Genomic DNA, 230,686 nt, shown 5'->3' with positions numbered 1-230,686 from the left:
TAGTTCAAAAGGGAAGGCTAAGCGAGCAATGTTTGTAAGCGAGATAGAGATATCGATTTTGGATGCAGCCATTAGATTAGCTCGTTTGCTCGAGAATCCTAAAGATATACCAGTACTTGCTCCTCTTTTCAAAAAGGAAATACTTTACAGAATACTGCAAGGACCATTTGGGGTTTCTTTAGGACAAATTGCCATAGAAGGAAGCTATACCTATCACATAGGAGAAGTTATCGAACAAATCAAAATGAACTACGATAAGCCAATCCGTATCGAAGAGCTTGCGGAAATTGCCAATATGAGCGTTTCTTCGCTCCATAGGCATTTTAAAGATGTTACTGCCATGAGCCCGATCCAATTCCAAAAGCAACTGAGACTGCAGGATGCAAGACGAATATTATTATCCGAATCAACAGATGCTGCCGATGTCGCATATCGTGTTGGCTATGAAAGTCCTTCCCAATTCAGTCGTGAATATTCCCGTATGTTTGGTCTGCCACCTAGAGAGGATATAAAGCGCCTGAAAGAAAAATATGAACAAAGACTTAATGCATGAAGTTTTATCGGACTGGTCAAGATTAGTTGGGGTGGATGTATCATTTAAGCCGTAAGAGAAAGGATAGTCCTTTTACGGCATTCAATTAACCTAAATATGTTCATTAATGCACAAATTACCATTAAAATATAATACGATAAGGAAGTTGATTTCTATAATGTCTAGAGTTGATAGAAGAAGAATAAAAACGCAAGAAACGATTAAAAATGCTATTATTGAGTTAATTTCAGAAAAAAGTTTTGCTGACATTACGATGCATGAGATTTCCGACAAAGCCAATGTTAGCCGTGGAACAATCTATTCTTTTTACGTTGATAAATTTGATTTACTCGAAAAGCTTATTGAGGAACATCTGCATGAAATGGAAGAGCTGCACGATGCCGCATCAGAATTGGATTATATAGACGCAAATCAAATCTGGTTCGATTACATCAAGGAAAATTTTTTATTCTTTTCTGCGATGTTGGCAAGCAGTGGCGTGCCGCATTTCCGAACACAGTTCCTTGGATTTCTCTCGGAACAATTCAAGAATGAAATCAAAGTTAATACGGGGAAAAACCGAGGTTTAAATGAAGAGATTATTCTCCAGTTTATAGTGATGTCGTATATCGGGATTGTGGAGTGGTGGGTCAAAAATGAAATGCCTTATCCACCGTATCTGATGGCGGAACAAGTGGGGGTTTTGTTGGAGAGGAATCTATGATCAATCGATGATGACTATGTAAACAAAATGGCAGATTATCGGGGTGTGAAATGATATATTTTGAAACATCCAGATTACTATTGCGTGATTGGGATGAAACTGATCTAGAGCCATTTAGTCGAATAAATGCAGATGAAAAAGTCATGAGGTATTTTCCCAAAACTTTATCGAAGTAAGAAACAAATGCGTTCTTTAAATTAATTTTATCAGAATTTAAAGAATGTGGATTTGGGTTATATGCCGTGGAAGTGAAGGAAAATAATGATTTTATAGGATTTGTAGGTTTTCACAGGGCAACATTAGAGGCTGATTTTACACCGTGTATAGAAATTGGATGGCGATTAAAAAAAGAGGCCTGGGAAAAGGATAAGCAACTGAAGGGGCATTAGCCTGCTTAGGGCATGGATTAAATGAATTAGGTTTTAGTGATGTTTATAGTATTACAGCAGATGTCAAACATTCATCGAAAAAGGTAATGAATTTAACAAAAAAAGAGCCCTATTCCCCGAAGAAATTGAGATTTTTAAGGGGTTAGTGGATTTCACTTCGTTCTAACTTTTTTTGTTGAAAGTAATTTCAAACCATTTCCACCATCACTGTTCAAATAAGATATAAGCCGGAGCTCTTATCCCATGCATTTCTGATTAACTTTTTTCAAAACTTACAGAAATATCAATGATTGAAGTTATCTAGCGATTTTGATTTATCATTTTTATCCCCCATATAACATCCCGCACTAATGAGACGATTTGTACCGAAAAGGTTTTAAAAAAATAATTTAAAGTCAATAGTTTTTTTCAATTCCTTATTCACCTATTCAACAAAAAAAGGCTACGAGAAACCCCGATAACCATGTTTTTTCACTTTCTACATAGTTGAAGCAAAGTACTTAACGCTTTGGAGGACGAAATCCCGCTTTCACTGCTTCCTCCTCCGTACAAAACATCATCTCTGGCTTTGTTTGTTCATACCAAGGAGAGTCTGGTGTATGATAGATTTTTTCAGAGCCAATATTTCCTTTTATTAGGCAGTCTTTCGAGCTCTCCTCTGAATTGGAACCCATCGTTTCAGGATGAAATCCATCCTCTTGTGCGTAATTCTCAATTTCCCAAATTCCCACTCCATCTTTTTGAGCCTTTTTTTGAATAGCATCAAATTGATCAACATAGCGAGTGTTAGGCGGGTATATGTATGCGACTCTAGCTAATCCTCTCTTCAACAATTCCTCTTGAATCATTTTTCCATCCAGATACACATAGGCAAGCAAGCGTCCATATTTATCTTGATTTGGTCCAATGTCAAACTCTACTTCTATCTTATTGGCATTTTCCACCAAGCTACTAGTGAACTCTTTAGCTTCTAGTCCATAAGGTTGTTCGCCTAGACGGGGATGCGATGTCTCAGGGCTATCCACCAGTAAAAATCTTACTTTTTCTCGTTCGCCTTTATACATTACAGCAATCGTATCACCGTCAATCGGCTCTGCTAACGTAACCTCAACCCTGTTACTAGTATTTCGAGAGCAACCGATAAGATTTAAGATTAAAAGGAGTATGAAAAAATAAGGGAATAATCTAGTCATATATGAACCTCTCAAATATTAATTCTTTCAATTTAAATATACCTTACTTGAATATAACATTAATGCAATTGATCTGATTTTACAAAAAAACTTCCTTTTTAAAAGGAAGTGAGGGTGGATGAAAAAGGGAAAATGCGAAGTGGCACAACAGAAAATTTTACCTTTTGTGCCACTGCAAGTATTTGAAAAGACTAAATTTAAATTGAAGTCTACAACTTTAAACATCATTGAAATTTTTATAATGAATTTCACGTAAAACTTGTGTATTAGAAGTTTCATATTCTCTTAATGGTGAGTCGAGATTGTTTGTTAAATAGCGATATGCCTCTTTAAGAGGCATAACCATTCTTCTTTTATTCACGACCTTTTTATGCTTTTGCTTTACTTCAAAAAAAGCTTTTCCATCAATAGGAAGTGTCATCGTAAACACGCAAAGCTTCTGCCTATACCTATATTTATTATTTGTTTCAAAATATATCCTCTTATCAAGACTCTCAAAATATAAAGTGGTTATTGTGTATCTACCTTAAACACCATTTTTATCCGGATGCATATTAGGCAATATTTGTTTGACTAATTCACAATATTGCTCCTTCGTTATTAAATACTTTTGCTCTTTCCGTCTAAATATTTCAATAGCCATTATTCCATCACCTTTTTGAATGAAGTATCTTCTGTTCGATGCTTTTGTTTACAGTTTATTTATCGTCGTGAACATCTTCATATTCCTTTTCAAGGATTCTACCTGTTTGTGAATCTATTTTTATCTCGACCTTTTGATTATTTGCAATAAACTCAATCTCATATTCATGATCCTCTGCATCAAAATCAACTTCCGTCACTTTTCCTCGTGAATCACCCAAAGCGATAGAAATGGCCTTTTCCCTAGTGATCTTTGAAACTTCATTTGATTTTTGAGATCTGATATTCGTTTCTTCTGTTTTTTCCGTTTTTTCCGTTTTTTCTTTATCCACCTTCATAACTACACCAGTAATCGCATCAATGTCTACTTCTATTTCATCGTAATCCGATACTAAATCAACCTCATATTTTAACTTACTATTTTCTTTCTCTAATTTAATGCTTTTCAAATCTCCGCTCATCTCATTCAAGGCTATTTCAGTTGCTTTTTCCATTGTAATAATGGATGACCTTTCCTCTTTTTTAATAATCGATTCACTATTGGAAATTGCGTTTACACTAGCAACCCCGCCCATAATGGCAAAACCAGCAATTCCTGCGATCAGCAAATTCTTTTTCATCTAAATTTGTCCTCCCTTTGTTTGATGTAATTACATCATATCCATTTAATATGAGGACACGGGGATGAGAAGATGAGAAATCAATGAGAAAGTGGAAAGATTTCATTCACTTAATCATCCCATTCAATACTTTTTACTTCCCCGGTTATGGCATTTATCTGAATATCGGCTTCCTTATCATCCGTTTCTATTTCCACAAAGTAATAAAGCTGTCCATTCAATTCCTCTAGATCTACATCGTCTACCTTGCCTTGGACTGTCTTAAGCGCAATCTTTACCGCTTCCTCTTTCGTTAAATTCTTTGTTGTTTCTTCTTTAACCGGTGTCTTTTTTTCTTCTTTTTTATTTACGATTTCACCTGATGCAGCATTTAAAGTGATAAACACCTTATTCTCGCTATTTTCTACAACCGCATCATAATAAGCTACTTGATTTTTTATTCTCATTTTTAAATCTTCAATTTTGCCGTCTTGCTCCTTCTGGATAATCCTTTTTATCTCATCGGTCGATAACCTTTGGACCTTTTCCTCTTCACCCCTACTAATATCGAGCACATCACCGGAAAAACGGTCAATTTTTATATAATATTTTCCCATTGTTAATTGAATAGTCATATCATAAATGTCATCTTTTAGCTCAAAGTGTACAATTTTCCCATTGAATCTATCTGTTGCAATTTTTTTTGCCTCTGCTTCTGATATTGCTTCTCCAGAAGATGTTACAACAAGAAATTGCCATGCAATAATGACAACTAAGATAAACAGAGCAGCACCCATTCCAAACCTTTTCATATTTAATTTCTCCATACATTTCACCCCAAAATAATCATATTAACTGCACCATACCAGATGAAAATGAGAATTTAATTAGAATCGGCTAGATGAAGATGTATTTGTGCCGTTGTCCCCTTTCCCTCCTCACTTAGCAATTTGATTTGAACGTTTATCGCATCGGCAATTTCCTTAGCAAGCGACAGGCCGAGGCCAAATCCCCCTGTTTTCCTCGTCCTTGCTGTATCCACTCGATAAAAGCGATCAAACACTTTTGATATATCAGAAGAAGGAATACCTATTCCACGATCGAGAATTTCGATTAATCCTTTATCACCTTCTCTATCGATCTGAATTGTAATGGGAGCCTCGCTATATTTGCAGGCATTTTCCATTAATATATAAATTATTTGTTTTAATCTCTCCTTGTCTGTGTACACAGTAATGCGCGCCCTTACTTTCAGCACGATTTCTCTTCCGAAAGCAGTGCCGAAAGATTGGATGGTGTCGGCAGCCACTTCTTCTAAGTTGACCATTTGCGCCACAATATTCCACTTTTCCTCGTGTTTAGCGAGTAATAATAATTGTTGTGTCAATTCTCGCATTCGTATAGCCTCGGAATGGATTGCCTCCACTGATTCATAAAAAAGATCTGGTTGCTGTAATCCCCGTCTTTTTAATAAACTAGCATAGGATTCAATGATGGTAAGAGGTGTTTTTAATTCATGGGAAGCACTCATTACAAATTGTTCCTGGCGTTCATAATTTATTTCCAGTTGGTCAATCATCGCATTAAAAGTCTCTCCCATTATTGATAATTCATCATTGGATTTCTTTGGCAATGATATCCGATTATATTTACCACTCTTCCTAATTTCAGCCATTGTTTGGATCATCGTTAAAATCGGTCTAGAAATAAAATTACTCAAAATCCGTGAAGAAAGTAAAACAGGTATAGTCGCAATCATTGTAATCGTAATTAACACAATTCTTAGTATGCTTAAGATATGGGCAGTTCCTTCCAAGCTTTCAGTCATTTGCAAATTAGCAATTCTTCCATCCCTCGTAATAATAGGAATCGATATGAAAGTATGAGGAAGTTTTTTGTATTGAATGATCTTTTTTATTTCCTTCCCGTAATAGGAAGTAGGCCTTTCAATTAAGTGCTTTTGATTAGGGTCTGTAATGGTTATGTCTGATTTCCCATTCGTTTCTACAATTTTAACCATCCCATTAACAGGCACATACGCTTTAAGCAAATCCCTTATGTTAATCTCGGTATTTGCCTTGTTCATACCCTCTACAGTTTTTAACGCTTCAGCTCCGGTTCGTTCCAATTCGTGATTAAGCATCAAACGATTAAAAGAGAAATAGATGGCGCTATTGACCAATACAAGTAAAAGAATAAACATAACTGAAGTATAGAGATTTATTTTAGTATGAAGTTTCATTGTTCATCCTTCAGCACGTAGCCGATCCCTCTAACTGTATGAATAAGAGCACGATCATACGGTTTATCTAATTTATTTCGCAAATAACGGATATACACATCCACTACGTTCGTATCCCCAAAATAATCATAACCCCATACACCATTTAATAATTGCTCCCTATTCAAAACATGGCGCGCGTTTTTCAACAAAAAGGCCAGAAGATCAAACTCACGCGGGGTCAGTTCAATTAGATCTTCCCCTCTGTAAACTTCTCTCGTATCTTCACTTAATTTTAAATCCGAAAATTCAAGCCAATTGAAATCTTTAACCGAAGGTGCTTGCTGTAAATTCAATCTTAACGCCGCCCTAATTCTTGCCAGCAACTCCTCTATCTGAAACGGCTTCGTAATATAATCATTGGCTCCAAGATCAAGTCCCGCCACTTTGTCTTCTACCGAATCTTTCGCAGTCAATAAAATAACAGGTATATTCAATTCAGTAGACCGGATGCGGCGCAGCAGTTCAATGCCACTCAATCCCGGCAACATTACATCAAGCAGAATTAAATCCCACTTTTCTTTTTGAAATATCGCAAATCCTTCCATTCCGTCATACACCTTCTCTGTTTCATAGCCTTCGGAAGTAAGCTCAATTTCAAGTAATCTGGCTATTTTTTCTTCATCTTCCACAATTAAAATTCGCGGTTTGTTCATCATGATCATCCCTCACTTAAACCTATATATAAAAATTATCATCTTTTATTCAGCTGCATATCTTTAGTATGTCTCAACACTCTGTTGTTTCCAACTCTCAGCTTATGTTCTTCCTTTGTTTTTCAAAACGATTATTCGGGAATAACACGGATAATAGAGAGGGGAAGCCAAATGTCAAAAAAGCATAAAAAAAGAATTTTTATAGCATGTCTTCTATTGTTCTTATGTTTTTATATAGGCACCATCTATTATCAAGAAAATAAGCCATTGCCGAAAGGTGTGTCTTATGAGGGGGACGTTCATCATATACAAGAAGATCAAGTGCAGTTTTTATATGATTTAACATACAAAAAAGACAAAGAAACAGTGCATGAGCAAGAGATTTTTGACACTATTTTTCAAGCAATTGATGATGCTGAGAAGTTTGTGATAATGGACTTTTTCTTATTCAACGATTACTACAATCAGGGGTTAGATTTTCCTCCCTTAAGCACTTCATTAATTGATGTCCTTATCGAAAAAAAGAAACGCAATCCCAATATTGAAATAATATTAATTACTGATGAAATTAATACTTCGTACGGCTCTCATAAAAATTGGCAATTCGAAAAGCTGAAGGGCCATGGAATAAAGGTATTGTTGACAGATGTTGATTCACTCAGAGACTCCAATCCTCTTTATTCCGCAATATGGCGGATGTTTTTTCAGTGGTTTGGTCAAGAAGGAAAAGGAACACTCCCCAATATGATGGCGGACGAAGCCCCAGATATGACACTCCGCTCCTATCTCAAATTACTTAACGTTAAAGCGAATCATCGAAAAACAGTTGCCACAGATAAAAAGGCTTTTATTTTATCAGGAAATCCCCATGATGCGAGTGCGTATCACTCAAATATTGGATTCGAAGTGGAAGGTTCCATTATTGAGGATGTATTAAAGTCAGAGCAAGCGGCAGCCAATTTAGCTGAAGGATATGTATTGCCCACGTACAAGGCAAAAAATGAATCCGGGGATGTTGCCGTACAGCTTGTAACGGAAGGAAAAGTAGCAAATAAAGTGATTGATTCACTGGAAAAAGCCGAAAAAGGCGACCAAATTTGGATGGCGATGTTTTATTTGGCGGAACGAGAAGTGATTGAGGAATTGCTGTCAGCAAGTACTCGTGGAGTAAATATAAATTTGATTTTAGATCCAAATGAAAATGCGTTTGGATCTAAAAAATCAGGGCTGCCGAATCGACCGGTAGCCCAGGAATTACATGAAAAGTCAGATGGGAATATTCACATTCGCTGGTATAACACAGGAGAAGAGCAATATCATCCTAAGCTGCTTTATATTAAGAAAAAAGACAAAATCACGATTATTGGCGGCTCCACAAACTTTACCCAGCGAAATATGGATAATTTCAATTTGGAAACGAATGTTAAGGTTGAAGCGAAAGTGAACTCCCTTCTTGCTAAAGATTTGGATGACTATTTTGATCGTCAATGGAACAATCGGGATGGAGAGTTCACCCTTGATTTTGAAAAATATCAAAATTCGCTTACGACGATGCAGAGAGTAGTATATATCATTCAAAAGTGGCTGTATTTTACTACCTATTAATCTACAAAGCAGGCGGTGTTATCCGCCGCCTGCACTATACATACATCAAGATTTCGCTGCTTCCAACGCCTTCGATTTATCTTCCCATACTCTTGATTTCCAACGCCTTCTTAAGATAATTCCCCTTACCCATTCATCTACAACGAAGCCTATCCAAACACCAATTAAGCCCAATCCAAAATGAATGCCTAGTATATAGGCAGTCGGGACACTAATTAACCACATTCCTAAGATTGCAACTACAACGGGAAAGTTTACATCACCGGCAGCTTTTAGAGAATTATTAAAAATAAGATTAAAGGCGCGTCCTGGTTCAAGCAATAATGTTAATAAAATGATAGAAGAGCCAAGCATAATAATATCAGGGCTATTGGTAAAGATTTTAAGTAGAGGCTTTGAAAAAATAAAAAATAACCCTGCTACACAAAATGCTACAAAAGCTGCTATTTTAAATATGTGCATGCTTTGCCCGTAAGCTTCATCCATTTTTTTCTGTCCAATTTTACGGGAAATAAGAATTAACGTACCTTGACCAAGCGCTCCTGAAAACATCGTAATAAAGGCTCTTAAATTAGTAGTATATACATTTGTCGTTAAGGCAGTCGTTCCAATCATGGCTATAAAAATAGTAACCACGACCATCTGTAAGTTCCACGCGATGGAGTCGACCGATGAAGGAACTCCAATTTTCAATAGATTTTTCACGTGAAGTTTTGGAAAACGGAATAGCTTGGATAGTGGGATGGATTCTCCAATCTGCTTTTTTAAAATGACAAATAAGACGATCGTTCCGATAAAACGACTTGCAACGGTTGCAATTGCCACCCCTTTAACACCAAGAACAGGAATGCCGAAAGGACCGAAAATAAATAAATAGTTTCCAATAATATTGAGGATATTGGCTCCTGTCATAACGTACATGACTTGTTTTGTTAATCCATGCCCTTTAATAACTGCTGATGCCGTTAACATCAATGATTGGACGAATGTAAAGCCTCCAATGATGACCATATAAATTGTCGCATCTTTCATTAATTCAGAGGGGAGCCCCATCAGCCGTAATAGATCTGAAGCAAAAATGATTAAAATCAGACCAATAAATAAACCAAACAGGAAGTTTAAAGAAATTGAGACTCTAGTGATTTCTGAAGCACTTTGTTCATCTTTCGCCCCTACATATCGTGAGACTAAAATTGTCGTACCGATTGTCACCATACTACAAAGCATAACTGTCATTGCGAGAATTTGATCGGAAAAGCCAACGGCGGCAACAGCATTATCAGAATAATGACTGAGCATAAAGGTATCGGCGATTCCCATTAATCTTAACATCAGGATTTCGATCAAAATCGGCCAAGCAAGGGCAAATAATGTTAATGTTTGAGCCTTTTTACTTTCCATAAAATCCTCCTCAGTGGTCTATCCATCCATTTTTTAACATGTGCTCTTATTTTAAAGGTGAAAATTATGGAAAAACAGTCTGAAAATTTATTTTATTATGTGTTATACTTAACCTAGGAAGTAAAAAACAAGCGAGCTGCCTATACAAATGGCAACTCGCTTTTCATATTATTTTTGTTCCATATTAGTCCACTGTTACCGACAATTCCTTCAACAGCAAAGAAGGAGAACCAATCCCACTTGATGATACATATAAATCTGAGCCAATTTCTTGGATGTCCTTAAGCAACTTGAAAAAGTTTCCAGCAATCGTCATTTGCTTGACAGGTGTTTCAACTTTTCCGTCCTTCACGTAAAAACCATTTGCAGCAACCGAGAAATCGCCTGATACTGTGTCAGCACCAGAATGCAAGCCGGACAGTTTTGTCACAATAACCGCTTCGTTTTGGGACGCGATTAATTCATCATACGTCTTTTCACTCGGTATGATATAAAAGTTAGAAGGTGCAATAACAAGTGTCCCTTTATATGAAGGTTTATAAGCATGACCTGTTGATTCCACACCAGCTTTTTTTGCTGTTTTCTGATTGTGGAGCAGCGTGTTCAAAGTACCGTTTTCGACCACGTTGCATAATTTGGAGGCTACGCCTTCTCCATCAAAGTTTCGGCTTGAAAAACCTTCCTCATAAAAAGGGTCATCCACTATTTTCACGTTTTCAGCTGCAATTTTCTCTCCTACTTTATCTTTTAATAGCGAACGGCCTTTTTGAGCAACTTCCGCGGAAAATACAGAAGTAAAGGTATCGAGAAGGTCTGCCGCTGCATCTTTGCGCAGGATGATCGGGTATCGTTTACTTGGAATCGATTGTTCACCTAAATACGAAAGGGCCTCTTCCGCAGCTTCTTTCACAATATCATCCACATTCAATTCGGAGAAATCTTTCGTAACTTTTACCGTAAATCCACTTTTCGTTTCATCACCTTGCTTAACGACGACAGACAACACGACACCAAGGTAGTTCATACGATCGTGAAGCACTAAGCCTTTACTATTGGCAAGCAGCCTCTCTTTTGATTGCTCAATCAGTTTGCAATAATTAAGAGACGCGATACGTGGGTCATAATCTGAAACTTTACGCTCTATTTCCTTTAATAATTCAATTTTATCAGGGATCGGTACAGCATCTAGGCTTTCCGAATAAAAATCCTTTTCTTCATACTCATCGCTTCCGGAAAAAATATCATCCTGCTCTTCCTCTTCAATTACCTTTGCATTCGCTTTTGCTCTTTCTAGTAAAAATGAAATGGATTCAAGATCAAATTTTTCCGTATAGGCGTAACCCATTTTTCCATTATATATTCCTCTAAAGGATATTCCGCCATCTTCCGCTGTTTCATAATGATCCAATTCACCTTTGTACACATCACAAGCGAAGCGCTTTGATTTTTCATAATAAATTTCCATGTCCTCAAAATCATGTGAAAGCCCCTGAGCCAACAGCATTTCCTGGAATTTTTCAATCTTCATGATTTACTCTCCCTTCGTTCCGCCAACGGTTATTTCACTAACACGAATCATCGGCTGACCAACATTGACCGGAAGACTGCCACTTACAGATCCGCACATCCCCGCTCCATGTGCCAAATTATTACCAACCATATCTACAAGTTGGAGTGTTTTCGGTCCATTCCCAATTAAAGTGGCTCCCTTTACAGGTGCACCAATTTTCCCATTTTCCACGAGATAGGCTTCCATAATGGCAAAGTTATAGTCTCCGGTTGCGGTATTTACCGAACCACCACCCATATATTTTGCGTATAGACCTTTCTCCGTAGAAGCGATAATTTCTTCAGGAGTTGATTTTCCAGGTGCGATAAAAGTGTTCGTCATTCTCGAAGTCGGATTAAATCGGTAAGATTCACGTCGACTAGAACCGGTCGCTTCCATTCCCATGCGGCGTCCATTAAATTTATCAATCAAATATCCTTTTAAAATGCCATTTTCGATGAGAACATTTTTACGAACTTTTTCCCCTTCATCGTCAATGTTAAGGGATCCCCATTCATTTGGAAGTGTCCCATCATCAATATAAGTGACGATTTCGGGCGCCACTTTTTCCCCGATGCGATTCGCAAAAACAGAATTACTTTTCGCAACAGAAGTCGCTTCCAAACCATGTCCACATGCTTCATGAAAAATAACGCCGCCAAACTCATTGTCAATAATGACAGGGAATTTTCCGCTCGGACATTCTTCAGCATGGAGCATTGTCACAGCAATTCGTGCTGCTTCGCTGGCATAATGTTCGAGATCCAATTCCTCGAAAAATTCAAAACCTTTATAAGCTCCTGGTCCATAGAATCCCGGTTGCATCTGCTTGCCATCAGAAGCAATTGCTTGAATAGCAAGACGGCTTCTAACTCGTTTATCTTCCACGAATTTTCCTTCCGAATTGGCAATTAACACATTTTGTTCATGATCAAGTAAGCTAATAGTCGCTTGCGCAATACTGGGGTGATAGTTTTTGGTAATATCGTATGCTTTTTTCATGACTGCTACTTTACGAGCATTTCCAATCGTTTGTGGCATATGAATGATTTTATGTAAGGGTTCGTTAGTCTCCTGTTCAAGTGCAGCTGGAATATGTCTGACATCCGCTTGAATGGCATGCGCTGCATTTTTAGCCGCTTTTATGAGCCCTTCTTTTGAAAAATCGGTCGTATACGCATAAACACTTTGAAGACCATTAAAGACACGTATCCCTACACCTGCATCCCTTCCAGAATTACTCTTTTCCATTTTACCGTTTTGAAGAACTAAAGAATTGGAAAAACGATCTTCAGCAAACACCTCAGCAAAATCCCCACCTGTTGATAGTGCAGCGGATATAACATCCTCGATTACTGATTTACTTAGCATGTAGCTCTTCCCTCCTTGCAGATTAAAAACATTTATTAATAGTTTACTATATTAAACTGGTTTTTTTGCCACTTTGAAAAAAACATTTATATTAATTTGAAAATTCATCAATTCAGACTCTCCGCAATAAACCCTCTCCCATCCCATTACTTTATGGGAAATAGAAGGGGACCTTATATAAGGGATATCTTTACCAATCAATGAGACAAAAAACATCCCCTCAATCCTTGTAAAGCGTTCAATCGGACAAACTGCTTGGGAAAACTAGAGTCAGTGACCGATTGAGCGTTCAGTCGGACCAACAGTTTGGGGAAATTAAAATAAGTGGCCGATTGAGCACTCAGTCGGACCAACAGCTTAAGAAAATCAGAGGCAGTGGCCGTTTGAAGCGTTCATACGGACAAATGGCATAGAAAAATCGGAGTCAGTGGGCGATTGAGCGTTCATTCGGACAAATAGCATAGGAATACCAGAGCCAGTGGGCGATTAAGCGTTCAGTCGGGATGGATAATGTGCTAATCCCAATAGAAGCGGTCGGTTGAAGAGTATAATTAAAGTTCCTAAAAATCACCTTGTCTCCCAGGAATCTTTTACATTAACAGCCCTCATGCTGACCCCTTGTAACGTTCTGTTCATCTGTAATTCATACAAGACTCTTAAACTGATAATAAGGAGGAGATATGTATGTTTAAATATTGGTTATTCTTGCACTTTGCGGGGATTTCGGTTTGGGTTGGTTCCCTTTTGGCTGTTGCCATTATATTATTTATGATGAAAAAACATCTTGGTTCAAAAGAGCTGTCAACAATCGTTAAAAAAATGACGAAAGTAGTCAATTCTATCGTTCACCCAAGTGCCTTTTTCGTTCTGCTCAGTGGGATTTTTATGATTATTGCAATGAACTTTGGAGATTCGCCAAAGCCCTTTTACTTGGAGTTTATGGAACGGATTGGCGGAGTGACGGTTCTTTTTACGATTATTGCCGTAAGTATATTCGGACGTAGGGTTGTAAAAAAATTTAACACTCTTGAAAAAGAAGGCAGCGTCGTTACGCATCCAGCAAGTATAAATATGTATATTACAATGATGTTGATTTCCGTTTTATTAGTTTTATCAGTCATCTTTGTCGTGAGTTTCAGATTTTAAATTATATAAAAACGAAAGGCCTCCATCATGAAGTCTTTCGTTTTTTGGGCAGTCTTACTATAAATTTCGTCCCTCTTCCAATTTCACTCTCGACATTAATAGAACCTCTATGAAGTTCTATAATTTTTTTCACAACAGATAATCCAAGCCCACTTCCGGACTTTGTTCGATCTCGGGATTTATCTCCCATATAAAAGCGGTCGAATATTTGCGGCAGTTCTTCAGCCGACATTCCGATGCCCGTGTCACGTAAGGTTACAATTATATCTTCATCTACCATAATCAAGATATGAATCGCTCCGTTTTCCTGTGTAAACTTAATACTATTTGTAAGCAAATTCATCCACACTTGGAACAATAACTGTTTATCTGCTTCAATCACAAGTTCTGGTAAATCCAACTCCATCCGCAAACTTTTCTTATTCCATTCCCACTCTGTAAGCAAGATGATTTCCCTAATTTGTTCGTCAAGACGAAATCGACTCATTTTGACAGCTTGCACTTCTTTATCAAGAGAGGAAAGCATCAACAGTTGTTTACTGAGAGAAGATAAACGGCTTGTCTCTTTTTCGATAATCCCCAAGTAACGATCTGCCTCTTCTTCGCTTACCATCTTTGAACGGATTGCCTTCGTAAATCCTTGAATGGAGGTTAGTGGTGATCGGATTTCATGCGATACATTCGAAACGAATTCTTGCCGCATTTCATCCAATTTCTCCAATGATTTCGCCATCCGTTCAAAGTCTTTCGCCAATGCTCCAATTTCATCAGAACGATGACTGTCAAAAGTGAAATCAAAATTTCCACTTGCGATTTTCCGAGTTGCTTTCGTTAACTTTTTGATTGGCCGAACGAGAAATGTCGCGAAAACAACAATCATTAGCATACTGATGAAAAAAGTTAAGCCTAATATGATGCTAAAAACGATTCGCATTTCTCCAAACTGCTTTTCTACATTGGGGCGGACGAATAATGCTTCCCTCTTGTCATTGACTTTAATCGGAACACCGATACTATTTTTTACATCATCTTTGAAAAAGCCCGTGACAAATAGATTGCTTTTAAACTCACTAATCCCGTGGTACGTATGTCCATCTAGAACAGATTGAATGATGGACTTATCCAATTCATAATGACGAAATGGATCCCCAAATTGCACGCCGACCATATGTTGATCCACTAAGTAAAGCTGGAAATTCATGTTTGCTACGCTAGTTAAATATTCATGAATGTCGATTCCATTGGAGTTTTCGTAGAGAAATACAATCTCATTCGCAATTTCTTTTATTTTTTCCTCATTATATTCTTTTAGCTTCGCGTGATAATAAAGGTTGGAAAATAAAAAGGCGATGATGCCGCTAACTAGCGCTACCAACATAAAGGTTAGAACAATCCTTACATATAAAGTTTTCATTCGCCTTTTACCTCTAACTTATAGCCAAGACCACGGACTGTGATAATTTGAAAATCATCCGTTATACCCCGAAAACGCTCGCGCAGTCTTTTAATATGGACATCGACTGTCCTACTATCCCCTTCAAAGTCATTTCCCCATATAAGCTGTATGAGTTGCTCCCTCGTGTACATCCGGTCAGGTTGACTCGCAAGCTGTGCAAGCAACTGAAATTCCTTAAGCGGCAAAACAAAACTCCGATTCCTAACTCTTACTTCGTAATTATTCCGATCAATAACTGTATCATTCATCGAAATAATATTATCTGATACCATTTGATATCTGCGAAGCAGGGCGCGAATCCGGAAAAGAAGTTCTTCTGGTTCAAATGGTTTTACGACATAATCATCTGTACCCGACAAAAATCCTTTCGCCTTATCTTCCAATTCACCTCTAGCTGTAAGTAAAATAACAGGAATATCGTAATATTCGCGGATCTCCTCACATAATTCCCAGCCATTTTTTTTTGGCATCATAACATCAACAATCGCAAGGTGAACTTGTTCAGTTTCAAGCAGCTTGGATGCTTCATTTCCATCCCCAGCTTCCACTACCATAAATCGTTCCTTCTGTAAATACAGCCGCAACAACTCCCGAATATGAGGATCATCATCTACGATTAAAATATGTGTTTTCATGCTAGATCTTCCTTTTTTATTGTGTATAGGTGAAACTGAAGCGAGAGATAAGCATAAGGCCAAATTTATGCAACCCCATCATGACAATTCCACCCGAAATTTGATCAACTCTTGGATTAATATGAAAAGGGAGTAATTCCACTACATTTATATGTTCCGGCAAACAAAGACTTAATACCAGCCCCTGCAAAAATGGGTTCGTTATTCCCCCCATGATGCCATTGACAATAAATAATAAGCAAGCAGGAGTGAGGAGGAGACCACTCCATATAGTAAACCGCTTATTTCCCAACTTTACAATCGGCCACCACATAAGAATAGCTAATACAAAAAGCAAGGATGTATACCCTTTGTGTAAATAAGAGATTTGATAAAGTGTCTGTAATACAAATGGCAAATGATAAAGAAAAAACAAGATGGCAAATAAAACTAAGGCAATGTACGATAAAGCATCTATCTTAAATTTAACTGGAATTCCTAATAAAAGCAGCGGCGGGACAATAAAATAAAGAATGCTCATTTGAATCATATGAAAACTAAATGAGAGATGACTGATGATAGATAATGGACTCCCGATTACTAGGTAAAATAAACTGATGCCAACGAAAAAAAGAATCGGTCTCACGTGATAGATTTTAATATTTGTAAAATAAATGAGCGAGAGAGCATATAAAATAGTGATTATTGCAAGAATGAATAATACCGGGAAGTTCCACTCTAGTTGACCTTCAAGCAATACACTATTGAACATGCTCCTCCTCCTTGCTTAAGAACAAATTTATTCATTTGATACTTATTTCTCGCTTCTTGTCCTTATGTGTCAAAATCAAAATAGACGGCAAGAAAATTCCTCTTATTAAAAATGTATCCAGCAAAATACCCATCGCCATCGTAAAACCGAATAAAAATAGTTCCTGTAAAGGTTGTGTCATTAAGACTGCAAAGGTTGCAGCTAGAATTAGTCCTGCCGAAGAAATGACTCCACCAGTTAAAGCAACGCCTTTTCCGACAGCTTCCTTCCATGGCAGCCTTTGCGCCTCCTCGCGTATACGGGAGACGAGCATAATGTTATAGTCGATTCCAAGTGCCACCATGAACACAAACGTATAGACAGGAAGGCGATAACTAATAGCATCATAGCCCATCCAATGATGAAAAATCCACCAGCCAAAGCCGAGAGTCGAAAAGTAAGATAATAATATAGTTGACATCATTAAGATCGGCAATAGTACAGAATGAGTTTGGAAGCCTAGGATGAACGTAAGTAAAACCGTGACAAGTGAAAATAACACGATCATATCCCGCACGTTCATTTGCCTTACATCCACTTGTTGTGCTGTCTGCCCAGCAAAGTGCATCTTCACATCTGTTTCAGAAAAACCACTTTCTTTTAATAATGTTTCAGTTGAATCACGCAACTTTTTAACAGTGTCGAGTGCCACTGCATCATATGGGTTATCATCCAAAATCAACTGGAGCCGAATCGCCTTTTTTGATTTAGACAAGTTTGTATCTTTAATAACCGGAGTAACAGTGCTAACACCTTTTTGGTCCCTTAATTTTTCGATAAGATTATTTGCGTTCGTGAATAAATCATCGTTTAATTCAAACTCCTTCTTCGATAGCAGCACGATATTTACAGGAGCCAATTGGCCAGCAGGGTAATTTTTCTCAAGCAGCTCAAATCCTTGTCTTGAAGGCATGTCTTCCGGAAATGATTTTAATAAATTAAATGAATACTTCACGGATGAAAAGTTAAAGGCTCCGATTAATAAAATGGTGAGCAGAATCCCCGCAAAGACGGCAGGACGCTTCATAACAAGCTTGCTAATTTTATTCCAGAGGCCTATCTTCACCTTTTTTACACTTTCAACCTTTGGAACAAATGGCCAGAATGCTTTTCGACCCATTAAGGCAAAAATGCTTGGAATTAGTGTTAGACCAGCTAATAAAATCACGATAACCGCCACCGAAAAAACGGGTGCGAAATGATTATATGGTTGAAACACTGTAACAAATAACGTCAACATGGCGAGAAATACCGTTCCACCACTAAATACGATCGGCTCCGAAACGTGATAGATTGCTTCTCCCATTGCAGCATATTGGGATTCCTGCCTTTTTAACTCCTCTCGATATCTCGAAAATACAAATAAGCTATAATCTGTTAAAACAGCGAAGAGTAAGACTAGCATAATGGAAATCCCAGAACTATCCACTGTGAACCAATCGTATTTTCCAGCTAGCCCTAAAATACGATCCACCACCCCATAGACAATTCCTGCAATTAGAAGCGGTGTAATGGCAATTAATGGAGAACGATAGATTACAATTAAAATAACAAAAATTAGTCCTACCGTCGCAAGCATTAATACAATATCTGCATTTTTAAACAAAGAAATAGTATCCGCTGAGATTCCGGCAGGACCGGTGATTTCAAACTGCATTCCACCTAAACCAATCGCATCAACTTTATCTCTTACATGATCCAGTGTTTTGAGGGCAATGTCGGAATCCAAATCAGATTCTAGTGATATATTAAAAAGAAGTGTGGAGCCATCATTAGAGAACATCTCATCTTGAACACTTTCCGGAAACTGATGAAAAGGTAATGCGCTAATGATTTGTTTAGGCTTTTCATTAGAGGCCAACCACATACTAAGTTCTGCTATTTTCTCACGGTCTCCACTTGAAATTTCCCCATCCCGATGGAAAACAAGGAGTGCCGGTATCCCGTCATTATTAGAAAATTGCTCTTTTAATACATGGTCGGCTATTTCTGAAGGCCTGTCGCCTCCTACGCTTACCTCTTTACTATTCACAGCATATTCCTTAGCCCCTGGCGCAAATATACTGAATAAAGAAACGGCGAGTAGCCATGAAACTACAGTGATTTTTGCTCCTTTTGAGCTGCTTGTGAATTTTACTAGTTTTCGAAATGGTCGAAGCATGTCATTCATCTCCTACAATTTAAGATCAGCCTCATTGTAGGAGATGAATATGAACAGAATATGAATGGCAGATTTCGTTTAAAGCAACTTACAAATGAGAATTTAATTGTAAAATAATCGAATCTAGTCGATTGTACAGGTCAAAATTCTTTTGGAACATATGCTGTACGAATGGAGGCAATTCTAACATCACTATATAAGAGGAATATGCAAAGTTCGCCCTTTTGCATATTTTATTTATGTCCAAACCATACTCGACCCGCTTTTTTAGTAATAAAAAATGAGGTGATTTTATTGTTTTTTAGGATGGGCAAATTGTACCAATTTAATCTATTCTCTCAGGATGATTTAACCGCCAATTTCGTCCCCAAAACAAAAATATTTAGTATCGAAAATCTATTGGAGTTTTTAAAAAGCTATGAATTTGTATATATAAAACACGATAAAGGAGGGCAAGGGAAGGGGATTTACAAAGTCTATCAAGACGAACATGGGAATTATAATATGAATGGTTATACACCAAAAGGGAAGAAGTTAAATATTCCTATCGCTTCTATTGAAGATTTCGATCCCGAAAAATATCCAAACTTGGATTTTAAAGGTCGATTTAATAGCGGCTTTATCGTCCAGGAAGGAATCAATAGTATTACTTTAAACGGGGATCCGCTTGCCATCCGTGTTCATGTACAAAAGTTAAATGAAGAGTGGCTAGTTACCGGAATGTATGGAAAAATTTCTACAGCTGAAACATATGAAAATGGAATCGTAAATGCAAATCAAGGGGCACAAGTTATGGCTATTTCTGATTTATTATACGATCATCTAGGAATGGACGAACAAGAAAAGATGGCATTCCTTCAGACCCTTGAAAAAATTTCCGTCACCGCAGTTAAATTGGTTTCCGTCGAATATCCCCGTTTGGAATATGGTATCGATTTTGGGATTAATTCAAATGCAGATCCCATTTTATTCGAGGTAAACACCTACCCAGGAATTGGAAACTTTGCAAAAGTTGAGAATAGGGAAATCCTAAATAAAATATACAGAATTAGGAAAATGCAAAAAGAGGAAGCAAAAAGAAAAGACTTCCTAGTTTAGTACATGAAGGCTATCGTCAACAGGCCCTAAAATTATTATATTTTCCTAGCAAAAACAAGCTATCTTTCAAACGTTAGGTAGCTTGTAAATGTTAGTTTATCAATGTCTGTATTAAATAGTGACGAAACCTTTTACCAGGTCACACGGAATATAAACTTCTCTATTTAGTTGGTACATATCCCCTGGCTTCTGTACACTCTTCACAATCATCTACACATAAAAAATAATATGGATTCTTTTTTAGCTGAACACTAGCCACATCAACAACGTCACTTGCTTTCATAAACTGGGACATGCCATTTCCTATTTTTTGTATAGTAAGACAGCCTTTTTCTTTAAGTAATGGCTCCACTTTTTTGAAATTTTGACAGCAATGATTGATGATTGGAACTTCCACTTTTTTAATCTGTCCATTGTTGGAAAGGAGTATTGTTGAAAATGTTCTGTACGGTACATCATTTAAAGATTCCGCTAAATGGATAGTCGTATTCGAATCATGAGAAACACCAAGCAGCAGAATCCTTCCATCAAGCTGGAACACCTTTCCGATTGGACTATTAATTCCCTCTGGCTGATCGATTGGATGTTCAGCTACAATTTCATGTGCATATTTTCCGTATGCCGCAAATGCACTATTTGGATGAATGCTTCGCAGGACCCCTGGCAATCTCCAAAATGTTTCAGCGACAATCCCCATACCATCCGTTGGTGTTGTTCTAGGATCAAATATATCCTCTCCACTTGTCATCGATGGCATGACGAGTGTCCCTTCATCACCTAAAATTTCTATTAAACTTTCAATCACCTCTTCAGGCCCGCCCTTTATATATCCAATGTTTCGTAGTGACGAATGTACAACAAGAACCATTCCTTCTTTTATTCCTATTCTTTTAAAGTCTTCTACTAATTGATTTTTTGTAAGCATATTCCCACCCCTGCCATTTTCTTTTTCTCAATTATATAATTTTCACCCAATTATGAAAAGATTTTCAAAAAGAGTTGACAATGATTTCATTACGTTATATGGTTAATTACATGAGTAACTAACCAATACGGTGGTGAACCAAATGAAGCACTTAATTGATGATGGACGGCCAATCTTTGTCCAAATAGCAGAACGCATTGAGGATGACATTATAGAAGGTGGCTTGCCAGAAGAATCGCAAGTCCCTTCTACGAATCAATTTGCTCACTTTTATAAAATTAATCCTGCTACAGCTGCGAAGGGCGTAAATTTGCTAGTCGATGAAGGAATCTTATATAAAAAGCGGGGGATTGGAATGTTCGTTGCAGAAGGTGCACGTATGAAAGTGATTGAGAAGCGAAGAGAACATTTTTTCAACCAATATGTAGTGACAATGATTCAGGAGGCTGAAAAATTAGGAATTACGACGGTACAACTAATGGAAATGATTAAGAAAGGAGAGGGAAATCGATGACAGAGGTAGTGAAGGTAAATCGATTAAATAAACGATACGATGACCAAAAGGCCATACACGATATCAGCCTTTCAATTGAGGAAAATAAAATCTATGGTCTTCTCGGGAGAAACGGAGCAGGCAAAACAACATTAATGAAAATGATTACCGCACAAATTTTTCCTACGAACGGTGAATTGAAGGTATTTGGTGAAGAACCTTATGAAAATGCGAAAGTATTAAATAAAATTTGTTTTATAAAAGAAAGTCAGAAATACCCTGATAATTTTACTGTCCGTGATATTTTGGAAGTGTCAAAGTCACTTTTTCCGAACTGGGATGAGGAATATGCATACTCGTTAATCGAAGATTTCAATCTTCCTTTAAAAAAGAAAAATAGAGGGCTTTCCCGTGGAATGCATTCCGCGCTTGGAATCGTAATCGGACTTGCGAGCAGAGCACCACTAACTATTTTTGATGAGCCATATTTAGGTTTGGACGCTGTTTCCCGTGAATTATTTTATAACCGATTAATGGAAGATTACACGGAGCATCCTCGGACTGTTATATTATCCACCCATCTCATTGATGAAGTGAGTAATTTGTTGGAACACGTTTTAGTCGTAGACAAGGGAAGCTTAATCATAGATGAAGATGCTGAGAATTTAAGAGGGAAGGCTTTTACCGTAACAGGGCAAACAGCAAAAGTAGAGGCATTTATATCCGGAAAAGAAGTTATTCATCGTGAGCCATTTGGCGGGTTGCTTTCTGCTACTGTCATAGGTCACGCAAATGATAATTTTCATATTCCGGGACTTGAAATATCTCCAGTTTCCTTGCAACAGTTGATCGTTCATTTAACGAAAGGGAAATCCAAAAACCGAGGAGCGATGGCGAAATGAATATTCGAAAGGTTTTAAAAATGTATGTTCGCGATAAATGGGGTTGGTTTTTAATACCGAATATCATGCTTTTTTCAATCTTTATCATTAATTTAATCGTGAGCCTCTTTATTACAACGAAGGAACAATTTTATACAGGCGGAGTTTCTTACATCTTTGTATATATGCTAGTGATGGGAATATTAGTTGTGGCCCAAACCTTTTCATATGCCGTCAGTATGTCGGTTAGAAGGACAGATTACTTTATCGGTACGGTTGTCATGGCGGCCATCATGAACTTCTCCTATGGAGTACTATTAATAATTTGTTCAACAATAGAAAAATGGACAAATGGCTGGGGAGGAAAATTTCATTTTTTCCACTTTCCATACTTAAATGATGGAACACTCTTAGAACAACTCGCCATATACTTCATCCTATTTATTAATCTATTTTTCCTAGGGCTAATGATTTCAAGCTTCGCCCGCCGCTTCGGAAAAAAAGGAATGGTTTATGCAGCTATAACTTCCTTACTGATTGCAAGTATCGCAGCATTGCTTGTAACGTATTATGAATATTGGATGGATATTGTTCATTGGTTCATTGAACACACTGCAGTCCAGCTTGCATACTGGCTCATTATTCCTACTTTGTTTTACGTTATCTTTTCGTACCTTTTCTTGAGAAGAGCAACTGTTTAAAAAAACGCCTTGCGGTACTGACTCAATGTACCGCGAGGCGTTTTTTATGTTTAACACAGTATTGATGATGGACATATTTCCCGCCCACTTCAGGATTTTGTCCACCATAGCTCCGATGATAGACAAATATAGATTGCTCAGTCTTATCATATAAATTTATTCCCTAATCCCTATTATCTTCCCTGTAATATCTTCTTTTGTTATTTTCCCATTTTCTAATCGATGCCCCCTCCACCATGTATCCGCTAAAATGTAATACTCATTCGCCCCTAAATTAACGGGATCAAGATCAATATTTTCTTTACTATTTTCGACCACTTTCCCTCTATCCCTCAAGCGGCCATAATATGTTTCCAGTTTTTTGCCGTCTATCATAATTTGTCCCTTAGAAATACTAATTGTTTCTCCGGGCAATGCCACTATGCGTGACACACCGAATTCAGATAATTGGACAGCCGATTCAATCATAACTTTTGTTGGTTTAAAATATACGATATCTCCCCTATTAATGATTTTATAATTTGGTTCAACAATTAAATCCTTATCAATAAGTCTGTGTTCCCATTGCCATTCCTCCATATCGTCATAGATATACTGTATTACATATTGATCACCGTGAAGCGACTCAATAAAAGGTAAATATCTTGGGGTCGACCGATCGATTATGGTAGCATTTTTAACATGCTTTACCTCTGAAAGAAGTGGAATTAAAAAGATCGCTAGTATTGTAAATGCTAAACACATTCCGATTAAAGGAAGATAGAAAAGTCGCTTTTTATTCGTAGATTTCTTTCTTATTGCTTGTATAATCTCAGCCTTTTTTCTTTCAGTAAGTGATGGAAGAGGCTGCTTCAATATTTTTAACTGTTCAAATTCCGCCATTTAAATCCACTCCCTTCATGATCAAATTTTTTTCTAACCTCCATTTTTGCCCGGTGCAGCATGACCCTTACCTTGTTCTCTGAACAATTCATGAGGACCGCAGTTTCCTTTGTACTTAATTCTTGGTGTACTTTAAAAAATAGTACCTCCCGATATTTCGGTTTTAATGTACTTAATATTGAAAAGAGTTTTTTCAAATCTTCTCTTTCCAAAATATCCTTCTCTGGATTGTCATAAGGAGAAATAAGATTATGCATATCGTCACTGCTTTTTTTATTAAACAAAAAACGTCTTTTTCTTAAGTAATCAAAAGCTGTATTTCTTGCTATGGAAATAAGCCATGTTTTCGGACTAGAATCATGTTTAAACGAATCTATCTTCTTAAAAACCTTTATAAATACTTCCTGTAGAAGATCTTCCGCTTCCCCAGTATGGTTGCCAAGAAGGTACAATAGATAATGGTAAATATCCTCGTGATATTCTTCAAACCATTTTTCTATAGAATGTTTTTGCACCCCTTCCCCTCCCTTCATACAATTAGACGCACAAAAGCAGATTGTATTACAATCATTTTTATAACAAATAAAACTTATTCGTATTCGTACTAAGGTATATCCTAGGATTTGCCTAGCCTAAGATAAAAATAACTCTGTTTATTTTCTTGTAGCTATGAGGATTTATGGGCGGAGAATTTCCTGCTAATGTGTATAGGGGAAGCTCAAGAGGCAGATATAAGCGGAGATATTCCGATTAACTACTCTAAATAAGACAAAATCCAATGATTTAGATGATATAAACGGAAAAATCCCCTTCATTTTTAAAGAAATATGGGTATTTGCCAATTTAAACGGAATTTTTCCGTTTATTTTCCAAATACAGTGAGTTCAACATTCAGTTATTACATAGGGTAAAAAATAAGCCACTCACCTCTACCAAATCAAGATTTAGTAGGGAATGAGTAGCTTACATTACTTTTAACGATTCTCATACGCTGCAATTTTATCTTCAAGTTGCAATGTTAAGGCAATTTCGTCCCATCCATTCAACAGCATTTGACGACGGTATGGGTCGACTTTGAATGAGTAGGTGTCGCCGTCTTCTGTCACTACAGTTTCTGTTTCGAGTGAAACGGTGATCTTCAGCGGTTTTTCTTTTGACTTTTTAAGTAAATCTTCAACATCTGTATCAGATAATTGGATTGGAAGAAGTCCGTTTTTGAAGCTGTTGTTAAAAAAGATATCCGCAAAGCTCATTGCGATGACGACTCTGAATCCGTAATCACCGAGAGCCCATGGTGCGTGCTCACGGGAAGAGCCGCAGCCGAAGTTTTCTCTTGCGATTAAAATTTCACTACTAGCATATTCTGGTTGATTCAACTCAAAATCCGCACGTTCTACTCCCTTATCATCGAAACGCCAATGATAAAAAAGGTATTTTCCAAACCCAGTACGCTCAATTCTTTTCAAAAATTGCTTCGGGATGATTTGGTCTGTGTCTACATTTGAACGATCTAATGGCGCAAGTACGCTCGTTACTTCTTTAATCGGCTTCATACTAGCGCCTCCTCTTGTTTAAATGTACGAACATCAACGAAGCGACCAGCAATTGCCGCAGCAGCTGCCATCGCAGGGCTGACTAAATGTGTACGTGAGCCATTTCCTTGGCGGCCTTCAAAGTTACGATTTGATGTTGAAGCACATCTCATCCCCGCCGGAACTTGGTCCGCATTCATAGCAAGACACATGCTGCATCCAGATTCACGCCATTCAAATCCAGCATCAAGGAAAATTTTATTTAAACCTTCCTCTTCCGCCTGCCTCTTAACCGAATGGGATCCAGGTACTACAATCGCATTGACGCCACTCTTCACTTTCTCGCCGGCCACAATTTTAGAGGCAGCTCGCAAATCCTCGATTCGAGAATTCGTACATGAACCGATGAACACATATTGAATTTCAATATCTGTCATTTTTGTTCCGCCTTCAAGTCCCATATACGCAAGGGCCTTTTCGATTTCCGCTTTTTCAGCTTCCGTTTTTGCATCTTCTGGGCGTGGAACAATTCCATTTACCCCTACACCCATACCTGGGTTCGTGCCCCACGTAACAACAGGCTCAATATCAGACGCATCGATTTCAATAACAGCATCGTACACCGCATCTGAATCAGTCGCAAGCGCACGCCACTCCGCTTTCAAATTTTCAAATTCTTCACCAGCTGGCACGTTCGGTCGACCTTCTAGATAAGCAAATGTTGTTTCATCAGGACTGATCAAGCCTGCTTTTGCCCCCGCTTCAATCGACATATTACATACAGTCATCCGTTGTTCCATTGTTAAATTTCTAATAGCACTTCCGGTAAATTCAAAAATATGGCCCGTTCCAATATTAATCCCATATTTAGCAATGATCGCTAAAATTAAGTCCTTCGACGTCACTCCAGGTCCTAACTCTCCATTTACCTTCACTTGCATTGTTTTCGGATTCGCCTGCCATAGCGTTTGTGTAGATAGAACGTGTTCCACCTCACTCGTACCAATACCAAATGCCAATGCCCCAAAGGCTCCGTGAGTAGAAGTATGACTATCTCCACATACAATCGTCTTTCCAGGTTGAGTTAAACCAAGTTCAGGACCGATAACATGAACAATCCCTTGATCCGGATGACCCATTCCTGCTAAAGGAACACCAAATTCGGCACAGTTTTTTTCGAGTGTTGTCATTTGCTTCTGAGATATGGGATCCGAAACAGCTTCATTTAATCGAGTTGGAACATTATGGTCCATCGTAGCATATGTCAAATCAGGTCTTCTCACTTTTCTTCCATTCAAACGCAAACCTTCAAAAGCTTGCGGAGAAGTAACTTCGTGAACGAGATGAAGATCGATATATAGCAAATCCGGCTTCCCTTCTTCTCTATGAACGACATGCTTTTCCCAAATCTTTTCAATAATGGTTTTGCCCATCTTTCTTCACCTCACCTTTTAATTTCGCTAATAATTTTTTCGGTCATTTCCGTTGTTGACAAAACTTGTCTTCCGATATTTTTGAATTCACTTGTACAGAAACCTGCTTCGAGAACATTTCTCACAGCCGCCTCTAGAGCGTCCGCTTCCTCTAACATACCAAACGAACTGCGAAGCATCATCGCTGTTGATAAAATCGCTCCAATTGGATTGGCGATATTTTTCCCTGCTATATCAGGTGCGGATCCATGGATCGGTTCATATAATCCGAAGCCGTCAACACGGAGGCTAGCGGATGGCAACATCCCAAGAGAACCTGTGATAACAGAAGCTTCATCACTTAAAATATCTCCAAACATATTTTCTGTTACAATCACATCAAATGCCGCTGGATACGTGATTAATTTCATAGCAGCTGCATCCACAAGCATATGATCATACTCCACTTCCGGGTATCTAGCAGCAACTTCTTCAACAATTTTTCTCCAAAGCTTGCTTGACTCTAAAACATTTGCTTTATCGACCGAAGTTACTTTGTTTCTGCGTTGTTTTGCCAGTTCAAATGCATGAACGACAACACGCTCAATTTCATCGCGACCATAAACGAGTGTATCCACAGCTTTTTCATCATCATGGAAGCTTGGTTCACCGAAATACAAACCACCTGTTAGTTCCCTGACAATCATCATATCAACGCCCGCGGCGACTTCTTCCTTCAAAGGGGAAACAGAGAGCAGGCTTTTAAATGCCTGTACCGGTCGGAGATTTACACTTAATTCAAAGTGTTTACGAATTTGGAGAAGCCCTTTTTCAGGCCTGAGATGAGAAGGATTGTTATCCCATTTTGGCCCGCCGACTGCTCCAAGAATAATCGCATCACTTTCTTCACAAATTCGGATTGTTTCATCTGGCAACGGCTGACCGACTGTGTCAATGGCTTCTCCACCGAGTAGGCCGTGCACCCATTCAAATTCATGATGAAAACGACGTCCAATTGCTTCTAATACGGCTAGGCTTGAATCTGTCACTTCTTTTCCTATTCCATCCCCACGTAATACAGCTACTCGTTTCTTCAAATCTCAACTTCCCCTTCTAAACGGTTTTCATTAATTGCTTCATTTGTGATTGAAGCAGTATGCGATTCACCGCATTTAAATATGCTTTAGCAGATGCTTCTAATACATCCTGTGCGGAATCTCTGCCTGCAAGAACCTCACCATTATAAGTTAAATTAATAACAGCTTCGGCAAGAGCATCCCTGCCTTTACCTATGGATGAAACTCGATAATCCAATACATGGACTTCTCCTTCCACCACTTTTTCAAGTGCATTAAAAATTGCTTCGACGCTTCCCGCTCCACTCGTTGCTTCTACCACGATATTGCCTGCGGGTGTTTTTACGATTACGGTCGCAAGTGGATCTTGCGCAGATGTATATTGAACGCCAACAGTTTCAAGTTCATACACAGAAGCCTCTGAATCTTTTAACTGCTCATTCGTTAAAATTGTCCATAAATCCTCATTCGTAATTTCTTTCTTGCGATCGGCTAGTTTTTTAAATTGTATAAATGCATGATTCAACGATTCGGAATCTAGTTCAAACCCAAAAGATTTAGCACGATCTTGGAAAGCATGACGCCCTGAGTGTTTGCCCAAAACTAAATTGTTTGACGTTTCGCCGATAAGTTCTGGTGTAATGATTTCATAAGTTGTTGGCTCTTTTAAAACTCCATCTTGATGAATGCCAGATTCATGTGCGAACGCATTTTTTCCGACTACTGCTTTATTCGCCTGAATAGCCATTCCTGTTAACTTGCTGACAAGTTGACTAGTACGTTTTATTTCATTCAACGTTAAGTTTGTTTCAATCTGATAAAAGTCTTTTCTCGTATATAGAGCGACTCCCACTTCTTCCAAAGCGACATTTCCAGCTCTTTCACCAATTCCATTTACAGTACCTTCGATTTGATCGGCACCATTTTCAATTGCAGCAAGTGTATTGGCTACTGCCATCCCAAGGTCATTATGACAATGCGCTGAAAGTTTAGCTTCTCCAATATTCGGAACATTCTCTTTTAAATACTTAAATAATGCTCCGTATTCTTGAGGTGTTGCATATCCAACCGTATCTGGAATATTAATAACCGATGCCCCTGCTTTAATGGCCTGTTCTACGATTTGAGCAAGGAAGGCTCGATCTGAACGGAAGGCATCTTCTGCTGACCATTGAACAATCGAAAAAAATTGTTTTGCATACTTAATCGTTTCAATCGTCGTTTGTACTACTTGTTCAGGAGTTTGTTTTAGTTTATACGTCATGTGTATTGGAGAAGTAGCAATGAAAACGTGGAGCCTAGGGCATTCCGCCACTTTCAACGCTTCCCATGCATGATCAATATCTGATTTGACTGAACGCGCCAGGCCGGTGACAGATGAGTCTTTAATAGTTGAGGCGATTTTTCTTACAGCATCTAAATCACCCGGAGAGGCGGCGGGAAACCCCGCCTCCATAATATCCACTCCGAATCTTTCAAGCTGTTTCGCAATTTCGAGCTTTTCAGCTGTATTCAAGTTCACTCCAGCTGATTGTTCTCCATCACGCAAAGTTGTATCAAAGATGTCAATTTTTCGCACTTGAAACCACTGCTTTCTTCTTACCAGCTTTAACAAATGGCATCATTTCGCGAAGCTCTTGACCTACTTTCTCAATTAAATGTTCGCTTTCACGACGGTTAATCGCATTGAACTCTGGACGATTCAATTGGTTTTCTAACAACCAGCCTTTTGCGAATTTACCTGTTTGGATATCATCCAAAATGTCTTTCATACGAGCTTTAGTATCTGCATTTACAACACGTGGTCCGGATACGAAATCTCCCCATTGTGCTGTATCAGAGATGGAGTAGCGCATTCCTGCAAGACCATCTTCATACATTAGGTCAACAATCAATTTTAGTTCATGCAAGCACTCAAAGTACGCAACTTCTGGTTGGTAACCTGCTTCAACTAGTGTTTCGAATCCAGCTTTTACAAGAGCTGTTGTTCCACCACAAAGTACTGCTTGCTCTCCGAATAGATCTGTTTCAGTTTCTTCTTGGAATGTTGTTTCAAGTACACCTGCACGAGCGCCGCCAACACCTTTTGCGTATGCCAATGCTAAGTCTCTTGCCTGACCAGTTGCATCTTGATATACCGCAAATAATGCCGGTACACCTGCACCTTGTTCAAACGTACGACGTACAAGATGTCCAGGACCTTTAGGTGCAACTAGGAATACGTCAACATCAGCAGGAGGTACGATTTGATTGAAGTGAACGTTGAAACCATGTGCAAATACTAACGCTTTACCAGCTGAAAGCTCAGGTTTTACTTCATTTTCATAAACAGCTGTTTGTCTTTCGTCTGGAAGCAAGATCATGATGATATCTGCTTTCGCACTTGCTTCTTTAACTGAATAAACTTCATGTCCATCTTCAACTGCTTGATCGTAAGATTTACCAGGTCTAATTCCAACGATAACGTCAAATCCGCTGTCTTTTAAGTTGCTTGCATGTGCGTGACCTTGTGAACCATATCCTAAGATTGCGATTTTCTTTCCTTGTAATACTGACTCATCGATTTCATTGTTATAATATACTTTTGCCATTTTTCTCCATCTCCTCTTAAAGTTGTAATATTGATAGTTGTTGTGTTTCTGTTTTTTGATGTTCGCGAACAAATGCGGTTACACCTGTTCTTGATATATCTTTAATGCCATAAGGCTTTAACAACTCCATAAATGCATCCACTTTGTCAGGTTCCCCTGTAACTTGTACGGTAATCATGTTTTTACCCATATCAATGACGGTTGCCCTAAAAGGTTCAATAATGCTATACACTTCACTTCTCATTGACGGCGGGCACTGTACTTTAATAAGCGCCAACTCGCGAGTAACTATCGATTTATCGGTAATGTCCGATACTTTTAATACATCGATTTGTTTTTGCAGCTGTTTAAGCAGCTGCTCCATTTTAGCTGGATCTTCCATTGGCACGATGAACGTCATTTTAGAAACAGCTGGATTTCCCGTAGGACCAACCGTAATGCTCTCGATATTAAATTGTCTTTTGGCAAATAATCCAGTGATACGATTTAACACACCAGGGTTATTGTTAACTGTTACAGTAACAACTCGTTTCATTCTCCCACCCCTATCATTTCATGAAGCCCTTTGCCTGGGGCAACCATTGGATAAACATTTTCAGCCTCAATCACTCGGCAATCAATTAAGACAGGCTCGCGTGTATTAAGTGCTTCTTCAAATACAGCTTTAGCTTCTTCTTCTGTAGTTGCAATATATCCTTTAATTCCATATGCTTCTGCAAGCTTTATAAAATCAGGTTGATTTGGAATTAATGAGTGAGAATAACGCTCATCATAAAACGTTTGTTGCCATTGACGCACCATTCCAAGACATTTGTTGTTGATGATAACAACTTTCACTGGAAGATTTAGTTCTTTAATAACAGAAAGTTCCTGCAATGTCATTTGGAAACCGCCATCTCCTGTAACTGCTACAACCGTTTTATCAAGATCAGCCAATTGTGCCCCAATCGCAGAAGGGAAACCAAATCCCATCGTTCCTAGCCCACCTGAAGTAACCCAGTTATTCGGACCATTAAATCCGTAATATTGCGCTGCCCACATTTGATGTTGGCCAACGTCTGTCGTTACAATGGCATCTCCACCAGTGATTTCGTGAATCATTTTGATAACATGTGGCGACGAAAGTGTATTTTCTGGTGAAGCAGGTTTTTTAAATGGATATTTTGCTTTACTTTCTTGCAATTCATCCGCCCACTCTGAGATATTAGGAATCGTTAATTCCATATTCAGTAACTCTTCCAAAACCATCTTTGCGTCTCCGACAATCGGAATAGCCGTTGGAACGTTTTTACCGATTTCCGCTGGATCGATATCAATATGAGCAACTGTCGCATTCGGTGCAAAGTGCTTCAAATTACCAGTTAGACGATCATCAAAGCGAGCTCCAATATTTATAAGCAAGTCGCATTCTGTAATAGCCATATTGGATGTGTACGTTCCATGCATCCCCGCCATCCCTAAAAATTGTGGATGATCCCCAGGGATTGTACCTAATCCAAGTAGTGTGTTAGTAATTGGAAAACCAGTTTTTTCTACGAATTCTTTTAAATAATCTGACGCTTTAGCGAAAAGTACCCCTGCACCTGCAAGAATTAATGGGTTTTTCGCATTGGCCATTACACTTACAAGCTTTTGCAGTTGCAAGTAATTCGGCTTTGTTGTTGGCTGATAACCTGGTAAATTAATCGTAGCATCAGGAAATACCTCTGTTACTTCTTGTGACGCAATATCTTTTGGAATATCAATTAAGACTGGACCTGGACGTCCAGTAGACGCAATATAAAACGCTTCTTTAATGATTCTTCCAAGATCTGAGAGTTTTTTCACTTGATAATTATGTTTAGTGATTGGCATTGTAATGCCGACAATGTCTGATTCTTGGAAAGCATCTGTTCCAAGCGCAGAGCTTGCAACCTGACCCGTAAACACGACGAGTGGCAACGAGTCCATCATGGCATCCGCAATACCTGTAACAAGATTCGTCGCTCCCGGCCCGGATGTAGCAATGACGACACCTGGTCTTCCAGTTACTCTTGCGTAACCTTCTGCAGCATGAATAGCTCCTTGCTCATGTCTAGTCAACACGTGCTTTATCGGATTCTTGTGCAATGCATCATAAATCGGCAGTGCTGCTCCTCCAGGATAACCGAACATAATTTCAACATTCTCTTTTTGCAATGCCTCGATGAAAAGGTCTGCCCCAGTTTTCACTTGTACTGTTGTTGTCGTGTCAGATTTTTGGTCACTCGTTCCCATCGGGATACCCATACTCACCACTAGCGCCTTCCTTTCAATTTTCATTTTTTTAAAACATATCGCATTTCAATGGTTTAATGCATTAAATCCCTTTTCTTTGTCTAGCTGCAGCGCCTATCGACTAGCGAACTACATTGCTTCTCCCTACGATAAGTCAACATCGAATCGCCTTACGGCTTATCGTGTTTCCTTTATCTCAGTCGAAGCACGTGTAGTTCGTACGTCGATAACCAGGCGCTTTCGCTTTTCCTTGTCTAGCTGCAGCGCCTATCGACTAGCGAACTACATTGCTTCTCCCTACGATAAGTCAACATCGAATCGCCTTACGGCTTATCGTGTTTCCTTTATCTCAGTCGAAGCACGTGTAGTTCGTACGTCGATAACCAGGCGCTTTCGCTTTTCCTTGTCTAGCTGCAGCGCCTATCGACTAGCGAACTACATTGCTTCTCCCTACGATAAGTCAACATCGAATCGCCTTACGGCTTATCGTGTTTCCTTTATCTCAGTCGAAGCACGTGTAGTTCGTACGTCGATAACCAGGCGCTTTCGCTTTTCCTTGTCTAGCTGCAGCGCCTATCGACTAGCGAACTACATTGCTTCTCTCTACGATAAGTCAACATCGAATCGCCTTACGGCTTATCGTGTTTCCTTTATCTCAGTGGAAGCACGTGTAGTTCGTACGTCGATAACCAGGCGCTTTCGCTTTTCCTATAAAAAACAAAAAGTTTCTTCAGCCCACACAAAAGGAGAACCTTTTATGCAGGGATGAAAAAACTTTCATGGTACCACCCTACTTCTCAGTGTAGATCACTGACTTAGGAGCGACAATTAAGTCACTCATTGATAACGGGAACTTACATTTATCCCCGTGAACCCTTAATGGCTGAAAGCTTTCAGGATTCCCGCTCCGAGGCGATGTCACAAATGGCTGTATTGCCGGTTTCCAGCAGTTCCGACTCTCTGGTAATACAGTACTCCATTCATTTTTACCTCTTCATTGCATTGTCGTTTGTTCATTCATTTGTTCAGTTATATCACGAAATTTACTTTTTGTCATATTTTCATTACTCCGCCAGTGCTGGCAGATGTAACGAGCTTAGAGTATCTAGCTAAATAACCTTTTTTAATTTTCGGTTCAAATGGGGCTAAATTTGTTTTTCGTTCAGCCAAAACTTCTTCGGAAACCTTCAAATCAATCGTACGATTTGTTAAATCGATGAAGATCTCATCCCCATCCTCGACTAGAGCAATCGGCCCACCTTCAGCAGCTTCAGGCGAAATATGTCCGATTGAAATACCTCTTGATGCACCTGAGAAACGACCGTCTGTAATAAGCGCTACTTTTGTCCCAAGACCTCTACCTGCTATAGCTGCAGTAGGGGCGAGCATTTCCGGCATACCAGGTCCGCCTTTTGGTCCTTCATAACGGATGACTACGACATGCCCTTCTTTTACAGTTCCATCATTAATTCCTTGTTGGGCGTCTTCTTGTGATTCAAAGACAATTGCTTTTCCAAGGAATGTTTTTATTGACGGATCTACGGCGCCTACTTTAATGACGCCACCGTCTGGTGCTATATTACCATAAAGGATTGAAAGTCCACCTACTGGACTATATGGATTTTCTTTTGGTCTAATGACTTCAGGATTCGTAATAACATGATCTTTTACATTTTCATAGACTGTTTTACCAGTTACTGTCATTCTATCTCTTTCAATGGCACCCATTTCGCATAGTTCACGTATAATAGCACTGACTCCGCCAGCATCGTGCACATCTTGCATTGTATAATCGGATGCAGGAGCAATTTTGGATAAATACGGAACACGCTTTGCCACTTCATTGATACGGGACAAATCGTAATCGATATCTGCCTCATGTGCAATAGCTAATGTGTGAAGAACGGTGTTTGTTGACCCACCCATTGCCATATCGAGTGCAAAAGCATCGTCGATTGTTTGTTCACTGATTATATCACGTGGCTTAACATTTTCTTTCACCATTCTAACTAAATGATGCGCAGCCTCTTTAATTAATCTGTGACGTTCTTTTGATGTCGCTACGATTGTACCATTTCCGGGGAGTGCTACACCTAGCATTTCCATTAGAGAGTTCATTGAGTTTGCAGTAAACATTCCTGAACAAGAACCGCAAGTAGGACAAGCATTTTGTTCAATGTCTAGAAGTTTTTCGGCAGTCATTTTTCCTGCATGGAATGCTCCGACCCCTTCAAAAACGGATGACAATGTTAAAGGTTCGCCTTCTGAAGAGGTACCGCCTTCCATAGGACCACCTGATACAAAAATGGAAGGGACATTCGTTCTATATGCGGCCATCAACATTCCAGGGGTAATTTTATCACAGTTTGGAATGTAGAATACTCCGTCAAACCAGTGAGCATTAATAACAGTCTCTGCAGAATCTGCGATTAGCTCCCTGCTTGGTAGAGAATACCGCATCCCGATGTGACCCATGGCTATTCCGTCATCGACTCCAATTGTATTGAATTCAAATGGAACCCCGCCAGCTTCCCAAATGGCTTCTTTAACAACATCTGCAAATTCTCTCAAGTGCTTATGGCCAGGAATAATATCAATATAGGAATTACAGACACCAATAAACGGTTTTTCCAAATCTCTTGTTTTTACACCAGTTGCATATAATAAGCTGCGGTGCGGGGCACGATCAATCCCCTTTTTTATCATATCGCTTCTCATTATGACATCTCCTGTTTCTAATGAAATATCGTCTGTCTAGCTTCAGCGCCTATCGACTAGCAAACTTCCTGCCCTTTTCCCTACGATAAGTCAACATCGACTCGTTCCTCGTCGTGTTTCCTTTATCGCAAGTCTTAGGCCCCGAAGTTTGTACGTCGATGAGCAAGTCGCTTACGCTTTTCTGTTAATTAGCCACATTTAGTGATTCATCGTATATATTAATTCCGTCTGTAAGCGTCAGTTCTCGGAAACTTTCAAGCAGGTCATTTGTTACTAGACCTGGTTTTCCATCTCCAATAATCCGCCCATCAACTTTTTTAACAGCAATTACTTCTGCAGCAGTTCCAGTTAAAAAGACTTCATCAGCTGTATATACATCATGCCGGGTAAAAATGGCTTCTTCTACTTCATACCCTTTGGCACGGGCGATATCAATAATTGCATTTCTAGTAATACCGACAAGAGCACCAACATGCCCTGGAGGTGTTAGTATTTTTTTATCTCTTATAATAAAAATATTGTCCGCAGAACCTTCAGCCACATAACCTTGATCATTGAGCATGAGAGCTTCGGGCACCCCGGCAAGATTTGCTTCTATTTTAACGAGTACGTTATTTAAATAGTTTAATGATTTAACCATTGGATTTAACACATCAGAACGATTCCGTCTCGTAGCCACTGTTATAATTTCAAGGCCAGTTTCGTAAAGTTCCTTTGGAAAAATACTTAATGGCTCAGCAATGACAATTACTGTTGCTTTTTCGCAAGTATACGGATTTAAACCTAGATCCCCAACTCCACGAGATACAACGAGGCGAACGTATCCATCTGTTAATTTGTTTTTGCGGAGTGTTTCCGTAACAATACTTGACATCTCCTCTTTCGTGTATGGAATGGTTAACATAATTGATTTCGCTGAGTCGTACAGACGCGTTAAATGCTCGTCTAAGCGAAACACATTCCCAGAATATGCACGAATTCCTTCGAAGATACCATCTCCGTAAAGAAATCCATGATCATACACTGACACGACGGCTTCTTCTTTTTTAACAAATCGGCCATCTAGGAAGATCAATTGTTCACTCATCACTATTCGCCCCTCTCTGCAAATAATATTTAGTCTAGCTCCAGCGCCTATCGACTAGCATGAACAGTCGCTTTCGCTTTTGTTGTTTTCAGGTTGTTTTGATTTATTAAATTGTTCCAATGATACCGCGGTATTGCTGAAAGGTCAAGACATTTTCAGAATGTTTTATTAGTTAAAAAAAGTCCATTTATTTTGTATCCGTTTTCATTGTTTTTACACCAACGTTTAATAAATTTGTACTAAATTATGACTATTTTTCTAATTTTTTTATAATCAATAAGAATAAAAAAACAGCTGCAATAATCTTCCTTTAAAAGGGAATATTGCATAGCTGTTTTCTAAAAAGGATTTCATTTTTCATGAGGTTGTTTGAGGCTTTATTGTGGAGATTTTCTATTGGTGATTATTTATGCCATTCCCATTGTTTTTTTAATTCGTAGGATATCTTTTTTATTATGCCACGTGTCTTCTTTAAGGATATCGATGCTATCTCCCATGTCTTTCATTTGTTCCTTAAATTCTCCGAATTCTTTTGCATTCTGAAGCCGTATTTCACTTAATTCAGCTTTTAGCATTTCTTGACCATTTTTAAGCGCACCTAAAATTAAACCATGCTCTTTTAATGTTTCACTATGCATGTCTAACTTTTGGTTATGCTCGTCCAGTTTCCTGCCATGGTCTTTTAGAATTTGACTATGGTCATTTAACGTATCTTTAATCTCATGTAGCATCCCCAATATTTCTTTGCCCATTTCCATTATTTCTGCCTCCTTTCTACATGACTCCAGTATATCATTCATTCAAAAATAAAGGTAGGCTGCCAAAGTAAAGTCGGCAGCCTAGAAAAACACCATTATTTTCGATACATTTTAAATTCTAAAAACAGATCATTATAATGCGCCAGCATTTTTTTTCCTAAGTTATCATACACTTCAAGCCTTTCCGTTAACTCCGGAGAAGGATAAAAGCGTTCATCACTTGTCATATCTTCTGGCATATATTCCAAAGCTTTTTCATTTGGAGTCGAATAGCCGATGTACTCAGCATTTTGAGCAGCGTTTTCTGGATCGAGCATGAAATTAATAAATTTATGGGCGCCCTCAATATTTTGAGCTGATTTTGGAATAACCATGTTATCAAACCATAAGTTGGATCCTTCCTCTGGTACAACATAATCCAAGTCTTCGTTTTCACTCATAATATCAGCCGCTTCTCCAGACCAAGTTACTCCAATGGCAGCTTCTTCATTGGCAACGAGTAGTTTTATCTCGTCTCCGATGATCGCCTTAACATTAGGGGTAAGCTTATCCAGCTTGTTTTTTGCCTCTAAAAGACGTTCTTCACTCGTCTCATTTAATGAATAATGCAAACTATTTAAACCCATTCCGATAATCTCACGTGCACCATCAACTAGGAATATTTGATTTTTCAAATCTGTATTCCATAGATCATTCCAACTCGTGATTTTTTTCCCGCCGAGCATTTTTGGATTATAGACGATTCCAACAGTTCCCCAAAAATATGGGATGGAATACTGATTGTTCGGATCAAAGGAAAGATCCATAAACCGCTTATCAATATATTGCAGGTTTGGCAATTTACTATGATCAAGTGGCAGTAGTAACTCTTCTTCTTTCATTTTGCTGATAGCATATTCCGAAGGGACCGAAATATCATAGGAATTACCCCCTTGGGAAACTTTAGTCATCATTGCTTCATTGGAATCAAATGTCTCGTAAATTACCTTCATACCTGTTTCTTTCTCAAACTTTTTAATTAAATCAGGGTCAATATAATCTCCCCAATTATAGATACTTAAAACATTCCCACTTTTATATCCTTGGGAAGTATTCATATGGGAAGTCAGATACATCAAAGCAAAAGAAATGATAAAGATGAGAGAAAACAGACGCACTATTTTACTCATGGTTTCCTCACCCCCGCAGCTTGAGGCCTAGCATTGCGCTGATTAACGAAATAATATCCAATGACAAGTACGAGTGTTACTAAAAAGATAAGCGTCGATAACGCATTAATCTCAAGTGATATACCTTGACGCGCCCTTGAATAAATTTCGACTGACAAAGTTGAAAAACCATTTCCAGTTACAAAAAATGTAACAGCGAAATCATCGAGAGAGTACGTTAATGCCATAAAAAAGCCCGCAAAAATCCCCGGCGTAATATAAGGTAAAATGACCTTCGACAGGATATCCCAGTTGGATGCACCAAGATCCCGAGCCGCATCAATTAAAGAAGAGCTCATTTCCTGAAGCTTCGGCAACACCATAATGACAACAATTGGTACGCTGAATGCAATATGAGATAATAATACGGATGTAAAACCAAGCTTTATTCCTATTATCGTAAACATAATGAGGAATGATGCCCCAATAATGACGTCGGGGCTAACGATCAACACGTTATTCAACGTTTGAAGCGTATTTTTATATCTTAATTTTTTGACATACGTAATCGCAAGTGCTCCAACTATACCAAGAATCGTTGATATAGCAGCTGAAAGCAAGGCGATGATTAACGTATTGAGGGCAATAATAATAAGCCTTGTATCCTGGAATACTTCCGAGTACCACTCTAACGTAAAACCTTCAAAATCACGCATTGATTCACCGCTATTAAACGAATAGTACATTAAATAGAAAATAGGGGCGTACAAAATGAAGAAAACAATGATTAAGTATAGATTTGCTAATTTGCTTTTTCCATTCATATGAGATCACCCCGTTTTCTATTGCCAGTCAAAATCATGATAATTGCCATCGCAATAATTAAGAATACGGCGATTGTCGCACCCATGCCCCAATCTTGTGTAACAAGGAAATGTTGTTCAATCGCTGTCCCTAGAGTAATGACACGATTCCCTGATATAAGCCTCGTAATCATGAACAGTGAAAGAGCCGGAATAAATACGGCCTGACAACCCGATTTAACCCCATCCAATGTTAGTGGGAAAATGACCCGTCTAAAAGTTGTCCATGTAGAAGCTCCAAGATCACTAGCTGCATAGACTAAAGACGGATTCATCTTTTCAAGGGCATTGTAAATCGGTAGAATCATAAAAGGAATAAAAATATAAACAGCAACAAATATAAAGCTGAAATCAGTAAATAATATTTGTTTTGATCCAATTCCTACTGCTTCTAAAAACATATTAGCTGGTCCATAAGCTCCAAAAATTCCAAGGAAGGCATATGCTTTTAATAACAAATTGATCCAAGAAGGCAAAATGATCAATAAAAGCCATAACTGTCTATGTTTGGTCTTCGTAAGAAAATAAGCAGTTGGATAAGAAATCAGCAACGAAAAAGCAGTAATTAAAAATGCATACCAAAATGAGCTAAGCGTCATTCTTAAATAAACGGGTGTAAAGAACTTTTGATAATTCGTTACTGTAAAATTTCCTTCGATATCGAAAAAAGAATAATAAACCACAAGCAAAATTGGTGCCACAACAAATAACGCAATCCATAAAACATAAGGAATCAAGTAAAAATTACGCATCTTATTTTGCATGGCTTACCTCGTCATAAGCTTCCAAACGTTTATCAAATTCTTCTTCCGTTTCTCCAAAACGCATGACATGAATGGCTTCAGGATCAAAACGAAGCCCTACTTCATCTCCAGCTTCTGCCTTCTTAGTAGAATGGATAAGCCACTCATTTCCAGCGTCGTCATAGCAACAAATTTCGTAATGAACACCGCGGAACAATTGTGAATCTACCCTAACATGGAGATTATCAGTATCTCTCGCCGTAATCTCTAAGTCTTCTGGTCGTATGACAATTTCAACAACCTCATTTGGATTAAAACCTTGATCGACACAGTCGTATTGCTTTCCATTAAACTCAACGAGGAAATCTTTAATCATCTTTCCAGGAATGATATTCGATTCACCGATAAAATCCGCGACAAAACGGTTGATAGGCTCATCGTAAATATCGATTGGCGTTCCGCTCTGCTGAATTTTCCCTTTATTAATGACGAAAATTTCATCGGACATCGCAAGTGCTTCTTCCTGGTCATGTGTAACAAAAATAAACGTGATGCCGAGTCGTTGCTGCAGTTCACGAAGCTCGTATTGCATTTCAGTTCTTAATTTTAAATCAAGGGCTGATAGCGGCTCGTCCAGTAAAATTACTTGAGGTTCATTTACAATTGCACGTGCAATGGCAACTCGTTGACGTTGCCCGCCTGACATTTCATTAATTTCGCGATTTTCATAACCGACCAAGTTTACGAATTTTAGTGCTTCTTTCACCTTTTGATCAATTTCCGCTTTTTTCTTTTTCTTAATTCGCAATCCAAATGCGACATTTTCAAAAACATTTAAATGTGGGAATAAGGCGTAATCTTGAAATACTGTATTCACCTGGCGCTCATTTGCGGGAATTTTATTGATCTTTTTCCCATTAAAAAAAATTGCACCTTTGGAAGGTTGAATGAATCCGGCAATCAAGCGGAGTATCGTAGTCTTCCCACATCCAGAAGGACCGAGCAGGGTATAAAATTTTCCCCGTTCGATTTCAAAGCTTACATCATCCAAAACTAGTTCATCATCATATTTTTTTGATACATTTTCAAAACGTATAATTGTCTTATCTGTCATCATTGCCCCTCCATTACAGCGTATATTTACAAAGGCTATTTCTTTAAAGTTTGTTGTTTGTAAAAGCCCAATAGCCGGCTTTTACACCTAATTAGGAAGTTTTACGGTTCTTAGGTAGTTGCCAGCTCTTTTCTCAGTTGGATTACACATTTTACTGAATCCATTTCTTTTTGTTAAAATTTATATTAATTAGCAACATTGTTTGAGAAAAGAGCCTTTACAAATATGAATCGGTCGCAACCAAAATCAGTTCCGAAACCCCTTTGTGTACATTGCTGATCTGATGTTGATGGGATGCATGAAAATAAATAGACTCACCGGCTTTAGCATAATACGTATGTTTGCCTAATTGAATCATGACCTTACCTTTTATCACGTAAGCGAAGGTTTCCGAAAGTGAGGGTTCAAATTGCTTGAACTCTCCATTTTCCTCCAACGTAAGCCAGATTGGCTCCATTTCCATTTCATTGGATTCCGGAACTAACCATTTGATTTCATATCCCTTTTCTTCATCTTTATATTCAGTTTGATCTGCTTCCCCGTACACCACTTTTTGCTCGCGCTCTTCTTCATCGAAAAATTGTTTCGGGGTACATCCAAGTACTTCTAGTATGTTAAAAAAAGTATCGATCGAAGGAGAACTTAATTCTCTTTCCAATTGTGAAATATAACCCTTGCTTAAATCAGTTCGTTCCCCTAACTCCTCTTGCGTCAGCCCTTTCTTCAATCGTAAATTCTTTATTTTATTTCCGATTAGCATCAATATGACCTCAATCGTGTTTAATATTAGTAAACTTCAAGTGAATAAAGTTTAGTATAACAAAACTTTAAGTTTACTTTTAACCTCAAATTATTATACCGAAATATGTAGATACTTCAATACCTTTTTCAAATTTTTCCTTTAATTATTTCTTCCCTTTTTCTAAGCTCATACGTAGTTCCACCCCTCGCAATAATTCTAGGAAACTCTCCATCGCTTTTGTTTGGAATGGGGTTTGAACAATCGTCGAAAACTGGCGAGTGTATGGCAAACCTTTAATTGTTAAAATTTTAAGTGTTCCTAATTCAACCTCTTTCCGGATGGCCCATTGTGAAAGCAAGCTAACCCCTAGACCTGCTTCAACCGATTCTTTAATGAGTTGATTGCTTCCGAACTCCATTCTTTTCTTAGGAGCTAAATCAAATATCCGAAATACTTGCTCAGTTGCTTCTCTCGTACCAGAACCATTCTCCCTGACAATCCATGTCTCATCCTCTAGTTCTGATACTTTTATTTCTGCGTTTTTGTTAGCTAATCGATGATTTGAAGCAACAAACACATACATTTCATCTTCAGAAAACGATTCAATATTCAATTTTGAATTTTTCAACCCACCTTCAATAATCCCAATATCCAATTGATGCCCTGAAACAAGTTCCGCTATTTCTTTTGTGTTACCAATGGTAATTGTTGGTTTAATAAGCGGATATTTTTCAAGTGTATGTGCAATGATATGCGGCAACACATACTCTCCAAATGTGTAGCTTGCTCCAATTGAAAGTGGTCCACTTGTTTTATTCGTTACGTCGTCTACTAAGCGCTGCATTTTTGTATATAATCCGATAATTTCCTTTGCGTGATGATAGACAATTTCCCCTGCTTTGTTTAAGCGGACATATTTATTGCTGCGTTCCAACAACTTCGTTCCTAGTTCACGCTCAAACATTTGAATGTATTGACTCACTGCAGGCTGAGTCATATGAAGTTCTTCTGCCGCACGTGAAAAGCTCTTTTTTTCCGCCACTTTTACAAAGACTGCCAATTGTTGTTCCATATTATTCGCCTCCCACTATAAGCATTTACTTATCACTACTATTATAATGATTTATTTTCCTTATATTGCAATAAGTATTATTCTGTAATAGGACATTATTTTTGGAGGTTACTTTATGGAAAAACAACTAGAAAGAAAAAAACCGCAATCATCTGGCACGCCAATGGTGGGTGGAATTGCCTTTACATTTTTGATTGCACTTCTTGGTTTTTGGCTAGCCAAAGTTCCTGGATTTAACATGGTTGGACAGCTTGCCTGCGCCATTATAATCGCAATTATTTTCCGGCAAATTTTTGGTTATCCCGAATTGATTCGCTCAGGTATTGCATTTTCATCAAAAAAGTTATTAAGGGCAGCCATAATTTTATACGGTCTAAAATTGGATATAGCGGTCATTCTTCAAGACGGACTTGGTTTGCTTGCCCGTGATATTGGCGTCATTATATTTGCCATTTTTGTAACCGTTTGGATTGCCAAACGTTTGAAAGCAAACCCAACAATTTCATTGCTGGTCGGTGTCGGTACTGGTGTGTGCGGGGCAGCAGCAATTGCAGCCGTAGCGCCGATTATTAAATCTAAAGATGAAGATACGGCTATTAGTGTAGGAATCATCGCCCTTGTTGGAACAGTGTTCGCTATCGTGTATACACTTCTACGTCCGTTCCTCCCTCTTACAGATGTGGAATTTGGAATTTGGTCGGGTATGAGTCTTCACGAAATTGCTCAAGTCATCCTTGCCGCAGATGTTGGCGGCGAAGATGCACTGGCAATTGCGTTGCTTGCAAAGTTAGGACGTGTATTCTTGCTAATTCCCCTTTGCTTTATTTTTATGTATTGGATGAGGAGAAAATCGTCAGGTGATGGTACAGCTGCAAAAATTGAATTTCCGTGGTTTTTATTCGGTTTCATCATCATGAGCGTGATCGGAAGCTATATTTTAGGACATGCTATTCCATATCCTGTAGGAGTAAAAAGCTTTGTTACATCGGTCACTAGTTGGTTATTAACAGCGGCCATGGTTGGACTTGGATTGAATGTTAGTCTTGGTGATTTAAAAACAAAAGCCTTAAAACCATTGATTGCCATGGTAATTGCTTCATTAGCATTATCGGTGTTAGTATATTTTATTATTTGAATTCAAAAAGGCACTTCCTTTGTGGAAGTGCCGTTCCTCTAACCTATTGAAATTATAACTTAGGTCACAATAAACGGTTCATCATAACCTTCAAGCCTCAAAAGGATTTAAAGTGCAGATTGAGCGCCTCATCGTAACCTTTAACCTTCAAAATACGGATTAGGGCACATTGAATGGTCCATCGTGACCTCTGACCTTCAAAAAACGGATTGAGGGGCACATTGAATGCTTCATCGTGACCTCTAACCTTCAAAAAACAGATGGAAGGGCACTTTGAACACTTCATCGTGACCTCTGACCTTCAAAAAACGGATTGAGGGGCACATTGAATGCTTCATCGTGACCTCTAACCTTCAAAAAATAGATTGAGGGGCACGATGAACGATAATACCTATTACTAAAAAACGGCACTTTCTAAATGAAAGTGCCGTTTTTTGATTTTATGTCTAGCTACAGCGCCTATCGACTAGTGGATTTCTTCTTCCCTTCCTACGATAAGTCAACATCGATTCGTCCTATCGGACTCATCGTGTTTCCTTTATCTCGTCAGGGAATACAAATCCATACTTCGATGGACAGGTGCTTCCGCTTTTCTTCTACGCACCAAGCTTCTGACCTTGCTGCAGCTGATACATTTGATAATACTTACCCTTTTTCTCCATGAGCTCTTCATGATTGCCACGTTCCACAATCGTACCGCGATCAAGAACTAAAATCTGATCGGCATTTTTAATCGTTGAAAGTCGATGCGCAATAATGAAGGTCGTACGCCCCTTTTTCAACACATCCATCGCTTCTTGAATGATTGTTTCTGTTTCCGTATCGATGCTGGATGTGGCTTCATCCAAAATGAGAATGGCTGGGTCAAAGGCTAATGCGCGGGCAAAGGAAATTAACTGGCGCTGGCCGGAAGAAAGTGTACTTCCTTTTTCAACGACTGGCTCGTCTATTCCCTTTTCCAAATTTTTCAGCACCCGATCGGCTCCAACCGCCTTCAATGCTTCTTCCACTTTTTCACGAGAAATCCGTGGATCATTTAAGCTGACATTGGAAGCAATCGTACCTGTAAATAAATATGGATCTTGCAACACTATTCCCATATGCTCGCGCAAGGTTTGCTTTGGAATGTCTTGTATATTTTTCCCATCAATTTTAATTTTCCCACGGTTGGAATCATAAAAACGAAATAATATATTCATAATAGAACTTTTTCCAGATCCGGTATGACCGACAAGTGCTACAGTTTCCCCTTGCTTTGCTTCAAAATGAATGTCCTTCAGCACATCTTCATTTTCCTTGTATCCAAAATAAACATGGTCAAACGTGACATTTCCTTTATACCGTTCCATTCTTTCCGTGCTGACCTCTTCACCTTGTTCATCTAGCAAACGAAAAACACGCTCACCTGCAACTAATGCTTGCTCAAGATTAGAAAATTGGTTCACGATATTCATAACCGGATAAAATAATCGGTTAATGTAATCAACATAGGCGTATAAAATACCGATTGTCACGACTGAATGAGCTCCAAGTGAATTACTTCCGAAATACCAAATAAACCCGACGAAAACAATATTTCTTAGCACCCCAACAAAATTATGGGACGATAAGGAATTCAATATAAGAAGTTTATTCTGATAGCGAAAATGTGATTCATTCATTTCTTCAAATTCAGCGCTCATTTGCTTTTCACGCCGGAATGCTTGGATGATTGTCATTCCTTGAATAGATTCATTAATCATCGCATTTAATTCACTTACTTTGGAACGAATCACATGATTGTATTTAGATGCAAACTTTCTATAAAAAATCATCCATGCAAACATTATTGGAATGAGCAGCATGCAAAACAAGGCTAGCTTAGCATCTAAAATAAACATAGCTGTGTAAATACCAATAATATAGATGAAACCCGTAAAGAAATTTGATAATACGGCCACGTATAATTCCCGGATTGCTTCCGTGTCATTTGTAATGCGGGCGACCACTTTTCCAGCTGGTAAATTATCAAAATAGCGGATAGGCAAACGCTGAACATGCGAAAATATATCTATTCGCATTTTTTGAATGATACGATTTGCCGCTTTTTGCAAATAAAAATACTGTCCGTAATTAAAGATTGCCGCAATAATGACTAAACCGAAGTAGAGTGCCAGCAATTTTGTAATCGCAGGTATTTCAGGCTTATAGAAGACGAGTGTATCGTTTATAGAAAGTTTTTTTGCAGTATATTCTTTTGTTTCACCTTTTGAAGTGATTGAAATTTTATCCCCTTTTATAGCACGATCTCCTTCAAATGGAACCTCTCCATTTACAAAATAAAACTTTCTATCGACCTGTAAAATGGTTGCGGTTTTTCCACCTTCCACTAACTCGCCATCATTAGCATACAATTCTCTTACATATGTTTTTCCCTCATAATCTACCGACAATTCCCCTTTATTTGACTCGACCCAACGATCTTCAATTCCCAAAATGTGATCATCAATCAGCTTTTTAATGACAAATGGGCCAAGGACGTCCGTACCAACCGAAATAGTAAGCATCGTCAGTGCAGCAATAACAAGACCTTTAAAAAATAAGGCATATTTATATAACCTTTTTCCAGTCATTATGCGTTCACCTCCTCAAGAAGCGAGTCTTCCACTTGCTGTCTATCATATTGTTCTTTATACCATCCATTTGCTTGCAGCAAATCTTGATGGGTTCCTTCCTCAACGATTCTTCCATCGTTAAAGACAATAACCCAATCAGCATGTTCGATAGCAGATAGACGGTGCGTTGTAATAATCGTTGTTTTCCCACTGCGCTCATTGCGAATATTTCTAATAATCCGAGACTCTGTTTTGCCATCTACAGCAGATAAAGAGTCATCCAATATTAATAGCTCTGGATTTTTAATTAACGCACGCGCAATCGAAATCCTTTGCTTTTGTCCACCGGAAAGAGCCACTCCTTTTTCACCAACGAGAGTATCCAAACCTTCTGGCAGCATTTCTAAATCTTTTTCAAAATAAGCAAGGTAAATCGCTTTTTTTAAATCTTCTTCTGTTGCTTGATCATCTCCGAAAAGAATGTTCTCTCTCACACTTCTGGAAAATAGAACATGGTCTTGCGGCACATAGCCAATCCAACTACGAACTTGTTCTTTCGACTGTTCTTTAATATTGACATCGGAAATGTAAATATCGCCATCACCTAAAGGATACTCGCGTAAAAACTGTTTAATAAACGTTGTCTTTCCACTTCCTGTTTTTCCAACAACCCCAATGGTTGCTCCACGTTTTATATGAACATTTAAGTTAGCCAAATTATTTGTTTTTGAAGAAGGATAACGGAATGTGACATCCTTCAACTGAATGTTTTCTGGCTGTTCTATCAATTTAGGTGCCCCAGGGTCTTTTACATCTTCCTCATAGTTCAACGTTTCTTGAACACGGTCAAGTGATGCATTTCCCCTTTGCATAATATTGATTAATTCACCAATCGCAAACATCGGCCAAGTAAGCATTCCTAAATAAACATTGAAAGAAACGAGAAGACCTAACGATATTTCTTGATGAAATACAAGGTATGTTCCGTAAGATAGACCAATGATATAGCTGATGCCTGTAATTATCCTTGTTATCGGAGTAAAAAAGGCATCGATTCTTTCAACATGGATATTTTTTTCATACACATCTTCCGTCATTTTCCCGAAATCAGCTTCACTTGCCTTTTCTTGGACATAAGCTCGGGTAACCCTAACCCCGGAAACGGATTCAAGAACACGGTCGTTCATTTCTCCAAATGCATCTTGCGCTGCTGTAAATCGAGTATGAATTTTATTACCAAGGACCGTTATAACCCAGGCTAGAATCGGCAATGGCAATACTGCTGCGAATGTAAGTTTCCAAGAAACTAGGAATCCCATTGTTAGTAAGATCGTTATCATATACAGGGTAGAGTCAAACAATGTCAATACTCCGAAACCTGCCGTTACGGAAATGGCACGTAAATCATTTGTCCCCCTAGCCATTAAATCCCCAGTTCGATTTTTTTCGAAAAAGGTTGGAGTCATTTTTAATAAATGATTCATAAAGCGGGAGCGCAGCGTTTTTTCCACTATAAAAGCCCCGCCGAAAAGTTGATATTGCCACACGTACGTAATCCAATAGTTTAATAATGCTCCACCACCTAATATCGCCACATATATGAATAACGTTTTGTAAGTTAAGGATCCGAGAAAGATATTGTCGATCGCTGATCCTAAAATCATCGGTGGAATCACTTCAAATAGATTTGCAAATCCAAGTAATACAAGCGCTATCATATAACGCTTCCAATGCTGTTTAAAAAACCAACCTAATTTTGTTAATACACTAAACATGTTTTATACCTCCCTTTTTGCCAACCCAACAAAGTGAAAGCTACCCGCTCTCCAGCTCCACTGTTTTCATCAATAAAATAAAAATCAACATTTGTTTTTCCTCCCCGATTTTTTATATAAAAGTGCAAAACACCTGTTCCCCCAAGAAAATCAAAAAAAGCATAGTGCGCCTATAAATATGCGCAGCTATGCTTCACATAAAAAAGACACGGGTACCTTACAACCCGCGTCTTCATTCAAATTTCACATTAAAATCATCATATAGTTAAACGGCAGGCTGAGTCCATATTCAATTGTTGATTGTTTACAATTAACTTTTTCATCATGATCAGCCTCCCTTCCTTAATTTTGATTGTATTGAATGCTCATATGGTAGCATGAGAGATTTTGTCATGTCAATTACTTTTTGGAAAAACTTTCATAGCAACATGATGACCGGTTTTTTACAACTATATACAGTTGTTGAAGAATCTTTATGAAAAAAGTGTAAAGACTAAAAATAGTGGAAAAGGGTAATTAAAAATATGCTAAAGGGGAACAATTTATGGACTATAAAATGAAAGAGGAAATCGTTAAAACTGTCCCTCAGAAAGGTTTTTTCGGGCATCCGAAAGGTTTGTTCACTTTATTTTTCACTGAATTTTGGGAACGTTTTTCTTATTACGGCATGAGGGCCATTCTCATTTATTATATGTACTACGCCATTTCAGACGGCGGACTTGGTATGGACAAGACGACGGCCGCTTCCGTCATGGCCATATACGGGTCTTTAGTCTATATGTCTGGAATCATTGGAGGCTGGATAGCGGATCGGTTACTCGGCACGAAAAAGACGGTATTTTTTGGTGGAATCTTAATTATGGGTGGTCATATCGCCCTGTCCTTTCCGGGTGGAGTCGTCGCTTTATTTTTATCTATGGGACTGATTGTAATCGGAACAGGACTTTTGAAGCCGAATGTTTCAAGCATCGTCGGTGATTTATACAGTGATGACGATAACCGCCGCGATGCTGGTTTCAGCATTTTCTATATGGGAATTAATTTAGGTGCCTTTATCGCTCCTTTTATCGTAGGTACGCTTGGACAAAAATACAATTTTCATCTTGGTTTTGGAGTTGCTGCAATTGGAATGTTCTTAGGGCTAATTATATTTTTAGCAACGAGGAAAAATAATTTAGGACTTGCAGGGTCTCATGTTCCAAATCCACTCTCACCTGATGAAAAGAAAAGAGTTTATTTAGGATTTATTATTGTTGCTATCATCATTATCATACTTGGTGCGATAACGATTAACACAGGTATTTTGACGATTGATCGCTTCACAATGCTCGTTAGTATTTTCGGGATAGTAATTCCTACGGCTTACTTTATCGTTATGTATCGGAGTCAAAAAACAACTGCTGACGAACGCTCAAATTTAATAGCTTATATCCCTTTATTTATTGCTTCCATAATGTTCTGGGCTATCGAAGAACAAGGAGCCATTATACTTGCCCAATATGCCGATCAACGAACACAATTGCATTTTGCAGGGTTAAAATTAGAGTCTTCTTGGTTCCAGTCATTAAATCCAATCTTCATTGTCATTTTTGCTCCATTTTTTGCATGGCTATGGATAAGACTTGGCAATCGCCAACCATCAACTCCAGCAAAATTCGCATTCGGGCTGGTTTTGGCGGGGCTTTCCTTTATCGTCATGATTTTCCCCGCGTATTTGAACGGAGTGAACACGCTTGTTAGTCCTATATGGCTAGTTCTCAGTTTTTTTATCGTCGTGCTTGGCGAACTTTGTTTATCGCCTGTAGGACTTTCCGCAACGACAAAATTGGCGCCAGCAGCCTTCTCAGCACAGACAATGAGCCTTTGGTTTTTATCAAATGCTTCCGCACAAGCAATTAACGCACAGCTTGTGAAATTGTATAAACCAGAGACTGAGATCATTTATTTTGGCGTTATCGGCGGGATCTCCATTTTACTTGGACTAATTTTGTTTGCGATGTCCCCGAAAATCCAGTCGTATATGCGCGGCACGAGGTAAGAAAAAAGCCATCATCCGAAAAAACCGGGTGATGGTTTTCTATTTATTTCTGGTACAAGTTTTTAATTAGTCTTAGTGATCGGTTTTCGGTTCGATTCATGGCCTATCACAACGGTAATCAATTCAGAACTCGGTTTACGGTGCGATTCAGGGCCTATCGCAACGGTAATCACATCCACACTCGGTTTCCGGGGCGATTCAAAGCCTATCGCAACGGTAATCAATTCGGCACTTGGTTTACAGTGCGATTCATGGCCTATCGCAACAGTAATCAATTCCACACTCGGTTTCCGGGGCGATTCAGGGCCTTTCGCAACGGTAATCCCTTCGCCACTCGGTTTTCAGGGCGATTCAGGGCCTTTCGCAACGGTAATCCCTTCGCCACTCGGTTTTCGGGGCGATTCAGGGCCTTTCGCAACGGTAATCAATTCAGCAACCCGTTTACGGGGCGATTCATGGCCTATCACAACGGTAATCAATTCGGCACTTGGTTTACGGTGCGATTCATGGCCTATCGCAACGGTAATCACTTCCACACTCGGTTTTCGGGGCGATTCATGGCCTATCGCAACAGTAATCAATTCCACACTCGGTTTCCGGGGCGATTCAGGTCTTATCGCAACGGTAATCAATTCGGCACCCCGTTTACGGTGCGATTCAGCTCCCATCGCAACGACAATCACTTCCACACCCGGTTTCCGATGCAATTCAGGTTCAATAGAGACGGAAATGGCACCACCACTATCCTTCCATCTCGATACAGGAATATGCGAGAATGAAATCCTATTTCCAATTTAAAATGGTTTCGGACTTAGAAGCGCCCTCGCTTTATTAATTGTCTCAATATACTCATTCTTAGGTATGGATTCTGCTACAATTCCGGCGCCTGCTTGTAAATAAGCATGTTGGTCTTTTATGACGAGAGAGCGAATCGCAATTGCAAAGTCGACATCTCCGTTTGCGTTGATGTAGCCAATCGCTCCCGCATAGACACCACGCTTCACGTTTTCAAGATCATTGATGATTTGCATGGCGCGAGGTTTGGGAGCTCCGGATACAGTTCCGGCTGGAAGGCAGGAAATAAGGGCATCTACGCCAGTTTTTCCAGCTGCCAATGTACCGTCTAATTCCGATACAATGTGCATTACATGACGATAGCGTTCTATTTTCATATCGCTCTTAATTTTTATCGTATTTTCTTCACAAATATTGCCAAGATCCTCGAAACTTAAGTCTACGAGCATTCGGTGTTCGGATAATTCTTTTTCATCTGCTAATAGTTCTGCTTCCAAAGCAAGGTCTTCCGCTTGAGTTTCTCCGCGTCTTCTTGTCCCTGCAATCGGATTTGTTGAAACGATTTGTCCACTCGTTTTGATAAAACTTTCCGGAGAGGCGCCTAACACAACGTACTCATCAAAATCAACGTAAAACATATATGGAGAAGGATTTGAATTTCTTAAAACTCGGTAAAAATGAAATGGATCAACATCAACTTTTCCAATCATTCGTTGCGATAAGACGACTTGCTGGATTTCACCTTTTTTAATGAACTCTTGCGCTTCCTCCACCTTCCGAATGAATTCTTCTTTTTCTAATTGCGGCGTGAATTCAATTTTACAATTAGTCAATGATTCATCCTGTTCTTTACGTGATATTTGCATTTCCAACTCATTTATTCGTTGTTCCAATTCTTCCTCTGCCCGATTTCCATGCAAGTCAATTGCCAGCACATATATGGATTGAGCTAAATGGTCATAGACAATCGCATCTTCATATACCATAAAATGAATATCCGGCATATTAATTTCATCTTTCGGCTCTTCGCCGATATCGACATACTGACGAATTGCATCATAGCCTACATAACCAACTGCTCCGCCATAAAAAGGAAATGGAAGTTCTAAATTTAATTTCGGTATTGCCGCCTGAATTATGTCAAGTGGCACCCCAATCTGTTCTTTTTCTCCTGCAGAAGAAATGACCGACGCCTTATTCCCGTCCCCGATAATCTCCATTACAGGATTCACGCCTATAAAAGAATAACGCCCTTGTTCACTATGTTTTAGTGAACTTTCCAGTAAAAACTTTTTCTTTCCCGCAAGCCTTAAGAAAATGTTAATCGGAGTAAGTACATCCCCATTCAGTTTTCTCATTTTGAAATTCACTTCTTTTGTTTGCATCTTCTTTTCTCCTTCCTTATTTTCGAAATATAAAAAGCCCCCAGACAAACACAAATTAGTGTTCATCTGAGGGCGATATAACCGCGGTGCCACCTCTTATTGGAGACTTTATTCAACAATCTCCATCTCTTTCAGGCACAGGTTCATTTCCGATGCCCTATCCATGTAACGGCGGAAAACCGGATTTCCCTAATCTATTTTCAGGAAATCACTCGCAAGTCCATTCAGTCAAAGCTTTCGTACCGGATTCACACCAACACCGGCTCTCTGTGACGATTCACTTAAACATACTCCTCTTGCTCAACGTTTTGAATTATTTTAAAACACAAAAAGGCCCTCATCCAAAGGACGAAGGACCGTGGTGCCACCTTTATTTAGCCAAAATCAGCTCTCTTCCGCACAATGTCTACATGCATTATGCGTGCTCCCCTTTATCGATGGGATTTTCGCCAAAGCCTACACCATATGAAGCCGGTTCGGTTTGGAAGCTCAGAAGCCCATTCACCCGCATGAATCACACCGATTTGCACCAACCATCGGCTCTCTTATGTGCCACACAAGCTACTATTCTTCTTCATTGCCTAGAAATGTATTTGATTGTTTATGATGATATTAAAAATTTTGATTATTGTCAATCATTATTTTCCTAACATTAATCGACGATTTCCAAAAAGCTTTGCAGACACTGGGAATAAAATGATAATCAGCAGCGCATAGCTCCCTGCAGCAATTCCAAAAGCATTGATAGTCAACTGCCCACTAAACGCATCGCGGACGAATAAAAATAAGTTCATGAATGGGACTGCATACAACGGAAGACTCAAAGCTTCGCCTGCAAAAAACATAAATAGCATTGGAAGAGTAATCATCCCTATCACAGGTGTCATATAATAACCAGCTTCTTTTACCGAGTTGGCCATCATGCTTAAAATCATTTCAACTTCAGCAAAGAAAATGGCAAACAATACGATTAACACAATACTCATGATGACAAATGGAGCAGGATTCTCAATGACTGCCATTCCTTTTTTAAGTTCCGTTGTAAAATTCACAAATACACTTAGTAATGCAATACATAATACACCAGTGAATATTCCAAGTAGTGAAATAGTCATCCATTTTGCGACTAAAATTTTGATAGGTTTAATAGGTGTGATGAGCAATGCTTCGATTGTTTTCTTTTCCTTCTCTCCCGCAAACAGCTCGGTTGCAGATGGATAGGATCCATTTGCAATTGCCATCGGGATCAGTAATGGAATCAAGATTGCCAGCATAAAAGATGCAATGGCGTTTTCTTCATCTTTTGTCGTTTTTGTTTCAAGTTGAAAAACCTCTAAAACACTGCTATCCATATTTTGACCTGCTAGCCGTTGTTGAACCGTTTCTTGCTGCCATTGGTTAAAGCCTGCCATCACAATATTTGAAGCATTGGATGAGTCTTGACTGCCAGGATCAAAAATAATTTTTACCGGAATCGCTTCCTCATTTTCTAGCCTTTGTTTCCAATCCTCATCCAGCTTAATACCAATCTGAACCTTTTTTTCTTCAACTGCTTTTTGCACATCCTGATATTTTTCTACCTCTAAGGTAGGCATATATTTCTCTAAATATGATATTAATTCAGAATCTACCCCTTCATCCACTGCTAGAGTAAAATTCTCTTCATCACTAGTTGTTAGAATTTTATCATAAAAAAATGTCAGTCCCGCCATCATTAATAACGGAAAAATAATGAGCAAGGTAATACTGCGCCTATCCCTTAAAACATCTTTCATCTCTTTAAGAAAAATTGTTTTAAACATATAAATCACCTCTTACAACTTTCGATGTAAATAAGTAGTTTAGATCCCTACTGTTTTCCTGCGAATATAGATTTTCAAGACTTCCTTCATATACAACTTGGCCTTTATGCATCATAATGACATCCTCACACAGATGGGCAATTTCATCCATAATATGAGTTGAAAACACAATCGTTTTCCCTTCGTTTTTGTATTGATAAATAAATTCGCGAAAAATATTGGATGATGTAATATCAAGGCCTGTTGTCGGTTCATCGAATAGCACAATGTCTGGATCATGGATAAGCGTCCGTGCAATCGCAACTTTCTGCTTCATTCCTTTCGAAAACCCTTCTACTTTCCGATCCAAATATTTACGCATGCCAAATCTTTTTGCGAGCATCTCAATTTGATTTTTAATATCGTGTGGAGACATGCCGTACAGATTTCCGAAGTACTCTAGATTTTCCCTGGCAGTCAATCTGTTATAAAGGCCTGTTTCAGATCCGAATAACACCCCAAGCCGAGATCTCACTTTCTCTCTATTTTCGAAAATATTTTCTCCATCTAGTGTGATGATTCCTTCGTCAGGCTCAATCAGCGTACAAAGCATCCGAAGCAATGTTGTTTTTCCCGCGCCATTTTCACCAATAAGTCCTACAACGTGGCCTTTTTTAATATTCAACGATAAATAATCAATTGCTTTCACTATTTGTTTCTTATCTTTAAATTGTTTAGATACTTGATTCACGACGATCATGCCGTTCCTCTCCTTCGTTTCAATTTCTAACTGTATTGTAAAGCTAAAAGTATTTTTGGTCTGCCATTATGTCGCGAAAAGGGATTTATATGTCGCGAAAGGGGTTGTAATCTTTTTAAACGGGATTTTGTGACTTATAATAATTGTTAGTATGTTTTAAAGGGGTTTTCGTCATGAAAGTAGGCATTGTGGATGATCGAACGATAGATTTAGATAAATTGAAATATATTTTACAAGAAGAAGAGGATGTCGAGCTTATTTTTGCGACGACAAATCCGGAGGAAGCTTACGCGGAAATTCAAAAAAACAAGATTGATTTATTAATAGCCGATATCGAAATGCCAGGTATCTCAGGGTATGAATTAGCTGATTTTATTCAAACACACGGACTATTGATTTCCGTCATCTTTGTAACGGCTAAAAGCGGTTATGCCGTACATGCGTTTGAACTCAATGTTCATGATTACATTTTAAAACCATATAAAAAGGAAAGGCTTCTGCAAGCTCTAGCAAAATATCGAGAAAAGCAGCATGCCGGCAATTTGACGGGACGCTTAATTCTTAAACAAAAAGGCCTTATCGAAATGATACCAAAAAAAGATATTATTTTTGCGGAACGAACCGGACGGTCGACAACCATTTACACAACAAATTCATCTTATGAAACATATATGACGATGAATGAGCTCGAAGGAAGTCTTCGTGAGAATAACTTTATTCGCTCGCACCGCTCCTTTATTATTAATCTACATTTTGTAAAAAGCTTTTCAATTTACACAAAAAAGTCCTACAGCGTCACGTTTGAAGGAACAAAGCAAATCGCTATGCTGACAAAAGAGAAAATGGACTATTTGCAAAAGTATTATTTTTGAGGTGGAAAAAATGCAGCTGATTCCTATTGTTTGGACGATTTTGATAGCCATTGTGCTCTTGACTACTATGTTTGTCCAACTATATTTATATAAAAAAGAACAATTTCCTAGGCTTTGGGTAGTCATAACCTCAATCATGCAATTGTTTTGGCTGGCTGCTGCCTTTTTGACGAAAACATCATATATCGCTCTCGGTTCCGTTCTTCCATTCGCTGCTCTTTTTTTCTTGCTTACTTCCTTACGGGAAGAAAAAAATAAAAATAGGCTGATGGTCAAAAATTACGAACAACAAATGGAACTATTATATGAACTGCGCAAGCAACGTCATGATCTGCAGAAACACACTTCCGCCCTTATACGAGCGAATTCTGAAGAATATTTATCTGAACTACATACACGCTACACACAAATCGATGGCATTTTGGGCGGTGAATCGAATATTGTAGCAGGCGCTCTTTACGCCTATAATGAACAGGCGCGTGAAAAAGGAATAAATTTGGTATATCATTTCCAGCAAGCGATTTCCGGCTTGCCGCTATCAGAATATGAGCTAATATCTTTTATCGGAAATATTTTGGAGAATAGTATTGATGCTGCATATGATTACAGTGCTGCTACGGGCAAAGTAGGGAGAATCCTCTTTTCCTGCCGTAGGCAAAGCGGGATATGGATTATTATTAGCAAAAATGAGACATTGCCTCTTGATGACAATACGCTTGAACGAATTTTTACAAGCAGGTCCATTTCTACAAAAACGGGTGGCCATGAAGGGATCGGTACTCAAGAAATCATGCGTATCGTAAAAGCCCACGATGGAGCGCTTGACTTTTCCGTCATCAGGAATGAATTTACGCTAAAAATCAAAATTCCCGACGTACGAAAGCTTTAAGTTTAGAAGAGTGGCTTAAAATATACATATAAAAAGAGATCCTTCACGTGAGGGGCTTCTTTTTATATGTATTTTCTTTTTATAAGGATTAAATAGCAACTCAAGGGAATTTTATTAAAGACTTATAAGGCTATACGAAGGGACGTTTGTCATGAAAAATCATCACCGTAAGTCAAAGTCGGTGGAAAATATCTTGCAATTCTTAATTACCTCCATGAAGGGCCTTTCTCAAGTGATATTAATAGAAAATGCTCTTACTGGGGTCATCATATTGATTGCTATTTCATGCTCGTCCCTTGCTTTAGGAATAATCTCCCTTTTATCAAGCGTAATCGGGACTTTAATTGGGAAAATAGGAGGGGCAGATGATTCGGACATTAGGCAAGGCCTTTTCGGTTTTAACTCTGTATTGACCGGATTAGCTTTAATGTTATTTATGAGCGGAACTTCCCGTTGGTTCATCGCTTTGTTTGGCGCAGCCGTTGCGGCGTTACTAACTGCAGCCTTCATGCATTTGATGAAATTTACCGAACTAGCAGTCCTTACAACTCCTTTTATTATTCTTACATGGTTTGTGTTACTAACTACTTACAAATTAAAATACTTTCATCTATCAGAAAAATTAGTCCCTCAAGATTTATCAAGTTGGAATTTAATTATCGAAGGTGATATCAACTGGATTGAGGGAGCAATTAGTGGAATCGGGCAAATCTTTTTTCTTGATAATACATTATCGGGGATTTTACTTTTTATTGCGGTATTTATTGAAGGTTGGAGGCTCGGACTATTTGCAGTAATTGGAAATGCTGTAGCTTTATTTGTCTCGTATTGGCTTGGTGCGGAGCATTTATTAATATATGCCGGACTATACGGATACAATGCCATTTTAGCCACAATGGCGGTGGGTACCGTTTTTACTGGTTATAAGCTATCAGGACATTCTATTTTTGTAGGTATTTTAGCTGCTATTTTAACGGTCCCTTTAACAGCAAGTGTAACAACATGGCTTTTGCCGTATGGGTTGCCAGCACTTACAATGCCATACGTTCTTTGTACTTGGATTTTTTTAGGAGCCAAAAAAGTTTTACCTAGCTTATAGTATTAATGATAGATACTGACGGATATTTTTAGTAAAAATGATTATCTGATCTATGACATTATTTTCAAGAAATGCTCCAAGAAAAATGATACAATGAAATACATTCTGGCAAGAAACTTGGAGTTGATATTTTGAACCATCACATAAATGAACAAGAATTGATCGAGGTTTGCCTTTTGGCGGGAAAAATATTGATGAAAAGTGGGGCGGAAACGTATCGTGTTGAGGATACGATGATGAGAATGGCCTCCGCTTGCGGATTTAATGAAAGCCAAAGCTTTGTCACTCCAACGGGAATTATTTTTTCATTGGAAGGTTCAGATCCATCACAATTTGTCCGAATTAGTGAACGAGGGACAGATTTGGAGAGAATTTCCAAAGTCAATCATATCTCAAGAGGCATGGCAGAAAAGAAATTGAATACGGATGAAGCCATCCTTGCCCTTAAGGAATTGGAAAATGCTAATCTTTCTTTTCCTATTTGGCTGCAAATCGCAGCTGCAGCAATCGCGAGCGGAAGCTTTTTAATTATGTTTAAAGGAAGTTGGACCGATTATATCCCCGCTTTACTCGTTGGCGGTATAGGGTTTTCAACTTTTTTAATTGTACACTATCATGCAAAAGTTAAGTTTTTCGCCGAGTTTTCAGCCTCTTTTATCATCGGACTATTGGGATTATTCGCAGTAAATTACGGCTTAGGACAGCAGCTTGATTTAATTGTCATCGCTTCTGTCATGCCGCTTGTACCAGGTTTGCTCATAACAAACGCCATCCGCGATCTAATGGCTGGCCACTTCGTATCTGGACTATCAAAAGGCGCGGAAGCATTTTTAACAGCTTTGGCAATTGGTGCGGGTGTTGCATTTATTTACTCATTAATGTTGTAAAGAGGTTACAAAAACATGATTTATTACATAACACACCTAATTCTAAGCATGATGTCTGCCATTGGCTTCGGAATTATATTTAACGCACCTCGGAAAGCGTTGCTGCATTGCGGGGTGGTCGGGATGGCTGGATGGTTTGTTTATATCGTCATGATCGATTCCGGAATTGATGTCGTTCAAGCTGCATTTAGCGGGGCCTTTATTGTTGCGATCATTGGCCATATTATGGCAAAGCGTTATCGAACACCAATCATTGTGTTTATCGTAGCCGGGATTATACCTCTCGTACCAGGTGGAACAGCCTACGATTCGATGCGCCATGTAGCAAGCAATGATTATTCAAACGCCATTCCCCTTGCCATGAAAGCCTTCATCATCGCTAGCGCCATAGCGATGGGGCTTGTTTTTGCGGAAGTGCTTGTACAATTAGTATTGAAAATAACTAAAAGATTACGAACACGATAGAAAATCCGATCCTTTACAGATCGGATTTTTTATTTATCATGTGGAACTGCACAATTTCCATCTTCGCAGCTAGCTCCATCTGCATCGCCTGATAAGTCTTGAAGAATTGGAGTACTATTTTCCTCCTGCCAAACCTTTTCAAGTGCGCCTAAAAAGGTTTCAGGTGCCTGGGCACCAGAGATAGCATATTTTTCATTTATAACAAAAAAAGGTACTCCTCGTACACCGATTTGCTGTGCTGTTCTTTCGTCGGAGCGTACATCATCTGCAAAAGCATTCTCATCATTTAATATAGACATAGCCTTTTCACGATCAAGTCCCACAGTTTCAGCAAGGTCCGCTAACGTATTTTTGTCACTCAGTTTCTTCGATTCTGTAAAATACGCTTTGAGTAGTATTTCCGTTAATGGCGCATCCTTGCCTTCAGATTTTGCATAATGGGCAAGTCGATGAGCGTCAAATGTATTCGCCGGGATCATTTGCTCGAAATTAAATGTAAGTTCAGCACTCCTAGCCTGCTCGCCGACGCTTTCGTTCATTCTTTTAGCCTCTTCCACAGATACACCGTATTTTGAAGCAAGTACCTCATGGATGTTTTTATTTTGCTCTTTCGGTGAATTCGGATCTAATTCAAAGCTCCGAAATTCTACTTCCACCTTATCGCGATGGGGAAATTCGGCTAGCGCCTTCTCCAACCTGCGTTTACCAATATAACAAAATGGGCACACAAAATCAGACCATACTTCTATTTTCATGAGCTAGCACCTTCTTTTTATAGTTTTGTTTTCCGATAGCTTCCTAGCACCCTCACTTCGTGTCCGTATGCTTCAAGAATGGTAACGGCTTTTTTCAAATTCGCATCATGCACACCGAGTGCCGCTTCAATGAAAAATCGATATGTACCAAGTTTTTTCTTAGTTGGACGAGATTCAATCCACGAAAGGTTAATGTCTAATGAAGAAAATACGTTTAAAATAATCGCCAGCAACCCTGGTCGGTCTTCTGTCGGAGTAATTAAAAGCATGGATTTATCTGTTTCGTGAATGTTTCCATTCGGCGTTTTAGATAGGACAAGGAATCTCGTAGAGTTGCAGTCATTGTCATGAATATCCCTTTTAGCAATATCCAAATCGAAAATATCGGCAGCCAACTCCGATGCAACAGCACCTGCATCCAATCGCCCTGATTGACTAAGAGCTTCAGCCGCACCGGATGTACTGCTATAATGCTGCGTTTCGGCCTTCATTTCCTTTGTAAACATTCTGCATTGTGCTAATGCCGGTGGAATCGACCATATTTCTTTAATATCCCCTAGATTTGCCCCTCTTACTGTTAACAAATGTAACTTAACAGGTAAAATAGCTTCCCCTTCAATCCAAACATCGTGATTAATTAAACCATCAGTTGTCATCGTGATGGTGCCTTCAATCGCATTTTCTATTGGAACAATCCCTTTATCGGCTTCCCCTTCGTCCACTGCTTCAAGTACATCAAAAATCGTATTGTACATAATCATTTCATTTTTAGAATTTGAAAAATAACGCAGTGCCGCTTCTTCTGAAAAAGTTCCTTTTGGTCCTAAATAAGCTACTTTCAAAATAACATACCCCTTTTGCATCAATTCCCAAAATTATAATCCAGGTTTTTTATAAAAGCAAAGGACAGCTTCTCGCTGTCCTTTTATTATCTAACTGCAGGCCCTAGCCCCTCAAGGTCATAAACCAGCGTCAATTTTACTTGTCGAAGGTCCACGCGTGCGTCACTTTATTAGTTTAAAGCGTCTGTGAGTGGAGGGACTATTTGTTTCTTTCGGGAAACAACACCTGCAAGCACTGCTTTATTATTATCAAGAGTCACATTAAATGCTTGTTCAACTGCTTTTGCTGCTTGTCCAACTGCTATCGCTGTAGAATCATTTGTTAAAATATCAGTTACGACAAACAAGAATAAATCCAATCCTTTTTGTTCGATCACTCGATTAAGCGCCTCTTCAATTTCTGCTTTACGCTCAAGAACTTCCTCTACACCAACTGCATTTACTTGAGCAATTTCAACCTTTGCATTACCCATTGTAAATTCTTTCGCATCAAGTGAGAGCAACTGCTCAATTGTTTTACTGCTTACATCAGCACCAGCTTTTAACATATCAAGACCATAGCTGTCGGCATCAACCCCAGCAATTTCAGCAAGTTCGCGAGCCGCAGCAATATCTTCCTCCGTGCATGTTGGCGATTTGAACAATAAGGAGTCAGAAATAATTGCGGATAGCATTAACCCTGCCATTTTCTTATCGATTTCCAAACCATTTTCCTTATAGACTTTTTTCAAAATAGTTGCTGTACATCCGACAGGTTCTGCGCGAAAATAGAGTGGGTCGCTTGTTTCAAAATTAGCGATTCTATGATGGTCGATCACTTCAACGACACGCACTTTTTCAATGTCTACTGCACTTTGTTGGCGTTCATTATGGTCAACCAAAATGACTCTGTCTGTTTCATTTGCAACTGTTTGGACTAGGCGCGGTGCCTCTACATTAAAAGTATCTAGTGCAAACTTAGTTTCGCCATTCACTTCCCCTAAACGAACAGCTTCAACATTCTGCTTTAATTTTGATTTGATATCTGCATATACGAGCGCCGAGCATATTGAATCAGTATCGGGGTTTTTATGCCCGAAAATTAGAATTTTCTCCATTTGTCTTCTCCTTGCTTTTATGTAATGATTCGCTTTTTCCATTTTAACATATCGATTGAAGTTTGAAAAAACGAGTTGTTTTTTTTCATCTTCCTTAAATGATACAATAAACGACATGGGGAGGTAGAAGAATGAAAAAATTCGTCTTAATTACGATATTTTTATTACTTAGTTCCTTAATCGTAGGATGTAATAAAGAAAAAGAACCGAAACCGGAAGACCGTTTTGCGGAATATGTAAAACTTTGGAATGATCAAAAGTTCGATAAAATGTATGACTTTTTATCAACTGAATCGAAAGAAACTGTAATAAAAGAGGATTTTGTTGAACGCTATAAAAAAGTATATGAAGATTTGGAGATCAAAAATTTAAAGGTTCAATTTAAAAATCCTGAAGAAGAAACGGATAAAGAAGCAACAGAAATTGAATTTCCATTTGATGTAAAAATGGATAGCCTTGCTGGCGAAATTGCTTTTACTCACCAAGTGGAATTTATAAAGGAAGAAGAGGAAGAGGGAAATAAGGAATGGTTGCTAAATTGGGATACGAGTTTTATTTTTCCTGAGCTTGAAGAAGGAGATAAAATTGCCGTCCAGACTGCCTCTCCGAAGCGTGGAGCTATTTTAGACCGGAACAGTATTGCCATTGCGGAAAATGGAGTTGCCAGGCAAATTGGATTGGTTCCGAAAGATATAGAGGGGCAGGAAGAGAGCGTTATTAAACAAGTTTCCAAAATTTTAGGTGTGAGTGCTGAACAGATTGAGAAGTCGCTCGGACAATCTTGGGTACAGCCTGATAGCTTTGTTCCAATCAAAACAGTTCCAGAAAAAAGTTATGAGTTGCGGGAAAAGGTGGGGCAAGTTCCGGGTGTCATTGGAATGGACGTTGAAGCGAGGGTTTACCCATTGGGGGAAAGAGCCGCTCACTTAACAGGAAATATCGCGCCTGTTACTGCGGAAGATTTAGAAAAATATAAGGATAAAGGTTATACTTCCTCAGATATGATTGGTAGACGCGGCCTCGAATTAGTGTTTGAAGATCAGTTGAGAGGTGAACCTGGTGTAAAAATAGTCATCCAGAAGGAAGACGGAAGTGAAGTTATTCTTGCTGAAAAAGAAGTAAAAGACGGGGAAGACGTTCAATTGACGATTGACAGCGCACTTCAGGTTACGATTTTTGATGAACTAGCTGGAAAGCCAGGAACAGCCGCGGCCATCAACCCTATTACAGGAGAAACGTTGGCGTTAGTGAGCAGTCCGAGCTATGATCCTAATACTCTTGCTTTAGGTCCTACAAACGATGAATGGAAGGCTCTCGAGGAAAACCCTGACAAACCAATGCTCAATCGATTTAATTCAACTTTTGCCCCTGGCTCAGTACTTAAACCTATTACAGCGGCCATTGGCTTAAAAGAAGGGACCCTAAATTGGGAAAAATCCCTCTCTATTAAAGATTTGTCATGGCAGAAGGATGCCTCTTGGGGGAATTATAAAGTTACTCGTGTTAGCGATCATGGAGTACCAATTAATCTTGAAAAAGCCTTAATCTATTCGGATAATATTTATTTTGCCCAAACGACATTAGAGCTTGGTACAGATAAGTTTGTTGCAGGATTGAAGGATTTTGGTTTTGACGAAGATATGCCATTTGCATACCCGATGCATACATCCAGTATCGGAAACATTGATTCGGAAATTGCTTTAGCCGACTCAAGCTATGGCCAAGGCCAAGTTGAAATGAATGTGCTCCACATTGCGTCAACCTTCACAATTTTTACAAACAACGGAAATATGATTAAACCCATCTTGCTTACAGACGATAAACAAGGTGAATTTTGGAAAGAAAACTTGTTAAGCCAAGAAGAAGTTGATCATATGGGAGCTGCTCTTAGAAAAGTGGTCGAAGACTCCCTTGGAACAGCTCGCGGCGCGCGAATTAAAGACTATCCACTCGCAGGAAAAACGGGAACAGCCGAATTCGCTAAAGAAGAACAAGGGAAAAAAGGAAAAGAGAATAGCTGGTTTGTAGCATATAACCCTGACCACCCAGACACATTAATTGCATTAATGCTTGAGGCGGACGGAAAAGATTCTGCGGTCGATAAGGTTAAAAATATTTTTACTGAAATAAAACAACAATGAAAAAAGGAGCTATCTTAAGTCTGGTTAGCTTAAGTAGCTTCTTTTTTATGCCTAGAAAATATTTAATATCAGGATTATCGGTAGTATTCACGAGTTTACTACCATCACTGGGCTTGGATCACTACGGAAATTGAGCGCTAGTGCTTTTACCGGTGCGATCGGGCTTGGATCGCAACGGAATTTGAGCGCTGGTGCTTTTACCGGCGCGATTGGGCTTGGATCGCAACGGAAATTGGGCGCTGGCGCCTTTACCGGTGCGATTGGGCTTGGATCACAACGGAAATTGAGCACCGGCGCTTTTACCGGTGCGATTGGACTTGGATTGCAACGGAAATTGAGCGCTAGTGCTTTTACCGGTGCGATCGGGCTTGGATCACTACGGAAATTGAGCACCGGCGCTTTTACCGGTGCGATTGGGCTTGGATCGCAACGGAAATTCGAGCGCTGGTGCTTTTATCGGTGCGATTGGGCTTGGATCGCAACGGAATTCGAGCGCTGGTGCTTTTACCGGTGCGATTGGGCTTGGATCGCAACGGAAATTGGGCGCTGGCGCCTTTACCGGTGCGATTGGACTTGGATCGCAACGGAATTTGAGCGCTGGCGCCTTTACCGGTGCGATCGGGCTTGGACCACAACGGAAATTGAGCACCGGCGCTTTTACCGGTGCGATTGGACTTGGATTGCAACGGAAATTGAGCGCTGGCGCCTTTACCGGTGCGATCGGGCTTGGATCGCAACGGAATTTGAGCGCTGGTGCTTTTACCGGTGCGATTGGGCTTGGATCGCAACGGAAATCTAGCCTTTATGCTCAATGATCATGTTCATGATCCAGCAACAGCCGTTCTTCGTCACGACTATGTATTTCGTTCACAATTAACATTCCCGTAAAACTCTCAAGCACTTCCTTCGTTACTCCATCTTTTTTCAATATCCCCCGCACTCGTTCTGCAAGAATCCGAATCAGGTCGTGATCTCTTGTTAACATTGCAATCGTTTCAAGCATTTTCGGTTCTTTTTCAACGACTTCTTTGTAAAAACCTTGCTCCTCTGAATCGGCATGTGTAATGACGCGCAACTCCCAATGTTCTACTAACGCGTCTGCTACTTCCATAGCTTCTTTATCGCGCTCCTCCCCTACCAATTTATACAAGAGATCCGTTAAGTTTTTTGCCTCGATAAAAGAACCATCATGAATGGCTCGATGGGCGTCAAGCTTACGTAATGATGGACCTGACATACAATCTCTCCTCTCGAATGACCTAATGGATCTGCGTCATATTGACAGATCCACCTTTATTATCCTCTATTTTCTTTGCTTGTCGTCTGCGGGTTCATTTTTCGATATACGATATACTTTCTGCCTAAATATTCAAGCGGCAAGCTCCACACATGGACGAGTCTTGTAAACGGCCAAACGGCAAATAGTGCGAAAGCTAAAAATACATGTAGCTGAAAACCATATGGTGCACCAACCATCAATTCAGGTTTTGGACTGAAAATCAATAATCCCCTGAACCAAGGGCCAATTGTTGTACGATAATCGAAGTCCCCACCTGATGCTGTATACCCGACTGTCGCAGTAAAACCTACTAATACTACCGCTCCCAATATAATGAGAGTAAACATGGCATTCGGGTTGCTCGTATTTCTAACTCTCCGCGTTCCGCTCCTTCTTAAAAACAACAGAAACCCGCCAATGACAGTTGCTAACCCTGCCGCTCCTCCAAACCAAACAGCTCCAAAATGATACATATGATCGGAAATTCCCATCGTATCATAAATGACTTTTGGCACTAAAATTCCGGCGATATGACCGAAGAAAACAAAGATAATCCCCCAATGAAACAGAAGGCTTCCCCATTTTAATTGTTTCTTTTCCAAAAACTCACTTGACTGCGCCGACCATCCAAACTGATCGACATTATATCGATAAATATGACCGACGACAAAAATCGTTAAACATAAATACGGAAAGACTCCCCAAAGAAAATAATCTAGAAAGCTCATCGTATAACCTCCCTTCTGTTTCCTTAAGAAACTTTTTCGTTTTCTTCCGCCATTTCGATACATTGAATGCATGCGGCGACTAAATAGCGATACGGACTATCAATTCCTTGCAATTCCAATTCCAAGTTTTTAATGGATCGCAAATGAAGATTGAGAATTTTAGCCGAATCCTTTTCCGGCACAATCGATGCAAATTCCAAAACAAGAGGCAAGTAATCTGGCAATTCTTCCGTTGTAAATTCCATTCCAAGCTCCATCATTTGCCGCCTTAGTTGTGAGAGAACAGACCCACGATCACGATTATCTTTGAAAACAGTATGTGTTAAATATAGAGTTGTTTTATCATAAAAATCGAAAGTATAAACGTAATTTTCACATAGATTATGAAACGTAGTATTTTTTACATACGTTAAAAATCTAAGTAACGGCATCCTAATTGATTCGTCGGGAAATTCATGGGCGATGTCTAAACCCTGTAATTCTTTCTTCCACTCTGTCTCGGGATATTGAAGAAGACTGGAGACTAGACTATATGCCTTCTGCTTTTGATTCATCTAGCTCCCTCCAATATTGCTCTCCATAGTAGTCGAGTGGCGATTCCGGTGGATGTGCACCCACAGCGCATGTTTCACAGCTTCCTCCACCGCCACCATGACCAAATTCCTCAAAACCAGCCATTCCTCTTTCGGAGAACATGTCACCAGAAAGCTCTTTATGAGAAGGAGGGATGACATAGCGATCAGAGTATTTTGCAATTGCGGACAGCTCATACATTTCCCGAACAACCTTCTCTGATAATCCAGCTGCCTCTAAAATACTTGCGTCTGTCGGCTGATCTAAATTTAATTGGCGCATATAGCTTCTCATAGCTACTAATTTACGCAAAACATTTTTAATCACTTGTGTATCTCCCGCTGTGAACAAATTGGCTAAATATTCAATCGGAATCCGCATTTGTTCAATTGTCGGAAATACTACTCTTGGATTAATTGCATCTCCAATTCCCCCAAACGCATTCATAAATGGGCTAAGCGGAGGTACGTACCATACCATCGGCAATGTTCGGTATTCAGGATGAAGCGGCAACGCAATTTTTTGCTCCACGGCCATTTTATAAACCGGTGAATCTTGTGCTGCCTTTATCCAATCATCCGAAATCCCTTGCTTTCTCGCTTCTTCAATGATTTCAGGATCATGTGGATCTAAAAACATTTCTAACTGGGCTTCATACACATCCTTATCGTCTTCAACGGATGCAGCTTCGAGCACTTTATCCGCATCATATAATACGAGACCGATATAACGAAGGCGGCCAACACAAGTTTCAGAACAGATGGTAGGCTGACCCGTTTCAATTCTTGGAAAACAGAATGTACATTTTTCAGCTTTATTCGTTTTCCAGTTAAAATAAACTTTCTTATATGGACATCCCGACATACAAAAGCGCCAGCTGCGACACGCATCTTGATCAACAAGGACAATCCCGTCTTCATCACGCTTATAAATGGCTCCGGAAGGACAGGAAGCAAGACATGATGGATTAATACAATGTTCACATATTCTAGGCAAATACATCATGAAGGTTTCTTCAAATTCAAACTTTATTTGCTCTTCGAGACCGTTCATATTCGGGTCATCTTTACCCGTTTTATAAACCCCTGCGAGATCATCCTCCCAATTTGGACCCCACTGGATGTCCATATACTCGTCGGTAAGTTGTGATTTTGGGCGTGCGACCGGCTGGTAGTCGCCAGCCGGACTATTAATTAAATTTTCATATTCATAATCCCAAGGCTCATAGTAGTCATCAATCGGCGCCATATTGGGATTGTAAAAGATATTGAGGAGCTTGCTTGCTCTACCGCCCGCTTTTAACTCGAGCTTCCCATTTCTTAGCTCCCAACCACCTTTTCTTTCATCTTGGTTCTCCCAACGTTTCGGGTATCCAACGCCTGGTTTTGTCTCAACATTATTCCAGTACATATATTCCGCACCTGAGCGATTCGTCCACGTCGTTTTACACGTTACACTACAAGTATGGCAGCCAATACACTTATCCAAATTCATCACCATACCGTACTGCGCTTTAATTCTCAAGCCACTTCACCTCGTCCCTTTCAAGTTTGCGGATTACTACTTGTTCATCTCTCTGATTTCCAGTCGGTCCGTAATAATTAAATCCGTAGCTTAACTGCGCATAGCCGCCAATCATCTGAGTCGGCTTCATGTGAATGCGTGTCGGGCTGTTGAACGTTCCTCCACGCTGATTTGTAATCGGTGAACCAGGTACATTAATGTAGCGCTCCTGAACATGATACATAAATGCCACTCCACGAGGGATACGATGGCTCACGACGGTCCTGGCGACAACAACTCCATTGCGGTTGTACATTTGAATCCAATCATTATCGTCCAATCCAACCGATTTTGCGTCTTCATTATTTAACCAAACATGTGGTCCACCTCTGAAAAGAGTGAGCATTGGTAATGTATCTCCATACGTACTGTGATAGGACCACTTAAAATGTGGGGTTAAATATTTAAGGGTAATTTCCTGACCATCCATCACTGGCCGGTTATCTTTATCATAAAAAGCCATTTTTTTGAGCGGAGCTTTAAACGTCGGGAGCTCCTCTCCAAATTCGAGCATAACATCGTGATCCAGATAAAAATGCTGGCGTCCTGTCAATGTTCGAAATGGAACGAGCCGCTCAATATTTTGCGTAAATGGGGAATATCTGCGGTTTCCTTTATTAATTCCTGTAAAAACAGGCGTTGTAATAACTTTTCGAGGCTGAGCTGTAATATCAAAAAAAGTAATATGTTCTCCCTCACGGTCACTTGATAGGTCTTTTAATGGTTGACCCGTTTGTTTTTCCAGCGCTTCCCACGCCTTCATAGCCAAGCTTCCGTTCGTTGCACTAGATAAGGCCAGCATCGCCTCCGCAGCATTCTTATCAGTGTACAAATTCGGTTTGTCCTGATATTGTTCCGAGTATTTTGACGGACCGAGCATAGCAAGCAATTTCTCATAAGCCTCTTCCGCTTTGTATCCAATCCCGTGTGCTCCTAAGTTAACCGCATTTGGCCCAAGTGTTACGAACTTATCAAAAACCTTTGTATAATCTCGTTCGACAATTTGAAGTTTCGGCAAGTTCACTCCAGGCATCGGTTCAAATTCTCCATGCTTCCAATCAGGTGCACGGCCATATGCTTGGCTGATCTCGTCCGGTGAATCCTTTCCGAGCGGGGTTGCAACTGCATCTTGAACAACTTCAGGCAAATAATGCTTCGCCATCATAGAAAACCTTTTCGCTAAATTTCTAAACATTTCCCAATCTGATTTCGCTTCCCACGGAGGTGTGATTGCAGGATTAAAAGGATGCACGAAAGGATGCATATCTGTACTTGAAATATCGTATTTTTCATACCAAGTAGCGGCAGGCAGCAAAATATCCGAATACAGTCCCGTACTGCACATCCGAAAATCGGCACTAACCATTAGATCGAGCTTTCCTTGCGGCATTTCTTCTACCCAATTAATTTCTTCAGTCAAATCGTGTTCATTTTCTGTGCTTAATGTTCCATCATGGGTTCCAAGCAAATGCTTTAAAAAATATTCATGTCCTTTTGCCGAGCTGCCAATTAAATTTGCCCGCCAAACGAATAAAACTTTCGGAAAGTTCCTTCTATCTTCAGGATTTTCAACTGCAAATTTCAATTGGCCATTTTTTAATTGTTCTGTCACTTGCTTTTTCAAATTGTCATTCAATCCTCGGGCATCAGCACCCATTTTCAGGCTGCTTTTATTAAATTGAGGATAACTAGGAAGCCAACCAAGCCTTGCAGCCAACACATTGTAATCACCTGGATGACTATATTTACTTTTATCAACAAGTGGGGATTTTAAATTTTCCATGCGCTGATCTTCATAGCGCCATTGTTCTGTTGCAAAGTAAAAGAAGCTCGTGCCATTCATAAGTCTCGGCGGTCCGCCCCAATCCCTCGCCATCGCAATCGTACCCCAGCCTTCGATTGGGCGAACTTTTTCCTGACCAACGTAATGAGCCCAGCCACCGCCATTTCTTCCTTGACAGCCTGTCAACATGACAAGATTTAAAATCGACCGATAAATCGTATCCGAATGATACCAGTGATTGATGCCCGCCCCCATGATGATCATAGACCGACCTTCTGAATCGATCGCATTTTGGGCGAATTCCCTTGCGATTTGAGCAGCTTGATGTTTATCGACGCCTGTCAATTTTTCCTGCCAAGCTGGCGTATAAGGAATATCATCCTCATAGCTTGTAGGATAATCCCCAGGAAGTCCGCGGCCTACTGCGCTGTTTGCCATCATTAAATCAAACACAGTTGTTACGTAAACTTCCTTTCCATCCACTGATATTTTTTTCACAGGAAGTCCTCGTTTTAAAACTCCCTCTTGTTCTTCGCCGAAGTAAGGAAATAAGCCCATCACGACTTCGTCTTCTTGACCTAATAATGTAAGTTCCGGATCAATATCACCTAGTCCATTGTCACGATCCTCCAGCTTTAAATTCCAGTTCGCCTTCTCATCCCATCTATGACCGACGGTCCCATTCGGAATGACGAACCTGCCAGTTTTTTTATCCAATAAAACCGGCTTCCATTCTGACTTTTCTACAATCATACTAAGATCACTTGCCCGCAAGAACTTATCTCCAACATACCCGCCATCTTTTTCCTTTAATGTGATCAAAAAAGGCATGTCCGTGTATGTTTTTATATAATCATTGAAAAAATCAACTTGTTGATCCACATAAAACTCTTTTAAAATAACATGTGTCATCGCCATAGCAAGCGCCCCGTCCATCCCTACCTTAACGGGCAGCCAATTGTCGGCAAATTTAACATACTCAGCATAGTCCGGTGCAACCGCTACCACTTTCGTGCCGCGATATCTGGATTCTACATAAAAATGCGAATCGGGTGTTCGGGTTTGAGGAATATTCGATCCCCAAGCAATAATATAACTTGAATTAAACCAATCTGAACTCTCAGGTACATCTGTTTGATCTCCCCAAATTTGCGGCGAGGAATTCGGCAGATCTGCATACCAATCATAAAAACTAAGCAAAGAGCCGCCCAATAAACTTAAAAACCGGCCTCCAGCCGCATAACTCACCATCGACATGGCAGGAATAGGGGAGAATCCAAATATCCTGTCAGGTCCATACTCCTGAATCGTATGAATAAGAGAAGCAGAGATAAGCGTGTTCATTTCATCCCACGTCGTCCTGACAAGTCCGCCTTTCCCACGGGATTTCTTATATTCCTTCGACTTTTCTTCATCTTCAGCAATGCTTTTCCAAGCCGCCACCGGATCCTTTGTTTCCTGCAGAGCCTCTCTCCAAAGCGTGAGTAGCGACCCGCGTATATAGGGATAACGAATTCGCAGAGGGCTGTATGTATACCAAGAAAAAGTTGCCCCCCTCTGACAACCACGCGGTTCAAACTCTGGCATATCTGGTCCAGTTGATGGATAATCCGTTTGTTGCGTTTCCCACGTGATAATTCCATCCTTCACGTGCACCTTCCAACTACAGGAACCTGTGCAATTTACCCCGTGTGTCGTCCGAACAACTTTATCATGCTGCCAACGCCTGCGATAAACTCTTTCGGAGCCGCGGTCATATGGCTGCATTTCACTATGTTCTGTTTCAGGGACCGTTTTTCCGAAAAACTTTAGCTTTTTCCAAAACGGCGAAGAAGCTTTCGAAATATTTGTCATATTCAACTCCCTTTCGAGACATACTTTTACATACTTTTCCCAACTTATGCGCAAATAAACAGTTCTTTAGCTTTCCTCCGTCAGTTCATTGAACATGCCTGCATAATATTGAACATCGCCCGCTTCATTTTTGACCGGGCTGATTGTCAGCCATTCTTTATACATTTCCCCGTTTTTGCGTTTATTCCAAATTTCCCCTTGCCAGAAACCTTGCTCGCCAATTGTTGCCCACATTTCTTCATAAAAAGATTTCCCTTGTTTTCCTGAGTGGAGAAAACTAGGAGTTTTACCGATTACTTCGTCTAATGTATATCCTGTCACTTTTGTAAAAGCCGGATTTATTCTTACAATTTGTCCATTCGGTTTTGTGAGCATGAGTCCCGAAGCAGTGTGTTCCAACACATTTTCGCTTACAAATAGTTTGTCTTGGTGATACATCCATAGAACTAAAATGAGACTTGCAAGCGAGAACTGTGATAAAGCCATAAAACCAATAGCATAGTGGCCAGTTAGATTAAACAAAATCGTTAAAATCAGCGGCGGAAAGAAACCACCGAGTCCCCCCATCATCGCAACAATCCCGTTTACAATCCCAGCCTGTTTTGAAAAATAAAGTGGGACAAGTTTAAAGATTGTACCATTGCCAATTCCTGCGCAAAATGCAACAGCTAGACAGCCAACAGTGTAAATGGTAAGGGAAGGAGTAAAGGATAAAAGAAATCCAGCCAATGTCAGACCCGCAAATACAAGTGAAAGAATTTTAAATGAGTTAAACTTATCCCCGAGCCAACCTCCAACAGGGCGCAATAACGTAGCAAGGACAATAAATCCCGCCGTCCGCATACCAGCGTCTACTTTCTCCAATCCGAAATGATTCACAAGAAAGTTGGGCAAATATATAGTAAAAGCGACAAATGAACCGAAAGTAATAAAATAAAACAAACTTAAGAACCATAACTTTTGATTTTTATATACACTATTAATTTGTTTTACAACGGAAACGCGAATTTTCGCTTCTTTTCTATCACCTAAAAGGAAGTTTAGTAAGGCAAACAGGGCCATTAAAAAAATGTAAAACAAAACGGTTTTTCTCCAGCCATACATATTAGCAAGGACGGGTGCCGCAAAGCTTGTAACAGCAGTACCAATATTCCCCATCCCATATACACCGTTTATAAAGCCATGCTTTTCCTTTGGATAATACTTGGGCAATGAAGTAACACCAACAGAAAAAATGGCGCCCCCAACACCAATAAATAAACCGCCAATAATGAGGTCCCCCATTGAATTGGCTATGCTGACATAATAAACAGGAAATAATAGAACGATGAAACTAATGAAAAACAAATATCTTGCCCCAAACCGATTTGTCCAATATCCAAGCGGCACTCTTAATAAAGAACCCAAAATAACAGGCACAGCCGTCACCCATGCAATTTGACCCGCTTTTAGTGGAATATCTGTCGTAATAAAAGGCATAAGTGAAGATAAAATGACCCAAACCATAAATCCTGCAACTAAGCTGCTCGTTTGCAGCGTTAACTGTGCACCACCGCGATTCATATTTTCTCCTCCTTTCCTATCTTCTTACCATTCCTTTTCATGGATAAAACATTCATATCTATCATATTTTCAAAATGGGCTGATAATGACTAGAAAAGCGGAAGCGCCTGTCCATCGACGTACAAACTTCAGGCCCTAAGACTTGCGATATAGGAAACACAGCGATGCACGAGCAAGTGAAATTGGCATTTCAAATTTCACCTGATGTTGACTTACGCAAGAGAAAAGGACAGGAAGTTTGCTAGTCGATAGGTCTTGAGCTGGACATATAAAAGCGCATGCGCAAACAAAAAAAAACCGACCAAGAAAAATATCTCTTGATCGGATGTTAAGAATTAAAATACACACAAATTCGGCAGTTATTTAATTGTTGGATAGGGATTTCCATATCATAGATTTCCCTTAATGAATCGGATTGGATGATTTCGTCCGTTGGTCCATCCTTCACGACACGACCATTTTTTAAAGCAACAATTCTATCGGAGTATACTGAAGCAAAATTAATATCATGGAGAACAATGACTACTGTTTTCCCGAGCTCATCTACAAGCCTGCGTAAAATTTTCATTATTTGAACAGAATGCTTCATATCCAGATTATTTAATGGTTCATCAAGTAAAATATAATCTGTATCTTGGGCAATGACCATTGCGATAAAAGCGCGTTGCCGCTGACCGCCGGACAATTCTTCAACAAAAGCATCCTCCATATCCGTTAAGGCCATATATTCAAGAGCTTCATCGACTTTCCTCTTATCCTCTGCAGTCAATCTCCCTTTTGAATAAGGAAAACGCCCAAAAGACACTAACTCGCGAATGGTCAAACGAACATTCATATAATTGGATTGCTTTAAAATGGACACTTTCTTGGAGAACTCATTAGATTTCATCCCACGTGCATTAGTCTTATCGACAAGTACCTCCCCTGTATCTGCATCTAGCAAGCGGCTCACCATTGAAAGTAAAGTTGATTTACCCGCTCCGTTTGGCCCAATAAAAGAAGTAATTTGTCCTCTTTGTATATCAACTGTCACATCTTCCACGACATGTTTTTTTCCGTACAATTTTGACAAACCCCGTACTTGTATCATGTGGATCGACTCTCCTTTAGCAATAAATAAATGAAATACACTCCACCGATAAAATTAATAATGACACTTAACGTTGTTGAGAATGTAAATATCCGCTCAACAACCCATTGACCGCCAATTAGTGCAATTACACTCATAAGTGCGGCACCGCTAATTAATATGCCGTGTTTGAATGTTTTAAAAAATTGATATGATAAGTTGGCTACAATTAAACCAAAAAAAGTAATCGGTCCTACGAGGGCTGTGGAAACAGAAATAAGAATAGCAGAGATAACAAGCATTTGCTTTACAATTTTATCGTAAGCAACTCCAAGATTAATCGCTGTTTCTCTTCCTAGTGACAATACATCTAAGTAAGGAATGGATCTCCAGCCGATAACGATCACTAATCCAATAACAAGAAATGAGAGCCAAACAAGATCTCCATTCACATTATTGAAACTTGCAAACATCCGATCTTGTACAATTTGGAACTCATTTGGATCAATTAATACTTGCAAAAAGGTTGATATACTTTGAAAAAAGGTGCCAACGATAATTCCAACTAATAGCAGAAAATAAATGGGACGCTGACCTTTTTTAAATAAAAACTGATAGATCAGTAAAGCAAAAACAACCATTGTAAGGACGGATAAAATGAAATTGACCTGCTTATTGACAATGGTGATGTGATTAGAACCTAAGAAGAAAATAGCCAATGTTTGAATAAGTAAATAAAGGGAATCCAGCCCCATAATACTTGGAGTTAAAATTCGATTATGTGTTATCGTTTGGAATACGACGGTTGCATAAGAAATAGCAAGCCCCGTCAACAACATTGCGAGTACCTTTATTCCTCTTCTAGGCAATGCATAGTCAAAACTTCCGTTTAATTGATGAAATAAATAAAGGCTCACACACCCCACAGCGACCAGTGCGAGAATCGTGACTTTTATTGAATTACGCATAGGCTTTCCTCCGGAACAGTAAATAAAGGAATATACCGCTTCCGATTACCCCCACCATTAAACTGATGGAAATTTCATATGGATAAATGAGAACACGCCCCAAAATATCACACACTAACAGGAAAGTTGCACCTAAAAGGGCCGTATGCGGCAATGTTTTTTGTAAGTGATCGCCCCTAGAAATGGAGACTATATTTGGTATGATCAAGCCGAGGAATGGAATCATCCCGACCGTCAATACAACAGTAGCTGTTATTAGCGCCACAAGAATCAAACCAAGATTAACAACTCGTTTATAAGCAAGGCCTAAATTTTTTGAAAAGTCCTCCCCCATTCCCGCTACCGTGAACCGGTTTGCATACAAATAAGCAATCAAAAGTACAGGAATGCTTATATACAGGAGTTCATACCGACCTTTCATAATCATAGAAAAATCCCCTTGCAGCCAAGCAGACATATTTTGAATTACATCTGCTCGATATGCAAAGAACGTCGTAATCGAGGATAAGATATTCCCAAACATTAACCCGACAAGCGGAATAAAAATGGCATCTTTGAACTTGATACGGTCCAATATTTGCATAAAAAGCAATGTTCCACCTAGAGCAAAAACAAAGGCAACAACCATTTTTTCCAAGGTTGATGCATTTGCAAATAAGAGCATGGAAACGAGAATTCCGAGCCGTGTAGCGTCTAAAGTCCCAGCAGTAGTCGGTGATACGAATTTATTACGACTGAGTTGTTGCATAATAAGCCCGGCAATACTCATTCCAGCCCCCGCTAGAATGACAGCCATTAGTCTCGGCAGGCGGCTTATTAGGAAAATTTGCGTTTCCTCAGACTGAAAATCGAGCAGATCAAGAGGAGCTATATTACTGACACCAATAAATAATGAGAGAATTGCTGCAAATATTAATGCGGTAATTAAGTACCATGTTTTCATAAAAAACTCCATATAATATCAATCTAATAGATTGTTAATTGAAAATCATTATCAATACATTAATTTTATTATATCACGAGGGTTTTTCAAGTCAACTTATAACTGATAATCATTATCAATCACATTCTAATTGTGAACAACTTCCAACTTTTTGCTCTATTCAAGGTAGATTCCCTATGATAGGATGAAAGCGTATTCATAATAAAAAGGAGGTTGCTAGATGATCACTTTTTTTGCTGCAATCATTTTGTTAGTCGTAAGTTATTTCACGTATGGAAAGTATGTTGAAAAAGTTTTTGGAATGAAGGAAACTCGCAAAACACCTGCTTACACGCTTGCAGATGGATTGGATTATGTCCCAATGGGAAAACAACGCAACTCTCTCATTCAATTATTGAATATCGCAGGGGTGGGACCTATTTTTGGTCCTATTATGGGGGCATTATACGGACCTGTCGCATTTCTATGGATTGTATTCGGAGCGATATTCGCAGGTGCCGTCCATGATTATTTGACCGGGATGATCTCGTTAAGGAATCGCGGCGCACACTTACCTGAACTAGCTGGCATGTTTCTTGGAAAAGCCTTCAAACATGTCGTTAACGCATTTTCCATTTTATTGCTCATCCTTGTTGGAACCGTATTTGTTACTGCACCTGCAGAACTACTTGGTGATTTGACAAAAGGATGGATGTCCGTTGGTTTCTGGGTCGCTATTATTTTCGCTTACTATCTTTTAGCTACTTTACTGCCAATCGATAAAATTATCGGAAGAATCTATCCTATTCTTGGCTTAATCTTATTGATTAGCGCTGTTGGAATTGGCGGAGCACTTATTTTCCAAGGGCACCCTATTCCCGAGTTGTCTCTTGCAAATATGCATCCTGATAATCTACCAGTATTCCCAATTCTATTTATAACAATTGCTTGTGGAGCATTATCTGGGTTCCATGCAACACAGTCGCCAATTATTTCGCGTACAACCCAAAGAGAATCACAAGGACGTTATATTTTCTACGGAATGATGATTGCCGAGGCCATTATAGCTATGATATGGGCTGCAGCCGCCATGTCTATTTTCGATGGAGCTTCATTGAACCAATTGCTTGCTGAAGTAGGACCTGCTGGGATTGTAAAAGAAGTTTCCATTACAACACTCGGTGCTGTATTTGGAACAATTGCAGTTCTTGGAGTTATCGTTCTTCCAATCACTTCAGGAGATACTGCCTTTAGAAGTGCACGAATGATTATTGCGGATTATATTGGATTAGCCCAAAAGAAATTCGGAAACCGACTATGGATTACCATTCCAATGTTTGTCATTTCCATCATTCTTACGCAAATGGATTTTAATATTCTTTGGAGATATTTTGCTTGGGCGAATCAGTCTACAGCCATGATTGCATTATGGGTATGCGCCATGTATCTCGCTTTGCAAAAGAAAAACTATTGGATTGCGGCCATTCCTGCCATTTTTATTACAATGACAACCTTTACGTTTATTCTAAATGCACAGATTGGTTTCAAATTGCCAATGAACATCTCCTACATTGTTGCAAGCATTATAACAATCATTATTATCGCAGGATTCTTTATGGGACTTAGAGCAAAACTCAATGCCGCAGAAAAAGGGATTAAGCCTATTATCCTTGACGATGGATTGGGCAAAGCGTCCTAAACACTTTTTTAACAAACTGGACACTAGTGGGGCTTTGACACAACAGCCCCTATTTGTGTCCTCTTTTACATATGAAAACTTTCCCTTTCATACATTTTATATGACGACTATTTGTAAGGAAGTGATCGTTTGAAGGTCCACTCAGTTGGATATAGCCTACCTAGAAAAGAAGGATGGGAAAAAGTGACAGGGTTTGCAAAGTACGTGGATGATCATGTTTCAGCAAATCAATACCACATCCGTATGGTGACTAGTCCATACGCGCATGCAAAAATTGAAAATATCGATACTACGGAAGCCTGGAAGGTGAGAGGTGTGAAGGCCATCATAACGGGAAAGGATTTTCCCGTTTTAACTGGACCTATTATAGGTGATCGCCCCCCTATTGCAATCGATAAAGTAAGGTATAACGGGGAAGTAGTTGCAATAGCCGTCGCTGATACAGAACTGCATGCACTACAGGCATGTGAAAAAATCCAAGTCATTTACAACCCTCTTCCCGTTGTTAACTCCCCTTCTGAAGCAATGAAAAAAAGTACACCTCTCGTTCATGAAAATATTGAAGGTTATAAAAATTTTGGACGCCGATTTGCCTTTCCAGTACCCGGAACAAATATTGCTAATCACACAAAAATTAGAAAAGGAGATGTGCAGGCGGCATTCGCAAAATGTGATGTGATTGTTGAAAGCTCCTATGCTTTTAACCCATCAGACCATGTTGCAATGGAACCAAGAGCAGCTACATGCGAGATAAAACCGAATGGGAAGATTCTTTTGGAGACATGTTCTCAAGGCCCATATTATATGAAAAAAATGATTGGACGTGTTTTTGACATCGATGAAGGAGATATAAACGTAAAGGTACCTTTTGTAGGAGGTGGGTTCGGCGGGAAAGGGGCTATTCACCTCGAATATATTGCCATTATCGCTTCGAAAGCAATAGGTGGACGAAAGGTTAAAATTAGAAATACCCGCGAGGAAGATTTAATTACTTCTCCATGCCATATTGGCTTAGAGGCAAAGGTTAAAATTGGAGCAACAAAACAAGGGTATATTCAAGCCATGGAAATAACCTTCTTATTTGATGGCGGAGCCTACTCTGATATGGGAATCGTCATGAGTAAATCTGCTGGGGCTGCTTGTACTGGTCCATACAATATCCCAAATGTATGGTGTGATTCGTATTGTATGTATACAAATCATCCTTATTCAACTTCATTCCGTGGGTTCGGGCATCCTGAAATTACCTTTGCGATCGAGAGAACAATGGATCTTTTAGCTAAGAAGCTCAATACCGATCCTTTTACAATTCGGATTTTAAATGCTATTAAGCCGAATGATACAACTCCCACTCAAGCCCTACTAAAGAAAAGCAATATCGGAAATGTTGCTGCCTGTCTTCAAAAATTAAAGGAAATATTAAACTGGGAAGCGCCGACGCCTGAGAATTCAAGGTCCGATAAAATTCGTATGAAGGGTATTTCTGCCTTTTGGAAAACTTCAAGCACTCCGACGGATGCCGGATCAGGGGCGGTCATTACGTTTAATCATGATGGCAGCTGTAATGTAAAAACAGGTGCAGTAGAGCTCGGTCAAGGAACAAAAACAATGATTTCACAAATGGTTGCCGAAAAGTTGAAAATGAGTCCAGATCACGTACATGTGACCTTTGAACTAGATACAGATTTTGTTCCCGAACATTGGAAAACTGTAGCGAGCAGTTCGACTTTTATGACAGGGCGAGCTGCAATTGAAGCAGCGGACGATGTTATTTTTCAATTAAAACAAACGGCATCTATCGTACTCCGTGCTCTTCCTGAAGACCTCGATGTTGGATCTGGTAAAATTTTTTTACGATCAGATCCATCTATAAGCATTGATATAAAGGACATAAGCATGGGATATAAATTTCCAAACGGAAATGCCATTGGCGGGCAAGTGATTGGGAGAGGGAATTATATCGTTCCTCATTTATCGGAACTGGACCCCGATACAGGAAAAGGGAAGCCTGGCCCATGGTGGAGTGTTGGTGCACAAGGAATTGAGGTTGAATTTGATAAACGAACAAATAGATATGAAATGATACAGGCCGTCTCCGTTATTGATGCGGGCACGATTATTAACCCGATGGCTGCTCAAACGCAAATTATGGGCGGCATGCATATGGGACTGAGTTTTGCCACAAGGGAGACCTTTGTATTTAATTCGGATGGGATGGTTTTAAATCCCGATCTTCGTTCATATAAAATAACCCGTTTTGGCGAAAATCCTTTTTTTATGACTCACTTTATCGAAACACCTAGCGATGAAGGACCTTTCGGAGCACGAGGGCTAGGAGAATATGGAGTCATAGGCATGCCAGCGGCGTTAGCCAATTGCTTATCGAACGCTGCTAACGTAGAGCTGAATATATTGCCCCTCACTCCGGAAACGATTTGGAGAGAGAGGTTGAAATCCAAATGATTACTAAAGATTTTCAATATATTAGTGTGATGAAAGCGGAAGATGGTGTGAAGGAAATGAAACGATTTGAGCCAAACAACCTGCAAGCATATTATTTTGCCGGTGGTACTGAAATAATTACGTTTTCCCGAAAAGGTCATTTAAGTGTTGATTCAGTGATTGATATTAAAAATATAGAAGGCATTTCTTCTATTGCTAGACAAGGGGACGAAGTCATCATTGGAGCGGGGGCTTCATTAACGAAAGTAGCAGAGTCGAATATTTTTCCTTTATTAACAAAAACCGTTCAAGAAATAGCTGATCATACGAATCAAAATAAAATTACAATTGGCGGAAATGTATGTGGACAAATCCATTATCGAGAAGCTGTCCTTCCTTTATTATTGGCAGATAGCTCATGCGTCCTTGTAGGCGAAGGGGGTTATAGAAGAGAATCTATTCATAATCTATTTAATGGAAAGCTTAATTTATTGGAATTGGATTTACTTCTCCATTTCGAACTGAATCATCATTATGCTCAAGCACCTTTTTATCATTCCAAAATAACGAAAATGGAAAAGGTTGATTATCCTATCATTACAGTTGCTGCTTTAAAAATAAATGAAAAAATAAGAATTGCATTCAGCGGCCTTTGTTATTTTCCATTTCGTTCTGAGAAGATAGAACAAATTTTAAATACAGAAAGCCAATCTATAAGCGATAAAATTCGGTCTGTTTTAAAAAATATTCCTTTCGACATATTGGATGATCAATTAGCCTCATCTGAGTATCGAAAATTTGTTTTATCAAATGAACTTCAAAATACCATTCTCCATCTGAAGGGAGAAATGTAAAATGACGAAGGTCTCGTTAGATCTTCATATAAATGGGGAGATAAGGGCAATCTCTGCCCGGTATGCCGACACATTGCTGCATGTACTAAGGGAATATTGCGGTTTGACAGGAGCAAAAAAAGGGTGTGAAAACGGAGACTGTGGGGCATGTACAGTCTTAATCGACGGCATCCCCATAAATAGTTGCTTAATGCTAGCTATGGAAGGATTTAACAAAGAAATTACAACAATTGAAGGTCTTGAAAATACTTCAATACAGCAAGCTTTTATAGATCATTGGGCATTTCAGTGCGGTTTTTGCACACCTGGCTTTATTTTGAATTGCCAAGCTCTGACTACCCATCATCCCGATGCGGACGATGCCGTTATTGATTATTGGCTTAAATCCAACCTATGTCGTTGCACAAGCTATCAAGAAATTAGAAACGCAGTAAAAGCTGTGTTGAACATGGATAAAAAACAGTAAATGTATGAAGACTATAGAATAAAACAAAAAGGGGCCTTACTAGCATGAATAACCAAGATCAAAGCTACAAAGAGCAGCAAATACAGCAACAACAGCAGGAAACTATGCAAAATCAAGTACAAATGGAGCAGCAGTTCCAAAAACAAAAGAAACAAGCCCTCCAAGCAATGCAGCAAGCAGAGCAAACAATCCAACAAAATTCATCCATGGTCGATATGCAGTCCCTACAACAAGCACAGCAGCAACTTCAACAAGCTACCGGCCAGCTAAACCAAATGCAAGGACTAGCCGCAACACAATCAACAACCGCCGAACAACAACAACTCCAACAAGTTCAACAACAAATCGAACAAGCAGCCCAAACCCTGCAACTCATCCAATCCCTAAACAGCGGAAACAATAGCTTTAAAAAAGGATGAATGTAAATTGTTTGGAAATTGTTTGAGTGCCTGGCACTCAAACAATTCTCAAACAATTCTCAAACAATTCTTAAATAACTTTTCCATTTTGTTTTTTGCTTTCTTGTATTGCTGCTTTTATGGCGGCTTTGATTTCTGCGTAGCCTGTGCATCTGCAAAGGTTGGATTGCATCCATTCTTCTATGGTGGCGTCGTCAGGGTCGGGATGGTTGTTGATAAGTCCTTGGCAATTCATGATGAAACCAGGTGTGCAGAATCCACATTGGATGGCCCAGTTTTCGACAAAGGCTTTTTGGATTGGTGAATCTATTAGGCCTTCGATGGTTGTAATCATTTTGTCAGTATTCTCGATTGATAAGGTAAGACAGGAATGCATTGGTTCGTCGTTTACTAAAACGGTGCATGCTCCACAATCTCCATTTTCACAAGCCCGCTTTGCCCCGCTTAAACCAAGTTCATTTCGCAGTGTATGTAATAATGTATCCCCTGAACGAATGACCGTGTCGCGAATTTCTCCATTAATATGAAGTTGGGCGATTGCTTTCGATGTTCCTTCCATCATTTTTTCAACTCCAATGTTTCCAAAGTTTCTATCAGGGCATTTCTAAAAACAAATTCACGATACTCGGCCGATGCTTGAATATCACCAATAATTGGACTAGGAAGCTTGTTAATGGCTTGCTCAACTTTATCAGCTTCGGAAAGAGATGAATCATTCAATAACATCTCGATTTCTTCAGAACGAAATGGATATTCACAAACTCCACTAAAGGCTGCCCGAATTCGATGATCCTTCACCATAGCAGCCAACGATACAACTGGATAGCCTACTTGTGAAAACTTTGTCTTTTTTAACGTAAAGAATGGTAGATCCGTATATGATGTATCAATATATATTTGCACAAGAAATTGTTCTTTTTCCAATTGGAAGTTCATATTAAAAATATCATTTAATGGCTGTACCTCTTCCCCATTTTTCCCGGCAATTTTTACATTCGCATCGGATAATAAAAGTGGAAGTATACCTTCCTTATAAATGAGATGACTATTCATATTTCCACCAATGGTAATTTTGTTTCTCGACGTGTGGTCTGCGATACCCTTCACTTTTTCACCTAATAACGGAAAAATATTCGAATCGGAAATCATGTTCAGTGTAACAGAGGATCCAATAATCAATTGATCATCCTTTTGCTCCAATACATGGCAATCGGGTATGCCTTTTATATCAATGACAGCGTCCGCATATATTGTTTGAGTGCGGGCAAATGTAATAAATTCTGTTCCCCCGGAATAATAAATAACCTTTTTATTTTTTCCGCTGACCGTTTCAAATATTTGAAGTGCCTCTTCAACAGTTGACGGTTTGTAATAGTCAAAGTCGAATGGAATCATGTAGCATGCTCCTTCTTTACTTTCCAAATATATTCCGGATGGAGAGGTAACTGTGACAGTTCCACTTCTGCAGCTGCTGAAAGACTATTCGCGAGAGCACCTGCCATACCTATGACTCCATATTCTCCAATTCCACGGGCTCCAAACGGACCATCAGCAGAAGGTGTTTCGATAAAATCAACTATATATTCAGCAGGCTGTTCGCCAAACCGCAACATTTGGTATGTTCGTAATTGAGGATTTTGGACAAGTCCTTGACCATCAAAAATATATCCTTCACTACTCGCAAAACTAAGGCCTAAATACATTCCGCCCCTCATTTGTTGAGCAGCTGTAGCTGGATTAATAATCGTCCCACCGTCCAAAACCGTAACTGCTTTTAACACTTTATACGTATAGTCATTTTTACTCCACTCCACCTCCACTGCTTGTGCACCTACAGACCACCATGGACCCGGTTTTCCAAAGCCTGTTTCCTTATCCATTGGCGTCAATCTTCTTTGAATATGCTTTCCAGTTCCAATGACCTGACCTTCAATAGCATGACCATTCGGGTACGTATATCCTAATGCTATATCTTTAATATTGACCCCGTACTCCGGATTTGGCTTCAAATAAACTCTTCCCCCACCTACATCCAGATCCTCTATAGAACATTGCATAGCAATAGAAGCTGTTTTTTTTAATTGAGCGATGGCATGGTCCGCGGCAGATATGACAGCCCTTCCAGCAAGGAAGGTTGTACTGCTTGCCACTGTACGCCACTGATGTGGATCATATTGTGTATTAAGCTCCATCGTCACATGAACTTTATCGATTTCCGTTCCTAGTTTTTCCGCAAGAATTTGTGCAAGTATCGTCTTAGTTCCTTGACCGAGTTCAATTGCAGCACAATTTAAATTCACGCTTCCATCTGCCTCAAATGTTAAAATGACTGCCGATTGAGCATTGGTTGCGGTCGTTGATGTTTTCCAAAATGAAGAGATACCCTTTGCTCGAATCTTCCCCGATTCCGTTTCAATTCGCTCTCCTTTATCCCATTCAATTAATTCTTTCGCGCGGTCGATGCATTTTTCAGCATCACCAATGTTATCGGCAGTTATAACTGCTTGAGTAGGAGATGTGTGGCCTGGTTTTATTGTATTTTGCTTTCTTAGCTGAATCGGACAAATATTTAGTTCTCTTGCTAGCATGTCCATCGTTCGTTCAACCGCAAAAGTGAGTTCAGGATGGCCATATCCTCTATACGAAGTCCCAAATGGATGATTTGTGTACATACAATAGGAATCACACCAAACATTTGGTATATGATAAGGACCTGTACAATCAAGCGCTGCAGCTCTCGTGATCCCTGCCGCTTGGTCTGTATAGGCGCCTGAATCAATCAAGTATGTATATTGACCTGCCACAAGCATCCCATCTTGAGTGGCTCCAAGCTTTACTGTTGCATCAAAGCCGATATGACAAGGAGCAGTGATCATATCTTCTTCCCTTTCATAGTCCAACTTTACAAGCTTGCCTCCGACCGATTTAGATGCAAGATAAGCAAGGGGTTCAAGCTGGACAGTCCCTTTCCCGCCAAATGCACCACCAACCATTGGCGCATGAACTATAATGTTTCCCACTTCAATATTGAAAAATTGATTCAATACTTTTTTAATAGTATAAGGCGATTGTGTTGTTGAATGGACGATCACTTTGCCTGCTGGGTTGATTTCAACCCTTGCACCCCGTGTTTCAAGTGCTGCATGGTCAGAAAGATTGAATGAAAAGTTTTTAGTAATTTTCACGTCACAACTATCCCATGCGGAAATAAAGTCGCCTTTCCTAATTTTTATATGGCTGCCTATATTCGTCCCTTGCACCGGGTACACATTGCTTATTATTTTCTGATATTGGCCTGAGTTTTCATGGACAAGCGGCGAGTCCTTTTGAAATGCTTGTTGGACTGAGTTCACAACAGGAAGCGGTTCATACTCTATTTTCACCTTTCCAGCCGCCTGTTTTGCTTGATATTCTTGATCCGCAACGACAATGGCTAATGGTTCGCCATGATAGCGGACTTTTTCAAACGCCAATGGAGGACGATCAGCTAAAATAGGTCCGATATGAAATGGAAAAACTTTACCAGTCACTATAGCACGAACACCCGGAACCTTCCAGGCCTCTTTTGTATCTATTGAAATAATTTTGGCATGTGCATGTGTACTCGTTACAAGCTTCGCATGTAAAAGCCCCGGCATTGAATAGTCCCCTAAATATCGAACTGTCCCCGCTGCTTTTTCAACCGCATCAATTCGTTGCACTGCCTTGCCGATATTCATATGCATTCGTCAGCCCTCCATTTTACCTCGTTACAATGATCATCGTATTTTCGTCGATTTCATATGCAGATGCATCCAAGATTCTTTCAAGACTCATACTTACTTTTTGCAAAGCGTCTGCATCTTTTACTATAAAAAATGGGGAACCCCCGCCATTAATAGTGCCTTGTTCTGTCACTACAACTGCCACAATCGAAGCTCCTTGCTCATCTGCCATATTTCACACTCCTTATTTTCTTTTTCCCTTATCCCCTTCGCTTGGAAGACGGATTGCACTATCAAGAACTGGAACATGCTCTAAAACGGTTTTAATTTGTTTAAAATCTTTTTCCTGAGGCATGATAAACAGCCCAAGCCTGCCATCGTCCATATTTCGCTTGGAGAGTGGGATAAAACTTGGTTCGCCTGAATCAAGATAACACCCTAGTACATTGGCTACATGATGCAGCATTGCTTGACGTTGTCCAAGATGCGATAATGTGACAATGCTATTTTCATTTTTAGGAGTAACGATGACTCCAACCGCTCTCTCCATAATGATTTTCCTATTAACTTTAAGCCCTACATTTTTAATATGGATATCTCCAACATATAAATTGGCTCCCTCAAAGCGAATTTCCCCTTCTGAAATGTCGGCAATCGCATTTAATAAAGTTCCGGACATATTGAACTTCACGATGAAAAGCATGGCAATTCCGCCTAGAATTCCAATCCATATATTAAAAACAGTTAATAAAGTTGTAATAAGAGCTGTAAACATCACTAAATAGTTCCGGCTTTCAAAAGCTTGAGCCATTCCTTCAATAAATGGTGTACCGCGCTTGACCAATTCACTGAGGTCCACCTGTTCAAGTGTATCTCTTTCCATCTTCCGAACCTCACGGAATTGAGTAGCGGCTAGTCCAAGAAAGGTAACTGCTGTCCAATTAGATTCAAGTACAGAAGGAACAGCAACTGCGCCAATAAAGGCAGCAATAAATCCAAATGATAAGTGAATAAACCTTCCTTGTGGATATGAAGGATATTGCCGAAAATCAGTACGTAATAAAACAAACCGGGAAATCGTGCCAAAAGCAACCCCAATCACAACCGATACTAAATAATTCATACTCCGACCCCTTAACTCTAATAATAGTTAGTATGGTAACCAATATTGGTAAATAATATGTTATGAGGATAGATTGGATGGGGAAAATATGAAGTAAAAAGAGTTCATGGAGGGGAAAAGCTATGGAGTATTTACATGACATACTCGACTCTTTATTTAACGACCGCGAGCACGCAGCCGTACTGGCTCAAATTATCAATATTGATGGTTCCTCTTATCGAAAAGAAGGAGCATGGATGCTTTTAAAAAAAGATGGTTCAAAAATTGGCGTGATTAGTGGGGGTTGTCTCGAAAGCGATTTGAAACATCGTGCAGAGCAGCTTTTTTCAACTGGTGGAGCGGAAATATTAAAGTATGATTTAAGCTCAGAGGACGATTTAGGCTGGGGCATCGGGGCAGGATGCAATGGGGTTGTAACGATATTATTGCGGGATGTTAATGATGGACTCCGTAAATCTCTTATGTTAATAAAAGAACAATTAAATAAAATGGAACCCATTCTTTATTTCCAATCATTGAAACACCTAGATCAAATATTATTTTTTAATACTAATGAGATACCTATAAAGTTTAAAAAAATTTTACAGAATATAAAGCTATTTTCTGAACAAGCTCGCCTCGAAACAATAGAAAACGAGCCTTTTTTCTTTCAAGTTATTTGGCCGAAACCGAATCTTTATATTATCGGAGCTGGTGAGGATGTACGTCCACTCGCCCATTTAGCGGCTGATACAGGATATTCAGTTCATATTGTAGATTGGCGTGAAGCATATTGTTCGGAAGACTTCTTTCCCTTTGCTGCATCACTCCTTATAGGTGAGCCTGACCAATTATTAAATGATATTTCATTTAGTAAGCTAGATTCGGTTATTATCATGACACACGACTTTCAGCGGGATCGCAAGGTATTACAACATATAAAAGAATTACAACTTTTTTATATTGGAATACTAGGCTCGAAAAAAAGAACAGAAAGATTAGTGGGTGGAGAAATTCCACATTGGCTTCATTCACCTATTGGTTTAAAAATAGGTGCTGAGGGACCAAAAGAAATTGCGATTAGCATCGTAGCAGAGTTGATTGATTCGCGGAGGAAGGTTATATGAAAATTGCAGGAATCTACCTTGCTGCGGGGAAAAGTTCCCGTATGGGAAAGAATAAATTGGCACTCCCACTTGGGAATGCTCCCCTTGGAGCGGTAGCCCTCGAGTCAGCTTTACAATCTTCCTTGGAAAAAATGTATATCATTACAAATTCATCTCAGAAATCGGTTTGGCTAGAATCCCTAATGAACCATGAAAAAGTCTCCATCCTTACGTGCCCTTTAGCATACCTAGGTCAATCAGAATCAATCAAGTGCGGCATTCGAAGAGCACAGGCCGAGGAATTTAATGCCGTTATGGTGTTACTTGCAGACCAACCATACATATCAATAAAAATAATTGAGGATATGATCCTTTATTTGGAAAATAATCCATCACTGCAATTTGTCGCAGCATCTAATCATGATATCATTAAGCCGCCGGTATTATTTTCGGCTTCAATGTATCCCGCTCTCTTACAGCTTCAAGGAGATAGTGGAGCTAAAGCTCTTTTACAAGCAAATGCAGGGAAAGGAAAAGTATTATCTTTTTCTAGTGCAAAGGCTTTTCTAGATATTGACACGAAGGATGATTATAATAGGCTTTTGAAAAATTGAGTTGAGGTTTGGAATTAATTAAAAAAGTAAAGATATAATAAAGGCTATCACTAAGAAAAAGCGGAGACGCCTCGCTCATAGGCTGCTTGCGCTGGACAGCAAAAGCCTAAATATAAAATACCAGACTGAAAAAAACTTATACTTTATTTAAACAATACAATGGGCTTACTTTGGGAGGAGAACAGCATGCAAAGAATTTCCAATGTTTTTTGGATTTCTGTCGTTTTACTTATGATTGCTGTCTTATTTGGAGTTATCGCGCCGAATCATTTTGAAAGCGCCACCTCTAACGTTGAGGCTTTTATTACCTCTCGTTTCGGATGGTATTATTTAATACTTGTTAGTGTCATTGTCATATTTTGTATATTTCTTATCTTTAGTCCAGTTGGAGCAATTAGATTAGGGAAAACGGATGAAAAACCGGAATATTCTAGACCATCGTGGTTTGCCATGCTTTTCAGTGCAGGGATGGGAATTGGCCTTGTATTTTGGGGGGCAGCTGAGCCCATTTCTCACTTTGCTGTATCCCCGCCATTGGCAGATCCAGGAACGGATCAAGCCTTAAAAGATTCAATGAGATTTACCTTTTTCCATTGGGGAATTCACGCATGGGCCATTTATGCTCTTGTGGGTCTATGTCTTGCCTATTTCAATTTTCGCAAGGACGAGCCTGGGCTTATAAGCGCGGCGCTTAGCCCCATTTTAGGTAAATATTCTAAAGGAAAAATAGCTGTTTTAATTGATATTATCGCAGTGACCGCAACCGTGATTGGAGTAGCCACAACATTAGGGTTCGGTGCCGCACAAATTAACGGCGGTCTTGCCTATCTCTTCGGCATTCCCAATACATTTTTCGTTCAAGTAATCATTATCATCGTTGTTACCATCTTATTTATAGCATCTGCATGGTCGGGTTTGAGTAAAGGAATAAAATATTTAAGTAATACTAATATGTTTTTAGCTGCTCTTCTAGTCGTACTTGTTTTTATCGTTGGCCCAGGATTGTTTATTTTAAATTTATTTACAGATACGCTGGGTGGGTACTTTCAAAATCTTATTTCCATGAGTTTTAGAATTGCACCCTTAAAACCGGAAAATCGTGAATGGATCAATGATTGGACTATTTTCTATTGGGCTTGGTGGATATCCTGGTCGCCTTTCGTAGGAATCTTCATCGCTCGCGTCTCTAAAGGACGAACCATACGGGAATTTTTAATTGGCGTATTGCTCCTTCCTTCCATCGTCAGTTTTATGTGGTTTGCTGTATTTGGAACGACAGCCATAAACGTGCAACAAATAGGAAATATAGATTTAACGAAATTTCCGACAGAAACAGTATTGTTTGCGGTATTTAGTGAATTGCCTTTCACATCACTTCTTTCAATCGTTGCAATCATATTGATTGGCATCTTTTTTATCACTTCCGCGGATTCAGCCACCTTTGTCCTCGGAATGCAAACAACCTATGGTTCTTTAACACCCCCAAATAGGGTGAAATTGACTTGGGGATTTATACTGGCTGCAATGGCTGCCATTCTTTTGTACAGTGGCGGACTGCAAGCATTACAGAATGCACTTATTATTGCAGCATTACCCTTTTCCTTTATCATGATTCTCATGATGTTCTCCCTATATAAATCGTTGGCCCGTGAAAAGAAAGAATTAGGTTTGGGCATTCGACCAAAGGAAATAAGAAAAAGGCATTAATCATTCCATAGCATGATAAAATAAAAATTTCCCGGCAGTCGCCCCTTACGGATCCGCCGGGAAATACTTATTTTATTTCTTTATACTCTCCACCATAAAACAATAAAGGGTCGCCATCTTGGATTCGCAGGTCCGTTACTTCTGCTATATAAAGCGTATGATCTCCTGCAATTACTGAATTTTGAACCGTGCATGTCATATTGACCAATGAATCTTTTATAACGTCCATGCCATTAAAAATATCGAAGCCTATCGTTCTTTCTTCTTTTATTTGACCGGCAAAGTATGCGGACAAGTCTTCCTGATGATTATTTAATATACTTATAGCAAAATTGCTGGATTCTTTTAGCAATTGATTCATTTGCGCTTTTTCTCCGATTGAAATGAGTATAAGCTTTGGATCTAGTGAAACGGACACAAAGGCATTTGCAGTCATTCCATGAACAATTCCATTAACTTTGGTCGTAATGACGGTTACACCTGTAGCAAATCTCCCCATTGCCGTTCTAAAAAGACGGTCATCCATTAAAACTACTCCTTTTTACTTTGAAATCTTTATTACTATTCTACCAAAGAAATGATGTATATGCTCAGTAAAGACTTCAGAAGAATGAAAACGCACTATTTGTGGATATATACCACCTAGTGCGTTTTCATGTCTATGCATCCATTTCTAAAAAAATTCTTTCTTGTACGACTTCTTCTTTTTTCGCTTCAATAAACAGAATTTGGTGTCCATCCAATTCTTTTACAGTAAACTGGAATCCATCTGAGTAAATACATTCCCCTTCAGATATATCAAAGTTTTTTGATAAAACCCAGCCACCAAGTGTATCAACTTCTTCATCTGATAATTCTGTTCCAAGCAAGTCATTGACTTCATGGACAAGAACCTTACCGCTAAATGAAAAGTGGTCCTCATCAATTTTAGTAATTTCCGCTATTTCATCTGTATCGAATTCATCGCGAATCTCACCAACAATTTCTTCGATAATATCTTCAACGGTTACAAGACCACTAGTTCCGCCGTACTCATCCAATAAAACAGCCATATGTGTGCGTTCCTGTTGCATTTTTACTAATAAATCATGGATTGGAATGGCATCAATAACGAGAATAACCGGCTTTAAAAATTGAGTGATCTTCATTTTAGATTCAGGTCCAGTATTTTTAATTTGGGCCATTAAAATATCTTTTATGTTAATAATTCCAACGATGTTATCCTTATCTCCTTCATATACTGGATAGCGAGTGAGCTTTTCCTTTTTAATCACTTTCATCCACTCATGAATATCATCTTCAGTCGATAAAGAAATCATTTCTGTACGCGGAACCATAATCTCTTTAGCAATACGATTATCGAACTTAAAAATATTATTGACATAAGTCAATTCAGTCTGATTGATTTCCCCACTTTTATAGCTGTCAGACAAAATGATACGAAGCTCCTCTTCCGTATGGGATTCTTCATGTTCCTTTACTGGCTGGAGACCAAACATTTTCACCATTAAACGGGCAGAGCCATTCAATAGCCAAATAAACGGAAACATGATTTTATAAAACCAAGTAATAGGTCTCGCGAAAAGCAAGGTAATCATTTCAGCTTTTTGAATCGCAACTGTCTTAGGTGCAAGTTCACCTACCACAACGTGTAAAAAGGTAATGACAGAAAACGAGATTACCACTGAAATAATCTTCGAAGCGGAAGCACCAATTTGCCATTTATCCAAGATAGGTTTTAGTATACTCATGATCGCTGGTTCACCTAACCAACCTATCCCTAATGCCGTGATCGTAATCCCAAGCTGGCAAGCTGATAAATACTCATCCATATGTGTCGTCACATGCTTTGCTGCTTTTGCCCCTGGCTTTCCTTCCTCAAGAAGCTGATCGATACGAGAACTTCTAATCTTAACAATCGCAAATTCTGTAGCTACGAAAAAAGCGGTTAAAACAATCAAAACTCCAATTAAAATTAAACTGACTATGTCCAAATGGTTCACCTTTCAATGAAAGGTGTACACCTCCTGTATTTTTAAATTGTCCACCTAACCTATGCATAGATAGACTAATATAAAGTAAATTATACTATTTAACTTATAAAGTGTATATTTTAAATTTATGTTAATTTTTTTAAAAGAAGAATGACCTTTTCTTTTTATCTGAAAAACTGTAAACTTATGAAATGTAGTGAAAGTGAGGTTTGAATGATGACAGTATGGGATATTATCGTGGCATTAATACTCGGTTTAGTAGAAGGCCTAACTGAATTTGCTCCTGTTTCTTCGACAGGACATATGATCATTGTTGACGATATGCTATTGAAATCAGCGGAAATACTTGGTTCCCCCGAAGTAGCTAACACATTTAAAGTGGTAATTCAGCTTGGTTCCATTATGGCAGTGGTCATTGTTTTTTGGTCCCGTCTTTGGAGTTTGGTAGGAATTAACGTTGGCGGGGCAATGGAAAAGTCACCATCTGAATCACGACTAAAACTGACACATGTTATTGTTGGGCTTTTACCTGCTATTGTACTCGGTTTTGCTTTTGAAGATTTCATTGATACGTATTTGTTTAGAATTGAAACGGTATTACTTGCGCTTATAGCTGGTTCTTTTCTAATGATTCTAGCTGACTGGAAATCAAAACAAACTAAAAATTATGAAGGTGCTTCATTAGATGAAATTACCTATAAGCAAGCATTTTTAATTGGCTTGTTTCAATGTATTGCTTTATGGCCGGGCTTCTCTCGTTCGGGTGCAACTATTTCGGGTGGGGTTCTTATGGGGCTAAGGCACCGTGCTGCAGCCGACTTCACATTCATAATGGCCGTACCGATTATGTTTGGAGCAAGTGCCGTGTCACTTGTTAAAAAACTCGACTTTATGACTGCCGATGTCATTCCATTTTTTATTGTTGGTTTTGTTAGTGCATTTGTGTTTGCTTGGATTTCAATCCGCTTTTTCTTAAGCCTAATCAGCCGGATTAAATTATTGCCATTTGCAATTTATCGGATTGTACTAGCTATTGTTTTGGGGATCGTTTATTTTAGTGTGATTTAACAAGAAAAGCTCCAGCGCCTGTTCAGGATAGGCCTGGAGACTGAAAAGGCGTGCCTATAATCCAAAATAGGCAGCCTTTTTATTTGATTGTATGTCAGGTGATATCCTTCGCTTATGTCTCCCTATCTTCCAATTCCATCTTTATTTTTTCATGCACCTTTTTTTCAGCCTTTTCAACGTGGACATCCTTTATTTTACGTCTTGGCTTAGGGTGGAACCACTCTAAATGACCGTTACGGATCAAGCCTTTAAATTCTTCTCCTTCAATATTTAATTTAAATAGATGAGCCTCATGGGCTTGATTTTCAAACATTGGTTCTACTTCGATTCCATCTAAGTCTTCTACAACTTCATTTTCACTTAACAGCCTGTAGATCTCTTCCTCAATCCATTTTAAATGGTCATCCTCAAGATCTTGTTTTGGGTGGGGATGCAGCCATTGTATTTTTCCTTCGTGAAAATTCCCTTCATAATCTTTTCCGTCAATTGACAAGTTAAAACGATGACGTTCATATGTACGGTCCTCATAAATCGGTTCCACTTTAAAATCATCAACCAATGCAAACACCTCCACTTTATGTTTAGGAAACTTTTCTAAAACGAGCTAATACTTTCTAAGAAAACTTGGTTTCTTCCCATGCCATTCTTGACTAATTAAATGATGACAGGCTGAAAAAATCCGTTCAATCATTTGAGTCGAGTTTGCCATTACACGAATGACGATTCCTTTAGTAAAAAGGTTTGTCAGTCCTGCTTTATAATCGCCGGGTTCTTGGTCGATTACATCATATAATTGTTCCAAAAGGCCAGAGCTTGCTTGATCACCAACAATGATAAAAGATCCCATATGCGTATATCCTTCTAAAAAACCGATTCCATTCATCGGCCATTCCTTCGGTTTTAAGTGAATATGATCAAAAACAATCAATTCATCGTCAAGATAGATTTCATTTAGAAGCCTTAGCGAATGATAGCTGAAATGCTGTCCCTCCGGCGACCAGCCCGGCGTCAGAATATCCGCATAAAGAAAAGATGCTCCTCTTTCCATGTGAATAATATTCTTTTGAACATATCGGGCATCTTTGTAAGCAATTAATGGATCCGGTAAATATTCCATATAACTACCTTTTTTTAAATATATTTCAGTTTCTTGATAGGCATGTTTTAACGGTGTTTTATAAACTTTCGTAGCCGATTGCGTCGTTAGTGTAATCTTTGAGTGATCATCAAGCGTTACGCGCAATCGATAAGTATCTCCGTCCAAATATCCGCCGCCCGGATTAAGTAAATAATAACAAGGTTGATTAGATTGATTGTGATAAACCGGCCGCATGATTTTAAATGCCCCCCGAAAGTAGACATTCTTCGTGACCGTTTTCCCTTGACGATCCTCCGCGTCTAGCTCGAGGATTCCAGTCCAATTAGGCATCTTTTGCCAATCCTTTTAAAAATACATGCTCCCTTATCCATTCAATCACTTGATTAAGCCCCGTGTTATCTTTTAAGTTTGTAAATACGAATGGTTTGTTCCCTCGAAAGGTTTTTGTATCGGATTCCATTACTTTCAGGCTTGCACCAACGTATGGAGCTAAATCTGTTTTATTAATAATGAATAAATCCGATTTGATCATCCCTTGTCCACCTTTACGAGGAATTTTTTCACCTTGAGCAACATCAATAATGTAAATGGAGAAATCAACTAATTCTGGACTAAATGTAGCTGCTAGGTTATCGCCGCCGCTTTCCACAAAAATCAGCTCCACGTCCTCATGTCTTTCCTGCAATTCTTCTATCGCCGAGGCATTCATTGATACATCTTCGCGAATGGCGGTATGTGGACAACCACCCGTTTCTACACCAATGATTCGGTCTTCAGGCAAAACACCATTTTGCACTAAAAATTTAGCATCTTCTTTCGTATAAATATCATTTGTTATGACAGCCATGCTGATTTCCTCGTTCATGTACCTCGTTAACTTTTCGATAAGCAGTGTTTTACCTGCGCCAACAGGTCCACCTACGCCAATTTTGATGGGTTCCATTTCTGCCACTTCCTTTTTTAGTTAATATTTACTCAAGACATAAAAATCCGTATATTTACACGCTCATGGCGCATTTGCGCAAGTTCAAGCCCCGGCGAGACAATTCCAAAGTCATCCATATCCAGTTGATTTATCTTCTCAACTGCACCCGTTAAAGTTTTTTGAAATGAGTGGATAATCCGTTGTCCTGCCGTCTGCCCTAATGGAATGGCACGCACCCCGTTTTGGACAAGGTTGACGATGGAAGAATATAAATAATAGGAAATAGATTCTTCCATTTTTACTTGTAAAAAATGGCCAACCATTGTAAAAACAATGGCTGGATGACCGTATGATTGATGATCCTTGATGCGCTTCCGGTAGACGCTCAATACTGGGGCATCGTATAGTTTTTCAGTCATTTTTAACATTTGATCACCAATACGCTGAGTGCCCTCTCTCGTTTCGCGGGCAAGACTTTGTACTGTTAAAAGACGGTCTAGCTTCCAAACCTTTTCAAGATCATTTGCATCAAGTGCCTCATAGACAAGTTTTGCTGCAAGTCCATCTGAATAGACGAGCTGTTCATTCAAGTATACTTGCAGCCATTCAGAAAATGTCTCTTCATCATGGACACTGCCTTCCTGAATATAACTTTCAAGACCAAATGAATGACTGAATGCCCCAGTCGGAAAATTGGAATCACATATTTGGAACAACGATAATACATTATGCTCCATGACTATGACCAATATGGCGAAAGGCCTGAGTCACCTTTCGTTCCTCGCGATTAAAGGGAACATCCAAATCCCGTAATAATTCTTCAACGAGGTAATCATATTGGATGAGCATTTCATCAGCTTCAAATTGCGCAGGAAGATGACGGTTCCCTAGCTGGTGTGCGACGGTCCCCATCTCATGGATGTTTCGCGGACGAATAATTAATAAATCATCCACTAACACATCGATAACAATCATATTATGATCGTCCATATAAAGAATATCACCGGCTTTTAATTCGCGGTTTTCCTTTAATCGAATACCAAGCTCCCGACCATGATCGGTCTTTACACGCTGAATTCGTTTGACTAAATCGGCACTCTCCAAAAACACCTTTTCCTGATGGCGACCATTCAGTTCATCTTTACTCAGTTGGTTAATATTTGTCACGACTTTTTCTATAATCACTTTTATCACCTCAAAATAAGAAATAACGTTGTCCGATCGATACTGTATCAACTGGATCACATGTAATTTTCTCGCCATTTATACTCACTTCATATGTCTGTGGGTCAACATCAATATCTGGTGTTTCAGAATTAAGCTTCATATCTTTTTTCGTTAGCTTGCGGATCCCTTTTACCGGATAAACGATTTTTTCTAAGCCAAGCTTTTCTTGTATTTGGTCATTAAAAGCCGCTTGCGAGACAAAGGTGATTGAACTCTTTGCAAGTGCTTTACCAATTGACGCATACATTGGTCGATAAATCATTGGTTGTGGGGTTGGTATGGTTGCATTGGAATCACCCATTAGACTGTAAACCGCTAAGCCGCTTTTTAGAATCATTTCCGGCTTCGCTCCAAAAAATCTAGGATCCCACAAAACAAGATCCGCCACTTTTCCAACTTCAATGGATCCAACATAGTCAGAAATTCCATGCGTAATAGCTGGATTTATCGTGTACTTGGCAATATAACGTTTAGCTCTATTATTATCTGCATAGTCGGCATCGCCTTTCATCGTACCTAATTGTTTCTTCATTTTATCGGCAGTTTGCCAAGTGCGCAGGGTCACTTCACCCACTCGCCCCATAGCCTGAGAATCGGAGCTTGTCATACTAAATACTCCCATATCTTGCAGAATATCCTCGGCGGCAATGGTTTCGCTTCGAATCCGCGAGTCGGCAAACGCTATATCTTCTGGAACAGACGGATTTAAGTGATGACAAACCATTAACATGTCAAGGTGCTCATCAATTGTGTTCACCGTATACGGCAAGGTAGGATTTGTTGAAGATGGCAGCACATTCATCATGCCTGCTGATTTAATTAAATCTGGAGCATGTCCACCGCCGGCGCCTTCTGTATGATACATATGAATCACTCGGTCTTTGATTGCTTTCATCGTATCTTCAAAAAATCCACCTTCATTCAATGTATCCGCATGAAGCGCGATTTGAACATCGTATTTATCAGCAACTCTTAACGAATGATCTAATGAGGAAGCCGTCGCGCCCCAATCCTCATGAACCTTCAAGCCGATGGCACCTGCAAGGATCTGCCTAGCCAACGGTTCTTCCGTTGCAGCATGGCCTTTCCCCGTTAACCCAACATTAATAGGAAGTCCTTCAACCGCCTGCAGCATTCGGTGAATATTCCATTCCCCCGGAGTTACAGTAGTAGCACGGGACCCGGCACCGGGACCCGTTCCTCCTCCTATCAATGTAGTCGTGCCAGCTGTAAGTGCGACAGGAACTTGTTCCGGATTAATAAAATGGACATGCGTATCTATAGTGCCTGCTGTAACAATTTTTCCTTCTCCGGCGATGACTTCTGTAGAAGCACCTATTACAATATCGACATTATCCATTATTAATGGGTTTCCACTTTTACCAATCCCACTAATTTTTCCATCACGAATGCCAATATCCGCCTTATATATTCCTGTATAATCCAGAACGATGACATTCGTAATAATCGTATCTGGGACGCCGTCACCACGTGTCACGAGCGGATGCTGTCCCATTCCATCACGAATCACCTTTCCTCCGCCGAAAACAACCTCTTCACCATAAGTGGTAAAATCCTTTTCGATTTGTATAAATAAATCTGTATCTGCCAACCGAACTGAATCACCAGTAGTCGGACCGTACATCCCCGCGTACTGCTCCCTTGACATTTTAAAACTCATTTTGACTCCTCACTTTCCAATGGTCCATCTACTTTATTATTAAACCCATATACTTTTCGTTCACCTGCATAATCGATGAGTTCAACCTCTTTTTCATCCCCTGGTTCAAAACGAACAGCAGCACCAGCTGGAATATTCAATCGTTTTCCATATGCTTCATTACGATTAAACTTCAATGCCCCATTTACTTCATAAAAATGAAAATGCGAACCGATTTGTACAGGTCGATCACCTGTATTCACAACGGTAAGCTTTGAATTTATTCTATTTTCATTGCAAATAATTTCTTCTTCTCTTAACTGATATTCACCAGGAATCATCTTTCATTTCACTCCTTTAACTATTAACGTATTGGATTATGTACTGTAACGAGTTTTGTTCCATCTGGAAAGGTCACTTCTACCTGGACATCGTCAATCATTTCAGGAATACCTTCCATTACATCGTTGCGCGAAAGTATAGTCGCACCATATTCCATCAATTCAGCAACAGATCTCCCATCTCTCGCCCCTTCCATAATTTCATACGTGATCAATGCCATTGACTCAGGGTGATTTAACTTAACTCCTCTTTGCTTCCTGCGTTTTGCAAGATCTGCAGCAACTACGATTAGAAGCTTGTCTATTTCACGGGGTAATAATTGCATGCTATTTTCCTCCTTTGAAATTAGTAAAAAGCATCTCCATATTCCAGATGTTTGAAACGTTAACAAATGGAGTAAAATTTTATATTTATTTTTAAAAAAACAAAAAAAGCGCCCAACCCCTTCAGGTTAAGCGCTTTAAGCCGTTCTCAGTATCTTTATTAAATCCACAATGAAAATAATCCCTCAGAAAAGCCTAAATTATACATATAGTATAATCCAAAGACCGCACTGATTACTCCTGTTGCAATCGTTAAAGAACGATTCATTCCACTTCGTCCCTTACTTAGTACGAATGGAATTCCGATAATGGTCGTAAATAATAACATACCAAGGATTGTTCCTAATCCAAAAATAAGTATATATAATGCACCCTGCCATACATTTCCAACAGTACTCATCGTTAACAGGATCATCGCAGCACTGCCTGCAAGTCCATGAACAAGTCCAATAAATAATGACTTATAATAGGATAATGAGTTCCGTGCACTTTCTTCCTTATTAAACGATCTATGTACATGTGCCCCTTTTTTATATGACAGGATACTGGCGATTCCTAAATAAACAAGCATAATACCAACAAGAAACTCCAAAGACATCGCCCATTTATCAGATATATCGTTTTTTATTAATATGAGTATAATTCCTATTATAAATAAAGTTGCGGTATGTCCAATTCCCCAAAAAACTCCTGCCAATGTAGCTTGCCATAATTTCTTGCTTCTACTCGCAATCGTGGATACAGCAATAACATGATCTGGTTCAATCGCATGTTTTACTCCAAGTACAAAGCCAATGGACAAAATGGATAATAACGCAACGCTCATAAATATCCCTCCTAAATGAGTTGTTCTCTTATTTAGTATTCAACAAAAGAAAAAGTATGTACAATTATGTAGGGCTATAAGATCTTACCGCCGAAAAAAGCAGACTGGCAATTTTAAAACGGGGGCAGCTTTTTTATTTATTTGTAGGCGCTTTAATCGGACAACATCTGCGTCTTTTGCCTTGGCTCGGGCACTTTGAACGATTCAATCGGACAACTTTGGTGCCTTTTGGTTGAGAACTGGCACTTTGAACGGCTCAATCGGACAACTTTGATGCCTTTTGATTGAGAACGGGCACTTTGAACGATTCAATCGGACAAGCTTGATCCCTTTTGATTGAGAACGGGCACTTTGAACTGTTCAATCGGACAGCTTTGATGCCTTTTGATTGAGAACGGGCACTTTGAACGATTCAATCGGACAACTTTGATGCCTTTTGATTGAGAACGGGCACTTTGAACGATTCAATCGGACAAGCTTGATGCCTTTTGATTGAGAACGGGCACTTTGAACGGTTCAATCGGACAGCTTTGATGCCTTTTGATTGAGAACGGGCACTTTGAACGATTCAATCGGACAACTTTGATGCCTTTTGATTGAGAACGGGCACTTTGAACGGTTCAATCGGACTGCTTCTGTGTTTTTTGCTTGGGCCCGGGCTCTTTGAACGTTGGAACTCTTCATTGTGCCCTTCTGTCTTATTTTTCTGCGTATAAGGTCACGATGAACCGCTCATCGTAACCCCACGACTTATTTTTTCACTACCAAGGTCACGATAAACTTTATAACATTACAACCAATTCTTCAAAAATGCCTTCACCTCGTACCTCATATCTGCTGTTTCAAAGTGGCCGATATTATATCGAAGTAACTTCCAAGCTTCCGGTGCACCTTGTTCCTCATAAACTATTTTTAAATTTTCATCGATGATATCAAGCCCTTTAGGAGGTGTTAAGCGGTCATAGTTTCCTGCGAGACTAAGATGAGGGCGTGGTGCTATCAAAGCATTAATCTCAGAAGCTGTAAAATGTTTGAGCAATTTGGGTACGTAATAATATATTCCATGACCCTCCAGTCCACGACTTTCTATTAAAGACTGAAAATCGCACAAACCGCATAAATCCACACATACTTTTATTCGGGGGTCTAGTGCCGCGAGCCACCATGACATCGTGCTTCCCATCGATATCCCCATTGTGCCAATTCTATCTTTATCAACATCAGGACGGGATGTAACGTAGTCCACCGCTCGCAAACTATCATAAACCATTTTCCCCCACATCACTTGTCCTTTCCAAAGCATTTCTTTAAATATTTCACCTTCAGTTCTCCCTCTGCGTTGACCGAAACCCCATGCATCGATACTTAGCACGGCATAACCCATCTTCACTAACTCCTCAGCATAAGGAGGATTTTGCAAATACACATTTCCTTTAATTAATTCTTCCTTCCCATGATCATAAAAGCCCCCATGGGAATGATTAAAAATAATAGTCGGAAATGGACCATCACCTGTTATTGGCCGCACAAAATAAGCAGGCACTACTTCCTCTCCATTTAAATCTAGCTGCCATTCTTCTAAAATGTAATGGGACAACCGCTCCTCTTTTAGTTTTTTTGATGAAATTGGCTGCGTTCGCGGCGGAAGATCACCAAGCAATTCGTATAGTTCTTCCCGACGTTTTTCCATTGTCATCTGAATCATCTCCTATGTTAAAATTATGATTAATATAAAAGGTTCGGCAACAAACTCATGAAGTCCTGCATTTTATCAGGCCATTAAATGTTCGAGAGCAGGTGCATTAAAATTGAAACAGATTACCTTTTCTCCACTCGGTGACACGGCCATTCTCATAGAGTTTGGAGATAACATTAATTTAGAAACAAATAAACGAATTTTAAATATGAAACAAGCCATATTAAATCAGCCATTTTCAGGATTTATAGAAGCGGTTCCTGCCTATACAACTTTAACTTGTTTTTACGACCCGACATCAGTTGGGACAGATTTTCCCTATGAAACTGTAAAAAAGGAACTTGAACAGAGAATTGCTAATCTTCCTATTTCAAGCAGCCAAAATGAAAAAGTCATTGAGATCCCAGTGTGCTACGAAGATGATTATTCTATGGACTTAGATTTTGTTGCCTCCCAAAATGGATTGACCAAAAAAGAAGTGATTAACATTCATAGTGAGACGTTATATCATATATATTTTTTGGGATTCGCCCCAGGTTTTCCTTTTTTAGGTGGGATGAATGCAAAAATTGCAACGCCGCGCCGAACGAGTCCACGATTAAAAGTTCCAAGAGGGGCGGTTGGAATTGCTGGTGGACAAACTGGCGTCTATCCTTTTGAAAGCCCTGGTGGGTGGCAAATCATCGGAAGAACGCCAGTACAACTTTTCAATCCTAGAGCGATGCCGCCTTCCTTGCTTTTACCAGGGGATAAAGTTCAATTTTTTCCTATCAGCAAACAGGAATTTGATACATGGGAGGATAAGAATGACTCTTAACATCATTAAAAGTGGAGCATTTACAACCATACAAGATCTTGGGAGAAGTGGATGGCAGGCCTCCGGGGTGCCAGTTGGAGGCACAATGGACAAAACTGCAGCCCGGCTTGTAAACATCCTCCTAGGTAACGATGAAAATGAAGCTGTACTGGAAATGACTCTTATTGGTCCTACTATCCAGTTTAATGGAAGTGCGGTCATCGCTATTTTTGGTGCAAATATGTCACCAAAAATAAATGGACAAGCCATTAAATCTAGAAGGCCAATTCAAGTACATAAAGGTGATATCATTACATTTGGCACCGCCTCCTTAGGCGTTCGAACTTATTTGGCTGTTAAAGGAGGATTTTCTATTCCTGACATCCTTGGCAGCAAAAGTACAAATGCCATGGCTAACATGGGGCGTCCGTTAAAAACTGGCGATATTATTCCGATTAATTATTCATATTCAGTAAAAAACTTTTCATGGGGCATGTCTTTTAAACTCGAAAATTATCTTCATGATCAACAAACGCCTTTTCATTTCATAAGAGGGCGTCAATACGATCTATTTACAGCCGAATCGCAGCAAGCATTTATAGAGTCCGATTTTAAAGTAACTTCTAACTCAGATCGAATGGGTTATCGCCTGACAGGTCCCAATCTATGTACAGAACAAAAAGTTGAATTAATTACAGAAGGAACGACCTTTGGCTCAATTCAAGTTCCACCAAACGGAGAACCGATTATTTTAATGGCAGATCGGCAACCGACAGGAGGATATCCGAAAATCGGTGAAGTTATAAGCTGCGATCTTCCAAGATTAAGCCAACTCCGTCCGGGAGAACCTATTCGCTTTCAAGAAATTTCATTAAAAGAAGCACAACGACTTATTATTGCAGAAGAAAGAGAACTGAAGGAAATGAAGGCTGTTTGCCTATTAAAATGGAGGGATATTCAAAATGAAAAAAGTAGATTTGAACTGTGATATTGGAGAAAGCTTTGGACAATATACGCTAGGCAATGACGAAGAAATCATGCGCTATATTTCATCGGCAAATATTGCTTGTGGTTTCCATGCAGGCGATCATTCGACAATGAATAAGACCGTGAAACTAGCACTTGAAAATAGCGTGAGTATTGGAGCTCATCCGGGATTTCCTGATCTCCAAGGGTTTGGTCGCAGAAATATAACTGTTTCTCCTGAAGAAGCTTATGAAATCGTGCTCTATCAAGTTGGAGCTTTAAGCGCATTTGTAAAAGCACAAGGCGGTTCTTTACATCACGTTAAACCGCATGGGGCTTTATACAATATGGCTGCTGTTAATGAAATTCTTGCCAGCGCGATAGCGAATGCCGTCTATCATTTTGATCCACAACTTATTTTATACGGATTAGCGGGCAGTGAATTAATTAAAGCCGGTGAAAAAATAGGACTTACGACCGCAAATGAAGTATTTGCCGATCGTACATACCAATATGACGGCACTCTTACCCCAAGATCTTACCCGAATGCCCTTATTACAAATACGGACGAAGCCATTTCGCAAGTCATCAAAATGGTGAAGGAACAAAAAGTCACTTCGATAGAGGGAACAGATATTAACATAAAGGCAGATACGATTTGCATTCACGGAGATGGTGCACATGCTTTAAGTTTTGCTAAGAAAATTCATGAAGCATTATCAAAAATTCAATAACATTCTAGATTGGGTACATATTACAATCCTCCCTTTTCCTAGTCTCTCCGCCATTTTCCAAGCATACATTAGTCATATGACCAGTTAGGGGTGGTTCAATGATTATTTATGTAGTAAAAAGAGGAGATACATTATGGAGTATTGGAAACCAGTATGGGGGCACTGCCCAGCAAATTGCAACCGCAAATCAATTACCTAATCCTAATAAGCTATTAGTAGGCCAGTCTCTAGTCATTCCAATCGGAGCGACACAACACGTTGTCCGTAGCGGAGAAACACTTTGGCAAATTGCACAAAAATATGGCGTTCCCATTCAATCCATCATTCAAATGAATCATTTAACAAATGCTTCAATGCTTAATGTAGGAATCGAGCTAATCATTCCCGCGAAAACGTATGTTGTCCAAGCTGGAGATACGTTAGGTAATTTAGCGCAACGCTTTGGAACGACCGTCCGGGAAATCATGAGAACAAATCATCTCTCGCAGCCAAATATTTTAATAGGAACTCGCTTAACAATCCCTTTTCCAAAACCAATCATTGATGTAAATGCCTACATTATCAATATGGGGGAAACAGGTGGAAGTGAGGTTCGTGAAGTCGGAGAACATTTAACGTATATGTCCCCTTTTGGTTATATCATGCAAGCGGATGGAGGGCTTTCATCTATCCGGGACGAACAGGCCATTCAAGCAGCGAGAGAAACAAATGTCGCTCCCATCATGTGCATCACCAACTTCACCTTCCAAGACCCAGGCACAACACTTGCCCATACGATTCTATCAAACGTTCAGCTTCAAGAACGCCTTCTTACTAATGTCATTAATATGATGAAAGCAAAGGGCTATCGTGGTTTAAATATTGATTTTGAAAATGTTCGCCAAACAGACCGTGAGTTATATAATCAATTTTTACAGCGGGCCGTCAATCGACTTCATCCATTAGGCTATTTTGTTTCAACCGCAGTGGCACCAAAAACGAGCAGTGAACAAAAGGGTTTGTTATACGAAGCCCATGATTATGCAGCTCATGGAAGAATTGTCGATTTCGTTGTTCTTATGACGTATGAATGGGGATACCGATTTGGCCCGCCTCAGGCGATCTCACCCATTAATCAAATTCGCCGCGTCATTGATTATGCCATAACCGTCATTCCAAGAAATAAAATATTTATGGGTTTCCAATTATATGCTAGGGATTGGCTGCTCCCACATGTAAAAGGGCAAGAAGCGGAAACTTTTGATATGCAAGAAGCGATCCGACGGGCAGATAAATATAACGCTTCGATTCAATACGACCGAATTACACAAACACCGTTTTATCGTTATACAGATGAGCAAGGCAGGCAGCATGAAGTTTGGTTCGAAGATGCCCGCAGCGCTCAGGCAAAGTTTGATTTAGTAAAAGATTACGGCCTGCGCGGCATCAGCTATTGGGTACTTGGATATCCATTCCCGCAAAATTGGCTATTGCTTGGGAATAATTTTATCGTTCGAAAAGTGTAAAAGCCGAGACAATTTTGTTTCGGCTTTTTATTATTGATACAATAGTATCTGACTGAAAAATATACCAAACTATATCGGAGGTTTGAAAATGGAGCATGTTTTTCAACAGGGACAGGATTCTAATGCCCCTACCTTCCTTCTACTTCACGGAACAGGCGGGACAGAACACGATTTAATCAATATTGGAAAAATGATTTCTCCCGACTCCTCTCTACTTGGAGTGAGAGGCAATGTACTTGAAAATGGCATGCCGCGTTTTTTCCGTAGATTAGCAGAAGGAGTCTTTGATGAGGAAGATTTAGTGTTGCGCACGGAAGAATTAAAAGGATTTTTAGATGAAAGTGCAAAGGAATATCAATTTGATCGGAATAATGTGGTGGCTATAGGATATTCCAACGGTGCCAATATAGCAGGAAGCTTATTATTTCATTATAAGGCTAGTTTAAAAGCAGCTATACTTTTCCACCCCATGGTACCTAGGCGTGGCATCGAGCTTCCCGACTTAAGCGGAACATCCGTTTTTATAGGTGCGGGTAAAAATGATCCGCTTTGCCCTCCTCAAGAATCAGAGGATTTAAAGGAACTATTGCAAAATGCCGGCGCACAGGTCCAGCTCCATTGGGAACATCACGGTCACCAGCTGACTCGAAGTGAAGTAGAAAAAGCGGCGGAGTGGTTTTTGACTATATAAGTCCTTAGGTGGACAAATACATCTGCTTTTTCACAATTCTGTCCGGCATCGATCTTTTGATGGACAAAGTCATCTGTTTTTTCATTATTTTGTCCATCACCGATCCTTTGATGGACAAAAGAATCAGCTTTTTCCTAATTCTGTCCATCACCGACCTTTTGATGGACAAATGTACTTACTTTTTCACAATTCTGTCCAGCATCGAATCCTTGATAGAAAAAGTGATCTTATTTTTTATCAACTCTGTCCAGCACCCGTTCGTTGAGCGACCATTCCCGTATCTATCATACTTTCTGTCCAAGTTTAAGAACCTAGAATAATCTACATCAGTTTTAATATAAAAATCCCTCATTCATCCGTTATGCAGCGGAATCAATGAGGGATTTTTATGTCGAGCTACAGCGCCTATCAACTAGCAAACTTCTTGGCATTTTACCTAGGATAAGTCAACATCGACTCGTCCCTCGCCGTGTTTCCTTTATCTCTGCCCGCGGCGCCGAAGTTTTTACGTCGATGAGCAAGGCGCTCCCGCTTTTCTAGTTATCTTTCATTATTGTTATATTGATAGTCTTCTGGATTCACCGGAACAAATCCTTCCGGTTGATAAAATCTCAGTAAATCTTTTGTGACGATCCGGTCTGATATTTCCAATTTCTCTTTGGTAATATGATCGGATGATTCACAAGCCTGTATATCCAATTCTTCTCCTGTATCTGTTGAATAGCAGTTTCCATTCACTTGCGTTACTTCAGGTGAAACAAAGTCTCCATTGCGGAAAGGAACCAATTCCTTATATTCAGAAGATAGGATGTCATTCCCTATTTGTAAATAATCATTCGTATTGACACCTAATAAATGAAGGACAGTAGGCATGACGTCTACTTCTCCACTATATTTATGAATGACTTTACCTTGTTGTCCAGGTACATGAATAAAGAGCGGCACTCTTTGCAGCTGGGCATTTTTAAATGGTGTGATTTCTTCTCCCATCACCTGGGCCATTGCATCATTATGGTTTTCTGAAATTCCGTAATGATCTCCGTACATCACTATTACTGTATTGTCATACAAACCAGAAGCCTTTAAATCATTGAAAAATTGCTCCAACGCTTGATCCATATAGTTGGCGGATTGAAAGTATTGATTCACTACTTTATCGCCAAAATCACCAGCTGGGAAATACGTATCCCCTTCGTCCATTTTGAACGGGAAGTGATTCGAGAGCAATATAAATTTCGAATAAAACGGTTGTGGCAATGATTCCAATAAAGGCATTGATTCTTCTAAAAATGGTTTATCCTTCATCCCATAGTTCTTAACATTTTCCGGAGTCATGCTGTAATAAGTTGCATCGAAAAATTGATCAACACCAAAGGCCTTATACATTTCATTCCGGTTCCAAAATGTTTTATAGTTTCCATGGAAAGTGGCGGATGTATATCCCATTGGTTTCATGATAGCAGAACCTGACTGGTAAGTGTTTTGCGCTTTATTAATAAAAACAGACCCTTGTGATAAAGGATATAAAGAATTCTCCATCATGAACTCTGCGTCGGATGTCTTGCCTTGTCCCGTTTGGTGAAAAAAGTTATCGAAATAATAAGCTTCACCAGTACGAGCCAGTGAGTTTAAAAATGGTGTAACTTCCTGTCCGTCCAATTTGTAATCAATGATAAAAGACTGCAGCGATTCAAGCGAAATATAGATAACATTCATCCCTTTTGCCTTACCAAAATAGTCAGTATTCGGTTTAGCAAAATTTGCTTTTATATTATTTTCAATCTCTGTTAAATCATCGCTGCTCGCAAACGTTCTTTGAATCGATGATCTTGTACTTTGAATTCCATCATAAATCGAAAAGTTATTAATCCCCAAATATTTTACGATATAGTTGCGGTCAAAAGATCTTGTAAGCAATTCAGGACGATCCGCTTCAGCTAAAGATAAATTAACCATAAAGATGGCAATAGCTGCGACAAGAGGTACTAGTGCAACTTTCCTATTTGAACGAGCCTTCAAAGAAATGACTTTAAAAGCAAGCAATAATACGAGAATGATTGTATCGGTAAAATAAAAAATATCTAATGGCGACATCAATGAAAGAGCACTTTCTGATTGGCCTCCATTTACTTTTAGCTGCGAAATGACCGGCAACGTAATAAAGTCATCAAAAAACCGGTAATACACGACATTCGCATATAGCCAAAAGGACATCAAAAATTCAATTCCAACTAATATCGCTCCCCACCGTTTCTTCTTACTCAAAAAAGATAATCCGAGAAAGAACAATGCGGAACTGATTGGATTAATGAATAGCAAAAACTGTTGCAATTCATTATCGATTCCTAAATTAAATTCTATTCTATACGTTATATACGTTTTAATCCAAAAGAGGAAAACAGCTACTAGGAAGAATTGGAAGTTTTTGTCATGAAGACTTACTTCTAATTTTTTAAGTCTTTCCAACTAAAACACTCCTTACTTTAAATTTCAAAACAACGTAAATATTATACTGCTAATTTCAAAAAAATCCAGAGGAAAAGGTTGGATTTAAAATTATTTTACTAAAACATGCTGTTTTCGTGCACCTTTTCACCTTAATGTCAACTGAATGTTAAATATGAAAAATTTTAGCCAAACTTGATACACGTCAAGGAAGTGAGTCAAGAACGATTTTATAATGAAGACAGAAACAAACCAAAAATCATTTAGGGGGCGGTTTACATGACCACGATAAAATTTCAATTGGAAACTCTTTCTTGTCCTTCATGCATAAAAAAAATTGAAACAGCTTTAAAAAAACAAAAAGGTGTAAAAGAAGCGAAAGTATTATTTCATTCAAGCAAAGTAAAAACGGAATATGACGAAAACCTTGTAACAGCAAAAGAATTAAAAGAGACGATTATAAAACTTGGTTACCCCGTCTTAAAATAGGAGTGATGAAAATGACGAAGAAGATTAAAACAAATATAGCTGTTGCGACAGGAATTCTTCTTTTAGCAGCGTTTGTCTTTCATCTTATTGGATTCGGTCAGATAAAAGACATGCTCCTAATCTTATCAACCATTATAGCCGGAATTCCAATTATTATGAAATCTATACAATCTTTACGAATGCGGGTCTTTAGTATTGAGCTTCTCGTCTCTATCGCCATTATTGGTGCACTATTTATTGGAGAGTATGTAGAATCAGCCGTTGTCTCTTTCCTCTTTTTATTCGGAGCTTATCTGGAAGCAAGGACATTAGAAAAAACAAGAATGTCTATCAAAAATTTAATTGATATGGCTCCCCTTGAAGCCACCATTCTTAGAAACGGTGAAATGGTCCGTATCGGAGTAGATGAAATTGAAATACGAGATCACGTTTTTATTCAATCCGGTGAAAAAGTGGCGGTAGATGGCATAGTTGTGGCAGGCAGCGCTTTTATAAATGAAGCGACAATTACGGGAGAAGCACAGCCAGCCAGTAAAAAGCTAAAAGATAAAGTATATAGCGGAACAATCGTAGATAACGGCTATATTGAAGTAATCGCCGAAAAGGTTGGCGACGACACAACTTTCGCAAAGTTGATCGAGCTAGTGGAAGAAGCTCAAGAATCGAAGACAAAAACGGAAAAATTCCTTGAAAAGTTTGCGAACATCTACACCCCTGCCATCGTCATGCTCTCCATCATCGTCTTTCTATTTACAAGAAACATTGAATTTACGCTAACATTCCTCGTCATTGCATGTCCGGGAGCTTTAGTCATATCCGCCCCAGTTTCTATCGTCGCCGGAATCGGGAATGGAGCCAAAAATGGCGTATTAATTAAAGGCGGAGAAATAATGGAAAAATTAGCGAGGGTGAATACAATCGTATTTGATAAAACAGGGACATTAACGCAGGGAAAGCCAGTTGTAACAAATATCAAAACTTATACAATGAATGAAAATGATCTTTTGCAGATTGTGGCAGAGGCGGAAATTGCATCTGAACATCTTCTTGGCCAAACAATTGTAAAAGAAGCTAAAGAACGGAAGTTATCACTTACGACTAAACCCGAACAAATCGAAGTCATTAAAGGTTATGGGATAAAAGCAATAATGTACGGAAAGCAGCTTGCAATCGGTAATCGGAAGCTAATGGAGGAAAATGGTATTGCACCATCCAATGAAATGGATACGTATGCCATGAACCGCGAAAAACAAGGAAATACAGCCATTTTCGCAGCAATAAACGGAAATGTGGAAGGGATTATTTCAATAGCTGATCCGATTCGTCAAGACGCCGCACAGGCGATAAAGAAATTGCGAACAGCTGGTATAAAAGAAGTCTATATGTTAACAGGCGACAACCGCCACACTGCTGAACTAGTTGCTGCTACCTTAGGGATTAATGAAGTATACGCTGAAATGCTGCCGGAAGATAAGGCAGCCAAAATTCAAGAATTGAAAAGTCGGGGCTTGCATGTTGCTATGGCAGGCGACGGGATAAACGATGCGCCAGCAATCGCCACCGCTGATATCGGTCTCGCCATGGGTGGGTCAGGCACAGACGTGTCAATGGAAACGGCGGATATTGTGTTGATGGCTGACAAGCTAGATCAGCTTGCTCATGCTTATTCTCTATCAAAAGCTACCGTACGAAATATGAAACAAAATACTTTTTTTGCAGTTGGTACAGTATTGCTTCTTCTAATAGGAGTGTTATTCCAAAAAGTGTTCCTTGCATCAGGTATGCTTATTCATGAATTAAGTGTTCTAATCGTTATCCTTAACGCTGTCCGTCTCGTTCGTTATAATAAGGGGAAAAGCGGAAGCACCTTGCCCATCGACTTACAAACTTTAGGGCCTAAGACTTGCGATAAAGGAAACACGATGAGTCCGGTAGGACGAATCGATGTTGACTTATCGTAGGGAGAAGGACAAGAAGTTTGCTAGTCGATAGGTGCTGGAGCTGGACAATAAAGCCCGAAAAAATGCGAGAGGACGTGTATCGATTGAGAGAGTGCGGACATCTTAATCCGAATGCCAATGATATGCAGCAGCTTTGCATCTCATTGGTGCCGATTTTTAATCATTTGAAACCGGGAGAAATGAAGGAAATCGTAAAAACGACAAGACACGTAACCTATGAACGAAATCAAGAGATATATGGACCTGAAGATCACTCCGATCATCTATATATTGTTCACCGGGGCCGTGTGAAAATATATCGGTTATCTGAAGCAGGGAAAGAACAGCTGCTCCGAATTTTAGAGCCTGGTGATTTTATGGGCGAACTCGCCCTATTTTCCGCATCTACTTTTGATCATTATGCTGTCACAATGGAGAAAACCGAGTTATGTATTATGAGGCGTTCAGAACTACAAACCTTTTTAATGAAATATCCGGCTATCTCGTTAAAAGTTCTTGAAGAATTCAGTCGTAGACTTGAGCGAACAGAAATTCAAGTAAGCAACTTAACATCGGAAGATACAGAAAAAAGAATTGCCATGTATTTACTTGAGCTGCTTGACCAATCCGATAAACAAACAATTACACTCCCCATATCGAAAAAAGATATCGCTTCCTACCTTGGTACAACACCAGAAACTGTAAGTAGAAAACTAGCGGAGTTTCAGCAACGCGGTTGGCTTGAACAAATAGCCCCTAAGAAAATTCGTATTCTTGATAAACAAGCACTTATAGGATTATAGAAAAACCGTTCACACGGTTTTTTTGTTTTTCGTTCAGGCTTTTACATATATTTCTTGCCAATCGTGAATGATAATGAATATCACGTTTTCGCAAAGGCGGCTCAGCAATGGTTATTAAATCAAAAAAGTTGGAAATCTCCTCTACTTTCCCTTGGATTATAGATAAATTAAAGCCAACCTTTGATTTTACACATAAGCCACTACATATCGAAAATAAACAAATCGAACTCTTATACATTAAAACAGTTGTAGATGGAGATAGGCTTCATAATACTGTTATTAAACCTTTTTTTGAAATGACTTCATTAACCAATATTGAAGCTTATCTGACCTCCCTGCCTAACCAGCAGGAAATTAGTTCGAAAGATCAATTACTAGTGGAGTTAACAAAAGGAAGCGTCATTATTGGTATAAAAGAAACGATTCTCTTGTTTGATTTTAAGAAAGTTCATATAGATGCTCCGCTTCCAACTAACGTAGAGCCAACCATTCAAGGTCCTCAATATGCTCTAAGCGAAGATCTCATAACGAATATAAATATGATTCGCCAACGTTATCATCAACCATCCTTGAGGATCGAAATGCATTCTGTTGGAAATAAAGTCCATCAGTCGGTTGCTGTTCTCTATGATGAAGATATTGTAAATAAAGATGCATTAAAACAGATCAAATCAAAATTAAGGGAAATAGATAAAGATCTTATCCTCGCAGGTGCAGATCTGATCCGTTGCTTAAATAATAAGAAACGCTCCTTATTGCCGACCACTATCTTGACAGAACGAACCGACCGTATCAGCTACAATATATCGGGCGGGAAAGTCATTATTATGATGGACGGCGATTCGAACGCTATTCTAGCTCCGGCAGTATTCTTTGATTTTATGACCTCTATGGAAGATGAATATCATCCATTTTGGGTATCTAAATTCACCTCATTTCTTCGCTATATTGGGTTTTTTAGTTGTATTGCCTTGCCTGGATTATATGTCGGATTAACTTCATATAATCCAGAAATATTTCGATCCGAACTCGCTTTATCTTTGGCAGGTAGTCGAGTTGGGGTGCCATATCCTTCTTATATCGAAGTATTAATAATGCTGATTGTGATGGAATTTTTGACTGAGGCAAGCATAAGACTTCCAAAGGCAATTAGTGCAACGGCCACTACAGTTGGAGGGTTGATTTTGGGGACGGCCGTAACAGAAGCAGCACTGGCTTCTAATATCTTGATAATTATCGTTTCCGCTGTGGCGATTTCTACATTTGTCATTCCAATTAACGAAATGAGTTTTGCCATTAGGGTTAGTCGATATGGTATTTTATTTTTTACTACCATCGCTGGAATGACTGGACTTGCAATCGCATTAATTGGATTAGTAATGTGGATGGCCAATAAATCAAGTTATGGCGAAGCTTATTTCAAGCTCTTTATACAAGGGAAAAATAAAGAAACCTAGCTTTTCCACTATAGTAAAATGATAGCCCTCTCAATTATTATTTTCTAAATAGGGTGTAGAATATGAACCGTTACATGTACTATCTAATATACATTAATATGTTTGCCAATATGGTTGTTTCAGTGCCCAAAATCCTTTTAGGCGAAAGAAAAGATGGGGCAATCATATCAATGGTCCTTGCTGTTATTGCCGGTATGTTCGTGATTTACGTATTCCTTTGGTTTTTCAATAAATTCCCTGGTAAAGATTATCCTGAACTAGCGAAAAAGTACTTATCTAAATGGATTCATGCCCCCATTCTGCTCCTATTTGCTTTAGTTTGGTTTACAGCTGGTCTTAACGCCTTAATCACTTATACGTTTATGCTAAAAAGGTTTTTAACTCCTGATATGTCTGTCGTGTGGATTGCGTCAACCTTCTTAATTTTTATTTCATTTGGCATTTTAATGCATACTAAAAGTATCCTATACACCATTGAAGCAATTCTTATCATATCTTCGCCTTTAATTATTTTTTTAATAGCAAAAGCGTTTCTTGGCCCAGATTTTGAGTGGGATTTTGTTCGGGTAGCAGTTACGTATATTTACCGACTGCCTTCATATTCTGCTTTTACTGCATCCTTCTACGTTTTTCTTGGAATTGCAAATCTTGTCATTTTTAATCGTGCCTGGTCAACAAGACCTATTCAATCCTCAATAAAGCATGTATTTTTAATGGGATTAGCCGGAATTATGATTTTATTCACAATCTATGTTGTTCCGATGGGAATGAATGGCTTTGAGAGAATTGATCATCTTGTCTACCCTGCCATTACAACAAGTGATACATTACGGATGAAATATGGAGTTATGGAACGGGTCTTATATTTATTTTTATTATTCTATTTAGCGGTTACTTTTTTAAATTTATTGCTCCATTGGCACGTAACGGTTGAAATTTTAAAAAGTTTGTTTTGGATTAAGAAATTCAAGTGGAAAGAAAATAACTTAACTCCATTTATTTTCATTATCATTTTTTGGCTAATTGCCTTAACAACCGCTACTTCCTTAAGTGAATACCAATTGTTTGAATATACGATTTACTTTTTTTATTGTTTGCCTTTTTTAACGATGATTCTTATTCTTTCTTTTTGGATTATTAAAAGGAGGGCAAAAATATGAGTTCTTTAATACGAAAAGGGCTGTTGCTTATCATCTGCCTCTCATTAGTGTTTCTCTCCTCCTGTGGATTTAAGGATATTGATAAGAGAATTTTCGTTATGGCTATTGGAATTGATTTGTCAGAAAACAAGGAAAAACCTTATATAATAACCTTAAAGATGGCAATCGCCTCCGGAGCTCAAAAAGGGGGACAAGGAGGAAAAAAATACACATATGTTACAAAAGAAAGTGCAAATCTCGCAAGTGCCCTTCGCATTATGAAGACACATCTCGACAAAGAAATGGATTTCGGTCATTCTAGAGTCATAATCCTTGGGAAGAAGGTTTTAGACGAAGATTTGCGAGATGTAATTGATCTTCTTGTTAGGAGAAGAGATATTCAAATGATATCGTGGGTTGGGGTAGGTGAACCGTCCGCTGAAAAAGTGGTAAAAACAGAACCTCCTTCAGAAATGGCTGGATCCTTAGTGCTCCCCAACTTTTTCTCTAATAACGGAGTAGAAAGTGCCTATATTGTTTCAACTTTTCTCTTTGATCTAAGAAGAAAAATGGTTGAGAATGGAATAGATCCGATCTTGCCCATTATCAGAGCGAATAAAAATAAAACAAAGTTAATGGTTAATAGATCTATCATTGCACCAAAAAACAACAATAATATCACTCTTTCTGCCAATGAGACGAAAATATACAATTTACTCGCGAATAAAACAAAAAAGCTAGATATTAATGTAAAAAATAAGAAAATGTCATTCGCAGTAAGCATCGATGGCTCCAAAGTTAAATATAAAATAATCACCGCACCTAATAAGCAGCCAATAATACAAATGAAAATTAAGATGGCTGGGATTATCGAGGAATCTAATCAAAGATTGTCCCCTTCCTTATTAAAAAGGTACAGTAAACTTGCAAATGAAAAAACGAAAAAAGATGTCTTACAACTGCTTTCGAGATTCCAAGATGAAAGTGTCGACCCGCTAGGATTCGGATTACGGTATAAAGCAACGAGGCTTCATACGAGTGATAAGCATAAAGAATGGACACAAATGTACCCTAATATAAAATTTGATGTAACGGTTGTAACCTCCATCAAAAGTACAGGTACAGTCGAATAAGGAAATCAATTATTACAAAAAGGTTACAAGATTAAGCGAAAACTTTTACCTTCTTATAACCTTTAATCATGCCCAAGACTTTATCATAAGGTAGACAGAAAAATGATTTAAAGGGGTTAGGGGAAATGTTAGAAACTTTATTTAATCGCTTATATCAATCTTATTATCAGGATTTGTTTAAGTTCTTATTTTATATGATTCGAGACCGAGAGCTGGCAGAGGATCTTGTCCAGGAAGTGTATGTGAAAGTTTATAAAAACTACAATACATTTGAAGGGAAAAGTAGAGAAAAAACTTGGCTTTATGCAATAGCCCGCAATGTCGCCATTGATTATATCCGCAAACAAAAAAATAAGAATGAAATACCATTAAGTGAATACGAAGCATTTCAATTGAAAGATTCAAATCCGATTCCCGAAGAGATCGTCTTACGGAAGGACGAAATTCAACAAATATACGCTTCTAATATGAAGCCCGATCACATGGTCATTCTTGATCTCAGATTTTTACGAGGCTTCTCCATCTCAGAAGCAGCCATCACTTTAGGTTGGTCGGAAAGTAAAGTAAAAACCTTACAGCATCGAGCGATTCAGCATTTAAAAGATAAATATCGGAAGAAAGCTAGCTAGAAATCAGGGAGCGAAAATTGCTCCCCTTTTTTTGTAAAATATTTCCCTTTTTCAATTCAACATCAAATATAATGAAGCTATAGAGAGTACTATTAGGGGGGCTTACCATTGAAGGAAGGGAAAATTCTAGTTGTTGAAGATGAGTTATCGATTCGCAAATTAATTGCTTTTAATTTGCAACGCTCTAATTTTGAAGTAATCGAAGCCGGCGAAGGTAAATTAGCGCTACAATTGGCAAAAGAACATCAACCATCCCTTATATTGTTGGATTTAAATCTCCCAGACGCGGATGGTTTTGAACTTTGTGCAAAATTAACCGAACGTCATCCAGGAACCCCAATCATCATCGTATCAGCTAGAGGTCAAGATATGGAAAAAATCATGGGGTTAGAGCTTGGGGCCGATGATTATATCGTCAAACCCTTTAACCCTCTTGAGCTAGTCGCGAGGATTCGTTCCGTTCTTAGAAGAACTGCGCAAACCATAAAAGAAGTCAATCCAGACTTAGTAAAAACAGGCCCCTTCCAGATTGAACTTAAAACACAGAGAGTCTATAAAGCGGGAAAGCTTATGAGATTAACAACTCGCGAATTCCAGATGATGAAATTTTTCACTGAAAAACTAAACGAACCAATTACACGTGATGAACTGCTCGATGAAATATGGGGGTTAAATTACTTCGGCGACCCAAAAACAGTAGATGTACATATTCGCAGATTAAGAGAAAAAATCGAGGATGATCCTTCCAATCCTTCGTTTCTTAAAACGGTATGGGGCTATGGCTATTCCTTTTTCGATGAGGATGCACAATGAAAAATGGCATTAAAAAAAGGCTTGTTTGGAGCTATTTAATTTTGATTATTTTTACCGTAGCGTTATTTGAAACAATCATATTATCCGCCTTAATGGTGTACTACAAAGGCGGTGTTCAACAAACACTGCGGGATCAAGGTGCAATGTTCTCTGCTTTTTATGAACAGGAGCTGCTGGAAGGAAGATTAGAAAAAGAAGCGGGACAGTTTCTAGCACAGTATAATTTTCTAGTGAATGTGCAAGTTCAGTTGATTGATAAAGACGGAAAAGTTTTAGCTGAAACACATAAAAGTCATATGAAAAGGCTTAGTCAAGAAGAAGATGTTCGGATTAGCCTTACTGGTGTATTAGGTCATTGGACTGGCAAGATGAATGGCGAAAAAGTTATGGCTGTCAGCTATCCGTTAAAGGTCGGCGAAGAAATAATAGGAGCGATTAGACTAACAACGTCTTTAGCTCCATTAAATTCAGTTTTTACCGAGAATGCCCTCCTCCTTCTTGCCATTGGCGGCATCGTTGTCGTTTTAGCCGCTGTCATTAGTTATTTCCTAGCCGGAACAATCACAAAACCAATAAGTCATATTATTACAGCTGCAGAACAGATGGCAGCCGGGAAATTTACTACTAGGATTTCTAAAAAACAAGATGATGAATTAGGGAAATTAGCTGACACGTTAAACTATATGGCCGAGCAAGTGGAAAAGCACGAACAGCTAAAAAATGAATTTATCGCTTCAGTCAGCCATGATTTAAGGACCCCGCTAACTTCCGTCAAAGGTTGGGCAATCACTTTACAATCAATAGCGACCGACGATTTATTCAAAGAGGGGTTAGATATCATCACGAATGAGAGTGACCGATTAACGAGTCTTGTCAGTGATTTACTAGATCTTTCCAGTCTTTCAAGCGGAAAACTATCTTTTGTTTTTGAAGATGTTGAGCTCCCTGCCATTATTCAAAAAGTTGTGTCCCAGTTGCAACCGAGGGCCGAGAGACAAGGAGTGCAATTTTTAACGGATATTCACCCTGCTATTGGGGAGATTAAGGCAGATAAAAATAGGTTAATTCAGGTTTTTATTAATGTAATCGATAATGCGCTTAAGTTTACGCCGAAAGATGGCATGATTACTATTTCGGTCAGTGAAGGAAATGGAGATTCCGTCGTGATTACTATACAAGATACCGGAGTCGGCATTCCTATTGACAAATTGGATTCCATTAAAGATAAATTCGTAAAAGGAAAAAATCAAGAATCTGGTACTGGCCTTGGCTTGGCCATTTGCGAGGAAATCGTTAAGGGTCATCACGGAACATTACATATAGATAGTCAGCCCAGTGAAGGAACGATTGTAAGAATTGTCCTCCCTGTAACTTTTATGTAACCTTTATTCATAATTTAATAACTTTTATAACTCCATTTAATCGTATAGTAACTTAAAAGAATATTGGAGGATTTTTATGCGAAATGTTCTATTCTTACTAGCGGCCTGCTTTCTCCTGGGCGGATGTAATATGCTCCCTGAACCGGGAAGTTTAATACAAGCACCTAAATCGGCATCTGCCACTACACTTGATAACGAAAGCATTCAATCAGTAGCAAAGAAATATTTACCAAAGGGGACGACCTTATTAACAGCAAATGCCCCAGTGAGTGAGGATTCGGTACTCTATTCAGACTTAAACGGGGATGGACAAGAGGAAGTCATTGTCTTATATCAATCAAAAAATACCACTGACCAAGTCGGCATGTTTGTTTTAGAAAAACAAAAAGGCAATTGGAAAAAGGTATTTGCAAAAAAAGGATTAGGATATGATGTCAGCTGGGCAAGTTCGTCCGATATTACTGGCGATGGTAAAAGAGACTTGTTGGTCGGTTGGAAAATCGGAAGCTCTGCTGGGAATATACTTGAGATTTATTCTTGGGGAAACGAAGGTCTCAAACAATTAACAAAGGTCAATTATCACATCTTGGAAGCCATTCAAATTCAAGATGAACAAAAAACAAGACTGGCAGTTTGGAAAAAAGATGTCAATGATATATACGATATCCAGTTGCTAAAATGGGAAAATGGTTCATTAATAGCCGATGAAGAACATTACCCTACGTATTTTCCAAAAGTTGTTGATTATTATAAAAGCAGAGTCGATCGAGTGCCGGACGCATCGTACTACTGGTATCATCTGGCAGATGCACAATTAAAGTCCAATCATCCTGAACAGGCACTGAATTCCATTGAACAAGGAATGATGTTAAAGATCGTGGTACCTAGCTTTAACCAATTCACAGAACTCCATGAAAAAATCGAAAAAGAATTGCGGGAATATGGCAGTTCCGATATTCAATATGAAGTTCGTGATGTTGGAATCACCCTCGATATACCGAAAGAAATTGCCCGTTATATCACCATTGAGGAAGAAAATATTCCGATGGATGGATATGCTGTCTCTGTTTACATATCGCCTGAGGAAAAGAAAGATCTCTTATTTACGATTGAGATCTATTCAAAAGACATGTATTCACCTGAATCAGATTCCAAACTTGAAAAAATCGCAGAAAATGATCGGTACATATATTTTGCTAAAAGGAACAATGAAGAGATCAATTTGTCTGGATTGGACGCTGAGGCAAAAGATATTTATGAGCAAAGCTTCGCGTTTGTAGATAAAATGATTGCGAACGTTCGACCTGGACTTATTTACCCATCGTTTTCAAGTCTTGAAGAGTCAGAAGCAATAAAACTGATAAATGAAGCGGCAAATAAATATTGGTATGTTACTAGCGGCGGAAACCTTGCTGGTGAAATGGAAACATTCACTCTTGATGAATTAGAATACCGTTATATGGGTTCAGACATAGATACAAGAGACAAACTAAATGCTTTTCTTGGAGAATCATACACTTCCAGCGTTATTCAATCCTATATAAGTCGTGTAAATATTATTAATCATAATAGCAAACTAGCTCAACCTAATGCGGACGGCGGCTCTCTCGTTAACCATGAAAAAGCCATTGTCATCGGAATGCAAGATAACAGCAATGAAAAAGAATTTGATTTAAAAGCTCCCCTTGGAACTAGTTTTTACTACGAATTCGTCCATGTCGTTTTCACAAAAACGAAGGATGGATGGAGAATATCTTCGGATATTGGGACGTTTTAATTGATTAGACCGGTCATCATTTTCGAATCATAGGCCGGTTTTATTTGTTTTTGGATTGTTTGATAGCGAATCCGAATCGAGAAGGAAGACGTGTGCTTTTTTGTTTTCTGTCTGGATTGCCCCTGAATCAAGACGGAAACCTGATGTTTTTCTTTTTTCCGTTTCGATTGACCCCGAATCGATCTTAAGTATTAAAAACAACGTCCTTTTACATCAAAGGATAAAAGGACTATCCAATCATGTTGAATAGTCCTTTTAATTAATCATTTATAGTTTTTCACTAAGATTTTTAAGCATCTGATTTAGCGACCCTTTAGCTTTATCTGACACATTTTTGCTTTGGGCGGCTGATTCAAATGACTCTTGAACTGATCTAAATGCTGAGCGGCTTGCTTCTTACGTCCAGCTTTTAAGTGATGCTCTACTTGATCTAGGCCGGTTTTTCTTTATAGTGAAATCAGATTGATTACCAAAACGATAAATAACTAAGTTTAAATAAAAAACGGGACATTCCACTTCTTTATTTAATTTTGAGGCTTTCCGGGCGGAAAATAATATGGCGGGATTTTTAGCCAATTTCGTTTTTTCATTAAGGATTTTAAAATCACACTATACCTCATTGCTTCTGTTTGAAATTCCAAGAGCATCAGACCGACATCGTTTCTTATTGATTGAACGGCACCGGTTGCACACATTGCAACACTTGATGCCAATTTAACACTAACAGAATTGGCTATTTCTGAATCAGTCATTTTTGCGCCTAATGGTATAGCATTCGGATCGGACAAAGGTTTTGACTCCGGTGCCGGCGGAAAGGGAACACCTTCTTTTTGAAGAAAATCCTTCAATCTTATCGCTTGCGAATTTGCACCATCCATTGATTTCTGAAGCACTTTCTTTAATTCTGGGTCTTCTGTCGTATTAATTCCTAACTGCTCCAATGCTACTGCTTCTTCCAATACCGCTAAATAGGTCCAACAGGCCATCACCTCTCCAACATGTAATGATGGTTTAGGTTCATCGTCGAACAAACTTTGAAAAACCTCTATAAGCGCTTCAATTCTATGTGCCATAATTTAATTTCACCTCTTTATCAGTCTGCCCATTGTTTTTATTATTCACAAAACGTCCTAATTAACTCTTCAAAATTAACATACGGTCTTTAAAAAGAGTACCTGATAGATTTGGCTTGCACAAAATTCTCACTAATTTAACTTGGTGGTTTTTTCCACTTGAATATAAGTTTTTATTAATTCACAACCTATGACAAAATCTAACTGAAAGGGATTTGATAATGGAAAAGAAAAATATTAAACTAACCGCTTCCGAAATTGCAGCCCTTTGGAAAACTTATATTCAAAGCACTGCGGTGAGATGTTTTTACAAACATTTCTATCATCATCTTCAGGATAAGGATATAAAATCTGTAGTTAAAGAATGTATGGTTTTGGTTGAATCTGTAATAGGGAAAATTGAAACAATCTTCAAAAAGGAAAACTTTCCAATTCCAATGGGGTTTTCAGATAAGGATGTTGATTTATCTGCCCCCGCTCTGTATACAGACTTATTTGCGTTAAGTTTTGCCTATCGTGGCGGGCAAGTGATTATGCCCCATTATACTAATGTCCTCACAAAAGTAACACGTCTCGACATCTATGATTTTTTTAAAGAGTGTCTTTTCAAGGAGACGGAATTACATAAGAAGGCATTAGCTCTTTTACTTTCAAAAGGATTAAATGATCGACCGCCAAAAATGGAGTATCCGGCGAGTGTTGAGTTTGTTGAAAAAAACCCATCATTATTAAAAACATGGTTTGGTGATAAAAGACCTCTTAACTGCTTTGAAATTGCTGAACTTTTTCAAGATATCGAAAGAAATGGGAATGGTTTGCTTCTTTTGATGGGATTAATACAAGTAACAAAGGATAAAGAAATAAAGGAGTATTTATTGAAAGGTAAAAAATTGGCTGAAGATCAGATAGAAACATTCGATAAGATGTTGAAATCAAATTACAATTTTACTGGAGCAACTATGACTATGGAGGTAACGAATTCAACTATTTCGCCTTTTTCTGAAAAACTAATCCTATTTTTTATTAGTTCATCAAATCAAATTGCTATTTCTACTTTAGGGGATGCCTTGTCTGCTTCAATGAGGAAGGATATAGCAGCCCATTATTCCCTATTCTTGGCTGAAGTGATCAGCTATAGCGAAGAAGGGCTTACACTTATGGTTAATCGAGGATGGATGGAACAGCCACCTCAAACTTTTGATAGAAAAGAATTTTATAAGTAAGTCTGTAGACTTGGAATGAAGACTTCAGGGGATAGCAGCATGTAAATAAGGTTTCCACCTCATTAATAGTTACCATCATTTTGATAGGGAAATTAAAGTATATTATAATGAAGGCTCCAATCGAAATACCTAGCAGCCATGCCTACAATGGTCTCTTAAAGTGAAGGCGTAGTGTTGGAAAAATGACACAGTTAAAGAAAACGGACCAACCAAAATTCCAGCCGTTATGATAACTTCCTAATACAGATATAATCGCGATATGTTCATTTAAAATAAAAATACCAACACATAAAAGGAGCCAACCAATTTGCGCCATTTTTTTTCAGATAATTTGCAAGAAAAATCAGAACGACAGCTGGATACATTAAAAAAGCAATAAAAAAATTAGTCAATGTATGGTTTGGGAGTAAAAGAGATTTTTTATACATCCAAAGAGGATGCTCGTACATCAAAATGGCGCTAAAGAAATCTGAGCAAATCATAAATAAGATGGTTGGATAATACTTCTTCCAATTCCTCCAATCACCCCAAATAAAAGCTGCTATCATATATATTAAAGGTTATGGAGAAAAATTGAACCAAGGACAAATTTCATTTCTAAGATTTACCTCCAAAAATATATGTATTTACACTAAAAAAGTTCCACCCACGAATCTACATAGTTATTTTCCCTATAGGGAACTTTCTTATTCTAACTAAACAGCCACTCTTATCGAGTAGATGTTCCCTCCTCCACCACTCATTCGATCATTATTAACTTTTACGCATTTTCTTCGTAGATTTTCTTTCTTGTACTTTTCCCAAATTCCCTAATTAGAGATAATGCTAAATTTTTTGGGTATATAAAAGCCAGGGAGGTATGTAGATGATCTATTTAGACACGGTTATAAAACTTGTATTAGGTCTATTGGCCTTGCTCGTTGTAACAAGACTTCTTGGAAAAAAAGAAATGGGTCAGTTTACACCATTTGATTTCGTTTACGCCTTGATTCTTGGAGCACTTTTAGAGGAAAGTTTATACGATAATAAGATTTCTGTGTTTCAAATGCTTTTTGGCGTAGCGGTTTGGGGGATACTAATTTACATCGTTGAAGTACTAGCTGTAAAAAGTAGGAAAATCAGGGGGATTTTAAAAGGCGATCCTTCTACAATCGTTCGAGATGGGAATTTAGATATGAAAGCAATGAAGAAAAATCATATTGAGATGGAGCAACTGCGAACGATGATGCGTGAACAAGGTGTTTTCTCACTGAGTGAAGTGAGAGATTTAATTTTGGAGCCGGGTGGAAATATCAGTATAAAAAAACATACACATTCTGAGCCGCCGACTTCAAAAATGCTGAATATTGAAGCAGCCGATGAAGCACCTTCCCTTTTACTTGTCGACGAAGGCAAGATAAAAAAAGAAAACCTGCGTTATGCAGGTAAGACGTTTGAATGGCTTCAAGCCGAGTTTCAAAAAGAGGGATATTCACTTTCTGAAATCTTTTTCGCCGAATGGTCAGATACAAATGGATTTTTTATCAAAACATATGAAGAGTGCAACGCGAATTAAACATATGCATGTTCCAACCATTTAATTGCTATAAAAGCCTGTATAACGTTTAGTTGTACCAGCTTCCCATTTTAAATGACTATTTCTTTTCTCTCGCCAATTTCGTACGATCTTTTGTTCCTGGTGGTTGTTCAAGCCAATTATGTTTGATCATTGTCGTAGCCCCATCTTTTGCAAACTGGGCAATTTCCAGTGACAATCGCTCATAATTAAGTACTAAATCGCTTCTTTGGCTTGCTGCTGCAGCTGTCGCATAGTTCCCAATGCCCGCAGCACTTAAAAGTGACATCTGAAACATCATTAGTTTATCTGAAAATGTTTGGGTCATTGAATTACTAATGCCTACATCTGGTAATTGTGGTGTTTGGATATCATCGTCTAAAAGGGTAGAGGTAAAAATTTTTATATGCTTAGTCGATATCTCTTTTGCGCGCAACATATATTCTTGTACTTCCTTCGTTGGGGAAGTTTGAGCGAAACTAAGACCTAATTTCGTGCCCATCGTGTTTGTCATTACATTCATATACAAATGGGAAATTTCAATCGAATTTAATGGTCTTTTGCTGTTTAATGGATTTAAACCACTTAAGTATTTTTTACTATCGACAAAATCAGTTTCTCTCGGAACCTGAATATAAGGATGTCTAGTACAGAGACCTTTTAACAAAGCAATATCTATTGCTTGATTAAATAATGTAGTTACGTCGATTAATCCTTTCGTAAAATACTCCCGCATATCTTTTCTCGTACACATGGAAACAAATCCACTATAAGCAAGAAGGCCAAATTTCGCCATATGATCGACATACGTTAGGCAAAATGTATCGGAGTAGAGCCAAGACGCATCCGTATTTACATCCTGCTTTGTGAAACCGACTGGGGGAGAAAATTCTTCTTCTTCAAAAAAGGCAGTTAACTGCTTTACATGATTAACTGATAAGTCATAAGCAAATTGAACGACTGGTTTAATTTCAGTATCCTCAATATTAATTAGCATTTGTCCCAAGACGCATATGGACATACTATCGTTCAAATATGCGGTCCAAAGTGAAGCAATTTCAGCAGATGTCAAAGGTATTTTATTATCTTTCATCACGATGGGGACCTCCAAGATATTCATTTTTTCATTTTACTTTTGATAATTATAAGTTTTCCCTTTTTGGAAATACTATACTGTGACTACTTTTGACAAGAAGGAGGATCTAAATGGCGAGTCATGACAATATAAAATTAACTGCAAGTGAATTATCAAATTTATTTATGTCGTATTTGGAAGATACATTAGTTGTTTGTGTAACCTCATATTTTTTGGAACATGTAGAGGATCCTGATATAAAGGAATGTATAAAATTCTCACAAGAAATAGCAGAAAGGAATGTTGATTTCCGAAGGAATCTTTATAAAAAAGAAGGACTTCCAATACCTGTAGGTTTTACAGAACACGATGTCAATGTAACAGCTCCGAGAATTTTTAGTGATGAAATGATGCTGCAATATACGGCAAACTTAGGGATAACCGCAATGGGGGCTTATAGTTCTTCAGTTGCACTATCAGCGCGACATGATATACGTGCACATTATACTTCTTGCTTACATTCAGCTGCCGAAATATTTAATCGATCTGCAAATATGCTGCAAGAAAAAGGGTTATTCATTCGCTCTCCTTATATACCATATCCAAACATTTCTGAATTCGTTGAAAAGGAGCACTTTCTCGCTGGATGGATGGGAGATCAAAGACCGCTAACAAGTACCGAAATTTCTTTTTTATATCTAAATTTATTTAGAAACGCTCTTGGAGCAGCATTTTTGACAGGTTTTGCCCAAATTTCAGAATCAAAGGAAGTCCGAAAATTTATGGTAAGGGGATCTGAAATTGCAAAACACCATGAAGCAGTTTTTGGGAAGTTTTTATCGGAGAGTAATATTCCAACTCCTGTTTCTTGGAGTATGTCTGTGAGTCGTTCTCAGGAACCTGTGTTTTCTGATAAATTGCTTATGTTTCATACAAACGCTTTAAACAATGTAGGAATGAGCTTTTATGGTCAAAGTCTAGCGGGCAGCCCACGGAGGGATTTATCAGCCGCATATAGCCGTTTGATAGTGGAAATCGGGGAGTTTGTATCAGACGGAACACAAATTATGATTGACAACGGATGGTTGGAAAAACCACCTTCCGCACCAAACCGTAAAGAATTAGCAAAAGGTTAGAACGATGTGGACGCAAAAGAAAAATTATTTTGGAGCATTGCCCTCCCCGGCTTTGGACAATTATTAAACGGTAGATATGTAAAAGGACTCGTGCTTATTGCACTGGAGTTTATCATAAATGTTCGCGCAAACTTTAATACGGTCATTATAGCAAGTTTTCATGGTGATATTGAAACATCTATTAATGAAGCGAATTTTCAGTGGCTTATGTTTTACCCATGTCTTTACTTCTTTGCTATGTGGGATGCCTATAAAGATGCGGGAGGAGGGAAAGAGAAATATTCATTTCTCCCTTTTGCATTTTCGGCCTATTTTGTTACATTAGGTACGATTTTTTCAATGAAAGTTAAATTATTCGGTGTATTAATTGGACCCATTTGGTTACCTATCTTAAGTGTTATACCAGGTTTGCTTGTTGGCTTTTTGTTAAAAAAAATAATGAAACAAGCTACATGAAAAAACGGCAAAACATTAGTTTCGCCGTTTATTTATTATTTTCTTTAGAAAAAGAAATGTGAAAATAAGAAGAGGATATAAAATTAGAATTGCTTTCTCTATTAAGATAAATGGACTGAACGGCCGAAACCAATCATGAATCGCACTATGCAAACTAAATCCTAAGAAAAAAAAATCAATACTCAAGCTTAAAAACATTAAAACTGTAATGAGCAACAATAGAATTCCAATTATTTTCAACTTTGATTACTTCCCTTCCACTAAGTACCTGTAGTTTATCCAATAGGTTATAAAAAAAGGATGAAATGGGTAAAAAGGAAAGTGTGACTCATTATAGAGTTTACATAAAGGAAGTGATCAATTCGTGGAAAAAGCGAAAATTAGTGCCTTACAACTATTCTTCCTGATTTTATTGTTTGAGCTTGGCAGTGCTTTGCTTGTACCCCTTGCGATAGATGCTAAACAGGACGCATGGATTTCCATTTTACTTGCAATGGTTGGCGGTATATTCATTTTTTTTATTTACTACCGTCTTTATTTATATTATCCAAATATGCTGCCAACCACTTATGTCCAAAAAATCATTGGCGTATTTTTTGGCAGAGTCGTTGCTTTTATTTATATCGTTTTTTTCTTGTATCTAGCTGCTAGAATACTTAGAGATTTTGGGGAAATGTTGGCAGTAGTAGGGTACCGTGAAACTCCAATCTCTGTTGATAACTTGTTGCTTATTCTTGTAGTTGTTTATAGTGTTCGGAAAGGAATTGAAGTGTTGGCAAGGAGCGGGGAAATATTTTCTCTTTTTATTTACTTTCTTGCAATCAGTGGATTTGTATTAGTCATGTATTCAAAGTTAATCGAACTCGATAAATTGAAGCCGATTTTGGAGTACGGAATCATGCCTGTTTTAAGAGTAACTCTAACACAAGTAATCTTCTTTCCTTTTGGAGAAGTTTTTGTATTTTCCATGATTTTACCATATTTAAACAATCCAAAAAAGGCAAGAATTACAGGCATTCTTGCATTAGTACTATGTGGAATTAATTTGTCTATCGTCATGGCTGTCAATATTAGTGTCCTTGGAGTTGATGGAGTTTCACGATCGCTCTTTCCTCTTCTTTCGACGATACAAACTATTAATTTGGGATTTTTGGAACGGCTGGATATTTTCTTCATGTTACCCTTAATCATCTTAGGTTTTTTTAAAATTAGTATTTATGTATATGCAGCTATTATCGGCATAGCGGACTTATTTAACATTGCTAGACCTTCTAAATTGGCTTTCCCCATTGGGTTTGTTGTTTGGCTTTTCTCTATAGCGATAGCGAGTAATGTGACCGAACATATGCAAGAAGGGTTAAATATTGTACCACTTTATTTCCAACTTCCATTTCAAGTCATTTTTCCACTTTTTATCTTAATGATTGCGTTTTTTAAAAATAAGTAATGCCAAGTATGATCTTAATTAGATATAATACTTGGCATTTTTATATTATTTTTTATCAATTTGATAAATAAAAGGACTGTTCCTTAAACCTGGACGAATAATAGATGCATCCACCTTAACTTTCACCTTTACATTAGGAAAATGAGTTTCGTTCCACTCATTTCTTAATGCCTTCCATGCATCTGGATGGGAACGATGTATTCTCTCACCAAATCCCAAAACATCCGTTTGGTTTTCCTGGGCTATACGAATGGCCGATTGAATTTTCCCCTTAATTTCCTTCTCAACCTTTTTTTCAATTTCCTTCTGTACTTGTCTATCTTTTATATTTAATGGGATGTTCACTTCTCCCAAATCCCCTTTCACGCGAATAATGATTGAAAAGCTCGGCTCCCCATCATTCACATCAACCGAAATTTTCACATTGTCGCGCATTACCTGATACGTAATAATTCCTTCGTTTTCCCATTGGATTGATACATTTGTTTCTTCTACTTTATCGAGTAACCAAATGATTCCTCTAGCATCATCTTCAGGAACAAACTCAATCAATTTCCCGCCTTTAAAAAGAGCCATTCCATCGGCTTGGAGGCTTGCCTTCGGTATCGAGCTATGTAAATTTTCTAATAACATTCCTTCCTTTGCATTTCCATTAATTTTAAAGACTGGAACGATTGGCTCTTTACCTGTAGCCGTTAGGTTTTCAATCACATTACGAACACTGACTGACATATTCCCTCCCCATCTTCTTTCGGAAAATCTAAGAGTTTCAATAACTTTTGTGGAAGGAATTTTATCGATTGGGGTTACGATAGATAATAGGTCAGATGCTGTTGTACCATGGGCAATGACCAATTTTGTTGTGGTACGAAATTGAACATCTCTGTCCAATGCATCTAATATTTCCGTCACTCCTTCTTCTTTTGCGAATTCTTCGCTAACAACCACAAGGTTAGTATGAGCATAATATAACAGTCTTGAAACTTTAGTGGCAGCACGCCTGCTAACATCGACGACACTTTTTCCAGTTGCCGTGTAAACAGTTACAGATGCTCCCTCACCTGCTGAACCACCTTGTAGACCCCCCGCCACATTTGAAGGGTTAACTATTTGAAATGTCCCTATTAGTTCCCCGTCCTCCCCTTTATCAATACCGAGGGCTGTTACAAAAGCAATATTTGTCAATTCTTTTTGACTTCCACATCCCGAAAGCATCGCGACAAAAACGAGTAAAAAAACTATTTTAATTTTCATTTTTGCCACCTTTGCTTTTATTCTTTTTATACATTCCTCGATTGATGGGAGGCTTCGGCCTTGGCATATCCGCTGCATGAAGATTTTCTTCAGGATTCATAATTAAATTAGCTCTTTCCCTTGTTACCCATAATGGCATCCGAATAATGGTATCACCCAAATTACCAGGAGAGAGCGGGGCAAATGGGGTCATGTATGGAACCCCAAAAGACCGTAAACTACATAAATGAACAGTTAATATTATTACTCCTAGAATGACTCCGTAAAATCCAAATACCGCCGCAACAGCCATAAAAAGAAAGCGAATCAATCGAGCTGATATCGCCATGGCAAAGGATGGTGTTGCAAAATTGGCGATAGCTGTAATAGAAACAATGATTACCATTGCGGGCGAAACTATTCCCGCTTGAACGGCGGCCTGGCCAATAACAAGTGCGCCAACAATAGAGATCGCTGATCCGACCGCCCTTGGCATCCTAATTCCGGCTTCTCGCAAAATTTCAAACGTAATTTCCATTAACACGGCCTCAACAAACGCAGGAAATGGCACCGCCTCGCGCTGTGCTGCAATAATAATGACTAGCTGAGTGGGGATCATTTCCTGGTGAAAGGTTGTCCCTGCTATGTATATAGCAGGAGCCATAATGGAGATAAAAAAAGTTAGAATCCGCAAAAACCGTAAAGCACTTGCAATATCAAAGCGTGCATAATAATCTTCAACAGATTGAAAAAACTGTATAAATACGGTGGGAGCAAGAAGAACAAAGGGCGTCCCATCAATAAAGATGGCTACTCTTCCTTCAAGAATATTACCCGAAACGTCATCCGGTCTTTCTGTATGGTACAACGTAGGAAAGGTAGTCATCGTTTGATCTTCAATTAATTGTTCAATGTAGCCCGATTCCAAAATACTATCAATTTCAACTTTTTTTAATCGACTCCGAACTTCTTCTACAATTTGTTGGTTAACAACACCGTTCAAGTACATGATTGAAACATCTGTTTTAGTACGTTTTCCAATTTTCATCGATTCAACCCATAAGTCTGTATTTCTAATTCGGCGTCTTACAAGAGCCATATTGGTCTGAATGGTCTCTGTAAAACCATCTCTCGGACCACGTACGGCCACTTGGCTATCAGGTTGTTCGACAGATCGTTGCTCTCCTCCCCTTGTACTAGCAGTTAATGCCTTTTCTTCACCATCGGCAATAATCAAGGTGTCCCCGTCCATTAAGGACTGAAACAACTCATCCCAATGGCTGACTATATTCAATCCTCCGAGCGTCACTCCATGCCCAGCTAAAAGATCTAATATATGATGTGATGAGCCACTATACTTTTCCTGATTTTTCATAATGGGCTCAACAATAAATTCATTAATGTTATCGTTATCTACGATACCTTCCACATACACAATCGCAATTTCCATTTTCGCTTCAACATCAAGATTCAAAGTCCTTATCGTAATATCTGGACTATTACCAGTCCTATTTTTAATCATCTCTACATTATCTTTTAAAGATGAATATAACCTCTGTTTTAACTGATTATTTGGTTTAGGTTGTTCTAGTTGTTTCCGCTGATTTTTCTTAAAAAAAGAAGGCATCGATTTTTGGACCTTTCATTGGCTTTTACTCATCGTTTTATCCATATACATGCGTTTATATACAATAGGAGGGAATGATTCATGGATCATGTTTTTTGTATATGTTAGGGTTAGTGCGCTTTACATTCCAACATAAAAGGAGCTCCCGTTAGAAAGCTCCTTTCTCTTTATTCTCCGTGATGTTCTCTAAAGAAATAAATCTTTTCTTCTTTAAAAGGGAATAGTTTCATTTCTCTTGCTTTTTCGCCATGATTGATCATGATTTCGTGGAAGATCTCTTTCGGTGTTTTCCCTTCTGTATTAACGCCTAACTTTTCCGCGGCATTGTAAATCATTTTATCATGGACTTCTTTACCTAATTGGTTAATATCTTTGCCTTCAGTAGAGATGCCCATTTCCTTTGCATATTTTAAAACTTTTGCCTCATAAATTTCCCTTTTGACTTGTTTAAAGTCTTTTCCTTTTGTGGAAATACCAAATTCTTCTGCTTCTTTTTTGAGCTTTGCCTCTTTTACTTCCTTCATAATGGTTTTATCATCTTTGCCTTTTGTATCAATGCCCCACTCTTTGGCAATCTTCTTTGTCCATACATGGCGGATTTCTTTCTTTAGAGTTTCCATATCTTTGCCTTCTGTATTGATTCCAAGCGCTTCAGCATGTTTTTTGATGTATGCTTCCTTCAATTCCTTATGAAGAGTTTGCGCATCTTTACCCTCAGTTGATATTCCCATTTCATTCGCTTTTTGTTTTAACAACTCAAGGTCATGGGTAAATTCACCTTTATGATGAAAGTTCCCAATTTTTTTGTGTACATGACTTCCATCTTCTGCATATACCGTTCCTGTCGATACTATTCCTAAGAAAAGTGCAACAGAAAATATATAAGCTAAACCCTTCATTTTCATAGCGCCATTCCTCCTTCATTAATCAATCGCACATTTTTTAGCATGCCCGATATTTTTCACAAAATGTTTAGGAATGGAAAATTTATAGAAATAATGGATCGGGGGTTGAGAATGAAATTGGGTATTTGTTACAATTCGTTCTCCTACTTGCTTAATACTAGAACCAAATTGGAGATTTCGTAAATTTCGTTCCTGCATTCGTCCCTCCGATTAACTTCAATTAAAAAAACCTGATACCTTGTTTAACGTATCAGGCGTATTTTCGAAAGCATATGCTTCCTTTTAAGAAACTTTTAAATTATTTTTAATATCGTATTTTGCTTTAATTCCTTCAAGCCAAGTAGGATAATCACTTTGAAGCTTCTGGTTAAACAAGGTATCATTGATTTCGTCTTTATGGTCTTCATATTTTGCTTCTTTCGCCGCTTTTTTGCCTGTAAGCTTGATAATATGGTAACCATGTTCAGTTTTAACTGGTTCACTAATATCGCCGATCTTCATAGAAAATGCCTTATCTTCAAATTCTTTTACCATTTTTCCTTTAGCGAAATATCCCAAATCTCCGCCATTAGCCGCACTGCCAGTATCAGTGGAATATTCTTTTGCTAGCTCTGCAAAATCTTTGCCTTCTTTAATCTTCTTTTCTACTTCTTCAGCTTTCTTTTCATCTTCAACTAAAATATGACTAGCTTGTACTTGTTCTTTTTCATCAAAAGAGTCTTTATTTTCTTTAAAGTAATCTTTCATTTCATCTTCTGTTATTTTAATTTTTGGTTCGAGCATTTTTTTAATGGATAAATATTGAATCACTTCTTGTTCAATATCTTTTTTCGTGATTCCACTTTGCTGAAGGGCTGCTTCAAACGCATCCTTGCCTCCATATTGTTCAACATAAGTATCCATTTCCTTTTCTTTATCCTTGTCGGAAATCGAAACCTTTTCCTTTTTAGCTTCCAATTCAATAACCTTTTTCTCAATCATTGAATTAAGGGTTTTTTCTCCATACTGCTTTACGAGTACATCATTCAATTCAGCTTGAGTGATTTTTTCGCCGCCTATATTCGCAACAATTTCCCTTTTTGAAAAAGCTGCAGCAAAAATAGCGCCTAGTCCTATTACAATTAATAGAATCACACTAATAGTGAATTTCTTACTTGATTTTTTCTCCATCTTTTTTCCCCCTCCAAAACCTCAATAAAAATAGAATATCTAGAAAATATGAACAAAGTATTAACAAGATTTTAAATCAATATGAAGAAAAGAGAAACCCCTACTTTTATTTTTTTCTATTTTAACGGAAATTTCAATATAAACTTTGTTCCTTTTTCTTTTTCACTGGTCACTTCTATTTCACCATTATGCAAGTTTACTAACTGTTTCACGATGGATAATCCCAGACCAAACTCGCCGTAAGGATTGGTGGTTCTTGAAAGCATCGCCTTGTAAAACCGCCCCCAAATCTTCTCTATTTCCTCTGGATCAATACCGATGCCATTATCTTCTATTTCTATCACCGTTTGATCAGACTCTGTTCTGCCTCTCATTGAAATAATTCCATTCTCAGTGAATTGGATGCTGTTTTTTATAATATTGATTAATATCTGTGTAAGCCTATCATAGTCCGCATGAACAACAGTATCTTCATCCGCTTCAACAACGATTTCATTATGTTTTTCTTCGGCTAAAATGTCTAATTGTTCTTTAATGATTTCGAGCATTTCTTTTAATTGGATGTTTTGTTTATTAAGCGTGATTTGATTGGAGCGAATTTTTTCATAATCAAGATTTTCATTTACAAGACGGATTAGTCTTTTTGTTTCATTGCTAGCGAGCTGCATTCCTTTTTCTTTTTCAGACTCTGGAATCATATCATTCCTAATCCCTTCAATGACGCCGCTGATTGTAGTAAGCGGCGTCCTCAATTCATGTGAAACATCAGCCATAAACTGTCGCCTGCGATTCTCAAGACTTTCAATCTCTTCCATTGAAATATTTAATTTCTTCACCATTTTATTAAAATCTCTTGAGAGCTCGCCGATTTCATCAAAGTCCGATGAAGGTATGCGAACGGAATAATCTCCACCCGCGACAAGCGAAGTTGCTTCTTGTAGTCTTTTAATTCTTTTCACATGAAACGCCGATAAAATCCAACTTAGCATGAAAGCTACGACTGCAGCGATCAGTACTGTATAAACTAAGAACTCATTAATTTTTGAAATAACTTGCCTTGAACCTTTTATGGGAGAGGCTAACAAAATGCCTCCAACGAATTGGTTATTATGAATATACGGAAGCAATACGAATGTAACTCCCTCTTCCAATCGTTTAAAGTCTTGTTTAACGACCACCGTGTAACCTTGTTTAATTTGGTTCCATTCTTCATCCTTCAATTCCACAATGGGTGTTCTTCCTATTGAGTAAATGATGGCAGAGCGTTGATCAAACAGGCTGTATTGTATGTCGCGTCCTGCTAGTACGCGTCCGTACTCTGAAAGGATTGGCTGAGAATTCCCTCGATTTCTTTCCAAATCCCGTAATATATTTTGACCGTACGAGGTTAGTTCATCGATTTTATTTTCATAAACGAAATTTTTCACAAAATGAGAAAAGAGAAGGCTTAATATTAGGAAAGCAATGATGATGACACTTACATGACTTGCTATCTGCTGGTATAAATATTTGACTTTCATGTTTAAGTATTACTTCCTTCTTCAAATTTGTATCCAATACCCCATACCGTTTGAAAAAAAGAATAATCATCATTATCAATTTTATTGCGCAGGCGCTTAATATGGACATCTACCGTGCGGTCATCACCGTAAAATTGATACCCCCATACTTTTTCAAGCAGTTGTTCCCGTGAAAAAACTTGCCTTGGGTGTTGAACAAAGTGAAACAGTAGATCAAATTCTTTTGGAGTCAGATTCGTTATAGCCACATCGTCAAGAAACACTTCTCTTGTATTTTTATTAATTTTAAAATGGGTCGTTTCGATAATATCCGCTTCTACCCTCTGATCCTTTAGCGAATGGTATCTTCTCGACACCGCCTTAATTCTTGCCATAAGTGCCAATGGGCTGAAAGGCTTCGTCACATAATCATCAGCTCCCATTTCAAGGCCGAGCACTTGATCAGATTCACTGTCTTTAGCAGTGAGCATTATAATCGGAACCGATTTATTTTCCTGCCTAATTTTGCGGCAAATTGTGACACCATCCATATTCGGCAGCATCCAATCAATAATTAAACAATCCCATTCTTCTTCCTGGGCACGCTTGTAGCCTTCTAAACCATCCGTCACGAATACACCATTGATATTTTCTTTTGCAAAAAACATTTCAATCATCGAAGCAACACTTTCATTGTCTTCGATTACTAATATCTTCATCCGGGCTACACCACCTTAAGGGGTCTTTCTTTTAAGTTAAAACGAAATGTATTTTTTAGCAAGAACAAAGGAAACTTCTATATGTTATACTATATTAAATATAGAATGGAGTTGAATGGGATGGAAGAAACCTTAAAACTAATTCTAAATGAGATTAAAGACTTAAAAACGGATATAACCGACCTAAAACAAGATATAACAGACATAAAAGGCGATGTGTCGGTTTTAAAACAAGACGTTTCGGTTTTAAAAACAGATGTAACAGTTTTAAAAGAAGGCCAAGAAAGAATAGAAACAAAAGTTGATCATCTTTCATCAGAACTTAGGAGTAATTTTAAATACACCAATAATAAATTAGATGAACATCGCAATGTTTTTGAGATTGTTTCCAATGAAATTAAAGGCGTTAAAGTAAACATTGACTATTTAAGTTCCAAAACTGGTAGGCATGATACTGAACTAGATAGTATAATGGTAAAACTTAGAGGCTAAATGCCTTAACCAAAAACAGGAAACGCAAGTGGATTCACTTGCGCGTTTTAATTTACCTATTTGTGCATATCTTTGTTTTTCCGTTTTATTTACTTGCCAGGGTAATATCGATCGTTTTTAATTTTCCATCTCGATAAATTTCCAATGAAACTTTGTCCCCGACTTTTAGCTTTGTGTATAAATATCTGCGCAGCTCCCCTGAATTTTTAACTTTATTTTTATTAACGGAAACGATGACATCCTTTGACTCAAGGCCTGCTTTTTCGGCTGCGGAATTTGGTTCAACTGCTGCCACCATGACCCCATCTTCAACACTTAACGGCACAGCACGCAAATATTGCTGTGGAACTTGATCTAAGTCTGCCAAGCTAACCCCCATATATGGACGTTCAATCTTACCGGTTTTTATGATTTCATCGATAATTGGAATCGCATCATTAATTGGAATCGCAAATCCAAGTCCTTCCACTCCACTTTCAGAGATTTTTAAGCTGTTAATCCCAATGAGTTCACCTTCAGAATTTATAAGCGCACCGCCGCTATTTCCTGGGTTAATGGCTGCATCCGTCTGGATTGCATTTAAATCCCATTCACCTGCTGATGTTTTTACATTAACAGTTCGATTAACTGCACTGACAATCCCTTGGGTCACGGTTCGTGAAAAATCAAGGCCTAGTGGATTTCCAATCGCAACTACTTGATCACCAGCTCTCAATGCATCAGAATTACCGAACTTTAGTACAGTGTCGGCATATTTTCCTTCCACTTTTAAAACAGCCAGATCGGTTAATGCATCTGCTCCGACGAGTTTCGCAGTTGTCTTTTCACCATCATAAAAAGAAACTTCAACTTTTTCAGCCCCATCGATTACATGGTTATTCGTCACGATGTAAGCATCATTTCCCTCTTTCCTAAAGATCACACCGGAACCAGAGCCCGCCTCAACACTTTCCTCAATCGGAGAAAATTGACTACTTTTATTTTGAAAATTAACCACCCCGACAATGGCCTTCGACGTGCTTTCCACCATATCGGCAAGTGATTTCGTACTAGCAGATACTTTCTGTACTGAGTATGAATTATCATTTTCTGTTTGCACAGTAGATGTTGGTATATCACTTTTGTTTGTTGTATTGTCATCTTGCAAAAATGGAGTATACGTTACAACGGTCAGTGTTAAAACTGATCCAATTATACCAGCACCCACTGTTGAAAAAAATCTTTTTAATCCTGTTTTTTTAGGTTTAAGGTAAGGTTTTGCTCTTTCTGTTGTATTTGTAACTTCCTGATCTTGATTATTCATTTCTGTCATCGTTCTTTCCTCCTAACGATTGATTACTTGTTTCCATCATATCCAGGAGTTATTAACAAATTATGAACGATTGTTTACTAGAAAATAAATAATCATTAACGATATGCAACTTTATAGTAAGGAATTTTTAACAAAGCATATATTCCATATCCAATCATGACGCCTATTGCATTTAAAATGACATCATCAATATCTGTGCTGCGTCCAATGAATAATTGAATTAACTCAATAAAACAAGTCACACCTAAACCTAAGATTAAGATTTTCGGAAAGGATTGCAGCCTACTCCAAAGGATAGGAACAAAAATTCCAATCGGCGAAAACACAAACATATTTCCAGCGATATTCACTAGCGACAAGCCACCCCAATTATCCACATTTGCATTCGTTGTGAAATATTGACTGATGGTGTAAAAGGGTATCAGATTTACGTGGGCGGTATTGTTGAAAAAATAAACATCAAAATAAAACTTTCCGGTATCACCCATGATCCCAACTTCCCACCTGGGAATAATCGTTTGTGAAGCCAGTCCAATTATGTATAAAACGAATAAAGCAAGTATCAATTCACGCCGCAGCTCAACTCGCTTTTTCTTCCTCTTTAATAAAATCATTCGACCAATAAAGTAGAATGGCAGGGCCACAATCATATATCCAAGCATGTTTATGATGTACATTTTGATTAAACTCATATCTTTTCACCTTGTTCACTAATTGTTTTCTCTTTCTTCAAACAGATCCTTCTTCCGCCACTTCCCAAACTGATAGTATCCAAACGCAAAGAAGCTGCTTATGAAAAAGCTTACTCCCATTCCGAGCGCAATTCCATTCTCACCAAAAATATCAGAAAACAAGAAGGTTAATGGATAGCGAAGCAGCCAAAAGGATATTATGTTCAACACGAGTACTTGAACCGCTGCGCCTGAAGCCCTTACAACCCCATTCCAAACAAAGTTGAATCCTAAAAACGGGAAGAAAAAGGCAACTAGTTTAATATAATCGGTCCCAAACTTTACGGCTTCCGTCTCTGAAATGAATAATCGAATTCCTACACTAGCTAGAATGAAGATGGATGTAGAAGCAACAAGCATGGCTCCTAGATTCAATAGTGTCGCATATAATGTGATTTTGTGGACTCGACTCCATTTTCCAGCTGCAATGTTTTGCCCAGCCATACTATTTACGGCGGTGCCTAGTGCAGAGGCTGGCAGCATAATGATGCTTTCGAGACGTTGCGCCGCTCCAAATCCAGCTACCGTATCACTGCCATATTCTGTAACGACACTCATAATGGCAGCAGAACCCGCAGAAATCACCATCATTTGCAACCCTGATGGAATTCCTTGCCCTAATATAAGAGAAATCTCTTCCTTTCTAGGAATGGAAGGCAATGAAAATGGAATTAGTTTGTAATGTAAGCTGATAAATAAACCATATATAAAGGCGAAACCTTGAGCAACAATTGTTGCATAGGCAGCTCCTTGTATGCCCCAATTAAAGACGTAAATAAATATTGGATCCAAAACTGCATTTAAAACAACGGCAATCATGACAAATCGCAGTGGCGTCTTACTGTTGCCCAGTGCACGAAATACCGTTGCGATAAAATTATAGCCAAATAAAAAAAGTATCCCTAAAAAGTTAATTTTCAAATAGCTTGATGCATCCGCCAGCATGGTGCCAGGCGTACCAAGAATTTTCAAAATGCTTTCAGCAAAGACAAAACCGACTACACCCAAAAAAATCGCCATCATCCCAAGAATCACCGTAAAGGCATTCACATAGCTTCGTAATCCTTCAGGATCATCTTTTCCCTTTAATTGTGACAATACCGTCAAAGTAGCATTATTGATGCCAATAATAAAAGATAATACTGTAAAAATGACAGTACTAGATACCGCTACAGCTCCAAGTGCATCAGCACCTAGTAAATTACCAACCCATAAGCTATCAATAAACTGATACGAGATTTGCAGAAGGTTTGTTACCATGATTGGAGCCGAAAATGTAATGAGTTGCCTCCATATACTTCCAGTTGTAAAATTCTGTTGTTTCAATCAACACAGCTCCCCTTTCATCCATACCTATACATAAAATCCGGAGAGACGTTTCATCTCATCCGGATTTTATCTTTTCATTAATGAGTTCCACTTACATCTAAAGTGAGATCCTTTGCGGCTGCTTTATTAAAGGTCGACTGTTTTATTTTTTCTTGCAGTTTTTCGTAAAAAAGATCTTCGTCAATTGGCATATCGACCCAGTCATCCATCCAGCTTGATAAATACACAGCATTCGAGATTGCTAAACTCTTGATGCCTTCTTCACCTGGGGCAAGAAGTTCCGCACCATTTAAAATGGCATCTACCCAATTATTCATAATACCAAGATGATCTGCTGTCCTTCCATGGATAGGAATGTCAATATTCCAGCACTCGGGTTCGCCAAATCCACCTTTGTACATGCGATTAAATTCACGTTCCGATTGTCTTAGTCGTGAAAAGGTCAGTTTATTATCTTCAACAACTAGTTTTCCACGGTCGCCCGCAATTTCAAATCGATTTGTACCAGGCGCCTCACCAGTAGAAGTAATGAACACCCCAGTAGCGCCATTTTCATATTCTACGTAAGCTGTAACATCATCTTCTACTTCAATGTCATGGTATTTCCCGAAGCCGCTGAATGCACGAACACGCTTAGGCATCAAGCCCGTTGTCCACTGCCAAAGATCAAGCTGATGCGGAGATTGGTTAATCATAACGCCGCCGCCTTCACCTGCCCATGTTGCGCGCCAGCCGCCGGAATCATAATAACTTTGCGAACGGTACCAATTTGTAATAATCCAATTTGTCCGTTTGATCTCTCCAAGCTCCCCAGATGATATTAGCTCTCTCACTTTCTGATAAAGCGGATTAGTCCTTTGGTTAAACATCATGCTGAACACTTTCCCACTTTTTTTAGCAGCCTCGTTCATTTCCCTTACATTTTTAGTGTAAACTCCAGCTGGTTTTTCACTCAAAACATGCAAGCCACGTTCAAAAGCCTTAATGGCAAGAAGAGGATGATCATAATGTGGTGTAGCTATGATAACTCCATCTATATTGGGATTGGCAAAAAACTCATCATAGGAGCTAAACCTCTGAACCCGGTCGCCGAACACGCCCTCAGCCCATTGGATGCGATCGGGTCTCTCATCACAAATCGCAGTTAAGATGGCCCCTTTTACATGCCCATCAAAAATATTTTTAGCATGACTTGATCCCATATTCCCCATACCGATAACGCCGATTCTTACTTGATCCATGCGCACGCCCCCTTATACTTGTTCTTTTAATTTCAATAAATTCTCTAGGCTGATTTTCAAGCTATCCATCGGGTTCCCCGGGCAAACATCTTGCTCAACTGCATACCATTCGACACCTGATTTTTCGCCCCATTGTAAAATTGGAATGAAATCAATTTTTCCTGTGCCTACTTCTGCAAACACTTCGTTTTCGTCATTTGACATATCTTTTAAATGGATAATTGGCATTCTATTGGCGTATGGTTGGATAAAGGAAAGTGGGTCACGTCCGCCTTTTTTCACCCAGTACACATCTACTTCAGCTAAAATTAAATTAGCATCTGAAGGCTTCAATATATACTCAAGAGCAGACATGCCATCAATTTCCGTTTCAAATTCAAAGGCGTGGTTATGATAGCTAATGCGATATTCAGGAACTTTTTTAGCAATGGCATTTAAGCTCATCTTTACTTTCTTATAGCCTTCTTGATTCCAATATTCCTTTGGGAGATATGGGCAAACAATGTCTTTTGTGCCATACAGATCGGCCTCTTTTACGACATTTTCTAAATCGTTTTCAAGTCGGTCGAGTGAAATATGCATTCCCGCAGTTCCTAGACCAGTCTCCTTTAAAACAGCTGCGATTTCATGTGGATCATGTCCTTCTGGAAGTGCAGAAATCTGAACACCCGCCCAGCCCATTTTTTTCAATTCATGAAAAACAGGTTTAATTCCTTTTGCTAATTCCTCACGCACCGTATATAGCTGAGCTGCAAATTTTTGTTCCATTTAATCCACTCCTCTATTTTTTATGTAAAATAAGGATGCTCCAAAGAAAGGTGGGAAAAACCATCTCCTACCATTATTCTGTACATGGTGTGGAGAGGACCGACCAAAAACACTCTGGAACATCCTCCAATTTTTAAGCTAAAATTTCTTCGATTCTATTAATTACTTCACTTGATAACTGCAAGCTTGCCCCTTTTACATTTGCTTCAATTTGCTCAGGACGACTTGCACCAACTAATGCACTCGCTACATTTGGCTGACGCAAAATCCAAGCAATTGCAAGAGCAGGTAAAGTTGTATCCAACTCTTTCGCTAATGTATCTAATTGAGCTACTTTCCTTTGCACATCCTCGTTTAAGAGGCCTTTTACAAACATATTAATATCATCATTAGCTGCACGACTATTTTCCGGAATATTGCCAGTTAAGTATTTTCCAGTTAACACACCTTGTGCAAGAGGAGAGAATACAACTTGAGAGATTCCGTATTTAGTAGATACAGGAATGACCTCATCTTCAATATACCGATGCAACATATTATATTGAGGCTGGTTAACAACGATTCTATCTAATAAATACTTATCAGCGATTCCAACTGCTTCTTCAATTTGCGCTGCCGTCCATTCGCTTACACCTGCATAAAGAATCTTGCCTTGACGAATCAAGTCATCAATGACTCTCAATGTTTCATCCACTGGAGTTTCTGGATCATAGCGATGGCAATAAAATATATCAACATAATCCAATTCCATACGCTTTAAGCTATTGTGCAGTTGTTCAAAAACGTGCTTTCGAGATAAACCTCTATCATTCGGACCATCACCCATTGGCCAGAAAGCTTTTGTCGTAATGACATATGACTCACGGGCGAATTCCTTCAATGCTTTAGCCATGACAATTTCGCCTTGCCCGCGCTCGTAAACGTTTGCAGAATCGAAAAAGTTGATTCCTAATTCATATGCTTTATGTATAGTCTTTTCAGCAGTATTGTCTTCTACTGACTTACCGTATGTCAGCCAGCTGCCTAAGCTAATTTCACTAACTTTCAAACCGGATCTTCCAAGTCTGCGATAATTCATCTAGACATCTCCCTTTCATTGTAAAAATCATTCACAATTTTTACTGTGATTCACACTTTTATAATCCTGTATTTAATAGTAAGTGTCAAGCTTTCAGTATCGATTATCTCACTTAAAACTAACTAATATTTATATTTTATTCCACTCTTACATTCTAACTATATAATTCTCAAAATGTGTAAAAATTGTAAGAATTATATGCTATAATTTTAATTAAAGCGTTTACATTAAGGAGTGAAGTTTATGGCCCAAATCATAATTAACGTACAAAATAACTTTTTGAACAAAGATTTATTGTTGTATAATTATGGAATGCAACATTTGTATCCTAATCACTCTTACAGTTCTAAATTACGAGATTACTATTTAATTAACTATGTTTTAGATGGTGAAGGTATATTAGAAATAGGAAATATATCATTTACTATTAAAAAAGGTCAAGGCTTTCTCATTGATCCAAATATATTTGCCCACTATAAAGCAGATTACTCCAAGTCTTTGAAATATTGTTGGGTTGGCTTCAATGGGATTCTTGCTGAACATATCCTCAATGAAACGAGTGTTTCTGCGAAATCTCCCATATTTATATACGATCCAGAAGAAATGCACTTCCAGCAATTGTTATCTACGATAAGCAACCATTCGACAACTAACAAAAGCGAACTTAGAATCCACGGTTTATTATACTTACTTTTATCAGCACTTGTTGAAAAGTATCCTAAACAAAAGATCATTAAAAAGCAAATTAAAAAAGAAGAATATGTAAATAAAGTCATTACATTTATAGAAAAAAATTATAAAAATAAAATTACCGTAGCCATGATTGCCGAATACATAGGTCTCGATCGCAGCTATCTCTCTTCATTATTTAACGAATATTTAAAATTTAGCATTCAGGAATATTTAATTCACTTTCGTATGAACAAGGCCTGTTCTTTTCTACATAATAGCGAACTATCTATTGGAGATATTGCAAAATCAGTGGGTTATGAAGACCCTCTTCTTTTTTCAAAAATGTTTAAAAAGTACAAAGGAATTTCTCCAAAACATTATCGCATTGCTGCTTATAATCATATTGCAGAAAATATATAGTACGGGAGATCAACATGAGAGTATTAAATTCTTGGTTTTTCGATGTAATGGAAACAATCTCTAATTTCTTTTTACTTAATATACTCTGGATTTTATTTTCACTTCCAATCGTGACGATTTTTCCGTCGACAACAGCCATGTTTGCCATTATAAGAGATTGGAAGATAGGAAAAAATAGAAATTTATTTTCTTCTTTCACGACATACTTTAAGCAATATTTTCAACAAAGCTTTTCAATTGGATTCATTTTTATTATTTGTGTAGGTATTATTTTTCTTGATTTTTTGTTTATAGACGAACTGAGCACCTTTATGCGCGTTCTTGTTTTTTCGTTATTGCTAATGATTGGTTTCATTCAGCTATTCATTTCTATTTATCTATTTCCGATTATGGTTCATTTTGAATTACCACTTAAAACAATACTAAAAAATGCACTTTTTTATTCTTTTATGTACTTTCCAACTACCTTACTTTCAATATTATTCATTGCCGCGATAGGATTATTGCTATTCCTTATTCCGATCTTTTCAATTATAGCGTTTAGTGTAACGGCCTATACTATCCATCTATTATGTTATCGACAATTTAATAAAACGGTTGCTCGGCAAGCAACATAAAGAAAGAGGCATCCAGTTTAAGTTGGAAGCCTCTTTCTTTTTTACTTTTATCCTACAATCCCCGTTCTCTCAACACTCTCTACAAAATGCCTTTGGACGAACATGTATAAGACGATGAGTGGCGTTATCGCTAGTAAAACACTCGTATTCACAAGCATTGAAAGATAAAATGGATCTATTTGTCCCGAGCCTGAAGCAGCCGTTAGCTTCGAAGCTAGTGTAGCGCCGGCGATTTGCACCTGGGAAGATATTACACTCGCACTCTCTAAGAACATCGTTGTAAAATACGTATCATTCCATTGCCATACAAATGAAAAGAGCATAACTGTAATCATGGCAGGAATGGCGTTCGGCAACATAATACGGAAAAATATCTTGAAAACGCCCGCTCCGTCCACAAGCGCCGCTTCCTCAATTTCTCTAGGAATCCCTTTGAAAAATTGCCTAAAAATAAAGATGAATAAACCCGCTTTTAATCCCATCCCCGTTATGGAAGAAATAATGAATGGCCAGTACGTTCCAATCAATTTGATTCCTTGCCCGCCATTAAACAATCCAATTAAGCCAAACACATCAAAGTTTCGATATTGTAAATAGGTCGGTACCATGATGGTTTGTGGCGGGACGAGGATCGTCAATATAACAAGCGCAAAAAGAATATTGCTACCTCTAAATTTAAAACGTGCAAATCCATATCCTACAAGTGCACACGAAATCGTAGTTAACAGCATTGTACTGCCGGAAAGCACAAATGAATTCCAGACTACTTTAAAATAATTCATCGTTTCCATTACGTATTTAAAGTTTTCCAACGTAAAGTTGCGAGGGATATACATCACAGTCGGATCATATATATCCGACTTATGTTTAAAGGCAATAGAAACCTTTAAAATGATCGGATATAAAATAACAAAAGATAATCCGATAATCAACACCGATCTAACTAAAGTCCAGACAAAACTTTTAAGCTTTTCAAAAGGAATGAAAGCATGCCTTTCCTTGTTCCTCGCTTTTACATTTTTCATAGCAATTAACTTTTTTTCAAGTATCGTTCGCTGCATTTCTTCCCTCCTCACACTATTGGTAGAATACTTTTCTCGTTATAAAGAAGGTACTGATTAATAAGATGACTGAGATGACGAGAAAGTAAAGCCACGACATGGCGCCGCTTAAACCGTAGTCAAAGTTCTTAAAGGCCACTTCTCTCAATAGCGTAGTCATTTTATTATCTGTAAATGAGTCAATGACACTGTAAATAACATTTGTCAAAATAAGCGGGCTAATCATTGGAAGCGTAATCTTCCAAAAAGATTCATAGCTTGTTGCACCTTCAATTTTCGCCACTTCATAGAGCTGGGGAGAAATCGATTGCAGTCCAGCAAGAAAAATGATAATTTGAACACCCGACGCACTCACAATTTCATAAATCCTATTAACTGCACCTGTTAAATAAGTGACAATATGAACGTTTAAGCCCGCTTCAAGAAGTAGCTTTTGAAGTTCAAAGCTTTTAAGTCCCGTCCCCGCCTGCTCTTCTTCTCCGCCTGCACCTATCATGGCACTTTGCAAAAAGTCCCCGCTCTCAATACTTGCGATGACTCCTGATGCAAGGATAACCGGTAAAAAGAAAATGGCTCTTGCCATCATTCGGCCGCGAAATTTCTGATTTAGTATCGTAGCAACAAATAAGCTAAAGATAACAATCAAAGGAACATTTACAACCATATTGACGACAACTTCGATCAATGTCTTGTTAAAATCCACATTTTTCGTCAAAGCCTCTTCGTAATTCGTAAAGCCTAAAAATTCTAGATGAATCCCAGTCGGCGAAAGCGTTAATTCACTAAAGCTATAGCGAAGGGATTGGAGTAATGGGACAGCAAACAATAGTATAAAGCCGAGCAGCCAAGGCGAGATAAACGCCCAGCCCCATAACCCCTTTCTTTGTTCAAGGGACAATTTCTTTAGTTTAGGAAACATCGTTTATTCCCCCTGTCCAATAATGTAGCTTTCAGGCTCAATGACTTTATTATCTACAGTTACTGCCTCTTCGTTGTAATTAACGACGATGGAGTAATCATGATCATAAGTCGTTTCATAGACACCCTCTGCAAGCTCTTTGTGCGAAGTAATCGGCTTATTGCGTACGTTTTTTAAAACCGCATTTACTTCGTTGTACATATCGATCGATTCATCCATCCATAAGTGATAATTGGCGGAAATTAAATGATTAAATTCTGATTCCTTAACGATAGCAGGGTCTTTGTAAAACCAGCTAAAGTATACGTTCGAGCCTGTCTCCAATGCTTTCAATATTTGCTGTTTCACATATTGGTCATCATTTAAATTTACGGGTTTACCGGAATAATCGATATATCCGTGGATGACCATCTGATAAAACGGAACACTTTTATCTGTAATATTGAAGTTGCTGCTGGAAAGAGGGGCCTCGAGAATTGATTTTGTATATGGAAGAACAGGGGCATTCCCACCAAAAGTCAATAAATCAGAAAACTTCCCTTTTAATTTACTAAATTGCTCTTCCACAATCTTCTTCGAATGCTCTCGGTCAATCACTTTTTTCTCCCGATAATCAGAATGTAAACTATTTCCTAAATCCCGAAGTGATAAACCGTTAATATTATATTTTTCATAGTCCTTTGAAAATTGGTCTATATAGTTTGGTAATTTTGCAGGTGACAATAAATAATAAGGTGTACGATTCGTAATATTTTGTCGGTATGTCGCTATGTTGGTTGGATAAACTTGTGCAACCTTTTTAGTGATATACCTTGATGCATCCCTTGAAGGACTGAATGTAATTGTATTGCGATATACATTCGTAAAAGCTACATCCGGGTAAAAATCGATGTCATTTTCCGAAAGAAATTCAGAAAATGCTTTCAGTCCTTTTTTTCCGCCAATTTTGCTGTCGACATGAATGCTTGTTGGTATTTTATGATTGACTCCTTCATTAAACCAACCTGTATATCGTACCTTTAAATTGTTTATATTAGCGTCAATCAGCTCATTGACAATCTTTTTCCCTTCTTCAAATGTTGTAAGTGGTTCCAACGATTTATACGGAATCCCTAAGATTGTTTTTCTTTTCCATATAGAGCCCGTCAAATCAAGATAAAAAGGGATGTTATCTTCTTGTTCCAATGGCTCAAGGTGATACTTATCGACTAAGTATTTTTGGTAATAGCTTGCCATTCCGGCATAATTCGCTTGATCACCTTCTAAAAAAGCATACCGGATAGTAATATTTTCTTTAAACTCACCTTTTTGAAAAACAAATGTTGTATTAGATCGACTTCCTCCTGCAAGAGTAATCTCCCCTGAATTTTTTATAACGAAGGCGCTATAAACTGAGTTATACGAATTTAAACGTCCGGAGACATCGGCTTCAATTGTAGCCACTCCATCCCCTTCTTCAATGATACTAAAAAAGGCATGTTCTCCTTGTTTCATACCAAAGACAGGGAGTTGGATTTTTTCACTTGTCAGATGATCCGTTTTTTCGATTACTGCAGCATCTTTTCCGTATACACGGGCTGAGTATGGTTGATAATGGCTTTTTCCATTATTAAGCTCAATTAATGATCCAGATCCATCCGGTATAAAAATATAGCCGTCTTCATCTTGATTGGCTGCTCCGAAAAAAGGTAGAATGTGAATTGTATTAATTGGAAATTGTTCATTAAAATCAATTTCACTGCCTTTAACATTTACAATTACATTATCGCCGTCGAGCTGTACAAGCAATGGGACGACGAACATTGGAAAGTTTTGAGCCTCCCCAGCCTCTTCCCCATGCTCTGCATTATCTTGAGCTAAATCTTCCTCTGTGTAGCCAACTTCCGCGAACAATTCTACAGCGCGCTTTAATGCTACCTTAGAGAAGGCGCCGTCTCTTCGTTCATAAACGTCCTCTTTTTCAATAAATTTAAATCGCTTTTGGAAATCCTTTTTTGCCTTTTCGTCCTTAATTTTATCGAGAATTAAGGTGTGAAATCTTTCTTTGCTCATCCTTTTTGGAATTTGTTCTATTCCCTTTTCCGCGTTCCCCATTGTATAAATGATTTTAATTCCATTTTCTATCTTTTCGAATTCGAACTGTTCTTTCATTACACTGTCTCTATAACTATCAAATCTCGTTGTCTGCCCATTTGGGTTGAAATAGTTCAAGACAACTTGGGCACTAAGCAACCCTTTATTTTCAGGTGCGGCAAGTGAGTCATTTTCCCGATCAACTGGATTAGAATACCAAACCTTTCCATTCTGCTTTTCTTTAATGGCAAAATCAGCATTCTCTTCATTAAAGTAAAGCTCAAGTGATTCAGAGGAAGCTGCCATTTTCATATCTTCTATGGTAGATCCCTTGACGGCTACTACTGCTGCGGGTTCATTCGCATTTTCATTAGAGCCATCATCTGTTGTTTCTTCTGATGTGTCCACACTTCCATTATCAGTTGACTCATCTGTATTCGCGTAACCTTTCGGAACAGTCGAATTCATACCGATCAACATGAACAATATACATATGACGCTTAGTATTTTTATTTTCCGGGACATTTCTTTACCTCCCTTCTAAAGCCGATAAATTATTTCTTTATAGATCGTTTCTACGAATGTAATTAATTGCTGAAGTAGGCTGAAAAAAAGCAATCCTAGGAAAATCATTACTCCCATCACAATTCCGGTAATGATAAAAGTGGCAATTGTTTTACTGACGGAATATTGGTGGACTGTCATAATCCCTACAAATAACAAACCAAGGAACCAAAACATCGCGATTGATTCCAATAAAAAGAATAGCGGTGCTTCTTCGAACGTTATGAAATTACTAATGATAGTAGTTGCTGCGTAAATGACCACCATCGGCAAAAGGGCATAAGCTGTAACTGTAATAATCTCAATAAACTTTCCTTCTCCATCCATCAACGTAGTAATAGCCCAGTTAGCAATACAGAATAGAAAGAATGGGAGAACAATGAAGATTAATTCATCGATGCTATTCAGCTGATTTGGGTTGCTGAAATTTACTATGAACCCTGTAAACTGCCTTTTTAAAGTGATGACAATCGTTAACAGTAAAAGGATGGATAAAGCTATTTGCAGTTTCCCTTTTCCTTCATACTTAACATCCCAGAAACCTCTAAAAGGATGAATAATTACATAAAAAGGATATTTAATTAATTCATTCCACAACCGCATTCGCCCTCCTTCTTCTGAAGCCTCTATACATCTTGTATCCCATGTATAAGAAAGGAATAAGTACGATAGCACTCATAATTAATCCAAAATAATCCCTAAGCACTTCCTGTCTGTATCGTTTAAATGCTTTGGAATAATATTTCTTGCTATTTCCATTTTTGAAATACGCCATTGCTTCTTTGTTCTTGCCTTCCATAAGACGTGCCTTTCCTATTCCTACATACGCTACCTCGTAGTTTGCATCTAATCGTAGAACCTTTTCCCAATACTCCGCAGATTCTTTGTCATCGCCAAGATGATAATTTCTAACAGCTTCGTTCACATTGCGACCAAACTCAGTAGGTTTAAAAACAACTAAATTATTAAAACCCTTGTCAAGAATAATAATATCTTCACCCAATCTTTCAATGGCCGAAGGGGTTTTAAATGTACCGACTTGATCGCCAATTTTTCCGAAAATGTATAATAAATTACCATCCTCATCGTAAGTGAAGACTCTTCCTCTTTTTAAATCAAGGCCGCTGTACATGCCATATTCATTTACGTTTACATCAATAAACGTAGATCCTCCTGCCATCTCTCCTCTAAAAGGAAATTCAATATCCCCTACTATAGGGTGGTAGCCTTCTTTACGGATTACATCTGTCCCAGTTGGATTAAGCCGCTGCAAAGGGGTCGTTGTATTTTTTTCAGAGTTTGTTGTATAGATAAAGCCATCCTCATCAAGATCAAGATTGTTAAATTCAATTGGTAAAAATAAGGCCATTTTGGCTCTTTGCTCTTTTGTCGCTATTATTCTCCAAAAATAGTCGATTGGCTTAAATTTAACCTTGTTGGCTCCCGTATATCCTGTAAACACACCGTCAGGGTCAAATTCAATAATACCGTCATAAATGCCTCGGCCAATGACGTATATTCGCTGTGCTTTATCAACAGCGATTTTAACCGGATGGTATTCGAACCCTTTACGAATAACATCAGATTCAGGCGCACCAATTTCTCGGATAAAGTCTCCTGTTCCTGTTAACTGAATTATTCTCCGGTTTCCGGTATCCGCCACATAAATATGCTCTTCCTCAGTAACAAAAATACCCTGTGGCTTATCAAATTGATCTTTACTTCCATTATTTTGGAAACCTTTAATTTCTTTTACAAACTCAAAGTTTTTATCAAGAATGACAACTCGATCGTTTCCTGTATCCAAAATATAAATTTTTTCGTTCCTTACATACATGTCATCCGGTGCATTGAGCAATCCGTATGCCGTGTCCCTTCCGTCAACTACTATGTCTGGCAAGTATGGAATCGCAGATGGCACTGACTTTTTCCAATAAGAATAATTGTATCCTTCATAAGGCGCTTCCGCGGAGGTAAAAGGTGCTAAGAACGATGTAAAGATCAATATAGATATTAGTAAACAAATCGTTTTAGAATAAAACTTCATCTCTCTTCCTCCCCCCTAGTCCTTCATTCCAGAAGAAGACATCGTCTGAATAATACTGGATTGTGAGAACAAAAAGACTGTAATAGGGACTGACATTAGAAACAATGCCACTGCCGCTGCTGCACCTGCACGGGCAATTCCTCCTTGAATGATCTGACCCATCGCATAGTGCATCGTTTTCAATTCTTCACTATAAATAAAGTTTCCACCATCTGTACCCCATAATTGTTGAAAAAGCAAAATCATTAACGTTAGCCAAGCTGGCTTCACCATCGGCATCACGATTGTCCAAAAGATTCGATACTCGCTTGCACCATCAATTCTAGCGGCTTCTAGCAATGTATCAGGAATCTGTTCCATAAACTGTTTCATTAAGTAAAGTCCTAGTGAAAAGGCAAATGATGGAACAATAATGGACCAATATGTATCCACCCACCCTAGAGTAGCCATCGTTATATAGTTAGGAATAGCCGTAACATGTGGTGAAAACATCAAAGACAAAATAACGATATTAAAAATAAAATTGGAACCTGGAAATTTGTGTTTCGCAAGAGGATACGCTGCTGCAGCTGCAAAAATGATATGGCCAGCTGTACCCACTATCGTGATAAAAAAAGTATTAAACACATATCTAGTAAATGGAACCCAGGAATCCGCCATTAAATTAAATAAATCTATGAAGTTATTGATGGTCGGATTTCTAACAAAAAACCTAGGTGGGAATAAAAAGATTTCATCCAAGGGTTTAAAGGCATTATTTATAGTGTAGATTAAAGGCAAAGCCATAAATGCCCCGAATAAACCTAGGAATAGGAAGAGAAAGAATGTGCCGTACCAAGAGCGATTCAGCTTCTTTTTTCTTCTTCGCGGTAATGCAAATTCCATCTGTTATTCACCCACCTTCCGCAGTAACTTTTGCGTTACTAAGTTTGTTGTCATCATGATGATGAATAGAATAGTGGCAATAGATGATGCATAGCCCATTTCAAATCGAATCGTTCCATAATCAATTAAATGTGTAACGATTGTATGCGCCGCATATTGAACACTCGGAAATCCGGCGAGAGCCATTGAAACGTCTGCCACCGCAAACGAAGTTGTGATTTGAATAACCGCCCCAAATAGTAATTGCGGCTTCATCGATGGCAGTGTAATATACCAAAGCTCTTGCCATCTGTTTCGAATTCCGTCTATTGCTCCAGCCTCATACAATGTTTTATCAATTGTTTGCAATCCGGCTATAAAGGCAAGAAAGCTTGTACCTAGGCTAAGCCAAAGCTGAACGAGCATAACGATGGCAAGCACGTATTTCGGATCTTGAAGCCATTGAACCGGCTCATATATTAAGCCAATTTTCATCAAAAATCCGTTTGCGTATCCATATGTATCTCCCGAAAATATAATTAACCAAATGAAGTAAATATTTCCCGATATAGAAGGCGCGAAAAAAATTAATGTCATAAACGCCCTGACTTTCGCCGGAAATTCATTGATAAGCCACGCAAATACAAAACAAGCTATATAACTTACTGGGCCGGTAATTGCTGCGAATAAAATTGTATTTTTTAATGAAATTAAAAACACATCATCTTCTAGGAATAATCTTGCATAATTGTCCCAACCAACCCAACGAGGTAATTCCAGCATATTAAAATACGTAAAGCTAATTCCAATCGAAATAAGAACTGGAAGAACAGTAAATAAAATGAACAATGTAAAATAAGGTGCCATCAAGATATACGAATGTTTATGCAAAGCTATATTCCGTTTGAACCTTTGAAAAAGTGTCGGCTTTTTCAAAGGCTGCTTTTCTATACCTGCAATGGGACTTGCCATAACAGATTCTGATTGCTTTGTTTCTTGTAAAATGGTGTCCCCCTCCTATTCCAGCGGTAGGTTAAACTCTTTTCTCTTTACACGAATTTCATCATTGATATAAATGATGTAATCATTCAATGCTTCATAAGGATTTGTGCCATTATTGACCACTTCCCTGAAAGCATTATCCAGATGTCGTCCTGTAAAATATCCTCCAGGAACCTCTGGCACACCTCTAACCCATTCCCATTGCTGATCTAACTGTTCATAATCCTTAACTGGCCATGGCAGTTCTTTTAAAGCCTCAATATTTGCAGTTGGATAACGAGCTGCTGCACCCATTAACCCTTCCATCTCTCTACCAAATCGCACTTGAACATCCTTACTTGTCCACCATTTTAAGAATTCCCAGGAGGCATCCTTATTTTTTGATTGTTCCATTATAATTGCGGATGTTCCCATACTACTAACCTCTCTACGAATCGTACCATCTTCCTGAGCAGTTCCAGGAACTGTTACAAATTCCCATAACCCCCTAATTTCTGGTGCAGAAACTGAAAGATGATTATAGAAAGTATAATCAGCTATACCGATTGGCATTTCACCTGTTCTAAAACGGTTAGGAAAGTCAAATTTCAAAGGCAACTTATAATTTGTATATAACCTGGACCATTCTTTAAAAGCCTCCATTGAAATTTCAGAATCTAGACCACTTACAGTATCATTATTTTTGTAAAGATCCCCGTCTTTCTGATACAGCATCGCCGTAAAGGTTTGGTTCGGGATAAGATTCTGTACCTCTCCTGGAAATTGAGGGTCTTGAATTAGAGGTAAGGCAACCTCCATATGGTTTTTCTGCAATACTGGTATCACCTTATATAAATCCTCCCAAGTCTCGGGTACATCTAAGCCTAACTCCTCAAAAATATCTTTACGGTAAAACAGCATATTAAATATTTGTTGCTCAGGAAGCGCATACACTCCTCCATTAAATCGGTAAGGCAGAATTCCGCTTTCTCTAAATCGTGTAGTAATATCATTGAAATCAGCAAATTGGGTTAAATCGGCAACAGCATTCCGCATAGCATAGTTAACTGGGATTTCATTTCCAACTTGCATCGCAACATCTGGTCCTTGACCCGCTAAAGTTGCCGGTAAAAGAACATGCATTTGCACGAGCTTCAAATTTACATTTATACCGTTTACTGGTGTAAACGTATCATCAATCATAGATTTTAAAACCTGTGCCTGGTCACGCCCTGTCCCGATCCAAACAGTAATCGTATTGTCGTCTTCTCCCTCTTCCGTTACATTTCCAATGCTATTGTAGTCCTCTATGAAGGAGTAGAAGAAGCTGCCAACTTCATGAATAGCCCTGCTAATTATTGTAGAATTGGCCTTTGGCATCTTTTCTTTAGGTGATGCTAGTACAAAATAATCAATTTCCAAAGGTTGTTCCCTCACTGTTAAAATCCAGGTACCAAGTCCACCGACATTGATTTTATACGTATCGAGACGCCTTTGAATGGTTTCCGGACGTTTCACAAAGTCTTCAAGCTGATAAGCCATTGTATTAAGAATGGCTGTTTGATCACTTGTTTCTCCAGTCACTCTTGCCAGTTCATCTGAAACCTCATAAAGAATCTTACTTTGGCGACTGAATATCTCCACCATTTCAGGGATGTGCTTTTCTAGCTGATAATCTCTGTACGGATCCGGCATTTCACCGGTAACCATTAGAATCTTTCTATAAATATAGTTCAACTCAAGTACGCTTTCTTCCACTGTACGCAGGAGTGGAGCAACATCCCCGAGGGTAACTTCAAGCTTTATTTCATGTGTACCTTTAGGTAAGTAAAATAAATATGGATCTTTCCCCCCAAGAACTTCCATTTCCCAGCTATTATGATAATAAAAAGGGATGTTCTCCATTTCTTTAAATGGAACTTCGTCATTTATGAGAAGCTTACGAGCAGAAAAAAGACCTCTCAGCATATTTTGCTTATATTTAATTCCAAGTTTATATAATCCATCTTCAGGAACTTCAACATTCCAAGTAATCCACTGGCCCGGCCACCTCCAGTTATATCCACCGATCGTATTCATTCGAATTTTTGATATATCATATGGCTCCGTTGAAGGGCTTGTACGATCATTGATGGCATATAAGGTAGGTGCCGATTTTAAAGTCGCATCCTCACCTTGTAGCCTTAATTGAATGTCATCTGTTTCTTGATAGCCATTTTTTTCATATTCAGCTTTTACTTCTTCGTAGGTTGGGATGTACTTCACCTGATACAATTTAATATAGTCAATGACCATTGGTTCTCTTGAAGAAACAAATGTAATCGTATTTTTGCCTTTTTTAAAATAAAACGAATATGGTTCAGTATAATAGCCTTCGCTATCTTGCAGGTCTAGTACCATCCAGATTGGATCTTCAACCTGTCTTGGGCGCAAATCATTTCCGCGATTATCCCTTTCAATTTGCGGCAACTCATTTTTCCAAGATCGTGAAAATGTTAAAGTTCCAGCTCCTTGGAAAGGCAGTTCCCCATTAATGAGAAATTCTCTTTCGGCAGAAGAACTTTTTCCTTCAATCGGAAAATACTTTAGCTGGACGTTGTATAATCCCTCATCTGCAACATCAAATTCCCAAGTAATCGAACCTGTTTCTTCTGTTTTAACAGCCTTTCCATCTATTCCTTCAAAACTTGTTAGGATTTCTGGGTTCATTTCGTGAGAGGAAGTAAAATCTTCTCCCTCAATAAGGATTTCAGATTGAGGTTTTGGTGCATCCTTATATTCATTTATGTATTTTGAATATAAATCTTTACGGATAAAACTTTCGTCTGATTCAGGTTCTGCCGATTCAGATTCGGCATAGGTTTTCTGATTATAGGAAGGTAGAAATAGTCCGGAATAAAACAAGGTAAACACGGTTAAAAGGGTAATGAATTTTCGGGCTTGATGATTGAACATTAAAACCACCTCCTGCCTTGTTTTTTAACAATTTAAGAAAGTATAACTTTATAAAAAAGTAATATTTCTAAACATATCCTTCGACGTCTAGCTTCAGTGACTATCGACTAGCAAACTTCTTTTCCTTTCCCCTACGATAAGGAAGCCAGACTCGTCCCATCAGACTCATCGTGTTTCCGTTATCGCAAGTCTTAGGATCTGAAGTTTGTACGTCGATGAGCAAGTCGCTTCCGCTTTTCTGATATTTCTTAAGAAATTCCCGTTATGTATATCACAATAGACGGGAATTTCCTTTTTCAATTAACTTAATAGTTTATTTAAGTGCTATTCTTTTTCTTTGCCTAAAAACTCAGCAACGCGAGCTTCGGCTTCATCTTTGACTTTTGCAATCGCTTGTGTTGGAGATTCTACTCCAGTAGCGATATTAGTGAATGTTTCATAAAACGCATCTTCGAGATTATAAACTTTCCAATAGTTAGGTTTAATATTATCTAGCATTGTTACTGCTGTATCGATTGCTTCTTCACTCGGAAGTACGCTTTCAAACCAGTCAATTACATCATCTTCCCAACCATCCCAAATCTGTAAATCTTCCCAGATTTTATAAACGATTTCCGGATCTTTAACACCCTTCGGAATGAAGTCACCAGAAACGTCTGATAAAGGTACTATGTTATTTGATGCTTTAGGTCCCTTTGGCCACATGACATATCCCCATTCAAATGGAGCTTCCACACGGTCATAAGCTTCCCAAATCCATCCTTGCGTCATTCCTACCAATCCCTCAGTAAAATACCTGCGAGGATCTTCCCAGTCATTTCCTTCATTAGGCTTGATTACTTTATGTTCGTTATAAAGTGAAACAACGAATTCTAAAGCTTCAATGGAATTTGGTGAATCAAGAACGATTTCACCCGTATTCGTGTCAAGAAATTGTGCATCATTTGAAAAGATAGAGTACTCAGAAATGATACTTGGGTCTGCGCTTAATCCGTATACACCGTCTTTTGTCAGCTTCTTAGCTGCATCAAGCATGGCATCCCAAGTCCATTCGCCGTTCTTTTGCAATTCGTAAGGATCAGCCAATCCGGCTTCTTCAAACATTGTTTTGTTATAGTACATTCCGCCACTTTCATTCACTTGGAATTTCATCATGTAGTTTTTATCAGAGAATTTGCCGATTGCTTTCATCGGTTCAGTCATTCTTGATTCAGACAAATCGATGATATCATCCAATGCATACAACATATCTTGCTGCATAAGTGGTCCTGCTTGCATGTTGCTTAGACCAATAATGTCCGCAAAAGGCTCACCCGCTAAAATTGTTGTTGTCAGTTGGTTTACTTTCTCTTCATAAGGAATCACAACATATTCAATTTTGACGTTGTATTTCTCTTCAGCTGCTTCAAGCAACCCCTGTCTTATATCACCAAATTCATTACCTTCTAGCGGCCAACGATCATAGTGATCAACGATTTTTATGACACGGCCACCTAGATCATATGTTTCTTCCGGCGGCGCTTCTTCCACTACTTCTTCCTGTGGTGATTCACTTTCTTTTACTGGTTCCTTATCTTCAGTACCAGCTGATTCTTTCCCACCGCTACATGCAGCGAGAAGCAAGACAAACATCGCCATTATAAGAAAAGAAAGTTTAAATTTCTTCATCTTGACCCTCCCAAATTTGTTTTTAGGAAAAGTAGTGGTCTAATAATCCCATCCCCCTAAACGAAATATCGCCCTAAAGAATTTTAAATATTATAATAATAGTTTACATGCTTGCGTTCTTTTCAGGGTTAACTAACTATTAGTATAAGGGATGAACTGCGCTGAATGTGAAAGCCCTTACAATCAATTGGTATTCTTTTAAAACATCTCCAATTACATTAATTATCCTTTCTTAGTCTAAATTACTTAATAAATGCCTACAGCTTATAATGTAAATTTAAAGTAATAATAGTTAAAAAGTTTTACTTAGTAAATGGAAAATAGCTAGTTAATATGTCAAAAAGCTAGTTTCTATTTTAAAAGTTTACCTTTCGCAATATTAGACTTCTCTACTAATCTCATTTGTTTTACTTTAAAAGATACTTATCGTTTAATAACAGCTTTAAAAAATCCCTCAGGTTTTAATACAGAGGATTCAAACGCTTTATTTACCTCTTCTAATGAAAATGTATGGGTAACGAGCGGCGCCATTTTTATGAGCCCCTCTTCAAGCAGTTTTATCCCAAGCTTCATACCTTGCATATACACTTTAGGATCCCGTTCATGCGCATTGACAACATCCAACCCTTTCCAATTCCATTGTTGCATGTTAATCGTTCTTGGTGGACCTTGATGATATCCATATATAATGAGGCTGCCGCGAATTTTTACGATATCCGTTGCCAAGTCCAATGCTGGTTGGGTTCCAGTAGCCTCTATAACGACATCAACACCGTTATCGTTCGTCATTTCCATTATTTTTTTATGAACATCCTCTTTAGCATTTATAACCGATGCAGCGCCAAGTTCTTTTGCCATCTCAAGGGCTTCCTCACGTGTATCGATAGCAATAATTGTCGATGCACCTTTAAGCTTTACACCCTGTAATATGAGTTGCCCCATAAAGCCCAAGCCAATAATGGCAACAGTATCTCCAATCTCTACATTCGTTCTTTTGGTGGCGTTCATGGCACATGCCAACGGTTCACCTAACCCTAATTCATATGGTGTTTCATCCGAAAGTGGAACAGCATGTTCTTCATTTACGCATACGTATTCAGCAAAGCCTTTTTCGGCCAATACAGAAACGCGGTCACCTTTTTTAAAGCGCTTTACATTTTTACCGACTTCAGATACCTCTCCACTTACTTCATGTCCTAGGAATAGCGGTTCAGATGGATTCAGATCTTTCCAAACAGCCACTTCTGAAGAACATACTCCACATACCTTTACTTTCACTTGAATATCATTGTCGCCGGGCAAAGGTATATCCGTTTCAAACATTTTGAATTGCCCGGGAGAGGCTAGTGCAAAAGCTTTCATGTCATTCTCCTTTTATCTAGATGATTAAAGAGATTCTTGTTTAACTAGATTATGAGTTTCGAGCATTTTCTCTACGATCATATTAAATAACTTTAAATCCTCCTTGAAATCTTCCGGAGTCGTTTTAGGTGTTTTCCCCTGAGTTACAACATCATAGAAATATTCTAATTCTGCTACATAAGCATCCTTAAATGTTGGACGCAACTCCCTCTCTTCAAACGCTTCCCCTACTGTTTCCATTATGGATAGAGTGGTTGGCAATTGACGAATATAAGGAGTATTGTATTGGATTTTTACTTGCTTCGTATCAGAAAACACTTCTAAATGTGCATCGAATCTTCTTTGTTGATCTACACCCGTTTCAAACGCAGTATAAAAACCATCATGTTCGAAGATTGCATTTATATATCCACCGCCATTCCATTGAACAGCTGATACTACTTGTTTAGGGAAACCAATCAATTCCCTCATAGCCGATAAATCATGACTACTTAAGCCACATAGCAACCTGTAAGCGCTTTTGATGTCATCTGGCGCATCGCCAATTGCTTCCTGTACCATTGTTGCAGCTCTTTGCCAGCGATCCTCCATTGCCGATTGCGGGATATCATTAAAGCGATGGACATTATGAGCTTGCTCAATCATCTTAATATTGGGTCCAATAATATCTCTTACTTTTGCGTATTTAATCTTGTCCATCTTTTTAACTTCTTCGACGCCTTCAATAAACGCTGGAGCAAAACGTCTCATATACCCCACCATTACTTGAACGCCATTTTTATCCCTTGCTTCAATGATTTTGTCTGCATCCGCCATAGTTAAACACATAGGCTTTTCTACTAAAATATGTTTCTTATTTTCTGCAGCGGCTACGACACAATCAGTATGATATTCATCACTATTTAAGACAAACACCACATCAAGGTCTTCTTGCTTCGTAAGTTCCACTGCATCTGTGTAGAGATTTGCTACTCGAAATTGCTCGCCTAATTTTTCTAATAATTTTACTGAGATGTCGCATAAAGCACTGATTTCATATTTACTTGATAGCTGTTGTAGTATTGGTAGGTGAACGGTTTGAGCTACTTCCCCCAAGCCAATTACACCAACTTTTAATTTTGTCATTTTTCATCCTCGCTTCCGCAGTTTCCATCTAGTATAGTTTGTTGTTTATTGTTATTCTTTTGACTATAATTTAATATGGAGTGCTTCTTAGTGGATGATATAAAGGCGGCAACCTTCACCACTAGGAAGACTTCTCTTTATTTCTCCTCCCTTTCTTGTTGATATCTCTTTCATAGACAGAGCATCACCCCCTTAAAATGAATCATCAAAGATATCCTTATTTTAAAACCTTTATCATATGGCTGGCTCCACAGCTCTCTCTTATAACAAGCTCCATTGAAAAGACAAGGTTTTTTGTTTGTTTAGTGTCGTGAATATCTATTGTTTCTAACAATAAATCAATTAGCCCAATGGCTATCTTCTCCAATGGTTGCCGTACTGTCGTCAATTCAGGCTTTATTAAGGATGCCATCTTTATATCATCATAGCCGACTATAGCAATATCTTCCGGAACCCTTTTTCCTCTTTTTCTTAATGCATCGATCACACCGAAGGCAATTAAATCATTTCCACAACAAACTGCGGTAAATTTAGAATGATCATCCAATAATTCATTCGCCGCTTTAAAACCGCATTCAAACGTAAATTCCCCTCTTTTCATGAGTGATTCATCTACACTCAATCCATGTAACGTCATACCGTTTCTGAATCCTAATTCTCTTTCTGGAGATGTGAATGGCCCGCCAACATAAGCAATATCTTTATGACCAAGCTTTATTAAGTGCTCAGCTCCAATCTTTCCACCTTCTAAATGGTCACCATAGACGGAGTTTACATTGGGAAGACTCCTGTCTAACACTACAATCGGAATTTTGCCATGTAATAACTCTAAAATGACAGACTCATGTTCTGAACCGGGACCGCAGTATATTATTCCGTCTACCTTTCTCTTTATGAATGAATTGATATACGTAAGCACCTTTTCCGATTCTGGTAAACCACTCACACAAAACATTACCGTATAACCATATTCCCAAAGCTGCTCTTGTATATTTTCAGCAAGAGTCGCCCAATATTCATGCAAGGATGGGATGATTAATCCGATTGTCTTTGTTTTTTTGGAAATCATTGTTTGGGCAGTTAAATCGGGAAAATAATTTAATTTTTTTATAGACTGCTCAACTTTTATCTTTGTTGATGGCTTGACTTTATCTTTTCCATTTAACACTCTAGAGACTGTTGCAATCGATACACCAGCATCTTTCGCAACATCTTTTATAGTTATCGTCATCATTATCACCTTGTCATTATGTAAAAAAATAGTTGTAAACGTTTACACCCGATGTATAATCAAGTTATCATAATAAATATGATATTTCAATACGAAAAATGAAAATATTGCATAATTAAGAAACTTTTTATTTTTCAGGAGGTGTAACTGTTTTAATTTGCTAGCTTTATAGATTATAAATATTGATAATTACTGAAAGTGTGGGGTATTAATGACAGTAACCAATGAAAACAATATTCTAACTTTAGCAGATGGCGGTCTTCAGTGTAGTTTTGATCTTCAGACAGGACAATTACAAAGTATCGCAAGCAAAACGATGGTATGGAAAACAGAAGGATTTCTTCTTAATATTGGCTGTGACGAAGAATATAAACTAGGACGGCTTGCGTACCATTCGTTAGATCCTTTACATACATGGGAGATGCCACCTATTGACCCGATCCAAACACCTAGTGAGGAGTGGGAATTTTGCGGATACAGCACTCATTTAAACGAATTACATATGAACTATAAAATCGATGATTTGCTCATAACCGTCATGTACCATGTAAACGAAGATACATTAGAAATTGGAACTACGGTTAAAAATACGCGTTCCGATCGCAGATTAATCAACGGTCTGGCTTTTATGCTTAGTGAGTCAACCAAATCAAGGGAAGTAATGTTTGAATTTCCTGGGAATGTCCCTCATAACGAATTCCATGTTTCGCAGCTGAAACCTTACGAACCTATCGTTGCAGGACTTGTTAATCCTATAATTAGAACAATATCCGATCAAGGGAATGTGAACATCTTATTTATAAACGAGGAAGAAAAATGGAGTTGTGGTGTATATAAAGATGAAATCGCTAACACCCATTATATAAATATCGCTTGTCTCGAAAGCTATATTGATGAGGATGAGACTTTATACTGTGGAAAGCTGTATATTCAGCCGATTGGTCAAAGTGATTCATTTAAGCCCATCCGCAAGCTTTATGAGCAAAAAGGATGGAATCCTCCCACAGACGGACATACTGAAGGAGTGTTATATTCTTGCCACCCACACGGGACGATGGATTCAGGGTTCCAAGATCAAAAGACGATGAGAGAGTACGCGGAAGAGATGGAGAGTCTTAAAAAGATGGGCATAGACCACGTCTGGGTTTTACCTATCTTTGAACATCTCGATAGAGGAGTGTACCATCCAACGGACCAAAAAATTATTGACACACGATACGGGACAGATGCAGATGTAGAGTATTTTAGCGAAAAGCTGCATAATCTTGACATGACTTTACTTTTTGACTATGTTCCGCACGGGCCAGAGCTTGATGATCCGCTTGGTATCATACATCGGGAATGGGCTTCTGTTTGGAGAGACGGAACGCCAAAAATTGAATGGAACTGCCTATCATTTGATATGGCAAATCCGGAATATCAAAAATATACGACTGAATTGGTAGAAGAGCATGTTGAACGCTTTAATATCGATGGTGCACGGATTGATTGTGCAATGGGTGGTCTTTCCAATTGGAATCCAGTGGAAGGGAATCGTCCAAGCAGTTCAAGCCTAGGGGCAGGTGTAAGTATTTCAAAGGCAATTCGGGAAGGTATATTGAATAAAAACAAAAAACCGATCATTACTCCCGAAAACTTTAACCCAGTACCGGTATATGCTCCATATACAGATATTTTTTACGATATGCCACTATATCGTGTGTTGTTCGAATTGGAAGACTCTGATTTACCGGCACACGAATACGCTAGTCGTCTGACAAGATGGCTAAACCACCAGATGTTAACGACACCTGAAAACTATCTTAAATTACGTTTTCTAGGGAACCACGACTCCGTTACATGGGTTTGGCAAAAAGCCCGTCCTACCGTCATTTATGGGGTGGAGAAAGCGAAAGCACTATGGGTATTGATGTCAACAATTGATGGTATCCCTATGATATATCAAGGGGACGAAGACGCGGCAATTTATAAAAAGGAAGGTCCGGTCCTACGCGATTTCTTTACCGAGCTGTTTGCAGCTCGGAAAAAGTATCTTGGAAATACGTTTAATGTAGAATATTTGTTTACAGATACGCCGATTATCGCATTTGTTCGAACGAAAGGTGATGTTAAACGCCTTGTCGTTGTTAATCTCTCACCTAACGAAGAACAATATACTGTAGATTTTAACCTGAAGGAAACGTTATTCGGGCAAGAGCAGGCTGCTGGAAATCAAATTATATTAGACGGTTACGGTTATGCAATAATAGAATTGTAGAATCAAAGAGCCTGTCTAATAAGTTCTTAAAATAAAACAGATGCCGCATATGATAGTCGTATTTGCTTCGTTATTGGTAAAAAAAGTAAAGCTCGCCATAGGAATTGGCGAGTTTCTTTATTAGGAATACAATAACCTTATTAATATAAACGGTACAAATAATGCATCAAAATGAGGTTCTCTTGGACTTTTGAGATAAAACTCATTTCTTTTTAAATACTATGTTTTGTTCTTAATCGAGTAACCTCTTGGAAAAAGTAAAACACAAGCGGAGATTTTCCTGTTATATTCAGAATGGAGCTGGTTTCAGGGGAAATAAGCGAAGATTTTCCGATTATGCAACGCAAAACCTCCCATTTTCAAATTTTTCAAGTCAATAGGCGGAATCCCTCCGACTAATTAAACTTTTTTTAATAATAATTACTCATTAAGCGGAATTTTTCCGTTAACCTAGACAAGGAATTTATGAAGTTTTTCATTTAAACTAACTGTTCAGTGTTAGTGGAATAAATATTTGAGATTTAGTTTTTATGAAGTAGGAGAACGCTTATGATTATTTGGTTTCGACACTTGCCACACGTAAATATGGATTTGTCAGAATGGACTCCTTTCATACGGAATAAATGGCTTCAAAAGCACTATATGAAGTTTGTATATCTACTTCAAATAACCATTTTTCTGGTGCCCTATTTTTTGGGAACTAGGTTCACTCATATCCCTATATTCTCTCTCATCTTATTAGGCATTTTTGTATTCATCATTCACGAATCTCTTCATATTGTTGTCGTATACAAAAAAGGTGATATGAGTTTAACATTTAGCGGAATATTCTTTTGGCTGCATACGAATGCCATCCTATCTAAAACGAGATTTTGGGTTTTTATGAGCTTGCCCTTTATTGTTTTATCAGTAGTGCCTGCCATTATCTCGTTTTATGTATCAGGCAATATCAAATCAATCATGTTATTTGTAAGTTGGATTAACTCATTGATTTCTTCTTCAGATATTATTAATCTATTTTTAATTGCAATTAAACCGAGGAACTCCGTTTTTTGCAGAGGCTATTATCGAGTGGAATAGTATGAAAAGCAAATGTCCGCAGAGGAAATCATTAAATAAAAAGAGAAGGGCTTCCAATTGTCATTTTTGGAAACCCCTTTATTATTATACAAGCACACCTTTATTTTCTTCAACGGACTTGTTAGCATGCAGTACAACGCGCAATGTTTTTAATGCATCATGATATGGGGAACGAATGAGGTCTTTATTATTCGTTCTGACTGCTTCTAAAAATGTTTTCATTTCAGTGACATAAAAGTCTTCGTCTTTAAAGTCCATATCAATCGGGGAATTTTTATAAACCCCAGTCAACTTACTTCTGTAAAATGCATATGGTTCGGGATTCAAATCGATTTTTAAGTGAAAGTCATTTGAAATAAGTTCGATGTTTGCGTAATTCGGATCAATCGCCCATGATTGTGTATGATTTTGAATCGTACCATTTTTGTAGCGAATATTTAGCACATGAGAATCTTCAATTGTAAATTCATCTGTTTTCGGTATCGATTGATTACTTCCAAATGCTTGAAGTTCAGCAATATCTCCGGAAGTTTGATCAACAAGAAATCTTGATGCATCAATTACGTGAATTGCTTGATCCAATAAAGGTCCACCTGATAAAGATTTATTAAAGAACCAGCGAGGCCAATCTGGATTGATAGCTAGTCCACAAACATAGATGCTTCGAATAATTGGAACTGCTGTATCGCCTATTAGTTCCTTTGCCTTCTGAACAGCCCCTGCATAGCGGTACATAAATCCAACACTTGCTAGGATCCCGGAATCTTCTATCACTTTATTAATCTCTATTGCTTCTTCTTCGTTAAATGCCGGCGGCTTTTCGACAAAGCAAGCGATGCCCCTTTTAGCTGCTTCGGAGATCGGGCCGAGCCTGATTCCAGGCGGTGTACAAATTAATACGATGTCCAGATTGCACTCTTCAAACATTTGTACATAATCCGTGAATGGCACTACACCATATTTACCAGCTATTTCTTGAACCCTTTGTTCATTAATATCACAAACTGCTGCGATTTGAACGCCCTCTTCTTTTATAAGTGCATCCATATGACGCGTAGCAATCCAGCCAGTTCCTACTACTCCGATTTTTAACATACTCATACCTCCGCCCTTTTTTCAATTTCTGTCCACCATGATTCGATACGAGATAGACTTTCGATTAATTCATTCGTCGGATCATAATTATGAGGTTCATGTTCAACTGTTATTTTTCCTTTATAATTAATGTCCTTTAACGCTTCAAATACGCCCTTTATATCTACAATTCCATCGCCGATTGTACATGAGTCGTGTCCGCCGACAGCTTTTACATCCTTTAGGTGAACATGTAAAATGGAATCTTTTAATTCACGAATAACTTGTGCCGCATTGCAATTGTAAGTACCGAGCCATCCTGTATCTAGGGCAGAACGAATTAGAGGAGTATAAGGTTGAATCTTCTGATCAATTTCAGCCGAACTTTTCTCGGGGTGATTCTCCCAGCCTATTTTCATATTATATTCTTCCGCTAATCTATGAACGATAGGAGCATTTTGATTAATAATCGTTTGAGTGATCATTGAAACTCCAAGTTCTTTTGCCACTTCAAAATTACGTCTAATATCATTCTCGGTATAGTCCGAACGATCAAATCCTACTGCATAGTAGGAAATAATGTTAACCTCGTTCTTTTCTAATATTTTTTGTGCTTCGTCTATCATTTTGATGTTTGCAATAGATGGGTCTAGGTGTGCGCTCCATAATTCAATATTGTTATAGCCCATTTGTTTTATCTTATATATCAATCTTTCAAACTTATCTGTGAATCTTATCCCTTGATAATTTTCAACTGTAACACTATGGCATTTTCCCCAGTCACCACCCTCTGTCCAGCCATGTGAAATAGCGTAATCCAGTTCTTCGGCGACATAGTTTGCCGTCATCAACGCCCAATTCATGTTACCCCTCCTTACGTCTTATTTTTCGAGTAGCTTACCTAGTAAAAGTCGATTGAACGTTTCACTTTCTACATCTAAGCAAACATCTACATTTCCATTCGGATCTAGAACCGCAATCGTTTGACCAGTCACAGGGCGATGATCATATTCAATTATCACCTTTGCTTTTTCTGTTTTTACTAGCGCTGGATCTAGTAATAACGAAACCGCCAACGGATCATGCATGGCGGAATAATCCATATTAATAAATTCAAACCACTTTTCGATTAGTTTTGATAAAGCAATATTCAAAGGATCTCCCGATTCCTTTAACATATTTTTATCATCTTTATTAATCAGCACCTTCATAGTGACATCAAGGCCAACCATCGTAATAGGCGCTCCGCTTCCAAAGACTACCGATGCCGCTTCGGGATCGCACTTAATATTATGTTCTATGTAAGGCAAAGAAAGGGCATTGTCCCCTAATCTTGTTACACCTGCCATCATGATGATTTTTTTTACGTTTTTGGCAACTTTAGGCTCTCTAATAATGGCAGCTGCAATATTCGTAAGCGGCCCAATTGGGACTAACGTAATTTCTCCTGGATTTTCCATTACTGTTTTGATAATAAAATCAACCGCATGCAAGTTTTCAATTTGATATTCTTTTTGTGGACCGAGGACCCCTTCACCTTCATGCCCTGCCCACCAAACTTCTCGGTTTTGGAGAATTGTCTGCTCAAGTCCTTTATACACCTTCACATCGGACCTGCTGCCTAAGTTGAGCAACTCCGCCGCTAGTTGCGCTCGAACTTCTACATCTCCATATACCGTTGTAACACCCTCAATCGTTAATTCTGGAGAACGCATTGCAAGCGCCAGTGCCATTGCATCATCCACATCTGAACCAATATCCGTGTCAATAATAATTCGTTCCAATTTCTCCCCTTCTTTCTAATTAAAATCAACTTTCACTCTTTAAATGTAAACGTTTTTATCATTTTTCATAAAATAAATGAAAACGAATGTAATCGCTATCATGACTCAAGATTACTTTAAACATACTAAACTGTCAATCCAAGAATTGTTTGGGTGCCAGGCACCCAAACAACTCTGAAACAATTTAAAATGTTTTGAATTGACCTGAAGTTGTTCCGGTGCCTGGCACTGGCTGTAGTTTCTTCGAGGAGTGATAGGCTGCTAGGGCTACTTCCATTGCCCTGAGTCCATCTTCTCCTGTTATTGGAACTGGGGTGTTTTCTTTCACTGATTTTATAAAGCTGTCAATCAGTGCTTGGTCGGAATCAGACCCCCAAAATTCACGTGTAGTTTTCATTGTTTCATCACTGTGCAGTGTAATGTTTTGTTTGTATAAGTCAACCCGAGCAATGCCCTTCGTTCCTATAACTTCGACCGTTAAATCTCCCCACACAGGGAATGACTTGGATCTGGACCAAGATGGATCCAGTGAGGCAATTACGCCGTTATCGAACTCGAATGTAAGCAGTCCACAATCATCACTCGGAATGTCGTGAAAACGAGTATCTACTTCAGCGTATACTTCTCTTACTTCTGCACCCGGCATGAACCACCTCATGACATCCACTACATGAACAGTATGATCCATCACCGCTCCGCCACCGGATTGTTTAGGTTCTACAAACCAATCACCCGGATTTGATCCTCGATTCGTTCCATTGATGGCCAATATTTGTCCGAACTCTCCGTTATCAATTCTTTCTTTTATCTCTCCGGCAACGGCATGAAAACGGCAAGGAAAAGCAATCATTAATTGAACTCCATTTTCCTCTGCAGCTTGTATCATCGCCTTCGCATCCTCAATATTCGTTGCGATTGGTTTTTCACATAAAATATGCTTTCCTGCTTTTGCAGCAGCAATCGCCATCTCTGCATGCCTTGCATTTTCAGAACAAATAATGACAGCATCAATATCTGTTTGAAGCAAATCTTGGTAGTTTGCGTACCAAGTAGTTTCAAATTCATTGGCCATCTGTTCTCCACGTTCTTTTACATCATCAGCAATTCCAGCGAGGGTAGCATCTTGTGACTTGACAATAGCATGCGCATATGAATAAGCATGCATATGTGCAAAACTTATCATTCCAATTTTCATACTCTCGCCCCCTGTCCTAACGAGATAACCTCATTGTTTTCTATAGACCGGAACACAGCTAAGCCACATTTCAATGCATGAAAAGCTGCTTGTCCATCATGTTGATAGGAATGGAAATGGTTCTTTACATCTTTTAACTCCTCCAAATAAGGGGCGTACACGGATTTATTACATGAAGAAGGCGTTTTCTCATAGTAAGATGCATAAATAGGTACAGCTTCCTCAGATTGATAGGATAATACACCTTTTTCGCCAGCTGCTTCCAAAAATAATCGATCTTTATGAGAACCTTCTATCACTTTTGCATCTACATGTACAATCAGTCCATTTTCAAAGCGAAGAGAACCGTAAATAACATTAACATACTCGTTCTGTTGTTTTAGCCCCTTTGCGTATATACGTTCAACATTTCCAAAAATGGATTGCAGCCACTCGATTTCATTCACTAATAATTGAAGCAGCAATTCATTGGATTTTTCATAATCAAATCTTTCCACATATTTATCTATAATTATTCGAACCGTTCCTACACGGCCAACCGATTGTTGATTTATTAAATTTTTCATTTTCTCATATTCCGGTGAAAATTGCAGTGGATTGCTGACAAAAAGCTGAACTCCAGCTTTTCGGGAAGCAAGTATCATTTCTTTTGCATCAGCTTCGGAGTTAGCTATCGGATTTTGGCAAAAAACATGCTTACCAAGAGCGGCAGCCTTTACTGCAGCTTCCTTTTGATCGAAAGTCGGAAGACAAATATCAATCATATCCGGGTTTTCTGCGGCTACTAATTCCTCCAAAGTAGAATATGGTTTTACGCCGAAAACTTGAGCATACTCCAACGCCTTCTCATCTTGCTTATCAACTAAACCAACAAGCTTTACCCGATCAATTTGTGAATATAGATGGGCCCGCCGCCTTCCAACTTTCCCGACACCAACAATGCCTACTTTCAACAAGGCTGACACCTCTTTTCATAAACTTTTTTACCTTTTACAAATGTCGATACTAAGTTAAAATCTTCATCCAATATTAAAAAGTCTGCATCTTTTCCACGTTCAATGGATCCTTTCCTATTTACCACATTTGCTTTTTTAGCTGGAACAATTGTAAATGATGGAAGGACCTTTTCTAGAGGAAGACCTGTATATTGGAGTACATTATGTAATCCATTTATCATCGTTAATGAGCTTCCTGCAAGAGTATCTGGATGCTCTTTTAAAAATATTTTTCCATTCATTACTTGAACATCATCATATTCCCCATCCAGAAGCCCTGTACTTTTCACTGCATCCGTAATCGCGCATATTTTATCTGCGCCTTTTGCTTGATACATAAATTTAACGACCGCTGGATGAACATGAATACCGTCAGCAATGAGCTCTAATGTGAGTTCCTCCAACATAAGTCCAGTTCCCGCAACTCCTGGATCACGATGGTGTAATCCTCTCATTCCATTAAAATGATGGGTTGTATGACGAACACCATGCTCTACGGCTTTTTTCATTTCTTCGTAGCTAGCATAAGAATGTCCGATAGATACGGTAACTCCTTGTTCGTTAAGGTATTCGACAAGTTCAAGTCCACCTTCTATCTCTGGCGCCAACGTTACGAGACGGATTGTATTTTCAGAAGCTTTTATAAACCGTTCCATTTCAGTTAGGTCTGGAAGTCGGATTTGCTCAATATCCATTGCACCCCGTGCCTTTTCGTTTATATAAGGTCCCTCTAAATGGACTCCTAATAGCTCAGCACCGGAAACCCCGTTTTCAAACGAAGCAGCACAATTTTTCAAAACACGAATAAGATCATCATTTGAAGCTGCCGCAGTAGATGGCAGGAATGATGTTGTACCATGTGATGCATGGAACTTACTAGTTTCATCCAGGTCTTTTTCCGTTCCTCCCATAACTTCATACCCATTGCCACCGTGTATATGAACATCAACAAATCCCGGAACGACAATCTTTCCTCTTAAATCAATAACGTTAATATTAGTGCTATTGAGTTGCTCATGCGAAATATCTATGATTTTCCCGTCTTCATCCACTAACATTTGTCCGTTTTCGTAGATGTCCGAGCCAGTATAAATTTTGCCATTTACATAAAGCGTCATTCCTTGAGCCTGCATACTGTACACTTCCTTTATTTATAGCTTGATACTTTCTTTTGCAAGATGTGCGACACCGATTAACCCAGCACTATCACCCAATTGTCCGATTTTTATATTAAGATCGGCAATATAGAAAGGACATTCCACTTCTAAGGTTTTACGGATTGGATTAAGTAGAAAGTCACCAGCCGCAGCAACCCCACCCCCGATAATGATCACTTCGGGATTAAGCAGGTAAACGACTGTAGCCAACTTTTGAGCTAGGGTGTTACCGACATAATCAAAAATTTCTTTCGCCGCGGCATCACCCTTTTCACTTGCTTCATATACATCCAGCGCGGTAATCTTACCTTCAACAAGCCGAAGCAAAGTGCCCTTGTTTGATGACACTTTTTCGGCAGCCAGCCTTGATATTCCGGGAGCTGAAACGACGGTTTCCAAGCAGCCTATTTTTCCACATGCACATTCATTCGATATACCCGGAACTGTGTCATGCCCTAACTCGCCGGCTAGGAAGTCCGAACCTGCAATTAATTGCCCGTTCACAATCGTACCGACCGCCATCCCTGTACCAATTGTGAGACAAACAATATTGTCGTACCCAACGCCCGCGCCTTTCATCGCTTCTCCGATTGTATAGCTTCTTACATCATGTTCTATTCTGACAGGCACTTGCAGAATGTCTGATAATCCCTTTGCTAATTCAACATTTTCCCATGAAAGATTCGTTGCTAGTTCAACAATGCCAAGCCCTCCATCTACCTTTCCGGGAACAGCAACACCAACAGAAATGATTGTTTGATGTGCTGCAAACCTATTAATCTCCAATGCTAGTGATTGAATAAATTGTTCAGGATTTTTAATAGATAATTCTTTTGATGGCACGGAAGTCTTTTTGATTAAAGATAAATCATCATCAAACATTCCTATAACTGTATTTGTACCTCCAATATCAACACCAATAATCACTTGATCCATCGACATCATTCCTTATACCGTTTGAGGTTCCGTGTTAAAATGAATTTCAGTTTTGTTCTCACTGGACTCGTAAATACCGCATAGTATTTTCATCATTTCCACCCCATCTTCAATCGGGCTAATAGGGCTATTTCCCGTTTTACAGCACTCAATAAAATGATTGATTTCATTTTGAAAAGGTACGGCATAATCAGGGGAAAGCTCGTCAACTTGCGGTTCAATATTTAAAATTGTGCCATGTTTCTCCGACATAATGACAAGATTCGGGTCTACTTCAGCCCCACCTTTATCTCCATATAACTTCAAACTAATTTCATCCTTCTTCGCATGAGCAGTAAAGCTGACATCTACAAATAATGAAGCACCATTCTCAAAACGGACCAAAGCATTAGCCATATCCTCTACTGTATTAACACTAGGATCATAGTCTGCAGCTTTATAAAATGATAAGTTTTGTATATTGGATCGGTTTCCTACTTTTTGATATACATTCCCGCTCACCGATTTCACTTTAGGTTTCCCCATTAAATACCAGCAAATATCGATTATATGTACCCCAAGATCGATTAATGGCCCGCCGCCGGAGCGTTCTTTATCTGCAAACCAACCACCTGGATTACCAATTCTTCTAATATATGATGCCTTAGCATAATAAATTTCTCCAAGATCTCCGGAATCAATAAAGCTCTTTAACACATTCGTACTCGGCTCATACCTCCGAACATATCCTATTTGAAAAACTTTATTGGATTTCTTTACAGCTTCCTCTACTCGGAGAGCCTCATCGACTGTTTTGCATAACGGCTTTTCAGATAAAACATGTTTACCCGCATTTAATGCTGCAATACTAATTGGAGCATGCGTATTATTCCATGTGCAAATACTAACTGCTTCCAGTTCAGGGTCTTGAAGCATTTCCTCATAATCCGTATGAACAACTTGTATGCCATATTTAACAGCTTTTTCCCTCGCCCTTTGTTCATTTAGATCGCAAATTGCATATAGTTCTACATCGGGATTGTTTTGATATGCTTTTAAATGAAACTCGGAAATAGAACCGGCCCCGATGATTCCTACTTTTACTGTCATAATATATCTCTCCTCTTTGCTTATTATGTATAGACAATATGGTAAAAGATTTCAAATGTGTAAACGTTTACACATTTACGATATAATGATATAAATACCTTGTCAAGCAATATTAAAAATTTTTCATCTCTTCTGTATTTTTTGGCAACGTGTTAATCTAAGAACAAAAAGACGACATTATATTCATAATTTGAATGTAATGTCGCCTTTCCGGGTTCATTTCTAAGAGTATTTTTAGTAACTTTTAATATTATAGATTATTTATTCCTTACCCATGAATTTGTCTACACGGGCCTGGGCCTCAGCTTTAACTTTTGCAATGGCTTGTGATGGAGATTCTTCACCATTTGCAATACTTGCATACGTTCCCCAGAACGCATCATTTAAATCATAAGCCGCCCAATAATTCGCATTAATTTTTTCAAGCATTTCCGTAGCTGTATTAACGGACTCTTCGTTCGGCATTACGTTTTCAAACCATTCCACAACACCATCCTGGGATAATTCCCAAAGCTGCAAGTCTTCCCAGATTTGATATACGATTTCTGGATCCTCAACACCTTTTGGTATCGTCATTCCTTCAGCACTAGAAACAATGGTTTTATAGTCACTTGCTTTAGGACCTTTTGGCCAGAATACATAGCCCCACTCAAATGGTGTATCTGAGCGGCCATCTGCTTCCCAAACCCACCCTTGAGTCATCCCTACCAAGCCTTCAGTAAAGTATTGACGCGGGTTGTTCCAAGTATCTCCTTCATTCGGTTTTACGACTTTATGTTCATTGAAAAGTGAATTCATAAATTCTAAACCTTCCATTGCATTAGGAGAATCTAATGTTAATTCACCTGTAGTAGTATCTAAAACTTGTCCTTCGTTAGTTACGATGGAATATTCGCCAAGTAGGTTTGCATCTCCACTTAGGCCATAGTTTGATCCAGTGGTCAGTTTTTTAGCTGCATCAAGCATTGCATCCCAAGTCCATTCACCAGCTTCTTGCAATTCATATGGATCTGGTAGACCAGCTTGTTCAAACATTGTTTTATTGTAGAACATACCGCCGCTTTCATTTATTTCATGCTTTAATAGGTGTACCTTTTCATTGAAAGTCCCCATTTTTTTCAGAGTATCACTGATTTTTGACGTCGACAGATCAATGATATCATCTAATGCATACAAATAATCTTGTTGAACCATAGCTGCAGTCATGTTCGTATCTAAGCCTACAAGGTCTCCGAGTGGCTCATTTGCCAAGACACTTGCAGTTAACTGATTTACCTTCTCCTCCCATGGCACAACAACATATTCTATTTTCACATTATATTTTTCCTCTGCTTCTTTAACCTTCTGAACGGATAAGTCACCGAGCTCCGTTCCACCTTGCGGCGTCATATCCCAGTGATTGACAATTTTAATAACACGCCCGCCCAAATCATATGTTGGTTCTTCTTCTTCTGCTGCTGGTTCTTCCTCTTTTGGTGGATCATCTTCCTTTACAGGATCTTTTTCACCAGCTGTTTCTTTACCTCCACTACAAGCGGAAAGTAGTAAAACGAATATTACCATGAGTAGAAAAGACAGTTTCTTCGCCTTCAAATTGACCCCTCCTAATTAAAATAATCAATCTAATCATGCAATGATTGGTGTCAAAGTTATTACATCCCCCCTTTCACGTTGTATTACAACATAAATATTTTAATATTATGATAATTATGCCAAAAAGTAGGCCCTCCTAGTTAGGTAACTGATTAAGTTACTTTTACCTTATAAATCTATTAACTGTTAAATTAAACAAGAAAAAAGAAAGCCCTTTCATTATTCATAATATTATTCAAACTTTCTTCTTACGTAAATGGAATATTGCTAGTTATTATGTAATTTTGCTAGTTATTACTAGATTATTATTTACAATTACAATAAAAAAACGACTTCCATCGTTTTAGTAATTAAGAAAAATGCGGCTTATTGTCGATTAATACTTTTGCTTTGCTAAGTAAAATATTAAGTACATTATTGTTACGAAAAAACAACCCGCGGACAGGAAGTCTGCGGATTGTTATATTCATAATTACTTATTGAATTGTGGTAAATAATCTTTGTTAGCTTCTAAAATCTCATCTAACAACGTTTTAGCAAGAGCTGCAGAACCGACTAGCGGATGAATCGTCAACGCTTGAAGAGCTTTTTCATAGTCACCATGAACACCAGCTTCAACCGTTAATTCTTCGTATGCTTTTACTACTTGCAGCAACCCTCTAATTTGTGGTGTCATTTCAGCTTGCAATTGAATTGGATGAGCACCTTGAGAATCAATTACACAGTTAATTTCTATAGAAGCATCATCCGGCAAGCAGGCGATGGCTCCATTGTTACGAACGTTAACTGTTTGAATATCACCTTTGTTTAAATAAATTGAACTCATAAGATTCAGCGCAGCCTCTGAATAGTAAGCTCCACCGCGTTCTTGTAATTGTGGCGGCTTAATGGCAAGCTCAGGATCTTTGTAAAGTTCGAACAATTCAGCTTCGACTCTTTTTACGACATCTGCGCGAGTACCATTCTTTTCAACTGATTCTAATTGCTCTTTAAGCATTTCATCTTTCATATAATAGTAGCGATGGTATGAACATGGTAATGCTCCTAAAGATTGAAGGAATTCTTTATCCCATCCAAAGTCAGGAATATTTTTCATTGTCATCCCTTTTGCTTCAGACACTTTAGACAAGATCTCATTTGTAATGTCTACTCCATCAACGACAACTCTTGTTGTCCAGTTAAGATGGTTAATGCCCATCATTTCAATATATACTTTGTCGAGCTCAACATCACATAATCTAGCAATATGCATTCTCGTACCGATTGGCAAGTTACATAGACCAATTGATTTTACATTTGTATGCTTAATTACAGCTTCTGTGACAATACCCGCTGGATTTGTAAAGTTAAATAGATATGCATTTGGAGCTAGTTCTTCAATATCTTTACAAATATCAAGAATGACAGGAATTGTACGCATCGCCTTAGCAAATCCGCCTGCACCCGTTGTTTCTTGACCAATCACATTATGTTTGAGAGGGATATGCTCATCGCGCTTACGTGCGTCAAGCAAACCAACACGAAGCTGAGTTGTAACAAAGTCTGCATCCTTAATCGCTTCTCTGCGATCTAAAGTTAGTTTTACATCAATTGGAACTCCTGCTTTTTCAACCATTCTTTTAGCAAGCGCGCCAACGATTTCTAATTTGTGTCTTCCTTCTTCAATGTCAACTAAATAAAGTTCTCTGACTGGCATTTCATCATATCTTTTAATAAAACCTTCAACAATTTCTGGTGTGTAGGAGGAACCTCCTCCGATAACAGCCACTTTTAATGCTTTTTTCATTCTTCATAGCCTCCATACGAATTAAATTTTTCATATATTTCATCTGTTGCAGTAATACCTAAATGATCCATCCCTAGTAAAACTGATCCGTAAACCGGTTCCATCTCTGGTATGACTAATTCGATTTGCTTTTGATGATCGTCTTCTATCGTTTTACGCAGTGCTTCTAGTAAATATTTATTTTGCCCCTTTTGAACAATGCTTCCCGTTAGTACAATCGGAATCGGTTGGTCAAGATCTCCGAGATTTTTAATGACTGCACTTGCCGCTAGACCCAATTCAACGCCCATTTTTTCCATTAGACCAATGGCTAATTTATCGCCTTCATCGGCTGCCTCATGGAGAATAAGAGCAAGATCATTTGGCGCATGATAAATATCGTTATCAAGAAAATGGTTAAATAATTCTTCCATGTCATTATGTCCGAAGTATTTTGGTACCTTCTCTGTTAAAACGGAAGGTTGTTCCCGCTTTTCCCATGAACGTACAGCAGCACGGAATGTTTCTTGAGCCATCGCACCACCGCCGGCATAATCACCAAAGAAATAGCCAAAGCCACCAACTTGGACTTGCTTTCCTTCTTTGTTTCTCCCAGCAGCATTCGTCCCTGTTCCACATACTAATACGACACCGGTAAAGTTTTTAGAACCAATCCTTAAACCTTCCATCGTGTCACAAACAAGGTCCCATTTCTCAAACGGTATTCTTTTCAAACCGGATTCTAGTATAGCGATATCCTTTGGGCGATCAGCACCTGCAAGGCCATATTGAACAAAATCAATATCCTTATAGTCAAGCCCTGCCGACTTTAACGCGCTGTCAATTGAAGCTGTTATATTTTCAATCGCCTTATCGATTCCGACAGTTTGATAGTTTCCACCGCCTCCGCCAGACACTCCTTTTCCAAGCTGATTCCCATTTTCATCAGAAATGACGGTAAATGTTTTACTTCCCCCACCGTCTACACCCATAATGATTGGCATTCTCTTCCCCCTCTGCTACATTATTTTTTTGGTAGCGTTTTCTATAATGTGAATAAGACGCATACAACAAAGATGGATGAATCTCGTTGATTTTATAAAAGAGCGGCCTAAATATTGTTACTATCTTTAATTTACACTTGTTATAACAAATAGTCAATATAAAACTTATTGCGTTCTTTCTATATCTTTTACAAAAATAAATGCTTATAATAGGTTTTAATTCAACTATATTAAAACATTTACTTGTTATGACCATTTTTGAAAAGAATTGGGGGAGTGCATATGGATTCTATCAAAGAACAACCGGCTTTATATAACGTTGTAAAAAATAAGATTCTTGATCAAATCAAAGCGGGCAAATACGAAGTTGGCGATAAGCTACCAACAGAGATGGAATTATGCGAGGAATATAGCGTCAGCCGTACTACTGTTAGAATAGCCTTACAGCAACTTGCCCTTGAAGGAAGAATTCATAGAATTCAAGGGAAAGGTACATTTGTATCCAAGCCTAAAATTCAGACATCATTATCAACTGCGGAAAAAGGATTTGCCAGTCAATTAATTGAACAAGGCTATAGACCAAGCACGGAAATATTAGATTTGAGAGTGATTCCAGCAGATCAAACACTTGCCATAAATCTACAAATAAACGAAAACGATCCCGTTACTAGATTAACTCGCATTCGTTACGCGAATGACGAACCACTTTTCTATTCTATATCATTTATACCATGGCAATTTGCTCCAGGACTGGTAAATGACGAAGAAGGATGCAAAAGCTCGTTGTTCCAACTTTTACAAGAGAAATATAAAGTAGGAATTCACAAAACAATCGAAACGATTGAACCAATACTTGCAAGTGAAACGATAAGTGAATATTTAGGCATCCCGGAGGGTTCACCCGTTTTTTCTTTAGAAACCACTACTTACAACGATGATATGAAACCAATCGAGTTTTCGGATTCCGTATTTAGAGGCGATCGTTCAAAGTTTACAATCGAAAGATTTTATACTACTTTGGATATGTAATCCTATTATAATTAAAAATTTGAAAAACTTCATCTGAAAGCGTTATCAAAGGTCAGGGTCTTTTCCTTTAATGGAAAAGGCCTTTTTGTTTTTTACGATTATCTCATCGTAAAGAGGGTAAAGAAAAATGTCGAACGACTAAATTGCTTAAGGGCGAAAAACATAGGAGGGGTCCATTATTTTTAGGAAAAAGCTCGTATTGTTTGTTGTTTTTCTTTTATTATTAGTCCCACTTACAGCATGTGGGAGTAGTGGTGATGAGAAAAAGTATACAGTCGCAACAGACTCAAACTTCAAACCTTTTGAATATTTGAATCCTAAAACTGGTGAACTAGAAGGATTTGATATCGATTTAATCAAAGAAATTGCGAAAAGGGCTGAATTTGACGTTGAGTTTGAAACAATGGATTTTGATGGTTTACTTGCCGGAATGCAATCAGGACGTTATCCAATTGGAATTGCAGGCATGTCTATAACAGAAAAACGGAAAAAGTCGATTGATTTTTCAATTCCCTATTATGACTCCGGAATGATTTTGATGGTTCCAGAAAATAGCGACATACAGTCGATTGATGATGTGGACGGTAAGAAAATTGGTTCTCGCCAAGGGTCAACTAGTCAAACGTATTTAAAGGAAAAGACTAAAGCCAAAGTGGAAGCTTTCCCGGAAATTGTAACGGCCTATCTTGATGTAAAAGAAGGCAGACTGGACGGAGCTCTCTATGATTTGCCGAATGTTATGTATTATATCGCTCAAGAAGGTGAAGGCAAGTTAAAAACCGTCGGTGAAGTATTGCAAGGTGAGTCATATGGAATTGCCTTTAAGAAAGGATCAGAAATCGTTGACGATGCTAACAAAGCACTGCAAAGCATGATTGATGACGGCACGTATGCGAAGATTTTTGAAAAATACTTCGGCGAGCCTCCAACTGAAAAGTGGTTGGGAAAAGATAAATAGGATATACATTCTTGCCAAGGGAGAGATTCATTGAATGATAGATGCTTTTATCGAAAGTCATTATATACAAAGTTTACCCTTTCTACTGAAGGGATTAGTGTGGACGCTTCTTATTACGGTAGTTGGTCTTATTTTAGGATTTATTTTAGGTGCCTTAGTCGGTTTGGGACGGCTCTCAAATAAGAAATTTATACGGATTATTTGTACTGTATATGTTGAAATTATTCGCGGAACCCCTATTCTCGTACAAGTGTTATTCATTTATTTGGGGTTAACTGAGCAAGTGATCGGGGTTAATATTGATAAAGTAACTGCTTCTATAATTGCGATTTCAATCAACGCAGGAGCATATATAGCAGAAATTGTCCGTGGTGCAGTTGATTCAATTGATAAAGGTCAACATGAGGCTGGGAGATCCATCGGGCTTTCAAAGAAGCAAACGATGCGCTATATCATTTGGCCTCAAGCTTTTAAACGCATGATTCCTCCATTAGGAAATCAATTTATTATTAGTTTGAAAGATACTTCCCTCTTTTCCGTCATTGCAGTCGGCGAACTTTTATATATGGGCAAGCAATATTACAACGTAACCTATACACCTTTTCAAACTTTAACAATGGTGTGCGTCCTTTATTTACTTATTACGATACCTACTTCATATTTTTTAAGAAGACTAGAAAGGAAGATGGATGTCTAGTATGATCACTGTGAAAATTTTGCATAAATACTTTGATGACCTGGAAGTTTTAAAAGGAATTAATGCAGACATTGAGGAAAATGAAGTGGTATGTGTCATCGGCCCATCAGGCTCTGGTAAAAGCACCTTTCTTCGCTGCTTAAATTTGCTTGAGGATATCACTTCAGGCGATGTGATTATTGATGGTGCAAATCTTACCGGAGATAAAGTAGACATCAATCGTTTACGTTCTCAAGTCGGGATGGTGTTCCAGCACTTTAATCTTTTTCCACATATGACGGTATTGGAAAATATCACATTAGGACCTGTAAAAGTGAAGGGAACTTCCAGTGAAGCAGCGAAACGAGAAGCCTTGCCACTATTGGAGAGGGTCGGATTAGCCGATAAAGCAGATGACTTTCCGGATAGTCTGTCAGGGGGACAAAAGCAGCGAGTCGCGATTGCGAGGGCACTCGCGATGAATCCCAAAGTAATGCTGTTTGACGAACCGACATCTGCCCTTGACCCTGAACTCGTCGGTGACGTCCTTCAAGTCATGAAAGACCTCGCGGGAGAAGGCATGACCATGGTCGTCGTCACCCACGAAATGGGATTCGCCCGCGAAGTCGGCGACCGAGTGATCTTTATGGACGAAGGCATCGTAATGGAAGAAGGCGACCCCGAGCAAATTTTTGATCGCCCCGAAAACCCGAGGACGCAGGAGTTTTTGAGTAAGATTTTGTAGATGTTTATCGTTTGGTTTGTTGAGTATTGATGATTGCGGCAGCTATCAAAGTTGATCTAGAGGAAAAACCGCCTATTTTTTGGATATTTTCGGGGCGGTTTTTCTTTTTAGTTTTGTTTCATCATAAAAATTGAGTCCATTAGATGTTTTATGCATCCTATTAGATGATTCGCATTTCTATTAGATATTTCGAGCGACCTATTAGATGATTGACGTTTCTATTAGACGTTTCGGGCAACCTATTAGAGGATTCACGTTTCTATTAGACGTTTCGGGCGACCTATTAGATGATTTAGGTTTCTATTAGACGTTTCGGGCGACCTATTAGATGATTTAGGTTTCTATTAGACGTTTCGGGCGACCTATTAGATGATTTAGGTTTCTATTAGACGTTTCGATATTTATTTTCTTTGTGTTAAGATTTAATCTTTTTCAGCAAGATCCCCCCGCTGTTTCTGAAGGTTATCTAATTTCAATTCGTATTTCCTATGCCTTCTGTCACCTTTATACAGTAAATTAAGTGATTTTAAGATTTTAGATGCCACATGAACTGAAGATATTCCTACAAATTTCCTAAATTTACTATTCGTAATTTTAGAACCTACGAGAAGAACATAATCAATCAGCGCATTGCGAAGTGCTGATTTGTCCTTTCTGTCGCAAATTTCGCAAACCCAAGACTTCCCTTTTCTTTTAATAGATAACTGTTTACATTCATCACAATACATTCCCGGCAATAGCTCATCTTCAGTTATTCCAAACCTCTCCACATTAGGCCATGCGGGTGTATGCAATTTCAAAAGCAAACGTGTTATTCTTTGTATATCTTTTTTATCCAATACCGGGTTACTGTACTTATTGCTGACCATTTCTAATTTTGATCGTATATTAGGTGGGCGTATGACTTTTTGGGAAACGGCGGGATAATTGGGATTGGGTTTGATAATGGATTTTGGATTCGTAATGACAACAAAGGAGGTATTCGGTAATCGAGGGACAGCATGTTTTTCCAATAATGCGGTTAAAAAGTATTGTTGATTTTCTGCTTGGAGAATCGGATTGGGGAATATATCTACCTTATCATCTAATTTTCGTTCGAGCTGGTTTGGATCAAAAAATAGCTCTCCCAACATGTTTTTCCTCTCTAAAATGATGAAATAACTAGAGGTTAAGATTAGAGTATTAATTTGAAAAAACTTTTCATCTGAAATCGGAAGACGTAAATCATGAAATACTACATACTGCCCACGACCAAGTAGACCCTCAACATAGTAATCTAGACTTTGCTCTCCACGAAATCCAGCCCAACGCCTCGATAGTTCCTCTTCGATATCACCTCTTTTCAAGTGATTTTGCGGAAGTCTCCTTAAAAGCGCCTCGAGCATAAAAATAATCAAGGGTATGGTTCGTATTTTCTTTGCCAATTCATCACCTCAAAATGTTTATTAATGATATGCTTCTTCAAAACTTCTATTTATCCTCTTTTTTAAAATACAAAGAGGCATCCCAGTCTATGGAATACCCGATTATAATTTTACAACCACTTCTGTTCCGTCTTTTTCTTTCACTTCAACAATGGTCAACCCGCGGTATCGTTTTATTTCCCTTAACAATCCCTTCACTGCTTTACGATCAATGGAAGTGGGAATAAACGTTTTAGCATTTTCATCTATATTTTTCTGGATGAAATTTTGATTTACAAATTTCCAGAGCAAAGGCGAGGATGCTACCCAACTTCCTGCATGTAAAAGTGCATATGGTAAGGGAACTGTAAATTCACGTCGGTCTTTTAGTTTTACTTTAACTTTTAACATGGCGATCACTCAATGACAACAGAAACTTTTTCGCCTTTCGAACTCTCTACATCGACAATTTGACCAGACAATTCATTTTCAATCGCTTCTAAAATCAAGTCAACATCCAGAACATCGATATCTTTTACGTATTTGGCGGATTCAGGAATTGCTGAAGCAATGCTAAGGCCTGTTTTTAATGCCACCTTAATTAGACGCAACGGCAAATTCACGCTTACTTTATCGCCTTCTTCAGATGCCACTCGGATTTTAAGCATTTTATCTAAATAATTTGATCCTTTTATTGTAGCCGGAGTTGAGTCTTTCTCCTTTAATGCTTGAATTAATTCGCCCGCCTCTTCTGAATCAAGCTTTCCTTCTTGCACCATCGTTAATACCCTCGTAATTTCATTTTTCATACCCAGTTCCTCCTTTAGTCTCCCTTAATTATTTTTAATGCTTCATCAGGAGTAATTTCTCCTTTTTCAAGCATTGAAATGACTTTCCTTTCATCCACTTCACTTTTCTTTTCCGCATACCCAAGGGCGGCTACAATATCGTTTAACTTACCGCGTACGGTTGGATAGGAAATCCCCAATTCTTTTTCAACTTCTTTTATATTTCCGCGGCTTTTGAGGAATATTTCAATAAAGTGCAGTTGTTCTTGCGTAAGAGTTGCCAATTTGGATAGTTCAAATTCATTTTCGATTGTTGTATGGCAATGGGTACATTGCAACTTTGTGATTTTCAATGCTTCTCTGCACACAGGACAATTTGTTATAACGGGATAAGCCATAATTCTCTCCTCTCTTATTGTTGTTAATATCATAATACATAAAATTAAAGATGTAAATCATTTTTATTAAAATTATTAATACCTTTATTAAAATCATTAATAATTAGGTGGGAATAAATCAAAAAAATCAATTTTGAATCTTTTTTTAAGAGAAATCCGTACATAATACAAAAGAGGATGGTGGAATGAATGAATAATCATGAGATTGATTATGAAATTTTTGGAGATGACATGCAGTTTGTACAAGTGGAGCTTGATCCGAGTGAAACTGTAGTTGCAGAAGCGGGTAGTTTAATGATGATGGACGATGGCATTAGAATGGAGACTGTTTTCGGCGATGGATCAAATGAAAGTAATGGATTCATGGGAAAATTGATGGGTGCTGGAAAACGCCTTCTCACAGGAGAAAGTTTGTTTATGACGATGTTCACAAATGATGGGGTTAGTAAAAAGAATGTATCGTTTGCTTCACCTTATCCAGGGAAGATCATTCCTTTGGATTTAAGTGAATTTGACGGTAAAATCATCTGTCAAAAAGATTCGTTTCTTGCTGCCGCTAAAGGCGTTTCTGTCGGAATCGCGTTTCAACGCAAACTTGGTGCGGGCTTTTTCGGTGGTGAAGGGTTCATCATGCAGAAACTCGAAGGCGACGGAATGACGTTCGTTCATGCAGGAGGAACGATTCATAAAAAAGAGTTAGGTCCTGGTGAAGTATTAAGGGTTGATACGGGATGTCTCGTGGCAATGACAGGTGAAGTTGATTACAATATCGAAATGGTTCGCGGTGTAAAAACAGCCCTATTTGGTGGCGAAGGATTATTTTTCGCAACACTTCGCGGTCCTGGAACGGTATGGATTCAATCTCTTCCTTTCTCTCGACTTGCCAGCCGAGTGTTTGCCTCTATGCCTGCAGGCGGGGGGTCTAAAGATGAAGGCGGAATCGGTGGGCTATTTAATATTTTGGGTGGAGATCGATAAAATTAAACGGGGCTTCCATTGAAAAGTGGACGAGCCCCGTTTGCACTTTATTTTTTACTAATGACTCCGCATACAATTCGATCCCCTGCATTGCCGGCTGGATTTGTTTTATAATCATCCGGCTGAGCGTGAATGACAATTGCACTGCCATCTTCATCAAGCAACGTATTTTTTTCGCCTTGTTTAAGATTTACGTTTGTAGCTGTAATTTCGACATTAACAGTCCCTTTTTCCGTCACTTCGATATTTGGCAAGTCTCCCGCATGAAACCCTTTCGGATTGTCAAAGCCATGTTCCCTTTGTCCAGGATTGTAATGCGCCCCTGCTGATTTGAAATCCGGGGCTTCACATTTTCCCGTTTCATGAAGATGGATCGCCTTTGTCCCAGGCTCAAGTCCTTCCGCTTCAAGATGGATTTTTACCCCTTCTGTCGTTTCCGTAAGAGTGGCTGTCCCAACCTTTACCCCTTCTGTATTAACCATATTGACATCAATCGGGGTATGACTCGTAACCGGAATGGCCTCTTCCTGATGCAGTGGATTTACTTCTTTATCAGAAGCACAGCCCGTTAAAGCAACGGCAAACATCAAAGTTGTCGTGAACATGATTGCTTTTTTCAAAGTAAGAACCTCCTGTGTTTTAAATCCTTAGCATGATTTCCAAGAATTTAAATTTTAAACACAGAATATTATTCCTCATACATCATTTTTCGTGTCATTCCCCCATCCACAACCAAGTTGATGCCTGTTACAAAATCATTCAGTGGATTCGTTAAATAAAGGCATGCTCTAGCAATATCTTCCGGCTTCCCGACTCGCCTAGAGAGATGTTGGGTATGATCAATTTCTCGTAGTGCTGCATAATCTCCTGTTTCAATCCAGCCTGGAGAAATCGCATTTACAGTAATACGATCTTCAGCGAACGAAGCTGCAAGAGCATGGGTCAAGGCTAGAATCCCGCCTTTTGAAGCAGCATATGCTTCTGTATCCGGCTCAGACATCAACGCGCGGGTGGAAGCAATATTAATAATTGCCCCACCTTCTTCGTTTACCCTCATATATTTTGCGGCTTCGCGAGAACATAAAAATGTACTTCTTAAGTTTGTGTTGATGACATCGTCCCATTCTTCAACCGATAAATCATATGGAGAACGAGTTATCCCTTTTCCAGTATTATTGATTAAAACATCAATCCTACCGAAGTGTTCCACTGCTTTTTCCATTAATTGAATGATTTCATCAGCTTTGCGGACATCCGTTTGTTGAAATAAGGCGCACGGTCCTAATTTTTCTGCTAAATCCTCTCCACTCTTCACATCAATATCAGCCAATACCACTTTTGCACCTTGTTCGGCATACATTTTTGCAATTCCTTTTCCAATTCCATTTGCAGCACCTGTAATGATGACAACATGATTTGGCATTGCATCCACTTCCTAGTCATTTATTTTGTCTTAGCATAACTATGGTAAAAATCGTCTGTTAATTCACTTGCGAATGCTAGTGAAACAAGAGTGTTGCGAAGCGCCCTTCTCAAATTTCCCCTATCAAATGATCGATATTGTATGTCTCCAAGCAAGTCTTCGGCGTTTTCGATTGTATCTATTACTATTAATAAACTGTGTTTCGATTCTTCAGTCATATCAATATCTCTGTCTGCAAATAATTTTGTAAAAGACTTCCGATTTTGCTCCAGTGCCAATTTAAGCGCTGTTAGTTCCTGCTTTGTGATGGATTGCTTTCCTAAATCAATAATAAATGAGCCATCTATCGTGTAGTAGAAATCTTGGACAGCAATAGACACTTTATTCCTATCTTGTTTTTCTAAGTACCCTTTAGCACTTTTATATTTTTCAAGGAATTCTTTTCCTGAAACATTATCTTGATCATACGAATATGATTTATTCACGCTTGCCCAAGAGTATGGATAAAACCAACTCCCTAAAAGGTAGACAATGATTAAAGCAATTAATGGAATAGCTAGTTTTATATTTTTCAAAACGATTTCTCCCCTGTTAATAAGGAATACCCTACCCTCTTATTCATTAGTATAGTTAATCCAAATATCATTATCTTCTACAATGTTTAGGTCCTTCGGAATTTTTAAAAATACGTACCTGGCTTCCCCAAATGAACCCGATGAACCTAAGTTATGGGCTTTTCCTCCCGTAAACTGGTTAATGACAAATTCTTTTTTATAAGTTGTGAAACTAATTCCTCTTTGTCTAGACTTAAAACTTAGATTTAAGTTATTATTTTGGATCTCAGCATTTAATGGCGTCATCTCGTCTGTAATATCGAATCCATCTAGGTTACTTGCGGCGATATATTTTACTTCTATTAATCCATCATTTTCGGGTTTTCTATCTACTATAATCATACCATCGAAATAGCCTTCCACTTGGCGTATTTGCAACTCTTTACCACTATAATCAAACTTCCACTCTTCACGAATGAGCGAAGGGTCAATGTTTTCAATTCTCCCATTAAAAACATCCGCCTCCAATGTATCTAAATTAGCCACTTTGGTTATTGGAAGTTCCTTTATATTATGTGGGAGCATTTCGTACACAAAAACAGATAGCACCAAAAGGATGGCATATGTGAATAAAAAGATTTTGACAAATTGTTTATTTTTAAAGATGTATTTTAATCGGCCACTTACAAAAAGCCAAATGAGGAGGATAATAAGAACAAGGAATGGACCAAATACTAATAAGTTCGTCATTTCCTAACCTCCATTCTGTTTGACAATGAGGCAGCACCAGCGAATAGCAATCCTGAGATACCAACTACTTTTATGAGGAACAATAAAAATATCGACTCTCTAAAAATAAAATCAAAAACAACTTTTACCATTCCCTCGTTCGTAATTCCTAAGAATATGAAGGATCCTATAATCAGACACGGTAGTAACACAATAAAAATTTTGTTTATTTGAACAAGAGTGCCGAACATATAACCAAATGAGCTAAATAATAGCACATACAAAATAGTTGCAAAAATACCCAAAAAGAATTCCTTTGGTGCTACGAGCAGACCACTGTTTACACCATATTGAACGTCCGATGTGAAATACGTAATGACTCGAAGTAAATATCCCGATAATATTGCCGAAGTTCCACCAATCATACTAGTCGAAACTAGAAATAGGGCATTGGCAATATTACTGCTTACTCGATTTGATACGAATGAAAAGTCGTCATATCTTGCTGCTTTTGCTGTAATCAATATTGCTGTAAGAAATGCCCACAGAAACGTAAAAACAAGAACAGTTTCAGCGGAATAATACGAAATATGAATTGAATAACGCTCACTCGAAAATCCCATTCCTCCCGAACCGCCAAGCGAAAATACCAACCCCAATAATTGCATAAAAGCAAGGGAACTAAAACTGCCAAAAAAAGCTCTTAGTTTAAAATGATATTGCCTTTTTACAACATCAGATAGACTCAATTCGATTAAAGACATCGTCAATCCCCCCCTTATCTGAGTTCGTTAAGTACACACATACATCGCTTGATGAAACTGGTTTAAGTTCTATACCATCTAGCATCAAATTTTTAATATCGCTTTCAGTAAAATCATTACGAATAACCGTAAACGTACGATTTTGACTTTCTTGCTTGTAAATGATTTCCCTTCCTTGTGTCCAGGGAGCGATTGCGGATTTTTTCCCTTGAAGAGCAACAGCCCACTCCTTCAACTCAGTAATTGGGAGATGAAGATGAGCTTTTCCGTCCTTAATTAAAAGCACATCCTCTAGAAGATCCTCTATTTCATTCAAGTGATGACTGGATAGGATAATCGTCCGTGGGAAAGCGATATAATCTTTCAACAGCGCTCGGTAAAAATCTTTACGAACCGCCGCATCCATTCCGGTAGTTGGTTCATCAAATATAGTAAGAGCACATCTTGACGCTAACCCGAAAATCATATTGAACGTACTTTTCATCCCTTTTGAAAGATTATTATGGAGCTGCTTAGGATTAAGTGAAAAATAGTTAAAAATCCCCTCCGCAAGTTCTTTATTATAGTTTCCGTAAAAGCGACCAGCTTCATTTAAAATCTCTGCAAGATTCATAGAAGGTGGAAAGGTCATCTGATCATCGATATGGATGCTATTTGCGGAGACGAGCAAATTATTGAAAGGGGCTTCAGAAAAAACTTCAATTTGCCCTGAAGTTTCATGGATAAACCCAGATATGATATTTAATAAAGTTGTTTTCCCGGCACCGTTTCTCCCTATCAGACCTGTAATTTTATTTTCTTGTATCGTAAAGGACATATTATTTAGAACAATGTGCCGACCATATTTTTTAGTTACATTCGTGCATTCAATTACATTCACTTTTCTTCACTCCTTTTTCGATTCCTTTCTTGAATCATCATAATAAGGTCGTTTTCAGCAACGTTTAAACGCTTTGCTTCTATTACTAGCGCATCAACCAATTCCTTTAACGTTTCATTTCTTCTTTTATCGAGTATTCTCTCCCGCGCACCTACAGCAACGAACATTCCGAGCCCACGCTTCTTATAAAGAATTTGCTCATCCGCCAAAATATTCAACCCCTTTGCGGCCGTAGCCGGATTAATATTAAACAACTCGGCTAGCTGATATTGTGAGTACACTTTGTCATCGTTATTAAAGTTTCCGCTAATAATTTCGTTTTCTATCCATTCAGATATTTGCACATAAATCGGTTTAGAACTGTCCGAGTTTAATATCACACAGTTACCTCCTCTCAACCACAGTGCATTAGTGTTGTAATGTAGTATATAGTATGATTTTTAAAAATGCAATATGTTAATTAAATATGGTACGATATTTTTACAGTAGTTCAGCCAGAAAGGGATGTCTCATGTGGAAAACGATCCAATTTTTGACTTAAATCGCTTAAAAGAAATGAGAGTAGAACTAACTCGTTTCATGATGGCTTATAAATTTGCCTGTGATGAAATCAACACAAAAATCAATATTTTATCCGATGAATTCAACTATATTCACGATTACAATCCAATTGAGCATGTTAAATCTCGTGTCAAATCGCCTGAAAGCATTTTTAAAAAGGTGCAGCGGAAAGGATACGATATCTCTCTTGCTTCCATAAAAGAAAACATTAGGGATATTGCAGGTGTTCGGATTACGTGCTCATTTATTTCTGACATTTATGTCCTTAGTGAAATGCTGCAGAATCAAGGGGACATCAAAGTCGTCGAATTAAAGGATTATATAAAAAATCCAAAATCAAATGGATATCAAAGTCTCCACATGATCGTAGAGATTCCAATATTTATGTCAGATCGAACCGTGAATACTTATGTGGAAATTCAAATCCGTACAATTGCGATGGATTTTTGGGCAAGCTTAGAACATAAAATTTACTATAAATACAATAAAAAGATACCTGAAGGACTAGCAAATGAACTTCGAAATGCCGCTCTCGTCGCAGCGGAGCTTGATCGTAAAATGGAGTGGCTTCAAAATGAAGTGTCAGCATTTAAAGAGGAGAATGGCGAAGATACGGGACTTGCCTTTTTAGAAAATGGGGATATTCCGGCCATTCTCTTAAAAACCTTGTCTGAATATCAGAAAAGAATTGGGCATGAATAGATTTTAGTAGATTGTTTATTTTGTGCCGGCGTCCTATAATTAAACTAAGTTATCGGGATGTAGCTCAGCTTGGTAGAGCACTTGCATGGGGTGCAAGGGGTCGCAGGTTCAATTCCTGTCATCCCGATCTTAGATTAAAATATCTAGCCATAATAAAAATCCGCCATAAAGCACGTAGGTGCTTTAGCGGATTTTTTTATTGTCTGCCTTGTCTTGGATCTCAAGATCATACTTATTTTCATTCTGCATTATACCGACTTTCCAAATAGCTTCTGCTTCAAAATATTCAACATGTCGTATCGCCGGAAACCAATCAGACTTTGTTTCAGCTATTTTCACAGCTTCTTTTACCACTTGAGCTTCAGTTAAATTAGCTTGGTCCGGTTTATACGTGGGCAGGATTTCAATATTTCCCGCATTTGCCTGGGCTGGATAAGACTCCATAACAGGACCATCAACTTCGATCCGCACCCGCTGACCGATTTCTAGTTTTTCCTTTACATTTGAAAAGCTTATCGCATTATAATATTCTTTTACTCCGCCTGTGGCACTAAAATCCTGCGGTTGCGAATCTACCGCTAAGACCGTATTTCCACTTTTTTTAACTACATAAGCCCCTACCTTAGATGGCTTATTCACTATTTCGGCAACGGAGCTGGCTTTTGTAGTCGTTTCATTTGATGAACAGCCTCCTACAATGAAAAGGAGGAAAACAGCAAATGGGAACAGCAAAAATTGAATTCTCATCCTCTCACCTCATTACTTCCCTTTATCTGTTAGACGAAAAGGAATTAGAAACGTTCCACATTACAACTAATCAAACGTTTGATTAGTTTAAGATCGCCCGATTTTTGCAAAATGATGCGCTATGGCACCCGCTATCTATTAATCAAACGATTGATTAGTTCGAAATAAACATTTTTGACAGGGTTCTTTTTTAATCAATCGTTTGATTATATTTTTACATACGCCTTTAGCTGATAGGATGTCGCAGCTTAGCTTTTCATCCTTTAATCAAATGATTGATTAGTAGGGTTGTCCATGTATCCCGTCTATGATACGATTTTACTAATATACTCTAAGGAGGAAAAAAAGATAAGTACAGTAAAATTTAGATCAGATTGTCTTGGACTACAAGGATTAGAAGCAACCCGAAGTCGATTACCAGATGGTCATGTGTTATACCCAACTATCCTATCGAAAATAGCATCTGCAAAAGCAGGAATAGCCGGCGAGGATAAAGTTGCAGATGTACTTCTTCGAAACTCATTCTCCATCGACCACCGCATTTTCCATGATCTATCTCTCACTACTAGTACACAGTTTCAAATGGACACATTATTTTTATCCCGATTATTTGCAATAATTTTAGAAGTGAAAAACATCTCAGGAATATTGGAATTTAGAGAAAATCCCCCACAATTGATTCGAATAAAAACAGATGGCACAGTTGACGGTTTTGAGTGCCCAGCCGCCCAAGTAGAACGTAATGCCATATTGTTTAAAGAGTTTTTAAGCCAGGTCGGTATTGATATCCCCGTTATTGGCGCTGTTGTCTTAGCATACCCGAAGCAAATCGTAAAAGTTGCACCGAAACGTACAAAAGTTTTATTCCCAAGCATAGTTCCACAACACATCAAAAGCCTCTACCATCTCCCACAAAAAATAGATGTCCAAACGTTGGACTCCCTGACCTCTCAACTTCTTGACAGTCATCAACCTTATATACCGAACCCTATTTGTGAAACTTACGGAATTCCCCGAAATGATATTAAAAAAGGAGTGCAGTGTAAAATATGCGGTTGGATTGGAATGCAGAAGATCATTAGGAGCTGGCACTGTCCTAGTTGCAAAAATTATGACCATTTGGCTCATCGAAACGCAATTAAAGAATGGCTTTTACTATTCGGACGAAGGATCTCGAATAGAGATTGTCGTGATTTTCTTAAAATTAATGACATGAAAACAGCGACTCGAATCCTACAAACAACGGACCTTTATAGCGAAGGAACCTTCCGCAATCGAACATACAGCATGGATTTAAACAAATATAGATGATATTACTTTAAGAAAGTAATTTTGTTATACGGGAGTAAAATCAGTTATCCAAGAGTTATTCAGTGCTATACGAGAGTTATTCCTCCATGCGAGAGTGTGCAACCTTTATGCGGGAGTAACGGGAAGCTATACGGGAGTAAAATCAGTTATCCGAGAGTTATTCAGTGCTATGCGAGAGTTATTCTTCCATGCGAGAGTGTGCAACCTTTATGCGGGAGTAACGGGAAGCTATACGGGAGTAAAATCAGTTATCCGACAGTTATTCAGTGCTATACGAGAGTTATTCCTCCATGCGAGAGTGCAACCTTTATACGGGAGTAACGGGAAGCTATACGGGAGTAAAATCAGTTATCCGACAGTTATTCCGCGGTGTGCGAGAGTTATTCCTCCTTGCGAGAGTGTGCAACCTTTATGCGGGAGTAACGGGAAGCTATACGGGAGTAAAATCAGTTATCCGAGAGTTATTCAGTGCTATGCGAGAGTTATTCCTCCATGCGAGAGTGTGCAACCTTTATGCGGGAGTAACGGGAAGCTATACGGGAGTAAAATCAGTTATCCGACAGTTATTCCGTGCTGTGCGAGAGTTATTCCTCCTTGCGAGAGTGTGCAACCTTTATGCGGGAGTAACGGGAAGCTATACGGGAGTAAAATCAGTTATCCGACAGTTATTCCGCGGTATGCGAGAGTTATTCCTCCTTGCGGGAGTGTGCAACCTTTATCGGGAGTAACGGGAAGCTATACGGGAGTAAAATCAGTTATCCGAGAGTTATTCCGCGGTATGCGAGAGTTAAGAGTTATAAGACCAGTATATTAGTAAAAATATCATTTTTTTCACAAAAAACCGCCATTCAAGTATATGCATTGAATGGCGGTTCTCCGATTTCAACTAGCTACGCCCACAACCACTTCCAAATTTCTTTCGGCGTTGCGTTTTTTCCGTACATAAGGATGCCGATTTTGAATACTTTGCCTGCAGCTTTCATCATGAGCCAGATGGTCACAAAAAGGATAGCTAGGGCAATAATGATTTCGACCCATGGCCATTCTTCTAGCATTGAAAGGCGAATAATCCAGACTGCCGGCGATGTTAGTGGGAAAAATGATCCGACTTTGGCGATGATGCCGCTTGGGTCTCCGACAATTGGTCCGATAAATATTAGCGGTAAAAACGGAAGCATCATAACGAGTCCTTGGAAATTGCTTGTAGCAGTCATGTCCTCGACTGTTGCGCCGATGGCAACAAAAATTGCCGAGAATAATAGATATCCTGATATAGCCAACACTAATAGTAACAATAATTCCGGAACTAATAAATATTCAACTAACGGCAAGTCCAGCTTCCATGCTACGAGCGGCAGTCCGACTGCAAGCCATACTGCGACTTGAGTGATCCCCAATACGAAATATCCGATGATTTTTCCTTGCATCAATTCACCCGGAGTGACGGAAGACAAGATGATTTCTGCTACCTTCTCTTTCTTTTCTTGAGAGGCGGAGGTAAAAATCATCATACCTGTCATGACAATTGAAAATAAAATAATTCCTGCAAACGCCCCCGGAATTACTCTTTTAAGAGGATCACTTTCGTCCGATACAGCCTCCTCACTTTCTCCAGCATCACCTGCGTCGGCTTTTAGAATGGAAATGCCCTTTGCAATTACATTTTTCTGATCTTCCGATAATCCTAGTCTATCTATTTGCAGTTGTCGCAACGGTGCTTCTAGCGTATAAGATTCATAAACAAAATTTTCTCCAACATCTTCGCTCATATATAAGTTGATTAAACCTTGATCCAATGTTTTTTCTGTAAGAGGGATGTATACAGAATTATCCGTACCGGCAACTTGGGCCTGCATCTCAGACTCACTTAAATCTGTTACATGTAATTTCCAGTTTAGCCCCTGCGACTCTACAATGGCTGTGATATCATCCCAAACCTGTAATTCGTCCAGTAAAAAAACATTAACCTCTTCCGTACTACTCTCGCCACTAAATAATTGCGGTACAAAAAAGAAAAACATGAATAGAGCAGGAGTTAATAAAAGAGAGATAATAAACGATTTATTCATCATATTTCTTTTAATCTCCCATTTTGCCACTTTCAAACTATTACGCATTCACGAAACCTCCTTCGCTCACGACATGTTGATCCGTCGCTACATCGATAAAAATTTCATGGAGTGAAATTCGGTCAATGGAAAGTTCCTGGATGTTCAATGTTTCAGGTAATTGTCTAAGCCATAGAGGCACAACCACATCTTGAGTCAAATACATAACAGATATATCTCCATTTTGCTCAACACGCTGTACATGCGAAAGTCGCTCCAGCAAAGAGATATCATTTTTCCCACGGACGGTGCATTTAAAATTAGCATATTGATTTTTGACGTCTTCCAGCGTTCCGTAGATCACCTTTTGACCACGATGAATCATAAACAAGCGATCACATATTTCTTCGACCATATTCATTTGATGCGAAGATAATAATATCGCTGTTCCTTTACTGGCAAGATCCTTAATTTCATTTTTAAAAACTTCCTGGCTAACTGGGTCTAGTCCTGAAAAAGGTTCGTCCAGTATCAACAATTCCGGTTCGTGGATAATTGATCCAATAAATTGAACCTTCTGCCCCATTCCCTTGGATAATTCTTCAACAGAAACCTTCTCTTTCCCTTCAAGTCCGAGCTTCGCCAAATATTCAAGTGCCCGCTCTTTCGCCTTTTTAAGCGGATAATCCTTTAATTCGGCTAAATATAAAATCATGTCTAAAACCTTGACGTTTTTATATAGACCTCTCTCTTCTGGCAAATAACCAATTTTATTGCGAGGAATTTCACCGGGAGCATGGTTATGGAAATTTACAGAACCCTCATCCGGATACATAATTCCCATAATATTTCTAATTGTAGTCGATTTTCCGGCTCCATTTGGACCAAGAATGGCCATTATTTCTCCTTTTCTCACATCAAAGGAGATGTTTTGAATTATTTGAGTTTGTTTGAAAGACTTCCCTAGTCCTTCGACTGATAAAACAGTCTCCATTGTATTATTTCACCCTCTCATCAATCTGCACTATCTTCTACGAATGGATTCCAAAAAAGTTCCCAAAAAAAGCACTCATATAAAATGAGCGCCTAAATCGAACGTCTAATTTTTCTAATATAGTTTGAACGAATAAATAAAAAGTAGATGATTTGTATGCAGGCAAAGCTGCTAAGAACTAATGTAGACTCTTTTACTAAGCTAAAACTGAACATATGCTCCAAAGCTGTTAACGCAACGGCCCCATGGATCACAGCTACAATAATCGGAACAAAAAACAACAACGCCAACTGAATTGTAATAATTTTTGACAATTCTGTATCCGTCAACCCCAGTTTCCTGATCGCAGAAAACTTCCGCTTTTCATCTTCGAAATCAGCATATAATCGGAAGTATAAAAAGCTTCCTGCTGATACAAAAAATACGGCTCCAATAAATAATCCTATAAATAACACGGCACCATACATCTGATTGATTTCATGCCATGTATAAGCTAGTGAAAAATATTCATACTTTCCTTCAGAATCAAATTGGGCAATTTCTTTTGCTAAATTCTTCCCAGCCTCTAATGAATGTTTCCAATCTTTTATATAAAAAGCATAGTATGTTTGTTTCCATTCAAAGTTTTTTATTTGCTCAAATACGTCATCGGAAACCACTAAAAAGTTTCGATACGCTGGAAATACATTACCAGGAATTACTTCTTTCTGTTCCAAAACTAGATCACCGAAAGTAATTTTATCTTGAGCTGTAACCCGTGGAGCCATGTCAAGAGCACTTTCGTAGTATAACAAAAGCACATCATTTCCTTTAAGATCTACTTGCTCCGCATCCCTGCCTAACTTTGTTAGTAGTTGATTGTACCCTGACTGACTAGTTACATTATATGAATCACTTTTCGATATCACTCTTTTAATATCCGCACTCGCTTCTTTATAAGGCAAGTTTTCAAGTTCTTTTCTAATTAGTTGAATATGCCTCGTTTCCAAACCATTGCCTTCTTCTGATGTATACTCTAACGCAAATGGATGGTTTTTAAATAAATCAGCTGTCATCATCGTCCTAAACCCAACGAGTGAACCAATCGCAGAAAAAGCCACTGTAGAAACAATCGCAACGAAGAAAAAGGCTCTCGCATTGTCTTTCATCCGATAAGCAAGATCGGACATAACGACTATATTCGTTTTTCTCCAAAAGAAGGATTTGCTTTTTCTTAGTCGATTAATCGTGAACACACTAAGCTGTGTAAAAAGAAAATATGTGCCAATAATAACGACGATTGTAACGGGAACCATTGCCAAAACGACCTGTAAACCATCAGCTATTAAAGCACCCGCGTAACCAATACCTATAAGAAAAATGGCTAATAGTGATAATGCAATTGAAGCTTTTGGTTCTTTTTTGGGAGCAGTACTTCCTTTAATTAAATCCACAAGCTTATTCCCTTTAAGAACTGAAACTGTGAAAAAGGAAATAGTAATAAATAGAAGCAAAAACGCTACAAACGTCAATACTATTGCGTTTACTGGCCAATAGAAAGGCAAAACTTCGTCCAAATTCAATACGTTTTCCGCAGCTAATAAAATCATTTTAGAAAAAACAAAGCCTACTAGCATTCCAAATACGGTCGCAAAAAAGCCGATGAACACATTTTCTAAAAAGACCATTTTACGCAGCTGCATATTCGTCATCCCGTGCATGACCATGAGACCGAATTCTTTTTTCCTTGATTTCAAAAATGCACTCATCGATACTAGGACAAATATGAAGGAGAAAACATAAATAATTCCTTCGGCAAAATGCAGGCCAACTGCAACATTCGGATTAATATTCTTAAGTGCAGGGTGAAATGCAAATACGGCATAAACAAAAAACACCAATACCGAAAACATACTGCTTAAAAAGTATGCCGCATATGTCCTTTTGTTTCGAAAAACATTGTTAAATGCGAACTGTCTGAAGGTCACTTGAATCCCCTCCTAGCAGTGAAAGCACATCGATAATTTTTTGGAAAAAGGCTTGGCGATTGTCACCACGGTGAATTTCGTTGTAAAATTTCCCGTCTTTAATAAATACAACTCGATCACTATAGCTTGCAGCAATCGGATCATGTGTCACCATCATCATTGTCGTTTTATCATTTTTATTAATGGTTTCCATCATTTCCATTACAGCCTTCGAAGCTTTCGAATCGAGATTTCCAGTCGGCTCATCCGCCAGCACCATTTGCGGGGAATGAATCGTTGCTCGTGCAATTGCCGTTCTTTGCGCCTGACCACCGGATATTTCATAAATCCTTTTTTTCAAAATTTCCGTGATCCCTAATTTTTCAGCAATAGCTTTTACTTTTTCATCCATTATTTTTACACTTACTCCGTCCAATGTCAGTGGTAGAACGATGTTTTCTTCAACCGTAAGTGTTGGGAGTAAATTGAAATCTTGAAAAACGAATCCTAATTGTCTACGTCTAAATAATGCAAGGGCATTTTGCTTAAGACGAAATGGATCTTTTCCATTAATTAATATCGACCCTGACGTAGGTTGGTCAATCGTCGCCACCATATTTAAGAGGGTCGTTTTCCCGCTTCCGGACGGACCCATGATTCCGACAAATTCACCTTCTTCAATCGTTAGATCAATATCTGATAGCGCCCTATATGCAACTTTTCCATCATATACTTTACTTAAGTTTTTGATTTTCAGCATTCCCATTATAAATATCCCCTTTCCTTCTACCGTTATTGTAGATGAAAAGAGGAATCTTCAACCATCTATTTACCTTTCAGTTTCCTTACATGTTTGTAAGAAAAGCATAAGCGCCTTGCTCATCGACGTACAAACTTCAAGGTCTAAGACTTGCGATAAAGGAAACACGGCGAGGTACGAGCCGGCTTCCTTATCGTAGGGAAAAGGACAGGAAGTTTGCTAGTCGATAGGCGCTGAAGCTAGACAAAGAAAAGCATAAGCGCCTTGCTCATCGACGTAAAGGCCCGTAGGATCTGGGTCCGTCGACGAAGACATAAGGACGCGGAGGTTCTAATCACGTTCCTCTTTCGGCCGCGGACAGAGATATAAGAAGCACTGCCAGGTACGAGAATTGTTGACTTATCGTAGGGAAGAGGACAGGAAGTTCGCTAGTGGATAGGCTGCTTGCGCTCAGACAAGAAAGGTTATTTTTACCGTTGTGCCTTTCCCAACTTCTGATTCTATCTCAATGCCGTGGCCAAGCCGATCGCAAATTTCTTTGACTAAGTATAATCCCATCCCAGTTGATTCGCGGTACAGTCGGCCATTTTCCCCAGTATAAAACGGATTAAATACTCGCTTAATATCTGATTTCGGAATTCCGATTCCATTGTCCCGTACCTCGAAGCACCCTTCAGATCCTTGTATCATGATCTTTTGCGATTTTCCTGCTGAATATTTTACGGCGTTCGTAATTAACTGATTTAAAATAAACATTAACCATTTTTCATCCGACTCTACAAAAGTATTCGGTTCTATCTGAATTTCTGGATATACATGATTTTTAATAAAAAGTCGTTTATTTTCTGTAACTGCTTGTTCTGCTATCTTTCTCAAGCTAATTGCTCCTACTTGAAAATCATGTTCAAAGGCTTCAAGTCTAGCAGCATATAAAACCATATCTAAGCCTTTTCCGATTTTATCAACTTCCTCTTGGATGCTTGTGAAGCGCTCGTCATCCTCCTCTTGAGTAATAAGCTGGATGACCGAAAGCGGCGTTTTCATTTGATGCACCCATTGATTGATAAAGGTTGAATGATTATTCCGTTTCCTTTCCTGAAGATGAAGTTCATTCATATACTTTGTATGCTGTGATTTTAAAAGGTGAGTTAATGCTTCCGGAAGTGGAGTAAATCCTAGTATTTCATTTACCTCATCAAGCTTGTGAATCGGGTTGGATAGTCGCCTATAAAATTCTTTATGTGTAAAGTAACGATAGACTAAGTATGCTGTTAATAAAAAAATGCCGATAAACAAAGCATAAAGAGCCGTTAAATAATTTCGATAGCCATCCATTATGTAGATAGATAAAACCGCTATCATTTGTAGGGTATTAACAATGATTAGAGGTAAGTGATCACGAAGAAATAGCCTCATCTCGCTTCTAACCAATTAGAGACTAACCGGTATCCTGCTCCACGCACGGTTTCAATCGCATCATCGATTCCAAGTCCTTGCAGCTTCTTACGAACACGAGTCACATTTACATTCAGGGTGTTTTCATCAACGAATGATTGATCATCCCATAATTTTTCTAATATCGTTTCACGACTAACCACTCGCGGGGATTGTTTCATAAGCGTTTCAAGCAAAATCGCTTCTTTCTTTGTCAAAGAAATAATATTATCTCCCTTTTCCGCCTCCATCCGTTCCATATATAGAGTTAATCCTTTTAGTTCGACTGTGCGCTCTTCTATTTTAGGAGCGTATTCCCCGTAAGCACGCCGTAGTTGGCTGCGTATTTTCGCCATGACTACCTCATAATGGAAAGGTTTTGTTATAAAATCATCTGCACCATTTTCCAAGGCCATTACTTGATCCATTTCACCAGACCTAGCGGAAATAAAGAGAATCGGACATGTCGATATTTTCCGAATTTGCCTACACCAATAATAGCCGTCATAACTTGGTAAATTGACATCTAGCAAAACCAAGCCCGGGTCTATTTTTGTGAAAAGGTCCAATATATGATCAAAATCTTCTGTTATCGTTACAAGATATCCATACTTTTCAAGATGCCCTTGAAGCAGCTTCGCTATCTTCGGATCATCCTCTACGATCATGATTTTTGCCATATCGATCTTCCTTTTTTATTTATTCCTATTATTATACAAAAAATCCTCGTATCATGACGAGGATCATTCCCTTGCTAAAACAACATAAATACTCATTTGTTCATTACCGTTATTTTCGATACTTAACACTTGTTTATCTTCACAATGAATGACATCTTTTGCTGTAATATCGTGCTTTTCATCGTCAATCGTACAAATCCCGCTGCCTTCCATGACGAATAAATATACATGGGCATTCGGGTGTGGGTGAGGCGGCAACGTTTGGCCAGGCAAAAAGTTAAGCGTAAATGCTGTACTTTTTCCTTCATTGAATAAAACATTCTTTGTAAACCGAACCTCATTATATGTTTGTGATTCTTCAGCCTTTTTAATGGTCATTTATTTAGCCTCCTTTTTTTAAATGATATACTAAAAAAGATTGGAGAGGGTAAAATTGAATCCTTTTACAGTAAACGTTATATCCATTATAAAATCAATCCCGGAAGGCCGTGTTGCAACTTACGGACAAATTGCACGTCTTGCTGGAAATCCACGTGGTGCAAGACAGGTTTCACGAATTCTTCACTCTATGAGTTCAAAATACGAACTCCCTTGGCATCGGATCGTAAATGCCAAAGGAGAAATAGTAATCGGAGACGCGGAAACGGCCTACCAGCAACATATACTACTAAAACGGGAAGGAATAGAACTTGTCCAAGAAAAACAAGTTATTCTTCACCAATACCGCTGGGAACCGACTGAATTCGATTGGGAATGGCTTGAAGGCTAGTTGATTGGACTGTCAATTTGTCTTCCTTTACTATGCACCCTTTTATGTTTAAAATTGAAAAGTTAGTATTGTGATAAAGGATGGATACAACTATGTTTAAGGCTTATTCATGGCTAACTTTTTGTGTGGTGGTATGGGGAAGCAACTTTGTATTCGGAAAAATTTTAGTCCAAAGTTTCTCACCAGCTCTATTAACATTCCTAAGACTTGTCTTTATTGTATTATTTTTAATTGCATTATCTTATAAAACAAAGCTGACTCGTATAAATAAAAAAGATGCAGTGATTGTATTATTTTTAGGATTTATCGGTGTATTTATCAATCAATGGTCTTTTTTTGAAGGTTTGCAAACAGCTGATCCAACAACCTCCGCTTTAATATTAGCAACCACTCCAATTTTGACGAGCTTCTTAGCCGCGATCTTCTTAAAAGAAAGATTAACTATTCGTATGATATTCGGTTCTATAGTAGCGATAATTGGGATATTTTTCGTTGTAACAAAAGGCAGTTTATCAACTTTACATGTTGAGATTGGCCTCATATGGATTGTAATCACAATGATCACCTTCGCCATCATGATTATTATGACGAGAATACTCTCTCAAAGAATCGATCCGCTGCTTATTACTTTATATTCGAACGTTGTAGGTTTGATCATTTCGATATTTTTTGCTTTTAGTATTGATAGTCCATTGCGAATAAGCAGCAACTTCAATGATTGGGGACTTTTAATTGGAACAGCCATCATTGTTCATGGACTTGCCACACTCATTTGGAATAGCAATATACGCCATGTTGATGCTTCCAAGGCATCTATTTTGTCTAATTTAGAGCCATTTGTCGCAATGGTTTTTGGGTTTATACTATTATCTAAACCCATTACAGGTGTAGAAATTGCCGGCTCCATTTTTATTGTTGGTGGGGTTGTGCTGTCCACTTATCAACAAAAGCAGCTATATAGCCAAAAGTAACATCTTTCCATTATGTTGCTTTTGGCTTTTTTCTCTCAGTTACCAATATACTTAATATAATTAAAATAAACAGTAGTATAAAAGACACAAAACTAATAACAAGAATCGTTGTTTCTTTTATATTTGAAAACCGCGAAAGAAAATCAGGTATGAATAAAATAGCAGGAATCCAAATAGGGAACCACGCTTTACTCCATAACGCACTGAAAACAAAAATGAAAGAACATATTGCGACAATGATCCAATTTACAAGTGTGCTCCCTTTATAAAAAGGATCAATAAAAATTCCGCTAAATACCATTAATAGAATAAAGAGTACCATCACACTTCCACTGGCCAACATTCCAACAAGAAATAATTTCTTGTTGGAATATTGACTTTGCCCTGCTCTTTGTAAAAAAACAATGTAAATGACAAGACTTACTACAGAGACAACGGGAAACCCGATGACTTGAACGATGTTTATTTCAAATTCTCCTCTTATTGCCGTGCCCATTGTAAGATAAGCAATGAGTCCAAGAAAAAAGATAGGTAAATTTTTTACTAAGCTTTTATAATCGGTCTTCATTTCACTTTTCAATGAGGCCATATATTCAGCAGGTGTCCCCTCAATAATATCCTCGATATTTCTTCCGTGTTTTTCTGATTCTATAAGATGATCCTTTAATTCCTCTATTAAATCATTAATTTCACTTTGGTTTTTTCCTGAAGTTACAAGATACAATCGAAGACTTTCTATAAATCTCTCACTTTTAGCTGATAACAATTTATTTCCCTCCTACTTTTTTGATGATAAACACTATAATCCAGAGAACCATCCCGACAATTAAAGACGCCCACCACGAAAAATCAAATGAAGGACCTACTTCCGGGGTGAATCTTGCAGCGGCTAGTACAACCGCCATACCTCCCGCGCCGACTAAACCAGCCTTAAGCATATCCATTTTTGTATTACGCTTCTCTTTAAATAATGAATTTTTAACCAAACTTAAAATAAACCAGATTGTAATGGCAATGAAGCAGACGATAACTAAAGCGACTACAACTGCTGCAACAGGATATACTTCGGTCCTTACCTCAGTAAATTGTGATAATGCGAGGAAAAGAATCCCCCGTATTATTAGAAGCCAACTGACAATATTGCCAACTACCCCTGCAACAAATGGGATAACTGCCCTCTTTTTCTCTTTTGGCAATTGCTCAATAATTTCATCAGCGAAAGCTTTCGGGTCGTCTCCGAATATGTCTTTAGCTGTTTTTCCTTCTTCCTGTCCTTCAAGCAAATGATCAAGCATTTCCATTAAGACTTCTTCTGACTGTTGTTCCGAAAGTGCCATCTGAAGTCGAATATAGATCAACATATCGCCATAATAAGTCTCATTTTCCGGGATCAATAATTCTCTTTTTCGATTGTTTTCTTCTATTAGTTTTTTTGCATTCATCTTTAGTCTCCTCTCCTTTTGAACAATGCATTGATCGGTTCACTAATTTGATTCCACTCTTCTGTAATGGTGAGCAGCGCCTCTTCTCCTTCATTCGTCAAAAAATAATATTTTCGATTTGGCCCCGAATCTGATGGCTTCATTTCCCCTCTTATCAATCCATTTTTTTGAAGTCTTAATAAAACCGGATAAATCGTCCCTTCGCTTACATCCTGCAGGCCAATATCCTGCAGTTTTTTTGAGAGTTCATATCCGTAAACGGGTTCTTTCTCGATCACAGCCAACACGCATCCATCTAAAATTCCTTTTAACAACTGGCTTCGTATCGACATATGCACCATCCTTTCTGGCTATATTGCTAAGCAAGATAGCAAATCAAAATAAAAAAAGATCTAGACATAAACTTTCGCTATTTTGCTTAACAAGATAGCAGTTTTAAAAACAACTACTTGGTTTAACAAAGTAGTTGGTTTAAACATATAATTCAATCATTATTTTGTCAAGAGAAACTTTTATATAAGCTCCGTATAAAAACGGCAACGATCTCCGCGGACGACAGAATGACAAAACTCTACTGGGGTTTCGCTTGTATCGAATGCAATTCGCTCCAATAAAAGGGCTGGGTACCCCTCCTTAACTTCCAAGTACTTACTTTCATATTCTTGTATTAAAATAGGCTCGAACACTTCTTTTGCTTTTGCCACCATAATTCCAAATGTCTTTTCCATCACATCATATAAAGAGCTATTTTGTATGTCCTTTGTGGAAATTCCTTGTACAAGACGTTCGGGGATATAGGATGTCTCCAAAATGATTGGTTCATTGTTAGCACATCGAAGTCTTTTTAATTCAATCACCTTGTCATTACGATGCAACTGCAAAATTCTCATTACTTTTGTAGTTGGTTTTACTACCTTCAAATCTATCATTATATCCTTTGACTCAAGACCACTTTCCTGCATCACCTTACTGAAGCTGTAAAAACCAGTTAAAGATTGTTCAAGTTTTGGTTTTGCAATAAAGGTACCTTTTCCTTTTATTCGTTTCAGGACACCCTCTTGCACTAAATCTTCAATTGCTTTTTTTGCTGTATTTCTACTGATGTTGAATTGAGTACATAACTCATTTTCCGAGGGCATTTTATCTCCAGGCTTTACGCCATCTTTTTCAATGGACTCCTTTAGTAGTTCTTTGAGTTGATGATATAAAGGTATAACACTAGAGTGATCAAGCTTTCTTTCCATGATTTCCCCTTTCCAATACACTCTGGGTTTAATAATGGGCTCAATATATTTATAAAAATGGGAATCCAATAGATTCCCATTTCATTCTCAGATGTTCAAATATTCCTTTTCACTTTCGTATAATTCGTTAAACATCTCTTTAATTTCTTTGAGGGAACAAACTGCCGCAGTTAAAGGATCAATGGATAGTGCGTAAAGCGCTTTTTCCTTATCCTTCTCTAATACTGCACCTACAGCTAGATCAAAGAACGCCATATTACTTTGACACAATGCAGCTAAATGAGTTGGTAGTTTTCCGAAGTGGGTAGGGTTTACTCCATTTCGATCAACAAGGCAGGCAACCTCAACAACGCCATCATTTGGCAAATTATCTATCAGCCCACTATTTGGGACATTCCCATAAATAACTGTCGGGGCATTCTTTTCAATCCCTTCAATTATGACAGCTGCATACTCATTACTTGGAGAAAGATTTAGTTCTTTTTCTCCGTTTAAAATACCTTTTATATTTTCATCATTTTTTTTCCGCCAAGTAGGCCAATTATTGGCATAAAATCCTGTTCCGCCGTTATAACCCGTGCTGCAATGAATATCAATGAGGTCATCCCTTTTACGATAATAAGGAATATATTCTGAAAAATGTCCACTTGATTCCGAAACAAACGCACCTAAGTATTTCATTGCATCCAGTCTTACTGGATCTTGCTCCAAAAACTCTTTATTATTCGTTTTTTCTTTTAAAATTGGGTACATATCCTGGCCATTATGTGTTAATTCAACAAACCAAGACATATGATTGATTCCTGCCGCCTTCCATTTTAATTCTTCATATGGAACGCCGCTGTATTTTGCTAGCTGTCTTGATGTATTTTGTATTGAGTGGCATAGACCTACTACTGGAATATTAGTAACTCTACTAGTCGCCAATGTTACAGCAGACATTGGATTAGTATAATTTAAGATGATGGAGTTAGGAGCCAACTCCTCAATATCCTTTACGATTTCTAGCCATTGCGGTAATGTTCGTAGTGTTTTAAAAAGTCCACCAGGTCCTAATGTGTCGCCAATACACTGCTTTACACCATACTTTAATGGTATTTCAAATTCACTTTTAACCGTATTTAATCCATTTACTTCTATTTGGTTAATAATATAGTTTGAATCCTTAATAACTTCCCTGCGATTGACAGAGGAAATTACATCCCAATCTTTTCCTAACTTTTTTATAACCATTTCAACTAGCTTATGTGCAATTTCCAGTCGTTCCTGATCAATATCAACTAATGCAATGGTCCCGTTTGCAAGGCCATCAATAGATAAAATATCTACTGCAATATGCTGTGTAAATGAGCTTCCTGCTCCAATAATCGTAATTTTCGGCATTATATCCCCTCAATTCAGTATTGATATGTTACTAACTAAGCTTTAGCCCTTTATCCCTGTAGTAGAAATACCTTGGATAAACGTTTTTTGTGTAAAAAAGAACAAAATAATGATTGGAGCCGTAGCAACAGTTGATGCGGCCATCAGCATCCCCCATTGTGTGCCATATTGACCAATAAACTGCTGCAATCCTAAGGCAATCGTGTATTTTGTTTCATCATTTAAATAAATTAATGGACCTAAAAAGTCATTCCAATTTTCCATAAAGGTAAATAAACCAACCGTTGCAATTGCGGGTCTCGCCAATGGCAATACAATTTGCCAAAAAATACGGAACTCTGAACAGCCATCTATTTTTGCTGCATCTGACAATTCATATGGGATAGTTAGGAAAAATTGTCTTAATAAAAAGATAAAGAATGCATTCGTACCGAAAAATGCAGGAACGATGAGTGGTTTGAACGTTCCAACCCAACCAATCTCCTTAAATACTAAAAACAGAGGCACCATGACTACCTGATATGGCAACATCATTGTTGTCAGCATAATGAAAAAGAAGATGTTCCTTCCCTTCCATTGGATTCTAGCAAAACCATATGCTACAAGGGAGGACGAAATAATGGTTCCTAAAACGGCAAGAACGCATATAACCAATGTATTTTTGAAATATAAGGCAAAGGGAACAAAGGTTAAAGCCTCAGGAAAGTTTTCCCACATAAATGTTTCTGGAATCCATTCAGGGGGCCATTTAAACATTTGAGCTTCAGGTTTTAATGCCGTCGATAACATCCAAACAAATGGAAATAAAAAAGAAATTCCAAATAAAATTAGAAAAATATGAGCCGTGAATTGCTTGAAAATATGTCTTTTCTTCCTACTCAAACTATTATAATAAGAGCTCATTCACGCTCCCCCTTTCAAAAATAAGGGAGATAAACTCCCTTATTTTAAAAATCTAGAAAGTTACAAAGTGCACCCAAAGTTTTTTAGAAGAGTTATAAAATTTTCTAGCTCGAGGCGCTTAGGCTTTTCTTTGTCTAGCTCCACGCCTATCGACTAGCAAACTTCCTGTCCTTCTCTTTTGCGAGGAAGCCAGTTTCGCCTTTGCAGGCTCATCGTGTTTCTTTTATCTCTGCCTGCGGCCGAAAAAGGAACGTCGACTAAAAGCCGCCACGTCATATGGCGACGTCGACGGACCCACATTCTGTGGGCCTGTACGTCGATGAGCAAGGCGCTTACGCTTTTCTTTTCTTAAACTCACTTAACCTTCTGCATTTCTTTTTCTACTTCTTTTTGAACTTCTTCTAATGCCTTTTCAGATGTACTCTTTCCGGTCATAACCGATTCTTCAGCAGATTCCAGGCGATCCCAGTAGTACTGCTGGACAGGAATTACTGGAGTGATTTGAACGTTGTCACTATTAAATAGGTCAACAAACACTTTTCGAGCTGGAATTTCATTCATAAAGTCTTGGTATCCAGCTGTTTCAGTGATTTTAGGTGAAGCTGGAATCCATCCACCTTTTGGCAGCATCTCCCCTGCCCAATCTTCGTTTTTATATCCAGTTAGCCAAAGGATAAATTCCCATGCTTCTTCCGGATGCTTAGCACCTTTTGGGATAATATTATAGTTCCCTCCAACCCATGAAGAATTTGGCTTCCCATTGTCTTCTGGATACGGTAATGGAATAACTCCATAATCTAAATCTGGTGCATATTTTTCTAGGTCTAACAAACGCCACATTCCATCTACGTCAAATACTGTTTTTTCTCCGAGAAATGGCCATGTGCTATTAATTGTGTTATCACCCATACTTTTATTAAAAGAGGCTACTTTCATAGGATCATACTTTTTCGTATATGATTCAAACCATTGCAACGCTTGAAGATTATTTTCATGAGTCGCTGTTATATTTCCATCTGCATCTGCCCATTGGCTTCCAAATGCTGGTCCCCAAAGAGTTATACCTCCAGGCATAAAACCAACACGATCGATAAGACCTCTACTATCCATTTTCCATAGTTGATCTTGCATGGCATCCAGTTCCTCAATTGTTTTAGGGGGATTCTCTGGATCCAAGCCTACTTCTTTAAAAACATCTTTATTATAAAACATTGCAAATGCATCCATCGAAAATGGTACCGCATACATTTCGCCTTTATATGAACCAATTTCCGCAACGACTGGATACATCCAATCTTTTAATTCTGGAGCACTCCCACTGATGTATTCTTCCAATGAAAGGATAGCGCCTTTTTCCGCCCATGAAGGTATTACCTGATTCCACTGTGTCATCACATCTGGTGGGTTTCCGCCTGCCTGTGCAGTAAGGAATTTAGAATCTGCGTCACCCGCTATTGACAGAGCTTTTACTCGAATATTAGGATGACTTTCGTTAAACTCATTAACGAGATCGTCAATCAACTTTTTCCAATCGCCCGTCCACATATGCCAATAGGTTACTTCAACAACTCCATCTCCATCCTTTGATGAATTGTTTTTCGAAGATGAGCCGGTAGAGCTACAAGCCGTCATACTTAATAAAATCAAAATAGCCAAAACATTTACTAATAATGATCTAAATTTCACCTTCAACTTATACCACTCCCCATTTTCTATTATTCTCCGCCATAATAAACCCAACGTGCGGAAGATTTAAATATGAGCAGCGTAGTCCCCATAATGATTGCAAACAGAATCCAAGCCATTGCAGAAGCATAACCCATATGAAAATATGAAAATGCATTGTTATACAAATACAAAGCATAGAATAATGTTGAATCATTCGGACCGCCCTGCGTCATGATATACGCCTGTGTAAAGTATTGGAACGAGCCGATTAATCCCATAATCAGATTAAATAAAATGACAGGTGTAAGCATTGGAACAGTTATAAACAATATTTTCTGCCAACCTGCAGCACCATCTATATCGGCTGATTCATACATTTCATTCGGAATATCTTGAAGGGCTGCTAAGTAAATGATCATAGGAGCACCTACACCCCAAAGCCCCATCATGATTAGTGCAGGCTTTGACCATTGCGGATCTACTAACCAACCAGGACCATTGATTCCAAAAATTCCAATAATTGAATTGATGATTCCATATTGTGGATCTAATAACCATAACCAGAGAATAGAAGAAGCCACGAATGGAACAATCGACGGTAAGTAAAAGATGGTTCGATAAATGGCCATCCCACGCACCTTCAAATTAAGTAAAAGCGCTAATGATACCCCTACTATGACACCTAATGGACAAAAAATTAAAGTGTAATAAAAGGTATTGTAAAGCGACTTCCAAAATAACTTGTCTTGAAAAAGTTCCCGGAAATTTTCCAACCCAACCCAAACTGGCGCTTGGATAATATCATAATCTGTAAAGCTATAATATAAAGACATGATAAACGGCGTTAAAGTAAATGCTAAAAAGCCTAGTAACCAAGGGGAAATAAAAAGTAAACCTTTTACTAAACTATGTTTTTCTTGCCTTGTAAAGCTAAAACGTCCTTTTGAAAATTTATGAATAGGTTCTTGTGGTGATATCTCTTGTATACGAGGCAATCATTTCACCCCCAATGATTTAGGTTTTTATTAAACTGTCGTTCTACAAGAAAAATTGAATTCGGAATTTCGTGTCTCGATGTGGTTGTACGATGGTGGTATAATTTGTCGGTAAAATCGTGGTGTAAGTAAATAGGCGTTTCTCTTTGCTGCTCTTACTAGATTAATGATGAAGAAAAAATTTATTTTGATATTTTTTAAGCGCTTACATCTACCAACCCCTATATTAGCTAAATTTTCTACAAATTCATTATACCCTTGTCAGGTTGATGGGTCAACAGTATAAAAAATAATTTATAGTGAGATATCCAGCAAAACATTCCACTTGCCTATTTGTACTTAAAAAGAGATGATAGAAATAGGTTACGGGGATAGGAGTATTGGAGATTTATGCGGATATTCGTTTATATGATCGTCTTTTTTTCATTTTTTGATTTATTTACCCAGCTGCCGATTATGACTCCTCTTGCAACGTCACTTGGAGCCACACCTTTTTTAACGGGCTTGGCTGTCGGGATGTATTCATTTTCCAATACTATTGGAAATGTCATTTCGGGGTTTTTAACAGATAAAAGAGGTCCTTTTGTTATATTGTTAATCGGTTTATTGTTTACTGGAATAATGCTCGTTTGTTATTTTCTAGCCATTGACGCATGGTCTCTTCTGTTTATTCGTTTTTTACATGGTTTAGCTGCAGGATTAATTGTACCAGCTGCTTTCACTTACTTAGCAAATTCTGCGAAATCTGAAAAAAAGGGGAAAGGTGCGGCACTTTCAGGAGCGTTTGTCGGACTAGCGGCTGTGATTGGTCCAGCATTTAGCGGGATTGTTGCAAGTAAGTCTAGCGAAACGACGGTTTTAAGTGTAACAGCATTTTTTATGATTTTACTAGGAATTCTTTCCTTGATTTTCTTGAGAAGCAAAGTTATCCGAAAAGAAAGTAAAGGTAAAGCAGATACCTTATCAGTGAGGGTTTTTTTCAAAAATTCTCTTATCATGAGAGCTTTTACCGGAGCATTTTTCTTAATGTTTTCTCAGGGGGTTCTCGCATATATGCTTCCATTAAAAGTAATGGGGCTTGGACAGGATTCTCAAACGAGTGGGCTCCTTTTAAGTACGTTTGGTGTCGTCGCAATTCTTGTTTTTGTTTTGCCAATCAACAATTTATTTGACATCATTAAACCTGTGAAGACCGCAACATTTGGAATGGGTGCAATGGGATTGGGCTTGCTTTTAATAAGTGTTAGCTATAGTATTCCATTCTTATATACGGTAATGGGAATTTATGGAGTTGGCTTTGCCTTTCTATTCCCATCCCTTAATTCCCTTTTAATCGAAGCAACAGAACAAACACATCGTGGAAAAGCATATGGATATTTCTACGCATTCTTTTCAATTGGTGTTGTCGTTGGCTCTGGCTTGACCGGATTATTAAATTTAACCGCAAATCAAGGTTTTCTTTTTACAGGGATTTTATTAATTGGAGCAGCATCCATGATGATTCTCCTAAAAAATACAGCTCAGCCAAAAAAAGTGGAACTGTCGTAATGGCAGCTCCACTTTTTAATTATCTTATCCTCAATTAATAAAAAAAGGAACTGTCATAAGTGACTTGCACCTAGACAGCTCTTTTCTCGGTTGGATTATTCTATTTGAACAGAATCTAATTTCTCGCCGTTAAATTTCATAGTAATTAGAAACAATGAATGAGAAAATAGCCTTATCAGTCCGGGCTATCTCCCATTCCTGTATAAGAACGAACATTTCCCTCTGATAATTTCGCTCCCAATTCACTATAAAGGGTTTTTCCTTCAGCAGCCCAGAGGAAACCTCTTCTCATAATTTCTGTTACTTTCGGCATCGCCACGATATCTGCTTGGTGTCCTAAAGAACAGTAAAAAACGCGTCCCGCTCCCCAACGTTTTGTCCATACAACAGGCATATCTACAGCTTTATTCGTTGAATGAGGACCTTCAAATACAGGGAAACGTGTAGTTGCCAATACTTCTACCGCTGGATCGACATGTAAATAATATTGCTCACTGACAACCTTGAAATCTGAGATTCCTTCTAAAAGCGGACTGGATGAATGTTTAATATTTACCATATATTCGATTCCATCATTTCCAGGATGAGCAACCCAATTCCCACCTGTTATGAATTGCCAGTCCACATTATTTCGGAACGAATCACACATTCCACCATGCAATCCCGCTAAACCGACACCGCTTACAATGGCTTCAGAAATATTGAGAGCCGATCTGTTCTTAATTTGTCCCATTGTCCAATGTGGAATGATTAAATCAAACGCTTTCAATTTTTCTGTGTCGGCATACGAATCTAGTGAATTAGAAACTTCTACGTTAAAATTCTCTTCTTCTAGAATTCCTTTAAATATTTCCGCGACCTGTTCCGGTTGATGGCCATCCCAGCCACCCCAAACAATCAGTGCTTTTTTACTCATACATCCCACTCCCTACTATGTAATGTAAAAATTTATCAATTAAGCTATCTTCATTTTAACAAACATACTAATTTCTGTACATTGTTTAACCGTTAAATTAAGTCAAAATTCTTTAAAAACGATTAATTAAACTTACCATATAGGCTTCCAAACGTTCTTTAATTATTTGGGCCGTTAATCCTTTAAAACCTAAGTCCGTCCATCCTGGGTATACTTCGGGATCTTCTAAAGGAAAATCGACGAGCGAAATGACATCCCAATATGGATCATACTCAAATTTTGGACCAGAGTACTGTCGATAATAAGATAAGAATAGATCCGCTTCTTTTACCCCGTACAATTGGGCAAGGTTGACTCGACAATGGCCAACATCCACGCCAGCAGGACCTTTACACGCGTTGATCCAGTCTACTATTCCACTCACAGAATTTCCTGACCATAGCACATTAGTTGGATGGTAGTCTCGATGGATAAAACACTCCTGGAATTCAGGACGTTGTCCTTTAATAATGGTAAGAACCTTTTTCCATTCTTCCTCTAAGCCCGACCATGCAGGAATCTCGAATGTATTAGGGTCCTGGTATGTATAGTAAGAACGCGGAAAATCTGCTTCTATTTTATGTATTTGCACAAGCGTTCGAGCAAGTTCACTTAGCCAAGATTTCATATGATCGGGCTCTAGAACAACCTTGCCTTCAAGCTTGGTCATGATTAAAGCATAAGAACCAAATAGAGTCTTTGTCTCTTCAATCGCAATGATCTCCGGTGTCGGAAGTTTTTTTAGCTTTGTAAAGCGGAGGTTCTCAGCTTCATTAATGACTAAATCAGGAGTATTTTCATTCCAGCCTTCAGCGAAATGTAAACGGACCACATACTCGTTTATCCCCTCATTCTCCATTAGTCCAACTTTAAAAACACGAGAGGCTATTCCGCCCTTTAATTGACTAATAGATTCAATCGTAGCTTTTGGATTAATTGAATGTACGACCCACTTTTGTACTTCTTCAGGCAATATCTTTTTTGTTACTGACTCCATCGTATAACCATCCTTTTACATCTCTAATTTTGTTCTATATGTTAATTCAATACCATGTTCATACAATCCTTTATCATTTGCTGTTTAAAATTCTTTTATGGACCTTTTTCACCTTAATTGATAAGATAACTTGGACATCAATAAGTATAGGAGAATCATATGAAGAGATTTGTATTTTTTGCTTGCCTCATCTACTGCTTGAATGGTTTTGGCCATATTATCATTGGAACCGTTCTTGAACCAATGGTGGATTCATACGGCATTCATTATGGGGACGGCGGTCAGCTCATAATGAATCAGTTCTTAGGATTTCTAGCGGGAGTATTATTTGCGCCGGCGTTTGTAAAGACAATAGGTCGCAAAAACACCCTTTCCCTAGCTTTACTCTGTTTTGCAGTTTCACAATTTATACTTGGTTTCGTATCTAATTGGAATATCCTATTATTCACTGCTCCTATTGGCGGGGCTGGAATAGGGATTGCAGAGACCGTCGTGGCAGCACTTATCGTCGGCCATTTGAAAGAAAAAAAGGCCTCCACCCTTGTACTTTCTGAAGTGTTTTTTGGGGTTGGTGCGTTAGTCATTCCAATCATTTCTGCATTTTTTATTATGAACGGCATTTGGAATGCTTCTTTCACAGTCGTTGCCATCATTACTAGCGTGACCTTGATTGGCTGGTTCTTCCTTTCATTTGGAGAAATGGATACTATTTTAAAAAAGCAGGTAAAAGTACGTACACAAAATAAAGAGAAAAAGAGTAGAAATCAATATCCTCGGAAACAAATTCCTCTTTTGGTTATCGGAGCTTTCTTTTTCTTTATGTATGTTGGGACCGAAATGGTCCTTCCAAACTATTTACCAACGATTTTAGGTAAAACAACCAATTTAGATGCTTCATCCCTCGCATTGAGCATAACGGTTTTCTGGTTAGCTATGACAATTGGTAGACTTTGTATGACATTCGTTATTGATAAAATTGGTTATACAAAACTTTTCATTATTAGCTGTATCGGCCAATTTTTCGCTTTAATCATTTTTGCCGTATCGCCTTCGGCCATCATAAGTTATGCGGCTATCTTTTTAACCGGATTATTAATGGGCGGAATATTCTCTATTGGCTTGTTGATCATTAATGAGAATTCCGCAGGTCTAGAGGAATGGACGACAAGCTTACTCGTTGCGATGGGCGGTTTAGGCGGAGCCTTCCTTCCTAAAATAGCAGGTGAATTAATAGACAGATTCCCGATATCTGTTACGTTATGGGCTCTTGTATTATTCGGGTTCATTCTTGTGGTACTGATGGGAGCTATCTTTTACTTTAGAAAAGAAACTAATGAAGTGGTTGAAAAAGCCACAGTTTAAAAACTCAAAATAAAGGGGCATCGAGGTCATATCTCGATTGCCCCTTTATTTTTTTCAACAACATCCTTTTGAACACAGATGCGCTTGGGAGTAATATGGGGATTGGACTTCGAACGGCATAATACTTTTAGTTTTATATTTTTGAATATAGAAGAAACCATATGTATAGCTTCTTTCTTTCTCTTATTCATTTTTTATCGATTGTATAAAACCCTCTACATACTCGTCTTTCTTTAAAGGATTTCGCACCTTTTCATTCCATGTATCTGTACTCTCGGTCAATTTGTTAAAACGATCATAATGGCTTTCAATACTTTCTCTATCCACTTCAATTGTTTTATCTAGAAAATGATATTCAATTTTTTCAAGGTTCTTAATTAAAGCAAAAGCGGCGGTAGAGTTGTAGATAAGGGATTGGTTTAATAGTTGTTGATTGATGTCAGTCGTCCCCTTATTGAAATTTACGATTACCGCTAGATCATCGGATTTTAGTTCAAAATCTTGCAAAGTATCATGTAATGGTAGATGTCTAAAAAGCTGTGTGATATTTGACGCATTTCCCATATAGGGGTTTTTATATGGCTTTATATATTCCAAATCATGTGTAAGTGGTTTCCTTTGATCAATTAAATACTGTTCCGCAGCTGCGTTCTGCTTCGGAATTACTACGAATTGAACGACGGCAAATAGAATTAGACCAAGGACAAATAACCCGAAAATCCATTTTCCTAGTTTACTCATGTTGCCCCCCCACTTCAAAATGTGCAATTATTTTCCCACAAGCTGTAAATATGAGTGGAATGATGATTGAAATAAATGGCAATGCATATCTTGCGACTAATATACCGAATTGGTAGGGGCCGTCTATATGAATTGGCCTCGCAAACCAAAGATTGCTCCCAAACAATATCGCTGTTAAGCTACCCCAAGTAATGATGATAAACAGAACCCATAGTACCCATACTACTTTCTTTGTCTTCATGAAGGACACAATGTTCAGATGTCCAATTTTTTCTTGATTTAATGTTTTTCCTAGAAACAAATAGACGACAAAAAGTGCAAGGACAACTAAAAATAACATGAAATTAACTATAATTCCGATTCCAACTATCGTAAATGGAATCGTGATTATCCAGGCTACAATTAAAAATAAAAAAGCAATTTGATAAGCTTTAAACCTGAATTGATTGATTCTGACCGTGACATTACTGTCAATTAAATCATCTATATTGGTGATGCTGCTTTTTGCTCTTTCTATGGCGCTTTTTTCATCTAATCCTTCTGCTACAAGATGCGAAACTTTTGCTTCCAAATTCCCTAAGATTTCTTCCTTCAAATCATCGCTATCTGGATGATGATTATATTTTCTAAATAAATGGTCCACGTACACCCTTAATTCATGCATCATTTTCACCTCTTTTTACAATGAGCAGATCAATTAATACCTTTGCATCAAGCCATAAATCCACTGCCTCTTCATAAGCCCTTTTTCCAGCATGTGTGATTTTATAATACTTTCTCCTTCCACCTTGACTTTCGTCTCCCCAATAAGCCGAAATCAATTTTTGTTTTTCCAACCTTTTTAAGCTTGTATAGAGGGATGGCTCTTTCAATTCAAATGTTCCATTGCTTTGGTCAAAAATGGTTTTAATAATTTCATATCCGTAATTATCCCCTTCAGATAAAACACGCAAAATAATCGTATCAATATGACCACGAATTAAATCACTGCTGATGGGAGTAGCTTTATTCATAAAAAACCCTCCTCTCAATTTGCATTGTAACACATACTACTATGTGTGATGAAGTAATTTTTAAAAAAATCGCAATTAACCATTCATAATTGGTATAATCAGGGAGAAAAGAGGTGGATAGAATAATGAAGTCTTTTAAATTAGATATGGATTTACATACTGCACAGAAAATAATAGAAAATATAATGGAAGATTCTGTTTCTAATATTGAGTTCATTAACTTCGGAGAATTGAGCAAAGTCTTTAGTTATCAATATAAAGGCAAAGCTTATGTTATTCATTTTAATAACAATGGCGAACGGTTTAGAAAAGACGAGTATTTGTATCAAAAACTATCAAAGTTAGGGATCCCCATTCCACGAATTGAAAGAAATGGTAAGTTAAATGATATATTTTTTTCAATATCTGAAAAAGCTAATGGTCAGTCGTTGGTTGCCTATCCGGAAAATGAAATTAAGAGAATTTTACCTTCACTAGCTATTGAATATAAAAAAATTACTGAAATCCCAGTAGATTCTTCTGAGAGGTATGGTGCTATCAACCATGATGGCAAAGGAGCATTTAATACGTGGCAACAATATATTGAATCGTTTTTTCAAAAAGAACAGGATGGGTTTTGGAAGGATTGGTATACACTCTTTGATCATAGTTTTTTAGAAAAAGAGGTTTTTAACTATTATTACGAAATGATGATGGATTTGTCATGGTATGCACCTAAGGAAAAGTATCTAGTTCATGGAGATTTCCATACAGGAAATATTATATCGGACGGCAAGAATATTACCGGCATTGTTGATTGGGAGATGGCTATGTATGGGGACTTTATGTTCGATCTTGCTAACCTACACTTCTGGGCTCCACAGTTAGAAATTCCTAAAGTTTTTCGCCATGCCTGGAATAATGTAGGTGAAGATATACCTTTTTTTAGAGAACGATTAAAGTGCGGCATGCTTTTTAAGGGGATAGATGGTCTGAGATTTTTTGCAAAAAAGGAAGATAAAGCGGCATATGAAATGATAAAAGATAAACTTTCTTCTATTTAAATAAAAGGCTATTTTCTTAAAGTTTGTTTTTGCAAAAGCCCAAGAGCAGGCTTGGACGCTAATGAGGTAGTTTAGCGGTTCTTATTTACCTGCGTAGCTCTTTTCCCATTTTCAATTAATAGATTGATGACAAATTACTTTTTATAACAGGAGATGTTAGCTTGAAGAAAGTAACATATTTTTTCCTTTTAATTATCGCATTATTTTTGTGTCTTTCGGTTCCAACGTTCATTTCCATAAATGGTTTTAGCTTGGCGGAATGGCAAAGAGATGTATGGGAATGGAATTACCTTGGCGTTTCTTTTAATCTTCTGTTATTTATTTTGCTTGGTAGTTTAACAAAAAGTAAAGTAAGAGAATTGGGATTAAAATTGGGCAGATGGAAAGAAAATTTGATTTGGTATAGTTTAATTTCATTTAGTGTTCTTTTTCTCACCAAGTTGGCTGATTATTTTTCAAAAGGAATTTTGCAATTTTACGTACCTTCTTTAAGTACGATTTTATTTCAATTGTTTTTTGTATCCATTTCAGAAGAACTATTTTGGAGAGGGTTTGTCCAAAAACAGTTTGGCTTTTGGTATTCATCCGTAGGTTTCGGTACTATTCATTTTTTAGGATCTTTGGCAAATGGTAGTACAATGACAAATGCAGTTTCATATGGCGTGTTTACATTTTTACTAGGATTAATCTTTTCTTGGATTCGTCAAAAAACAGAATCGGTTTATCCAAGCATTTTACTACATGGGATATTCAATATTTCAAATTATTTTCTAAAATAAGATATTTATTTATTTTGGGTTACTATGTGCTGCGCTGCGTTCACATATTTCTCGTTATTTAGATTTACATATAATGGCAACAATGTTTGGGAAAAGAGCCAAATAAAATAACCAGTTGGCGTATGCACCTTCCAACTGGGTATTAAATCTTGTTAATTTATCTTATTTATCATTCCATTTTCTAAACGATAAACACCCTTACCTTCAGTTGATTCAAGTTGTCCGTTTAAAAAATACATACCCGTATGTTCATCAATTCCATAATTCACCCGTCCGCTAAAATGATTGGCTGCATTTCTTAAATGATCTTCATCATTCCATTCAGAAAAATGTACAGCTATCAATACATTTGATAGTAGCACCAAACCTCTTCGATGTTGAAATTCATTTTGTTCATTATCTTTAGGGGAAATAATGCATTTTTCTAGGCTTATTAACGCTCCTGCTGAAAATCCGGCAACAGGGATACCTGATTCATATCGTTCTTTTATAATTTTTGAGATTTCAGTTTCAACGATATATTCTGCATATAAATTCGTATGCCCTCCCCCAATAATGATACCCGAGCTTTTGGTGAGACACTCGATCACTTGCTCAATTGGTGTGTTAGGAAGAGGCAAGTAATGAAAATCGTTTATGCCTAAGTTCTCCAATGTTTGCGTATAAACCGGCATATATTCCTCCCAGCCGTCCCTTTCAACGAATAAAATGGAGATCGGTTCTTTCGAGTGAGAAGTTTTCCTTACAAATATCTTTGCCATGTTTAAGGTGAACGGAGGTCCGCCACCGAAAAGAAATAAATGTTTGTCCATTATTTCCACCTACTTTCATTCATCAATAAAGTTAATATTTTTAGCGAATTATTTATTCTCGATGTCTTTCCATATTACAACTTTCATCATTATAATGAGGAATATGGTTCCGTGTTTAGCATTATATGTAATAAAGTATATCAAACTATGTACTAGTTACCCATTGTTATATTACTAATCTAGTTTAATAAGCAACTTGAAAAATGAGGTGTTTTTTTGAATTCAGTAGCTTGGTTAATTGTTGCGAGTGAAATTGGTTTTTGGGTATTGATTATTTTGGGACTTGTCACAAGATATATTTTGAAACTTAAGAAACTTGGGTTAATCCTCTTAGCCTTAACCCCGGTTATTGATTTAATTTTATTAATTGCGACGAGCGTGGATCTTTATCGCGGCGCTACTGCTACAGTTGCGCATGCACTTGCTGCAATTTATATTGGTGTCTCGATTGCCTTTGGTAAGAGTATGATTCAATGGGCTGATATTCGCTTTCAATATTACATTACGAAGCAAGGTCCAAAGCCCAAACGACAATATGGAATGGATTACGCGAAACATTACTTTAAAAGCTGGGTGCAACATGTGATTGCGTTCATAATAGGTGCAGGCTTTTTAGTTGGGCTTATATTTTTTATCGACGATGCTTCCAGAACAGAAGTGTTGGCAGGATTTCTAAAAGTTTGGACACTTGTGCTTGGAATAGATTTCGCTATATCAATGAGCTATTTTATTTCGCCAAAAAAAGCAAAAGAATGACGAATCGATTAATGTTCGTCATTCTTTAATTTCTTAGTTACACGCCTCCAACAACAAATCAACAATATGCACCGCACGTACGCGATCTGACAATCCTTCCCTTTCAATCCCAAGCTTCATTTGCAGCAGGCATCCGGGATTGGCTGTCACAATTGTGTGGGCTTTTGTGTCGGCGACTTTTTCCATTTTATGATCCAAAATTTGCATCGACATTTCTGACTCTACGATATTATAAATTCCCGCCGACCCGCAGCAGCTATCAGCTTTTTCCATTTCTCTAAAATCAGCACCGTTGATTGCCGTAATCAGTGCTCGAGGTGCGATAAAAGTTTTCATTACATTGCGAAGATGGCAGGAATCCTGGTACGTAATAATTTGATTTTTTAAGGAAAGTGGAACCTCGTTATGGAAATCCAGTTCATATAATATTTGTGAAATGTCTTTCATTTTTGCTGTAAATACTTTGGCACGCTCGGAATATGCGGGATCATCTTTCAATAAATGATCATAGTCAATTAGAAACGCACCACACCCGCCAGCATTAACAATGATGTAGTCTGCCTCAGTATTTTCAAATGCTTCAATATTCCGTTTAGCCAGTTCTTTCGCTTTATCCTTTTCTCCACTATGGCCATGCAATGCTCCACAGCAATTCTGCCCCTCCGGAATAACAATTTCACATCCTGCTTTTTGGAGAAGCTTTAACGTTGCATCATTCGTCTCCATAAACATCGTATCCATTAAACACCCGCGAAAGAAAGCAACTTTTGCTTTTACTTGATTCGTATTCGCTGCAAGGTTCGCAGGTCTATTTTTCAGCGCCTTTCGCAAAGGCACTTCAGGCAAAGCCTTTTCCATTTGTCTTAGGTTTTCAGGAAAAAGCTTCATAAAACCTATTTTTCGAGCAGCTTTTTGTAAGCCGCTCCTTTGATAAAAGCCGAGCAACCCCACAGCATTAGCCATCCTATTCTGATGCGGAAAAATTCCTTCAAACACCGTTTTTCGTACTGTTTTTACTGGAAGAGAATAACGATTATATTCATTAAATATATCCCTTGCTTCCTCAAGCAAATGTCCATATTGAACACCTGCTGGACAAACGGGCTCACATGCGCGGCATCCGAGACAAAGATTCAATGACTTTTCCACATCATCATCCGGAGATATCAAACCATCATGTACAGCTTTCATTAAAGCAATTCGCCCACGGGGCGATTGCGTTTCGTCAAATCCAGTTTCAATATATGTTGGACAAGCAGGCAAGCAAAAACCGCAGCGCATACAATTTAGCAGTTCCGTTTCATCCATTCTTTCTTTAAAGGCTTCCTGAATCGCCCTTTCTCTTTTCGTCATATCAATCATCGGCTAACCACCAGCCGTTTCCGAGTTTCTTTCGCAAAGATCTTCCCTGGGTTCATAATATTATGAGGATCAAACGATTGCTTGATTGCTCTCATGATCAAAATGCCTTCAGTTCCAAGCTTCCATTCTAGAAAGGGGGCTTTCATCATACCGACTCCATGCTCCCCTGTAATCGTGCCGCCTAATTCAATCGCTTTCGCAAAAATATCAGCAAAAGCTGCGTCTACGCGTTTCATTTCCTCTTTATCCCTTACATCTGTTGGACATGTGGGATGCAAGTTACCATCTCCTGCATGACCAAATGTACATATCGTAACATTGTGTTTCTTCGCAATCTCGTTAATAGCTTTTACCATATTAGCAATTTCTGAGCGTGGAACAGTCGCATCTTCAAGAATCGTCGTTGGTTTTAGTCTGGCTAATGCAGAAAGTGCTGACCTACGAGCTTCTGTTAATGCCAATGCTTCCACTTCGGTTTCAGCAATTTTTACGGAAACTGCTCCTTCCTTCGTGCATATATCCGCCATTTTCTTCATATCATGTGCAACAATTTCATGAGGTCCATCTTGTTCAATTAACAAAACTGCCTCTACATCTGTTGGAAGACCAATTTTCGCAAAATCTTCAACGGCCTTTAATGTTGGTTGATCTAAGAATTCGAGAGTAGCTGGAATGATTTTAGCTGAAATAATTTCAGAAACAGTTCGTGCTGCTGCATCCATGCTTTGATAAAGTGCAAGCATCGTCTGCTTTGTTTCTGGAATCGGAATAAGTTTCAACGTAGCTTCCGTAATGATCGCAAGAGTTCCTTCTGAGCCTACAAGAAGCTGTGTCAAATTATAGCCCGCCACATCTTTGGCAAGCTTCCCTCCTGTTCGGATGATATCTCCATTTGGCAATACTGCCTCAAGTGCCATTACATAATCGGCCGTTACGCCGTACTTCAATCCACGTAAGCCACCCGAGTTTTCGTTTATGTTTCCACCAATCGTTGATATTTTCATTGAACTTGGATCAGGTGGATAAAACAATCCTTTCTTTTCTACTTCCCGTATCATATCTTGCGTTATTACCCCTGGTTGAACAGTTACTGTTAGGTTTTCCTCATCAACTTCGAGGATTTGATTCATATTTTTGAATAAAAGAACAATCCCTCCCTCTGTAGGCACCGTTCCTGCACATAAATTGGTACCTGATCCACGGGGGATAATAGGTATTTTCTCATCTCGGCAAACGTTTACAATTTCAGCGATTTCTTTTGTATTTCGCGGTGCAATAACCAGATCCGGCATCGATTGGTAATTTGGCGTAGCATCGTATGAATATACAAGGCGGCCAGCCTGAGAATCGATGACATTTTCTTTGCCGACAATGGAGGACAGCTTAGTCTTTATTTGATCTTCAATCATTTTTCCACACCCTTTTCTATCTTTCTATCTATCTTAAGGACTCGAAAAATATATGTTCTTACTTTATATTGTACTAAATCTTTCAGTCTTCATATACCCCCTTCTAATAATGACACTTGCGGTATTAGCCTAAAAAGGTGATAATGTGTTTTGGACATCATTTTCTATTACATTATCTAAAAGGGATTTGGAAACGTGAATATTATAAAAAGTTTAATTAGTTTCATTTTACATATCGATGAACATTTAATCGACATCATTCAAATATTTGATATATGGTCTTACCTCATTTTATTTTTAATTGTCTTTGTTGAAACAGGTGTCGTCGTTTTTCCATTTTTACCTGGAGATTCTTTATTGTTTGCAAGTGGAGCTTTTGCGGCAGTTGGTGCTTTTAATATCGCAATACTCCTGATCGTCTTTTTTACCGCTGCAGTCATTGGGGATACGGTCAATTACCATATCGGAAAAAAAATCGGTACATCGATTCCACCAAATAGCTGGATCGGTAAGATGATTAACAAAGAAAAAATGGAAAAAGCAGAGGAATTCTTTAATAAACATGGTGGTAAAACAATTATATTCGCTCGTTTCATGCCATTTATCCGTACATTTGCTCCATTTGTTGCAGGGGCAAGCCGGATGAACTATCGTTATTTCATTACCTATAATATCGTAGGTGGTGCAATATGGGTGTTGCTCTGTACAATTGCTGGTTACTTCTTTGGGAATATCCCTATCATCAAAAATAACTTTTCAACTGTTATCCTGCTCATCATCTTTATATCCGTTCTGCCAGCAATTATCGGCGTTGTAAAAGAACGATTTTCAAAATAAACCGAACCGGACTTCATTGAGCAAATGAAGTCCGGTTTCTTTTCATAGATTATGATAATATTTTTTATATTCATATGTAGAGGAGTGGCGTTTTGTTCCCTATCCCCTTTAGTTCTTTCTGGAAACTACTACGAAAATGGGTTCTCTTTAGGTTCCATCTTGAAACAATCAACAGCGGTGCAAACACAATTCAAAGAGTTACAAAAGATATATTCATTTCAACAAAATATTGATGAAGTCAAAGAAGTTCTAAACGCTTATTGTCCCGCTCTTTTGGAAGAACTGCAAGGCATAATGGACGGGTCAGGATTCCCTGAAGCGGAAATTCTCCGCTTACTAGCCGGGTATGACATGCCTCAGCTTGCAGAATTAGGATGTACGAGTCTCATAACAAGTGATTTTTACGTAAGAAATTATGATTTCAGTCCAAAGGTTTATGATGGCCTATTTATTAAGAACGGTATTATTTACGGTAATGCTCAATTTCTAGTTGGTCGATTGGATGGGATGAATCGAAACGGTCTAGTAGTCGGTTTACATTTTGTTAATAACGAATTTTATAAAAAAGGCTTTGTTTGCAGCACGATTGTGCGGATTGTTTTAGAAATGTGTAAAGATGTCGAGGAAGCCGTTCAATTATTAAAAAAATTACCCCATGCTGCATGCTATAATTACTCTCTACTAGATCAAAAAGGAAACTTTGCCGTCGTTGAGTCTTCACCGGAACAGGTTCACATTTTAACCCGTCCAAACGAGCTTGCCTGTGTTAACAAATTCCAAACAGAAAAAATGGAGTCATTTAACAGAAAATGGGTTGGCTCTTCAGATGACCGTTTAGCTGCATTAGAAAAAAACAGCTCCTTACAAACCTTGGATGAATTTCACGAATGGTTCAGCAAAACAGACTCTCCTTTGTTTTATACGGACTATGATCAATTTTTTGGCACACTATACACCGTCTCCTATGTTCCGAACGAAATGAAAATCTTACTTACTGCAGCTGGAAGTGGGGAAAGACGTTCGTTTGATATGAAAATCGATTAAAAGAGCAATCGGAAAAGAACCATATATGCGTACGAATAAACCAGAGCGATACAAAAAGCGATCAGCAAATCCCGCCCAAGAAGAGTGTAGATACTAAAATAATTTAGGTGGGGAAAGATGAATCATATCTCCACCTCATTTTGCTTATTCCTTCGAAATTCTATGACTTTAGTTCTGCTTCAAATGTGATTACTTCATCCGGATTCTTTGGGTATTTTGCATAAATATACTCCGATGAAATGGAAATATTCTTAAATCCAATTTCATTTAAAATGAGCTTAAATTCTTCGATTCCATACCAGCTCATTACTAATCTTTGAAGCTCTGTATCTATTAACCTTCCCTCTTTCCATTTTTCATACTTAAGATGCGTTACGGTCCTTTGCCTAACCCAGTCAATTTCGATTGATTGGCTTTCAAGCGTGATTCCTTCTCCATTTGATAGAGAAATGACACTTGTGGAAATGTCACCCACTTTAAAATCTTTAGGCAATGCTAAGTCTACAATAATTTTCCCGCCAGGCAACAAATGACTTTTAAAACATGTTAATGCATTTATCGCAGCTTCCCTTGTTTCCAACAAACAAAATGTTCCAGTAGGCATAATAATCGCTTCGTACTTATAAGGTAAATTGAAATCCTCAAGTTTACCTTCGAATAATTCAGGATTTAACCCTCTATTTTCACAACGACTTCTACAGGACTTTAGCATATCCGCAGAATAATCCAAGCCATCTACAACGTATCCTTTTTCTAAAAGCGGGATTAAAAATCTTCCCGACCCCACTCCTGCTTCTAGGATTCTTCCTTTAACATGTTTTAATCTTTCAAAATAATACTCGAGATCCCCATTGATTGATTTCCCAACCGGTTTTGTAAAGTCATAAAATTCCGTACAAAGTTTCCCGTAATGACTGAACATCATTCCTTCACCTTCTTTTTTTAATTTCTAATCGCTTCCAATCTAATTATAAAGGTTATATTTTTTAAAAATCAGTGAAGAGTAATATTATAATTATTTTTTACCATGTTTACGATCTTTATAAAGGAGAGTGACCGATGCTATGAACAATGAAAATATAGTGAAGGAGCTAAATGCTTATCTCAGAGGTGAGTATATGGCCATCCATTCATACGAGTATTACATTCAAAATATATCAAACCCCACTGTAAGGAAAACATTGCAAAAGATCCAACAAGGGCACAAACAACACGCCTTAAAAACCGCGGAAAGAATTCAAAATTTAGGTGGAAAGCCTGTAGAAGATAATGGATTTAAGCTATCAATAATGGAAGGAATGATGAAAATAAAAGGAATTCCTAATAGTACAGAGGAAATTTTAAAGGACGCCATAAGAGGGCAAGAAATGGGGATTAATAAAACAGAAGAAATTGTTAAAGGTGATCTTGACCGGGAGAGCCTGCAAATTGTGAATGCTAATTTGAATGAAGATCGAATGCATATAGATGAGCTAAACAGCATGATGTTTGAATAATGTTAATCTTTTTAAACATAGTATAAACATATCACTTTATGGAAGCAGGATGAAAAAATGCAAAATACATACAACCCAGGGCAGATTGTGTATGTCATTTATCGGAATCCTCATACACAGGACGTTGCGAATATTCAAGAAGCGGCTGTCGTTCAAACTCCCAACCATCCGAATCAATTAGCACTATTTCTTTACGAAACGTACTACCCTATTTCTGAAGAATTAGCCATTTTCCACTCAAAGGCAGAGGCAGAACAAGCATATTACGAGGCATTCGGTTCCGCAGATATTGAGGATTATTATGGTTAAACCTTTTACTCCTCAACTCGTCTACTTTGAACCTGGTGCTCTCGAATATCCACTTGGAAAAACGTTAGTCAATAAATTCAAAGAAATGGGTATTGAAACGCGGCAAACGACCTCACATAATCAGATCCGCAATTTACCTGGTGAAAATCATTTTCAAAAATACAGAATTGCCAAATCAACGCTGGTCGTAGGGGTTAGAAAAACATTGAAATTCGATACGTCAAAGCCCTCCGCTGAATATGCCATTCCCTTTGCGACCGGCTGCATGGGGCATTGCCATTACTGCTACTTGCAAACGACGATGGGAAGTAAGCCGTATATACGAACATATGTAAATGTCGATGAGATCCTCGAATCCGCGGAAAGCTATATGGAAGAACGTGCACCAGATGAAACAAGGTTCGAGGCATCCTGTACGTCCGATATTGTTGGCGTTGACCATTTAACTCACTCGCTAAAAAAAGCGATAGAATATTTCGGTCAATCGAAATATGGAAAATTACGTTTTGTGACAAAGTTTGCTCATGTGGACCATCTTTTAGATGCAAACCATAATGGTAAAACTCGTTTTCGTTTTAGCATTAACGATGATTATATCATTAAGTATTTTGAACCAGGGACATCCAGATTAAATGAAAGGATCGAAGCTGCTATTAAAGTGGCGAATGCTGGATACCCGCTTGGCTTTATTGTAGCCCCCATCTATTTACACGAAGGCTGGAAAGAAGGTTATGGGGAAATGTTTCAAAAGCTTGAAGCAGAACTGCCAAGCTTTGCTAAAAAGAACTTAACATTTGAATTAATTCAACATCGCTTTACGATGCCGGCTAAACGAGTCATTCAAAAAAACTATCCGATGACAAAACTCGAACTCGACGAAGCAAAAAGGAAATATAAATGGGGGAAATACGGCATAGGCAAGTATGTGTATAAGGATGAAGAACAAGAGGATATAAAAGATACACTTGGAGGTTATTTGAAAAGGTACTTTCCTGAAGCTAAAATGGAATACTTTACTTAAGGATATGGGATTGAGTTCCGTATCCTACTTTTTTTCATCCTCTTTTTTCCCCATTATTCCGTAAAACAAAAGATTCATTAACTCTTCCGTCATTGGGAGGACCTTCTGATAAACATCCTCTCTCTGCATATGTTCCTTCATCATTTGAATATAAAATAAAATCGCTTCATTCGATAAGTCCTTATCAATATATCCCTGCTCTTTCCCTTCATTAAATAAATTAATAAAACTCGGCACTGTCTTTTCAATATAAAGATTTTCGATATAACTCATCTCTGCAGCATATTCTTTCATAAAATATTGATAAAAATCTTCATGAATTTTATTAGCCGTTTCTTTTTTATTAAAAATAATTTGTTTAATTTTATCTGGAAAAGGAACATTGCTTTTAAGTAATAGTTCATATTCCAACCACTCTTTATCTATGTAAAAAATGATCACCTCATGAACTAAATTTTCCTTGCTTTCAAAATAATTATATATGGTCACTTGCGATACATTTGCTTTCCTCGCAATTTCTGCGACGGATACTTTCTGTACACCAAATTCCATGAATAGTGCCCATGCAGCATTTAGAATATCTGATTTCTTCATTTCTTTACGTCTTGTAAACCCATCCAATCTCTTTCACCTCATTTTTTATTTTAATGAAAGTTTTGTAATAAAACAATAAATATATTTCATAAGTATATTGAAACACAATCAATTTATATATATTATGAACTATATAGAGTAAAATATTTCAAAACTTGCGGGAGTGGTGAGTGGATTGAACATGTTAAGAACATCCAATTTAACAAAAAGATTTGGAAATTTTACTGCATTGGACGGTGTTAATATAGAAGTCAATGAGGGTGAAATCTTTGGTTTTATTGGTCCAAATGGGGCGGGGAAATCTACAACGATTCGTGTTTTACTCGGGATTTTAAAAGCAACAGAAGGCGAAGCTAAGATTTTCGGTAAAGATGCATGGAATGATGCTGTTGAAATTCACAAACGGATTGCTTACGTGCCCGGAGATGTGAACTTATGGCCAAATTTGACAGGCGGAGAGGTCATTGATTTATTTGTAAAACTTCGTGGAACGAATCATAAAAGCCGACGCGAAGAACTGATACAAAAATTTGATTTAGACCCTGCAAAAAAATGTAGGACATATTCAAAAGGAAATAGACAAAAAGTTGCATTAGTTTCAGCTTTTTCTTCGGAGGCCGACCTTTACATTTTGGATGAGCCGACATCTGGCCTTGATCCATTAATGGAGAAAATTTTTCAAGAATGCGTGATAGATGCTAAAAAGGCTGGGAAAAGTGTACTGCTTTCTAGCCACATTTTATCTGAAGTCGAAAAGTTATGTGACCGAGTTGGGATCATTCGTGAAGGAAAAATCATCGAAACAGGTTCATTAAATGAATTGCGTCATTTAACAAGATTGAATCTTGTCGTTGAAACAAAACAACCAATTGCAGCTATTCAGGAATTAAAAGGGGTACACGATGTTGAACATAAAGGACATTCCCTTTCATTCCAAGTAGATTCGGAAGAAATAGATGAAGTCGTGAGATATATCAGTCAGTTTGGGATTGTGAAATTAGAAAGCACACCGCCAACATTAGAAGATTTATTTATGCGTCATTACGAAGGGTCTCGAGGTGACGCATAATGGCAAGCAGGCTATATAACGAGACGGGCAGCCTTACTCGCTTTATCATTCGGCGCGACCGTGTACGCATTCCTATTTGGCTGCTTTCTCTATCTTCTGTTACTTTTTTAACAGCGATTGCCTTCAAAGATTTATATGTTACGGATATCGATAGGCAGGCAATTGCTGAAACAATGCGTAATCCTGCCATGACTGCAATGGTCGGAAAAGGATATGGATTGGACAATTATACGAATGGCGCAATGATGGCACATCAAATGTTGCTCTTCACTGCTATCATTGTAGCCTTGATGAGTATTTTACTTGTAGCCCGGCATACACGAGCAGACGAAGAAGAAGGACGTATTGAATTAATTCGGTCTTTGCCTGTTGGAAGATTATCTAACTTAAGCGCAACGATTTTGGTCTTGATTGGAATGAATGTGCTTTTAGCTCTTATTGTTGGAATAGGTTTGTATGCTTTAAAAATTGAGAGCATGGATTTGAATGGCTCACTTTTATATGGGGCAGCATTAGGTGTAACGGGAATTTTTTTCACAGCCATTACAGCCGTATTTGCACAGCTTGCAGAAAATTCGCGAGGAACTATTGGACTAAGTTTTGTCATTTTAGGCGGATCATACTTGATTCGGGCAATTGGGGATGTCAGCAACGAAACCATGTCTTGGTTTTCTCCATTTGGATGGATTCTTAGCTCGGAAGTATATGTGAATAATTATTGGTGGCCCATCTTACTAACGATTGGTGCATCCGTTGTTTTATTTATCTTTGCTTACAATTTGAATTCCTTTCGTGATTTAGGTGCTGGATTTTTACCATCCAAGCCAGGGAAAAAGCATGCATCGTTATTTTTACAAAGCCCTTTAGGACTCAGTTTTAGATTACAACGGACCGGCATCATCGCTTGGACCTTAGGTATGTTTGTTTTAGGAGCATCGTACGGATCAGTTTTAGGCGATATTGAATCATATTTTAAAGATATTGACATGTTGAAGGATATTTTAACACCCACCGAAGGCTTTTCTTTAACGGAACAATTTGTATCGATGATCATGTCCATATTAGCAATGATAAGTACCGTTCCAGCATTAATAGCGATCTTAAAATTAAAAGGTGAAGAAGGAAAAAATCGTACTGAACATTTACTTAGTCGTGCAGTTTCACGAACAAAACTTTTGGCCAGTTATTTGATTGTATCGTTCGGAATTGGTTTTCTCGTCCTATCAATGACTGCCATCGGATTATGGTCTGCCGGGGCGGCTGTTATGGATGAGGGGATAGCCTTTAGCACTATTTACGGAGCGGCGATTGTCTATCTTCCAGCAATGGGGGTGATGATTGGCCTAGCGGTATTATTTCTTGGTTTTGCTCCAAGCCTTACTGGGCTTTCCTGGATTTACTTGCTTTACTCATTCATCGTTGTTTATTTAGGCAAATTGCTTCAATTCCCTGAATGGATGAGTAATTTATCACCGTACGGCTATATTCCACAGCTTCCAATTGAGGACATGAAATTTATGAGTGTTTTGATGTTGACGATAATCGCGATTATCACGTCCCTAATAGGATTCCTTTTTTACAATAAACGAGATATTCACGGGTGAATATTTCAATTATAAACAGGAAAACTAGACTGGAAAGGGAGGTGTGCTTTGTGGCTAAAATCGGTATCGAACCGGCTTTGACAAATGTACAGCAAGCACTTCAAGAAAAAGGATACGAAGTAGTTCCAGTTCATAACGAATCGGATATTAAAAATGTAGATTGTTGTGTCGTATCAGGTCTGGATTCCAATTTCATGGGAATACAAAACATATCAATGGAAGGATCCGTCATTGATGCGAATGGTTTGTCAGCGGAAGAAGTTTGCCAGCAAGTTGAGAATAAAGTAAAACTTCATTAAATTAGGAATGAATAAGAGCTTGGCGTATTTCCAAGCTCTTTTATTATTGCAGATTATGAACCGAGTACTGCCTTTTGTTGCTTTGTGAGAGTTTCCGTATCGATTGGGTGCGAATCGAAACGCAAAGCCTGCTTGGTGAGCATTTCCGTTTCGATTGGATGCAATGCAAGACGGAAAACTTTAATTTTTGATGATTTCCCTCTCAATTGGGTGCAACACATGGCGAAATCATTACCTTTTGATGACTAATCCTCATCCTCTACTGGATGTAGTATAAATAGTGGACGACAGAATTGACGTATGTTTAAATCATAAATAACATACAAAAGGGCGTGTTTCCACATGGCAACGTACAAATCTTATGATGCAGTATTTAAAGAGTATGTCACA

General features: G+C 38.4%; 220 protein-coding genes, 1 tRNA gene, 1 pseudogene and 2 other annotated features (1 of these 224 cut by a window edge). Of the genes and pseudogenes, 76 read left to right on the top strand and 146 right to left on the bottom strand.

Annotated elements, in window-relative coordinates:
- The 3 genes from NQ185_RS08360 to NQ185_RS20335 form a co-directional block, all read left to right on the top strand.
- On the top strand, positions 1–553 hold the 3' portion of the coding sequence (locus NQ185_RS08360; RefSeq protein ID WP_257581197.1) for an AraC family transcriptional regulator. The gene continues 365 nt to the left of window position 1, outside the view; 553 of the gene's 918 nt are visible here — the last part of the coding sequence; the start codon falls outside the window, past its left edge; it ends in the stop codon at positions 551–553.
- Positions 554–710: 157 nt separating this feature from the next.
- Positions 711–1,256, top strand: a complete 546-nt coding sequence (locus NQ185_RS08355) for a TetR/AcrR family transcriptional regulator (protein WP_257581196.1) — start codon at positions 711–713, stop codon at positions 1,254–1,256.
- 242 nt (positions 1,257–1,498) lie between these two features.
- Positions 1,499–1,645, top strand: coding sequence for a GNAT family N-acetyltransferase (locus tag NQ185_RS20335; RefSeq protein WP_373370791.1), 147 nt, complete (start codon positions 1,499–1,501; stop codon positions 1,643–1,645).
- Positions 1,646–2,145: 500 nt separating this feature from the next.
- Here the strand turns inward: NQ185_RS20335 and NQ185_RS08350 are convergent, their stop codons facing one another.
- The 6 genes from NQ185_RS08350 to NQ185_RS08325 all read right to left on the bottom strand — a co-directional run bounded on the left by NQ185_RS08350 (position 2,146) and on the right by NQ185_RS08325 (position 7,016).
- Complete coding sequence (locus NQ185_RS08350) at positions 2,146–2,838, bottom strand: thermonuclease family protein (protein WP_257581195.1); 693 nt, start codon at positions 2,836–2,838, stop codon at positions 2,146–2,148.
- Positions 2,839–3,055: 217 nt separating this feature from the next.
- A complete protein-coding gene (locus NQ185_RS08345) occupies positions 3,056–3,352 on the bottom strand; it encodes a VTC domain-containing protein (protein WP_257581304.1) in 297 nt (98 codons plus the stop codon).
- 184 nt (positions 3,353–3,536) lie between these two features.
- Positions 3,537–4,100, bottom strand: a complete 564-nt coding sequence (locus NQ185_RS08340) for a PepSY domain-containing protein (protein ID WP_257581194.1) — start codon at positions 4,098–4,100, stop codon at positions 3,537–3,539.
- A gap of 110 nt (positions 4,101–4,210) precedes the next feature.
- Positions 4,211–4,906 carry a PepSY domain-containing protein gene (locus tag NQ185_RS08335; protein ID WP_257581193.1) on the bottom strand — a complete coding sequence of 232 codons (696 nt, stop codon included), beginning with the start codon at positions 4,904–4,906 and terminating at the stop codon, positions 4,211–4,213.
- A gap of 56 nt (positions 4,907–4,962) precedes the next feature.
- Positions 4,963–6,321: a sensor histidine kinase gene (locus NQ185_RS08330; protein ID WP_257581192.1), complete on the bottom strand. Its 1,359-nt coding sequence runs from the start codon at positions 6,319–6,321 to the stop codon at positions 4,963–4,965.
- Positions 6,318–7,016: a response regulator transcription factor gene (locus tag NQ185_RS08325; RefSeq protein WP_257581303.1), complete on the bottom strand. Its 699-nt coding sequence runs from the start codon at positions 7,014–7,016 to the stop codon at positions 6,318–6,320. Before NQ185_RS08325 ends, NQ185_RS08330 begins: the two co-directional genes overlap by 4 nt.
- Positions 7,017–7,187: 171 nt before the next feature.
- Between NQ185_RS08325 and NQ185_RS08320 the strand changes: the two genes are divergently transcribed.
- Complete coding sequence (locus NQ185_RS08320) at positions 7,188–8,621, top strand: phospholipase D family protein (RefSeq protein ID WP_257581191.1); 1,434 nt, start codon at positions 7,188–7,190, stop codon at positions 8,619–8,621.
- A gap of 45 nt (positions 8,622–8,666) precedes the next feature.
- On the opposite strand, the gene NQ185_RS08315 is transcribed toward NQ185_RS08320, so the two are convergent.
- The 3 genes from NQ185_RS08315 to NQ185_RS08305 form a co-directional block, all read right to left on the bottom strand.
- Positions 8,667–10,022: an MATE family efflux transporter gene (locus NQ185_RS08315; protein ID WP_257581190.1), complete on the bottom strand. Its 1,356-nt coding sequence runs from the start codon at positions 10,020–10,022 to the stop codon at positions 8,667–8,669.
- Between the two features lie 184 nt (positions 10,023–10,206).
- Complete coding sequence (locus NQ185_RS08310; RefSeq protein ID WP_257581189.1) at positions 10,207–11,550, bottom strand: TldD/PmbA family protein; 1,344 nt, start codon at positions 11,548–11,550, stop codon at positions 10,207–10,209.
- 3 nt (positions 11,551–11,553) lie between these two features.
- On the bottom strand, positions 11,554–12,942 hold the full coding sequence (locus tag NQ185_RS08305) for a TldD/PmbA family protein (RefSeq protein ID WP_257581188.1): 1,389 nt from the start codon (positions 12,940–12,942) through the stop codon (positions 11,554–11,556).
- A 684-nt stretch (positions 12,943–13,626) separates the two neighbouring features.
- Between NQ185_RS08305 and NQ185_RS08300 the strand changes: the two genes are divergently transcribed.
- Complete coding sequence (locus NQ185_RS08300) at positions 13,627–14,088, top strand: hypothetical protein (protein WP_257581187.1); 462 nt, start codon at positions 13,627–13,629, stop codon at positions 14,086–14,088.
- A 25-nt stretch (positions 14,089–14,113) separates the two neighbouring features.
- Here NQ185_RS08300 and NQ185_RS08295 read toward each other — a convergent pair whose 3' ends face one another.
- The 4 genes from NQ185_RS08295 to NQ185_RS08280 are packed head-to-tail and all read right to left on the bottom strand — an operon-like array spanning position 14,114 to position 19,130.
- Positions 14,114–15,502, bottom strand: coding sequence for a sensor histidine kinase (locus NQ185_RS08295; RefSeq protein WP_257581186.1), 1,389 nt, complete (start codon positions 15,500–15,502; stop codon positions 14,114–14,116).
- Entirely contained in the window at positions 15,499–16,179 is a 681-nt protein-coding gene (locus NQ185_RS08290) for a response regulator transcription factor (protein WP_257581185.1), read from the bottom strand. The genes NQ185_RS08295 and NQ185_RS08290 overlap by 4 nt, the downstream gene beginning before the upstream one ends.
- Positions 16,180–16,195: 16 nt before the next feature.
- Entirely contained in the window at positions 16,196–16,930 is a 735-nt protein-coding gene (locus NQ185_RS08285) for a cytochrome c oxidase assembly protein (protein ID WP_257581184.1), read from the bottom strand.
- Positions 16,931–16,961: 31 nt separating this feature from the next.
- Positions 16,962–19,130: an MMPL family transporter gene (locus tag NQ185_RS08280; RefSeq protein ID WP_257581183.1), complete on the bottom strand. Its 2,169-nt coding sequence runs from the start codon at positions 19,128–19,130 to the stop codon at positions 16,962–16,964.
- A 315-nt stretch (positions 19,131–19,445) separates the two neighbouring features.
- Between NQ185_RS08280 and NQ185_RS08275 the strand changes: the two genes are divergently transcribed.
- Positions 19,446–20,228, top strand: a complete 783-nt coding sequence (locus tag NQ185_RS08275) for a YheC/YheD family protein (protein WP_257581182.1) — start codon at positions 19,446–19,448, stop codon at positions 20,226–20,228.
- A gap of 160 nt (positions 20,229–20,388) precedes the next feature.
- Here the strand turns inward: NQ185_RS08275 and NQ185_RS08270 are convergent, their stop codons facing one another.
- Positions 20,389–21,153, bottom strand: coding sequence for an AAC(3) family N-acetyltransferase (locus NQ185_RS08270; RefSeq protein ID WP_257581181.1), 765 nt, complete (start codon positions 21,151–21,153; stop codon positions 20,389–20,391).
- 142 nt (positions 21,154–21,295) lie between these two features.
- On the opposite strand from NQ185_RS08270, the gene NQ185_RS08265 reads away from it, so the two are divergent.
- The 3 genes from NQ185_RS08265 to NQ185_RS08255 are packed head-to-tail and all read left to right on the top strand — an operon-like array spanning position 21,296 to position 23,228.
- Positions 21,296–21,667, top strand: a complete 372-nt coding sequence (locus NQ185_RS08265) for a GntR family transcriptional regulator (protein WP_257581180.1) — start codon at positions 21,296–21,298, stop codon at positions 21,665–21,667.
- Positions 21,664–22,548, top strand: coding sequence for an ABC transporter ATP-binding protein (locus NQ185_RS08260; protein ID WP_257581179.1), 885 nt, complete (start codon positions 21,664–21,666; stop codon positions 22,546–22,548). The genes NQ185_RS08265 and NQ185_RS08260 overlap by 4 nt, the downstream gene beginning before the upstream one ends.
- A complete protein-coding gene (locus NQ185_RS08255; protein ID WP_257581178.1) occupies positions 22,545–23,228 on the top strand; it encodes a hypothetical protein in 684 nt (227 codons plus the stop codon). Before NQ185_RS08260 ends, NQ185_RS08255 begins: the two co-directional genes overlap by 4 nt.
- A 156-nt stretch (positions 23,229–23,384) precedes the next feature.
- Here NQ185_RS08255 and NQ185_RS08250 read toward each other — a convergent pair whose 3' ends face one another.
- From NQ185_RS08250 to NQ185_RS08165, 18 genes are all read right to left on the bottom strand, one after another.
- Positions 23,385–24,110, bottom strand: coding sequence for a S26 family signal peptidase (locus tag NQ185_RS08250; RefSeq protein WP_257581176.1), 726 nt, complete (start codon positions 24,108–24,110; stop codon positions 23,385–23,387).
- Positions 24,089–24,625 carry an RNA polymerase sigma factor gene (locus NQ185_RS08245; RefSeq protein WP_257581175.1) on the bottom strand — a complete coding sequence of 179 codons (537 nt, stop codon included), beginning with the start codon at positions 24,623–24,625 and terminating at the stop codon, positions 24,089–24,091. Before NQ185_RS08245 ends, NQ185_RS08250 begins: the two co-directional genes overlap by 22 nt.
- Positions 24,626–25,084: 459 nt before the next feature.
- Positions 25,085–25,663 carry a 3-isopropylmalate dehydratase small subunit gene (gene leuD, locus NQ185_RS08240; RefSeq protein ID WP_257581174.1) on the bottom strand — a complete coding sequence of 193 codons (579 nt, stop codon included), beginning with the start codon at positions 25,661–25,663 and terminating at the stop codon, positions 25,085–25,087.
- Complete coding sequence (leuC, locus tag NQ185_RS08235) at positions 25,660–27,075, bottom strand: 3-isopropylmalate dehydratase large subunit (RefSeq protein WP_257581173.1); 1,416 nt, start codon at positions 27,073–27,075, stop codon at positions 25,660–25,662. The genes leuD and leuC overlap by 4 nt, the downstream gene beginning before the upstream one ends.
- Positions 27,076–27,086: 11 nt before the next feature.
- Positions 27,087–28,151 (bottom strand): 3-isopropylmalate dehydrogenase, encoded by a 1,065-nt coding sequence (leuB, locus tag NQ185_RS08230; protein ID WP_257581172.1) that lies wholly within the window; start codon positions 28,149–28,151, stop codon positions 27,087–27,089.
- A 16-nt stretch (positions 28,152–28,167) separates the two neighbouring features.
- The gene (locus NQ185_RS08225) at positions 28,168–29,709 is read right to left on the bottom strand and encodes a 2-isopropylmalate synthase (protein WP_257581171.1); all 1,542 of its coding nucleotides are present in this window, start codon (positions 29,707–29,709) and stop codon (positions 28,168–28,170) included.
- Positions 29,696–30,721: a ketol-acid reductoisomerase gene (gene ilvC / locus NQ185_RS08220; protein WP_257581170.1), complete on the bottom strand. Its 1,026-nt coding sequence runs from the start codon at positions 30,719–30,721 to the stop codon at positions 29,696–29,698. The genes NQ185_RS08225 and ilvC overlap by 14 nt, the downstream gene beginning before the upstream one ends.
- Positions 30,722–30,737: 16 nt before the next feature.
- On the bottom strand, positions 30,738–31,256 hold the full coding sequence (gene ilvN / locus NQ185_RS08215) for an acetolactate synthase small subunit (RefSeq protein WP_257581169.1): 519 nt from the start codon (positions 31,254–31,256) through the stop codon (positions 30,738–30,740).
- Positions 31,253–32,977, bottom strand: coding sequence for an acetolactate synthase large subunit (gene ilvB, locus NQ185_RS08210; RefSeq protein WP_257581302.1), 1,725 nt, complete (start codon positions 32,975–32,977; stop codon positions 31,253–31,255). Before ilvB ends, ilvN begins: the two co-directional genes overlap by 4 nt.
- 1,053 nt (positions 32,978–34,030) lie before the next feature.
- Positions 34,031–35,695: a dihydroxy-acid dehydratase gene (gene ilvD / locus NQ185_RS08205; RefSeq protein ID WP_257581168.1), complete on the bottom strand. Its 1,665-nt coding sequence runs from the start codon at positions 35,693–35,695 to the stop codon at positions 34,031–34,033.
- Positions 35,696–35,879: 184 nt separating this feature from the next.
- Positions 35,880–36,782, bottom strand: a complete 903-nt coding sequence (ilvE, locus tag NQ185_RS08200; RefSeq protein ID WP_257581166.1) for a branched-chain-amino-acid transaminase — start codon at positions 36,780–36,782, stop codon at positions 35,880–35,882.
- Between the two features lie 407 nt (positions 36,783–37,189).
- On the bottom strand, positions 37,190–37,540 hold the full coding sequence (locus tag NQ185_RS08195) for a hypothetical protein (RefSeq protein WP_257581165.1): 351 nt from the start codon (positions 37,538–37,540) through the stop codon (positions 37,190–37,192).
- Between the two features lie 95 nt (positions 37,541–37,635).
- Positions 37,636–38,709, bottom strand: a complete 1,074-nt coding sequence (locus NQ185_RS08190) for an ABC transporter substrate-binding protein (RefSeq protein ID WP_257581163.1) — start codon at positions 38,707–38,709, stop codon at positions 37,636–37,638.
- Positions 38,706–39,512 (bottom strand): ABC transporter permease, encoded by an 807-nt coding sequence (locus NQ185_RS08185; protein ID WP_257581162.1) that lies wholly within the window; start codon positions 39,510–39,512, stop codon positions 38,706–38,708. The genes NQ185_RS08190 and NQ185_RS08185 overlap by 4 nt, the downstream gene beginning before the upstream one ends.
- Positions 39,509–40,315, bottom strand: a complete 807-nt coding sequence (locus tag NQ185_RS08180) for an ABC transporter permease (RefSeq protein ID WP_257581161.1) — start codon at positions 40,313–40,315, stop codon at positions 39,509–39,511. The genes NQ185_RS08185 and NQ185_RS08180 overlap by 4 nt, the downstream gene beginning before the upstream one ends.
- Positions 40,305–41,408 (bottom strand): ABC transporter ATP-binding protein, encoded by a 1,104-nt coding sequence (locus tag NQ185_RS08175; RefSeq protein ID WP_257581157.1) that lies wholly within the window; start codon positions 41,406–41,408, stop codon positions 40,305–40,307. The genes NQ185_RS08180 and NQ185_RS08175 overlap by 11 nt, the downstream gene beginning before the upstream one ends.
- 217 nt (positions 41,409–41,625) lie before the next feature.
- Positions 41,626–42,168, bottom strand: a complete 543-nt coding sequence (locus NQ185_RS08170; RefSeq protein WP_257581156.1) for a helix-turn-helix domain-containing protein — start codon at positions 42,166–42,168, stop codon at positions 41,626–41,628.
- Positions 42,169–42,313: 145 nt separating this feature from the next.
- Complete coding sequence (locus tag NQ185_RS08165) at positions 42,314–43,222, bottom strand: LysR family transcriptional regulator (RefSeq protein WP_257581154.1); 909 nt, start codon at positions 43,220–43,222, stop codon at positions 42,314–42,316.
- 115 nt (positions 43,223–43,337) lie between these two features.
- Here NQ185_RS08165 and NQ185_RS08160 point away from each other — a divergent pair, with 115 nt between their 5' ends.
- Entirely contained in the window at positions 43,338–44,357 is a 1,020-nt protein-coding gene (locus NQ185_RS08160; RefSeq protein ID WP_257581153.1) for a YeiH family protein, read from the top strand.
- A gap of 596 nt (positions 44,358–44,953) precedes the next feature.
- On the opposite strand, the gene NQ185_RS08155 is transcribed toward NQ185_RS08160, so the two are convergent.
- Together NQ185_RS08155 and NQ185_RS08150 are read right to left on the bottom strand one after the other, a co-directional pair.
- Positions 44,954–46,969 (bottom strand): ABC transporter ATP-binding protein, encoded by a 2,016-nt coding sequence (locus tag NQ185_RS08155; RefSeq protein ID WP_307000453.1) that lies wholly within the window; start codon positions 46,967–46,969, stop codon positions 44,954–44,956.
- Positions 46,969–48,726, bottom strand: coding sequence for an ABC transporter ATP-binding protein (locus NQ185_RS08150; protein ID WP_257581152.1), 1,758 nt, complete (start codon positions 48,724–48,726; stop codon positions 46,969–46,971). Before NQ185_RS08150 ends, NQ185_RS08155 begins: the two co-directional genes overlap by 1 nt.
- 544 nt (positions 48,727–49,270) lie before the next feature.
- Here NQ185_RS08150 and NQ185_RS08145 point away from each other — a divergent pair.
- The gene (locus tag NQ185_RS08145) at positions 49,271–50,764 is read left to right on the top strand and encodes a peptide MFS transporter (RefSeq protein WP_257581150.1); all 1,494 of its coding nucleotides are present in this window, start codon (positions 49,271–49,273) and stop codon (positions 50,762–50,764) included.
- A gap of 341 nt (positions 50,765–51,105) precedes the next feature.
- Here NQ185_RS08145 and NQ185_RS08140 read toward each other — a convergent pair whose 3' ends face one another.
- The 4 genes from NQ185_RS08140 to NQ185_RS08125 form a co-directional block, all read right to left on the bottom strand.
- The gene (locus NQ185_RS08140; protein WP_257581148.1) at positions 51,106–51,453 is read right to left on the bottom strand and encodes a hypothetical protein; all 348 of its coding nucleotides are present in this window, start codon (positions 51,451–51,453) and stop codon (positions 51,106–51,108) included.
- 105 nt (positions 51,454–51,558) lie between these two features.
- Positions 51,559–52,944 carry an anthranilate synthase component I gene (gene trpE, locus NQ185_RS08135; RefSeq protein ID WP_257581147.1) on the bottom strand — a complete coding sequence of 462 codons (1,386 nt, stop codon included), beginning with the start codon at positions 52,942–52,944 and terminating at the stop codon, positions 51,559–51,561.
- 65 nt (positions 52,945–53,009) lie between these two features.
- Positions 53,010–53,257: a binding site (T-box leader), on the bottom strand.
- A 28-nt stretch (positions 53,258–53,285) separates the two neighbouring features.
- Positions 53,286–53,531, bottom strand: a binding site (T-box leader).
- Positions 53,532–53,582: 51 nt separating this feature from the next.
- Entirely contained in the window at positions 53,583–54,746 is a 1,164-nt protein-coding gene (locus NQ185_RS08130) for an ABC transporter permease (RefSeq protein WP_257581146.1), read from the bottom strand.
- A complete protein-coding gene (locus tag NQ185_RS08125; RefSeq protein WP_257581145.1) occupies positions 54,739–55,485 on the bottom strand; it encodes an ATP-binding cassette domain-containing protein in 747 nt (248 codons plus the stop codon). The genes NQ185_RS08130 and NQ185_RS08125 overlap by 8 nt, the downstream gene beginning before the upstream one ends.
- A 173-nt stretch (positions 55,486–55,658) precedes the next feature.
- On the opposite strand from NQ185_RS08125, the gene NQ185_RS08120 reads away from it, so the two are divergent.
- From NQ185_RS08120 to NQ185_RS08100, 5 genes are all read left to right on the top strand, one after another.
- Positions 55,659–56,357 (top strand): LytR/AlgR family response regulator transcription factor, encoded by a 699-nt coding sequence (locus NQ185_RS08120; protein ID WP_257581144.1) that lies wholly within the window; start codon positions 55,659–55,661, stop codon positions 56,355–56,357.
- 10 nt (positions 56,358–56,367) lie between these two features.
- Positions 56,368–57,246, top strand: coding sequence for a sensor histidine kinase (locus NQ185_RS08115; protein WP_257581143.1), 879 nt, complete (start codon positions 56,368–56,370; stop codon positions 57,244–57,246).
- A 151-nt stretch (positions 57,247–57,397) separates the two neighbouring features.
- Positions 57,398–58,345, top strand: a complete 948-nt coding sequence (locus NQ185_RS08110) for an urea transporter (RefSeq protein ID WP_257581142.1) — start codon at positions 57,398–57,400, stop codon at positions 58,343–58,345.
- Positions 58,346–58,473: 128 nt separating this feature from the next.
- Positions 58,474–59,232: a threonine/serine exporter family protein gene (locus NQ185_RS08105; protein WP_373370796.1), complete on the top strand. Its 759-nt coding sequence runs from the start codon at positions 58,474–58,476 to the stop codon at positions 59,230–59,232.
- A gap of 15 nt (positions 59,233–59,247) precedes the next feature.
- A complete protein-coding gene (locus NQ185_RS08100) occupies positions 59,248–59,697 on the top strand; it encodes a threonine/serine exporter family protein (RefSeq protein WP_257581140.1) in 450 nt (149 codons plus the stop codon).
- Positions 59,698–59,726: 29 nt separating this feature from the next.
- Here the strand turns inward: NQ185_RS08100 and NQ185_RS08095 are convergent, their stop codons facing one another.
- The 3 genes from NQ185_RS08095 to NQ185_RS08085 form a co-directional block, all read right to left on the bottom strand.
- Positions 59,727–60,452, bottom strand: a complete 726-nt coding sequence (locus NQ185_RS08095) for a DsbA family oxidoreductase (RefSeq protein ID WP_257581139.1) — start codon at positions 60,450–60,452, stop codon at positions 59,727–59,729.
- Between the two features lie 17 nt (positions 60,453–60,469).
- Positions 60,470–61,294 (bottom strand): prephenate dehydratase, encoded by an 825-nt coding sequence (gene pheA / locus NQ185_RS08090; RefSeq protein WP_257581138.1) that lies wholly within the window; start codon positions 61,292–61,294, stop codon positions 60,470–60,472.
- Between the two features lie 170 nt (positions 61,295–61,464).
- Positions 61,465–62,391: a manganese-dependent inorganic pyrophosphatase gene (locus NQ185_RS08085; RefSeq protein ID WP_257581136.1), complete on the bottom strand. Its 927-nt coding sequence runs from the start codon at positions 62,389–62,391 to the stop codon at positions 61,465–61,467.
- A 131-nt stretch (positions 62,392–62,522) separates the two neighbouring features.
- Between NQ185_RS08085 and NQ185_RS08080 the strand changes: the two genes are divergently transcribed.
- Both NQ185_RS08080 and NQ185_RS08075 read left to right on the top strand, forming a co-directional pair.
- The gene (locus NQ185_RS08080) at positions 62,523–64,532 is read left to right on the top strand and encodes a penicillin-binding transpeptidase domain-containing protein (protein ID WP_257581135.1); all 2,010 of its coding nucleotides are present in this window, start codon (positions 62,523–62,525) and stop codon (positions 64,530–64,532) included.
- A gap of 419 nt (positions 64,533–64,951) precedes the next feature.
- Positions 64,952–65,347 carry a hypothetical protein gene (locus NQ185_RS08075; RefSeq protein WP_257581134.1) on the top strand — a complete coding sequence of 132 codons (396 nt, stop codon included), beginning with the start codon at positions 64,952–64,954 and terminating at the stop codon, positions 65,345–65,347.
- Here the strand turns inward: NQ185_RS08075 and NQ185_RS08070 are convergent.
- The 9 genes from NQ185_RS08070 to NQ185_RS08030 form a co-directional block, all read right to left on the bottom strand.
- Positions 65,341–65,769, bottom strand: a complete 429-nt coding sequence (locus tag NQ185_RS08070) for a hemerythrin domain-containing protein (RefSeq protein WP_257581133.1) — start codon at positions 65,767–65,769, stop codon at positions 65,341–65,343. The two genes, NQ185_RS08075 and NQ185_RS08070, sit on opposite strands and share 7 nt — an antisense overlap.
- Positions 65,770–65,828: 59 nt before the next feature.
- Positions 65,829–66,539: a respiratory nitrate reductase subunit gamma gene (narI, locus tag NQ185_RS08065; RefSeq protein ID WP_257581132.1), complete on the bottom strand. Its 711-nt coding sequence runs from the start codon at positions 66,537–66,539 to the stop codon at positions 65,829–65,831.
- Between the two features lie 23 nt (positions 66,540–66,562).
- Entirely contained in the window at positions 66,563–67,093 is a 531-nt protein-coding gene (gene narJ / locus NQ185_RS08060; RefSeq protein ID WP_257581131.1) for a nitrate reductase molybdenum cofactor assembly chaperone, read from the bottom strand.
- Entirely contained in the window at positions 67,068–68,636 is a 1,569-nt protein-coding gene (gene narH, locus NQ185_RS08055; RefSeq protein WP_257581130.1) for a nitrate reductase subunit beta, read from the bottom strand. Before narH ends, narJ begins: the two co-directional genes overlap by 26 nt.
- Positions 68,626–72,303 (bottom strand): nitrate reductase subunit alpha, encoded by a 3,678-nt coding sequence (locus NQ185_RS08050; protein WP_373370795.1) that lies wholly within the window; start codon positions 72,301–72,303, stop codon positions 68,626–68,628. The genes narH and NQ185_RS08050 overlap by 11 nt, the downstream gene beginning before the upstream one ends.
- 75 nt (positions 72,304–72,378) lie before the next feature.
- The gene (locus NQ185_RS08045; protein WP_257581128.1) at positions 72,379–73,875 is read right to left on the bottom strand and encodes a nitrate/nitrite transporter; all 1,497 of its coding nucleotides are present in this window, start codon (positions 73,873–73,875) and stop codon (positions 72,379–72,381) included.
- Positions 73,876–74,203: 328 nt separating this feature from the next.
- Entirely contained in the window at positions 74,204–74,965 is a 762-nt protein-coding gene (locus tag NQ185_RS08040; RefSeq protein ID WP_257581127.1) for an iron ABC transporter ATP-binding protein, read from the bottom strand.
- A complete protein-coding gene (locus NQ185_RS08035) occupies positions 74,962–75,912 on the bottom strand; it encodes an iron chelate uptake ABC transporter family permease subunit (protein WP_257581126.1) in 951 nt (316 codons plus the stop codon). The genes NQ185_RS08040 and NQ185_RS08035 overlap by 4 nt, the downstream gene beginning before the upstream one ends.
- Positions 75,905–76,855, bottom strand: a complete 951-nt coding sequence (locus NQ185_RS08030) for an ABC transporter permease (RefSeq protein WP_257581125.1) — start codon at positions 76,853–76,855, stop codon at positions 75,905–75,907. The genes NQ185_RS08035 and NQ185_RS08030 overlap by 8 nt, the downstream gene beginning before the upstream one ends.
- 220 nt (positions 76,856–77,075) lie before the next feature.
- Between NQ185_RS08030 and NQ185_RS08025 the strand changes: the two genes are divergently transcribed.
- From NQ185_RS08025 to NQ185_RS08005, 5 genes are all read left to right on the top strand, one after another.
- Entirely contained in the window at positions 77,076–78,533 is a 1,458-nt protein-coding gene (locus tag NQ185_RS08025; protein WP_257581124.1) for a carbon starvation CstA family protein, read from the top strand.
- A 129-nt stretch (positions 78,534–78,662) separates the two neighbouring features.
- Positions 78,663–80,996, top strand: a complete 2,334-nt coding sequence (locus tag NQ185_RS08020) for a xanthine dehydrogenase family protein molybdopterin-binding subunit (protein WP_257581123.1) — start codon at positions 78,663–78,665, stop codon at positions 80,994–80,996.
- Positions 80,993–81,829: an FAD binding domain-containing protein gene (locus NQ185_RS08015; protein ID WP_257581122.1), complete on the top strand. Its 837-nt coding sequence runs from the start codon at positions 80,993–80,995 to the stop codon at positions 81,827–81,829. Before NQ185_RS08020 ends, NQ185_RS08015 begins: the two co-directional genes overlap by 4 nt.
- A 1-nt stretch (position 81,830) precedes the next feature.
- On the top strand, positions 81,831–82,295 hold the full coding sequence (locus NQ185_RS08010; RefSeq protein WP_257581121.1) for a (2Fe-2S)-binding protein: 465 nt from the start codon (positions 81,831–81,833) through the stop codon (positions 82,293–82,295).
- 44 nt (positions 82,296–82,339) lie between these two features.
- Entirely contained in the window at positions 82,340–82,714 is a 375-nt protein-coding gene (locus tag NQ185_RS08005; protein ID WP_257581120.1) for a hypothetical protein, read from the top strand.
- 70 nt (positions 82,715–82,784) lie between these two features.
- Here NQ185_RS08005 and NQ185_RS08000 read toward each other — a convergent pair whose 3' ends face one another.
- From NQ185_RS08000 to NQ185_RS07980, 5 genes are read right to left on the bottom strand one after another with little or no spacing between them, the layout of a single operon-like run.
- Entirely contained in the window at positions 82,785–83,273 is a 489-nt protein-coding gene (locus tag NQ185_RS08000) for a (2Fe-2S)-binding protein (protein ID WP_257581300.1), read from the bottom strand.
- Positions 83,273–84,109: an FAD binding domain-containing protein gene (locus NQ185_RS07995; protein ID WP_257581119.1), complete on the bottom strand. Its 837-nt coding sequence runs from the start codon at positions 84,107–84,109 to the stop codon at positions 83,273–83,275. The genes NQ185_RS08000 and NQ185_RS07995 overlap by 1 nt, the downstream gene beginning before the upstream one ends.
- Positions 84,106–86,433 (bottom strand): xanthine dehydrogenase family protein molybdopterin-binding subunit, encoded by a 2,328-nt coding sequence (locus NQ185_RS07990; protein WP_257581299.1) that lies wholly within the window; start codon positions 86,431–86,433, stop codon positions 84,106–84,108. The genes NQ185_RS07995 and NQ185_RS07990 overlap by 4 nt, the downstream gene beginning before the upstream one ends.
- A gap of 22 nt (positions 86,434–86,455) precedes the next feature.
- The gene (locus NQ185_RS07985) at positions 86,456–86,650 is read right to left on the bottom strand and encodes a capping complex subunit for YIEGIA (RefSeq protein WP_257581118.1); all 195 of its coding nucleotides are present in this window, start codon (positions 86,648–86,650) and stop codon (positions 86,456–86,458) included.
- A gap of 12 nt (positions 86,651–86,662) precedes the next feature.
- Positions 86,663–87,541, bottom strand: coding sequence for a YIEGIA family protein (locus NQ185_RS07980; protein WP_257581117.1), 879 nt, complete (start codon positions 87,539–87,541; stop codon positions 86,663–86,665).
- A gap of 122 nt (positions 87,542–87,663) precedes the next feature.
- On the opposite strand from NQ185_RS07980, the gene NQ185_RS07975 reads away from it, so the two are divergent.
- The 3 genes from NQ185_RS07975 (at position 87,664) to NQ185_RS07965 (ending at position 90,947) form a co-directional block, all read left to right on the top strand.
- Positions 87,664–88,647 carry an XdhC family protein gene (locus NQ185_RS07975; RefSeq protein WP_257581116.1) on the top strand — a complete coding sequence of 328 codons (984 nt, stop codon included), beginning with the start codon at positions 87,664–87,666 and terminating at the stop codon, positions 88,645–88,647.
- Positions 88,644–89,240 carry a nucleotidyltransferase family protein gene (locus NQ185_RS07970; protein ID WP_257581115.1) on the top strand — a complete coding sequence of 199 codons (597 nt, stop codon included), beginning with the start codon at positions 88,644–88,646 and terminating at the stop codon, positions 89,238–89,240. The genes NQ185_RS07975 and NQ185_RS07970 overlap by 4 nt, the downstream gene beginning before the upstream one ends.
- Positions 89,241–89,426: 186 nt before the next feature.
- Entirely contained in the window at positions 89,427–90,947 is a 1,521-nt protein-coding gene (locus NQ185_RS07965; protein WP_257581114.1) for a glycine betaine uptake BCCT transporter, read from the top strand.
- A gap of 67 nt (positions 90,948–91,014) precedes the next feature.
- Here the strand turns inward: NQ185_RS07965 and NQ185_RS07960 are convergent, their stop codons facing one another.
- Positions 91,015–91,473: a flavin reductase family protein gene (locus NQ185_RS07960; RefSeq protein ID WP_257581113.1), complete on the bottom strand. Its 459-nt coding sequence runs from the start codon at positions 91,471–91,473 to the stop codon at positions 91,015–91,017.
- 133 nt (positions 91,474–91,606) lie between these two features.
- Entirely contained in the window at positions 91,607–92,941 is a 1,335-nt protein-coding gene (locus NQ185_RS07955) for a hemolysin family protein (RefSeq protein WP_257581112.1), read from the bottom strand.
- A gap of 216 nt (positions 92,942–93,157) precedes the next feature.
- Here NQ185_RS07955 and NQ185_RS07950 point away from each other — a divergent pair, with 216 nt between their 5' ends.
- Positions 93,158–94,009: an undecaprenyl-diphosphate phosphatase gene (locus tag NQ185_RS07950; protein WP_257581111.1), complete on the top strand. Its 852-nt coding sequence runs from the start codon at positions 93,158–93,160 to the stop codon at positions 94,007–94,009.
- Positions 94,010–94,121: 112 nt separating this feature from the next.
- On the opposite strand, the gene NQ185_RS07945 is transcribed toward NQ185_RS07950, so the two are convergent.
- The 10 genes from NQ185_RS07945 to NQ185_RS07900 all read right to left on the bottom strand — a co-directional run bounded on the left by NQ185_RS07945 (position 94,122) and on the right by NQ185_RS07900 (position 102,107).
- Entirely contained in the window at positions 94,122–94,568 is a 447-nt protein-coding gene (locus NQ185_RS07945) for a HicA family toxin-antitoxin system (protein WP_257581110.1), read from the bottom strand.
- Positions 94,569–94,613: 45 nt separating this feature from the next.
- On the bottom strand, positions 94,614–95,438 hold the full coding sequence (locus tag NQ185_RS07940) for an urease accessory protein UreD (RefSeq protein ID WP_257581109.1): 825 nt from the start codon (positions 95,436–95,438) through the stop codon (positions 94,614–94,616).
- Positions 95,431–96,051: an urease accessory protein UreG gene (ureG, locus tag NQ185_RS07935; protein WP_257581108.1), complete on the bottom strand. Its 621-nt coding sequence runs from the start codon at positions 96,049–96,051 to the stop codon at positions 95,431–95,433. The genes NQ185_RS07940 and ureG overlap by 8 nt, the downstream gene beginning before the upstream one ends.
- A gap of 32 nt (positions 96,052–96,083) precedes the next feature.
- The gene (locus NQ185_RS07930; RefSeq protein WP_257581107.1) at positions 96,084–96,770 is read right to left on the bottom strand and encodes an urease accessory protein UreF; all 687 of its coding nucleotides are present in this window, start codon (positions 96,768–96,770) and stop codon (positions 96,084–96,086) included.
- Positions 96,760–97,218, bottom strand: coding sequence for an urease accessory protein UreE (gene ureE / locus NQ185_RS07925; RefSeq protein WP_257581106.1), 459 nt, complete (start codon positions 97,216–97,218; stop codon positions 96,760–96,762). The genes NQ185_RS07930 and ureE overlap by 11 nt, the downstream gene beginning before the upstream one ends.
- Before the next feature lie 10 nt (positions 97,219–97,228).
- A complete protein-coding gene (gene ureC / locus NQ185_RS07920; protein ID WP_257581105.1) occupies positions 97,229–98,941 on the bottom strand; it encodes an urease subunit alpha in 1,713 nt (570 codons plus the stop codon).
- On the bottom strand, positions 98,938–99,261 hold the full coding sequence (locus tag NQ185_RS07915) for an urease subunit beta (protein ID WP_257581104.1): 324 nt from the start codon (positions 99,259–99,261) through the stop codon (positions 98,938–98,940). The genes ureC and NQ185_RS07915 overlap by 4 nt, the downstream gene beginning before the upstream one ends.
- 23 nt (positions 99,262–99,284) lie before the next feature.
- Positions 99,285–99,587 carry an urease subunit gamma gene (locus NQ185_RS07910; RefSeq protein WP_257581103.1) on the bottom strand — a complete coding sequence of 101 codons (303 nt, stop codon included), beginning with the start codon at positions 99,585–99,587 and terminating at the stop codon, positions 99,285–99,287.
- Positions 99,588–99,745: 158 nt separating this feature from the next.
- A complete protein-coding gene (locus NQ185_RS07905) occupies positions 99,746–100,411 on the bottom strand; it encodes an urease accessory protein UreH domain-containing protein (RefSeq protein ID WP_257581102.1) in 666 nt (221 codons plus the stop codon).
- Positions 100,412–101,201: 790 nt separating this feature from the next.
- Complete coding sequence (locus NQ185_RS07900) at positions 101,202–102,107, bottom strand: dienelactone hydrolase family protein (protein WP_257581101.1); 906 nt, start codon at positions 102,105–102,107, stop codon at positions 101,202–101,204.
- Between the two features lie 112 nt (positions 102,108–102,219).
- Here NQ185_RS07900 and pxpB point away from each other — a divergent pair, with 112 nt between their 5' ends.
- The 5 genes from pxpB to NQ185_RS07875 all read left to right on the top strand — a co-directional run bounded on the left by pxpB (position 102,220) and on the right by NQ185_RS07875 (position 106,799).
- Positions 102,220–102,924 (top strand): 5-oxoprolinase subunit PxpB, encoded by a 705-nt coding sequence (gene pxpB, locus NQ185_RS07895; RefSeq protein WP_257581100.1) that lies wholly within the window; start codon positions 102,220–102,222, stop codon positions 102,922–102,924.
- Entirely contained in the window at positions 102,914–103,891 is a 978-nt protein-coding gene (locus NQ185_RS07890) for a 5-oxoprolinase subunit C family protein (RefSeq protein ID WP_257581099.1), read from the top strand. The genes pxpB and NQ185_RS07890 overlap by 11 nt, the downstream gene beginning before the upstream one ends.
- Entirely contained in the window at positions 103,866–104,603 is a 738-nt protein-coding gene (pxpA, locus tag NQ185_RS07885) for a 5-oxoprolinase subunit PxpA (RefSeq protein ID WP_257581098.1), read from the top strand. Before NQ185_RS07890 ends, pxpA begins: the two co-directional genes overlap by 26 nt.
- 98 nt (positions 104,604–104,701) lie before the next feature.
- A complete protein-coding gene (locus tag NQ185_RS07880) occupies positions 104,702–106,108 on the top strand; it encodes a glycoside hydrolase family 18 protein (RefSeq protein WP_257581097.1) in 1,407 nt (468 codons plus the stop codon).
- An 88-nt stretch (positions 106,109–106,196) separates the two neighbouring features.
- Positions 106,197–106,799 (top strand): alpha/beta hydrolase, encoded by a 603-nt coding sequence (locus NQ185_RS07875; protein WP_257581096.1) that lies wholly within the window; start codon positions 106,197–106,199, stop codon positions 106,797–106,799.
- A gap of 540 nt (positions 106,800–107,339) precedes the next feature.
- Here NQ185_RS07875 and ltaS read toward each other — a convergent pair.
- On the bottom strand, positions 107,340–109,265 hold the full coding sequence (gene ltaS, locus NQ185_RS07870) for a lipoteichoic acid synthase (protein ID WP_257581095.1): 1,926 nt from the start codon (positions 109,263–109,265) through the stop codon (positions 107,340–107,342).
- A gap of 258 nt (positions 109,266–109,523) precedes the next feature.
- Between ltaS and NQ185_RS07865 the strand changes: the two genes are divergently transcribed.
- From NQ185_RS07865 to NQ185_RS07820, 10 genes are all read left to right on the top strand, one after another.
- On the top strand, positions 109,524–109,733 hold the full coding sequence (locus tag NQ185_RS07865; RefSeq protein ID WP_257581094.1) for a heavy-metal-associated domain-containing protein: 210 nt from the start codon (positions 109,524–109,526) through the stop codon (positions 109,731–109,733).
- Positions 109,734–109,744: 11 nt separating this feature from the next.
- A complete protein-coding gene (locus tag NQ185_RS07860; RefSeq protein ID WP_257581093.1) occupies positions 109,745–111,694 on the top strand; it encodes a heavy metal translocating P-type ATPase in 1,950 nt (649 codons plus the stop codon).
- An 83-nt stretch (positions 111,695–111,777) separates the two neighbouring features.
- Positions 111,778–112,476, top strand: a complete 699-nt coding sequence (locus NQ185_RS07855; RefSeq protein ID WP_257581092.1) for a Crp/Fnr family transcriptional regulator — start codon at positions 111,778–111,780, stop codon at positions 112,474–112,476.
- 107 nt (positions 112,477–112,583) lie between these two features.
- Positions 112,584–113,933 carry a spore germination protein gene (locus NQ185_RS07850; protein ID WP_257581091.1) on the top strand — a complete coding sequence of 450 codons (1,350 nt, stop codon included), beginning with the start codon at positions 112,584–112,586 and terminating at the stop codon, positions 113,931–113,933.
- A gap of 62 nt (positions 113,934–113,995) precedes the next feature.
- Positions 113,996–115,093 (top strand): GerAB/ArcD/ProY family transporter, encoded by a 1,098-nt coding sequence (locus NQ185_RS07845; protein ID WP_257581090.1) that lies wholly within the window; start codon positions 113,996–113,998, stop codon positions 115,091–115,093.
- The gene (locus tag NQ185_RS07840) at positions 115,090–116,205 is read left to right on the top strand and encodes a Ger(x)C family spore germination protein (protein ID WP_257581089.1); all 1,116 of its coding nucleotides are present in this window, start codon (positions 115,090–115,092) and stop codon (positions 116,203–116,205) included. Before NQ185_RS07845 ends, NQ185_RS07840 begins: the two co-directional genes overlap by 4 nt.
- Before the next feature lie 125 nt (positions 116,206–116,330).
- The gene (locus NQ185_RS07835; RefSeq protein WP_257581087.1) at positions 116,331–116,834 is read left to right on the top strand and encodes a sigma-70 family RNA polymerase sigma factor; all 504 of its coding nucleotides are present in this window, start codon (positions 116,331–116,333) and stop codon (positions 116,832–116,834) included.
- A 108-nt stretch (positions 116,835–116,942) separates the two neighbouring features.
- Complete coding sequence (locus tag NQ185_RS07830; protein WP_257581086.1) at positions 116,943–117,647, top strand: response regulator transcription factor; 705 nt, start codon at positions 116,943–116,945, stop codon at positions 117,645–117,647.
- On the top strand, positions 117,644–119,029 hold the full coding sequence (locus NQ185_RS07825; protein WP_257581085.1) for a sensor histidine kinase: 1,386 nt from the start codon (positions 117,644–117,646) through the stop codon (positions 119,027–119,029). Before NQ185_RS07830 ends, NQ185_RS07825 begins: the two co-directional genes overlap by 4 nt.
- Before the next feature lie 76 nt (positions 119,030–119,105).
- Entirely contained in the window at positions 119,106–120,806 is a 1,701-nt protein-coding gene (locus tag NQ185_RS07820; protein ID WP_257581083.1) for a DL-endopeptidase inhibitor IseA family protein, read from the top strand.
- Between the two features lie 302 nt (positions 120,807–121,108).
- On the opposite strand, the pseudogene NQ185_RS20330 reads toward NQ185_RS07820, so the two are convergent.
- A pseudogene (locus NQ185_RS20330) lies at positions 121,109–121,228 on the bottom strand (FIMAH domain-containing protein); the annotation flags it as partial.
- 102 nt (positions 121,229–121,330) lie between these two features.
- Entirely contained in the window at positions 121,331–121,879 is a 549-nt protein-coding gene (locus tag NQ185_RS07815; protein WP_257581082.1) for a DUF3231 family protein, read from the bottom strand.
- A 221-nt stretch (positions 121,880–122,100) separates the two neighbouring features.
- On the opposite strand from NQ185_RS07815, the gene NQ185_RS07810 reads away from it, so the two are divergent.
- Positions 122,101–123,102, top strand: a complete 1,002-nt coding sequence (locus NQ185_RS07810; RefSeq protein ID WP_257581081.1) for a DUF3231 family protein — start codon at positions 122,101–122,103, stop codon at positions 123,100–123,102.
- A gap of 263 nt (positions 123,103–123,365) precedes the next feature.
- On the opposite strand, the gene NQ185_RS20325 is transcribed toward NQ185_RS07810, so the two are convergent.
- A complete protein-coding gene (locus tag NQ185_RS20325) occupies positions 123,366–123,650 on the bottom strand; it encodes a CBO0543 family protein (protein WP_373370790.1) in 285 nt (94 codons plus the stop codon).
- 317 nt (positions 123,651–123,967) lie between these two features.
- On the opposite strand from NQ185_RS20325, the gene NQ185_RS07805 reads away from it, so the two are divergent.
- Positions 123,968–124,657 (top strand): DUF421 domain-containing protein, encoded by a 690-nt coding sequence (locus tag NQ185_RS07805; protein ID WP_257581080.1) that lies wholly within the window; start codon positions 123,968–123,970, stop codon positions 124,655–124,657.
- A 79-nt stretch (positions 124,658–124,736) separates the two neighbouring features.
- On the opposite strand, the gene NQ185_RS07800 is transcribed toward NQ185_RS07805, so the two are convergent.
- On the bottom strand, positions 124,737–125,750 hold the full coding sequence (locus NQ185_RS07800) for a DUF3231 family protein (protein ID WP_257581298.1): 1,014 nt from the start codon (positions 125,748–125,750) through the stop codon (positions 124,737–124,739).
- 113 nt (positions 125,751–125,863) lie between these two features.
- Here NQ185_RS07800 and NQ185_RS07795 point away from each other — a divergent pair, with 113 nt between their 5' ends.
- A complete protein-coding gene (locus NQ185_RS07795; protein ID WP_257581079.1) occupies positions 125,864–126,868 on the top strand; it encodes a DUF3231 family protein in 1,005 nt (334 codons plus the stop codon).
- Positions 126,869–126,874: 6 nt separating this feature from the next.
- Positions 126,875–127,324 (top strand): hypothetical protein, encoded by a 450-nt coding sequence (locus NQ185_RS07790; RefSeq protein WP_257581078.1) that lies wholly within the window; start codon positions 126,875–126,877, stop codon positions 127,322–127,324.
- Between the two features lie 15 nt (positions 127,325–127,339).
- On the opposite strand, the gene NQ185_RS20420 is transcribed toward NQ185_RS07790, so the two are convergent.
- Positions 127,340–127,564 (bottom strand): YczF family membrane protein, encoded by a 225-nt coding sequence (locus NQ185_RS20420; protein ID WP_506323678.1) that lies wholly within the window; start codon positions 127,562–127,564, stop codon positions 127,340–127,342.
- Positions 127,565–127,688: 124 nt separating this feature from the next.
- Between NQ185_RS20420 and NQ185_RS07785 the strand changes: the two genes are divergently transcribed.
- Entirely contained in the window at positions 127,689–128,771 is a 1,083-nt protein-coding gene (locus NQ185_RS07785; RefSeq protein ID WP_257581077.1) for a GerAB/ArcD/ProY family transporter, read from the top strand.
- Positions 128,772–128,816: 45 nt separating this feature from the next.
- Here NQ185_RS07785 and NQ185_RS07780 read toward each other — a convergent pair whose 3' ends face one another.
- The 7 genes from NQ185_RS07780 to NQ185_RS07750 all read right to left on the bottom strand — a co-directional run bounded on the left by NQ185_RS07780 (position 128,817) and on the right by NQ185_RS07750 (position 135,924).
- Positions 128,817–130,025, bottom strand: coding sequence for a Ger(x)C family spore germination protein (locus tag NQ185_RS07780; RefSeq protein WP_257581076.1), 1,209 nt, complete (start codon positions 130,023–130,025; stop codon positions 128,817–128,819).
- Positions 130,015–131,631: a spore germination protein gene (locus NQ185_RS07775; protein ID WP_257581075.1), complete on the bottom strand. Its 1,617-nt coding sequence runs from the start codon at positions 131,629–131,631 to the stop codon at positions 130,015–130,017. Before NQ185_RS07775 ends, NQ185_RS07780 begins: the two co-directional genes overlap by 11 nt.
- A 167-nt stretch (positions 131,632–131,798) precedes the next feature.
- Positions 131,799–132,536: a hypothetical protein gene (locus NQ185_RS07770; protein WP_257581074.1), complete on the bottom strand. Its 738-nt coding sequence runs from the start codon at positions 132,534–132,536 to the stop codon at positions 131,799–131,801.
- Between the two features lie 18 nt (positions 132,537–132,554).
- Entirely contained in the window at positions 132,555–132,734 is a 180-nt protein-coding gene (locus NQ185_RS07765) for a hypothetical protein (RefSeq protein WP_257581073.1), read from the bottom strand.
- A gap of 84 nt (positions 132,735–132,818) precedes the next feature.
- Positions 132,819–133,706 (bottom strand): foldase protein PrsA, encoded by an 888-nt coding sequence (locus NQ185_RS07760; protein ID WP_257581072.1) that lies wholly within the window; start codon positions 133,704–133,706, stop codon positions 132,819–132,821.
- A gap of 116 nt (positions 133,707–133,822) precedes the next feature.
- A complete protein-coding gene (locus NQ185_RS07755; protein ID WP_257581071.1) occupies positions 133,823–135,226 on the bottom strand; it encodes a sensor histidine kinase in 1,404 nt (467 codons plus the stop codon).
- 2 nt (positions 135,227–135,228) lie between these two features.
- Positions 135,229–135,924, bottom strand: coding sequence for a response regulator transcription factor (locus tag NQ185_RS07750; RefSeq protein WP_257581070.1), 696 nt, complete (start codon positions 135,922–135,924; stop codon positions 135,229–135,231).
- 120 nt (positions 135,925–136,044) lie between these two features.
- Here NQ185_RS07750 and NQ185_RS07745 point away from each other — a divergent pair, with 120 nt between their 5' ends.
- A complete protein-coding gene (locus NQ185_RS07745; protein ID WP_257581069.1) occupies positions 136,045–136,416 on the top strand; it encodes a hypothetical protein in 372 nt (123 codons plus the stop codon).
- Positions 136,417–136,501: 85 nt separating this feature from the next.
- Here the strand turns inward: NQ185_RS07745 and NQ185_RS07740 are convergent, their stop codons facing one another.
- From NQ185_RS07740 to NQ185_RS07715, 6 genes are all read right to left on the bottom strand, one after another.
- A complete protein-coding gene (locus tag NQ185_RS07740) occupies positions 136,502–137,728 on the bottom strand; it encodes a S1C family serine protease (protein ID WP_257581068.1) in 1,227 nt (408 codons plus the stop codon).
- A 95-nt stretch (positions 137,729–137,823) separates the two neighbouring features.
- Positions 137,824–138,420: a VanZ family protein gene (locus NQ185_RS07735; RefSeq protein ID WP_257581067.1), complete on the bottom strand. Its 597-nt coding sequence runs from the start codon at positions 138,418–138,420 to the stop codon at positions 137,824–137,826.
- An 18-nt stretch (positions 138,421–138,438) separates the two neighbouring features.
- Positions 138,439–139,785 carry an MATE family efflux transporter gene (locus NQ185_RS07730; protein WP_257581066.1) on the bottom strand — a complete coding sequence of 449 codons (1,347 nt, stop codon included), beginning with the start codon at positions 139,783–139,785 and terminating at the stop codon, positions 138,439–138,441.
- A gap of 80 nt (positions 139,786–139,865) precedes the next feature.
- Entirely contained in the window at positions 139,866–141,029 is a 1,164-nt protein-coding gene (locus NQ185_RS07725; RefSeq protein WP_257581065.1) for a Gfo/Idh/MocA family protein, read from the bottom strand.
- A gap of 12 nt (positions 141,030–141,041) precedes the next feature.
- On the bottom strand, positions 141,042–141,797 hold the full coding sequence (locus NQ185_RS07720; RefSeq protein WP_257581064.1) for a sugar phosphate isomerase/epimerase family protein: 756 nt from the start codon (positions 141,795–141,797) through the stop codon (positions 141,042–141,044).
- A 133-nt stretch (positions 141,798–141,930) separates the two neighbouring features.
- Entirely contained in the window at positions 141,931–142,875 is a 945-nt protein-coding gene (locus NQ185_RS07715) for an aldo/keto reductase family protein (RefSeq protein WP_257581063.1), read from the bottom strand.
- A gap of 243 nt (positions 142,876–143,118) precedes the next feature.
- Between NQ185_RS07715 and NQ185_RS07710 the strand changes: the two genes are divergently transcribed.
- Both NQ185_RS07710 and NQ185_RS07705 read left to right on the top strand, forming a co-directional pair.
- Complete coding sequence (locus NQ185_RS07710; RefSeq protein WP_257581062.1) at positions 143,119–143,967, top strand: AraC family transcriptional regulator; 849 nt, start codon at positions 143,119–143,121, stop codon at positions 143,965–143,967.
- A gap of 14 nt (positions 143,968–143,981) precedes the next feature.
- Positions 143,982–144,584, top strand: coding sequence for a YesL family protein (locus NQ185_RS07705; protein ID WP_257581061.1), 603 nt, complete (start codon positions 143,982–143,984; stop codon positions 144,582–144,584).
- Positions 144,585–144,631: 47 nt separating this feature from the next.
- Here the strand turns inward: NQ185_RS07705 and NQ185_RS07700 are convergent, their stop codons facing one another.
- The 12 genes from NQ185_RS07700 to NQ185_RS07645 form a co-directional block, all read right to left on the bottom strand.
- The gene (locus NQ185_RS07700) at positions 144,632–145,645 is read right to left on the bottom strand and encodes a carbohydrate ABC transporter permease (protein WP_257581060.1); all 1,014 of its coding nucleotides are present in this window, start codon (positions 145,643–145,645) and stop codon (positions 144,632–144,634) included.
- Positions 145,646–145,661: 16 nt separating this feature from the next.
- Entirely contained in the window at positions 145,662–146,564 is a 903-nt protein-coding gene (locus tag NQ185_RS07695) for a carbohydrate ABC transporter permease (RefSeq protein WP_257581059.1), read from the bottom strand.
- Positions 146,565–146,567: 3 nt separating this feature from the next.
- Entirely contained in the window at positions 146,568–149,162 is a 2,595-nt protein-coding gene (locus tag NQ185_RS07690; protein ID WP_257581058.1) for a DUF5696 domain-containing protein, read from the bottom strand.
- Between the two features lie 15 nt (positions 149,163–149,177).
- On the bottom strand, positions 149,178–149,804 hold the full coding sequence (locus NQ185_RS07685) for a YIP1 family protein (protein WP_257581057.1): 627 nt from the start codon (positions 149,802–149,804) through the stop codon (positions 149,178–149,180).
- Complete coding sequence (locus NQ185_RS07680; RefSeq protein WP_257581056.1) at positions 149,788–151,248, bottom strand: NHL repeat-containing protein; 1,461 nt, start codon at positions 151,246–151,248, stop codon at positions 149,788–149,790. Before NQ185_RS07680 ends, NQ185_RS07685 begins: the two co-directional genes overlap by 17 nt.
- Positions 151,249–151,263: 15 nt before the next feature.
- Positions 151,264–152,133: a carbohydrate ABC transporter permease gene (locus tag NQ185_RS07675; protein WP_257581055.1), complete on the bottom strand. Its 870-nt coding sequence runs from the start codon at positions 152,131–152,133 to the stop codon at positions 151,264–151,266.
- Positions 152,134–152,136: 3 nt separating this feature from the next.
- On the bottom strand, positions 152,137–153,084 hold the full coding sequence (locus NQ185_RS07670) for a carbohydrate ABC transporter permease (RefSeq protein WP_257581054.1): 948 nt from the start codon (positions 153,082–153,084) through the stop codon (positions 152,137–152,139).
- A gap of 45 nt (positions 153,085–153,129) precedes the next feature.
- The gene (locus NQ185_RS07665; protein WP_257581053.1) at positions 153,130–156,048 is read right to left on the bottom strand and encodes an extracellular solute-binding protein; all 2,919 of its coding nucleotides are present in this window, start codon (positions 156,046–156,048) and stop codon (positions 153,130–153,132) included.
- 324 nt (positions 156,049–156,372) lie between these two features.
- A complete protein-coding gene (locus NQ185_RS07660; RefSeq protein WP_257581052.1) occupies positions 156,373–157,716 on the bottom strand; it encodes an ABC transporter substrate-binding protein in 1,344 nt (447 codons plus the stop codon).
- 423 nt (positions 157,717–158,139) lie between these two features.
- The gene (locus NQ185_RS07655) at positions 158,140–159,078 is read right to left on the bottom strand and encodes an MDR/zinc-dependent alcohol dehydrogenase-like family protein (protein WP_257581051.1); all 939 of its coding nucleotides are present in this window, start codon (positions 159,076–159,078) and stop codon (positions 158,140–158,142) included.
- Between the two features lie 24 nt (positions 159,079–159,102).
- Positions 159,103–160,203, bottom strand: a complete 1,101-nt coding sequence (locus NQ185_RS07650; protein WP_257581050.1) for a Gfo/Idh/MocA family protein — start codon at positions 160,201–160,203, stop codon at positions 159,103–159,105.
- A 217-nt stretch (positions 160,204–160,420) separates the two neighbouring features.
- Entirely contained in the window at positions 160,421–161,434 is a 1,014-nt protein-coding gene (locus NQ185_RS07645) for a LacI family DNA-binding transcriptional regulator (protein ID WP_257581049.1), read from the bottom strand.
- Between the two features lie 211 nt (positions 161,435–161,645).
- Between NQ185_RS07645 and NQ185_RS07640 the strand changes: the two genes are divergently transcribed.
- Entirely contained in the window at positions 161,646–163,691 is a 2,046-nt protein-coding gene (locus NQ185_RS07640; RefSeq protein ID WP_257581048.1) for an alpha-amylase family glycosyl hydrolase, read from the top strand.
- 585 nt (positions 163,692–164,276) lie between these two features.
- Positions 164,277–164,771: a DUF3267 domain-containing protein gene (locus NQ185_RS07635; protein WP_257581294.1), complete on the top strand. Its 495-nt coding sequence runs from the start codon at positions 164,277–164,279 to the stop codon at positions 164,769–164,771.
- 84 nt (positions 164,772–164,855) lie between these two features.
- Here NQ185_RS07635 and NQ185_RS07630 read toward each other — a convergent pair whose 3' ends face one another.
- From NQ185_RS07630 to NQ185_RS07580, 11 genes are all read right to left on the bottom strand, one after another.
- Positions 164,856–165,866, bottom strand: a complete 1,011-nt coding sequence (locus tag NQ185_RS07630) for a Gfo/Idh/MocA family protein (RefSeq protein WP_257581047.1) — start codon at positions 165,864–165,866, stop codon at positions 164,856–164,858.
- 2 nt (positions 165,867–165,868) lie between these two features.
- Positions 165,869–166,708: a sugar phosphate isomerase/epimerase family protein gene (locus tag NQ185_RS07625; protein WP_257581045.1), complete on the bottom strand. Its 840-nt coding sequence runs from the start codon at positions 166,706–166,708 to the stop codon at positions 165,869–165,871.
- An 18-nt stretch (positions 166,709–166,726) separates the two neighbouring features.
- Positions 166,727–167,629 (bottom strand): nucleoside hydrolase, encoded by a 903-nt coding sequence (locus NQ185_RS07620; protein WP_257581044.1) that lies wholly within the window; start codon positions 167,627–167,629, stop codon positions 166,727–166,729.
- A 184-nt stretch (positions 167,630–167,813) separates the two neighbouring features.
- The gene (locus NQ185_RS07615) at positions 167,814–168,824 is read right to left on the bottom strand and encodes a Gfo/Idh/MocA family protein (RefSeq protein WP_257581043.1); all 1,011 of its coding nucleotides are present in this window, start codon (positions 168,822–168,824) and stop codon (positions 167,814–167,816) included.
- Entirely contained in the window at positions 168,821–169,780 is a 960-nt protein-coding gene (locus NQ185_RS07610; protein ID WP_257581042.1) for a Gfo/Idh/MocA family protein, read from the bottom strand. The genes NQ185_RS07615 and NQ185_RS07610 overlap by 4 nt, the downstream gene beginning before the upstream one ends.
- A complete protein-coding gene (nagA, locus tag NQ185_RS07605; protein ID WP_257581041.1) occupies positions 169,774–170,952 on the bottom strand; it encodes an N-acetylglucosamine-6-phosphate deacetylase in 1,179 nt (392 codons plus the stop codon). The genes NQ185_RS07610 and nagA overlap by 7 nt, the downstream gene beginning before the upstream one ends.
- Before the next feature lie 18 nt (positions 170,953–170,970).
- Positions 170,971–171,912, bottom strand: coding sequence for an ROK family protein (locus tag NQ185_RS07600; RefSeq protein WP_257581040.1), 942 nt, complete (start codon positions 171,910–171,912; stop codon positions 170,971–170,973).
- A gap of 12 nt (positions 171,913–171,924) precedes the next feature.
- Positions 171,925–173,004, bottom strand: a complete 1,080-nt coding sequence (locus tag NQ185_RS07595; RefSeq protein ID WP_257581293.1) for a Gfo/Idh/MocA family protein — start codon at positions 173,002–173,004, stop codon at positions 171,925–171,927.
- Between the two features lie 258 nt (positions 173,005–173,262).
- Positions 173,263–174,594: an ABC transporter substrate-binding protein gene (locus NQ185_RS07590; protein WP_257581039.1), complete on the bottom strand. Its 1,332-nt coding sequence runs from the start codon at positions 174,592–174,594 to the stop codon at positions 173,263–173,265.
- 472 nt (positions 174,595–175,066) lie between these two features.
- The gene (locus tag NQ185_RS07585; RefSeq protein WP_257581038.1) at positions 175,067–176,380 is read right to left on the bottom strand and encodes a 6-phospho-beta-glucosidase; all 1,314 of its coding nucleotides are present in this window, start codon (positions 176,378–176,380) and stop codon (positions 175,067–175,069) included.
- Positions 176,377–177,363, bottom strand: a complete 987-nt coding sequence (locus NQ185_RS07580; protein ID WP_257581037.1) for an N-acetylglucosamine kinase — start codon at positions 177,361–177,363, stop codon at positions 176,377–176,379. The genes NQ185_RS07585 and NQ185_RS07580 overlap by 4 nt, the downstream gene beginning before the upstream one ends.
- Positions 177,364–177,645: 282 nt before the next feature.
- On the opposite strand from NQ185_RS07580, the gene NQ185_RS07575 reads away from it, so the two are divergent.
- The 4 genes from NQ185_RS07575 (at position 177,646) to NQ185_RS07560 (ending at position 180,771) form a co-directional block, all read left to right on the top strand.
- On the top strand, positions 177,646–178,392 hold the full coding sequence (locus NQ185_RS07575) for a GntR family transcriptional regulator (RefSeq protein ID WP_257581036.1): 747 nt from the start codon (positions 177,646–177,648) through the stop codon (positions 178,390–178,392).
- Positions 178,393–178,591: 199 nt separating this feature from the next.
- Positions 178,592–179,350, top strand: coding sequence for a transporter substrate-binding domain-containing protein (locus NQ185_RS07570; RefSeq protein WP_257581035.1), 759 nt, complete (start codon positions 178,592–178,594; stop codon positions 179,348–179,350).
- Between the two features lie 34 nt (positions 179,351–179,384).
- Complete coding sequence (locus NQ185_RS07565; protein ID WP_257581034.1) at positions 179,385–180,047, top strand: amino acid ABC transporter permease; 663 nt, start codon at positions 179,385–179,387, stop codon at positions 180,045–180,047.
- Between the two features lies 1 nt (position 180,048).
- Positions 180,049–180,771, top strand: a complete 723-nt coding sequence (locus tag NQ185_RS07560) for an amino acid ABC transporter ATP-binding protein (RefSeq protein WP_257581033.1) — start codon at positions 180,049–180,051, stop codon at positions 180,769–180,771.
- Positions 180,772–181,193: 422 nt separating this feature from the next.
- Here NQ185_RS07560 and NQ185_RS07555 read toward each other — a convergent pair whose 3' ends face one another.
- The 4 genes from NQ185_RS07555 to NQ185_RS07540 form a co-directional block, all read right to left on the bottom strand.
- Entirely contained in the window at positions 181,194–182,195 is a 1,002-nt protein-coding gene (locus NQ185_RS07555) for a nuclease-related domain-containing protein (RefSeq protein ID WP_257581032.1), read from the bottom strand.
- 102 nt (positions 182,196–182,297) lie between these two features.
- Positions 182,298–182,585, bottom strand: coding sequence for a hypothetical protein (locus NQ185_RS07550; protein ID WP_257581031.1), 288 nt, complete (start codon positions 182,583–182,585; stop codon positions 182,298–182,300).
- Between the two features lie 5 nt (positions 182,586–182,590).
- Complete coding sequence (locus tag NQ185_RS07545) at positions 182,591–182,983, bottom strand: SHOCT-like domain-containing protein (protein ID WP_257581030.1); 393 nt, start codon at positions 182,981–182,983, stop codon at positions 182,591–182,593.
- 14 nt (positions 182,984–182,997) lie between these two features.
- Positions 182,998–183,360: a DUF2089 domain-containing protein gene (locus NQ185_RS07540; RefSeq protein ID WP_257581029.1), complete on the bottom strand. Its 363-nt coding sequence runs from the start codon at positions 183,358–183,360 to the stop codon at positions 182,998–183,000.
- Positions 183,361–183,549: 189 nt separating this feature from the next.
- Here NQ185_RS07540 and NQ185_RS07535 point away from each other — a divergent pair, with 189 nt between their 5' ends.
- On the top strand, positions 183,550–184,338 hold the full coding sequence (locus tag NQ185_RS07535; protein ID WP_257581028.1) for a TIGR00266 family protein: 789 nt from the start codon (positions 183,550–183,552) through the stop codon (positions 184,336–184,338).
- A 47-nt stretch (positions 184,339–184,385) separates the two neighbouring features.
- Here the strand turns inward: NQ185_RS07535 and NQ185_RS07530 are convergent, their stop codons facing one another.
- From NQ185_RS07530 to NQ185_RS07500, 7 genes are all read right to left on the bottom strand, one after another.
- On the bottom strand, positions 184,386–184,958 hold the full coding sequence (locus NQ185_RS07530; RefSeq protein WP_257581027.1) for a superoxide dismutase family protein: 573 nt from the start codon (positions 184,956–184,958) through the stop codon (positions 184,386–184,388).
- A gap of 68 nt (positions 184,959–185,026) precedes the next feature.
- On the bottom strand, positions 185,027–185,761 hold the full coding sequence (locus NQ185_RS07525) for an SDR family NAD(P)-dependent oxidoreductase (protein WP_257581026.1): 735 nt from the start codon (positions 185,759–185,761) through the stop codon (positions 185,027–185,029).
- A 20-nt stretch (positions 185,762–185,781) separates the two neighbouring features.
- Positions 185,782–186,336 carry a hypothetical protein gene (locus tag NQ185_RS07520; RefSeq protein ID WP_257581025.1) on the bottom strand — a complete coding sequence of 185 codons (555 nt, stop codon included), beginning with the start codon at positions 186,334–186,336 and terminating at the stop codon, positions 185,782–185,784.
- Between the two features lie 39 nt (positions 186,337–186,375).
- Positions 186,376–187,065 carry a hypothetical protein gene (locus tag NQ185_RS07515; protein ID WP_257581024.1) on the bottom strand — a complete coding sequence of 230 codons (690 nt, stop codon included), beginning with the start codon at positions 187,063–187,065 and terminating at the stop codon, positions 186,376–186,378.
- Positions 187,062–187,808, bottom strand: a complete 747-nt coding sequence (locus tag NQ185_RS07510) for a hypothetical protein (protein WP_257581023.1) — start codon at positions 187,806–187,808, stop codon at positions 187,062–187,064. The genes NQ185_RS07515 and NQ185_RS07510 overlap by 4 nt, the downstream gene beginning before the upstream one ends.
- Positions 187,780–188,688: an ABC transporter ATP-binding protein gene (locus tag NQ185_RS07505; RefSeq protein ID WP_257581021.1), complete on the bottom strand. Its 909-nt coding sequence runs from the start codon at positions 188,686–188,688 to the stop codon at positions 187,780–187,782. Before NQ185_RS07505 ends, NQ185_RS07510 begins: the two co-directional genes overlap by 29 nt.
- Positions 188,685–189,068 (bottom strand): GntR family transcriptional regulator, encoded by a 384-nt coding sequence (locus NQ185_RS07500; RefSeq protein ID WP_257581020.1) that lies wholly within the window; start codon positions 189,066–189,068, stop codon positions 188,685–188,687. The genes NQ185_RS07505 and NQ185_RS07500 overlap by 4 nt, the downstream gene beginning before the upstream one ends.
- A 124-nt stretch (positions 189,069–189,192) precedes the next feature.
- Here NQ185_RS07500 and NQ185_RS07495 point away from each other — a divergent pair, with 124 nt between their 5' ends.
- On the top strand, positions 189,193–189,951 hold the full coding sequence (locus NQ185_RS07495; RefSeq protein ID WP_257581019.1) for a GTP pyrophosphokinase: 759 nt from the start codon (positions 189,193–189,195) through the stop codon (positions 189,949–189,951).
- A 53-nt stretch (positions 189,952–190,004) separates the two neighbouring features.
- Positions 190,005–190,078, top strand: a tRNA-Pro gene (locus tag NQ185_RS07490).
- A 56-nt stretch (positions 190,079–190,134) separates the two neighbouring features.
- Here NQ185_RS07490 and NQ185_RS07485 read toward each other — a convergent pair.
- Complete coding sequence (locus NQ185_RS07485) at positions 190,135–190,698, bottom strand: DUF3221 domain-containing protein (RefSeq protein WP_257581018.1); 564 nt, start codon at positions 190,696–190,698, stop codon at positions 190,135–190,137.
- Between the two features lie 294 nt (positions 190,699–190,992).
- Between NQ185_RS07485 and NQ185_RS07480 the strand changes: the two genes are divergently transcribed.
- Together NQ185_RS07480 and NQ185_RS07475 are read left to right on the top strand one after the other, a co-directional pair.
- A complete protein-coding gene (locus tag NQ185_RS07480; RefSeq protein WP_257581017.1) occupies positions 190,993–192,009 on the top strand; it encodes a nuclease-related domain-containing protein in 1,017 nt (338 codons plus the stop codon).
- Between the two features lie 290 nt (positions 192,010–192,299).
- Entirely contained in the window at positions 192,300–192,737 is a 438-nt protein-coding gene (locus tag NQ185_RS07475; protein WP_257581016.1) for a hypothetical protein, read from the top strand.
- 162 nt (positions 192,738–192,899) lie between these two features.
- On the opposite strand, the gene NQ185_RS07470 is transcribed toward NQ185_RS07475, so the two are convergent.
- From NQ185_RS07470 to NQ185_RS07440, 7 genes are all read right to left on the bottom strand, one after another.
- Entirely contained in the window at positions 192,900–194,126 is a 1,227-nt protein-coding gene (locus NQ185_RS07470; protein ID WP_257581015.1) for an ABC transporter permease, read from the bottom strand.
- Positions 194,119–195,051, bottom strand: a complete 933-nt coding sequence (locus tag NQ185_RS07465; protein ID WP_257581014.1) for an ABC transporter ATP-binding protein — start codon at positions 195,049–195,051, stop codon at positions 194,119–194,121. Before NQ185_RS07465 ends, NQ185_RS07470 begins: the two co-directional genes overlap by 8 nt.
- Before the next feature lie 92 nt (positions 195,052–195,143).
- On the bottom strand, positions 195,144–197,018 hold the full coding sequence (locus NQ185_RS07460; RefSeq protein ID WP_257581013.1) for an FtsX-like permease family protein: 1,875 nt from the start codon (positions 197,016–197,018) through the stop codon (positions 195,144–195,146).
- Positions 196,993–197,757, bottom strand: a complete 765-nt coding sequence (locus NQ185_RS07455) for an ABC transporter ATP-binding protein (protein ID WP_307000509.1) — start codon at positions 197,755–197,757, stop codon at positions 196,993–196,995. Before NQ185_RS07455 ends, NQ185_RS07460 begins: the two co-directional genes overlap by 26 nt.
- 450 nt (positions 197,758–198,207) lie before the next feature.
- Entirely contained in the window at positions 198,208–199,173 is a 966-nt protein-coding gene (locus NQ185_RS07450) for a sensor histidine kinase (protein ID WP_257581011.1), read from the bottom strand.
- On the bottom strand, positions 199,170–199,871 hold the full coding sequence (locus NQ185_RS07445) for a response regulator transcription factor (protein ID WP_257581009.1): 702 nt from the start codon (positions 199,869–199,871) through the stop codon (positions 199,170–199,172). Before NQ185_RS07445 ends, NQ185_RS07450 begins: the two co-directional genes overlap by 4 nt.
- A gap of 63 nt (positions 199,872–199,934) precedes the next feature.
- Positions 199,935–200,249, bottom strand: coding sequence for a cupin domain-containing protein (locus tag NQ185_RS07440; RefSeq protein WP_257581008.1), 315 nt, complete (start codon positions 200,247–200,249; stop codon positions 199,935–199,937).
- A 55-nt stretch (positions 200,250–200,304) separates the two neighbouring features.
- Here NQ185_RS07440 and NQ185_RS07435 point away from each other — a divergent pair, with 55 nt between their 5' ends.
- Together NQ185_RS07435 and NQ185_RS07430 are read left to right on the top strand one after the other, a co-directional pair.
- Positions 200,305–200,640 (top strand): MGMT family protein, encoded by a 336-nt coding sequence (locus NQ185_RS07435; protein ID WP_257581007.1) that lies wholly within the window; start codon positions 200,305–200,307, stop codon positions 200,638–200,640.
- 92 nt (positions 200,641–200,732) lie between these two features.
- Positions 200,733–201,611, top strand: coding sequence for a DMT family transporter (locus tag NQ185_RS07430; protein WP_257581006.1), 879 nt, complete (start codon positions 200,733–200,735; stop codon positions 201,609–201,611).
- 10 nt (positions 201,612–201,621) lie between these two features.
- On the opposite strand, the gene NQ185_RS07425 is transcribed toward NQ185_RS07430, so the two are convergent.
- From NQ185_RS07425 to NQ185_RS07390, 8 genes are all read right to left on the bottom strand, one after another.
- Positions 201,622–202,377 (bottom strand): DUF1129 family protein, encoded by a 756-nt coding sequence (locus NQ185_RS07425; protein ID WP_257581005.1) that lies wholly within the window; start codon positions 202,375–202,377, stop codon positions 201,622–201,624.
- A gap of 1 nt (position 202,378) precedes the next feature.
- A complete protein-coding gene (locus NQ185_RS07420; RefSeq protein WP_257581004.1) occupies positions 202,379–203,053 on the bottom strand; it encodes a DUF1129 family protein in 675 nt (224 codons plus the stop codon).
- Between the two features lie 2 nt (positions 203,054–203,055).
- Positions 203,056–203,385 (bottom strand): PadR family transcriptional regulator, encoded by a 330-nt coding sequence (locus NQ185_RS07415; protein WP_257581003.1) that lies wholly within the window; start codon positions 203,383–203,385, stop codon positions 203,056–203,058.
- A gap of 180 nt (positions 203,386–203,565) precedes the next feature.
- Complete coding sequence (locus NQ185_RS07410) at positions 203,566–204,297, bottom strand: GntR family transcriptional regulator (protein WP_257581002.1); 732 nt, start codon at positions 204,295–204,297, stop codon at positions 203,566–203,568.
- A gap of 87 nt (positions 204,298–204,384) precedes the next feature.
- Entirely contained in the window at positions 204,385–205,680 is a 1,296-nt protein-coding gene (gene melA / locus NQ185_RS07405; RefSeq protein WP_257581001.1) for an alpha-galactosidase, read from the bottom strand.
- A 42-nt stretch (positions 205,681–205,722) separates the two neighbouring features.
- On the bottom strand, positions 205,723–206,583 hold the full coding sequence (locus NQ185_RS07400; RefSeq protein WP_257581000.1) for a carbohydrate ABC transporter permease: 861 nt from the start codon (positions 206,581–206,583) through the stop codon (positions 205,723–205,725).
- Between the two features lie 354 nt (positions 206,584–206,937).
- Positions 206,938–208,269, bottom strand: a complete 1,332-nt coding sequence (locus tag NQ185_RS07395; RefSeq protein ID WP_257581291.1) for an ABC transporter substrate-binding protein — start codon at positions 208,267–208,269, stop codon at positions 206,938–206,940.
- 29 nt (positions 208,270–208,298) lie between these two features.
- A complete protein-coding gene (locus tag NQ185_RS07390) occupies positions 208,299–209,246 on the bottom strand; it encodes a carbohydrate ABC transporter permease (protein ID WP_307000392.1) in 948 nt (315 codons plus the stop codon).
- 390 nt (positions 209,247–209,636) lie between these two features.
- Here NQ185_RS07390 and NQ185_RS07385 point away from each other — a divergent pair, with 390 nt between their 5' ends.
- Positions 209,637–210,794, top strand: a complete 1,158-nt coding sequence (locus NQ185_RS07385) for an MFS transporter (protein ID WP_257580999.1) — start codon at positions 209,637–209,639, stop codon at positions 210,792–210,794.
- Positions 210,795–210,969: 175 nt separating this feature from the next.
- On the opposite strand, the gene NQ185_RS07380 is transcribed toward NQ185_RS07385, so the two are convergent.
- Together NQ185_RS07380 and NQ185_RS07375 are read right to left on the bottom strand one after the other, a co-directional pair.
- A complete protein-coding gene (locus NQ185_RS07380) occupies positions 210,970–211,710 on the bottom strand; it encodes a ThuA domain-containing protein (protein WP_257580998.1) in 741 nt (246 codons plus the stop codon).
- 112 nt (positions 211,711–211,822) lie between these two features.
- Entirely contained in the window at positions 211,823–212,746 is a 924-nt protein-coding gene (locus NQ185_RS07375; protein ID WP_257580997.1) for a phosphotransferase family protein, read from the bottom strand.
- A 159-nt stretch (positions 212,747–212,905) separates the two neighbouring features.
- Between NQ185_RS07375 and NQ185_RS07370 the strand changes: the two genes are divergently transcribed.
- Positions 212,906–214,108 (top strand): MFS transporter, encoded by a 1,203-nt coding sequence (locus tag NQ185_RS07370; protein ID WP_257580996.1) that lies wholly within the window; start codon positions 212,906–212,908, stop codon positions 214,106–214,108.
- Between the two features lie 183 nt (positions 214,109–214,291).
- On the opposite strand, the gene NQ185_RS07365 is transcribed toward NQ185_RS07370, so the two are convergent.
- The 3 genes from NQ185_RS07365 to NQ185_RS07355 are packed head-to-tail and all read right to left on the bottom strand — an operon-like array spanning position 214,292 to position 215,862.
- Entirely contained in the window at positions 214,292–214,849 is a 558-nt protein-coding gene (locus NQ185_RS07365) for a DUF4825 domain-containing protein (RefSeq protein ID WP_257580995.1), read from the bottom strand.
- Positions 214,842–215,516, bottom strand: a complete 675-nt coding sequence (locus tag NQ185_RS07360) for a permease prefix domain 1-containing protein (RefSeq protein WP_257580994.1) — start codon at positions 215,514–215,516, stop codon at positions 214,842–214,844. Before NQ185_RS07360 ends, NQ185_RS07365 begins: the two co-directional genes overlap by 8 nt.
- A complete protein-coding gene (locus tag NQ185_RS07355; RefSeq protein ID WP_257580993.1) occupies positions 215,506–215,862 on the bottom strand; it encodes a PadR family transcriptional regulator in 357 nt (118 codons plus the stop codon). The genes NQ185_RS07360 and NQ185_RS07355 overlap by 11 nt, the downstream gene beginning before the upstream one ends.
- 125 nt (positions 215,863–215,987) lie before the next feature.
- Here NQ185_RS07355 and NQ185_RS07350 point away from each other — a divergent pair, with 125 nt between their 5' ends.
- Complete coding sequence (locus NQ185_RS07350; RefSeq protein WP_257580992.1) at positions 215,988–216,905, top strand: aminoglycoside phosphotransferase family protein; 918 nt, start codon at positions 215,988–215,990, stop codon at positions 216,903–216,905.
- 161 nt (positions 216,906–217,066) lie between these two features.
- Positions 217,067–217,684, top strand: coding sequence for a CPBP family intramembrane glutamic endopeptidase (locus NQ185_RS07345; protein WP_257580991.1), 618 nt, complete (start codon positions 217,067–217,069; stop codon positions 217,682–217,684).
- Positions 217,685–217,836: 152 nt separating this feature from the next.
- Here NQ185_RS07345 and NQ185_RS07340 read toward each other — a convergent pair whose 3' ends face one another.
- On the bottom strand, positions 217,837–218,496 hold the full coding sequence (locus tag NQ185_RS07340) for a Type 1 glutamine amidotransferase-like domain-containing protein (protein ID WP_257580990.1): 660 nt from the start codon (positions 218,494–218,496) through the stop codon (positions 217,837–217,839).
- A gap of 216 nt (positions 218,497–218,712) precedes the next feature.
- On the opposite strand from NQ185_RS07340, the gene NQ185_RS07335 reads away from it, so the two are divergent.
- Positions 218,713–219,252, top strand: a complete 540-nt coding sequence (locus tag NQ185_RS07335; RefSeq protein WP_257580989.1) for a hypothetical protein — start codon at positions 218,713–218,715, stop codon at positions 219,250–219,252.
- Positions 219,253–219,285: 33 nt separating this feature from the next.
- Here NQ185_RS07335 and NQ185_RS07330 read toward each other — a convergent pair whose 3' ends face one another.
- Together NQ185_RS07330 and glcD are read right to left on the bottom strand one after the other, a co-directional pair.
- Positions 219,286–220,605: a (Fe-S)-binding protein gene (locus tag NQ185_RS07330; protein WP_373370794.1), complete on the bottom strand. Its 1,320-nt coding sequence runs from the start codon at positions 220,603–220,605 to the stop codon at positions 219,286–219,288.
- A gap of 5 nt (positions 220,606–220,610) precedes the next feature.
- Positions 220,611–222,023 (bottom strand): glycolate oxidase subunit GlcD, encoded by a 1,413-nt coding sequence (gene glcD, locus NQ185_RS07325; RefSeq protein WP_257580987.1) that lies wholly within the window; start codon positions 222,021–222,023, stop codon positions 220,611–220,613.
- Positions 222,024–222,218: 195 nt separating this feature from the next.
- Between glcD and NQ185_RS07320 the strand changes: the two genes are divergently transcribed.
- Both NQ185_RS07320 and NQ185_RS07315 read left to right on the top strand, forming a co-directional pair.
- Complete coding sequence (locus NQ185_RS07320; RefSeq protein WP_257580986.1) at positions 222,219–222,860, top strand: DedA family protein; 642 nt, start codon at positions 222,219–222,221, stop codon at positions 222,858–222,860.
- 51 nt (positions 222,861–222,911) lie between these two features.
- The gene (locus tag NQ185_RS07315; protein ID WP_257580984.1) at positions 222,912–223,904 is read left to right on the top strand and encodes a C45 family autoproteolytic acyltransferase/hydrolase; all 993 of its coding nucleotides are present in this window, start codon (positions 222,912–222,914) and stop codon (positions 223,902–223,904) included.
- A gap of 160 nt (positions 223,905–224,064) precedes the next feature.
- Here the strand turns inward: NQ185_RS07315 and NQ185_RS07310 are convergent, their stop codons facing one another.
- Complete coding sequence (locus NQ185_RS07310; RefSeq protein WP_257580983.1) at positions 224,065–224,826, bottom strand: class I SAM-dependent methyltransferase; 762 nt, start codon at positions 224,824–224,826, stop codon at positions 224,065–224,067.
- 142 nt (positions 224,827–224,968) lie between these two features.
- Between NQ185_RS07310 and NQ185_RS07305 the strand changes: the two genes are divergently transcribed.
- Genes NQ185_RS07305 through splB form a run of 3 tightly spaced genes read left to right on the top strand, consistent with a single transcriptional unit; the run spans position 224,969 to position 226,730 of the window.
- Positions 224,969–225,400 (top strand): DUF2383 domain-containing protein, encoded by a 432-nt coding sequence (locus NQ185_RS07305; RefSeq protein ID WP_257580982.1) that lies wholly within the window; start codon positions 224,969–224,971, stop codon positions 225,398–225,400.
- 57 nt (positions 225,401–225,457) lie between these two features.
- Positions 225,458–225,709 (top strand): transcriptional regulator SplA domain-containing protein, encoded by a 252-nt coding sequence (locus tag NQ185_RS07300; RefSeq protein WP_257580981.1) that lies wholly within the window; start codon positions 225,458–225,460, stop codon positions 225,707–225,709.
- Positions 225,702–226,730 (top strand): spore photoproduct lyase, encoded by a 1,029-nt coding sequence (gene splB, locus NQ185_RS07295; RefSeq protein ID WP_257580980.1) that lies wholly within the window; start codon positions 225,702–225,704, stop codon positions 226,728–226,730. Before NQ185_RS07300 ends, splB begins: the two co-directional genes overlap by 8 nt.
- Positions 226,731–226,754: 24 nt before the next feature.
- Here splB and NQ185_RS07290 read toward each other — a convergent pair whose 3' ends face one another.
- Positions 226,755–227,351 (bottom strand): TetR/AcrR family transcriptional regulator, encoded by a 597-nt coding sequence (locus NQ185_RS07290; RefSeq protein WP_257580979.1) that lies wholly within the window; start codon positions 227,349–227,351, stop codon positions 226,755–226,757.
- Positions 227,352–227,505: 154 nt separating this feature from the next.
- On the opposite strand from NQ185_RS07290, the gene NQ185_RS07285 reads away from it, so the two are divergent.
- From NQ185_RS07285 to NQ185_RS07275, 3 genes are read left to right on the top strand one after another with little or no spacing between them, the layout of a single operon-like run.
- Positions 227,506–228,393: an ABC transporter ATP-binding protein gene (locus NQ185_RS07285; protein ID WP_257581289.1), complete on the top strand. Its 888-nt coding sequence runs from the start codon at positions 227,506–227,508 to the stop codon at positions 228,391–228,393.
- Entirely contained in the window at positions 228,393–229,997 is a 1,605-nt protein-coding gene (locus NQ185_RS07280; RefSeq protein WP_257580978.1) for an ABC transporter permease, read from the top strand. Before NQ185_RS07285 ends, NQ185_RS07280 begins: the two co-directional genes overlap by 1 nt.
- A gap of 50 nt (positions 229,998–230,047) precedes the next feature.
- Positions 230,048–230,296, top strand: a complete 249-nt coding sequence (locus NQ185_RS07275; protein WP_257580977.1) for a YkuS family protein — start codon at positions 230,048–230,050, stop codon at positions 230,294–230,296.
- Positions 230,297–230,686: the final 390 nt, after the last annotated feature.

Origin of the sequence: Lederbergia panacisoli, assembly GCF_024626525.1 — a bacterium.
Classification (GTDB): Bacteria; Bacillota; Bacilli; order Bacillales; family Bacillaceae_C; genus Lederbergia; species Lederbergia panacisoli.
Note: the sequence above shows the minus strand (reverse complement) of the source record. Positions and strands in the feature narration are given on the sequence as shown.

Bases quoted from the DNA above. Each gene is read 5' to 3' on its own strand.
- NQ185_RS08355 (WP_257581196.1), top strand. From the start codon at position 711: ATGTCTAGAGTTGATAGAAGAAGAATAAAAACGCAAGAAACGATTAAA.
- NQ185_RS08350 (WP_257581195.1), bottom strand. From the start codon at position 2,838: ATGACTAGATTATTCCCTTATTTTTTCATACTCCTTTTAATCTTAAAT.
- NQ185_RS08340 (WP_257581194.1), bottom strand. From the start codon at position 4,100: ATGAAAAAGAATTTGCTGATCGCAGGAATTGCTGGTTTTGCCATTATG.
- NQ185_RS08335 (WP_257581193.1), bottom strand. From the start codon at position 4,906: ATGGAGAAATTAAATATGAAAAGGTTTGGAATGGGTGCTGCTCTGTTT.
- NQ185_RS08330 (WP_257581192.1), bottom strand. From the start codon at position 6,321: ATGAAACTTCATACTAAAATAAATCTCTATACTTCAGTTATGTTTATT.
- NQ185_RS08325 (WP_257581303.1), bottom strand. From the start codon at position 7,016: ATGAACAAACCGCGAATTTTAATTGTGGAAGATGAAGAAAAAATAGCC.
- NQ185_RS08320 (WP_257581191.1), top strand. From the start codon at position 7,188: ATGTCAAAAAAGCATAAAAAAAGAATTTTTATAGCATGTCTTCTATTG.
- NQ185_RS08315 (WP_257581190.1), bottom strand. From the start codon at position 10,022: ATGGAAAGTAAAAAGGCTCAAACATTAACATTATTTGCCCTTGCTTGG.
- NQ185_RS08310 (WP_257581189.1), bottom strand. From the start codon at position 11,550: ATGAAGATTGAAAAATTCCAGGAAATGCTGTTGGCTCAGGGGCTTTCA.
- NQ185_RS08305 (WP_257581188.1), bottom strand. From the start codon at position 12,942: ATGCTAAGTAAATCAGTAATCGAGGATGTTATATCCGCTGCACTATCA.
- NQ185_RS08300 (WP_257581187.1), top strand. From the start codon at position 13,627: ATGTTTAAATATTGGTTATTCTTGCACTTTGCGGGGATTTCGGTTTGG.
- NQ185_RS08295 (WP_257581186.1), bottom strand. From the start codon at position 15,502: ATGAAAACTTTATATGTAAGGATTGTTCTAACCTTTATGTTGGTAGCG.
- NQ185_RS08290 (WP_257581185.1), bottom strand. From the start codon at position 16,179: ATGAAAACACATATTTTAATCGTAGATGATGATCCTCATATTCGGGAG.
- NQ185_RS08285 (WP_257581184.1), bottom strand. From the start codon at position 16,930: ATGTTCAATAGTGTATTGCTTGAAGGTCAACTAGAGTGGAACTTCCCG.
- NQ185_RS08280 (WP_257581183.1), bottom strand. From the start codon at position 19,130: ATGCTTCGACCATTTCGAAAACTAGTAAAATTCACAAGCAGCTCAAAA.
- NQ185_RS08270 (WP_257581181.1), bottom strand. From the start codon at position 21,153: ATGCTTACAAAAAATCAATTAGTAGAAGACTTTAAAAGAATAGGAATA.
- NQ185_RS08265 (WP_257581180.1), top strand. From the start codon at position 21,296: ATGAAGCACTTAATTGATGATGGACGGCCAATCTTTGTCCAAATAGCA.
- NQ185_RS08260 (WP_257581179.1), top strand. From the start codon at position 21,664: ATGACAGAGGTAGTGAAGGTAAATCGATTAAATAAACGATACGATGAC.
- NQ185_RS08255 (WP_257581178.1), top strand. From the start codon at position 22,545: ATGAATATTCGAAAGGTTTTAAAAATGTATGTTCGCGATAAATGGGGT.
- NQ185_RS08250 (WP_257581176.1), bottom strand. From the start codon at position 24,110: ATGGCGGAATTTGAACAGTTAAAAATATTGAAGCAGCCTCTTCCATCA.
- leuD (WP_257581174.1), bottom strand. From the start codon at position 25,663: ATGAAGCCGATTAAAGAAGTAACGAGCGTACTTGCGCCATTAGATCGT.
- leuC (WP_257581173.1), bottom strand. From the start codon at position 27,075: ATGGGCAAAACCATTATTGAAAAGATTTGGGAAAAGCATGTCGTTCAT.
- ilvC (WP_257581170.1), bottom strand. From the start codon at position 30,721: ATGGCAAAAGTATATTATAACAATGAAATCGATGAGTCAGTATTACAA.
- ilvN (WP_257581169.1), bottom strand. From the start codon at position 31,256: ATGAAACGAGTTGTTACTGTAACAGTTAACAATAACCCTGGTGTGTTA.
- ilvB (WP_257581302.1), bottom strand. From the start codon at position 32,977: ATGGGAACGAGTGACCAAAAATCTGACACGACAACAACAGTACAAGTG.
- ilvD (WP_257581168.1), bottom strand. From the start codon at position 35,695: ATGAGAAGCGATATGATAAAAAAGGGGATTGATCGTGCCCCGCACCGC.
- ilvE (WP_257581166.1), bottom strand. From the start codon at position 36,782: ATGAGTGAACAATTGATCTTCCTAGATGGCCGATTTGTTAAAAAAGAA.
- NQ185_RS08195 (WP_257581165.1), bottom strand. From the start codon at position 37,540: ATGGAAATGGGCAAAGAAATATTGGGGATGCTACATGAGATTAAAGAT.
- NQ185_RS08190 (WP_257581163.1), bottom strand. From the start codon at position 38,709: ATGAGTAAAATAGTGCGTCTGTTTTCTCTCATCTTTATCATTTCTTTT.
- NQ185_RS08185 (WP_257581162.1), bottom strand. From the start codon at position 39,512: ATGAATGGAAAAAGCAAATTAGCAAATCTATACTTAATCATTGTTTTC.
- NQ185_RS08180 (WP_257581161.1), bottom strand. From the start codon at position 40,315: ATGCAAAATAAGATGCGTAATTTTTACTTGATTCCTTATGTTTTATGG.
- NQ185_RS08175 (WP_257581157.1), bottom strand. From the start codon at position 41,408: ATGACAGATAAGACAATTATACGTTTTGAAAATGTATCAAAAAAATAT.
- NQ185_RS08170 (WP_257581156.1), bottom strand. From the start codon at position 42,168: ATGCTAATCGGAAATAAAATAAAGAATTTACGATTGAAGAAAGGGCTG.
- NQ185_RS08165 (WP_257581154.1), bottom strand. From the start codon at position 43,222: ATGGAACAACAATTGGCAGTCTTTGTAAAAGTGGCGGAAAAAAAGAGC.
- NQ185_RS08160 (WP_257581153.1), top strand. From the start codon at position 43,338: ATGGAAAAACAACTAGAAAGAAAAAAACCGCAATCATCTGGCACGCCA.
- NQ185_RS08155 (WP_307000453.1), bottom strand. From the start codon at position 46,969: ATGACTGGAAAAAGGTTATATAAATATGCCTTATTTTTTAAAGGTCTT.
- NQ185_RS08150 (WP_257581152.1), bottom strand. From the start codon at position 48,726: ATGTTTAGTGTATTAACAAAATTAGGTTGGTTTTTTAAACAGCATTGG.
- NQ185_RS08145 (WP_257581150.1), top strand. From the start codon at position 49,271: ATGGACTATAAAATGAAAGAGGAAATCGTTAAAACTGTCCCTCAGAAA.
- trpE (WP_257581147.1), bottom strand. From the start codon at position 52,944: ATGCAAACAAAAGAAGTGAATTTCAAAATGAGAAAACTGAATGGGGAT.
- NQ185_RS08130 (WP_257581146.1), bottom strand. From the start codon at position 54,746: ATGTTTAAAACAATTTTTCTTAAAGAGATGAAAGATGTTTTAAGGGAT.
- NQ185_RS08125 (WP_257581145.1), bottom strand. From the start codon at position 55,485: ATGATCGTCGTGAATCAAGTATCTAAACAATTTAAAGATAAGAAACAA.
- NQ185_RS08120 (WP_257581144.1), top strand. From the start codon at position 55,659: ATGAAAGTAGGCATTGTGGATGATCGAACGATAGATTTAGATAAATTG.
- NQ185_RS08115 (WP_257581143.1), top strand. From the start codon at position 56,368: ATGCAGCTGATTCCTATTGTTTGGACGATTTTGATAGCCATTGTGCTC.
- NQ185_RS08110 (WP_257581142.1), top strand. From the start codon at position 57,398: ATGAAAAATCATCACCGTAAGTCAAAGTCGGTGGAAAATATCTTGCAA.
- NQ185_RS08100 (WP_257581140.1), top strand. From the start codon at position 59,248: ATGATTTATTACATAACACACCTAATTCTAAGCATGATGTCTGCCATT.
- NQ185_RS08095 (WP_257581139.1), bottom strand. From the start codon at position 60,452: ATGAAAATAGAAGTATGGTCTGATTTTGTGTGCCCATTTTGTTATATT.
- NQ185_RS08085 (WP_257581136.1), bottom strand. From the start codon at position 62,391: ATGGAGAAAATTCTAATTTTCGGGCATAAAAACCCCGATACTGATTCA.
- NQ185_RS08080 (WP_257581135.1), top strand. From the start codon at position 62,523: ATGAAAAAATTCGTCTTAATTACGATATTTTTATTACTTAGTTCCTTA.
- NQ185_RS08070 (WP_257581133.1), bottom strand. From the start codon at position 65,769: ATGTCAGGTCCATCATTACGTAAGCTTGACGCCCATCGAGCCATTCAT.
- narI (WP_257581132.1), bottom strand. From the start codon at position 66,539: ATGAGCTTTCTAGATTATTTTCTTTGGGGAGTCTTTCCGTATTTATGT.
- narJ (WP_257581131.1), bottom strand. From the start codon at position 67,093: ATGAATCAAAAGCAGAAGGCATATAGTCTAGTCTCCAGTCTTCTTCAA.
- NQ185_RS08045 (WP_257581128.1), bottom strand. From the start codon at position 73,875: ATGAATCGCGGTGGTGCACAGTTAACGCTGCAAACGAGCAGCTTAGTT.
- NQ185_RS08040 (WP_257581127.1), bottom strand. From the start codon at position 74,965: ATGATACAAGTACGGGGTTTGTCAAAATTGTACGGAAAAAAACATGTC.
- NQ185_RS08035 (WP_257581126.1), bottom strand. From the start codon at position 75,912: ATGCGTAATTCAATAAAAGTCACGATTCTCGCACTGGTCGCTGTGGGG.
- NQ185_RS08030 (WP_257581125.1), bottom strand. From the start codon at position 76,855: ATGAAAACATGGTACTTAATTACCGCATTAATATTTGCAGCAATTCTC.
- NQ185_RS08025 (WP_257581124.1), top strand. From the start codon at position 77,076: ATGATCACTTTTTTTGCTGCAATCATTTTGTTAGTCGTAAGTTATTTC.
- NQ185_RS08015 (WP_257581122.1), top strand. From the start codon at position 80,993: ATGATTACTAAAGATTTTCAATATATTAGTGTGATGAAAGCGGAAGAT.
- NQ185_RS08010 (WP_257581121.1), top strand. From the start codon at position 81,831: ATGACGAAGGTCTCGTTAGATCTTCATATAAATGGGGAGATAAGGGCA.
- NQ185_RS08005 (WP_257581120.1), top strand. From the start codon at position 82,340: ATGAATAACCAAGATCAAAGCTACAAAGAGCAGCAAATACAGCAACAA.
- NQ185_RS08000 (WP_257581300.1), bottom strand. From the start codon at position 83,273: ATGGAAGGAACATCGAAAGCAATCGCCCAACTTCATATTAATGGAGAA.
- NQ185_RS07995 (WP_257581119.1), bottom strand. From the start codon at position 84,109: ATGATTCCATTCGACTTTGACTATTACAAACCGTCAACTGTTGAAGAG.
- NQ185_RS07990 (WP_257581299.1), bottom strand. From the start codon at position 86,433: ATGAATATCGGCAAGGCAGTGCAACGAATTGATGCGGTTGAAAAAGCA.
- NQ185_RS07985 (WP_257581118.1), bottom strand. From the start codon at position 86,650: ATGGCAGATGAGCAAGGAGCTTCGATTGTGGCAGTTGTAGTGACAGAA.
- NQ185_RS07980 (WP_257581117.1), bottom strand. From the start codon at position 87,541: ATGAATTATTTAGTATCGGTTGTGATTGGGGTTGCTTTTGGCACGATT.
- NQ185_RS07975 (WP_257581116.1), top strand. From the start codon at position 87,664: ATGGAGTATTTACATGACATACTCGACTCTTTATTTAACGACCGCGAG.
- NQ185_RS07970 (WP_257581115.1), top strand. From the start codon at position 88,644: ATGAAAATTGCAGGAATCTACCTTGCTGCGGGGAAAAGTTCCCGTATG.
- NQ185_RS07965 (WP_257581114.1), top strand. From the start codon at position 89,427: ATGCAAAGAATTTCCAATGTTTTTTGGATTTCTGTCGTTTTACTTATG.
- NQ185_RS07960 (WP_257581113.1), bottom strand. From the start codon at position 91,473: ATGGATGACCGTCTTTTTAGAACGGCAATGGGGAGATTTGCTACAGGT.
- NQ185_RS07950 (WP_257581111.1), top strand. From the start codon at position 93,158: ATGACAGTATGGGATATTATCGTGGCATTAATACTCGGTTTAGTAGAA.
- NQ185_RS07940 (WP_257581109.1), bottom strand. From the start codon at position 95,438: ATGCCTAATTGGACTGGAATCCTCGAGCTAGACGCGGAGGATCGTCAA.
- ureG (WP_257581108.1), bottom strand. From the start codon at position 96,051: ATGGAACCCATCAAAATTGGCGTAGGTGGACCTGTTGGCGCAGGTAAA.
- NQ185_RS07930 (WP_257581107.1), bottom strand. From the start codon at position 96,770: ATGGAGCATAATGTATTATCGTTGTTCCAAATATGTGATTCCAATTTT.
- ureC (WP_257581105.1), bottom strand. From the start codon at position 98,941: ATGAGTTTTAAAATGTCAAGGGAGCAGTACGCGGGGATGTACGGTCCG.
- NQ185_RS07915 (WP_257581104.1), bottom strand. From the start codon at position 99,261: ATGATTCCTGGTGAATATCAGTTAAGAGAAGAAGAAATTATTTGCAAT.
- NQ185_RS07910 (WP_257581103.1), bottom strand. From the start codon at position 99,587: ATGCAATTATTACCCCGTGAAATAGACAAGCTTCTAATCGTAGTTGCT.
- NQ185_RS07905 (WP_257581102.1), bottom strand. From the start codon at position 100,411: ATGAGCGTTGCGTTATTATCCATTTTGTCCATTGGCTTTGTACTTGGA.
- NQ185_RS07900 (WP_257581101.1), bottom strand. From the start codon at position 102,107: ATGACAATGGAAAAACGTCGGGAAGAACTATACGAATTGCTTGGTGAT.
- NQ185_RS07890 (WP_257581099.1), top strand. From the start codon at position 102,914: ATGACTCTTAACATCATTAAAAGTGGAGCATTTACAACCATACAAGAT.
- pxpA (WP_257581098.1), top strand. From the start codon at position 103,866: ATGAAAAAAGTAGATTTGAACTGTGATATTGGAGAAAGCTTTGGACAA.
- NQ185_RS07880 (WP_257581097.1), top strand. From the start codon at position 104,702: ATGATTATTTATGTAGTAAAAAGAGGAGATACATTATGGAGTATTGGA.
- NQ185_RS07875 (WP_257581096.1), top strand. From the start codon at position 106,197: ATGGAGCATGTTTTTCAACAGGGACAGGATTCTAATGCCCCTACCTTC.
- NQ185_RS07865 (WP_257581094.1), top strand. From the start codon at position 109,524: ATGACCACGATAAAATTTCAATTGGAAACTCTTTCTTGTCCTTCATGC.
- NQ185_RS07860 (WP_257581093.1), top strand. From the start codon at position 109,745: ATGACGAAGAAGATTAAAACAAATATAGCTGTTGCGACAGGAATTCTT.
- NQ185_RS07850 (WP_257581091.1), top strand. From the start codon at position 112,584: ATGGTTATTAAATCAAAAAAGTTGGAAATCTCCTCTACTTTCCCTTGG.
- NQ185_RS07845 (WP_257581090.1), top strand. From the start codon at position 113,996: ATGAACCGTTACATGTACTATCTAATATACATTAATATGTTTGCCAAT.
- NQ185_RS07840 (WP_257581089.1), top strand. From the start codon at position 115,090: ATGAGTTCTTTAATACGAAAAGGGCTGTTGCTTATCATCTGCCTCTCA.
- NQ185_RS07835 (WP_257581087.1), top strand. From the start codon at position 116,331: ATGTTAGAAACTTTATTTAATCGCTTATATCAATCTTATTATCAGGAT.
- NQ185_RS07825 (WP_257581085.1), top strand. From the start codon at position 117,644: ATGAAAAATGGCATTAAAAAAAGGCTTGTTTGGAGCTATTTAATTTTG.
- NQ185_RS07820 (WP_257581083.1), top strand. From the start codon at position 119,106: ATGCGAAATGTTCTATTCTTACTAGCGGCCTGCTTTCTCCTGGGCGGA.
- NQ185_RS07815 (WP_257581082.1), bottom strand. From the start codon at position 121,879: ATGGCACATAGAATTGAAGCGCTTATAGAGGTTTTTCAAAGTTTGTTC.
- NQ185_RS07810 (WP_257581081.1), top strand. From the start codon at position 122,101: ATGGAAAAGAAAAATATTAAACTAACCGCTTCCGAAATTGCAGCCCTT.
- NQ185_RS20325 (WP_373370790.1), bottom strand. From the start codon at position 123,650: ATGATAGCAGCTTTTATTTGGGGTGATTGGAGGAATTGGAAGAAGTAT.
- NQ185_RS07805 (WP_257581080.1), top strand. From the start codon at position 123,968: ATGATCTATTTAGACACGGTTATAAAACTTGTATTAGGTCTATTGGCC.
- NQ185_RS07800 (WP_257581298.1), bottom strand. From the start codon at position 125,750: ATGAAAGATAATAAAATACCTTTGACATCTGCTGAAATTGCTTCACTT.
- NQ185_RS07795 (WP_257581079.1), top strand. From the start codon at position 125,864: ATGGCGAGTCATGACAATATAAAATTAACTGCAAGTGAATTATCAAAT.
- NQ185_RS07780 (WP_257581076.1), bottom strand. From the start codon at position 130,025: ATGAAAATTAAAATAGTTTTTTTACTCGTTTTTGTCGCGATGCTTTCG.
- NQ185_RS07775 (WP_257581075.1), bottom strand. From the start codon at position 131,631: ATGCCTTCTTTTTTTAAGAAAAATCAGCGGAAACAACTAGAACAACCT.
- NQ185_RS07770 (WP_257581074.1), bottom strand. From the start codon at position 132,536: ATGAAAATGAAGGGTTTAGCTTATATATTTTCTGTTGCACTTTTCTTA.
- NQ185_RS07765 (WP_257581073.1), bottom strand. From the start codon at position 132,734: ATGCAGGAACGAAATTTACGAAATCTCCAATTTGGTTCTAGTATTAAG.
- NQ185_RS07760 (WP_257581072.1), bottom strand. From the start codon at position 133,706: ATGGAGAAAAAATCAAGTAAGAAATTCACTATTAGTGTGATTCTATTA.
- NQ185_RS07755 (WP_257581071.1), bottom strand. From the start codon at position 135,226: ATGAAAGTCAAATATTTATACCAGCAGATAGCAAGTCATGTAAGTGTC.
- NQ185_RS07750 (WP_257581070.1), bottom strand. From the start codon at position 135,924: ATGAAGATATTAGTAATCGAAGACAATGAAAGTGTTGCTTCGATGATT.
- NQ185_RS07745 (WP_257581069.1), top strand. From the start codon at position 136,045: ATGGAAGAAACCTTAAAACTAATTCTAAATGAGATTAAAGACTTAAAA.
- NQ185_RS07740 (WP_257581068.1), bottom strand. From the start codon at position 137,728: ATGACAGAAATGAATAATCAAGATCAGGAAGTTACAAATACAACAGAA.
- NQ185_RS07735 (WP_257581067.1), bottom strand. From the start codon at position 138,420: ATGAGTTTAATCAAAATGTACATCATAAACATGCTTGGATATATGATT.
- NQ185_RS07725 (WP_257581065.1), bottom strand. From the start codon at position 141,029: ATGGATCAAGTAAGAATCGGCGTTATCGGTATGGGGAATATGGGATCA.
- NQ185_RS07720 (WP_257581064.1), bottom strand. From the start codon at position 141,797: ATGGAACAAAAATTTGCAGCTCAGCTATATACGGTGCGTGAGGAATTA.
- NQ185_RS07715 (WP_257581063.1), bottom strand. From the start codon at position 142,875: ATGAATTATCGCAGACTTGGAAGATCCGGTTTGAAAGTTAGTGAAATT.
- NQ185_RS07710 (WP_257581062.1), top strand. From the start codon at position 143,119: ATGGCCCAAATCATAATTAACGTACAAAATAACTTTTTGAACAAAGAT.
- NQ185_RS07705 (WP_257581061.1), top strand. From the start codon at position 143,982: ATGAGAGTATTAAATTCTTGGTTTTTCGATGTAATGGAAACAATCTCT.
- NQ185_RS07700 (WP_257581060.1), bottom strand. From the start codon at position 145,645: ATGCAGCGAACGATACTTGAAAAAAAGTTAATTGCTATGAAAAATGTA.
- NQ185_RS07695 (WP_257581059.1), bottom strand. From the start codon at position 146,564: ATGTTTCCTAAACTAAAGAAATTGTCCCTTGAACAAAGAAAGGGGTTA.
- NQ185_RS07690 (WP_257581058.1), bottom strand. From the start codon at position 149,162: ATGTCCCGGAAAATAAAAATACTAAGCGTCATATGTATATTGTTCATG.
- NQ185_RS07685 (WP_257581057.1), bottom strand. From the start codon at position 149,804: ATGCGGTTGTGGAATGAATTAATTAAATATCCTTTTTATGTAATTATT.
- NQ185_RS07680 (WP_257581056.1), bottom strand. From the start codon at position 151,248: ATGAAGTTTTATTCTAAAACGATTTGTTTACTAATATCTATATTGATC.
- NQ185_RS07675 (WP_257581055.1), bottom strand. From the start codon at position 152,133: ATGGAATTTGCATTACCGCGAAGAAGAAAAAAGAAGCTGAATCGCTCT.
- NQ185_RS07670 (WP_257581054.1), bottom strand. From the start codon at position 153,084: ATGGCAAGTCCCATTGCAGGTATAGAAAAGCAGCCTTTGAAAAAGCCG.
- NQ185_RS07665 (WP_257581053.1), bottom strand. From the start codon at position 156,048: ATGTTCAATCATCAAGCCCGAAAATTCATTACCCTTTTAACCGTGTTT.
- NQ185_RS07660 (WP_257581052.1), bottom strand. From the start codon at position 157,716: ATGAAGAAATTTAAACTTTCTTTTCTTATAATGGCGATGTTTGTCTTG.
- NQ185_RS07655 (WP_257581051.1), bottom strand. From the start codon at position 159,078: ATGAAAGCTTTTGCACTAGCCTCTCCCGGGCAATTCAAAATGTTTGAA.
- NQ185_RS07650 (WP_257581050.1), bottom strand. From the start codon at position 160,203: ATGACAAAATTAAAAGTTGGTGTAATTGGCTTGGGGGAAGTAGCTCAA.
- NQ185_RS07645 (WP_257581049.1), bottom strand. From the start codon at position 161,434: ATGACGATAACTATAAAAGATGTTGCGAAAGATGCTGGTGTATCGATT.
- NQ185_RS07640 (WP_257581048.1), top strand. From the start codon at position 161,646: ATGACAGTAACCAATGAAAACAATATTCTAACTTTAGCAGATGGCGGT.
- NQ185_RS07635 (WP_257581294.1), top strand. From the start codon at position 164,277: ATGGATTTGTCAGAATGGACTCCTTTCATACGGAATAAATGGCTTCAA.
- NQ185_RS07630 (WP_257581047.1), bottom strand. From the start codon at position 165,866: ATGTTAAAAATCGGAGTAGTAGGAACTGGCTGGATTGCTACGCGTCAT.
- NQ185_RS07625 (WP_257581045.1), bottom strand. From the start codon at position 166,708: ATGAATTGGGCGTTGATGACGGCAAACTATGTCGCCGAAGAACTGGAT.
- NQ185_RS07615 (WP_257581043.1), bottom strand. From the start codon at position 168,824: ATGAAAATTGGAATGATAAGTTTTGCACATATGCATGCTTATTCATAT.
- nagA (WP_257581041.1), bottom strand. From the start codon at position 170,952: ATGCAGGCTCAAGGAATGACGCTTTATGTAAATGGCAAAATTTATACT.
- NQ185_RS07600 (WP_257581040.1), bottom strand. From the start codon at position 171,912: ATGGATCAAGTGATTATTGGTGTTGATATTGGAGGTACAAATACAGTT.
- NQ185_RS07585 (WP_257581038.1), bottom strand. From the start codon at position 176,380: ATGAAAAAAGCATTAAAAGTGGCTGTTATCGGAGGAGGTTCCTCCTAC.
- NQ185_RS07580 (WP_257581037.1), bottom strand. From the start codon at position 177,363: ATGCCAATCATTATGGGTGTAGACGGTGGGGGAAGTAAAACATTTACC.
- NQ185_RS07575 (WP_257581036.1), top strand. From the start codon at position 177,646: ATGGATTCTATCAAAGAACAACCGGCTTTATATAACGTTGTAAAAAAT.
- NQ185_RS07565 (WP_257581034.1), top strand. From the start codon at position 179,385: ATGATAGATGCTTTTATCGAAAGTCATTATATACAAAGTTTACCCTTT.
- NQ185_RS07560 (WP_257581033.1), top strand. From the start codon at position 180,049: ATGATCACTGTGAAAATTTTGCATAAATACTTTGATGACCTGGAAGTT.
- NQ185_RS07550 (WP_257581031.1), bottom strand. From the start codon at position 182,585: ATGTTAAAAGTTAAAGTAAAACTAAAAGACCGACGTGAATTTACAGTT.
- NQ185_RS07545 (WP_257581030.1), bottom strand. From the start codon at position 182,983: ATGAAAAATGAAATTACGAGGGTATTAACGATGGTGCAAGAAGGAAAG.
- NQ185_RS07540 (WP_257581029.1), bottom strand. From the start codon at position 183,360: ATGGCTTATCCCGTTATAACAAATTGTCCTGTGTGCAGAGAAGCATTG.
- NQ185_RS07535 (WP_257581028.1), top strand. From the start codon at position 183,550: ATGAATAATCATGAGATTGATTATGAAATTTTTGGAGATGACATGCAG.
- NQ185_RS07525 (WP_257581026.1), bottom strand. From the start codon at position 185,761: ATGCCAAATCATGTTGTCATCATTACAGGTGCTGCAAATGGAATTGGA.
- NQ185_RS07515 (WP_257581024.1), bottom strand. From the start codon at position 187,065: ATGACGAACTTATTAGTATTTGGTCCATTCCTTGTTCTTATTATCCTC.
- NQ185_RS07510 (WP_257581023.1), bottom strand. From the start codon at position 187,808: ATGTCTTTAATCGAATTGAGTCTATCTGATGTTGTAAAAAGGCAATAT.
- NQ185_RS07495 (WP_257581019.1), top strand. From the start codon at position 189,193: ATGTCTCATGTGGAAAACGATCCAATTTTTGACTTAAATCGCTTAAAA.
- NQ185_RS07485 (WP_257581018.1), bottom strand. From the start codon at position 190,698: ATGAGAATTCAATTTTTGCTGTTCCCATTTGCTGTTTTCCTCCTTTTC.
- NQ185_RS07480 (WP_257581017.1), top strand. From the start codon at position 190,993: ATGTATCCCGTCTATGATACGATTTTACTAATATACTCTAAGGAGGAA.
- NQ185_RS07475 (WP_257581016.1), top strand. From the start codon at position 192,300: ATGCGAGAGTGCAACCTTTATACGGGAGTAACGGGAAGCTATACGGGA.
- NQ185_RS07470 (WP_257581015.1), bottom strand. From the start codon at position 194,126: ATGCGTAATAGTTTGAAAGTGGCAAAATGGGAGATTAAAAGAAATATG.
- NQ185_RS07465 (WP_257581014.1), bottom strand. From the start codon at position 195,051: ATGGAGACTGTTTTATCAGTCGAAGGACTAGGGAAGTCTTTCAAACAA.
- NQ185_RS07455 (WP_307000509.1), bottom strand. From the start codon at position 197,757: ATGCTGAAAATCAAAAACTTAAGTAAAGTATATGATGGAAAAGTTGCA.
- NQ185_RS07450 (WP_257581011.1), bottom strand. From the start codon at position 199,173: ATGAGGCTATTTCTTCGTGATCACTTACCTCTAATCATTGTTAATACC.
- NQ185_RS07445 (WP_257581009.1), bottom strand. From the start codon at position 199,871: ATGGCAAAAATCATGATCGTAGAGGATGATCCGAAGATAGCGAAGCTG.
- NQ185_RS07440 (WP_257581008.1), bottom strand. From the start codon at position 200,249: ATGACCATTAAAAAGGCTGAAGAATCACAAACATATAATGAGGTTCGG.
- NQ185_RS07430 (WP_257581006.1), top strand. From the start codon at position 200,733: ATGTTTAAGGCTTATTCATGGCTAACTTTTTGTGTGGTGGTATGGGGA.
- NQ185_RS07420 (WP_257581004.1), bottom strand. From the start codon at position 203,053: ATGAATGCAAAAAAACTAATAGAAGAAAACAATCGAAAAAGAGAATTA.
- NQ185_RS07415 (WP_257581003.1), bottom strand. From the start codon at position 203,385: ATGTCGATACGAAGCCAGTTGTTAAAAGGAATTTTAGATGGATGCGTG.
- NQ185_RS07410 (WP_257581002.1), bottom strand. From the start codon at position 204,297: ATGGAAAGAAAGCTTGATCACTCTAGTGTTATACCTTTATATCATCAA.
- melA (WP_257581001.1), bottom strand. From the start codon at position 205,680: ATGCCGAAAATTACGATTATTGGAGCAGGAAGCTCATTTACACAGCAT.
- NQ185_RS07400 (WP_257581000.1), bottom strand. From the start codon at position 206,583: ATGAGCTCTTATTATAATAGTTTGAGTAGGAAGAAAAGACATATTTTC.
- NQ185_RS07385 (WP_257580999.1), top strand. From the start codon at position 209,637: ATGCGGATATTCGTTTATATGATCGTCTTTTTTTCATTTTTTGATTTA.
- NQ185_RS07380 (WP_257580998.1), bottom strand. From the start codon at position 211,710: ATGAGTAAAAAAGCACTGATTGTTTGGGGTGGCTGGGATGGCCATCAA.
- NQ185_RS07375 (WP_257580997.1), bottom strand. From the start codon at position 212,746: ATGGAGTCAGTAACAAAAAAGATATTGCCTGAAGAAGTACAAAAGTGG.
- NQ185_RS07370 (WP_257580996.1), top strand. From the start codon at position 212,906: ATGAAGAGATTTGTATTTTTTGCTTGCCTCATCTACTGCTTGAATGGT.
- NQ185_RS07365 (WP_257580995.1), bottom strand. From the start codon at position 214,849: ATGAGTAAACTAGGAAAATGGATTTTCGGGTTATTTGTCCTTGGTCTA.
- NQ185_RS07360 (WP_257580994.1), bottom strand. From the start codon at position 215,516: ATGATGCATGAATTAAGGGTGTACGTGGACCATTTATTTAGAAAATAT.
- NQ185_RS07355 (WP_257580993.1), bottom strand. From the start codon at position 215,862: ATGAATAAAGCTACTCCCATCAGCAGTGATTTAATTCGTGGTCATATT.
- NQ185_RS07350 (WP_257580992.1), top strand. From the start codon at position 215,988: ATGAAGTCTTTTAAATTAGATATGGATTTACATACTGCACAGAAAATA.
- NQ185_RS07340 (WP_257580990.1), bottom strand. From the start codon at position 218,496: ATGGACAAACATTTATTTCTTTTCGGTGGCGGACCTCCGTTCACCTTA.
- NQ185_RS07330 (WP_373370794.1), bottom strand. From the start codon at position 220,605: ATGACGAAAAGAGAAAGGGCGATTCAGGAAGCCTTTAAAGAAAGAATG.
- glcD (WP_257580987.1), bottom strand. From the start codon at position 222,023: ATGATTGAAGATCAAATAAAGACTAAGCTGTCCTCCATTGTCGGCAAA.
- NQ185_RS07315 (WP_257580984.1), top strand. From the start codon at position 222,912: ATGATAATATTTTTTATATTCATATGTAGAGGAGTGGCGTTTTGTTCC.
- NQ185_RS07310 (WP_257580983.1), bottom strand. From the start codon at position 224,826: ATGTTCAGTCATTACGGGAAACTTTGTACGGAATTTTATGACTTTACA.
- NQ185_RS07305 (WP_257580982.1), top strand. From the start codon at position 224,969: ATGAACAATGAAAATATAGTGAAGGAGCTAAATGCTTATCTCAGAGGT.
- NQ185_RS07300 (WP_257580981.1), top strand. From the start codon at position 225,458: ATGCAAAATACATACAACCCAGGGCAGATTGTGTATGTCATTTATCGG.
- splB (WP_257580980.1), top strand. From the start codon at position 225,702: ATGGTTAAACCTTTTACTCCTCAACTCGTCTACTTTGAACCTGGTGCT.
- NQ185_RS07285 (WP_257581289.1), top strand. From the start codon at position 227,506: ATGTTAAGAACATCCAATTTAACAAAAAGATTTGGAAATTTTACTGCA.
- NQ185_RS07280 (WP_257580978.1), top strand. From the start codon at position 228,393: ATGGCAAGCAGGCTATATAACGAGACGGGCAGCCTTACTCGCTTTATC.